We start from the raw sequence: 229,608 nt of genomic DNA, 5'->3' as shown, positions 1-229,608 counted from the left end.
CTTCTCGCACTTCGTCCATTACGCGCAATTGCCGAACCTGGCGTTCTTCGCGAACAGCGGTTTCCCGTTCACGCGCTTTGCCGACCTGTCGCAGACGGCGGTCGTGATGCCGGACCGGCCGTCGCCGCAGGAACTGGAAGCCTACCTGACGATGCTCGGCCACATGGGGCAGTGGACCGGCTTCCCGGCGCTGCGCGTGCAGGTCGCGCGGCCCGGCGACGTCGCCGCGCTCGCGGGCCGCAAGGACCTGCTCGTGATCGACGGCTCGCCCGCGTCGCCGCTGCTGTCGCACTGGCGCGCGGCGTTGCCGCTGTCGATCGACCAGCAGGCCGGCACGGGCGCGACGCGTGTCGCGTTTTCGGTAAAGGAGCGCTGGCGCAACGGCGTCGGCATGGCCGACGGCGGCGCGCATATCGAACAGACGGGCTCGCTCGCGGCGCTGGCCGGGTTCGAGCTGCCGGGCAGCCATGGCCGCAGCGTCGTGGCGCTGACGGCCACCGACCAGACGCGTCTTGCCGACCTGCTCGACGTGTTCGAGAAGCCGGGCCTCGTGTCGCAGCTGCAGGGCGACCTCGCGCTGGTGCGGCCGGGGCAGGTCGACAGCCTGCGCGTCGGCGAGCCTTACGTGGTCGGCTTCGTGCCGTGGTACGCGCGCGTCTGGACGCACGCGGCGCAGCACCCGGTGGTGCTCGGCGTGGTCGGCGTCGTCGCGGGACTGCTGCTCGCGCTCGGCGTGTTCAGCGTGCTGCAGAGAATCGCCGCGCGCCGACGGGGGATGTAACGGATGGCGTGGGCATTCGCAAGGCGACGGGCAACGCAGCCGGCGCGGCGGGTCGGCACGACGCTCGTGCTGGCCGTCGCGGCTGCGTGCGCGGCGACCGGCGCCGCCGGGCGCGCGCAGGCCGCGCAAAGCGGCGCGGCCGACGTGCGGTGCGGCGCGGCGTGGCCGCGCTGGGACGCGTTCAAGCGCGATTTCGTGTCGGCCGACGGCCGGGTGATCGACGTCGGCTCGGCGGATTCGCGCACGGTATCGGAGGGGCAGGCGTATGGACTGTTCTTCGCGCTCGTCGCGAACGACCGGCACACGTTCGACACGATCCTCGCATGGACCGAGAACAACCTTGCACAGGGCGACCTGAGCGCCCGTCTGCCGGCGTGGCTGTGGGGCCGCGCGCCGGACGGCGCGTGGCGCGTGCTCGACGCGAACGCGGCGTCGGATGCCGACCTGTGGATCGCGTACACGCTCGTCGAAGCCGGACGGCTGTGGCACGAGCGCAGCTACACCGCGCGCGGCGCGCTGCTCGCGAAGCGCGTGCTCGACGACGAGACGGCCAGCGTGCCGGGCCTCGGCCTCACGCTGTTGCCCGGGCCGACCGGCTTCAGGCTGGCCGACGGTCGATGGCGCGTGAACCCGAGCTATTCGCCGCCGCAGGTGATCCGCGGGCTCGCCGCGCGCCTGCCGGACGATCGCCGCTGGTCCGCGCTCGCGGCCAGCACCGGCCGCGTGCTGCTCGACACCGCGCCGAAGGGCTTTGCGCCGGACTGGGCGTTGTATCGCGCCGGTGCCGGCTTCGCGCCCGATCCGCAGACCCATGCGGAAAGCGCCTACAACGCGATTCGCGTGTATTTGTGGGCCGGCATGCTCGATCGCGCCGATCCGCTCGCGGCACCGCTGCTCGCGCGCTTCGCGCCGTTCGCCGATCACGTCGCCGCGCATGGCGCGCCGCCGGAGAAGGTCGACACGACAACCGGCGTCGCGGGGCCGAACGACGGCAATGGCGGCTTCTCGGCGGCGGCCGTGCCGTTCCTCGACGCGCGCGGCCAGCATGCGCTCGCCGATGCACAGGTGGCCCGTGTCGACGCGCTTGCGCGCCAGTCGGCGCCCGGCTACTACACGAGCGTGCTGACGCTGTTCGGCCTCGGATGGCGCGATGGCCGCTACCGGTTCGGCGCGGACGGGTCGCTCGATGCGCGCTGGGAGGGCCCGTCATGCGCAGGCCGATGAAGTCCACCGCGCGGCGTGTCGCGGGGCTTGCGTGGCTCGCGTCGTCGGTCTCTGCGGGGGTGCCGGCCGCCGTTGCCGTCGCGGCGACGAAACCCGTCGCGCCGAAAGCCGCGTCGGCGCCGGCTTCGACCGCTGCGTCCGATGCGCGGCTTCAGCTCGCGACCGCCCGCATGTGGGGCGCCAAGCATCGCGACGACCTCGCGCGGGACGCACTGCGCAAGGGGCTCCTGATCGCGCCGGACAATCCCGAACTGCTCGCGGAACAGGTGCGCGTGCTGCTGCGGCTCGGCGACGCGCAAGGTGCGCAGGCCACGCTGGCGCGCCTGCAGGCGCGCGCGCCCGCGGCGCCCGACACGCGCCGCGCGGCCGACGAATACCGCGTCGCGACGAGCGGCCGCGGCGAGATGGCGCAGATCCGCCTGCTCGCGCGCAGCGGCCGCGCCGACGAGGCGGCCCGGCGGATCGTCGCGCTGTTTCCGAACGGTGCGCCGTCTGGTGCGCTGGGCGCCGAGTACTACCAGATCGTCGCGAACGCGCCGGGCGGCCGCGAACCGGCGATCGCCGCGCTGCGCCGCGCGGTCGCGGCCGACCCACAGGATTCGAGCGCGGCGCTGGCGCTCGCGCGGCTCCTGAACCAGCGCGACGACACGCGTGCGGAGGCCAACCGCATCGCGTGGTCGCTCGCGAAGCGGGGCGACGCCGATCATACGGAAGCGATGGCCGTGTGGCGGCGCGTGCTGCAGTCCGCCGGCACCGATCCCGCCTATCTCGACGCATTGCATGCATATCTCGCGCTCGTGCCGGACGACACCGAATTCCGCGATCGCGTCGCCGCACTCGACCGGCAGCGCGACGCGCAGCGGCTGCTTGAGCGCGATCCGGGCTACATCGCGCAACAGCGTGGCTTGCAGGCGCTCGCGCGCGGCGACCTGGCCGGCGCCGATCCGCTGCTCGCGCGCGCCGCGCAGGCGCGTGCGGGCGACGCCGATGCGGTCGGCGGGCTCGGCCTGCTGCGTCTGCGCGAAGGCCGGCACGACGAAGCGCGCGCGCTGTTTACGCGCGCCGCGGCGCTGTCGACCGACCAGCGCGGCAAGTGGCAGAGCCTCGCACGCACCGCGCAGTTCTGGGGGCTGATCGCGCAGGGGCGCGCGGCGGCGTCGGCCGGACGGCCGCAGGATGCCGAGCGCGCGGCGCGCGCCGCGCTCGCGATGCAGCCCGACAGCCCGGACGCGAAGCTGCAGCTTGCCGATGCGCTGCTCGCGCAGCGCGACTGGGCGCGCGCGGAGCCGTTGCTGCGCGAGTTGCTCGCCGCACGTTCGCCGAATCTGTCGGCGGTGCGCGGCACGGCGACGCTGTACGAGAACACCGGCCGCGCCGATCGCATCGGCCCGCTGCTCGACGCGCTGCAGAGCCGCGTGACGGGCCGCGACGACCGCCGCGCGCTCGACGGCTTGCGCGCCGACCTGCTCGCGAGCGAGGCCCGCGCGCTTGCGGACAAGGGCGAACGCGGGCCAGCCGCGCAACGCTACGAAGCGGCGGTGCGCGCGGCGCCCGATGCGCCGTGGACGCGTTTCGCGCTCGCCCGGTTGTACCGCGACATGGGACTGCCGCAGCTCGGCCGCACGGTGATGGACGACGGGCTCGCGCAAAGCGGCACGCCCGAGATGCGCTATGCGACCGCGCTGTATCGCAACTCGCTCGACGACATCGCGGGCGCCCAGGCCGCGCTTGCGGGCGTCGATGACGCGCAACGCTCGGACGGCATGCGTGCGCTCGCGCGCAAGCTCGACGCGGAAAGTTCGCTGGCCGGCGCGCGCGGCGCGCTCGGCCGTGGCGATCGTGCGGCCTTCGCCGCGTCGCTCGCACATGCGCAGGCGAGCGCGCCGGACGATCCCGACATGCTGGCCGCGATCGGCGCGCAGTGGATCGACGCGGGCGAACCCGAGCGCGGCCTCGCGCCGCTGCGCGACTGGATCGCCGCGCATCCGCACGAGGCCGATCCCGACGTGCGGCTGCGCTACGGCGACCTGCTCGGCAGCGCGGGGCGCGACGACGCGCTCGCCGCGTGGCTCGACGCGCTGCGCCGCGAGCCGGCGCTGACGCCGGCACAGACCGCGCGGATCGAGGACCAGTCGCTGCGGCTCGTGCTGCGGCGGACGGACGACGCGATCGCGCAACGCGACTATGCGCGCGCCCGCACGCTGCTCGAGCAGGCGAGTCCGGCGGGACGCGCGGACAAGCGCTACGCACTTGAACTGGCCGACCTCGAACGCGCGCAGGGCCATTACGACGCGGCACGCGATGCGCTCGCGCCGGTCGTCGCGCGCACGCCGGACGATGCCGATACGCAGCTCGCGCTCGCGCGCATCGACGAGGACGGCGGCCACCGCGCGGCCGCGCTCGCACGCGTGCAGGCGGTGCTCGCGCGCACGCCGGACGACGACGTCGACACGCGGCTGTCGGTCGTGCGCCGCCTGAACGCGCTGCGCCGCCCGGACGAAGCCGCACAGGTGATCGACCCGCTGCAGGCCGCATACCCGGCGCGTGCCGACGTGACGGTCGCGGCGGGGCGCGTGGCCGAGGCGCAGGGTCGCTATGACGATGCCGCATCGCTGTACCGGCTGTCGCTGTCGCAGGAGCGCACGAGCGGCGTGAGCCCGGGCCGCGACGGCCGCACGCCCGCGCAGGCCGCGTTCGCGGATCTCGCACAGCGGCGCGATCCCGAGATCGAGACCGGCTGGCTGCCCGCGTACAAGTCGGGCGACGAGGGGATTTCCGCGTACCGCGCGCAGCAGGTGCCGATCTACATGCAGCTGCCGGTGCGCTACGACGGGCATGCGTTCCTGCAGCTCGACACCGTGCATCTGGACGCCGGTACGCTCGATACGAGCGACCCGAACGCGTATTCGCTGAAGACCTTCGGGACTTACGCGGCGCTCAAGGCGCTGAACGGGCTGCCGCCGCCGTTCCATCTGACCCGGCCGGCCGATGTGTTGATCGCGAACCCGCCGGGTGCGTTGCATCAGTCGATGACGGGCGTCGCGCTCGGCGCCGGCTATCGCACGGATGCATGGCGCGTCGATCTCGGCACGTCGCCGCTCGGCTTCCCGGTGCATTACCTGGTCGGCGGCGTGCGCTATCGCTTCGACGCGGGGCCGGCGAGCTTCAGCGTGAACGCGTCGCGCCGGCCGGAAACGAGCAGCGTGCTGTCGTACGCGGGGATGCGCGACCCGTGGACCGGGGCGGTATGGGGCGGCGTGCGTCGCGATGGCGTGAACCTGCGCGGGTCGGTCGACGTCGGCCGCGTGAACCTGTTCGCCGAACTCGGCGCGGGCGTGCTGTCCGGCCGCAACGTCGAGCGCAACGCGGAAGTGACGCTGCGCTCGGGCTTCACGGTGCCCGTATACGAGCGCGCGACGATGAAGGTGAGCACGGGGCTCGTCGGCAATGCGTGGCACTACGCGCAGAACCTGCGTTACTACACCTACGGACAGGGTGGCTATTACAGCCCGCAGCGTTACCTGTCGCTCGGCGTGCCGATCGAATGGGCAGGGCGGCGCGACGCGCTGTCGTGGGACCTGACCGTCACGGGCGGGATCTCGAACAGCTACGAAAAGGATTCGCTGTTCTACCCGACCTTCGCGAACCAGCGCGCCGCGCAGGAGGCGGCGGGGTTCGTCTACGCGGGCAGTTCGACACGCGGCGTGTCGTTCTCGTACGGCGTGAACGGCATCGTCGAATATCGCGTGAATCCGCACCTGAGCGTCGGCGCGCAACTGCACGTCGACCGGTCGCACGACTATGCGCCAAGTTCGGCGCTCGTGTACCTGCGCTATGCATTCGACGCACGCGCGGAGCGCAACTGGCTTGTCACGCCGACGCCGGTGCGGCTTTATTCGGATTACTAGGGGAAGCGCGTGAATACGGAAATCGATGCAACCCGTCCCGCGCTCGGCGCCGCCGGCCTGCTGGGCCGCCTGCGCGCGCTGCTGCGCACCGGGCGGCCCGGCGGCCGCACCGGCCCGCTGAGCCGGCTCGCGATCGACGGGCTGCCCGATGCGTGGACGCAGCTGGAAGCGGGCGGCCTGTACACGATCTATGCCGCTGCCGGCACGCCGGCGTGCGACGCGCTGGTGTGGGAAAGCGCGCGGCAGTCGCGCACGCGCGACGTGACGGTCGTGCTGTCGCGCGACGCGGCGCGCGTTGCCGCGCAGATGGCGTCGCGCGGTTTCGCGGGCCGCGCGCAGCCGGCCGGCTGGCCGCGTAACCTGAACGTGCTGGCGATGCCGCCCGCGCATGAGCCGGCCGGCGGCGATGCCGCGCGCGAACCGGGTGCGCCGCGCCGTGCGGCGCCCGCTCCGTTCGCACGGCTCACCGGCGGCTTGCGCGCGATGAAGCGCTACGGCTTTCGTGCGCGCTCGCTGTATTTCATCGAAGGCGCGCAGCGCTGGTTCAGCTGGGACGATCCGGCGGCGCTTGCTGAAGAGGCACACGCGCTCGCCGACTGGTGCCGCACGCACCGGATCGCGCTGGTGCTGCTGGTCGATCCCGAGATCGTGCGCACCGGCGCGGACCCGGATACCGACGATCCGCCGCTCGTGCGCGATGCGAATCGCGCGCCGCGCAGCGGCTTTCACGCGGTGTGCTCGGGCGTCTCGCAACTGCAGCGCACGCATGGCGAACTGCTGTGGGTCGTCGATTTCTGGCGTGCCGGCGACACGCTCGCGGCCGGTGAAGTGCGGCCGCTGCGTTTCGCGCCGAGCGGTCGGCTCGCGGCGATCGTCGACGGCGGCGCCACCGAGCCGTCGCGCCGCATGAAGCTCGCGATCGACGAGGATCGCGTCGTCGTCAGCCGCGCGGCGCTCGACGAAGCGAGTCGCGTACCCGCCGGCTGGGAAATCGTCGACGACAACGCGGCGGTCGTCGCCGCCTGTGCGCATGCGCAGGCCGCGACCGCGGTTCTGGCGTTCCGCACGCACGCGCAGCTCGAGGCGCTGTGCGCGGCCGTTCACACGCTGCGCCGGCAATCCGGCGGCGCATTGAAGATCGCCGTCGTCGAACGCGGCGAGGTGTTGCGCCAGCAGTTCGAGATGCTCGTGCTGAGCGTCGGCGCGAACCGCGTCGTCGCGCGCGACCTGCCGGTGTCGCGGATGCACGCGGCCGTGAACGCGCTGCGCGGGCAGCTCTATGCGCGGCCCGTCGCGGCCGACTATCGTGCGGCGCTCGCGGCCGCGCTCGGCGATTCGGTGCTGGGCTACCTGCCGGTCGGCGCCTTCTGCCTGCGGATTCGCGCGGTGCTCGATCGCGGCGCCGTGCTCGCGTTGCCGCATACGCTCGCGAAGATCGCGCTGCTGCCCGGCGTGTCGCACGTCGATGCGCTGCGGCACTGTCGGCCGCGCCGCGCGGGCGATGTCGTGACCGCCGATGCCGGACACCTGTACGTGTTCCTGTTCGCGTGCGAGCCGGCCGATGCCGATGACGCGCTTGCACGGATCTTCGACGTGCCGGTCGATACGCTGTCCGATCGCGTCGTGTGTCTGGGGCAGGGCAGCATCGACACCGAGCTCGATGCGCTGAAGACGGAGAACCGGCGCGCGCCGATCGCCGACTACAGCGACCTGTTCGCGACGGTGAAGCCGGCCGGTGCGGCGCGCGCGCCGATCGAACGCGCCGGGGATGTCGCGACGCCCGCTGAACCGGACGCCGAAGTCGCAGCGACCGGGACGGTCGACGAGCATGCCGATGCGCCGCCGCACGTCGACGACACGACGCCGGCCGCCGATGCGCGGGCACCGTCCGCCGAATTTCCCGTCGCGCGCACGCGCGGCGCCACCCGCAGTGCGATGCCGCTGCGCAAGCCGGAGGGCGCATGATCGCCGAACTCGTCATCGGATTCGTTGTCGGCATCGCGATCGCGGTGCCGGTGTGGATCATCGCGCAGCACCTGGGCCTCGGCCGCGGCTTTCATGCGCCGCGCGGGCTGCACCGGCGCGACGCGGTGCCGTGCGAACTCGTGCCGGTCGCGCTGCGCGGGCGCCTGTTGCCCGAAGCCGGCCGTACCGACGAGGCCGCGCCATGAAGACGATCGCCGTTACGTCGACGACCGGCGGCGCGGGCCGCACGACGCTCGCGGGCGCGCTCGCGGTGCTGCTCGCGCGCCGCGGCCGGCCCGTCGTCGCGGTCGAGTTCGACGCGCAGAACCTGATGGGCGCGACGCTCGGTCTCGATACGCTGGCCGAGCACGGGCTCGCGCACAGCCTGCTCGGTGACGCGGGCGACGCCGCGCCGTGGCACGCGCATACGTGGCGCAATGCCGATGGCGTGCTGTTCGTGCCGTACGGGCAGGTCGACGCGGCGGGCGCCGCCGCCTGCGATGCGCGGCTCGCGGCCGATCCGGCCTGGCTGTCGCGCGCGCTCGACGAGATCGCGCTGCCGGCCGACGGTGTCGTGCTGATCGACACCGCGCGCTATCCGTCGCCGCAGGCCGAGCAGGCGATTCGCCGTGCCGACCTGACGCTCGTCGTCGTGCCGCCCGAACCGGCCGCGTGCGCGACGGTCGCCGCGCGCCTCGATGCGTTGCGGGCCGGCGGCGGCGACCTGCAGATCGTCGTGAACCGGCTGAACCCGGCGCGCGACATGCAGCGCGATGCGCTCGCGATGCTGCGCGCGGTCGCGGGGCCCGCGTCGATGCTCGAACAGCGGATTCACGTCGATGCGGCCGTGCCCGAGACGCTTGCGCGCGGCACCTGGATCTTCGACGACGCACCGTACTCGCAGGCGTCGCACGACCTGAACGGCGTCGCGAACTGGGTCGACACGTGGCTCGTGGCAGCCGCGGCCGGCCGCACGGGAGCGCGGCGATGAAGGCCGCGTTCGTGTCGCGCTGGCGCGCCGCGACCCGGCGTGCGACCGACTGGTGCGCGCGCGGGATCGGGCTGCCGGCCCAGCGCACACTGCTCGACTGGCTCGTGCGGCTGTTCTTCCATGCGCCGCCGCCCGGCCGGGCCGATCCCGCGGGCCGCCGGGCGCGCGTTGTCTTCCTGCGGCTCGCGCAGGAGTGGGGCGTGCTGCAGCCGCTGAGCCCGCGCGAATGGCTGTGGCGCGCGATCGTGCGCGCGCCGCGCGCGGCCGACGAGCGACCCGCGCGCGATCCGCTCGCATGGTTCGACTCGTACGTCGTGCCGGTCTACGTCGCGGCGCGCGCGCTCGGCGCCCGCCTCGACGCGCTCCTCGGGCGCCTGCCGTGGGCGCGCTGGGGCGGCTGGCTCGACGCGCGCGCACACGGCGTCGGCCAGCACCGCTGGCTTGCGCCGCTGCTGCTGATTGCCGGTGCGCTGATGTGGGCCGCGGCCGGGATGTCGCCGCTGATGCCCGGCGCGCAGTTCGCGTTTTTCGCGATCGTCGCGGTGCTGGCGCTGGCGCTGCGCCGCCTGCCGGGCCATCTGCCGACCCTCGCGCTCGCGTCGCTCGCGCTGCTCGCCACGGTCCGCTATGTGTGGTGGCGCACGACCCAGACGCTCGATTTCCGCAGCCCCGTCGAGGCGTTCGCCGGCTACCTGTTGTACGGTGCCGAAGCCTACACGTGGATGATCCTGCTGCTCGGCTTCATACAGACCGCATGGCCGCTCGATCGGCCGATCGTGCCGTTGCCCGACGATCCCGACAGCTGGCCGAGCGTCGACATCTATATCCCGACCTACAACGAGCCGCTGTCGGTCGTGAAGCCGACCGTGTTCGCGTCGCAGAGCATCGACTGGCCGACGGCCAAGCTGCGCGTGTACCTGCTCGACGACGGCCGCCGCCCCGAGTTCGAGGCGTTCGCGCGGGAAGTGGGAATCGGTTACCTGACGCGCGACGACAATCGCCACGCGAAGGCCGGCAACATCAACCGCGCGCTGCCGAAGACGCACGGCGAATACATCGCGATCTTCGACTGCGATCACGTGCCGACGCGCTCGTTCCTGCAGACCACGATGGGCGTGTTCCTGCGCGATCCGAAGTGCGCGCTGGTGCAGACGCCGCACCATTTCTTCTCGCCCGATCCGTTCGAGCGCAACCTCGGCACGTTCCGCGAGATCCCGAACGAGGGCAACCTGTTCTACGGGCTCGTGCAGTCGGGCAACGACCTGTGGAACGCGACGTTCTTCTGCGGATCGTGCGCGGTGCTCAAGCGCAGCGCGCTGGAGGAGGTGGGCGGCGTCGCCGTCGAGACCGTGACCGAGGACGCGCACACCGCGCTCAAGCTGCATCGCCGCGGCTACACGTCGGCATACTTACCGACCGTGCAGGCGGCCGGCCTCGCGACCGAGAGTCTCGCGGGCCACGTGAAGCAGCGTACGCGCTGGGCGCGCGGGATGGCGCAGATCTTCCGCATCGACAATCCGTTCCTCGGGCGCGGGCTCGGCCTCATCCAGCGGATCTGCTACGGCAATGCGATGCTGCATTTCTTCTACGGGATCCCGCGGCTCGTGTTCCTGACGATCCCGCTCGCATACCTGTTCTTCCACCTGTACTTCATCAATGCGTCGTCGATCGCGCTCGCGAGCTACGTGATCCCGTACCTGGTGCTCGCGAACGTCGCCAACTCGCGGATGCAGGGGCGCTATCGCCACTCGTTCTGGGCCGAAGTGTACGAATCCGTGCTCGCGTGGTACATCGCGCTGCCGACCACCGTCGCGTTCTTCAGCCCGAAGCACGGCAAGTTCAACGTGACCGACAAGGGCGGCAAGATCGACGAAGGCTACGTCGACTGGTCGACATCGAAGCCGTACCTCGTGCTGTTCGCGCTGAACGTGCTCGCGATCGTGGCCGGCGTGTGGCGGCTCGTGGCCGACCAGGGTGACGAGGCGTCGACGATCCTGATCACGCTCGGCTGGACCGTCTACAACCTCGCGATGCTCGGCGCCGCGCTGGCCGTCGCGCGCGAGACCAAGCAGGTGCGCGTCACGCACCGGATCGCGATGCGTGTGCCGGCGACGCTGCTGCTCGCCGACGGGTCGACGGCGGCTTGTTTCACCAGCGACTACTCGACCGGCGGCCTCGGCCTCGAAGCGGTGCCGGGGCTGCCGCTCGCGGTCGGCGACACGCTGACGGTGTGCGTGACGCGCGGCGACCGGCCGTTCCCGTTCCCGGTGCGCGTGAGCCGCGTGACGCCGACGCATGTCGGCGTGAGCTTCGAGGCGCTGACGCTCGAGCAGGAACGCCAACTCGTGCAGTGCACGTTCGGCCGCGCGGACGCGTGGCTCGACTGGCACGCGGGCGCGCACACGGACACGCCGCTGCGCGGGCTGAAGGAAGTGCTGCGTGTGGGCCTGGACGGTTACGTACGAATGTGGAAGGGCGCGGCGCGCGGCGTGCAGTCGATGCTGGCGCCGAAGCTCGATCGGGCGCGCGACTGACGCGGCGCCCATCACGGAGTGGTTTAGATGACGTTCTGGAATCTGTATTTCATCCTGAAGTTCGCGCTGTTCGCGACCGGCCACCTGCAGCCGCTGTGGCTCGCGAACCTCGCGTTCGCGCTGGCGCTCGCGGCGAGCGCGCCGATTCGGCGGCGCGCGTGGCGCATCGTGCGACAGCTCGTCGCGATCGCGATCGCGGTGCCGCTTCTCGCGCGCGAAATGCATGCGCCGCCGCTCGCGCGCCTCGCCGAAGCCGCGCGCGAGGTCGCTACGTTCCGCCTCGACTACTGGATGGAGCTGCTGCCGCGCCTGTTGCCGCCGGTGCTGGTGCTGACGGTCGCGGGCGTGCTGATCGTCTATTTCGTCGTCAACCGCTGGGTGCGTGTCGCGACCTTCGTGCTGGCCGCGCTGATCGTGATGCCGCTGTGGCAGGCCGGCAACGGGCTGATGGCGCGCGTCGTCGCGCCGCTTCCGCAGCAGGCCGATGCGACGGGCGCGCGCGCCGGCCAGCCCGAGGATCACAACGCGGCGCTCGCGACGTTCCGCGCACAGGAATCTCAGCGCCAGGTCGCGTTTGGTCATCTCGCGAGCGATCCGTCCGCGCAGTTCGACGTGATCGTGCTGCATGTCTGCTCGCTGTCGTGGGATGACCTCGACGCCGCGAAGGTGCGCAACCACCCGATGCTGAGTCACTTCGACTACCTGTTCAACAACTTCAGCACGGCCGCGAGCTACAGCGGCCCGGCCGCGATCCGCGTGCTGCGCGCAAGCTGCGGGCAGGAAGCGCATGCGGACCTCTACAAGGCCGCCCCCCAGCAGTGCTATCTGTTCTCGCAGCTCGCGTCCGCCGGCTACACGGTGCAGTCGCTGCTGAACCACGACGGCCACTTCGACAACTTCCTGCAGGTCATTCACGACAATATCGGCGTGCCCGACGCGCCGATGATCTCGAACGCCGCCGCCCCGGTCGCGATGCATGCGTTCGACGGTTCGCCGATCAAGGACGATTACGGCACGCTCGCGAACTGGTACGCGCAGCGCGCGTCGGTGCCGGGCCCGGTCGCGCTGTACTACAACACGATCAGCCTGCACGACGGCAACCGCGTGGCGGGTAGCGCGCTGACCAGCATCGATTCGTATCCGCAGCGCGCGACCAAGCTGATGAACGACTTCGACCGGCTCGCCGACCTGATCGCGCAATCGGGCCGGCGCGCGGTGATCGTGTTCGTGCCCGAGCACGGTGCCGCGCTGCGGGGCGACAAGAACCAGATCGCGGGCCTGCGCGAGATTCCGACGCCGCGCATCGTTCACGGGCCGGTCGGCGTGCGGCTCGTCGGTTTCGCCGGCAATCACGGCACGACGACCGTGATCGACCAGCCGACGAGCTTTCTCGCGCTCGCGCAGCTGCTGTCGAACCTCGTGTCGAACAGCCCGTTCAAGCCGGGCGCGACGCTCGCGCAATATGCTGCCGACCTGCCGCGCACGCGGATGGTCGGCGAGAACGAAGGCACGGTGACGATGCAGACGAGCGCCGGCTATGCGGTCAAGACTCCGGACGGCGTATGGATCGACGAACAGTAAAGATCGGCGAAGGCGACGACGATCGCCTGTCGCAACCGAACGACGTGCTCGGCCTCGCGCGGCATTTGCCCGCGCTGGACCCGGCACGCTACGTCGACGAGCAGGCGCGGCGCGCGTTCGTCGAATCGCTCGACCGCTGGCCGGTGCTGGCGAAGCTGATGGGATTGAAGCGGTAAACGCGACGCGGCCGGCGCGAATGCCGGCCGCGTCGCATCGATGAGCCGACTGCTGCCGGCCTACTGCGCGCGGCGCGCCGGCTGGCGCGTCCACTCGTTTTCCTCACCGGGCACCTTGCCGAAGGTCTGCTCGGCCCACGCGTTGCGGGCCGCCTCGATTTTCGCGCGCTCGCTCGACACGAAATTCCATTCGATGAACCGCTCGCCCGGCAGGTGCGCACCGCCGAGCAGCATGACGCGCGCGCCGTTCCCGCTGGCGAGCGCGACGTTCGCGCCGGGTTCGAGCACGGCCATCGTCGCGGCTGCGAGCGGCGTGCCGTCGATCGTGAGGTCGCCGTCGACGAGATACACGCCGCGCTCGTCGTGTTCCGCATCGAGCGCGAGTTGCCCGCCCGCGGCGAATTCCGCATACGCATACAGCGTCGGCGAGAACACGGCGACGGGCGACGTGAGCCCGAACGCAGTGCCCGCGATCACGCGCACGCTCGCGCCGTCGCGCGTGAACGACGGCAGCGTGTCGGCCGCGTGATGCACGAACGCGGGCGCCGTGTCCTCGTGCTCGACCGGCAGCGCGACCCAGGTCTGGATCCCGTGCACGGGCTGTTCGTGCGGGCGGTCCTCGTCGGGCGAGCGCTCCGAGTGGACGATGCCGCGCCCGGCAGTCATCCAGTTCACGTCGCCGGGCACGATCTTTTGCCGGAAGCCGAGGCTGTCGTGATGCATCAGCGTGCCGTCGAACAGGTAGGTGACGGTCGCGAGGCCGATGTGCGGATGCGGCAACACGTCGATCCCGCTGCCGGCCGGCAGCACGGCCGGCCCCATTTCGTCGAAGAAGATGAACGGACCGACGAGGCGCGCGGCGCGCGCGGGCAGCACGCGCCGCACGACGAGGTTGCCGATGTCGCTCTCGCGCGGCGTGAGCAGGGTCTTGATCGATGCGGACATGGTGGGTCTCCCGGTTTCGGTGAGTCAGGCGATGGCCGTATCGATCGTGATCGGGTGCGAGAGGATCTTGTGCACCGGGCACGCGTTCGCGATCTGCAGCAGGCGCTCGCGCTGCTCGTCGGTCAGGTCGCCGTCGAGCGTGATGCGGCGCATGATCGTGCTGCCCGCGCCGCCCGCTTCGTGGGCGAGCTTCACGTGGACTTCGGCGAGCGGCCAGCCCTTGCGTTGCGCGTACATCTTCAGGGTGATCGCGGTGCAGGCGCCGAGGCTCGACAGCAGCAGCGCGACGGGTGTCGGTGCGGTGTCGCCGCCGCCGAGCGACACGGGTTCGTCGGCGCGCCACTGATGCACGCCGTCGGTGAAATGGACCAGGTAATCGACGGAGCCGATGCTCGCTTCGACGGACAGTTCGCTCATTGCAATTCCATGTGGGGAAAGGGGAGACGGGCCGGCCAGGCATGGCCGGGCGTCACGGTTCGAGCAGGCGCTGCAGTCGCAGTTCCTCGAAATCCAGCTCGGATTCTATGCGGTGCAGCACCGCGTCGTCGACCCGGCCGTCGCGATGCAGGTCGAGCAGCGCGTCGCGCGACACGCCGACCAGCTCGAGCTCGACGCGCAGCATCCGCGCGCGTACGTCCGCTGGTTGCGCGCCGTCGCGGTGCGCGTGCTCGTTGAACGCGACGCGGCTGCGGTATTCGGTCAGCAGCCGGTCGAGCGATGCACGTTCGAGGCCCGGGCCGCGCTGTTCGCGAGCATCGAGTTCGGCGAGCGCCGCGCCGAACGTGTACGCGCGCGCCGCATGCTCGGACATCGTGTGCCGCGCGGCCGGGCGCAGTTTCAGCACGCGGATCAGCGGCGCGAGCGTGCCGCCTTGCACCACCAGCGTCGCGATGATCAGCAGGAACGTGCTGAACAGGATCAGGTCGCGCCCAGGGAAGTCGTTCGGCAGCGCAATCGCGGCCGCGAGGCTCACGACCCCGCGCATGCCGGACCAGCCGAGCACGACGGCTTCGCGCCACGACCACGGCGCGTGGCCCGCGCGCGGCGCGCGCAGGCGGCCCGGCAGCCACATTGCGACGAACACCCACACGACGCGCGCGGCGATCGCGGCGGCCGTCGCCGGCAGCGCGACGCGCAGGCCGGCCATCAGCACCGCGCCTTCGTGGTTCACGCGCGCGAGGATCGCGTGCAGCGCGAGGCCGATCAGGATGAACACGAGCGCGTCGAGCACGAAGACGATCGCTTCCCAGGTCGCCTTCGCCTTGATCCGCATGTCGGCGTCGAACACGCGATGTTGGCGCACGCCGAGCACGAGGCCGCAGGTCACGACCGACAGCACCCCCGAGCCATGTACGGCTTCCGCGATCCCGTAGCTGCCCCACGCTATCGCGAACGTCACGACGATGCCGAGCATCGGTTCGCGCAGGCGCTGCAACACCCAGCACATCGCATGACCGCATGCAAGACCGACCGCGATGCCGATCAGCGTGAGCGAGAAGAACAGGCCGGTGGCGCTCGCGGTCGTGATGGTGACGGCGAGCGCGGCGGACACGGCCATCTGATACAGCAGCAGACCCGACGCATCGTTGACGAGGCTTTCGCCTTCGAGCACCGCGACGAGCCGGGCGGGCAGCGGATGGCGCTGCAGGATCGCCTTCGCGGCGACCGCGTCGGGCGGCGACACGATCGCGCCGAGCGTGAAACACGCGGCCCACGGCAGCGCCGGATTGGCCGCATGCACGGCGAGCGCGACCGCAACCGTCGTGAACGCCACCGCACCGAGCGCGAGCGACGCGATCGATCCGAGCTCGTGCCGGAATTCCTTCCATGCCGTATAGAAGCCGCTCGACATCAGCAGCGGCGGCAACACGGCCGCAAGCAGCAGCGCCGGGTCCATGTCGGGCACGCGCTTGCCGGCGACGGCCACCACGCAGCCGCCGAGCAGCAGCACGACGGCCGGTGGAATCGAGATCCGCTCCGCGAGCCACGTGAGCGCGCCCGCGCCGCAGATCAACAGCAGCAGGTAATGAAACAGTTCGACGTTGGTCATGAGCCTTGCATCACGACGGTTTGCGGTCGTTCGCGGCGCCGCCCGGCAGCGTGCCGAACATGTGCTGGCTGCATTGCGCATCGCGCCACGCGGTATTCAGCCGGTAGCCGGACAGCATCCGGCGCGCGAGCGGCAGGATCTGCTCGCCGGCCAGCATGCCGAGCAGGCCGAGGAGCGCGATGATCGGCGGCGCCGGAGAATTCACGCCGAGCGCGCCGTAGATGACGCCGGCGAGGATGCCTGCGAACAGCGACAGAAAATACGGTTTCATGATGAAAATCGCTCGTGATAGGCTGATCGGGGGGCGAAGGGCGCGCCTTCAACGTGCTGGAAGCGTATCGGGTTTACGCGTGGAACAAAAGGGCGGATAGCCCTTGATGAGCCCCTTCTTTCGGAATTCGATCGATTCCATTTCTTGGGTGTTCGAGCCGCGGCTTTTCCGATTAAATGCCTGCAGCCGGAAGACGCAGATCCGGGGTAACGCACAGCCGGCTCCTCTCGGTTCCCGATCGAGGCAAGCCTCCCACGATTCCTGTTCAAAGGATGATTCGCGCCATGCGCAACCCGAAGCTTGAAGTCCTCACCCCCCAGAACAGCCAGTTGATCTTCATCGACCAGCAGCCGCAGATGGCATTCGGCGTGCAGTCGATCGATCGCCAGACGTTGAAGAACAACGTCGTCGGGCTCGCCAAGGCCGCGAAGGCATTCAACATCCCGACCACGATCACGACCGTCGAAAGCGACAGCTTCTCGGGTTACACCTATCCCGAACTGCTCGACGTGTTCCCGAACCAGAAGACGCTCGAACGCACGTCGATGAACTCGTGGGACGACCAGAAGGTGCGCGATGCGCTGGCCGCGAATGGTCGCAAGAAGGTGGTCGTCTCGGGCCTGTGGACCGAAGTCTGCAATACGACGTTCGCACTCTGCGCGATGCTCGAAGGCGACTACGAGATCTATATGGTGGCCGACGCGTCGGGCGGCACGTCGAAGGACGCGCACGACTTCGCGATGCAGCGGATGATCCAGGCCGGCGTCGTGCCCGTCACCTGGCAGCAGGTCGCGCTCGAGTGGCAGCGCGACTGGGCACGCCGCGAGACGTATGACGCCGTGATGGCGATCGCGAAGGAACATTCGGGTGCGTACGGCATGGGCGTCGACTACGCGTACACGATGGTCCACAAGGCCGCGCAGCGCACCGCGACGCCGCACGAGTCGATCCCCGCCGTGCCGGCGAAGTAACGGGCGCGGGCCGCCCGTTCAGACGGGCGGCAGAGCCCACGGCGCGTGCGACAGATGTTCGACGAGGAAGTCGAGCAATGCCGTCACGCGCGCGGCACGCAGCATGCCGGGTGGCGTGACGAGATTGACGTTGATGTCGGCGATTTTCCAGTCGTGCATGACTTCCTCGAGCTCGCCGCTTTGCAGCGCATCCCACACCAGGAATGTCGGCTGCAGCGCGAGACCGTGGCCTGCAAGCAGCGCGGGGCCAATGACGTCGGCGTTGTTGGTGCGGATGCGGCCGCGCACGGGTATGCCGATTTCGTCGTTCGACGTGGCGTGGCGAAAGCGCCAGTAGTCGGGCGTCGGGATGTTCGTGTAGGTCAGGCACACGTGCCGGTCGAGTTCGCTCGGATGGGTCGGCCGGCCATGCCGGTCGAGATACGCAGGCGATGCGACGAGCGGCCGGCGCACCGCGCAGAGACGACGCGCCCGCAGCGAGGAATCGTTCAGCTCGGCGATCCGGATCGCGACGTCGAAACCGCCCGACACGATGTCGACGAAGTGGTCGGTCAGCACGAGGTCGATGTCGACGCGCGGGTAGCGTTCGAGAAACGCGGGCAGTACCGGCGCCAGGTGGCGCAGCCCGAACGACATCGGCGCGTTCACGCGCACGAGGCCGTGCGGTTCGAGCGCGTGCGCGGATGCCTCGCCCTCGATCAGCTCGGCGTCGGCGAGCAGCCGGATCGCGCGATCGCGCAGCAATTCGCCGGTCGGCGTGAGCGACAGCTTGCGCGACGTGCGGTACAGCAGCATCGCGCCGAGGCGCTTTTCGAGGCGTGCGATCGCTTTCGACACGGTCGGTTGCGAGATGCCGAGCAGGTCGGCGGCCTTGGCGAACGAACCGGTCTCGGCGACGCGCGCGAAGATGGCCCAGGCTTCGAGATCGGGAAGATGTTGCATGGCTGGAGAGCGTGGCGGCGAAGTGAAGCGGACGGGGCGGCAACGGTTCGGGCCGCCGGCGGACGGCGCCCGGGCGGCAATGCGGCACATTCTAATTCAGTCGGGAAGGGCGTATGGAATCGTATCTGGCTTCATTGGGCGCGGGCGTGCTGGTCGGCGTCGTGTACAGCGTGATCAAGGTGCGCTCGCCCGCACCGCCGTTGATCGCGCTGGTCGGGCTGGCCGGCATGCTGATCGGCGTGGCGGCCGTCGCACCGGTCCGTCACTGGCTCGGTTTCTGATTGCATCGAGGACATATTGATGAGCGCAACCGAGTCCCAACGGGATCTGATCCTTCACGACGGAAGGTTCACGACGCTCGACCGCGCGAACCCGTCTGCGGCCGCAGTGGCGATCACCGCGGGCCGCTTCGTCGCGATGGTCGTGGCGAACGATTTCTGGAACCGCTAGGGAGCCGAACATTTCATGGCGCTCAACAGCTTTTTCGAGCATCTTGGGTTGATCGCGGCACTCGTGCTCGCGACCGTGCATCGCCGATGCTCGGCAACCGGCCGGCGACGGCCTCGGGTGACCGGGATCGCCCGAGCCGCTGCACCATTTGATGAAACAACAAGGACACCCGTCATGAAAATCCTTCGTTCCGCGTTGCTGGCGCTTGCGGTTGCCAGCGGCCTCGTCGCCGCGCCTGCCGCGTTCGCGAAACCGCCCGTGCCGCCCGCCGTCGCGCCCACGGTTGCCGTCGGTCCGCAGTACGATACGACGCACGTGTGCGTGGCACCGGAAGACTTCGACCGCTTCACCGACAGCTTGGTCGCGACGTTCGGCGGCAAGAAGTCGAAGCAGGGCGTGTTCCAGGTCACGCCGACGCCAAGCCAGACGATGTCGCAACTCGTGTTGACGCCCGTTGGCACGATCTCGGTGTTCGGCTTCAAGACGCCGATCCCGTATCCGTTCTGCGCGGAGCGCACCGGCTATCTCGTCACGGACATGGATGTCGCCGTGAAGTCGGCGCGCGAGCATGGCGCCGACGTGATCGTCGACACGTTCCCGGATCCCATCGGCCGCGATGCGGTCATTGCGTGGGCGGGCGGCGTGAAGATGCAGCTCTACTGGCATACGCAGGCGCCGAACTACGACGCGTTGCAGACGATCCCCGAGAACCGCGTCTACGTGTCGCCGCAAAGCGTACGCAAGTTCGTGCACGACTTCGTCAGGTTCTCGAAGGGCAAGGTGGTGTCGGACAACCTGAAGGCGCCGGGCATCGAGATCGGCCGGCCGAACGACACGTACCGCCGCATCCGCATCGAGTCGGGCTTCGGCAAGATGACCGTGCTCGTGACCGACGGCCATCTGCCTTACCCGTTCGGACGCGAGATGACCGGCTACGACGTGCCCGATCTCGCCGCGACGCTGAAGAAGGCCGAAGCCGCGGGTGCGACCGTGCTCGTGCCGCCGTTCACGGCGGATGGGCGCGACGCTGCACTCGTGCAGTTCCCGGGCGGCTATGTCGCCGAGATCCATGCGAGCGCCGCGCGATGAAGCACGAAGACACGCTCCTTGCCGCGGTGGCCGGCTTCGTCGACACGCTGAGCTTCGTCGCGCTATTCGGGCTGTTCACCGCACACGTGACCGGCAACTTCGTGCTGATCGGCGCGGGCATCGCGGGCTTCGGCCAGGGTGTCGTGCTGAAGCTCAGCGTGTTTCCCGCGTTCGTGTGCGGCGTGATTGCGAGCAGCCTGATCGCGCGGTCGATGTCCGGGCGGCCCGCCTGGCAGGGTGCGCGCGCGCTGCACGCGGTGCAGGCCGTGCTGCTGCTCGGCTTCTGCGCGGCCGGCGTGTGGGCGACGCCCGTCACGCAGCCCGACGCGTTGCCGGCGCTCGTGGCCGGCATTGTCGGTACGTTCGCGATGGGGGTGCAGAACGCGCATCCGCGCGTGATTCCGCGTGCGGGCGGCGTGCCGAATACGGTGATGACGGGCAACGTGACGCAGGCGATCCTCGATGTCGTCGACCTGCTGTCGGCCGGCACCGCAGACACCGCGCGCGCGGCGGCGCGGGCGCGCTTCGGCAAGATGCTGCCGGCGATCGTCGCGTTCGCGCTCGGCGCGGCGGGCGGTGCGCTCGGGTTCCGCCATGTCGGATTCCTGGCGCTGCTCGTACCCGTCGGCGTGCTTGCGATGCTCGCACTGTGTGCGGCGCAAGCGGTCGGACCGGCCACGCAGGAGCGCGCATGATCGCGCGGGAGCGGGGGAGTCAAGGGAGGCGCCACGGCCGCCGCTTCGAGCAGGCCGCGCGCTTGTCCATCGTCGCGGGCCTGCTGTTCGCGGGCGCCGACGCGGCGTTCGCGGAAACGGCGGCGACATCCACGTCGACTTCCACGTCGACATCGACACCCGGTGACGCAACCGCTTCGACATGCACGGCGAAGCGGCCGACGGTGCTGTTCAACCGCTGGCAGGAAGACTGGTCGGTGCTGGCGAATCCGTGCGTGCCGCGCGCGCCGCTCGACGGGCTCAAATACATTCCGCTCGGCAATGATCCAGCCTCCTATCTGTCGCTCGGCGTGAACCTGCGCGAGCGGCTGGAGACCAACGACGCGCCGCTGTTCGGGATCGGCTCCGCGCAATCGGATACGTACCTGATCCAGCGCGTCGAAGTGCATGCCGATGCGCATCTGGGCCAGCACTGGCAGTTCTTCGTGCAGTTGCAGGACGACCGCGCATTCGGCAAGAACACGATCTCGCCGGTCGACAGGAACCCGCTCGATCTCGAACAGGCGTTCGCGACCTACACGGGCGCGCTCGGCGGTGGCACGTTCAAGTTCCGCTTCGGCCGGCAGGAAATGGCTTTCGACTTGCAGCGCTTCATTGCCACGCGCGACGGCCCGAACGTGAGGCAGGCGTTCGATGCAGTGTGGGCCGACTACGAATATCAGAAGTGGCGCTTCATCGGGTATGCGACGCAGCCCGTGCAGAACCGCACGATGTCCGCGTTCGATGACGTGTCGAACCGCGACCTCACGTTCAGCGGCGTGCGCTTCGAGCGGCAGTCGGTCGGGCCGGGGGATCTGTCCGGCTACTGGTCGCGCTACAACCGCAGCAACGCACGTTTCCTCGATGCGAGCGGCCCCGAGCATCGCGACGTATGGGACTTGCGCTACACCGGCACGCAGGGCCGCTTCGACTGGGATCTCGAGACGATGCTACAGACGGGGACGGTCGGTAACAACACGATCGGTGCGTGGGCCGTCGGCTCGATCGCGGGCTACAAGCTCGATGCGCCGTGGTCGCCGCGCATCGCGCTGCAAGTCGATGCGGCATCGGGTGACCGGCATCCGCACGATGGCCGCGTCGGCACCTTCAACCCGCTCTTTCCGAACGGTTATTACTTCACGCTTGCCGGCTACACGGGCTACTCGAACCTGATCCACGTGAAGCCGTCGGTGACGCTGAAGCCGTCGCCGAACCTGTCGCTGCTCGGTGCGCTCGGCTTCCAGTGGCGCGAGACCACCGGCGACGCCGTCTATCAGCAGCCGAACGTCGCGGTACCCGGCACGGCAGGCAAGGGCGGCCTGTGGACGGGGATGTACGTGCAGCTGCGTGCGGACTGGACGATCGCCGCGAACCTGATCGGCGCGGTCGAGGCCGTGCACTTCCAGGTCGGCGACGCGATCCGGCAGGCGGGCGGGCACAACGCGGACTACGCCGGCATCGAGCTGAAGTACGGCTGGTGACGCGGCCGCGCGGCACCGCGCGCGCATGAAAAAAGGGCGGCCGCGCGGGGGCCGCCCTTCGTGCGTCCGGGCCGGCACCGCGGCCGGCCCGTTTGCCGCGATGGCGTTACAGGTTCGGCGACAGCGCGAGCGCGTTCGTCAGGTCGCCCATCGGCTGCGCGCCGTTCGCCTTCAGCGCGTCGTCGCGCTGCTGCAGGCCCGCGAGGCGCGGCAGCGAGAAGCGACGCGTGATGAAGCGCAGGATCGAACCCGTGTCGTACTGCGTATGGTCCACGAAACCCTTCTTCGCGAACGGCGACACGATCAGCGCCGGAATGCGGGTGCCGGGGCCCCAGCGATCGCCGCTCGGCGGCGCTGCGTGATCCCAGAAGCCGCCGTTTTCGTCGTACGTGACGACCACGACCATGTTCTTCCACTGCGGGCTGGCCTGCAGGTGCGCGATCACGTCCGCGATGTGCTGATCGCCGGAGGTGACGTCCGTGTACCCCGGGTGCTCGTTCAGGTTGCCCTGCGGCTTGTAGAACGTAACTTGCGGCAGCGTGCCCGCGTCGATCGCCTTGATGAAGTCCGCGCCGTTCGCGCCGCCGTCGAGCAGGTGCTGCGCGCGGCTCGCGGTACCCGGTGCCTGGTTCGCGTAGTAGTTGAACGGCTGATGGTGCGGCTGGAAGTTCGGCGTCGAGAGGTCGGCGCCGTAGATCACGTTCGACGTGCCGTTCTGGCTCGCCTGCAGCGCCTGGCCCCATGCGCCGCTATACCATGCCCACGACACGTTCGCGTTGGTCATCAGGTCGCCGATGTTGGTCGCCGTCTGCGGCGGCATCGTCGAAGGATTGGCCGGGTCGGCGAGCAGCGGGTCGCCGCCCGTGGCGGCCTTGTTACCGCTCGGCTGGTACGCCGGCTGCATCGTGTTGACACCGTAGAAGTCCGGCGTCAGTGCGCCGTCGTTGACGAACTTCGGCGGGCCGCTCAGCGCCGAGGCCGGCGAGTTCGCGGCGACTGCGAGCGACTTGCCGTCGGCGTTCAGGACTGCGATCTTGCCGGCCGCCGGACTCTTGTCGGCGTTCGCGTAGAACGGCGCGCACGCGCAGATCAGGTACTGGTGGTTCAGGAACGAGCCGCCGAACGCGCCCATGAAGAAGTTGTCGGCCAGCACGTATTGCTGCGCGATCTTCCACAGCGGCAGCTTCGACGGATCCGGCGTGTAGTGGCCCATCGTCAGGCCGCCCGCATCGGTCCATGCGGCATACATGTCGTTCTTGCCGCCGTCGATCTGCATCTGGTCCTGGTAGAAGCGGTGCACGATGTCGCGCGTCGCGATGCTCATCGACTGGTTGAAGCCGTTGGGATCGTCGATCGCGAACGGTGCGTTCGGCAGGTTCGCCGTCATCGCTTCGGTGACCGCGGGCGTGATGCCGGTTGCGGTCAGGCCACCCCAGACCTTCGGCAGCGTCGCCATCGTCGAGCCGTCGCGATCCTTCTGCACCGAGTTCGCAGCCGTTGCGTTCTGCAGACCGTTCGCGCCCGGGAAGTTGCCGTAGAGGTTGTCGAAGCTGCGGTTTTCCGCGTAGATCACGACGACGTTCTTGACGGCCGACAGGCCTTGCTGCGTGACATCGTCGCCGCCGCAGGCGGTCAGGCTGAGCGCGGCCGCGAGGGCGATCGGCGTGTAGCGAATCCAGGCGTGCTTCTTCATGCGATGTTCTCTCTCTTTCGTCGTTTGTCGCGTGTGGGAACCGGGTTGGCGTCGGGCCGGCGCAGGAACCACGGGGCACCAACCGGCTGCGCGCATTATCTGAAACCCGTTTGACAGCCGGGTGTAGGGGCGCTTTCAATTGACTGTCGGTCGAACGTCATGCACCGGTCACGGAACTGACATAAGCTCCGGCCGATTGCCCACCGCTACAAGAAGAACGACGATGCACAGCCTTCTGAAATCCTTCGCGTTCGCGCGATCGTTGATCCCCGCCGCGGCGACGCTCGCGCTGATGGGCGGGCTCGCGCCGCTCGCCGGCTGCGATGCGCGGCCCGGTGCGAACGCGCAGGCGGTCTCCGTCGTGTCGGCGGCACAAGCCGCCCCGGCCGCCCCGGCCACCCCGGCGGTCGCGCCGGCCAGCCAGCCGCAGACACGCGCGCAGGTATTCGAGGGCGTGAAGCAGATGACGGCGCTCGGCAAGCAGTTGTTCTTCGATCCGTCGCTGTCCGGCTCCGGCAAGCTCGCATGCGCGTCGTGTCATAGCGCCGAGCATGCGTTCGGTCCGCCGAACGCGCTGTCGGTGCAGCTCGGCGGCGACGACATGCATCGCATGGGCTTTCGCGCGGTGCCGTCGCTGAAGTACGTGCGCGGGATTCCGCCATTCACCGAGCACTTCCACGATTCGCCCGACGAAGGCGACGAAAGCATCGATGCAGGCCCGACCGGTGGATTGACCTGGGACGGTCGCGTCGACACGCGCGATGCGCAGGCGCGTATTCCCCTCACGTCGCCATTCGAGATGAGCAGCTCGCCGGCGCGGGTCGCGAAGGCGGTGCGTGCCGTGCCCTATGCCGACGCGTTCCGCAAGGCATTCGGCGATCGGGTCCTCGGCGACGACCAGGCGACGTTCGGCGCGGTGCTGCGTGCGCTCGACGCATTCCAGCAGCAGCCGGCATTGTTCGATCCGTACACGAGCAAGTACGACGCGTATCTGGCCGGCCACGCGCAACTCACGCCCGCCGAGTTGCACGGGCTGCAGCTGTTCAACGACGAGAAGAAGGGCAACTGCGCGAGCTGTCACGTGAGCCAGCGCACGCTCGAAGGGGGGCCGCCGCAGTTCAGCGATTTCGGCCTGATCGCGATCGCTGTGCCGCGCAACCGCGCGCTGCCGGTCAATCGCGATCCGCGCTTCCACGATCTCGGCGCGTGCGGCCCCGAGCGCACCGACCTGAAGGGCCGCGACGAATTCTGCGGGCTGTTCCGCACACCGTCGCTGCGCAACGTCGCGTTGCGCAAGACGTTCTTCCACAACGGCGTGTATCACTCGCTCGAGGACGTGATGCGCTTCTATGTCGAGCGCGACATCCATCCCGAGAAGTTCTATCCGGTCGTGCACGGCAAGGTGCAGGTGTATGACGACCTGCCGAAGCGCTACTGGCCGAACATCAACCGCGAGCCGCCGTTCGACCGCAAGCGCGGCGACGCCCCCGCGCTGAACGCGGCCGAGATCAAGGACGTGATCGCGTTCCTGAACACGCTGACCGACGGATATCAACCGGCGGCCACGTCGGCCGCGCGCTAGAACACGGGCCTTGCGGCACGCATGCTATGCTCGCTGGCTGACGGGCGTGGCGCGTGCCGGGTCGCCGGCCGCGCGCCACGCCGTTCGATCGAACATCCAAGGAGAACAACACATGTCGATGCGTGCATCCCTTTCCGTCGTCACGCGCGTGCTGGCCGGCGCCGCGTGCGCAGCCGCGATGCTGCCCGCCCACGCGCAAAGCAACCTGGGCTTCCTGAACGACACGCCGCTGACCTACTTCAGCAAGACCGACCGCGCGTCGCTGGCCAAGGCCGTCGTGCAGGTGCGCGACGAAGGCAAGGACGGCGAGACCACGACGTGGCAGAGCAGCGGCCGCGGCACGCAGATCGACGCGAAGCTCACGCCGTCGACGTCCGAGAACGACGGCAAGACCTGCCGCGAAATCGCCACCGACATTACCGCGAAGGGCCAGACGATGACGCTCAAGCCCGTCTACTGCAAGACCGCCGCGGGCAAGTGGCAGCTGCAGAAGCGCTGAGCGCGCGAGCAATGAAGCGCAGCGGTGCGCGGCGCACGGTATCGTGCGGCGTCGTGATTCTCGACGGGGCCGGCCGCGTGTTCCTCGCGCACGCGACGGATACCGCGCACTGGGACATCCCGAAGGGGCAGGGCGAGCCCGGCGAGTCACCGGCCGACGCGGCGCTGCGGGAGTTGCGCGAGGAAACCGGCATCGAACTCGCGGCGGCGCGGCTGCTCGATCTCGGCCGCTTCGCATATCGTCACGACAAGGACCTGCACCTGTTCGCGGTGCGGGTCACGGACGACGAGATCGATCCCGCGCACTGCACGTGCACGTCGATGTTCCCGAGCCGTCGCGACGGCTCGCCGATTCCCGAGATGGACGCGTATCGCTGGACCGCACCCGGCGACGTCGACGCATATGCGAGCCGCAGCCTCGCGCGGTTGTTTCGCACGACGCTGTCGCTCGCGGATCTGCACCGGCGACTGGCGGGCGCGTGAGCGCTGCCGCGTCGATTCCGACGATCCCGCGAGCGCAATAAAAAACCGGCCCGAAGGCCGGTTTTTTTTATCGTCACGCGACGCCGGCCCGGAGGCCGGTTTTTTTATCGCTACGCGACGCCGGCACGGAGCCGCGCGCCGTGCATGGAGCAGGCCGTCAGGCCGGCTTGCCCCAGCTGTCGCGCAGCCCGACGATCCGGTTGAACACGGGCTTGCCCGGTTTCGAATCGACGCGGTCGGCGACGAAATAGCCGTGACGCTCGAACTGGAGGCGCGTTTCCGGCGCAACGTCGCCGGCGCCTGGTTCGACGTAGGCCTGCGTGACCTTCTTCGAATCCGGATTCAGCGCCTCGAGGAAGTTCGCACCGCCCGCGTCCGGATGCGGCTCCTTGAACAGCCGGTCGTAGATCCGGACTTCGGCCGCCTGCGCATGCTTCACGCTGACCCAGTGGATGTTGCCCTTGACCTTGTAGGTGTTCGCGCCTTCGGTGCCCGACTTGCTGTCCGGGAAATAGTTGCAGTGCACGGCCGTCACGTTGCCGTCGGCGTCCTTGTCGAAGCCCGTGCACTCGATCACGTAGCCGTAGCGCAGGCGCACCTTGTTGCCCGGGAACAGGCGGAAATAACCCTTCGGCGGGTTCTCGACGAAGTCCTCGCGTTCGATCCACAGCTCGCGCGAGATCGGGAACGTGCGCACGCCGCGCTCCGGGTGATGCGGATGCACGGGCGCCGTGCACGCTTCTTCCTGGCCTTCCGGATAGTTGTCGATCACGAGCTTCAGCGGATCGAGCACCGCGACCGTACGCGCCGCCTTGTCGTCGAGGTCGTCGCGCAGCGCGCCTTCGAAGATGCTCATGTCGATCCACGAATCGATCTTCGTCACGCCGATCCGCTCGCAGAACAAGTGGATGCTCTCCGGCGTGAAGCCGCGGCGTCGCACGCCGACGATCGTCGGCATGCGCGGGTCGTCCCAGCCGTCGACGTGGCCTTCGGTGACGAGCTGCAGCAGCTTGCGCTTGCTCGTGATCGCGTACGTGAGGTTCAGCCGCGAGAATTCGATTTGCTGCGGCAGCGGGCGCGTGAACACGCCGGCTTCCGCGAGTTCGTTCAGCACCCAGTCGTACAGCGGGCGATGATCCTCGAACTCGAGCGTGCACAGCGAATGCGTGATGCCTTCGAGCGCATCCGAGATGCAGTGCGTGTAGTCGTACATCGGATACACGCACCACGCGTCGCCGGTGCGGTAGTGGTGCGCGTAGCGGATCCGGTAGATCACCGGATCGCGCATGTTCATGTTCGGCGAAGCCATGTCGATCTTCGCGCGCAGCACGTGCTCGCCTTCCTTGAACTCGCCGGCCTTCATGCGGCGGAACAGGTCGAGGTTTTCCTCGGGCGAACGGTCGCGGAACGGCGACGGCTTGCCGCCTTCGGTCAGCGAGCCGCGGTTCGCGCGCATTTCCTCGGCGCTCTGGCTGTCGACGTATGCCTTGCCGCGCTGGATCAGCAACTCGGCGAATTCGTACAGCTTGTCGTAGTAGTCGCTCGCGAAATACTGGTGATCGACCGCATCCTTGCGCCAGTCGAAGCCGAGCCAGCGGACCGCGTCGACGATCGAGTCGACGTACTCGACGCTTTCCTTTTCCGGGTTCGTGTCGTCGAAGCGCAGGTGGCACACGCCGCCGTAGTCGCGCGCGACGCTGAAGTTCAGGCAGATGCTCTTGGCATGGCCGATGTGCAGATAGCCGTTCGGCTCGGGCGGAAAGCGCGTCTCGACGCGGCCGCCCCATTTGCCGGTGCGGTTGTCGTCGTCGATGATGTTGCGGATGAAGTTGGAAGCCGCGGGGGCGTCGTTGCGTTCGGTGCTCATGCGGTTGGCGTCAGGTTGTGTCGGCGCGTCGCGCCGGGGTAATCCCGCAATTCTACCTGACCGGGGTCCGTCCCGCGCGGGTTGCGCCACCGGCCGGGCGGTTCGCGGCGCGGAACCGCAATATCTCGATTGTGTGTCGGCTGTAACACGACGTAAATCGGATTGCCCGGCGCATTCGGCTTTTCCTATGATGGCTTTTACCGATTCAATGCCGCCATTCGTATTTTTTGCTGGCGGGAGGACACCAACAATCATGATGAAGAAGACCACTTTTCTCGTTCGTACCGCGGTAATCGTCGCGGCCTTGTCGCAGCTCGGCGCATGTGCGATGACGCATACGCAACGTAATGCCGGTATCGGCGCGGCCGCGGGCGGCGCGCTGGGCTACCTGATCACGGGCGGCCCGGTCGGCACGGTTGCCGGCGCCGCGGCAGGCGGCCTGGTCGGCGCCGGCGTGCGCTGATCGAAGCCGGCGCGCGTGAGCGCCGGCTGGGCGTGACGGTGTTGCCGCAGCGTCACGGCCCGTTTCTGCTTCGCACATCCATTCCGCGATTCGACAGGCAGCATCAGGGAGGAGCGGGTGTGCGACACTTCGTCGACGTTACATAACGACTTCATTCGTCGACGAACCATCCATGAGCGATTCTCTCGTTTTCGTGCTGCCGGGCTACGGCAACTCCGGTCCGCTCCACTGGCAAAGCCGTTGGGAGCGCGCCGACGCGCGTTTCGTGCGCGTCGCGATGCCCGACTGGAACAGTGCGTTCCGCAACGGCTGGTGTCTCGCGCTCGACCGCGCGGTCGAGGCCGCACCGGGCCCCGTGACGATCGCGGCGCACAGCCTCGGCACGTTGACCACCGCGTGGTGGGCGACCCGCTACGCGCGGCCGGCCGCGCTCGCGAAGGTGCGCGGTGCGTTGCTCGTCGCGTTGCCCGATCCGGCCGGGCCGGCGTTTCCGGCCGATGCGCACGGTTTCGGGCCGGTGCCGCATGAGCGGCTGTCGTTTCCGACCTGCGTGGTTGCAAGCAGCGACGATCCGTACGGCTCGATCGCGTTCGCGCGCGGCTGCGCGGATGCGTGGGGCAGCGCCTTCCATGACCTCGGCCCGCGCGGCCACATCAACGCGGACAGCGGACTCGGCGACTGGCCCGACGCGCGAGGCTGGCTCGATGCGCTCGCGCGCTAGTGGCTAGCCGCTAAGCGCCGGTCCATCGATCCGTCAGCGTCCGCTGGCGCCCGGGCACGCCGCCGCGTATCTCCGGAGGCGCAGCGGCGCACTCGTCCCGGGTCGGTTCAGATCGCCTGTTTCGCCTTCAGCGCCGCAATGCGCGCCGCGTCGTAGCCGAGCATGTCGCGCAGTACGTCTTCCGTCTGCGCGCCGAGCAGCGGCGGGGCGGTGCGCGCATCGGGCGGCGTCGCGCTCATCCGGATCGGGTTGCGCACGAGTTTCACGTCCGCGCCGCACGGGTGCGGCAGCGATACCTGCATCCCGCGCGCGACCACCTGCTCGTTGTCGAACACCTCGTCGAGCTCGTTGATCGGCCCGCACGGCACGCCGGCCGCTTCGAGCGCGCCGATCCAGTCGGCCTTGCCGCGCGTCTTCACCATCTCGGCGAGGATCGGCACCAGCGTATCGCGATGGCGCACGCGCGACGGGTTGGTCGCGAACCGTTCGTCGTCGGCCAGCTCGGGCCGGCCGCCGGCCTCGACGAACTTGCGGAACTGCCCGTCGTTGCCGACCGCGACGATGATCCAGCCGTCGCTCGTCTGGAACGTCTGGTACGGCACGATGTTCGGGTGCGCGTTGCCCCAGCGCACCGGCGGCTTGCCGCTCGCGAGGAAGTTGGTGTTCATGTTCGCGAGCAGCGCGACCTGCACGTCGAGCAGCGCCATGTCGATGTACTGGCCTTCGCCCGTCCGGTCGCGGTGCGCAAGCGCGGCGAGTACCGCGATCGTCGAGTAGAGGCCCGTCGCGAGATCGGCGATCGCGACGCCGGCCTTCTGCGGGCCGCCGCCCGGCTCGCTGTCGCGCTCGCCGGTGATGCTCATGAATCCGCCGATTCCCTGGACGATGAAGTCGTAGCCCGCGCGGTGCGCGTACGGGCCCGTCTGGCCAAAGCCCGTGACCGAGCAGTAGACGAGATCGGGTTTCACCGCGCGCAGCGATTCGTAATCGAGCCCGTACTTCTTCAACTGCCCGACCTTGTAGTTCTCGAGCACGACGTCGCTCTGCGCGGCGAGCTCGCGCACGATCTGCTGGCCTTCCGGCGTCGCGATGTCGACCGTCACCGAGCGCTTGTTGCGGTTCGCCGCGAGATAGTACGCGGCCTCCGCCGTATCGTCGCCGTTCGCGTCCTTCAGGTACGGCGGCCCCCAGTGGCGCGTGTCGTCGCCGGCGCCGGGGCGCTCGACCTTGATTACGTCCGCGCCGAAGTCGGCGAGCGTCTGCGCGCACCACGGGCCCGCGAGCACGCGGGTCAGGTCAAGCACGCGGATATGGCTCAAGGCACCCATCGTCGAATCGTCTCCTTTCATGGCTCGCCTGGCCGGGGCAAGGCGGATTGGCATGCCGAGCATCTTAAGGCGAATCGGCCGCACGGGTGGCCCAGGCCGGTCGTCCGCCGCGCCGGGCCGCTGCCGTCTGGGGCACCGGTCTGTATCGTATAATCGATCGTTTACGATATTTGCCCGCCGTGCGTCCGCGAGGACGGCCGGCGTTTGAAGCCGTCTCAGCCAGACATTCCCCGCACGCCATGAAAGCTGCCGAAATCCGCGAGAAATTCCTCAAATTCTTCGAATCGAAGGGCCACACGATCGTCCGCTCGTCGAGCCTCGTGCCCGGTAACGACCCCACGCTGATGTTCACGAACTCGGGCATGGTCCAGTTCAAGGACGTGTTCCTCGGCACGGACCCGCGTCCGTACTCGCGCGCCACCACGGCGCAGCGCAGCGTGCGCGCGGGCGGCAAGCACAACGACCTCGAGAACGTCGGCTACACGGCGCGCCACCACACGTTCTTCGAGATGCTCGGCAATTTCTCGTTCGGCGACTACTTCAAGCATGACGCGATCAAGTTCGCGTGGGAACTGCTGACCACGGTCTACCAGCTGCCGAAGGAAAAGCTGTGGGTCACCGTCTACCAGGAAGACGACGAAGCCTACGACATCTGGGCGAAGGAAGTCGGCGTGCCGACCGAGCGGATCATCCGCATCGGCGACAACAAGGGCGCGCGCTACGCGTCGGACAACTTCTGGACGATGGGTGACACGGGCCCGTGCGGCCCGTGCACGGAAATCTTCTACGACCACGGCCCGGACGTCTGGGGTGGTCCGCCGGGATCGCCGGAAGAAGACGGCGACCGCTACATCGAGATCTGGAACCTCGTGTTCATGCAGTTCAACCGCGACGCGCAGGGCAACATGACGCGCCTGCCGAAGCAGTCGGTCGACACCGGCATGGGCCTCGAGCGTCTCGCCGCGGTGCTGCAGCACGTGCATAGCAACTACGAGATCGACCTGTTCCAGAACCTGATCAAGGCCGCCGCGCGCGTGACCGAGATCAGCGACCTGAACAACAACTCGCTGAAGGTGATCGCCGATCACATCCGCGCGTGCTCGTTCCTGATCGTCGACGGCGTGATCCCCGGCAACGAAGGCCGCGGCTACGTGCTGCGCCGCATCGTGCGCCGCGCGATCCGCCACGGCTACAAGCTCGGCCGCAAGGGCTCGTTCTTCCACAAGCTGGTGGCCGACCTCGTCGCCGAAATGGGCGCCGCGTATCCGGAACTGAAGGAAGCCGAGCAGCGCGTGACGGACGTGCTGCGTCAGGAAGAAGAGCGCTTCTTCGAGACGATCGAACACGGGATGTCGATCCTCGAGGCCGCGCTGGCGGACGTCGAGGCGAAGGGCGGCAAGGTGCTCGACGGCGAACTCGCGTTCAAGCTGCACGACACCTACGGCTTCCCGCTCGACCTCACGGCCGACGTGTGCCGCGAGCGCGGGATGACGGTCGACGAGCCGGCGTTCGACGACGCGATGGCGCGCCAGCGCGAGCAGGCGCGCGCGGCCGGCAAGTTCAAGGCCACGCAGGGCCTCGAATACTCGGGCGCGAAGACCACCTTCCACGGCTATGAGGAAATCGCGTTCGACGACGCGAAGGTCATCGCGCTGTACGTCGACGGTTCTGCCGTCAACGAAGTGAAGCACGGCCAGGATGCGGTCGTCGTGCTCGACCACACGCCGTTCTACGCGGAATCGGGCGGCCAGGTCGGCGACCAGGGCGTGCTCGCGAATGCGTCGACGCGCTTCGCGGTGGCCGACACGCTGAAGGTGCAGGCCGACGTGATCGGCCACCACGGCACGCTCGAACAGGGCACGCTGAAGATCGGCGACGTGCTGCGCGCGGAAATCGACGCGCACCGCCGCGCGCGCACCCAGCGCAACCACTCGGCCACCCACCTGATGCACAAGGCGCTGCGTGAAGTGCTCGGCGCGCACGTGCAGCAGAAGGGTTCGCTCGTCGATGCGGAGAAAACCCGCTTCGACTTCGCGCACAACGCGCCGATGACCGACGATGAAATCCGTCGCGTCGAGCAGATCGTCAACAACGAAATCCTCGCGAACGCGCCGGGCATCGTGCGCGTGATGCCGTATGACGAAGCGGTGAAGGGCGGCGCGATGGCGCTGTTCGGCGAGAAGTACGGCGACGAAGTGCGCGTGCTCGACCTAGGCTTCTCGCGCGAACTGTGCGGCGGCACGCACGTGCACCGCACCGGCGATATCGGCTTCTTCAAGATCGTCGTCGAAGGCGGCGTCGCGGCCGGCATCCGCCGCGTCGAGGCGATCACCGGCGACAACGCGGTGCGCTATGTGCAGGAGCTCGACGCCCGCGTGAACCAAGCGGCGGCAGCGCTGAAGGCACAGCCGTCGGAGCTCACGCAGCGCATCGCGCAGGTGCAGGACCAGGTGAAGTCGCTCGAGAAGGAACTGGGCGCGCTGAAGTCGAAGCTCGCATCGAGCCAGGGTGATGAACTCGCGCAGCAGGCCGTCGAAATTGGCGGTGTGTACGTGCTCGCGGCGACGCTCGACGGTGCCGACGCGAAGACGCTGCGCGAAACGGTCGACAAGCTGAAGGACAAGCTGAAGAGCGCGGCGATCGTGCTCGCGGCCGTCGAAGGCGGCAAGGTCAGCCTGATCGCGGGCGTCACGCCGGACGCGAGCAAGAAGGTCAAGGCCGGCGAGCTCGTGAACTTCGTCGCGCAGCAGGTGGGCGGCAAGGGCGGTGGCCGTCCGGACATGGCGCAGGCAGGCGGCACGGAACCGGCGAACCTGCCGGGCGCGCTGGCAGGCGTCAAGGGCTGGGTCGAAGAGCGTCTTTGATCGGAATGGCTGATGCGATGCGGTCTTGCTGACCCCGTCGCAGCGCACGAGAAAACGACCCGATCGGCGGTGGCCGGTCGGGTCGTTTTGTTTTTGCCGGTGCGCAGGATGAGCGCATGCCGGCGCGTCGGCGCGGCGGAATCAGGCCGGTAATGCCGTTGCCGGCAACGAGGGCGAATCTCCCGACTGCCGCGCGGCATCGCCGAGCGCATCGCGCAACGCGGCGAGTGCCGCCGACGCGTAACCGTGCCGCCACGCGAGCAGCGTGTCGATTGCTTCGAGTTCCGCGATCCTGTGGGCGGCGACGTTGCCGGTCTCGGGCTGAAGCTCGAGCACCGAGCGCGGCGCGACCGCGACGCCCGCACCGGCCGCGACGCACGCGACGATCGCGTGATACGAAGCCAGTTCGAGCACGCGCGCGGGTTTCATCCCGTGCGCCGCATACCATCGCTCGACATACTTCCGGTACGTGCAGCCGCGCTCGAACGCGATCAGCGTCGGCAGGATCACGTCGCGCGGCGTGCGCACCGGCGGATGGCCGCGCGGCGTCAGCAGCACCAGGTCCTCGCGGAAGATGGGCACCGTCTCGAACGTGTCGGGCAGCGTGTCCGGCTCGGGCGGCCGCGCGAACAGCGCCGCGTCGACCTCGAAGTCGCGCACCTTGTCGATCAGCCAGCCGGTCGTGCCGGTCACGAGCTCCAGCGATACGTCGGGCCACGCATGGTGATAGCGCGCGAGCACGGCCGGCAGCCGGCTCGCGGCCGTGCTTTCCATCGTGCCGAGCCGCAGCCGCCCGCGCGGCGTGTCCTCGCGCACGGCGTCGCGCGCCTCGTCGGCAAGCTCGAGCAGCCGCTCCGCGTAGGGCAGCAGCGTATGCCCGGCCGGCGTCAGCACGAGCCGGCGGCCGTCGCGCACGAACAGCGCCGCGCCGAGTTCCTCCTCGAGCTGCTTGATGCGCGTCGTCACGTTCGACTGCACGCGATTGAGCTTCGCCGCCGCGCGCGTGATGCCGTTCTCGCGCACGACGGCCCTGAAAATCGCCAGCGCCGCCAGGTCCATGATTCTCTCCGTGAGATTGCTGGATTCTCAATTATTCGTTTTTAGAGAACGTTCGGTCAAGCTACGATACAAGCAATCCGATTCTCGTTCCGGCCGTTGCGCAACCCGCGCGGCCCATGCCGCCATGTCCCGTTCCGATGCTCCGAGCGCCGCCGGCGTACCCCTTTCCGACGACGCCGACCGTCGCGCCCGCGCGGTTGCGCTTGCCTGCATGATCGGGCTTGCCGTCGCGCTCGGCATCGGCCGCTTCGCGTTCACGCCGCTGCTGCCGCTGATGCTCGCCGACGGCTCGATCGGCCTGAAAGCCGGCAGCTGGCTCGCGTCGGCGAACTACGCGGGCTATTTCGTCGGCGCGGTCAGTTGCGCGGCGATGCGCGTCGCGCCCGCGCGAATGGTGCGCTTCGGGCTTGCCGCCACCGTGCTGCTGACCGCCGCGATGGGCGTCGGCCATGTGCTGCCGGTGTGGCTCGTGGTGCGCTTCGTCGCGGGCGTCGTCAGCGCATGGACGTTCGTATTCGTGTCGCAATGGGGGCTGCGGCGGCTCGCCGAACTGCACGCGCCCGAATGGAGCGGGGTGATCTACGCGGGGCCCGGTGTCGGCATCGTGCTGACGGGCCTGATCGGCAGCGCACTCGCCGGCCATCGCGCGGCGCCCGGCTGGCTCGGCTTCGCGGCGTTGTCGGCGGTGTTGTCGATCGCGATCTGGCGCACGTTCGGCAGCGCGCCGGTGCCGGCGGCGGCAGGCGCCACGTCGGCCGCGCCCGTCCTGCATGCGGCGACGGACGCGGCACCGCACGACGCGCGGCGCCATCGGGCCGACGCCGCATGGCTCGTCGTCCTGTACGGGATGCCGGGTTTCGGCTACATCATCACCGCGACGTTCCTGCCAGTGATCGCGCGCGCCGCGCTGCCGGCCGGCTCGCCGTGGCCGGACCTGTTCTGGCCGATGTTCGGCGCGGCGCTGATCGTCGGCGCGATCGCGGCCGCGCGGCTGCCCGGCCGCTGGGACAACCGGCTGCTGCTCGCCGCCGGTTGCGCGACGCAGGCGCTCGGGATCGCGGCGGGGATCGTGTGGCCGAATGCGGTGGGCTTCTCGATCGGGAGCGCGCTGCTCGGCCTGCCGTTTACCGCCATCACGCTGTTCGCGATGCGCGAGGCGCGGCGGCTGCACGGCGAACGCGCGGCCGGGCTGATGGGCTATGCGACCGCGTCGTACGGGGTCGGGCAGATTCTCGGCCCGCTCGTCGCGGCGCCGCTGACCGCGCGTTTCGGGTCGTTCTCGCCGGCGCTGTGGGTCGCGGCGGGTGCCTTGCTCGTCGGTGCCGCCGGCTTCGCGGCGACGGCCGCACGCGGGCGTGCGCAACCGAGCATGCAACCCTGACATCATCGGGGCCGGATCGTCAGCGACGCGGGCAAACTCGCTAGAATGAAGCCTTTCCTGCGCCGAGCGGGCGTGCGAGGCGGCTTGCCGGCCGCCGTCGGCGCCTGCCAGATCCCCATCGATGACCATCGCCGACTACCGTTTTTGCCCGCGCTGCGCGCGTCCGCTGACCGAGCGCGCCGATCCCGAACACGAGGGCGGGCGCGTCCGCCAGGCTTGCCCGGATGACGAGTGTGGCTACGTGCACTGGAACAACCCGCTGCCGGTGGTGGCCGCGATCGTCGAGCTCGACGGCAAGATCCTGCTCGCGCGCAATGCGGCCTGGCCGGAGGGGATGTTCGCGCTGATCACCGGTTTCCTCGAGAACGGCGAGACGCCCGAGGACGGCATCGCGCGCGAGGTGTTCGAGGAAACCGCGCTGAAGGCCGAGCAGGTCACGCTGGTCGGCGTCTATGAATTCATGCGCAAGAACGAGCTGATCATCGCGTACCACGTGCGCGCGTCGGGCACCGTCGCGCTGTCGCCGGAGCTGCTCGAATACCGGCTCGTCGAGCCGCCGTTGCTGCGCCCGTGGCGCGCCGGCACCGGCTACGCGCTGGCCGACTGGATGCGCGCGCGCGGCCTCGATTTCGAATTCGTCGATCGAGCGGGGCAGTGACGGGCCGCGCCGCTCCCGGAATGTCATCCGCCGCGCCGCGCGCGATCGCGACGCGGCATCCCGCCGTTGGCCGGCGCGCCGTCGCGAACGGCCACCGCGCGCCGTCCGCTGCGCCTTCTTCATCCTGACCGCCATCGCCATGTCCGACAAGCCGCAGCCGCGTTCCCGCGACGCCTATCGCCACTTCCTGCCGATCACGACCCGCTGGATGGACAACGACGTCTACGGGCACGTGAACAACGTCGTCTACTACAGCTACTTCGACACCGTCGTGAACGAATACCTGATCCGCGCGGGTGTGCTCGACGTCGAGCACGGGCAGACGATCGGGCTCGTGGTCGAGACGCAGTGCAACTACTTCGCGCCGCTCGTGTTTCCGCAGTCGGTCGATGCGGGGCTGCGCGTCGCGAAGCTCGGCACGTCGAGTGTGCGCTACGAGATCGGACTGTTCGCGGCTGGGGAAGCCGCGCCGGCCGCGCAAGGGCATTTCGTGCACGTGTACGTCGATCGCGGCACACGCCGCCCGGTGCCGCTGCCCGACGCGCTGCGCGCGGCGCTCGAACCGCTCGCCGGCTGACGGGCGCGCGGCGTGCACGCGTTCGCGCTCCAGGCGTTCAATGGCCTCAGCTACGGGTTGCTGCTGTTCATGCTGTCGGCTGGCCTCACGCTGATCTTCAGCGTGCAGGGCGTGCTCAACTTCGCGCACGCGAGTTTCTACATGCTCGGCGCATACATTGGATACAGCATCGCGGCCCGCGCGGGTTTCTGGGCCGCGCTCGCGCTCGCGCCGCTCGCGGTCGGGTTGCTCGGCGCCGGCTGCGAGCGCTGGCTGCTGCGCCGCGTACAGCCGCATGGACACACGAGCGAACTGCTGCTGACCGTCGGGCTCGCGTACCTGATCGGCGAGGGCGCGAAACTCCTGTGGGGCCTCGCGCCGCTGCCCGCGCCGGTGCCGCCGCTGTTCGACGGTGCGCCCGTGGCCGTGTTCGGCCTCGCGCTGCCGCGCTACCGGCTCTTCATGATGGCGATTGCCACGGCGATGCTGGTCGCGCTCGGCGCGCTGCTGCGCGCGTCGCGCATCGGGCTCGTCGTGCGCGCCGCGCTCACGCACCGCGCGGCCGTCGAGGCGCTCGGCTACGACGTGCCGGGCGTGATGACGGGCCTGTTCGGCGCCGGCACCGCGCTCGCGGCGCTGGCCGGCGTGATCGGCGCGCCGCTTGCGGTGATCGAACCGGCGCTGGCCGAGACCGTCGGGTCGGTGGTGTTCGCAGTCGTCGTGATCGGCGGGCTCGGCTCGCTCGGCGGCGCGTTCGTCGCGTCGCTTGCGGTCGGCTTCACGCAGACCTTCGCGGCGGCCAGCGACACGTCGCTGCGCGACCTCGCGCAATGGTCGGGTGTCGCGCTGCCCGACAGCGTCGCTGCCGTGTCGATCGCGCAGCTCGCACCGCTGGTCCCGTACCTGCTGCTCGTCGCGGTGCTGGTCGCCCGCCCGCGCGGACTGTTCGGCGAGCGTGTCGATGGCTAGCCGCGCACGGGCCGGCGCACTGCGCTGGGTGCTGTTCGCCGCGTGCGTCGCGCTGCCCGCGTGGCTGTGGCCGCACGGCGCGGTGCTTGGCTATCTCGCACAGACGGCCGCGCTCGTCGTGCTCGCGCTGTCGTACAACCTGCAGCTCGGTACGACCGGGCTGCTGTCGTTCGGTCATGCAGCCTTCGCGGGCCTTGGCGCATTCGCCGCCGCGCATTGGTTCAATCATGTCGGCGGCCCGCTGCCGCTGTTGCCGCTCGTCGGCGGCGTGGCCGGCGCGGGCTTCGGTTTCATCGCCGGACTGCTCGCGACACGCCGCGCGGGCACCGTGTTCGCGATGATCACGCTCGGCCTCGGCGAGTGCGTCGCGGCCGCGGCGTGGAGCGTGCCGGCGTGGTTCGGCGGCCTCGGCGGCGTACCGATCGACCGCGCGAGCGGCACGCCTTTGGGCGGCTGGCATTTCGGCGCGCAAACGCAGGCCTACGCCGTGATTGCCGCATGGTGCATCGTCTCCGCGGTGGCGATGCACGCGCTGACGCGCACGCCGCTCGCGCGGCTCGCGAACGCGGTGCGCGACAACCCCGCGCGCGTTGCCGCGCTCGGCACCGAGCCGCGTCGCGTGCGGCTTGCGATGGTGACCTGCGCGTCGTTCTTCGCGGGCATTGCCGGCACGTTGACGCTCATCGACGTCGAGATCGCGACACCCGACAGCGTGTCGATGGCGCGTTCGGCGACCGTGCTGATTGCAGCAGTGATCGGCGGCACGGGCACATTCTTCGGGCCGGCGGCCGGCGCGGTGGTGCTGACCGCGCTGAGCGTCGTCGTCGCGGGCGTATCGCGCGCATGGGCGCTGTATCTCGGCCTCCTGTTCGTCGCGGTCGTCGTCGCGGCGCCGCGCGGGATCGCGGGCATCGCGCAGACGCTGGCGCATGCGTTGCGCGGCGACGCACCTCCCGCCGAGCGCTGGCGCGTGCTGTGTGGCGTCGGCGCATGTGCGTTCTGGGCCGTCGCGATCGTCTGCGCGGCCGAGCTCGGCTATGCATGGCGCTTCGCGCAGGACGACGGCACGGGCATCGCGTTCGGCGCGTGGGGCATCGACGCCGATGCGCCGGCGGGCTGGGTCGTCGCATGCTCGGCGGCCGGCATCGGCACGTTGCTGTGGGCCTGGCGCGCACGGTTCCAGAATCACGGGCAAGGCAAGCGGGGGGACGGGCGATGAGCGGCAGCGCGATCGAGTTGCACGGGATCGTACAGCGCTTCGGTGTGCAGACCGTGCTCGACGGCGTCGAGCTGAACGTCCCGGCCGGCGAGCGTCACGCGCTGATCGGGCCGAACGGCGCAGGCAAGTCGACGCTGTTCGGCGTGATCGCCGGCGCGACGCGGCCGACGCGCGGGCGCGTCATGCTGCACGGCGTCGAGCTGCGCGGGCGCGGGCCGATCGTGGCGAGCCGGCTCGGCATCGGCCGCAGTTTTCAGCAGACGAGCGTGTTCGCACGATTGAGCGTGTTCGACAACCTGCGCTGCGCGGCGCTGCATGCGCCGGCCGAGCGGCGGCGCTGGTGGAACCGGCTGCGCGAATCCGCGTCGGTCGATCGCGTGGCCGCGCGCGTGCTGGGCGACATCGGTCTCGATGGGCGGCGCGACACGCCGGCCGGCGAACTCGGCTATGCGGAACAGCGCGCGCTCGATCTCGGCATCGCGCTCGCGAGCGGCGCGCGCACGCTGCTGCTCGACGAACCGACGGCCGGCATGAACCGCGACCAGGCGGCGCGGATGATCGCGCTGATCCGTGCGACGACGCAGGGCCGCACGGTGTTGATGATCGAGCACGACATGGATGCGGTGTTCGGCTTCGCCGAGCGCATCACGGTGCTCGTGCGCGGCGCGGTGGTCGCAACCGGCGCGCCCGACGCGATCCGCGCGGACCGGGCCGTGCGCGCCGCCTATCTTGGCGAGGGCGCATGAGCGTGCTGCTCGACATTCGCGGCCTGCGCGCGTGGTACGGGATGCAGCCCGTGCTCGACGGTGTCGATCTCGCGCTCGCGCCTGGCGAGACGCTCGCGCTGCTCGGCCGCAACGGCTCGGGCCGCTCGACGCTCGCGAAGGCCGTGATGGGACTCGTGCGCACGGCGGGTTCGGTGCGCGTCGCCGGCGACGAATGCGCGGGCGCACGCACGTTCGAGATCGCGCGGCGCGGTGTCGCTTACGTTGCCGAAAGCCGCGACGTGTTTCCGCTACTGAGCGTGCGCGACAACCTGCGGCTCGGGCTGCGCGGCGTGCACGGCACGGCCGAACGCGCGGCGCTCGACCGGTTGCTCGCGCGCTTTCCGCTGCTGGCCGCGCGGGCGGACGTGAAGGCCGGACGGCTGTCGGGCGGCGAACAGCAGGTGCTCGCGCTGGTGCGCGCGCTCGCGGGCCGCCCGCGCGTGCTGATCGTCGACGAACCGGCCGAAGGGCTCGCGCCGCTCGCGGTCGACGAGGTGGGCGCCTGTCTCGCCGCGCTGCAGGCCGACGGCGTCGCGATCCTGCTGATCGAGCAGCGGCTGCAACTCGCGCCGCGGCTCGCGCGGCGCGTCGCGGTGATGGGGCGGGGACGGATCGTCTACGACGGCGCGCTCGGCGCGCTCGGCGGCGACGTCGTCAGTGCGTGGCTGAGTGCCGGTTGAGCGCAAGCGCGCCGATTGTTCGGCAAACCCCGCCAGTCAATTCGTGTCGAGCCGCTTTATCGCCGTCGCGCGAACCGCGAATATTGCCAGCAAGGCCGGCGCGCCGCGCACGCTGCAACCGGCCCTCATCCATCGAATGTCTTCCGACTGAGGAATGAAATCATGAGCAAGCTGACAGGCAAGGTAGCGATCGTCACGGGCGGGTCCAAGGGAATCGGCGCCGCGATCGCGAAGGCGCTGGCCGCCGAAGGCGCGTCGGTCGTCGTGAACTACGCGAGCAGCAAGGCCGGTGCCGACGCCGTCGTGAGCGCGATCGTCGAAACGGGCGGCCGTGCGGTCGCGGTGGGCGGCGACGTGTCGAAGGCAACGGACGCGCAGCGCATCGTCGATGCCGCTATCGAAAACTATGGCCGTCTCGACGTGCTGGTCAACAACTCCGGCGTCTACGAGTTCGCGCCGATCGAGGCGATCACCGAAGAGCACTACCGCCGGCAGTTCGACACGAACGTGTTCGGCGTGCTGCTGACGACGCAGGCCGCCGTCAAGCATCTCGGCGAAGGCGCGAGCATCATTAACATCAGCTCGGTCGTGACGAGCATCACGCCGCCCGCGAGCGCCGTGTACAGCGGCACCAAGGGCGCCGTCGACGCCATCACCGGCGTGCTCGCGCTCGAGCTCGGCCCGCGCAAGATCCGCGTGAACGCGATCAACCCGGGCATGATCGTGACCGAAGGCACGCACAGCGCGGGCATCATCGGCTCGGATCTCGACAAGCAGGTGCGCAGCCAGACGCCGCTCGGCCGCCTCGGCGAGCCGGACGACATCGCGTCGGTCGCCGTGTTCCTCGCATCGGACGACTCCCGCTGGCTGACCGGCGAGCGCCTCGTCGCGAGCGGCGGGCTGCACTGATCGCGCGAGTCGGCGCGCGCGGCTACGCGATCATCGCGAGCGCGTTCGCGCCGACATGCCAGCGCAGGCTCTCGATGACGAGTGCGTGATCGCGTGCGTCGTCGAGCCCTGCGATGGTCATCGCGCCGACGATGCCGCCGCCGGCAAGCCGCAACGGCACGCCGCCGCCATCGAGCGCATAGTCGGCGTCCGACAATCCCTGCGACTGCAACGACCAGCCGGCGCGGCGAAAGCGCGCGCCGACCTCGAAGGAACTGACGCCGAAACGGAACACCGTGTTCTGTCGTCGGCGGATCGCGTCGCTGTCGTTGGCGCGGCTGCCGTCCAGCGCGCAATAGAACAGCGGCGCGGCTTCACCGACGATGCCGACCGCGATCGGCAGCCCGCGGCGCGCCGCGAGATTGACGGCGATGTCGCCGAGCCGGCGCGCGACGTCGGCATCGAAGTGCGACAGCATCGGCGTCGACGCGATGTCGCAGATGGGCGCGGGTGCGAAACGGGGGAAGGTGGTCGCCATGGCAACTCCGTGTCGTCGCAAATGCGGCTCACGCACGCGTTTTCATCCCGCGTCTCGCGCGCCGGCCGTCGATCGTTCAGCGCATCGCTGCGTCAGCGCCCGGGTGCCGCGTCGAGCATCCATTCGTGCGCGGGGTCGTTCTTGAATGCCCACGCGCGGCTCGGCCCGGCCATCACGTTCAGGTAGTACAGGTTGTAGCCATGCGGCGCGACCACCGGGTGATAGCCGCGCGGCACCAGCACCACGTCGTGGTTCTCGACCGCGCACGCCTCGTCGAGGCTGCGGTCGTCCGTGTACACGCGCTGAAACGCGAAACCCTGCGGCGGATCGATCCGGTGGTAATAGGTTTCCTCGAGCGACGTCTCGTCCGGCGCCGCGTCGCGATCGTGCTTGTGCGGCGGATAGCTGCTCGAGTGGCTCGCGGGCGTGATCACTTCGACGACGAGCAGCCGGTCGGCGGCCGGATTGTCGCCCATCAGGATGTCGCACACGTAGCGCGTGTTGGTGCCGTGCCCGCGCACCGCGCGCCGCATCCGTTCGCCGTCGAGGCGCTGCACGCGCTTGTCGCCGCTCGCGTAAGGCGCGGTGCACAGCGCGACTTCCGCATCGCGCGTCGCGATCAGCGTGACGGTCTTGCCGCCCGGCACGTACAGCGCGTCTGGCGACACTTCCTCGAACACGCTGTCGCGCTTGCCGAGCGCATCGTACGTCTCGCCGTCGACTTGCGCGCGCAGCGTACCGGTGAGCACGACGACGCACAGTTCGCGCGCGCCGGTATCGAGCGTTTCGGTGTCGCCGGCCTTCAGGCGCAGCGCGCGAAAGCCGACATGTTTCCAGCCGGCCGACTCGGGCGTCACGTTGCAGATTTCGCGGTCGGCGGATGCTTTGACCAGCAGGGGAGAAATCGTCATGGAACGGGGCTCCGCAATGGGGTGACAGCGGGGTGACAGGGCTTACGCGCTCAACCGGTCGACGATCGCGCGCAGCGATTCGTAGCCCTTCTTCGCATACTGATAGCTCGGCGCGACGGCCGGGTCCTGCTCGGCCTCGACCACGAGCCAGCCTTCGTAGCCGGCGTCCTTCAGCGTGCGAAGCGTCGCTTCGTAATCGAGCGCGCCGTCGCCCGGCACCGTGAAGGTGCCGTTGATCACGCCGTTCAGGAAGCTCCAGCCGCCGTTGCGCGCCTGCGTGACGACCTGCGGCCGCACGTCCTTGCAGTGCACGTGCACGACGCGCGACACGTGTTTCTTCAGCAGTGCGACGGGATCGGCCGCGCCGCCGAAATACGCGTGACCGGTGTCGAACAGCAGGAATACCTTCGCCGGATCGGTCAGCGCCATCAGCCGGTCGACGTCGGCGGGCGATTCGACGTAAGCGCCCATGTGGTGATGGTAGGCGAGCTTGATCCCGTAGGTCTCGAGCAGGTGCGCGCCGAATGCGTCGAGGCGTGCCGCATAGCGTCGCCAGGCTTCATCGTCGACGAAACGCGGACGCTTCGCGACCGGCGTGTCGATGCGGCCCTGGATCGTGCCCGCGCATTCGCCGTACACCGCGACCTTCACGTCGTTGAACTGCAGCTTCGTCATGTGCGCGCGGCAGCGCTCGATTTCGGCGGCGAGCGCATCGGCGTCGCTCATGCCCGGTTCGACTTCCGCGAGGAGGCCCGAATACCAGCCCGACACGCATACGAGCCCGAATTCGGCGAGCTTCGCCTTCAGCTCGGGGCCCGTCTTCGGAAACTTGTTGCCAAGCTCGAAGCCCGCATAGCCGATTTCGGCGCCTTCCTTCAGCGCCGTCTCGAGCGGCGTCTCGCCGCCGAGCGACGGCAGGTCGTCGTTCATCCACGACAGGGGATTGATACCGATGCGAACGTTCCAGCTCATGACTTGCTTCCTTGGTTCGAATGTTGTTGTCGCGGAGCGGCGGATTGAAACGGAAAGCGGGTCAGCGCCGCTGCCGGGTCTTCGCGTCGAGATACGCGCGATGCGCATCGTCGACGCCGGCGCGCGCGGACACTTGCGGCACCGCGACTTCCCACCACGCGCCGCCGTCCGCGGTCGTGCGCTCGTGCGTCGTGTCGATCACGATGACCTGGCTCGTCTTCGCCGCGCGCGCACGCTTCATTTCGCCGCGCAACTCGCCGACGTCGCGCACGTGCACGGCTTCGGCGCCCATCGCGCGCGCATGCATCGCGAAGTCGATCGTCGATCGTTCGCCGCCCTCGGGCACGCAGTCGTCGAGCATGTTGTTGAAGCTCGCGCCGCCGCAGTTCAGTTGCAGCCGCTCGATGCAGCCGTAGCCGCGGTTGTCGAGGATCACGACGATGATCTTGCGGCCGAGCATCACGGACGTCGCGAGCTCCGCGTTGAGCATCATGTACGAGCCGTCGCCGACGATCACGATCACTTCGCGCTTGGGCCGCGCGAGCTTCGCGCCGAGGCCGCCAGCGACCTCGTAGCCCATGCACGAGTACGCGTAGTCCATGTGATAGTTGCCCGGCACGCCGCTGCGCCACAGCTTGTGCAGCTCGGCTGGCAGCGTGCCGGCCGCGCACACGACGAGATCGTCGCGCGCGCTGTCGTGCCCCGCGTCGGCCGCGGAGTCGCGCACCGCGCCGATCACTTCCGCGTCGTACGGCAGCATGTCCTTCGGCACGCGCGTGGTCAGCTCGGTCACGCGCGCGTTCCACGCGGCGGCCTGGTCGCGGTTCGCGGCGGTCCACGCCGCATCCGCCTGCCAGCCCGCGAGCGCGGCCGACAGCTGGCCGAGGCCGGTGCGCGCGTCGGCGATCAATTGCCGGCCGCGTTTCTTGCCCGCGTCGAACGGCTGCACGTTCAGGCTCAGCAGGGTCGCGTTGCCGAACAGCGCGTGCGAGCCGGTCGTGAAGTCCTGCAGGCGCGTGCCGACCGCGAACACCACGTCGGCCTGTGCGGCCGCGCGGTTCGCGGCAGGCGAGCCCGTCACGCCGATCGAGCCGAGGTTCAGCGGGTGGTCCCACGCGAGGCTGCCCTTGCCGGCCTGCGATTCGGCGACCGGCACGCCATGCGTGTCGGCGAACGTGCGCAGCGCGTCCCATGCCTGGCTGTACAGCACGCCGCCGCCGGCGACGATCAGCGGCTTCTTCGCGGCCTTCAGCACGTCCAGCGCATCCGCGAGTTCGAGCGAGTCCGCGGGCGGCCGGCGCATCCGGATCACCGGTGGCGCGAAGAAGTCCTCCGGCCAGTCGTACGCGAAGGTCTGCACGTCCTGCGGCAGCGCGAGACACACGGGCCCGCACTGTGCGGGATCGGTCATCACCTGGATCGCGCGCGGCAGCGCCACGAGCAGCTGTTCCGGCGACGTGATCCGGTCGAAGTAGCGCGTCACCGGCCGGAAGCAGTCGTTCGCACTGACGTCGCCCTGTTCGAAGTCCTCGACCTGCTGCAGCACCGGGTCGGGCAAGCGCGACACGAACACGTCGCCGGGCAGCAGCAACAGCGGCAGCCGGCCGACGTGCGCGAGCGCGGCAGAGGTCAGCATGTTGGTCGCGCCGGGGCCGATGCTCGACGTCGCCGCCATCATCCGCTGGCGGAAATTCGCTTTCGCGAACGCGACGGCCGCATTCGCCATGCCTTGCTCGTTGTGCGCGCGGAACGTCGGCAGCCGGTCCTTTTCGGCGTGCAGCGCTTCGCCGAGCCCGGCCACGTTGCCGTGCCCGAAGATCGCGAAGACGCCGCCGCAGTACGGCAGGATCTCGGTGCGGCCGTCCGGCTGGACGACTTCGGCGCGCAGGGCGGCCAGGTAGCGCACGAGCGCCTGGCTGACGGTCAGTCTCACGGTGGTGGTCATCGTCTGTCGATCAAGAGGAGTCGGGTGGTCGTCACGGACATCTGCATCAGGCTGCTGCCGCGGTGCGCGCGGCGGCACGGCGGCCGAGCCAGGCGTCGACCAGCTGCGCGAAATTGCCGGCCACTTCGTCGATCAGCGCCTGGTCGTCGATCCGGCCGGCGAGCCAGTGCAGCGACGCGTCGGCCCACAGCGTACGGCCGACCATGAAGCCCTTGACGATCGGATTGGTCGCCGAGCGGAAGCTGTCGACGAGATACTGCAGCGGCTGGTTCAGCCCGAGGATCACCGCGCCGCGGCAGTACGGGTCGCGCTCGGCAACCAGCGTCTCGAGCCGCGCCCAGCCGTCGGCGCTCATCGGCGCGAGCTTCCACCACTCGGGCATCACGCCGAGGTTGTAGAAGCGCGCGACCGTGCGCAGCACCGCGTCGTCCTCGGTGCCGGCCGGCGTGACCGCGCGCGGCGGAATGATTTCCAGCAGCAACTCGTTGCCGCTCGCACGCGTGGCTTCCCACAGCTCCAGCACGCGCTGCTCCTGCGCGACGCGCAGGTCGACGTCGTCATCGGGGTGGTAGTGGACGAGGCACTTCACGACCTGCTCGGTCGGCCAGTGCGTGAGCGACGAGCCGACGGAGCGAGTGTCGTCGAAACACAGCGGCCGCGAGCCGGGCAGTTCGACCGGGCGGCCGACCCACCAGCCGCGGCCGGTGGCCGACGCGAGCGCGTCGCTGCCGTACGCGCCGCCGTCGATCAGCACGCCGACATGGCCTTCGATATGGCGATCGCGCTCGACCTGTTCGGCCGCGCGCACGAGCAGGCGCTTCAGCGTCTTGATGCGCGCCTCGTCCGCGCCGGCCTGCACCGCGAGTTCGTAGAACTGGCTGCGATGGTCGAACGCCATCACGCACAGGTCGTCCCATTCGCGGCGCGGCACCGTCACGCGATGCAGGTGCGCGAGCGTGCGATCGGCGTCCACCCGCGGATTGCGGCTGCCGCCGAACCAGTGTGCGAGCTCGGCCGGCGTCGGCATCGCGGCCGAACACGCGTGGCGCGACACGACGATCGCGCCGCACGCATTCGCGATGCGCGTCGATTCGGCCCAGTCGCGCCCGCGCAGCAGCCCGGACAGCAGGCCCGACAGGAACGCGTCGCCCGCGCCGAGGACGTTCAGCACTTCGACGCGTTCGCCATGGAAGGTCGGCGCATCCTCGATGCGTGCGGGGATGTCGCCCTCGATCACGCAGCAGCCGAGCGCACCGCGCTTGACCACCAGCGCCGCGCCGCTCGCGCGGCGCACGGCCTGCAGCGACGCGATCAGGTCGTGCGGCACGCCGCCCGCGATCAGGAATTCTTCCTCGGTGCCGACCAGCAGATCGAATTCGCCGAGCACCTGCTGCAACTGCCGTGTGACCTGCGCGTCCGGCACGTAACGGTTTTCGCCCGCGCCGCGCGCGGTCAGCCCCCACAGCACCGGCCGGTAATCGATGTCGAGGATCCGCACGACGCCGTGGCGGCGCGCGTAGCCGAGCGCGGTCAGCGATGCCTCGCGGGTGCCCGGCGTCGACAGATGGGTGCCCGTGATCGCGAGCGCGCGGCAACCGGCGATGAAGTCCTCGCGGATCTCGTCGGCGCGCACGGCCATGTCCGCGCAATTCTCGCGTACGAACAGCAGCGGGAACGTGTCGCGATCCTTCAGACCGAGCAGCACCAGCGCGGTCAGCCGTTCCGGATCCGTCTGCAGCTGGCTCGTGTCGCAGCCTTCGCGCTCGAGCGTCTCGCGCACGAAGCGGCCCATCTGCTCGTCGCCGACGCGCGAGATCATCGCGGTCTTCAGCCCGAGCCGGGCGACGCCGAACGCGACGTTGCCCGACGAGCCGCCGAGATACATCTGGAAGCTGCGCGCGTCTTCCAGGCGGCTGCCGTACTGTTGCGCGTAAAGGTCCACGGCGACGCGGCCGAGGCAGGCGAGATCGACGGGGCGGTCAGTCGGAAAGTTCAACGGGCTCATATCACGTATCACGCTCGCGGCCGGCGTTCGACCATGCCGGCGGATTGGGGACCGATCCAGCGACGGATCTTCGTCGCATGTCACGACGCGACGCGAATGCGCCTGCCGCAACGACTCGGGCTACGGAACGGAGTCTAGACTTTTTGGAAATCCAGTTCCCTAGGTGAAATCACGTAGAAATAAATTTCCAAATGTTCGAGGAAGTGATCTACAGTTTCATCCGGATGCTTCAGTCCGTTATCGGACTCGGCCCGGCGGCGCGCAACGCGCCGTTTTCCGCCCCCCGGAGATGAGGAGACAGAGTGATCATGAAGACCAAGCTGATGGCCGCCGCGGCCGCCGCGATCCTGGCCATGCCGCTCGCGCATGCCGAGAAGATCGGCGTGACGATGGCATCGTTCGACGACACGTTCCTGACGATCCTGCGCAACAGCATCGCCGATTCGGCGAAGAAGGACGGCGCGACCGTACAGATCGAGGACGGCGGCAACGACGTCGGCAAGCAGTTGAGCCAGGTCCAGAACATGATCGCGCAGAAGGTCGACGCGATCATCGTGAATGCGGTCGACACCGACGCGACGCCGAAGATCACGAAGATGGTGACCGCCGCGAAGATTCCGCTCGTCTACGTGAACCGCAAGCCGGTCGATTTCGAGAAGTTGCCGGCCGGCGTCGCGGTGGTCGCGTCCGACGAGAAACAGTCGGGCACGCTGCAGGCGCGCCAGGTGTGCAAGCTGCTCGGCGGCAAAGGCGACATCCTCGTGCTGATGGGCGAGCTGTCCAACGAGTCGGCCCGCGCCCGCACCAAGGACATCGAGGACGTGATCGCGACCAAGGACTGTTCCGGCATGAAGATCGTCGACAAGCGCGAAGGCAAGTGGAGCCGCACGCAGGGCCAGGACATCACGATGAACTGGCTGAGCTCCGGGACGAAGTTCGACGCGATCGTGTCGAACAACGACGAAATGGCGATCGGCGCGATCAACGCGCTGAAGGCCGCGCGCAAGCTGACGCCGAAAACGGTCGTCGCGGGCATCGACGCGACGCCGGACGGGCTCGCGGCGATGAAGAGCGGCGACCTGAAGGTGTCCGTGTACCAGAACGCGGCCGGGCAGGGTGCGCAGGCCGTCGCGACCGCGCTGAAGCTCGCGAAGAAGCAGCCGGTCGACCGCTACGTGAACGTGCCGTTCGAGCTCGTCACGCCCGAGAACATGAACCAGTACGCGAAGCACTGACCGGTTTTTCCGCTGAACTGCGCGGGCCCGGCGCGTCCGGGTTCGCGTGTGAATTTCGAGGAACGTCCATGTTTACAGCCAGGATGGCGCGCTCGATGGCAAGCGAAAGCGCGCCGGCCGCCTCGTTCGCCGCATCGGGTTCGTCCGCTGCGCCCGTCGACGATTGCCTGCTGGAGGTGCGCGGCGTCGGCAAGTCGTTTCCCGGCGTCGTCGCGCTCGACGGCGTGCAGTTCCGCGTGCGCCGCGGCACCGTGCATGCGCTGATGGGCGAGAACGGCGCCGGCAAGTCGACGCTGATGAAGATCATCGCCGGCGTCTACACGCCCGACCAGGGCGAGATCCTGATCAACGGCGAGCCGGTCGTGCTGAGCGGCCCGCTCGACGCGCTCGATCGCGGGATCGCGATGATCCACCAGGAACTCAACCTGATGCCGTACATGACGGTCGCGGAGAACATCTGGATCCGCCGCGAACCGAAGAACCGCTTCGGCCTGATCGATCACGCCGAGCTGCGCCGCCGCACCGCCGCGCTGTTCGAGCGGCTGTCGATCGACATCGACCCTGAAGCCGACGTGCGCACGCTGACGGTCGCGAGCCGCCAGATGGTCGAGATCGCGAAGGCCGTGTCGTTCGACTCGGACGTGCTGATCATGGACGAGCCGACTTCCGCGCTGACCGACAAGGAGGTCACACACCTGTTCCGGATCATTCGCCAGCTGCGCGAGCAGGGCAAGGGCATCGTCTACATCACGCACAAGATGAACGAGCTGTTCGAGATCGCCGACGAATTCTCGGTGTTCCGCGACGGCAAGTACATCGGCACGCATGCGTCGACCGACGTCACGCGCGACGACATCATCCGGATGATGGTCGGCCGCGAGATCACGCAGATGTTCCCGAAGGAGGAGGTGCCGATCGGCGACGTCGTGCTGGCCGTGAAGAACCTCGGCGTCGACGGCGTGTTCCGCGACGTCAGCTTCGAGCTGCGCGCGGGCGAGATCCTCGGTGTGGCGGGCCTCGTCGGCTCGGGGCGCTCGAACGTCGCGGAGGCGCTGTTCGGCGTCGTGCCGGCGACCACGGGCGAGATCCGGATCGACGGCAAGCCGGTGCGAGTTTCCACGCCCGCGCAGGCGATGAAGCACGGGATGGCGTTCCTCACCGAGGACCGCAAGGACACCGGCTGCTTCCTGAATCTCGACCTGCTCGCGAACATGGAAGCGGCGGTGCTCAGCCATCGCTACGTGAAGTTCAATTTCGTGCGGCAGGCGCAGTTGAAGCGCGACTGCGAGGAAATGAGCCGGATGTTGCGCGTGAAGACGCCGGGGCTGCACGAGGAAATCCAGAACCTGTCGGGCGGCAACCAGCAGAAGGTGCTGATCGGCCGGTGGTTGCTGACGCAACCGCGCATCCTGATCCTCGACGAGCCGACGCGCGGGATCGACGTCGGCGCGAAGGCCGAGATCCACCGGCTCGTCAGCGCGCTCGCCGGCAAGGGCGTCGCGGTTCTGATGATCTCGTCGGAAATGCCGGAAGTGCTCGGCATGAGCGACCGCGTGATGGTGATGCACGAAGGCCGGATGACCGGCATCGTCGAGCGCAAGGACGCCGACCAGGTCCGCATCATGGACCTGGCCTCGCGCTGAGCCGCAACAAGCATGGAGACAACTGAAATGGGCAACCTGAATCCGGTCGCGGACGCGCAGTCCATGACGATCAAGACGCGGCACGCGAAGTGGCCGCCCGAGCTGAGCATCTTCCTGGTGCTGGTGGGCATCAGCCTGTTCTTCGAGGTGATCGGCTGGCTCGTCGTCGGCCAGAGCTTCCTGTTCAACGCGGAGCGGCTCGAGATCATCGTGTTGCAGATGGCCGTGATCGGCATCATCGCGGTCGGCGTGAACCTCGTGATCATCACCAGCGGGATCGACCTGTCGTCGGGGTCGGTCGTCGCCGCGGCGGCCGTCGTGTCGGCCAGTCTCGCACAGGTCTCCGATTTTCCGCGCGCGGTGTTCCCGCACCTGACCGACCTGCCGATCATCTGGCCGGTGCTGGCCGGCGTGTGCGTCGGCCTGCTGGTCGGCCTCCTGAACGGCTCGCTGATCGCGCTGACGGGAATCCCGCCGTTCATCGCGACGCTCGGCACGATGGTTGCCGCGCGCGGCTTCGCGAAGTGGTTCACCAACGGGATGCCGGTGTCGATGCTGACCGACCAGTTCGCGGCGATCGGCGCGGGGGCGAACCCGGTCATCATCTTCGTCGTGGTGGCCGCGATCTTCCACGTCGTGCTGCGCTACACGCGCTTCGGCAAGTACACGTACGCGATCGGCGCGAACCGTCACGCGGCCCTCGTGTCGGGCATCAACGTCACGCGTCACCTGGTGTTCGTCTATGCGATCGCGGGCCTCTTGAGCGGGATCGCCGGCACCGTGACGGCCGCGCGTGCGATCTCCGGCCAGTCGGGCATGGGCGTGATGTACGAGCTCGACGCGATCGCGGCCGTCGTGATCGGCGGCACGTCGCTGTCGGGCGGTCTCGGGCGCGTGACGGGCACCGTGATCGGCGTGCTGATCCTCGGCGTGATGACGTCGGGCTTCACGTTCATCCGGATCGACGCGTATTACCAGGAGATGGTCAAGGGCGCGATCATCGTCGCGGCCGTGATCGCCGACCAGTACCGCAACAAGAAGAAGCGCCGCTGAGCGCACGCCTGCGCTCGCGTCAGCCACCCCCATTCGCGAAGGAAGCCCGATGAAGATTGCGCTGGATCCCTACATGATTCGCCACCTGCCGCTCGACCGGCTGCCGCACGCGGTGGCCGAGCTCGGCTACGACCAGATCGAGTTGTCGCCGCGCAGCGACTTTCTCGACTGGTGGGTGATGCCGCGTGCGACCCGCGAGCGCATGGCCGCGTTCCGCCAGGCGATGCGCGCAAGCGGCGTCGGCCTCGCGTCGCTGCAGCCGATGTACCGCTGGGCGAGCCCGTTCGACGACGAGCGGCAATGGGCCGTGCGGTGCTGGAAGAAGGCGATCGAGGTGGCGGTCGAGATGGAGTGCGCGCTGATGGTGTCGGAGTTCGGGCGCGGCGCGTCGCCCGAGCGCTCGGTCGGCGAGCGGCCGGGGGCGAACCCGAAGGAGCTGTGCGAGGCCGCATGGTTCCGGTCGATGGACGAACTGCTGCCGATTCTGGAGCGCGAACGCATCGTGCTGTCTGTCGAGCCGCATCCGGAGGACTGGATCGAGCAGCTGCAGCCGGCGATCGACATCGTCACGAACCTCGGCTCGCCGTCGCTGAAGCTGTCGTACATCGCGCCGCACACGTTCTACTACGGCGACGACATGGCCGCGATGATCGCGCAGGCCGCGCCGATCCTCGCGCACGCGCGCGTGGCCGATACGTTCGACCACCGCAAGAGCAGCCAGCTGCGCTACATCGTGAACCCGCCCGGTTCGAACCAGATCCGTGTGCACCAGCATCTCGACATCGGGCAGGGCGAGATCGACTGGGACGTGTTTTTCCGCGCGCTCGGCACCGCCGGCTTCGACGGCGTGATGTCGTCGTGCGTGTTCGCGTGGGAGGACCGCGCGGAAGCATCGTCGCGCTACATGCGCGACACCATCCAGCGCTACGTCGATCGCCATTTCGACCGCACCGCGCGCTGACCGATTGTTGACCGGCGCGGCACGGGCCGCGCCGCTGATGAACGACTGGAGACTCGTAGATGACCTTGCAAATCGGCGTGATCGGCTGCGGCGCGATCGGCCAGGACCATATCCGCAGACTGACCCGCACGCTGTCCGGCGCGCGCGTCGTGGCCGTCAACGACATCGATCCGCAGCAGGCGCGCGACGCGGTGACGAAGTACGGGCTCGATGCGGAGATCTACGGCGACGGCCACGAGGTCGTCGCGGCCGCCGACGTGCAGGCCGTGCTCGTCACGTCGTGGGGGCCGACGCACGAAGCGTTCGTGCTCGACGCGATCGCGCACGGCAAGCCGGTGTTCTGCGAGAAGCCGCTGGCCGTCACGGCCGACGGCTGCATGCGGATCGTCGAAGCCGAAGTCGCGCACGGCAAGCGGCTCGTGCAGGTCGGCTTCATGCGGCCGTACGACGAAGGCTACCGCGCGCTGAAGCGCGTGATCGACAGCGGCGAAATCGGCGCACCGTTGATGCTGCATTGCGCGCACCGCAACCAGTCGGTCGGCGAGCGCTACACGACCGACATGGCGATCACCGACACGCTGATCCACGAACTCGACGTGTTGCGCTGGCTGCTCGGCGAGGATTACACGAGCGCGCAGGTCGTCTATCCGAAGAAGACGCGCCATGCGTTAGCGCATCTCGCCGATCCGCAGATCGTGCTGCTCGAAACCGCGAGCGGCGTGCGCATCGACGTCGAGGTCTTCGTGAACTGCCAGTACGGCTACGACATCCAGTGCGAGGTGGTCGGCGAGCAGGGCATCGCAAAGCTGCCCGATCCGCCGGCCGTCGGGCTCAAGCATGCGGCACGGCAGTCGGTCGAGATCATGACCGACTGGAAGGAGCGCTTCATCGCGTCGTACGACGTCGAGCTGCAGGCGTTCATCGACGGCGTGCGGCAGGGCGCACTGACCGGGCCGTCCGCGTGGGACGGCTACGCAGCGGCGGTCGCGGCCGATGCGTGCGTGCGCGCACAGAAGAGCGGCGCGGTCGAACCGATCGCGATGGCCGACCGTCCCGCGTTCTATCGCGGCTGATTCGCGGCCACCCGCCGCTTGTCTAACGGACCGACCGACATGACGATGAAGATTGGCTGCGCACCGTGCTGCTGGGGTGTCGACGACGTGAAGAACCCGCACCTGCCGCCGTGGCGGCAGGTGCTCGCCGAGGCCGCGCAGGCCGGTTACTCGGGCATCGAGCTGGGGCCCTACGGCTACATCCCGCTCGAACTGGACGTGGTGAGCGCCGAGCTCGAGCAGCAACGCCTGAGCATCACCGCCGGCACGATCTTCGACGATCTCGTGTCGCCGGAGAACCTGCCGAACCTGCTGCGCCAGACCCGCGACATCTGCGCGCTGATCACGCGGCTGCCCAGGCTGCCGACGCAGGACGGCCAGCGCCATGCGGCGCCATACCTGGTCGTGATGGACTGGGGCCACGAGGAACGCGACTACGCGGCCGGCCACGGCGATCGTGCGCCGCGGCTGTCGGACGAGCGCTGGTCGACGATGGTCGACCATATCCGGCAGATCGCGACGATCGCGCGCGAGGAGTTCGGCGTGCGCGCGGTGATTCATCCGCACGCAGGCGGCTACATCGAGTTCGCGGACGAGATCGACCGGATCGTCGCGGACATTCCGGCCGACACGGCCGGCCTCTGTCTCGACACGGGCCACCTGTACTACTCGGGCATGGAGCCGGAAGCCTGGCTGCGCCGTCACGCGGCGCGCGTCGACTACGTGCATTTCAAGGATATCGACGCGGCGGTATACGACGCGGTGATGGGCGAGCAGATCGCGTTCTTCGCCGCGTGCGCGCGCGGCGTGATGTGCCCGATCGGCACCGGCGTGCTCGACTACCGCGCGATCCGCCAGGCGCTCGACGAGATCGGCTACGCCGGTTACATCACGATCGAGCAGGAGCGCGACCCGCGCAACGCCGGCACGAGCCTGCGCGATGTCGCCGCGAGCCGCGCGTTTCTCGCGTCGGCCGGTTTTGCATGATCTTATGAACACGTACCAGGAACACCACCATCATGATTGACGGACAGATTCTGCTCGGGCATTCGATTCGCTGGGGCATGGTCGGCGGCGGCCTCGGCAGCCAGATCGGCTACAGCCACCGATCGGCCGCGTTGCGCGACGGCAGTTTCCAGCTGGTCGCCGGCGCGTTCGACATCGATGCCGAGCGCGGCCGGCAATTCGGCGTGAAGCTCGGTGTCGACGCGCAACGCTGCTATTCCGACTACCGGACGATGTTCGAAGCCGAGGCGAAGCGCGCCGACGGCATCCGCGCGGTGTCGATCGCGACGCCGAACAACACGCACTTCGAGATCTGCCGTGCGGCGCTGAGCGCTGGGCTGCACGTTGTCTGCGAGAAGCCGCTGTGCTTCACGACCGAGGAGGCCGAGGCGCTGCAGCGGCTGTCGGTCGAGAAGAATCGCATCGTCGGCGTCGCGTACGGTTATTCCGGACACCAGATGATCGAGCAGGCGCGCGAGATGATCGCGCGCGGCGATCTCGGCGAGATCCGCATCGTGCAGATGCAGTTCGCGCACGGCTTCCACAGCGAGGGCGTCGAGGCCGCGAGCGCGGCTGCACGGTGGCGCGTCGACCCGAAGTTCGCGGGCCCGAGCTACGTGCTCGGCGACATCGGCACGCATCCGCTGTACATCTCGGAAGTGATGGCGCCGGAACTGAAGATCAAGCGGCTGATGTGTTCGAGGCAGAGCTTCGTGAAGAGCCGCGCGCCGCTCGAGGACAACGCGTTCACGATCATGGAATACGACACCGGCGCGATCGGCTACGTCTGGTCGAGCGCGGTGAACGCGGGGTCGATGCACGGACAGAAGGTGCGCGTGATCGGGTCGAAGGCGAGCGTCGAATGGTGGGACGAGCATCCGAACCAGTTGCGCTACGAAATCCAGGGGCAGCCCGCGCAGGTGCTCGATCGCGGGATGGGGTATCTGCATCCGCAGGCATTGCGCGAGGATCGCATCGGCGCCGGGCATCCGGAAGGGCTGTTCGAAGCGTGGTCGAACCTGTACGCGCGCTTCGCGCTCGCGATGGACGCCGCCGATCGCGGCGACGGGCAGGCGTTGGAGGCCATCCATTTTCCGGACGTCCGCGCGGGTGTCGAGGGCGTGCGATGGGTCGAGAACTGCGTGCGCTCCGCCGATGCGGGCGGCGTGTGGGTCGACTATCGTTGAGCGATGGAGGGGCGATGCCGGCGTCGGCGTCGGTGAACGCCCTAGTCTTTACGCCGGGGCAAGCACGTTGGAAAATCGTTTCCAGCCAAGCCGTGGAGCGTGTGCAGGTGATGATCGAGCGCGTGGGAGCGAGCGTGCGGCGCGGTCCGTGCCGCAAACGTGATTAAATTCGCCCTTCATGCATGTGTACAGGTGAGTCCCGGGCGGCGTGCGTCGGTATCGCGCGCGCATCGGGGCCGTCAATTTCGCGCTATCCGATGAGTTCATCCGAGAAACCTCCCGCCACCGTCGAGCAGTTCCTGCAGCATCTGACGCAGGAGTACGACGGCCTCAGCAATCGCCTGAAGGTGATCGCACGTCACGTGGAAACGAATCGGGATCAGCTTGGCCTGGAAGGCATCCAGTCGCTCGCGGAGGCATGCGGGGTCCAGCCGTCGGCCGTCGTGCGGTTCGCGAAGCATTTCGGCTTTTCCGGCTTCTCCGAGATGCAGCGATTGTTCCGCGAGGGCCTGGCCCAGCAGATCGCGCCGGGCCGCGCGTACAACCTGCGATTGCGCGACGTCATCGAATCGGGCTCGTCGAGCCTGCAGCCCGAGCAGATCGCCGACGAATTCATCAAGGGCAGCATTGCCGGGATGCAGCAGCTGCGGCAGACGCTCGACCCGAAGGCGCTCGCGCAGGCCGTCGACCTGCTCGCCGACACGCAGGCAATCTGGATCGCCGGCTCGCGCCGCGCGTTTCCGATCGCCGTCTATCTCGACTACGCGCTGCAGCATACCGACAAGCGCATCGGCCTGTTCAGCGCGCTCGGCAGCATGCATCTCGGGCAGATCCGGTCGGTGCGCGAGGGTGACGTGATGATCGTGATCTCGTTCATGCCGTACGCGGAAGAGACGGTGCAGGTCGCGCAGCAGGCCGTGCAGCGCGGCGCGCGCCTGATCGCGATCACCGACAGCCGGATGAGCCCGCTGGCGCGGGATGCCGAAGTGACGCTGATGGTGCAGGACAGCGCGACGTTCGGGTTCCGTGCGCTGACCGCGACGATGGGCCTCGCGCAGAGCCTGTTCGTGGCGCTCGCATACCGGCTCGAGCTGTCGTACCTGCCGACCGCCGACGGAGCGCACGGCACGAAGGCCGGCTGACACCGGCCTTCCCCATGCCTGCCGCTCGCGGGCACATCCGGCGGGCGGCATACCCATCGCGCTTACTTCGCGGTCGGCATCGCGAACTCGGCACCCTTGCCGATGCTCGATGACCAGCGCTGCATCACCGACTTCTGGCGCGTGTAGAAGCGCACACCTTCCTCGCCGTATGCATGCATGTCGCCGAACAGGCTCTTCTTCCAGCCGCCGAAGCCGTGCCATGCCATCGGCACCGGAATCGGCACGTTGATGCCGACCATGCCGACCTGGATGCGCCGCGCGAATTCGCGCGCGATGCCGCCGTCGCTCGTGAAGCACGACACGCCATTGCCGAACTCGTGCGCGTTGATCAGGTCGACCGCTTCGCCGAAGTCCTTCACGCGCACGCAGCCGAGCACGGGCCCGAAGATTTCTTCCTTGTAGATGCGCATGTCGGGCGTCACATGATCGAACAGCGTGCCGCCGGTGAAGAAGCCTGCCTCGTGGCCCGGCACGCGCAGCCCGCGCCCGTCGACCACCAGTTGCGCGCCTTCGCTCACGCCTTGCTCGATATAGCCTTCGATGCGCTTCAGCGCTTCGCCGGTGACGATCGGGCCCATCTCGACTTCCGGCGACATCCCGTCGCCGATCACCAGCTTGCGCGCGCGCTCGGCGACCGCCGGCACGATCTTGTCGGCCACGTCGCCGACCAGCACCGCGATGCTGATCGCCATGCAGCGTTCGCCCGCCGAGCCGTACGCGGCGCCGATCAGCGCGTCGACCGCCTGCTCGATGTTCGCGTCGGGCATCACGACGAGGTGGTTCTTCGCGCCGCCGAGCGCCTGCACGCGCTTGCCCGACTGCACCGCACGCTGCTGCACGTAGGCCGCGATCGGCGTCGAGCCGACGAAGCTGACGGCTTGCACATCCGGATGGTCGAGCAGCGCGTCGACCGCGCCCTTGTCGCCCTGCACGACGTTGAACACGCCGGCGGGCAGGCCGGCCTGCGTCAGCAGGTCGGCCATGAACAGCGCCGCTGACGGGTCGCGTTCGCTCGGCTTCAGCACGAACGTGTTGCCCGTCGCGAGCGCGACCGGGAACATCCAGCACGGCACCATGCAGGGGAAGTTGAACGGCGTGATCCCGGCGACAACGCCGAGCGGCTGGCGCATCGTCCAGTTGTCGATGCCGGTGCTGACCTGATCGGTGAAGTCGCCCTTCAGAAGCTGCGGCACGCCGCATGCGAATTCGATGATGTCGATGCCGCGCGCGACTTCGCCCTGCGCGTCGGAGAACACCTTGCCGTGCTCGGCCGTGATGATCGCGGCGAGCGCGTCGCGGTGTTCATTCATCAACTGCAGGAAGCGGTGCAGCACGCGTGCGCGGCGGATCGGCGGTGTCTCGGCCCAGGCCGGGAACGCGGCGTGAGCGGACGCGACGGCTTTCTGCACCTCGTCGTCGCCGGCGAGCGCGACGCGGCGCACCGCGCGGCCGAGCGCCGGATTGAGGACGTCCTGGAAGCGGCCGCTGCGGCCGGCAACGGACGCGCCGTCGACATAGTGGCCGACGTCGGCGTCGGACGTGTAGGCGGGAACCGGGTTCATCGTGTCTCCAGAGGATGGGGGTGGACGGAACCTAGTCTAGGCAAAGCGGCGGGGCGGGAGAAGGCCGCGCAGCTTGATTCACTGTTCAGAATTCTGAATAATCGGCGAATGAATCAGCAAAATGTCCAGGCGCTCTGGCCGCATATCCATTCGCTGACCGTGCTGGCGGCGGCAGGCAGTTTCACGGCCGCCGCGCAGCGGCTCGGTATCAGCAAGGCCGCGATGAGCCAGCGCATCGCCGATCTCGAGAAGGCGGCCGGCGTGCCGCTGGTGCGGCGCACGACGCGCAGCGTTCGGCTCACTGACGCGGGGCAGACGCTGGTCGACAGCACGCGCGACGCGTTCGAATCGATCGGCCAGCACTTCGCGCGCGTGAAGGACCTGGCCGGCGAACCGCGCGGGCTGCTGCGTGTGACGGTGCCCGTCGCGCTGGGGCGCCAGCAGGTCGTGCCGCACTTGCCCGATTTCCTGCGGCAGCATCCGGGCGTGCATATCGAACTCGACCTGTCCGACCGGCTGCATTCGCTGACGCAGGAGGGTTTCGACCTCGCGATCCGCCATACGACGATCGCGCCGCAAACCCACGTCGCGTGGAAGCTGTGCGACACGCGTTCGTTGCTCGTCGCGAGCCGAGACTACCTCGACGCGCGCGGCACGCCGCGCCACCCGAGCGAACTCGTCGACCACAGCTGCCTGTGCTACCTGCGCGACAACGAACCGGCGGCCTGGAGCTTCGAGCCGGACGGCCGCCGGCGCCAGCGCGTGAGCGTGCCCGTGCGCGGCAGCTTTGCGGCGAACAACAGCGAGGCGATGCGCGAGGCCGCGCTCGGCGGGCTCGGCATCGCGCTGCTGCCGGATTTCAGCGCGCGGCGCGATCTCGACGCCGGCCGGCTCGTCGCGCTGCTCGACGGCTGGCGGCCGTCGGGCGCGTTTGGCGACCACATCTTCGCGATCCGGCCGTACAGCCCGGTCGTGCCGAGTGCCGTGCGCGCGCTCGTGCGGCACCTGCGCGAGCGGCTCGCGGGCGGTTTCACGGGCGCCTGACGGGCGAGGGCTCGCGAGGGCGGGCGCGCCGCGCCGCATGACCGGGCCCCGGCCGCGCGGGCAGGGGGGCGCTGCGGTAAAATTGGCGTTTCCTCCCGCGCCCGTGTGGCGCGTCATTCGAAGGTCGACAACCGATGCAGATTCACAAGGAAGTGGATGCGCGCGGGCTCAATTGCCCGTTGCCGATCCTGCGCGCCAAGAAAGCGCTCGCTGATATGGAGAGTGGGCAGATCCTCAAGGTGCTCGCGACCGATCCGGGCTCGCAGCGCGATTTCGCCGCGTTCGCGAAGCAGACGGGCAACGAGATCGTCGAAGTCACGACCCAGGACAAGACGTTCGTATTCCTGATGCGCCGCCGCTGACGGTCTGCATCACGCGCCGCTTGCGGCACCCGCACGGGCAGCGCTCGTTGCGGCCCGGCCGCGCCTCTGACACCTCTGACAATTCTTAAACCTCGTCACACGGCCGGCTGCGTATACTGACCCGGCCGGTCGTCCGTCTCGGATGGATGCGCCGGCCACGGTACGTCATATGAGGCTGGCACGGGGGCCATGCCTGACGCTACCGTCGTACAAACGGGGAGAGGACATGTCCTTCAGACCAGGGACCATTCGAAGTCCGTCCGCAGCGGAATGCATCACGCCCGCACGCGCGGCGGGGTTGAGCCGGATCGAGCTCGACCCGGAACGGGATCGCCACGCGCGTGCCGCGCTGGAAGCGTATGCCGATTCGGCGGCGGCCGAGATGCCGTGGCTGGCCGAATCGCTCGATGAAAGGCTGCGCGGCGCCGCGCAGGACGACGGCGCAGGCTTCACATATTGCGGCGCAACGGTCGAGCGCGTGTTCGATATCGCGCAGACGTGGGCGGCGAGCCAGCCCGACTACGCGGCGCCGGCGTGGGAGCGCGTGCGCGGCCAGCTGGAGCGGCTGCTGCGGCAGCCGGAAGATCTCCCGGTCGCGCGGCTGCGGCGCCTGTCGACCGACGATCTGGTCGAGCCGGTGGCCGGCAAGGCGGGCCCCGACTAGGCGCGCGATCGCGCGACGGGAAGGATTATTCGAATAAAGGACCGTAGTTCGCGCAATTTCTTGGCGAATTTCATACTACTATGGTGAAATCGCCGGTTCGTCCGTGCCCCGTTTTCGAGATATTTTGCCGGGGTGCCGTGTCGCGCAGGGTGCGCGCTCGGCAAACGACGGCTCGCCGGCCGGCGTCGGCGGCTGCGCGCGTGCTGCGCGGGGTGAGCGCGGGGAGCTGAACTGGACGAATCGATTTCGATTTGCGGGGTGCTATGAGAATTGCTGTACTGGATGACGATCCGGCCCAGACGGATTTCGTCAGTCAAACGCTGACGGCCGCCGGCCACACATGCTATGCGTTCAAGGAAGGCAAGGCCCTGAAGAAGCGTCTGCAGCGCGAGACGTTCGATCTGCTCGTGCTCGACTGGAATGTGCCGGACATGTCCGGCGAGGAAGTGCTCAAGTGGGTGCGTGCGAACCAGACCGAGCACAGCCTGCCGATCATCTTCATGACGAGCCGCGACGACGAGGCGGGGATCACGCAGATCCTCAACGCCGGCGCCGACGATTATGTGGTCAAGCCCGTGTCGGGCCCGATCCTGCGCGCGCGCATCGGCTCGCTGCTGCGGCGCGCGTATCCGATCAACGCGGAGGCGACCGTTCGCGAGTTCGACCAGTTCCGCTTCGACGTGAACCTGAAGCAGGCGTACGTCGGCGACAAGGCCGTGAGCCTCACGCAGAAGGAATTCGAGCTCGCGCTGCTGCTGTTCCAGCACCTCGACCGACCGCTGTCGCGCGCGCACATTCTCGATCTCGTGTGGAAGCAGGCGACCGACATTCCGTCGCGCACGATGGACACGCACATCTCGATGCTGCGCACGAAGCTCGGCCTGCGGCCGGAAAACGGTTATCGCCTCGCGCCGATCTACGGCTACGGCTACCGGCTCGAGCGGGTCGGCCAGGGAGAACCGGAGTGACCCAGCGAATCACGCAGCGCACGGCGCGCTTGCGCACGGCGGCACTGTACGCGGCGTGCGCGGTCGCGTTCGCGTTCGCGGCACAGCAGGCCGTTGCGCAGCCGCCCGCTGCCGTGGGCAAGACGGTCGTCTACCGCACGCATGCCGGCGACACGCTGTACGACGTCGCCGCGCGCTACCTGCAGGGCCCGGACGACTGGCAACTCGTGCAGCAGATCAACGGCGTGCCCGCGCCGAAGCGCCTGCAGCCGGGCGTTGCGCTGAAGCTGCCCGTCGCGCGCTTGCGCAAGGAAAAGCTGACCGCGCGCGTCGTCGCAGTGCAGGGCACGGCCGAGCGCGCGTCCGGCGCCGCTTACGCGCCGCTCGTGAGCGATGCGACGCTCACCGAGGGCGACCGCGTGCGCACGGGCGCGAACGGCTTCCTGACGCTTGAACTGGCCGACGGCACGCACATGAGCCTGCCGCCCGACAGTCAGCTCGACCTGAAGACCTTGCGCCGCACCGTGCTGACCGGCACGCTCGATCGCGAATTCGAACTCACGCGAGGCTCGGTCGACAGCGAGGTCACGCATCTGAAGAAGCGCGACGACCGCTTCCAGATCCGCTCGCCGTCGGTCGTGGCCGGTGTGCGCGGCACGCGGTTCCGCGTGAACTACGACGCCGCCGGCAACGCGGCGACGCGCGTCGAGGTGCTCGACGGCACCGTCGGCGTCGCGGGCAAGCAGCAGTCGGCCGATCCGACGCTCGTGCATGCGAACTTCGGCAGCGTCTCGACGTCGTCCGGCGCGGTCGGCGCACCCGTGCCACTGCTGCCGGCGCCCGCGCTCATGCATCCCGACAAGGTGCAGGACGAGTCTGATCTCACCTTCGACATCGTGCCGCTCGAGCGTGCGCATGCCTATCACCTGCAGCTCGCGCGCGACGCGGGCATGCTCGAGCTGTTCAGCGAAACGCGCACGGTCTCGTCGCGCGCGGTGTTCCGCGAGGTGCCGAACGGTACGTACTTCGTCCGGATTGCCGCGATTGACGACAACGGCCTCGAAGGCATGCCTCACATTTACGCGTTCGAGCGGCGCCTGATGGGGCTCGACGCGACCGCGTCGGCCGGCCCGAACGGCTATGAGTTCCGCTGGTCGCCGAATGGCGCGAGCAAGGATGCGCGTTATCGGTTCGTTCTGTCGCGCTCGAAGGACCTGAGCGCGCCGGTCGTCGACCAGATGGGCCTGCAGGCGCGCAGGATCACGGTCGCGCACCTGCCGCCCGGCGACTACTACTGGGCGGTGACGGTCGAGGAGTTCGACGGCGGAAAGTTCTATCAGAAGACGAGTCCGGTCAGCGCATTCACGTTGTCGCGCTGACCCGCGGCGCATGAAAACCGACTCCGTTTCCCCGCGGCGGCGCCTCGGCCGCCGCTTCCTGATCGAGTGGATCGCGATCGGCTGCCTCGGGATCGCGGTAATCCTCGCGTGCGCGTTCGGCCGGTTCTCGTCCAGCGTCGACGGGCTCATCTACGACCGGCTGCTGATGCTGCGCAGCCTGCCGTTGTCGCCCGATGTCGTCATCGTCGACATCGACAACCAGAGCGTGTCCGCACTCGGCCGCTGGCCGTGGCCGCGCAGCGTGCACGCGCGGCTGCTCGACACGCTGGCGCGTGCGCAGCCGGCTGCCGTCGTCTACGACGTGCTGTTTACCGAGCCGTCGCCGGAAGATCGCGCGTTCGCGGACGCAATGACCCGTGTGCCGACCTTCCTGCCTGTCTTGCTGAGTCCCGAGCAGGCGGACGGCACGCGCACCATCGATCCGCCGGTGGCCGAGCTGTCGGCACGCACGATGGGGCTTGGCCACATCAATCTCGAAGTCGACCCCGACGGTATCGTGCGCAGCGTCGCGCTGTTCGAAAGCGACGGACGCGTGCGCTGGCCGCAACTGATGGTGCCCGTCTATCGTGCGATCCAGGCCGGCCGGCTGCATCCGGTCGGCGGTGTGCCCGGCGCGAATGCGCACGACCTGTCGCGCGACGCGACCGGGGAGGGCCGCTACCTGATCCCGTTCAGCCGCAACACGCCCGCCTATCCGACGCTGTCGTTCGACGACGTGCTCGAAGGACGCGTGAAACCCGACGCGCTGCGCGGCAAGATCGTTGTCGTCGGCGTGACCGCATCGGGCCTCTACGACCGCTTCGCGACCCCGGTGTCGGGTGACTTCGGCCCGCTCGCCGGCGTGTACATTCATGCGAACGTGCTCGACATGCTGGCCACCGGCAGCGCGATCCTGCCCGCGTCTCGTATCTGGCTCTTCGCCGCATCGCTGCTGCCGCTCGCCGTGCTGCTGGGCGGATTCCTGATGCTGTCGCCGTGGCGCGCGCTGCTGCTGACGCTGAGCCTGGCCGCGCTGTCCGTCGTCGCGAGCCTGGCGCTGCTGTTCGAGGCGCGCGTGTGGCTGTCGCCCGCGCCGGCGATCTTCGGGCTGATCGCCGTCTACCCGATCTGGAACTGGCGGCGCCTGGAAATGACGATGTCGTACCTGCGCCGCGAACTGCAGCGGCTGGCCGACGAGCCGCATCTGCTGCCCGAGGCGCCGCGCACGCGCAGCGTCGGCGGCGACGTGCTCGAACGGCAGATGGCGCTGATGGCGCAGGCCGCGCAGCGCGTCCAGGACATGAAGCGCTTCGTGTGGGACAGCCTCGACAGCATGCCGGAGCCGATCTTCGTCACCGACCTGGCCGGGACCGTGCTGATCGCGAACCACGCGGCGAAGCGCTACGGGGAGCGCCTCGCGCTGCCGCTGCCGGAAGGGCGGCCGCTGCGCGCCGCGCTCGGCGAGCTGACCTTCATGAAGACCGTCGACGGCAACGCCGAACACGACGTCACGATCCGCGAACACTGGCCGGCCGCGCTCGACCCGACGCTCGGGGCCGAAGACGAAGCGATGGCGCGCGGCATCGAGGTGCGCGATCGCGACGGGCTCGACCATCTGTTACGCTACGCCCCGTGTACGAATGCGCAGGGTCACGTGACGGGCTGGATCGCCGGCCTCGTCGACGTGACCGAACTGCACGCGGCCGAGCGGCAGCGCGAGGAGGCGCTGCACCTGCTGTCGCACGACATGCGCTCGCCGCAGTCGTCGATCCTCGCGCTCGTCGAGATCGAGCGCGATCGCGTCGAAACCGACGCGATGCGCGGGCTGCTCGCGCGGATCGAGCGGTATGCGCACCGCGCGCTGTCACTTGCCGACGAGTTCGTGCAGCTGGCGCGCGCGGAGTCGCAGGCATATCAGCTCGAACCGACCAGCCTCGTCGACGTGCTGATCGACGCGAGCGACGAAGTCTGGCCGCAGGCGCAGGCGAAGCGCATCCGCATCGAGACCGACGTCGGCACCGACATGTGCTGGGCGCGTGCCGACCGCTCGCTGATCACGCGCGCGTTCGTCAACTTGCTGAACAATGCGGTCAAATACAGTCCGTCCGACACGGTGATCACGTGTACGCTGACGGTCGAGCATGCGTCGAAGCGGATGTTCTGTACGATTCGCGATCAGGGGTACGGCATTGCGCCGGAAGATCAGCGGCATCTGTTCGAGCGTTTCAAGCGATTCCATGCGGGCGAGCGGCCTGAAATCTCGGGCTCGGGGCTCGGCATGGCATTCGTGAAGACGGTCGTCACGCGCCACGGCGGCAGCGTGACGGTCGACAGCGAAGTGGGTGTCGGCACCGCGGTGACGGTGTCGCTGCCCGCGATCGACGAGCCGTCCGCCTGACAGGGCCGGGCACGACGGCAGGCATTTGGGGGAAGTCATGAGAAAGGAATGGGCAGCGACCGCGGTGGCGGTGGCGCTGTTGACGGGTTGCGCCGGCGTCACGACCGGCGTGAGCGCGCTCGGGCAGCCGACCGCGTTCGAATCCGGGGCGCACGACTACGATTTCGTTCGCACGGCCGCTCAGGCGGACGACGCCGAATACCGGCAGATCGAGACGCTCGTGCGCGACGAACTCGCGCACCGCGGCTTCGACGCGCAGCCCGGCCGGGCCGCGCGCTACCGGCTGTCGATCGCGTACGCGACGCAGCCGGCGTCGGTCGCGGCGACGGCCGACCAGTGCGGTGCGGCAAGCAGCGCGTGCGTGACCGTCGACGGGCCGGCACCGTTGGCGCTGCCGTTCGCCGGCAAGGTGTACCGCCACGTGCTGACGCTGCGTTTCGCCGACGCGAAGTCGGGCGCCGACGTCTATCGCGTGTCGGCGTCGATGCGCGATCGCGATGCGGGCACGCAGCGGGCCGCGCCGACGCTCGTGAAGAGCGCGCTCGCGAAGCTGCCGTTCGAGCAGGGCGACGGCTGGCTCGTGAAGACGAAAAAAGACGACGCGGGCGCAATGCCAAGCGTCGTCTCTGTGAAGTCGGCCGCCATGCGCTGACGCGCCGGCCGTGAGGTGAGGGCGGGCCCGCCGCGCAGGCGAGGCCGGCCCGTGCCGCGTTCAGGCAGCCGGGTGCCCGTTGCCGCGCGCGCGCAGGTACGCGTCGAACTCTGCGCCGACTTCCGGGTGGCGCAGCGCGAATTCGACCGTCGCCTTCAGGTAGCCGAGCTTGCTGCCGCAGTCGTAGCGCGTGCCCTGGTACTTGTACGCCAGCACCTGTTCATCGGCGAGCAGCGCCTGGATCGCGTCGGTGAGCTGCAACTCGCCGCCCGCACCCGGCTTCAGCGCGCGCAGGTGTTGGAAGATCCGCGGCTTCAGGATGTAGCGGCCGACCACGCCGAGGTTCGACGGCGCGACTTCCGGCGCCGGCTTCTCGACGATCGCCGACATCTTGACGATCGACTCTTCCCATTCCTTGCCGTCGACGATGCCGTACGACTTCGTCTCCGACGGCGGGATCTCTTCCACGCCGATCACCGAGCTGTGATAGTGGTCGAACACATCGACCATCTGCTTCATCACGGGCGGGTTGCCGTCGAGCAGGTCGTCGGCGAGGATCACCGCGAACGGATTGTCGGCGACGAGCTTCTCCGCGCACAGCACCGCATGGCCGAGGCCGAGTGCTTCCGGCTGGCGCACGTAGAAGCAGTCGACGTGGCTCGGCTTGATGCTGCGCACGAGTTCGAGCAGTTTTTCCTTGCCGCGCGCCTCGAGTTCGGCCTCGACTTCGTACGACTTGTCGAAGTGATCCTCGATCGCGCGCTTGCTGCGCCCGGTCACGAAGATCATCTCGGTGATGCCCGCGGCGATCGCTTCCTCGACGGCGTACTGGATCAGCGGCTTGTCGACGACGGGCAGCATTTCCTTCGGGCTCGCCTTCGTTGCCGGGAGGAACCGCGTGCCGAGACCGGCAACGGGGAATACCGCCTTGGTGACTTTCAACATGATCGAACCTTTATTCCTGTAATCGACTTGTCAGACAGTCTATGTTCACGTTCCGATTATAGTGAACGCAAACGACCTTACTGTTTGTTACGCAGGCAACCGATCGAGCTGAGCGCGCAGTTTTTCCAGCGTGCTCTGGAATTCCGCGACGCGCTTCTGCTCCTGTTCGACCACGGCCGGCGGCGCTTTCGCGACGAACGCCTCGTTGCCGAGCTTCGCGTTGCACTTCGCGATTTCGCCCGTCAGACGCGCGATTTCCTTCGACAGGCGCTCGCGTTCGGCCGCGACGTCGATTTCCACCTTCAGCACCAGCTTGTTCGGGCCCACGATCGCGATCGGCGCGCCGTGCGCCGTCTGGTCGAGCGTCGCTTCGTCGGCCAGGATCTGCACTTCCGACAGGCGGGCGAGGGCCTGGACGTACGGCGCGAACGAGCGCAGGCGCTCGGCATCGCCGGCCGCGAGCAGCGGCACCTTGGTCGCCGGCGACAGGTTCATCTCGCCGCGCAGGTTGCGGCACGCGTCGACGATCGCCTTCAGGTCGGCCGCCCATTGCTCCGATGCCTCGTCGATCTTCTGCAGGTTCGCAATCGGATACGCCTGCGTCATCAGCGACGCTTCGCCCTCGGCCTTGCCTTGCGGATAACGGCCGGCGAGCGGCGCGACCTTCTGCCAGAGCGCTTCGGTGATGAACGGAATGATCGGGTGCGCGAGGCGCAGCACCGTTTCCAGCACGCGCAGCAGTGTGCGGCGCGTCGCGCGCTGCTGTTCCGGCGTGCCGTTCTGGATCTGCACCTTCGCGAGTTCGAGGTACCAGTCGCAGTACTCGTCCCACACGAACTTGTAGATGCTGGTGGCGATGTTGTCGAAGCGGTAGTCGGCGAAGCCCTTCGCGATGTCGGCCTCGGTGCGCTGCAGGAGCGACACGATCCAGCGGTCGGCCGCCGAGAAGTCGAGGTAGCCGCCGGGGCCGCAGTCGCCCGCGCCGCACACTTCCGGCTTGTCGGCGCCGCAGTCGTGGCCTTCGCAGTTCATCAGCACGAAGCGCGTGGCGTTCCACAGCTTGTTGCAGAAGTTGCGATAGCCTTCGCAGCGCGCGAGGTCGAAATTCACGTTGCGGCCGAGCGTCGCCATCGACGCCATCGTGAAGCGCAGCGCGTCGGTGCCGAACGCGGCGATGCCGTCCGGGAATTCCTTGCGCGTCTTCTTCTCGATGGTGGCGGCCTGTTTCGGGTTCATCAGGCCCGTCGTGCGCTTCGCGACCAGCGTTTCGAGGTCGATGCCGTCGACGATGTCGATCGGGTCGAGCGTGTTGCCCTTGCTCTTCGACATCTTCTGGCCTTCCGCGTCGCGCACGAGGCCGTGCACGTAGACGGTGTGGAACGGCACCTTGCCGGTGAAGTGCGTCGTCATCATCACCATCCGGGCGACCCAGAAGAAGATGATGTCGAAGCCCGTGACGAGTACCGACGACGGCAGGAAGTGCTTCAGTTCAGGCGTTTCGTTCGGCCAGCCGAGCGACGAGAACGGCACGAGCGCCGACGAGAACCACGTGTCGAGCACGTCTTCATCGCGCTTCAGCGCGCCCGTGTAGCCCTGCGCGGCGGCCTTCGCGCGCGCGTCTTCCTCGTTGCGTGCGACGAACACCTCGCCGTCCTCGCCGTACCATGCGGGAATCTGGTGGCCCCACCACAGCTGGCGCGAGATGCACCAGTCCTGGATGTTCTCGAGCCACTGGTAGTAGGTGGTCGTCCAGTTTTCCGGCACGAACTTGATCTGGCCGTTGCGCACGACGTCGAGCGACGTTTCGGTGATCGACTTGCCCGGGTTGAACGTGCCTTCCGGCGCCGGCTTCGTCATCGCGACGAACCACTGGTCGGTCAGCATCGGCTCGATCACGACGCCCGTGCGGTCGCCGCGCGGCACCATCAGCTTGTGCGGCTTCACGGAGTCGAGGAAGCCTTCCGCATCGAGGTCGGCGACGATCGCCTTGCGCGCGTCGAAGCGGTCGAGGCCGCGATACTGCTCGGGACCGTTGTCGTTGATCTTGGCGTCGAGCGTCAGGATCTCGATCGGCGTGAGGTTGTGGCGCAGGCCGACCTGGTAGTCGTTGAAGTCGTGCGCGGGCGTGACCTTCACGACACCCGTGCCGAACTCGCGGTCGACGTAGTCGTCGGCGATCACCGGGATCTCGCGGCCCGTCAGCGGCAGCGTGACGAGCTTGCCGATCAGGTGCGCGTAGCGTTCGTCCTCCGGATGGACCATCAGCGCGACGTCGCCGAGCATCGTCTCGGGACGCGTCGTCGCGACGGTCAGCGAGCCCGAACCGTCGACGAGCGGGTAGCGGATGTGCCACAGGTGGCCGTTTTCCTCCTCGCTCGCGACCTCGAGATCCGACACCGCGGTGAGCAGCACCGGATCCCAGTTGACGAGGCGCTTGCCGCGGTAGATCAGGCCCTGTTCGTAGAGCGTGACGAACACGTCGCGCACGGCGGCCGACATCTTGTCGTCCATCGTGAAGTATTCGCGCGTCCAGTCGGGCGACGCGCCGAGGCGGCGCACCTGGCCGGTGATCGTCGAACCGGATTTTTCCTTCCATTCCCACACGCGCTCGACGAACTTCTCACGGCCGAGGTCGTGGCGCGACACGCCCTGTGCGTCGAGCTGGCGCTCGACGACGATCTGGGTCGCGATCCCCGCGTGGTCGGTGCCGGGCAGCCACAGTGTGTTCTCGCCGAGCATCCGGTGGTAGCGGGTGAGGCCGTCCATGATCGTCTGGTTGAACGCGTGGCCCATGTGCAGCGTGCCCGTCACGTTCGGCGGCGGCAACTGGATCGAGAAATCGGGGCGGGCCGGATCGAAGGCCGGGGCCGCATAGCCGCGCTTTTCCCACTCCGGCCCCCATTGGGACTCGATGGTGCGGGGCTCGAAACTCTTCGCAAGCGTGTTGTCGCTCATGGTGGAAATCTGCCGAAAAATGCGTGAATTGGATGCCGAATCTGACAATTATAAATGGATGCACATCGGCCAGCCATCGCTTGCCCGCGCGGGCAGGTCGCAGGGGCACCGCAACACGGGCGACGGCATGCGGCGGAACGGATCGAAAACGGCATCGCGCGGCCGACTTATAATGGCGGGTCCGCACTTTTCTCGCACGTCCGCTGCCGCTCCATGCCCGATCTGCTCGCCAATCTGAACCCTGAACAATACGCCGCCGTCACGCTGCCGAACGAACCGGCGCTGATCCTCGCGGGGGCGGGCAGCGGCAAGACCCGCGTGCTGATCACGCGCATCGCGTGGCTGATTCAGCAGGGCTACGCGTCGCCGGCCACCGTGCTTGCCGTCACCTTCACGAACAAGGCCGCGCGCGAAATGATGGCGCGGCTGTCGGCGATGATGCCGATCGACACGCGCGGCATGTGGATCGGCACGTTCCACGGGCTGTGCAACCGGATGCTGCGCACGCACTGGCGCGACGCCGGCCTGCCGCAGACCTTCCAGATCCTCGACACGGCCGACCAGTTGTCCGCGATCAAGCGGCTGATGAAGGCGGCGAATGTCGACGACGAAAAATATCCGCCGAAGAACGTCCAGTACTTCATCAACAACGCGAAGGAGCAGGGGCTGCGTCCCGACAAGGTCGACGCGTCCGACAACTTCAACCGCAAGTTCGTCGAGCTCTACCAGGCGTACGACCAGCAGTGCCAGCGCGAGGGTGTCGTCGACTTCCCCGAGCTGCTGCTGCGCTGCTACGAGCTGCTCGCGTACAACGCGCCGCTGCGCGCGCACTACCAGGCGCGCTTCAAGCATATTCTCGTCGACGAGTTCCAGGACACCAACAAGCTGCAGTACGCGTGGCTCAAGATGCTCGCGGGCGGCGAGAACGCGATCTTCGCGGTCGGCGACGACGACCAGTCGATCTACGCGTTCCGCGGTGCGAACGTCGGCAACATGCGCGACTTCGAAGACGAATTCCGCGTGCGCAACCTGATCAAGCTCGAGCAGAACTACCGGTCGCACGGCAACATCCTCGACGCGGCGAACCAGCTGATCTCGAACAACTCGCATCGCCTCGGCAAGAACCTGCGCACCGACGCCGGCCATGGCGAGCCCGTGCGCGTGTACGAGGCGAGCACCGATGCGCAGGAAGCCGGCTGGATCGTCGAGGAGATCCGCTCGCTGATCAACACCGGGATGTCGCGCAGCGAGGTGGCCGTCCTGTATCGCAGCAATGCGCAGTCGCGTGCGATCGAGCACACGCTGATGACGTCGGGCATCCCGTATCGCGTGTACGGCGGCCTGCGCTTCTTCGAGCGCCAGGAAGTGAAGCACGCGCTCGCGTACCTGCGCCTGATCGACAACCCGAACGACGACACCGCGTTCGTGCGCGTCGTGAATTTCCCGACGCGCGGGATCGGCGCGCGCTCGATCGAGCAGCTCGCGGACGCCGCGCGCCTGTACGACTGCTCGATGGCCGCGGCGATCCCGTACGTCACCGGCAAGGCCGGCACGAGCCTCGGCGCGTTCGCGAACCTCGTCGCGAAGATGCGCGCCGAGACGCAGCAGATGAGCCTGCCGGAAACGGTCGAATACGTCGTGCGCGCGAGTGGCCTCGCCGATTTCTACCAGGGCGAGCGCGAAGGCCAGGACCGCCTCGAGAACTTGCAGGAACTCGTGAACGCGGCCACCGCGTTCGTCAGCGAGGAAGGTTACGGGCTCGATGCGCCGGCCCGCTCGATTCCGCTGCGCGCGGGCGCGATCGCGGCGCCGGAGCTTGGCGTGGCCGTCGACGATCCGACAGTCGACGTGCTCGATCCGGCGCCGCTCGGCGACCCCGCGCAGAACCCCGACACGATGACGCCGCTCGCGGGCTTCCTGTCGCACGCGTCGCTGGAAGCCGGCGACAACCAGGCGCAGGCCGGCCAGGACGCGGTGCAGCTGATGACGGTGCACGCGGCGAAGGGTCTCGAATTCTCGGCCGTGTTCATCACCGGCCTCGAGGAAGGGCTGTTCCCGCACGAGAACAGCGTGCTCGAATCGGATGGTCTCGAGGAAGAGCGGCGGCTGATGTACGTCGCGATCACGCGCGCGAAGGAGCGGCTCTACCTGTCGTTCGCGCAGAGCCGGATGCTGCACGGCCAGACGCGATACAACGTGCGCTCGCGCTTTTTCGACGAATTGCCGGAGCACGTGCTGAAGTGGCTCACGCCGAAGGTCGAGGCGGGTTCGCGCTGGGGCGGCCGCTCGGACAACGCCGGCTGGGGGCGCGACTGGTTCGCGCGGCCGGGCGGCGGCAGTCGCGAGCAGGTCGTCGACGCGGCGGTCTCCGCGCCGCTGCCGGCGTTCGCGAACAAGCAGCGCGCGGCGGACACCGGCTTCCGCATCGGCCAGCAGGTATTCCATACCAAGTTCGGCGAGGGGACGGTCACCGCGCTCGAAGGCAACGGCGCCGATGCGAAGGCGCAGGTGAAGTTCAAACGGCACGGCGAGAAGTGGCTCGCGCTGGCGGTCGCGAAACTGCAGGCGGTGGAATGATGAGCATCGCCATGACTGAAATGGTTTCGACGCGCCCGCTCGGCATTCTGGCAGCGCTGCCCGAGGAACTCGGCGACCTGATCGCCGCGATGCGTGCCGAAGGCGCGATGAAGACGATCACGCTCGGTCGCCGCGATTATCACGTCGGCACCGTGCATGGCGCGGCCTGCGTCGTCACGCTCGCGCGGGTCGGCAAGGTTGCGGCCGCCGCGACGGTCAGCGCACTGATTCATGTGTTCGGCGTGTCCGGCATCGTATTCACCGGCGTCGCCGGCGGCGTGTCGCGCACGGTACGCATCGGCGACGTCGTCGTCGCCGATCTGCTGCTGCAGCACGATCTCGATGCGTCGCCGCTGTTTCCGCGCTACGAGGTGCCGCTGCTCGGCATCACGCGGTTCGCGACCGATGCGGCGCTGACGGCTCGTCTGAAGGCCGCGTGCACGCTGTTCGTCGCCGAGGAGGGCGCGCGGTTCGCCGAGCGTTTCGGGCTGGCGGGTGCGACGTTGCACGGCGGGCTGATCATCAGCGGCGACCGCTTCGTGTCGAGCGAGCGGGAAGTCGTCGCGCTGCGCGACGCGCTGCCGGACGCGCTCGCGGTCGAGATGGAAGGTGCGGCGATCGCGCAGGTGTGCGCCGAGCACGACGTGCCGTTCGCCATCGTGCGCACGATCTCCGATACGGCCGACGATCACGCGACGCAGTCGTTCTCGCATTTCCTGTCGGCGATCGCGAGCAGCTATTCGTCCGGCATCCTCAAGCGTTTCCTTTCGCTGCATGCGACGACGGCGGCCTGAAGCCGCCGTCGCACTTTCCCTTCGAATCGGTCGGCCGGCCGCGGCACACATGCCGCGGCCGGTTCGTCACGTCTTCTTGCGCCGGCTGCTTTCGAGGTTCGGCAGGAACACCGTCAGCACGCCGATCAGCGGCAGGAACGAGCACACCTTGTAGACGAACGTGATGCTCGTCGCATCCGCGAGCTGGCCGAGCACGGCGGCACCCACGCCGCCCAGGCCGAACGCGAAGCCGAAGAACAGGCCCGCGACCATCCCGACCTTGCCGGGCATCAGCTCCGTCGCATAGACGAGGATCGCGGCGAACGCCGACGCCAGCACGACGCCGATGATCACGCTCAGCACGCTTGTCCAGAACAGGTTCGCGTACGGCAGCAGCAGCGTGAACGGCGCGACACCGAGGATCGACACCCAGATCACGTACTTGCGGCCGATCCGGTCGCCAACCGGCCCGCCGATCAGCGTGCCGGCCGCGACCGCCGCGAGGAACACGAACAGGTGGATCTGCGCGGCCTGCACCGACAGGTGGAACTTGTCGATCAGGTAGAACGTGAAATAGCTGTTGATGCTTGCGAGGTAGAAGTACTTCGAGAAGACCAGCAGCACCAGCACGCCGATCGCGGCGAGCACGCGGCCCTGCGACAGCGTCGGATGGCCGGCCGCCGCGGCCTTCTTCTTCATCGACGGATGCTTCTTGTACCAGTGGCCGATCTGCGTGAGGACGACCATCGCGACGAGCGCGGCCGCCGAGAACCACGCAATGCTGTGCTGGCCGTGCGGAATGATCACCAGCGCGGCGAGCAGCGGCCCGAGTGCCGAACCTGCGTTGCCGCCGACCTGGAACAGCGACTGCGCGAGCCCGTGCTGACCGCCCGATGCCATCCGCGCGACGCGCGACGATTCCGGATGGAACACCGATGAGCCGCAGCCGACCAGCGCCGCCGCCGCCAGCAGCGTCGGGAAGTTCTGCGCGGCCGACATCAGCAGCAGCCCCGCGAGGGTGAAGCCCATCCCGACCGGCAGCGAATACGGTTTCGGCCGCTTGTCCGTGTACAGGCCGACAAGCGGCTGCAGCAGCGACGCGGTGATCTGGTAGGTCAGCGTGATCAGGCCGATCTGCGCGAACGACAGCGCGAACTGGCTCTTGAGCATCGGATAGATCGCGAGGATCAACGACTGGATCATGTCGTTGAGCATGTGCGAGAAGCTGATCGCGCCGAGCACGGGGTAAACGGTACGCGGAGCGGGTGGGGCAGACGGCTGGGCTGCGGCTGTTGCGCCGGCGCCCGTATCGAGGCTGGTTTCCATGTGAGCTGAGCGAGTTGAGGTGGCGGGACGCGCTCTGATGGGGATCGGCGCGTTCGAATCGTTGTTGCGTCAAAGAAGTCTAATGTGGCGCATCGAGAATGTCAGGACAAGTTTTGTCGCGATTCGGACATTGCTGTGACGATTCGGCCATGACGCGTTTTTTGGCCAGGTATAACGCTGCGACGCTGCGGCGGGTCCGCCTTTCATCGGGCCGCGCGGGACCGGATCGGTGTTTGTCCGGACTCAAGGCGCGCCGATGGCGGCCGTAGAACGACGCAGCGACATCACAAGTGCGCCACGTGCGGCACCGGCCACGAGCCGGGCGAGCGCAGGGCGCGCGGCATGGCGGGCCATCGCGGCAATGCCGGCCGCCGGAACCGACCTTTCCGGCGGCATGATCAATACGGGGAAATATCGATGAAAGCAGCTTCATTGCATCCGCGGCCGGTTGCGGCCGCCGCATCCGACGCAGCCGTCAGGCCCGCCGCATGGCGCGCGCGCTCAGCCGGGCGCGAACGCCGGTCGTGGACGGTCAAGGCGACGTTGCGCGCGGCCTTCGCGATCCTGCTGGCCGGCACGCTCGCGATCGGCGTGTTTTCGTTGTGGCAGATCAGCCGGCTGAACGCGTCGATTGCGTCGGTCTATGAGCAGGGGCACGTCGCGAGCCGGGCGGCGGAGGAGGTGCGCGCCGAGGTGCTGCGCGCGAGCCGCGCGCAGAAGATGCTGCTGACCGCGACCACCGCGAAGGAGCGCGACGACCTGGGCGCCGAGGTTGGCGCGGGGCTCGCGTCGATCGGCCAGGCGCTCTCGACGCTGCAGCGATACGCGGATCCGTCCGATGCGGACGATTCCGCGCGACTGCGCGCGTTCTCGATGGCGGTCGGCACGTGGAGCGGCCATCTGCGCGATTTCGTCGCGCTCGTGCAGGCGCAGCCGCTCGACCTGTCGCAGATGAACTGGCAAGTCGGCACGCAGGACGTGTCGCTGCTGGTCGAGACCGGCAAGCTCGAGAAGCTCGTCGCGATGCTGGTGAAGACGCGCGGCGCGAAGTCGAAGGCGACGCTCGATGCGTCCGCAACGATCTTCTCGTCGTCGTTCGCGATGATCGCGGCGATGACGGCCGCGCTGATCGTGCTGGCGATCGCGATTGCCGAAGGGGTTGTGCGCCGCCTCGCGTCGCAGCTCGGCGGCGAGCCCGCGGAGGCGAAGGCGATCGCCGCCGACATCGCGCGCGGCGACCTCACACGGCATATACCGCTCGGCCGGCACGACCGCGACAGCATGGTGCGTGCGCTGTCCGATATGCAGACCGGGCTCGCGGCGACCGTCGGCGAGATCGCCGTCAGCGCCGAGGCGATCGCGGCCGCGTCCGGCGAGATATCGACCGGTAACCTCGACCTGTCGCGGCGCACCGAGCAGCAGGCCGTCGCGCTGGAGCGCACCGCGGCCAGCATGGAGGAACTCACGTCGACGGTGCGGCAGAATGCCGAGAACGCGCGGCAAGCGAGCACGCTCGCGGCCAATGCGTCGGCCGTCGCGGAGGCGGGCGGCGAAGTCGTCGGGCGTGTGGTCGCGACGATGAGCGAGATCGACGATAGCGCGAGGAACATTCGCGACATCATCGGCACGATCGAGGGGATCGCGTTCCAGACCAACATTCTCGCGTTGAACGCCGCGGTCGAGGCGGCGCGCGCGGGTGAGCAGGGACGCGGTTTTTCGGTGGTCGCGGGCGAGGTGCGGCTGCTCGCGCAGCGCGCGGCGACCGCGGCGAAGGAGATCCGTGCGCTGATCGGCGCGTCGGTCGAGCGCGTCGCGAACGGCGCGGCGCTCGCGCACGATGCGGGCCGCACGATGAACGACGTGGTGCGGGCGGTCAAGCGCGTGACCGACATCATCGGCGAGATCTCCGCGGCGTCGGACGAGCAGAGCGCGGGAATCGACGAGATCGGCCGCGCCGTCACGCAGATGGATGCGGGCACGCAGCAGAACGCGGCGCTCGTCGAACAGGCAGCCGCAGCAGCGAACGCGCTCGACGAGCAGGCGCAGGCCCTCAAGTCGCTGGTCGGACGCTTTCGCATCGCGGCCTGAGCGTCGCTTCGTCCCACGCCGTCGCGAGCCGTCCGTGGGCGACGCGCAGGCTGGCGGGCTGCTGTCGATCGGTGACAGTCCGTGCAGTCGGCCCGCACGCAATCCCTTACAATGCGCCTCCACATAGCTGGGGGCCAGATCTGCGCGGCGCGGTCGCACCGACTCCGGGGCGACCGCACGCCGAGCGGGTCGTAACAACGACGATGACGATTTACCTGACGGGATACGTGTGGATGCTCGCGTCCGCCGCGATCGGAATGCGCACGCGCACGGCCGCGTGGCGATGGCTCGCGGCGGGCATCGCGCCGGCCGCCGCGTTCGCCGTGCTGCGGGGCCGGACGGGCACCGACACGGCGATCTACCACGACATCATTACCGGCATCTGGAGCGGCAACCTGAAGGTCGTGCCGCGCACGCTCGAACCGGGCTTCGTCTGGCTCGTGCGCGCGCTTGGGTGGCTCGGGCACGATCCGCACATCGCGATGGCGATCCTGTCGCTGCTGGTCGTCGTCGCGTGCGTGGCCGCGTTCGGCCGGAGCGCCGAGGACGCATGTGTGTTCGCCACGCTGATCTTTCCGCTGTTCTTCTACGACATGGCGATGAGCGGCGTGCGCTACGGCGTCGCGTTCTGTGTCGCGAAGCTTGCTTCGGACGCGTGGGCGCGCAGGCGGCACGGCGCGTCGCTCGCGTTCGCTGCCGCGGCGACCAGCATGCACATGTCGGCGGCGCTGCTTGTCGTGCTGCTGCGGATCCGACGGTTGCGCCTGCTGCGCTATGCGGGGCTGGCGGTCGCGATCGGCGGCGTGCTGTTCGCGATGCATCACGACGCGCTGCTCGCGAAGGTCGGCCTGTATGCGGCGTTCACGCCGCCCGCGCAGACATCGGGCGGCGCACCGCTCGGCCTTGCGATGCTGACGCTCGCTGCCGGCTGGGTGCTGCTGGCGCGCATGCCGCGCACGCTCGTGTTCCTGTTCGTCTGCGAGATCGCGAGCTTCGCGCTCGCGCGGGTCAGCTATGCGGGGCTGCGTTTCCAGTGGCTCGTGCTGTTCGCGATGGGCTGTCAGTTCGTGCCGATACAGCACGTGCCGGGGATCCGGCGCCGGCACGTCATCGTTGCGCTGGCCCTGATCGGCGCCGTCGGCTTCGCGATGCGAATGCGCAACATGCTCGGCGAATACGGGCTCGGCCCGTCGCCGTTCCTGCCTTACCGGTTCTTCTGGGAATGACGCGGCCGGGTGCGGTGGCGCCCGGCCGGAGTGCCGTCACGACTTCTTCTGCTTGTCCGGATCGATGATGACCGTGCAGGTCGTGCCCGCGGACAGCACCACGTCGGCAGGCACTTCGTCGATGCGGATGCGCACCGGCACGCGCTGCGCGAGGCGCACCCAGTTGAAGGTCGGGTTCACGTCCGCGACGAGGTCGCGGCTTTGCGGGTTGTCGCGATCGTAGATGCCGCGCGAGATGCTCTCGACATGGCCCTTCATCACGCCGCCGCTCATCAGCCGCATCTCGGCCGGTGCGCCGACCTTCACGCGCGGCAGCTTGGTCTCCTCGAAGTAGCCGTAGACCCAGAACGAATGGCTGTCGACGATCGCGAGCTTCGCCTGGCCGGCCACCGCGTAGTTGCCCTTGAACGTCTGCAGGTTCGTGATGTAGCCGTCGACCGGCGCGACCACGCGCGTGCGTTCGAGATTGAGCTTCGCGGCGTCGAGCGCGGCGATTGCCTGCTGGTACTGCGCGTCGGCGCTCGATGCGCTGTGCGCCGCGTTCTCGCGGTTTTCCTTCGACACGACGAGCGCGTCGAGGTCGGCACGACGGGCCGCGTCGTCGCGGCGCATCTGCAGTTCCGCGCGGCGGGCGGCGACGGCCGCCTGCGCCTGCTCGACCGCGATCTGATAGTGCGACGGGTCGATCTGCATGATCAAATCGCCCTTTTTCACGAGCTGGTTGTCATGCACCGGCAACTCGACGATCGCGCCCGACACGTCCGGCGCGACGTTGACGATCTCGGCACGGACGCGCCCGTCGCGCGTCCACGGATCGTCCATGTAGTGCACCCACAGCGAGCGCCCGATCAGGATCGCGACGAGAAGGATGACGGCGGTCGCGACGAAGCCGAAGAGTTTTCTGAGAATCATGATGGTTCGGAATCAACGGTAAACGGCAAGACTCAGTCCGCCGCAAATGCAGACGAGAAGGCACGCACGGAACAGCGACGGGTGCCACACGAGACGGTAGAGGCCCGTATAGGCAAGCAGGCGGTCGACGGCCCAGGTCGCCAGCGCGCCCAGGACGAACATCAGGACCACCGTGGGCATGTAGGCATCGAGAATGGCGATTTCACGCGGCATCATGACGAGGCTCCTTGTTGGGGACGCACGGGGCGATTGCGGTTGAGCGGCTCGAGGGGCGATTCCGGATCGAGCAGCGCCGTGCGTACGAAATGCAGATGACTCAGGATGCGCTGCAGCCGATGACGCTCCTCGCGCGACGGCGTGAACGCATCGAGCGTCTGCCGGGTCGCGTCGATCGCGGCGTTGACCGCGTCGAGCGTCGCGTCGAAGCGCGCTGCGTTCGGCTTGCGGAACAGCGCGGACAGCGCGGTGCGCATCGTCTCGATCGCGCGTCGCCACGGCGTCGTCGGCGCATAGCGCGGGTCGGACGGCAGCATCGCCAGTTCGGTGCGCAGGTCGAGCGCCGCATTGCCCGTCTCCAGCACCGCGAACATCCAGCGCAGCGCGTCGCGCTGCACGTCGGGCTGGTCGGCCGATAGCGTGTGCGCCTGGAACATCAGGTCGCGCGCGCCGCTCTCGAAGCGCGTGCGCAGTCCGGCCAGACGTGCGTGGCATGCGGCGACCACCTGGTGGCGCAGGTCGGCGAACAGCCGCTTCTTGAGCCACGGCGCGGTCGGCGGAAACAGCACCGCGAACGCGATCGCCGAGACCAGCATCGACAGCACCAGCGCGAGCGCATCGTTCATGAAGCTCATCGGGTCGTAGTGCGTGATGTTGTCGGGCCCGGCGAGGAAGCTGAAGAAGATCAGGTAGCCCATCCCGTAGCCCGCGAGCTTCGGCTTCAACGTCATGAAGATGCCGATCGCGAGCAGCGGCGCGAGGGCCGCGCACAGCAGCGGGAAGCCGTCGATGTGCGGGTAGATGCCGAATGTCAGCAGGAAGCCCGTGCATACCGCCAGCGCGGTACCCATGCCCATCTGGGCGGACATCGCGGTCGGGCGCGGCGTCGACGACGCGAGCGCGCAGGTGGCCGCGGCCGTCAGCGTCATCGTCACGCCGCTCGGCCACGCGGTTTCGATCCAGAACCAGCCGAGCACCAGGATCACGGTCGCGGTCCGAATCGCCGCGATCACCATCGCCGTCACGTTGGTGCGCGGTTCGTAGCGCTCGATCCAGCGTTCGCGCTCGTGCGTCGGGGTCGACAGCGACGCATAGGTCGCCGCGTATTCGTGCAGGTCCGTGATGAAGCGGTACAGCAGCTCGGTGGCCGTGTCGAAGTCGAGCAGTGGAAAATCCGGTTGCGTCTCGAGCGCGGCGCGCGTCACGCGGATGCGGCGCGGCAGCGCGTCGCGCCACGCGAGCAACTGTTCAGCCGCGAGCGCGGCGTCGGCCGACGAGCGTACCGGTTCGCCATTGCGCGTCAGAAGGGGCGCGATTTCGCGGAAGTACGGCTCGATCGCATCGATCGCGGCCTGCGCGCCGGCCGCGCGCAGCCGGTTCATCAACTGGTGCAGTGCGTGGAAGCGGCTCGATACGCTCATGAACTCGCTGTTCAGCCGCGCGAGGCGGCCGCTGCGCATCCGCGTGTCCGGATCCTCGAACACGGCCATGCTGCGCGCCGCTTCGAAGCCGACCACATCCGCGACGAAGCGCGCATGGATGGTTTCGATGTGCGCGCGGTCGAGCTGGCCCGACAGCGCCGCCGCGACGTAGTCGACGAAGCTGCTGAAGCGCTTGCGCACGGTCGTGCGCATCTGCTCGCCGGTGTACTGCGGAAACACGAGCGCGCTGACGACGCCTGCGGACACGATCCCGACCATGATCTCGGCGACCCGCGTCATCGCGCTCATGAACGCGCCGTCCGGATGTTGCGATGCCGGCAGCCCGATCAGCGCGGTCGTGTAACCGGCGAGCAGGAAGCCGTAGCTGCGGAAGTTGCGGTTGCGCGCGGCGCCGGCCGTGCACAAGGCGACCCACAGCGCGACGGCCAGCAGGAACAGCTGCGGCTGCTGCGGGAACAACCCGACGAACGTGAGCGTCGCGATCAGCCCGAAGATCGTGCCGGCGACCCGGTAGAAGCTCTTCGCGAGCACCGCGCCGCTTTGCGGCTGCATCACGATGAACACCGTGGTCATCGCCGTCTTCGGCGCCGGCAGGTCGAGCCGCATCGACACGCCGGTCGCGATGAACGCGGCGAGCAGTGCCTTGAACAAATAGAGCCACGCGGCGCCGTCGCTGCGGGCCCAGTTGCCGAACGCGGCGGACCAGGCCGCGAGCGGGCCGGCGGCGTGCGTGGAAGCGGGGGAGGAGGCGGACATGACGGTTGCTCCGCGTTACCGTGCGGCCGACGCGGCACTCGCGGCGGATTCATCATGCGGCGGATGGCCGCCCTGAACGTCTGTCTCCGTCTCGACGCCGCCGCCGAGCGCGGCCATCAACTGCGCGTGCGCGGCGAGGCGCTCGGCGTCAATGCGGGCCGCCGTCTCCTGCGCGCGCAGCAGCTGCTGTTGCGCGACCAGCACGTTCACGTAATCGGTTAGCCCGCGGCGGAAGCCTTCGCGCGACAGCTGGTAGCTGCGGTCGTTGGCGGCGACCGAGCGCGCGGCGTCCTTCTTCTGCGTATCGAGCGAGCGGATCCGCACGACCTGGTCGGCGATGTCCTTGAGTGCGCCGACGACCGTCTGGTTGTAGCGCTCGACCGCCTGGTCGTAGCCGGCATCGGCCGCACCGAGTTGCGCGCGCAGGCGGCCGCCTTCGAAGATCGGCAGCGACAGCGCGGGGCCGGCGGTCCAGCCGCCGTTCATCGCCCGCAGGAAGTCGGCGAACGGCGCGGTTACGCCGAAGCCGCCGACCGTCGCGAGCAGATCGATGTTCGGGTAGAACGCGGCTTTGGCGACATCGATGCCCCGTGCCTGCGCGTCGACCATCCAGCGGGCCGCGACGACATCCGGGCGGCGGCCGAGCAGGTCGGCCGGCATGGCGGACGGCAAGCCGGCCGGCGCGTCGAGCGTCAGGCTCGGCCGCTTGATCGCATCGCCGGCGCCCGGGCCCTTGCCCGCGAGCGCGGCGAGCTGGTGGCGCGCGAGCTGGATCGCTTCTTCATAGCTGTCGATCTGGCGCTCGTAGTCGGGCAGCGTCGATTCGGCCTGGCTGACTTCGAGCTGCGTGCCGAGGCCCGCCTGCAGGCGCTTGCGCGCGAGATCGGCCAGTGAGCGCTGGCGTTCGAACGTTTCGTGCGCGAGGTCGAGCAGCGCGTAGTTCATCGACATGCCGACATACGCGCGTACGACGTTGACCTCGAGCTCGAGCTTCGCCGCCCGTGCGTCGGCTGCGGTCGCATGCGCGGTGTCGAGCGCGCGCTCGGTCGCGTTCTTGTCCTTGCCCCACAGGTCGAGGTGGTACGACAGGCCGAGCGTGCCGGTGTTGTTCCACGTGTCGGTGTTGGCGAGCGGCCCCGGGCCGTAGTAGACGTTATCGGGCCAGTGCTGGCGCATCAGCGACAGGTTGCCGTTGATCTGCGGCAATTCCGCGGAACGGGCCACGCGTGCCATCGCCTGCGCTTCGCGAACGCGGGCCTCGGCGGCCGCGAGGGTCGGGTTGCCGGCCTGCGCGGCGGCGATCCACGCGTCGAGCTGCGGGTCGCGGTAAGCGCGCCACCAGTCGGACGCGGGCCAGCCCGCGTCGCGGTTCGCCGCGCGGATGGCGGCACCGGCATCGAGCGTATTCGCTTCGATGCGGGCGGACTGCGGCTTGTTGTCGCCCATGCTCGCGCACCCGGCCATTATTAATGAGACTGCAAGAACCGCCAGTGCCAGCGTCCCTTTTGTTGCCGGAGACCGCACGATTTTCTCCCTTTCGGATATAGATGAGTCGGATGCGATTATATTTTTCAGTGATTCCTGAATAAATGGACAAGGATGCAAGTCATTTTTACGAATCCTGAGATAATATTTGTTCGACCCTGTGCAACAATCCATCCGGATTCAAACGGGTAATGGGATGGATACGCTACAAAACATGCGGGTATTCGTCCGCGTGGTCGACGCGGGAAGCTTTACCGCGGCCGCCCAGCAGATGAATTCGACTACTGCCTACGCGTCGCGCGCCGTGTCGGATCTCGAGGCGCACCTGCGCACGCGCCTCCTGAACCGGACGACACGCCGGATCGCGCTGACCGAGGCAGGCGAGCGCTACCTGCAGCGCTGCGAGCAGATCCTCGCGTACGTCGACCAGGCCGAGGCCGAAGCGGGCGACGCGCACGCGCGCCCGTCGGGCAAGCTGAAGGTCCATTGCTTCACGAGCCTCGGGCAGCACTACCTGGTGCCGGCCATCGCGCGCTATCGGCAGCGCTATCCGGACGTGCACGTCGAACTGACGCTCGCGCAGCGGATGCCCGACCTGCTCGACGAGGGGTACGACGTCGCGATCGTCGTCGGCCGCGACCTGCCCGATTCGGGGCTCGTGTCGCAGCGGCTCGGCGAGAGCTACAGCGTCGTGTGCGCGTCGCCCGGCTATGTCGACGCGCACGGCGTGCCGCGGACTCCCGCGGATCTCGAGCATCACGTCTGTCTCGGGATGGTCGCGCCGGGATTTCACTTCGACGAGTGGTCGCTGTCGGGGCCGCGCGGCGACGAGGTGATTCCGATCACGGCGCCGCCGTTCCGCGTGAACGTCGCAGAGGCGCTCGCGGTGGCCGTGCGGGAAGGGATGGGGATCGGCGGGTTGCCGCTCTATTCGGCGATCGGCGGGCTGCGCAGCGGACACATCGTGCGCGTGATGCCCGAATACCGGTCGCACGTGATGAACATTTACGCGCTGTATCCGTCGCGCCAGTACCTCGACGCGAAAATCCGCACCTGGGTCGATTTTTTGCGCGACGAGTTGCCGGCCACGCTCGAAGCCGACGAAGCCGCGCTCGCGCAGTTCACGGCTGCGACATGAGCGCGCGGTCGACCCCGATCTGACGAGATTTGTCCTTCGCGCAACATTTTTTTACCCTCGGACGGCGGACAGTTTGATACTGTTCAAATCAGAGAGATTTGGATCTGCCTATACCCGGAGTCGCAATGGATACGCAACTGATGATCGGCCTTGGAGTTCTGCTTGGTGCGGCTGCTGCCGCCGCGGCGACGCGCGATCTGCTGCGCGCGATGAAGGCACGGATGAAGCCGGTGCCGGTGCGGGTGCGCCCGTCGTCGAACGGATCGCGCCGCGCCGATCGCTGATCGGGCGGCCTTTCGGATCCGGAAGGGCCGCATCACGCGGCCCGATGGCCGGGCGCTCAGCCGAGTTCGACCACTCTGTCCCACGCAAACGCGGGATTTTCCAGTTCGCCGGTGCGCCGGTGGATATAGCCGCGCGGGTTGCACACCACGCGCGTGCCGCTGTCGGTCACGTAATCGAATGATGTATGCGTGTGGCCATGGATCCACAGGTCTACGGGCGGCCGCACGAGTTCATCCATGTCCGTGACGAATCCCGCAGATGCGAGGTCTTCCGCGTAACGCTCGGCCAGCGAGCGCAGGTGCGGCGCATGATGGGTGACGACGATCGTGCGGCCGTCGAACGGTGTCGCGAGCCGTGCTTCCAGCCACGCACGGCCTTGCCGGTGCAGCGCGATCGCGTCGGCCGGCGTGAAATCCCGCTCCGGCGCCACCGTCGCATGCAGTGCCGCATCGTGCGGCCACGTCACCTGGATCAAGCCCTTGAAATCGAGCATCACACGCACGCCGGCATCGATCGCGCGTGCGATGCTCGTCTCGTCGGCGCCGAACAGCGAGAAATCGGACCACAGCGTGGTACCCAGCACGCGGAAGCGCTGCGCCGGATCGACGTACACGCCGTTGTTCAGGTAATGCACGTTGTCGATCGCCTGCGCGGCGTCGCGCATCGCGGTTTCGAGCGCACCGAATTCCCCGTCGTAGTACTCGTGGTTGCCCGGCACGTAGATCACCGGCACGTCCGTGTCGAACGTTTCGGCGGCCCAGCGCAGGCCTTCCGCGTGATTGTGGATGTCGCCGGCCAGCACGACCAGATCCGCATCGGCATGCGCGATCGTGTCGGGCTGGTTGCTTTCGAGATGCAGGTCGGAAAGGACGCGAACTCTCATGGACATCGCTCCGGGTTGGGGGCTTCAGCGCAGGACCTTGCCGGGATTCATCAGCCCGCGTGGGTCGAGCGCGTTCTTCAGCGTGCGCATGAGTGCCGTTTCGATCGGCGACTGGTAGCGCTGCGCGTCGTCGATCTTCAACTGGCCGATCCCGTGCTCCGCGCTGATCGTGCCGTGGTGGCGGTGCACGTTGTCGTAGACGATGCGATTGATCGGCTTCTGGAATTCCGCGAGGAACGCCTTCGGGTCGCCGCCTTCGGGCGTCTGCACGTTGTAGTGCAGGTTGCCGTCGCCGAGGTGGCCGAACGTGACCATCCGTGCGCCGGGCGCGGCCTGCTGGATTGCCGCGTCGGTTTCGTCGATGAAGCGCGCGATCGACGAGATCGGCACCGCGATGTCGTGCTTGATGTTCAGTCCCTCGTCGGCCTGCGCGAGCGGGATGTGTTCGCGCAGATCCCAGAACGCGCGCGACTGCGCGAGATTTTCCGCGACCACCGCGTCGACCACGAGCCCGGCCTCGAACGCCTCTTCCATCAGCTTCTCGAACAGCGCGCGGGCGTGCGTTTCGCTTTCGTTGTCCGACAGTTCGAGCAGCACCGTCTGCGCATGCGTGCGGTCGAACGGATAGCGCAGTTGCGGATAGTGCTTGCCGACGAGCTGCATGCAGAAGTCGGACATCAGCTCGAAGCCGGTCAACAGCGGGCCGGCCGCGCGCTGCGCGAGCGCGAGGAAGTCGAGCGCCGCGTGCGGCGACTCGAGCGCGGCCAGCGCGGTGACCTGCGCGGCCGGCAGCGGATGCAGCTTCATCACGGCGGCCGTGATGATCCCGAGCGTGCCCTCCGCACCGATGAACAAATCGCGCAGGTCGTAGCCCGTGTTGTCCTTGCGCAAGCCGCGCAGGCCGTCCCAGGTCTCACCCTGCGGCGTCACGATCTCGAGCCCGAGGCACAGCTCGCGCGCGTTGCCATAGCGCAGCACCGCGGTGCCGCCCGCGTTGGTCGACAGGTTGCCGCCGATCGTGCAGCTGCCTTCGGCGGCGAGGCTCAGCGCGAACAGCCGGCCGCCTTCGCGGGCGCGCGCCTGCACGTCGGCGAGGATCACGCCGGCTTCGACCGTGATCGTGTTGTTGTGCGGATCGAGCGCGCGCACGCGGTTCAGCCGCGCGAGGCTCAGCACGGCCTGGCCGCCGCTCGCGTCAGGCGTCGCGCCGCCGGCGAGGCCCGTGTTGCCGCCCTGCGGCACGAGCGCGACGCCATGCGTGTTCGCGAGCCGGACGAGCGCGGCGACTTCGGCTGTATCGGCCGGTTTCAGCACCGCGCACGCGCGGCCTTGGTAGCGGCGGCGCCAGTCGATCAGGAACGGCTCGGTGTCGTGCGGATCGGTCAGAACGTAGGTGGCGCCGATCGCGTCGCGGCAGGCGGAAACGAAGGCTTCGGAAGAATTCATCACGTTCGGTCGCGTAAGGGTCAGGACGCGGCGCGCTGCCGCTTCGCCGCGCGCTTGAACGGCGCGACGTAGGCAAGCGCTGCCACGAAGAAGCCGACGGCGAGCGCGGTCTCGCACCAGCCGAGCGTCGCGGACAACCCGCGGTCGGACATGCCGCGCACGATGCCTTCGGCGAAATAGACGAGGATCAGCATGCTCGCCCACTGCATCGTATAGATGTTACGCCGCCAGACGCCGGGCAGCGCGAGCGCGAGCGGCACGGCCTTGAGCATCAGCGCCGAGCCGCCCGGGCGCAGCGGCGCGAGCCACAGTTCCCACGCGAGCGACAGCGCGATCAGTGCGCCGAGGCACGCGGCCGCGGCCAGCGCGTAGCGCGGCCGGGCGGCGACGGCGGGGCGGGCGGGCGCATTCATGCGGCTTCGGCCGCCTGGGCGGCGGACAGGGCCGACGCCGCGCGGGCGAGCCGCGCGCCGAGCGCGGCCGCGAGCGCTTTTTCGTCGGCCGACAGCCCTTCGGGCGCGCTGCGATCGTGCTGCGACACGTGCGACGCGCCGTACGGCGTGCCGCCGGTGCGCGTCGTGCTGAGCGCGGCTTCCGTGTACGGGATCCCGACGATCATCATCCCGTGATGCAGCAGCGGCAGCATCATCGACAGCAGCGTCGATTCCTGGCCGCCGTGCAGGCTGCCGGTCGACGTGAACACGCAGGCCGGCTTGCCGGTCAGCGCACCCGACAGCCATTGCGGGGTCGTGCCGTCGAGGAAATACTTGAGCGAGGCGGCCATGTTGCCGAAGCGGGTCGGCGAGCCGAGCGCGAGGCCCGCGCATTCCTCGAGGTCGCGGAGTTCCGCATAGGGCGGGCCGTCGTCGGGGATGTCGGGGGCGGTGGCTTCGCAGACAGTCGAGACGGGCGGCACGGTGCGGATGCGGGCCTGCATGCCGGGCACGCTGTCGATGCCGTTCGCGATAGCTAGCGCGAGATCGCGCGTGGCGCCGTGGCGGCTGTAATAGAGGACGAGAATGTCTTTCATGGGCGACGGGGCCGCGTGCGGCCGCGCGCATGCCCGGTGCAGTCGGCCCCTGCTGGATCGAGCGGCTATTATAGGGGCTGAAGTCGTCGCGCAGCGCGGCGGCGGCGCGCCGTCGCGCACGCGCCATCGAGAAGGAGAAGCCGTTTGCCGAAGTTGAGCGTCGATCTCGACACCCTCAAGCGCCTCGCGCAGTTCGCGGCCCGGCGTAGCGCCGAGGATCGCATCCCGCAAGTGGCGGGCAGCCTCACGTTCACGACGATGCTGGCACTCGTGCCGCTCGTGACGGTCGCGTTCGCGCTGTTCACCGCGTTCCCGATGTTCGCATCGTTTCAGATCTCGCTGCAGGGGTTCCTCGCGGATCACCTGATGCCCGCGCAGTTCAACGTCCAGATCTTCAAGTACCTGAACCAGTTCGCGTCGAAGGCCAAGGGGCTGACGACGGCCGGCCTGATCGTGCTCGTCGTCACGTCGGTGATGACGATGATGACGATCGAGTCGGCGTTCAACCTGATCTGGCGGGTGCGCAAGCCGCGGCCGTTCGCGCAGCGCGTGCTCGCGTACTGGGCGCTGATCACGCTTGGCCCCTTGCTGTTCGGCGTGAGCCTGTCGATCTCGTCGTACCTATTCACGCAGTCGCTGGCGTTCACCGGCGCCGGGCCGTCGACGTCGATCGTCGAATGGCTGCTCGCGTTCGTGTCGCTGCCGCTGACCGTGCTCGCGTTCACGCTGCTGTACGTGTACCTGCCGAACTGCACGGTCGCGTGGCGCGACGCGGTGATCGGCGGGCTGTTCGCGGCTATCGCGTTCGAGCTCGCGAAGCGCGGCTTCGGCTATTACGTGCGGCGCATTCCGACCTATACGGCCGTCTACGGCGCGTTCGCGGCGCTGCCGGTGTTCCTGCTGTGGGTGTACCTGAGCTGGTTCATCGCGCTGCTCGGCGCGATGGTGGCGTCCGCGCTGCCGGCGATTCGCGTCGGCCAGTTCCATCGCATCCACTATCCGGGCAGCGATCTGCTCGACGCGCTCGAATTGCTCGCGCGACTGGCCGAGGCGCGCGCGGTCGGCAAGGCGGGCTATACCGCGATGCGGCTCGCGACCATGTTGCGCTGCGACATGGAAACCGCGCAGCGGCTGCTGCTGACGATGGAGGAGCGGGAATGGATCGCGCGGCTGGACAGCGGCGAACTCGCGCCGCGCTACATCCTGCTGGCGAATCCGGAGCAACTGACGCTGGCGCAGCTGTTCGACGTGCTGGTGATCGACCGCACGGAACTGACCTACCAGCTGCAGCGACGCCGCAGCCACGTCGAAGGTGCGGCATTGCTGGAGGTGCTGTCGAACGACCGGTTCGACGTATCGCTTGCGTCGCTGATCGCCGAGCACCGGCTCGCCGGCGAGCACCCGGCGGAGACCGTGCCGGGGTCCGTGCCCGGCGCGGCGCCCGACCCGCACGCGCGGCCGCCGAAAACGGCGTGACGCGCGGCCGGGCGGGCGTTACAGCGGGATCTTCCCGGTGCAGATGTCCTTGAACATCACCCAGTCGCCCATCAGGCTGTAGATCGGGTGCCGGAACGTGGCGGGGCGGTTCTTCTCGAAGAAGAAGTGTCCGACCCACGCGAATCCGTAGCCGCACACGACCGCCGCCGGCAGCCACGGCCAGTGGCCCGTCGCGATCGCCATCGCGACGCAGCCGATCACGCCGAGCGAGCCGATGAAGTGCAGCCGCCGCGACGTGAGGTTCTGGTGCTCGTTCAGATAGTACGGGTAGAAATCAGCGAAGCTGGCGAATTGCTCCGTATGCGTATGCGCCATGGCCGTCTCCTCGGGCCGCTGTCGATGGAGTCATTGTGCGGCGGGCGGCCCGCGTCCGCAAGCGGGGGCGGTCGCGCCGCGCGGGCCCGCGCTTTCCTTTTGACAGGCTTTCCGATAGGATCGAAAGCGGATTTGCATTCAAGCATGAGGGGACTACGATGCGCGTCAGCGATATTCTGAAAGTGAAGGGCAACACGCTGTTTACGGTGACGCCCGATAAGCCGCTGCGCGAAGCGGTCGATACGATGGCCGAACACGATATCGGTTCGCTCGTCGTGATGGAGTACGGCGATCTCGTCGGGATGCTGACGTTCCGCGAGATCATCCTGCGCCTCCACGTGAACGGCGGCGCGATCGGCGACGTGCAGGTGCGCAAGGTGATGGACGAGCCGCTCACGTGCACGCCGGAAACCGATGTCAACGAAGTGCGCCGGATGATGCTCGAGCGCCACGCGCGCTACATGCCGGTGCTCGACAAGAAGGTGCTGATGGGCGTCATCTCGTTCTACGACGTCGCGAAGACGGTCGTCGAGGCGCAAAGCTTCGAGAACCGGATGCTGAAGGCGTACATCCGCGACTGGCCGGAATCGGAAGCAGAAGCGCAGAAGCCGTGAAGCACGTCGCGCCCTGTGCCATGACGCGCGGGCGCTGCCACTCGGCGCACGGCGGCGCAGGTTCAGCCTGCGCCGCCGTTTTTTCGACAACCATACAAGGCCCGCGCAGCTTCGCCTAGACGATGCGCGCGTATTCCGCATGAGCGATCACACGCAAGTCTCTTCCGCGTCGCGCGGCGAACGGCGCGCCCACGCGTCGCAATTCGACCTGTTGCGCCAGCGCCGTTTCGCGCCGTTCTTCACGACCCAGTTCCTCGGGGCGCTGAACGACAACGTGTTCAAGATCGGATTCACATCGCTCGTCACCTATCACACCGCGCGGTTCTCGGGCGTCGACGCGAAGACGGCCGCATTCCTGATTTCCGCGATCTTCATTCTGCCGTTCGTGCTGTTTTCGGCCACCTCCGGCCAGATCGCCGACAAATACGACAAGGCGACGCTCACGCGCTTCGTGAAGACTTTCGAGATCGTGCTGATGTTGGTCGGCGCGGCCGGCTTCGTCACGCACAGCGCGACGCTGCTGTACCTGTGCACGTTCATGATGGGGATGCACTCGACGCTGTTCGGCCCCGTCAAGTATTCGTACCTGCCGCAGCATCTCGGCGACCACGAACTGGTCGGCGGCAATGGTCTCGTCGAGATGGGCACGTTCATCGCGATCCTGATCGGGACGATCATCGGCGGTGCGGCCGCGGGCATCGAAGGCAGCGGTGAGCGCGTGCTCGCCGTCAGCGTCGTCGTCATCGCGCTCGCGGGGCGGCTCGTCGCGCAGCGCGTGCCGCCGACGCCGGCGCCGCAGCCCGATCTCGTGATCAACTGGAACCCGTTCAGCGAGACGTGGCGCAACCTCGGGCTCGCGCGACAGAATCGCACCGTGTTTCTGAGCCTGCTCGGCATCTCGTGGCTGTGGTTCGTCGGCGCGACGTTCCTGACGTCATTCTTCAATTTCGCGAAAGACGTGCTGTCCGCGAGCCCCGATGTCGTCACGGTCTTGCTCGCGACGTTCTCCGTCGGGATCGGCCTCGGCTCGCTGCTGTGCGAGCGGCTGTCGCAGCGGCGCGTCGAGATCGGCCTCGTGCCGCTCGGCTCGATCGGCATCAGCGTGTTCGCGATCGAGCTGTATTTCGCCAGCCACTCGCTGCCGTCGCCCGGGCATTTGCTGTCGGTCGGGGAATTCCTGGCCGGTGCGCGCCACTGGCGCATCCTGGCCGACCTGTTCCTGCTCGCGATGTTCGGCGGCTTCTACAGCGTGCCGCTGTATGCGTTGATCCAGAGTCGCAGCGCGCCGACCCATCGTGCGCGGATCATCGCCGCGAACAACATCCTGAACGCACTGTTCATGATCCTGTCGGCCCTGATGGCGATGGGGCTGACCAAGGCCGGCGTCGACATCCCGGGCCTGTTCCTCGTCACCGCGCTGCTGAACGTCGTGGTCGCGACGTACATCTACCTGCTCGTTCCGGAGTTCCTGCTGCGCTTCGTCGCGTGGGTGCTGGTGCACACGTTCTACCGGATTCGCCTCGTGCATGCGGAGCGGATCCCGGAAGAGGGCGCGGCCGTGCTCGTATGCAACCACGTGAGCTACGTCGACGCGCTCGTGCTGGCGGCGGCGAGCCCGCGGCCGATCCGGTTCGTGATGGATCACCGGATATTCAAGACACGCTTCGCGAGCTGGGTGTTCCGGCATGCGAAGGCGATTCCGATCGCGCCGCGCCACGAGGATCCCGACATGCTCGCACGCGCGTACGACGCGTGCGAGGCCGCGCTGAAGGATGGCGAACTCGTGTGCATCTTCCCGGAAGGCAAGCTGACCAAGACGGGGGACATCAACATGTTCCACCACGGCATCACCGAAATCCTGGGCCGTACGCCGGCGCCCGTGATTCCGATGGCGTTGCGCGGGCTGTGGGGCAGCTATTTCTCCCGTCATGCCGATGCGCGCATGCCGCGACCCATCAAGCGCGGCGTGATGAGCCGGCTGACGCTCGCGGTCGGCGAGCCGATCCCGGCCCCGGTCGCGACGCCCGAGGCGCTGCAGGCCGCGGTGACCGAGTTGCGCGGCGCGCGAAAGTGAGCAGGTGCAGGCCCGGCGCGATGCCGCCGGGCCGTGCCGACGGCGGCGACCCGGCCCGTTTCACCGGAACGGCGCGGGTCGACGGCCCTTGCGCCGGGCCGTCTGCGTGGCAGGTCCGTGTGGTCTGAACGGTTCACGCGGCCCGCGGGCACGGGACGGCTGGCATAATAGCGGTTTACTTCTTTTTCTCGACCGGCAAACGATCGGCCTGCCAGCGGTCCCGGCAGCGCATCGGTTTGTCCAATTCTCTTTGGGCGGTTCCATCATGTCCGGCAATACCCTCGGCACGCTTTTCACTGTCACGACCTTCGGCGAATCGCACGGCCCCGCGATCGGCTGCGTGATCGACGGCTGCCCGCCGGGAATGGGGCTGACCGAAGCCGACATCCAGGTCGAACTCGATCGCCGCAAGCCCGGCACGTCGCGGCACGTGACGCAGCGCCAGGAGGCGGACGAGGTCGAGATCCTGTCCGGCGTGTTCGAAGGCGTGACGACCGGCACGCCGATCGCGCTGCTGATCCGCAACACGGACCAGCGCAGCAAGGACTACGGCAACATCGTCGAGACGTTCCGCCCCGGCCATGCCGACTACACCTACTGGCAGAAATATGGCATCCGCGACTACCGCGGCGGCGGCCGCTCGTCCGCGCGCCTGACCGCGCCGATCGTCGGCGCGGGCGCGGTTGCGAAGAAATGGTTGCGCGAGCGTTTCGGCGTCGAGGTGCGCGGCTACATGAGCGGTCTCGGCGAGATCGACGTGCCGTTCGTCGACTGGTCGCACGTTCGCGAGAATCCGTTCTTCTCGCCGAACGCGGCGGTCGTTCCGGAGCTGGAAGCCTACATGGACGCGTTGCGCAAGGACGGCGACTCGATCGGCGCGCGCATCGACGTCGTTGCGTCGGGCGTGCCGGTCGGCTGGGGCGAGCCGGTATTCGACCGGCTCGACGCGGACATCGCGAAGGCGATGATGAGCATCAACGCGGTGAAGGGCGTCGAGATCGGCGCGGGCTTCGACAGCGTCGCGCAGCGCGGCTCGGTGCACGGTGACGAACTGACGCCGGCCGGCTTCGTCGGCAACCATGCGGGCGGCGTGCTCGGCGGGATCTCGACGGGGCAGGACATCACCGTGTCGATCGCGATCAAGCCGACATCGAGCATCCGCACGCCGCGCCGTTCGATCACGAAGACCGGCGAAGAGGCGACGGTCGAAACCTTCGGCCGCCACGATCCGTGCGTCGGCATTCGCGCGACCCCGATCGCCGAGTCGATGCTCGCGCTGGTGCTGATCGACCATGCGCTGCGCCATCGTGCGCAGTGCGGCGACGTCGAGACGCCGACGCCGAAGATCGCGGGCAGCGCGACCTGATGCAGCGGGGCCGGCACGCGCCGGCTCGACCGATTCGATGCGAAACGGGGCGCCTGGGGCGCCCCGTTTTCATTGGGCCGCCGAATTTGGCGGCGCGGCCGATTCGCGCACCCGCAGCTCCGGCAGGATCGCGCAACCGGGCCCGGCTTCTCCGTGCTCGAGTGCGTCGAGCAACGCGCGGGCGGCCTTGCGGCCGATCGCATCGGTGTCGACCCACATCGTCGTCAGCGCAGGCCGGATTTCGCGAGCCAGCGCGACATCGTCGAAGCCGGTGATCGACAATTGCGACGGCACCTCGAGGCCGATTGCCTGCGCTTCCAGTAGGGCGCCGAGCGCGAGCGCGTCGTTGCCGCAGATCACGGCCGTCGGGCGCGTCGCCCCGCTGTCGGCGATCGCGCGCAGGCTCGCACGGCCGAACGCGATCGTGGCCGGGCCTTCATGCTGGTGGATCGGCCGGACCGCGAGCCCACGCGCGGCGAGCGTGTCGTGGATGCCGCGCAGGCGGGCCTGCACACGATCGTTGTCCGCCGAAGGCTGCATGATGATCGCGAAATCGCGATGCCCGAGGTCGAGCAGGTGCGTGGTCAGTCGCGCGAATGCCGCGCGGTTGTCGAAACCGATGCAGCAGTGCGGGCTGTCGTCGCGGTAGGCATAGGTGACGACATACGGCACCCGATGCAGGTCGAGCAGTTCGAATACTTCCGGCGGATAGGCTTCGCCGACCAGCGACACGGCTTCGACGCCGCGCGACAGCATCGCGCGCACCTGCGCGAGCGCCTGTGCCGGGTCGTAATTCGAGCAGCCCAGGAACAGGGTGATGCCGTGCTCGGCCATGACCGCCTGCATGCCCGCTACCTGCGACGCAAACACCTGGTCGTCAAGCGTCGGGATGATCGCACCCGTGATGTGGGTTCGCGTGGATGCGAGTGCTCGGCCGGCCGCGTTGGGAATCCAGTTCAGTGCGCGTGCCGCGTCGCGCACGCGCTGCTGCACGTCGGCCGAGACCTTGCCGGGGTCGTTGTAGACACGCGAAACGGTCGCGGTCGACACGCCGGCGAGTTTCGCGACATCTCCGAGCACCGATCGGCCGCTGCCGCGGCGTGCGCGAGCCGCGCCGCCGCTGGATGGGGGCGTACTCATTGGTCATCCCCGGGCGCGGCTGCCCCGCAGGCGCCGCGCGTGGTCAAAAACGCCATCGTTTACCCTCGATTCATCGTGGTCCCGCTTGCATTCCCGGTCGTGCCTGTGCGAATGTAAGCGCTATCTTGATGCTACTCCGTATTATGTCAGACACAGATTGCAGCCGCATTGTGAAATTTTCGTCGACGACGGCCGTTCCGGCTATTTTGTTTGTCGTAAATGTAAGCGGTTACATTGAATGAAGATCCACGCAAAGCCCCCTCGAATCGCGGTCGTCGGCAGTATCAACGTCGACCTCGTCACGCATGCGCCACGGCTGCCCGTGCCGGGCGAAACGCTGCTCGGCACGACCTTCCAGACCGTTCACGGCGGCAAGGGTGCGAACCAGGCGGTGGCGGCGGCCCGTCTGGGGGCGTCGGTCGCGATGATCGGCTGCGTTGGCGACGACGCGTTCGGGGCGCGCGTGCACGACGCGCTGGCGGCCGAACGTATCGACGTGACGCACCTGCACCGGATCGACGGCGAGGCAACCGGCGTGGCGACGATCACGGTCGATGCGCACGGGGCGAACAGCATCGTGGTCGTGCCCGGTGCAAACGCACGCCTCGATGGCGAATTGATCGACGAGGCGCGCGACGCGATCGCCGGCGCGGCGCTGATGGTGTGCCAGCTCGAGGTGCCGATCGAGAGCGTCGCGCGCGCGATCGGCAGTGCGATCGCACATCGCACGCCGGTGCTGCTCAATCCGGCGCCTGCACGGCCGCTGTTCGACGCGTTGCTGGCCCAGATCGACTACCTCGTCGTCAACGAAACGGAAGCGGAGTCGCTGACCGGCATCGCTGTCGGCGACGACGTCTCGGCGGTGCGCGCCGCAGAGGCGCTGCGCGCGAAAGGCGTCGGCAACGTGCTGGTCACGCTGGGTGCGCGCGGCGTCTGCTGGCGCGGCAGCGCTGGGAACGGCCGCCATCGGGCAATGGCGGTGGTCGCCGTCGATACCACGGCGGCCGGCGACACCTTCGTCGGCGGATTCGCGGCCGCCCGGACGAGTGGTGCGTCGATGGACGACGCGATCGCGTTCGGCCAGCGCGCGGCTGCAATCAGCGTCACGCGCCACGGCGCGCAGACGTCGATTCCGACACGAGAGGAAGTGGAGAGCATGGCGGTATAGATTCCGCGACGACGGAAAGCGCGGGCAGGCACCCGCCTATGACATGGAGACAATCGAAATGAACGAAGACCAGGCTGTTCCGACTGCGCCGCCACGTATCCGGCGCGGACAACGTATCGCGCTTGCGCTGCTGATGGCGAGCGGAATCGTCAACTATCTCGATCGCGGCACGCTGGCCGTCGCGAGTTCGGCAATCCGGAGCGATCTCGGGCTGTCGCTCTCGCAGATGGGGTTGCTGCTGTCGGCATTCTCGTGGAGCTATGCGCTGTGCCAGTTTCCGGTCGGCGGGCTCGTCGATCGCATCGGGCCGCGACGGCTGCTCGGCATCGGGCTGATCGTCTGGTCGTTCGCGCAGGCAGCGGGCGGCCTCGTCTCCACCTTCGGCTGGTTCATCGTCGCGCGCATCGTGCTCGGCATCGGCGAGGCGCCGCAGTTCCCGTCGGCGGCGCGGGTGGTGAGCAACTGGTTTCCGTTGCGTGCACGCGGTACGCCGACCGGGATCTTCAACGCGGCGTCGCCGCTCGGTACCGCGCTCGCGCCGTTGCTGCTGTCGGTGCTCGTCGCTTCGTTCGACTGGCGCTGGGCATTCGTCGTCACGGGGGCACTCGGTCTCGTTGTCGCCGTCGTCTGGTTTGCGTCGTATCGCGATCCGGCGCGTGCGCAATTGACCGCGGCGGAACGAGCGTATCTCGATGCCGATGCGCAGACGGCCGTCGCGGCACCCAAGCTGACCTTCGCCGACTGGCGCAGTCTGTTTTCGCACGGCACGACCTGGGGCATGCTGATCGGATTCTTCGGTTCGGTGTATCTGAACTGGGTCTACCTGACCTGGCTGCCGGGATATCTGACGATGGAGCGTCACATGAGCCTCATTCGCACCGGGTTTGCGGCATCCGTGCCGTTCCTGTGCGGGTTCGTCGGTTCGCTCGTTGCCGGCTGGCTGTCGGATCTGGTGACGCGCCGTAGCCGCTCGCCAGTCGTGAGCCGCCGCAATGCGGTGGTCGTCGCGATGCTCGGGATGGTCGCGTTCACGATTCCGGCCGCGCTCGTGCAGAGCAACACGGTGGCGCTCGCATGCATTTCGGTCGTGATCTTTCTCGCCAATGCGGCATCGGCATGTTCGTGGGCGCTCGCGACGGCGGCCGCACCGCCGAGCCGTGTCGCATCGCTCGGCGCGATCCAGAATTTCGGTGGTTTCATCGGCGGTGCGCTCGCGCCGATCCTGACGGGTGTGATCGCGCAGAAGTGGTCGTTCGTGCCGGCGCTGCTGACGGCGGCGGCAATCGCATTCGCTGGCGCGATGGCTTACCTGCTGCTGGTGCGCAAGCCGATTCCCGAGCAGTCCGCGAGTGCGGCGCCTGGCGCGCTTCCGGCTTGAGGCTGCCGGCTACCCCCTGTATTCATTGAAGGAAGGAGAAACAGATGCAATCACATCAGCAGGCGAGCACGACCATCGAAGGGATCGTGCCGGTGATGCTGACGCCGTTCAACGATGCCGGCGCGATCGACTACGCGGGCCTCGAGCGACTCATCGAATGGTATCTGGCACACGGCTCGGATGCGCTGTTCGCGGTCGCGCAATCGAGCGAGATGCAATTCCTGAGTCTTGCAGAACGGGCGGAGCTTGCGCGTTTCGTGGTCGAGCGGGTGGCCGGGCGCGTGCCTGTCGTCGCGTCCGGGCACGTCAGCGAAGATCTGGACGCGCAGGTCGCCGAGCTGTGTGCCGCGGCGGAATCGGGTGCGCAGGGCGTCGTGCTCGTGACCAACCGCCTCGATCCACAGCGCAAGGGCAGCGCCGCGTTTCTCGATCATCTTCACAAGCTGCTCGCCCGATTGCCGGCGGATCTGCCGCTTGGCTTGTATGAATGTCCGGCGCCTTATCGGCGATTGCTGTCCGATGACGAACTGCGCGCGTGCATCGACACCGGCCGCTTCGTGATGTTGAAGGACGTGAGCTGCGACCTGGAGACGGTGAAGCGACGCGTTGCGCTGGCCGCGGGCTCGCCGATGAAGATCCTGAATGCGAACGCCGCGATCGCATGGGATGCGATGAAGGCGGGCTCCGCTGGTTTCAACGGCGTGTTCACCAACTTCCATCCCGATCTGTATCGGTGGCTGCGCACGCAGAGCGACTCGGATCCGGCGCTTGCCGAAGAATTGTCGGCGTTCCTGGTGCTCTCGGCGGTGTCGGAAGCGCTTGGCTACCCGGCGCTCGCGAAGATCTATCATCAACGGATCGGCACGTTCGGATCGATTCGCTGCCGCTCGATCGACTACGACGTGCGGGAGCGGTTCTGGGCGCTCGATGCGGTGCTCGACAAGATCGTGTCCGGTACGGAGCATTTCCGTCGACGGATAGCGGCGCGCTAGCGCAGCCGGTGCAGGGCGCGGTGGATGAATCGCGCGACCGATGGCGGGCAGGGCAGCGTCGAATACCGATCGGACGAAAAAAAACGCCGCGCAAGGCGGCGTTTTCCGGCAGGTTACATGTTCGGGTAATTCGGCCCGCCGCCGCCTTCCGGCGTGACCCACACGATGTTCTGCGTCGGGTCCTTGATGTCGCAGGTCTTGCAGTGCACGCAGTTCTGCGCGTTGATCACCAGCCGGTCGCTGCCGTCGTCGTTCTTCACGAACTCGTACACCGCCGCCGGGCAGAAGCGCCCCTCCGGCCCCGCGTAGGTCCGCAGGTTCACGTTCACCGGCACGTTCGCATCCTTCAGCGTCAGGTGCGCCGGCTGGTTTTCCTCGTGGTTCGTATTCGAGATGAACACCGACGACAGCCGGTCGAACGTCAGCTTGCCATCCGGCTTCGGATACTCGATCGGCGTGCATTGCGAGGCCGGCTTCAGCATCTCGTGATCCGCATGCTTGTGGTGCAGCGTCCACGGCACGTTGCCGCCCATCACCTTCTGCTCGAGCCCGACCATCAGCGTGCCCAGGTACAGGCCCTTCGCCATCCACTGCTTGAAGTTGCGCGCGCGGTACAGCTCCGTATGTAGCCACGACTGCTTGAAGGCGTCCGGATACGCGTTGAGCTCGTCGCTCTGACGGCCGGCCTGCAGCGCGTCGAACGCGGCGTCCGCCGCCAGCATGCCCGTCTTGATCGCCGCGTGGCTGCCCTTGATCCGCGATGCGTTCAGGAAGCCCGCGTCGTCGCCGATCAGCGCGCCGCCCGGGAACACCGTCTTCGGCAGCGACAGCAGGCCGCCGGCCGTGATCGCCCGCGCGCCGTACGACACGCGCTTGCCGCCTTCCAGGAACGCGCGGATCGATGGATGCGTCTTGTAGCGCTGGAATTCCTCGAACGGCGACAGGTACGGGTTCGTATAGCCCAGGCCCACCACGAAGCCGACCACGACCTGGTTGTTGTCCATGTGATACAGGAACGAGCCGCCGTACGTGTCCGACTTCAGCGGCCAGCCGGCCGTGTGGATCACGAGGCCCGGCTTGTGCTTCGCGGGATCGATTTCCCACAGTTCCTTGATGCCGATCCCGTACGCCTGCGGATCGGCGTTCGCGTCGAGCTTGAACTTCGAGATCAACTGGCGGCCGAGGTGGCCGCGGCAGCCTTCGGCGAACAGCGTGTACTTCGCGTGCAGCTCCATGCCGAGCTGGAAGTTCTCGGTCGGCTCGCCGTCCTTGCCCACGCCCATGTTGCCGGTCGCGACACCTTTCACGGAGCCGTCATCGTTGTACAGGATCTCCGCAGCCGGGAAGCCCGGGAAGATCTCGACGCCCAGCGCTTCCGCCTGCTGGCCGAGCCAGCGCGTGACGTTGCCCAGCGAAACCACGTAGTTGCCGTGGTTCTTGAAGTTCTCGGGCAGCGCCCAGTTCGGCGTCGTGATCGCGCTCTTCTCGGACAGGAACAGGAAGCGGTCCTCCGTCACCTCGACGGTGAGCGGTGCGCCCTGTTCCTTCCAGTCTGGGAACAGCTCGGTGATCGCGCGCGGGTCCATCACCGCGCCCGACAGGATGTGCGCGCCGATCTCGGAACCCTTCTCGAGCACGCACACGCCGATCTCGGTGCCTTTCTCGGCGGCCAGCTGCTTGAGCCGGATCGCCGCCGACAGCCCGGCGGGGCCGCCGCCGACGATCACGACGTCGTATTCCATCGATTCGCGCGGGCCGTATTGCTCGATGAGGCTTGCGGGGGTCATTGGCGTTCCTCTAACCGTTAGAATGCTTTTATTCGGGAGCGTATTGTCTGCGAAACGAAACGCTTGCCGCAACAGCATGCGCGTAGATTAGCACGATCGTTCTATTTTTTGTGCTAGGGTTATGCTGCGTGGGACAGGGCGCCCGCGGCGGCGAAACGACATCGAAAGGGGATGTGCAATGGGTCGATCGATCAATCTGGAAGGCAAGGTCGCACTGGTCACGGGCGCATCGAGCGGCCTCGGGCAACGCTTTGCACAGGTGCTGTCGCAGGCCGGCGCGAAGGTCGTGCTCGCGAGCCGCCGCGTCGAGCGCCTGAAGGAGCTGCGCGCGGAAATCGAGGCGGCGGGCGGTGCCGCGCACGTCGTGTCGCTCGACGTCACCGACGTGCAGAGCATCAAGGCGGCCATCGCGCACGCGGAAACGGAAGCCGGCACGATCGACATCCTCGTGAACAATTCGGGCGTCTCGACGATGCAGAAGCTCGTCGACGTGACGCCAGCCGATTTCGAGTTCGTGTTCGACACCAACACGCGCGGCGCGTTTTTCGTCGCGCAGGAAGTCGCGAAGCGGATGATCATGCGCGCGAACGGCAACGGCAAGCCGCCGTACCGGATCATCAACATCGCGTCGGTGGCCGGGCTGCGCGTGTTTCCGCAGATCGGGCTGTATGCGATGAGCAAGGCGGCGGTCGTGCAGATGACGCGTGCGATGGCGCTCGAATGGGGTCGCCACGGAATCAACGTCAACGCGATCTGTCCGGGTTACATCGATACCGAAATCAATCATTACCTGTGGGAAACCGAGCAGGGCCAGAAGCTGCAGTCGATGCTGCCGCGCCGGCGCGTCGGCAAGCCGCAGGATCTCGACGGGCTGTTGTTGCTGCTCGCGGCCGACGAGTCGCAGTTCATCAACGGCTCGATTATCTCCGCCGATGATGGCTTCGGCCTCGCCTGAGTGGATGACATTCAGCAACAAAGAAGACTGCAATGAGCGAATATTCCCCCGTATTTGAAATGTCGATGCCGATCCGCTGGGGCGACATGGATGCATTCGGCCATGTGAACAACACGGTCTATTTCCGCTACATGGAGCAGGCCCGGATCTCGTGGTTCGAGGAACTCGGCATCGCGGGCGGCAACGGCGAGGGGCAGGGGCCCGTGATCGTCACGGCCTCGATGGAGTTCCTGAAGCAACTGCACTATCCGGGTGACGTGATCGCGAGGATGTCGGCCGCGAAGCCCGGCCGCAGCAGCTTCGACACTGGTTTCGAGCTGACGCGCGCGGACGATCCGGAGCATGTCTATGCGCGCGGCAACGCGCGATGCGTGTGGGTCGACTACGCGCTCGGCAAGTCGGTGCCGCTGCCGCAACTGTTGCGCGATACGATCGAGCGCGCGCTCGCGGCGAAGGTCGGCTGAGCGCGGCGGCACCGAAGCCGGCGCTCGGGCGCCGGTGTGTCGCCATTTCCCGTTGATTTCCCGAATCGGCCGCTTCACGCGGCCGATGGCCATTCCCGGGTGCGTTTTACTGGCCGAGCAGGCGCTGCAGCAGTTCCGGCGTATTGTTCGTGCCGTACTTGCGCATCAACCGCGCCCGATAGATGTCGACCGTGCGCGAACTGATGTCGAGCACGCGCCCGATCTGCTTGCTGGTCTTGCCGGTCGCGAGCTGCGCGGCGATCTCGCGCTCGCGCGGCGTCAGCTCGACAGCGACGCGGCGCGTCGCGCTCAGGTCCTCGAACGTCCAGACGCCGGCCGCGAGCGGTGCGGTGCGGTCGAGTGCGCGCCCCGTCACGTGGCACCAGAACAGCTCGCCGTCGGCTCGTTTCATGATTCTGTCATCGGCGTAGGTGCCGTTCGCGATCATCACGCGCGAGATGCGCTCGCCGATGCGCTGGAATTCGTCCGGCGACGGATAGAGCACCTCGTACGACTTCCCGATCAGATCGGCCCGCGCACAGCGGAAGATCGACGCGAGCGCGTCGTTGCAGTCCTCGATCACGCGGTCGCGCGACATCACGAGGCCGAGCGGCGCGAGGTGAAAGGCAGTCTGGTAATCGAGAGCGGGCATGGCGCAGGCAAGCGGAGGCAAACGCTTATGTATTTTTGCGTATTGTGCCGCATCCGCGCCGCATCGTACCCTTTCAGGCATCTCGCGGCGCCTTGTCGCGATATAAAAACAGCGCGCTTCGACGCAGGTATCGCCGTGCATGCATAGAATGATGCGGCGGGCTTGCGGCCCAGTGGGCGCGTGAACCGGTTTTGCTGGTTTCCATAGAGGAAGGGACATACAGATGAACAAAGTCTATCCAAGCGCGGCGGCCGCGCTGGAAGGGATCGTCCGCGACGGACAGACCTTCGCGGTGGGCGGCTTCGGCCTGTGCGGGATTCCGGAGGCGTTGATCGCGGCGCTGCGCGATTCCGCCGTCAAGGGCATCACCTGCATCAGCAACAACGCGGGTGTCGACGGCTTCGGTCTCGGCCTGCTGCTGGAAACGCGCCAGATCAAGAAGATGATCTCGTCGTACGTCGGCGAGAACAAGGAGTTCGAGCGGCAGTACCTGGCCGGCGAACTCGAGCTCGAATTCACGCCGCAGGGCACGCTCGCCGAGAAGCTGCGCGCGGGCGGCGCCGGCATCCCGGCGTTTTTCACGAACACCGGCTACGGCACCGTGATCGCGGAAGGCAAGGAAACACGCCAGTTCGGCGATCGCCACTACGTGCTCGAGCCGTCGCTGACGGCCGACGTCGCGCTTGTGAAGGCGTGGAAGGCCGACAAGTCCGGCAACCTGATCTATCGCCGCACCGCGCGCAACTTCAACCCGATGTGCGCGATGGCGGGCAAGATCACCGTGGCGGAAGTCGAGGAGATCGTCGAGAACGGCACGCTGGATCCGGACCAGGTCCATACGCCGGGGATCTTCGTGCAGCGCATCGTGCTGAACGCGACGCCCGAAAAACGTATCGAACAACGCGTCGTACGCGCGAAAGGAGACTGACATGGCCTGGAATCGTGACCAGATGGCCGCGCGCGCGGCGAAGGAACTGCAGGACGGCTTCTATGTGAACCTCGGCATCGGGCTGCCGACGCTCGTCGCGAACCACGTGCCGGCGGGCGTCGAGGTGTGGCTGCAGTCGGAAAACGGCCTGCTCGGCATCGGCCCGTCGCCGACCGAGGACGAAGTCGACGCCGACCTGATCAACGCCGGCAAGCAGACCGTCACGACGCTGCCGGGTTCGTCCATCTTCTCGTCGGCCGATTCGTTCGCGATGATCCGCGGCGGCCACATCAACCTCGCGATCCTCGGAGCGATGCAGGTCAGCAAGACGGGCGACCTCGCGAACTGGATGATCCCGGGCAAGATGATCAAGGGGATGGGCGGCGCGATGGACCTCGTCGCGGGTGTGAAGCGCGTCGTCGTGCTGATGGAGCACGTCGCGAAGGGCGATCAGCACAAGATCCTCGACGAATGCAACCTGCCGCTGACGGGTGTTGGCGTGGTCGACCTGATCATCACCGATCTCGGCGTGATCGAAGTGACGCCGAATGGCCTGAAGGTGCTCGAACTCGCCGACGGCGTGAGCGCGGAAGAGATCCAGGCGAAGACGGGCGCGCCGCTCGATGTGAGCGCGGTTGTGTAAGCGCCGGCTTTCCGGCACGACGCTCGACGCCCCGCGTTCCCCTATGGAACGCGGGGCGTTTTTTCATGGCCGCATACGTTACGCGATCGCACCGCCGCCGTCGATCAGCACCGTCGAGCCAGTCGCATAAGGCGTTGTCGCCAGATATACGATCGCATTCGCGACGTCCTCCGGCTGGCCCACGCGGCGTGCCGGAAGGCGCTGCGCGGCGCCCGCGTACATCGCGTCGCGCGCATCGGGTGCGAGCTTGTCCCACAGCGGCGTCGCGATCAGGCCGGGTGACACGGCATTCACTCTCACGGGTGCCAGCTCGAGTGCAAGGCCGCGGGCGAGCGCCTCGAGCGCCGCGTTGATCGCGCCCTGCAGTACCGACGATGCGTTCGGCCGTACGCTGAGGTAACCCGACACGAACGTCAATGAACCGCCGGGCGCGATATCGATCGAGCGTGCGACGCGGTATGCGCCCCAGAATTTGCTGTCCATCGCGGCTTGCGCGTCGGCAAGTGGCAGCGCGCGGACCGGGCCCGTCGCCGTCTTCGCGGCCGAAATCACGACGTGGTCGAACTGCCCGATGCGCGCGCAGAACGCATCGACGGCCGCCGTATCGGTGATGTCGAGCGCTTCGGTGCGCACGGGCGCGCCCGGCGTGGCATCTGCATTACCCCTGGCCGGGTCGCGCGATGCAATCGTGACGACAGCGCCAAGTTGTGCGAATGCTTTCGCGGCGGCGGCACCGATGCCGGAACTGCCGCCGACGACGAGTACCTTCTTTCCGTGGAGTGAATCGTTCATGGTGGTCCTTCCGAGGTGAAGAGGTGGGCGCAATCCGGTCAGATCGTTTCGGCTTCGCGCACCGTCGACGGGCTGTGCAGGGCAAAGCGGGCAATGTCATCCTTGCGCACGAAGGCTACGCCCGGATGCGATCGAGCGTAGTGCAGGAATGCGTCCCATGCGCGGACCATCTGCGGCGTGCCGCTAATCCGGTCGTGCGCGCTGATCGACATCAATCGCCGCCGCTGTCCGGCTTCCGCGTACAACTGGTCGAAATCGAGTTTGATCTGCTCGAGGAACATCGTCGGGGAATAGTTGCGGCCTTCGATCAGCAGGATGTCGTTGTTGCGCAACGTGTACGGAACGACCGCGAAATCGCGGCCGTCGACGGTTTCGATGAAGGGCTCGTCGCGGCTGACGTCGTCGATGTGATACAGGTAGCCGAGTTCCTGCAGCAGCGGCAGCGTGTTCGGTCCGCGCCGCAGCCAGTTGCAGTTGTAGCCGATCGGGCGCTGTCCCGTCACAGCTTCAACCATGTCGCGAGCTTCAGTGAGGAAGCGGCGCTCGTCGTCGCGGCTCATTGCGAATTGCGATCGCCAGTTCGGGCCGTGCGCGGCCGCTTCGTGGCCGCGCGTCACGATCTCGCGTGCCAGTTCGGGATGCCGGCGTGCGGCCTCTCCGATCAAGTGCGACGTGACTTTCACGCCATGCCGGTCCCACAGGTCGAGAAGGCGCGGAATTCCTTCACGGTAGCCATATGCGAACCACGTGGCCGAGGCCAGATCGATCGGCACCGACGACGGAAATTCGACGGACGGGAACGGGCTGTCCGCGCCCTTGGGCGGTTGTCCGCCGGCCTCGAACTGCATCGAGATCGAGATGACGAGGCGCGTGTCGCCCTGCCAGAAACTGCCGGTACCTGTCGATGCGGGGCCCGGTGTCGGGGCGGCCGTTGCCGACCCGGAGGCGCCCGCGGCCATCGCGATGCCGGCTGCCAGCCCGGCACCCGCTTGTGCAAGAAACGTGCGGCGAGCCGGATGCGTCGTCGAACCGTGATTGCTGTCAGTCATCGTTTCCTCCGTCAGCCGACGAGCCCGAGCTGACGCATCAGCGTCAGGTTGTCCTCGATGTGCCAGTTTTCTGCTATCCGGCCATGGTCGATCCGGTAGATGTCGGTCGCGATGAAGTCGATCGACTGTCCGCTTCCGGCCGTGCCATTGAACGTGCCGGTGAAATGTCCGCGAAAGTGCAGGTGCACGACGACACGGTCGCCCGCCACGATCATCTGTTCGATGTCACAACGCAGGTCGGGGATGGCTGCGCGCATCGTGCTGGACGCCGCGAGCGGTCCCGCTACACCTTGCGCACGGCCGGCCGGCAATGTCCGGTCGACGAAATCGGCCGCGAGCGCGGTGCGGGCGAGGGTCGCATCACCGGTATTCCAGAACGTGCCGTAGCGACGCGCGGCGAGGATTTGCGCACGTGCCTGCGTAGCCGGCACGTCGGTCGCGACGGTCAGGCTGTGCGGATCGAGAAGGTCGGCGGCGCGGGACGCTGCAGGCAACAGTGCAACGACACAGGCCGCTGCAGCGATGACGCGGGTAATCGGGCGTGCGATCGGAGGAAAGTGAATCGACATGGTTTCGGGTGTCCTGTGGATGGCGTCGTGGGGCGACGCGCTACAGGTATGGTAGGTTTCCATTTCGAGCTTAAATACGGGGAAAAGGCGAATGGATTATTCGACAAAAGGAAATGTCGAGGCTGGACAGGTGCCGCGATGCTGATCGACGATCTCCCGGCGCTCGATACCTTCGCGAGAATCGTGTCGGCCGGCAGCCTGTCCGCGGCGGCGCGCGAGCTTGACTTGTCGCTGTCCGTCGTCAGCAAGCGGCTCGCGCATCTCGAGTCGCAGCTCGGCGTGCGTCTGCTGCACCGGACGACGCGGCAGCAGACGCTGACCGACGACGGTGCGCAGTTCCATGCGCAGGTGCTGCGCATCCTGGCCGAGGTCGATCGCGCCGAAACGCTGATGAGCGATCGTCGCGGCACGGTCAGCGGCGTGCTGCGCCTGACGGCGCCCGGCGAACTCGGCCGACTGCGGATTGCGCCGCTCGTCGCGGCGTTTCAACGGCAACATCCGGAGTTGACCGTGCAACTGATGCTGACCGACACGATCGTCGATCTGCTCGCGCAGGACATCGACGTTGCCGTGCGGATCGGCAGCCTTGCCGATTCGACGATGATCGCGCGCGAACTGGCGCCGAATCATCGCGTGCTATGCGCGTCGTCGAGCTATCTCGCCGTGCACGGGATGCCGGCTCATCCGGCCGAACTTCGTGCACATCGATGCATCGTGATGGGCGACCAGCCTCGTACGGAGTGGCGGTTCGACGGTGCAAACGGTGCAGTGGCGGTCGAAGTGACGGCCGCACTGCTGACGAACGACGGCGGTGCGGCTCGCACGTTGGCATTGGAGGGCGCCGGAATTGCGCTGAAGTCGATCTGGGACGTCGGTGCCGATCTGGAGGCCGGCCGGCTCGTCCGTGTGCTGCCGACGTTCGCGGCGCCTGCCGCACCGCTCCATGCCGTATACCCCGGCGGCCGTCACGTGCCGCTGCGCGTGCGGACCTTCGTCGATTTCCTGCGCGACCAGTTGCGCGAGACGTGGCGCCGCAATGCGTGAGCGGTTGCGAACGATGCGTCGGATGACTGCGGCCGCGTGACGGCCCGTCGTTGCGAAGCGGTTTACAATCGTTCGCATCGGGCGGCGCGAGTGTTGCCCGCCGCACCGCCTCCGTTCGACAGGATGCCAACGATGCCATCAACTTCCGCGAATCCCCCGGTTCCCCGTCAGCGACGTGTGCAGTGTGCGAGCGCCGCCGGCCTTCACCACGTCGCCTATACCGAATGGGGCGACCCCGCCAATCCGCGTGTGGTGGTCTGCGTGCACGGGCTGACACGCTCGGGGCGCGACTTCGACCGGCTTGCCGCCGCGTTGTCCGATACGTATCGCGTCGTCTGCCCCGACGTGGTCGGGCGCGGGCGTTCCGACTGGCTTGCCGATCCGCGGCTTTACGCGATCCCGCAATATGTGGCCGACATGGTCACGCTGATCGCGCGGCTCGACGTCGAGTCGGTCGACTGGTTCGGCACGTCGATGGGCGGGCTGATCGGCATGGCGCTCGCGGGGCTGCCCGGTTCGCCGCTGCGCCGGATGATCGTCAACGACGTCGGGCCGCGCATCGAGCCTGATTCGCTGACGCGTATCGGCGAATACCTCGGCGTGCAGCCGTGTTTCGCGACCGAACAGGAGGGCATCGACTATCTGACGTCGCTGTCGCTGCCGTTCGGTGCGTTGACCGACGACGAATGGCGCGAGATCAATGGGCCGTTGCTGCGCGAGCTGCCCGACGGGGGCTGGACGATGCGCTACGATCCGCGCATCGCCGAACCGTTCAAGGCGACGACGCCCGAGCTGGCCGCGCTCGGCGAGGCCGCGCTGTGGCGCGCGATCGAGACCACCGATGCGTCGCTGCTCGTCGTGCGCGGTGAGCGTTCCGACCTGCTGTCGCGCGACACGGTGGCGGAGATGGTGCGTCGCGGCCGGCACGTGACGCAGGCCGAGATCCGGGGCGCGGGCCATGCACCGGCGTTCATCGGCGTCGACCAGATTGCGCTCGCTCGCCGGTTTTTCGTCGAAGGGGGCGCATAAACGCGTCATAATATGCGGTTCGGCGGCACGCGGGCCGCGTCGTCGCCGATTCTCACCCACTCACACGACCGGAACATTCCATGGCAGTCATTCGTCACCACGTCGGAGCGCGTCTCTCCGAAACCGCGATCCACAACGGTACCGTGTATCTGGCCGGCCAGATCGCCGAAGACACCACCCAGGACATCAAGGGCCAGACGCGCGAAGTGCTCGGCCACATCGACCGCCTGCTCGCCGAAGCGAACAGCGACAAGGCTCATCTGCTGTCGGTGCAGATCTACATTTCGGATCTCGCGAACTTCGAAGGCATGAACGCGGAGTGGGACGCGTGGGTCGCGCAGGGCAATACGCCGCCGCGCGCGACCGTCGAGGCGAAGCTCGCGGATCCGGCGCTGCTCGTCGAGATCGTCGTCGTCGCCGCGCAACGGAGCTGAGCGAAGCGAAGCATTCCGATGTCCGCGATACGCCAGGCCGTGCGATGACCGAGTCCGTTTCCGCTTCTTCCGTCACAGCGCCGTCGTTCGACGACGTGCTCGCGTTCGTGCGCGAGCGTGCCGGTGACGCGCGCCTGTCTTCGGGCGAACTGCTCGCCGATCACTCGGCGGGCACGGCGTCGATCATGCGCACGCTGAACGTCGACCCGCACGCAATGCAGGCGGCCGCGCTGTTCGTGCTCACACCGCACCTGAATGATCCCGAGCGGGAGCTGACGGAACGGTTCGGCGAAGAGGTCGCCCGGCTCGTATCCGACGTGCGCAAGCTGCTGCGGCTCGGCACCGTCAGCCTGCGCGCCGCGCAGAGCGTGATGCCCGATGCCGGGCGCGACGCCGCGCAAGAGCGGCGCACGCAGATCGAGGCGTTGCGCAAGATGCTGCTCGCGTTTGCGCAGGACATCCGCGTGGTGCTGATCCGGCTGGCGTCGCGGTTGCAGTCGCTGCGTTACTACGCGGCGGCGAAGATCGATCCGCCTCCCGACGTCGCGCGCGAGACGCTCGAGATCTATGCGCCGCTCGCGAACCGTCTCGGTATCTGGCAACTGAAGTGGGAGCTCGAGGACCTCGCGTTCCGCTTCGAGGATCCGGTTACCTACAAGCGCATCGCCAAGCTGCTCGACGAAAAGCGCATCGAACGCGAGGCGTACGTCGCGCAGGCGATCGAGCGGCTGCAGCACGAACTGGCGGAAGCGCACATCCCGGCCGATGTGAGCGGGCGGCCGAAGCACATCTACAGCATCTGGCGCAAGATGCGCGGCAAGGAGCTCGACTTCTCCGAGCTGTACGACGTGCGCGCGTTCCGCGTGATCGTGCCGGACATCAAGGATTGCTACGCGGTGCTCGGCATCGTGCATCACCTGTGGCAGCCGGTGCCGAAGGAATTCGACGATTACATCTCGCGTCCGAAGCCGAACGGCTACAAGTCGCTGCATACGGTCGTGATCGGCGACGACGGCCGCGCGTTCGAAGTGCAGATCCGCACGCAGGAAATGCACCGTTTCGCCGAGTACGGCGTCGCCGCGCACTGGCGCTACAAGGAAGCGGGAGCCCGCGGCTACGGCGGCCAGTTTTCGGCGAGCGACAAGTACGACGAGAAGATCGCGTGGCTGCGCCAGCTGCTCGCGTGGAAGGACGACGTCGAGGATGGTACCGAAGTGTCGGGCGACCAGGCGTGGGCGCAGTTGCGCGAGACGTCGCTCGACGACGACCACATCTACGTGCTGACGCCGCAGGCGCGCGTGATCGCGCTGCCGCAGGGCGCGACGCCGGTCGACTTCGCATACCACCTGCACAGCGAACTCGGCCACCGTTGCCGCGGCGCGCGCGTCGACGGCGTAATGGTCCCGCTGAACACGTCGCTCGCGAACGGGCAGACGGTCGAGATCGTCGCGGTGAAGGAGGGCGGGCCGTCACGCGACTGGCTGAACCTGCAGCTCGGCTACCTGAAGAGTCCGCGTGCGCGGCAGAAGGTGCGCGCGTGGTTCAACTCGATCGAGCAGGAAGAGAACATCGCGCATGGTCGCGCGCTCGTCGAAAAGACGCTGCAGCGCGAGGGCAAGACGTCGGTCAATCTCGACAACCTCGCCGCGAAGCTCGGCTTCAAGTCGCCCGAGGAACTGTTCTCGGTCGTCGGCAAGGAAGAATTCAGCCTGCGCAACGTCGAGCATGCGCTGTCCGATGCGCCGCCGCCCGAGCATGCACCCGAGGCGCCCGCCGATTTCGAGAAGCGCAGCAGCGGGGCGAGTGTCGCGCACGGCGCGTCGACCGGCGTGCTGGTGGTTGGCGTCGATGCGCTGCTGACCCAGCTTGCGCGCTGCTGCCGTCCGGCGCCGCCCGACCCGATCAGCGGTTTCGTGACGCGCGGCAAGGGGATGTCGATTCACCGCAGCGACTGCCCGACGTTCCGGCGGATGGCCGAACGGGCGCCGGAGCGCGTGCTGCAGACAACCTGGTCGGCCGACGTGCTGGGCGGCCGTGGCGTGTCCGTCTATCCGGTCGACCTGATGATCGAGGCGAGCGACCGGCAAGGCTTGCTGCGCGATATCTCCGAAGTATTCGCGCGCGAGAAGATGAACGTGGTGGGCGTGAAGACGCAGAGCCGCCGGAATGCGGCATTCATGCAGTTCACGGTCGAGGTGTCGAATTCCGCGCAGGTGCAGCGTGCGTGCACGCTGCTCGGCGAAGTGCCGGGCGTGGTGCGGGCGGGGCGCAAGACGTGACGCCCTCGTAAATGGGGTTGAAGCGCGATCATTTTGCTGCGACCGCATAAAAGCGCTTGCCAAGTGAACGATAGCCCCATATAATCTCAGCTTCTTTAGGCTCGTAGCTCAGCTGGTTAGAGCACCACCTTGACATGGTGGGGGTCGTTGGTTCGAGTCCAATCGAGCCTACCAACGAATTGAGAATGCCCGGTTTTCGGGTGTTCGATGCAGTAAATAACTCAACGCGAACAAGGCGAATACGGTTATGACACCGCGAACGTTGACCGAAACCTTTTCGGAGCGACGCTAGTCGAGGAACGTTTTCGCCCTTTCAGTTTGAGTGAAGTATCGAATGCGGCCCCTCGAAAGCGGGGCCGCATTTTTTTTGTCGCGAAATTTTCGCGCGTGACTTTGATATCGCGTGCTTGGTTTGCCGCCCACTGTCGGCATCACGGAGATTGCTATGGTTTCGATACGCTTGCCTGACGGCTCAGTTCGACAATACGAGCATCCGGTGACAGTTGCCGAGGTTGCGGCCTCGATCGGTCCCGGCCTTGCGAAGGCTGCGCTTGGTGGCAAGCTCGACGGCGAGCTGGTCGATACGTCCACGGTCATCGATCGCGATGCATCGCTCGCAATCGTCACGGACAAGGATGCCGACGGTCTCGACATCATCCGTCACTCGACCGCGCATTTGCTTGCCTACGCGGTGAAGGACCTGTATCCGGATGCGCAGGTGACGATCGGCCCGGTGATCGACAACGGCTTCTACTACGACTTCTCGTATAACCGCCCGTTTACGCCCGAAGATCTGGAAAAGATCGAAAAGCGCATGCAGGAGCTCGCGAAGAAGGATGAGCCGGTGACGCGCCGCGTCGTGTCGCGCGACGAGGCAGCCGGTTATTTCCGCAGCCTCGGCGAGAAGTACAAGGCCGAGATCATCGAATCGATTCCGCAAAGCGACGAAATCAAGCTGTACTCGCACGGCGGCTTCACGGACCTCTGCCGCGGTCCGCACGTGCCGTCGACCGGCAAGCTGAAGGTCTTCAAGCTGATGAAGGTCGCGGGCGCGTACTGGCGCGGCGACTCGAAGAACGAGCAGCTGCAGCGCATCTACGGCACGGCCTGGACGAAGAAGGAAGACCAGGATCAATACCTGCACATGCTCGAGGAAGCGGAAAAGCGCGACCACCGCAAGCTCGGCAAGCAGCTCGACCTGTTCCACATGCAGGAAGAGTCGCCGGGCATGGTGTTCTGGCATCCGAAGGGCTGGGCGCTGTGGCAGCAGGTCGAGCAGTACATGCGCCGCCGCGTGAACGAAGCCGGCTACCTCGAGATCAAGACGCCGATGATCATGGACCGCTCGCTGTGGGAAGCGTCGGGTCACTGGCAGAACTACCGCGAGAACATGTTCACGACGGAGTCGGAGAAGCGCGACTACGCGATCAAGCCGATGAACTGCCCGGGTCACGTCCAGGTGTTCAAGCACGGCCTGCGCTCGTACCGCGATCTGCCGCTGCGTTACGCGGAATTCGGTTCGTGCCATCGCAACGAGGCATCGGGTGCGCTGCATGGCCTGATGCGCGTGCGCGGCTTCGTGCAGGACGATGCGCACATCTTCTGTACGGAAGACCAGTTCATCTCGGAATCGATCGCGTTTAACACGCTGGCAATGAGCGTGTACAAGGACTTCGGTTTCGATCACATCGACATCAAGCTGTCGCTGCGCCCGGACCAGCGTGCGGGCACGGACGAGACGTGGGATCGCGCCGAGCAGGGCCTGCGCGACGCGCTGACGGCCTGCGGCCTGACGTGGGAAGAACTGCCGGGTGAAGGCGCGTTCTACGGCCCGAAGATCGAGTACCACATCAAGGATGCGCTCGGCCGCTCGTGGCAGTGCGGCACGCTGCAGCTCGACATGGTGCTGCCGGAGCGCCTCGGCGCCGAGTATGTCGCGGATGACAGCAGCCGCCGCCGCCCGGTGATGCTGCACCGTGCGATCGTCGGTTCGATGGAGCGTTTCCTCGGCATTTTGATCGAGCACCACGCTGGTGCAATGCCGGCCTGGCTCGCGCCGTTCCAGGCAGTTGTGCTCAATATTGCCGAAAGTCAGGCAGAATATGCGCAGTCTCTGGCCCAATCGTTGCAAAAACAAGGGGTTAGAGTGACGGCCGATTTGCGCAATGAGAAGATTAGCTATAAAATACGCGAGCACACGCTGGAAAAGGTGCCTTATCTCCTCGTCGTGGGGGATAAGGAGCGTGATGCGCAAACGGTAGCCGTGCGTGCCCGTGGCGGCGTCGATCTTGGCGTAATGCCGGTCGAAGCCTTCGTTGAGCGTCTGCAGGAAGACCTGCGCTCGTTCAAGTAACCGCCCTGGCAGCGCGGCTCGTTTTTTTAATTTTTAGAGGAAACGTAACATCGCTACTGATAAGTCGTCGCATCGCATCAACGGTGAAATCACTGCGCCGGAAGTGCGTCTGGTCGGGATCGAGAACGAACCGCTCGGTATCGTAAAACTCGCTGATGCTTTCCGTAAATCGGAAGAACTGGATGTTGACCTGGTGGAAATCGCGCCGCAAGCGGTTCCCCCGGTTTGCCGTCTGATGGATTACGGCAAGTTCAAGTACCAGGAATCGAAGAAGCAGCACGAAGCGAAGCTGAAGCAGAAGGTCATCCAGGTCAAGGAAGTCAAGTTCCGCCCGGGTACCGATGACGGGGATTACAACGTCAAGCTCCGCAATCTCGTGCGCTTCCTCGAAGAAGGCGACAAGACGAAGATCACGTTGCGTTTCCGCGGCCGCGAAATGGCTCACCAGGAAATCGGTATGCGGATGCTTGAGCGTCTGCGCACGGATCTCGAGGAAGTCGGCCAGGTCGAGCAGATGCCGAAGATGGAAGGGCGCCAGATGATCATGGTGCTTTCGCCGAAGAAAAAGAAGTAACGGGCCCGCGCGCATGCCGCGCAGGTTCGAAAGTGGTTCGGTGCGTCGCCCGGTCAGGGCGGCGCGCCAACAATGACGGCAACTGCGCAAGCGGTTTGCCGTACACAAGTGGACTGGGTTTCGAAGGGCGGGTCAAGGGCGCAAGCCAACCGCACACCCATCGCCATCAAATAAACTGGAGTTGTTCGTCATGCCTAAGATGAAGACCAAGAAGAGTGCTGCAAAGCGCTTCGTGGTGCGTCCGGGCGGTACCGTCAAGCGCGGTCAAGCCTTCAAGCGTCACATCCTGACCAAGAAAACCACGAAGAACAAGCGTCACCTGCGCGGCGCAACGGCAGTTCATGATTCCGATCTGAACTCCGTCCGCGCAATGCTGCCGTTCGCGTAACCCCTCAACTGATACTCCAAGGAGAGAAACATGCCTCGAGTCAAACGTGGGGTAACCGCACGGGCCCGCCACAAGAAGATCATCAACCTGGCCAAGGGTTATCGCGGCCGTCGCAATAACGTCTACCGCATCGCCAAGCAGGCGGTGATGCGCGCTGGTCAGTACGCGTACCGCGATCGCCGCAACAAGAAGCGTGTGTTCCGCGCACTGTGGATCACGCGTATCAACGCGGCAGTTCGCCAGCACGACATGACCTACAGCGTGTTCATCAACGGCCTGAAGAAGGCGTCGATCGAACTCGACCGTAAGGTCCTGGCCGACATGGCGGTGTTCGACAAGGCTGCTTTTGCTGCGATCGTCAAGCAGGTGAAAGCCGCCGTTGCAGCCTAATTGCGAAATTAGCACTGCGTGGTTAGTTGCAGCGATGTTCCGGTAGTCTCGGCCGCTGCAGCGAAAACGGGGCTCTTCCGAGCCCCTTTTTTGTTTGGATGGGCGATTTCGCTCGCCAAGACCGAATGACGTTGGAAATGATGGGATCTATGGATCTGGACCAGATTGTCGCCGACGCGCAGCAGTCCTTCGAACAGGCTGCCGACATCACCACGCTCGAAAACGAGAAAGCACGATTTCTCGGCAAGTCGGGTGCGCTGACCGAGTTGCTCAAGGGCCTCGGCAAGCTCGATCCCGAATCACGCAAGACCGAAGGCGCACGCATCAACGTCGCGAAGCAGCAGGTGGAAGCCGCGCTGACCGCACGTCGCCAGGCGCTCGCCGATGCGTTGCTGAACCAGCGCCTCGCCGCCGAGGCGATCGACGTCACGCTGCCGGGCCGCGGCGCCGGTGCAGGCAGTCTGCACCCCGTGATGCGCACGTGGGAGCGCGTCGAACAGATTTTCCGCTCGATCGGCTTCGACGTGGCCGACGGTCCCGAAATCGAGACCGACTGGTACAACTTCACGTCGTTGAACAGCCCGGAGAACCATCCGGCGCGTTCGATGCAGGACACCTTCTACGTCGAAGGCAAGGACGCCGACGGCCGCCAGCTGCTGCTGCGCACGCACACGAGCCCGATGCAGGTGCGTTACGCGCGCATGAACCGCCCGCCGATCAAGGTGATCGCACCGGGCCGCACGTATCGCGTCGACAGCGATGCGACCCACTCGCCTATGTTCAATCAGGTCGAGGGGCTGTGGATCGACGAAAACATCAGCTTCGCCGACCTCAAGGGCGTCTATACCGACTTCCTGAAGAAATTCTTCGAGCGCGACGACATCCTCGTGCGCTTCCGTCCGTCGTATTTCCCGTTCACGGAACCGTCGGCCGAGATCGACATGATGTTCGAGCACGGCAAGAACGCCGGCAAATGGCTCGAGATCTCGGGCTCGGGGCAGGTGCATCCGACCGTGATCCGCAACATGGGCCTCGATCCCGAGCGCTACATCGGCTTTGCGTTCGGCAGCGGCCTCGAGCGCCTGACGATGCTGCGCTACGGCGTGCAGGATCTCCGGCTGTTCTTCGAGAACGACCTGCGTTTCCTGCGCCAGTTCGCATAACGCACGCGCCGCGCCGACATGTGCCCGCGCATGCCCCGCCGGACGTTTCCGACGGGGGCCGGGCACCGATCTAACCTGTTTCGAACGTAGACATCCATGCAATTCCCTGAATCCTGGTTGAGAACCTTTGTCGACCCGCAGCTGACGACCGACGAACTGTCGCACGCGCTGACGATGGCGGGGCTCGAAGTCGAATCGCTGAGCAAGGCTGCGCCGCCGACGTCGAAGATCGTCGTCGGCCGCGTGCTCGAAGTCGTCAAGCATCCGGATGCGGACAAGCTCAATGTCTGCCAGGTCGACGCCGGCACCGGCGCGACGCTGAATATCGTGTGCGGCGCACCGAACGTGGCGCCCGGCATCAAGGTGCCGGTCGCGCTGGTCGGCGCGGAACTGCCGCCGGCGGAAGAGGGCGGCAAGCCGTTCGCGATCAAGCTGTCGAAGCTGCGCGGCGTGGAGAGCCAGGGGATGCTGTGCTCGGCGCGTGAACTGAAGTTGTCCGAGGACCACAGCGGCCTGCTGATCCTGCCGGAAGACACGCCGGTCGGTCAGGACATCCGCGACACGCTCAATCTCGACGACACGATCTTCGAAATCAAGCTGACGCCGAACAAGGCCGACTGCCTGTCGGTGTTCGGCATCGCGCGCGAGACGGCCGCGATCACCGGCGCGCCGCTGACGCCGGTCGACATCCGACCGGTGCGCGTCGAGCTCGATGAAACGCTGCCGGTGCGCATCACCGCCCCCGATCTGTGCGGCCGTTTCTCGGGGCGCGTGATCCGCGGCGTGAACGCGCATGCGAAGACGCCGCAATGGATGGTCGAGCGCCTCGAGCGTTCGGGCCAGCGCAGCGTGTCGGCGCTTGTCGACATCTCGAACTATGTGATGTTCGAGCTCGGCCGTCCGTCGCACGTGTTCGACCTGGACAAGATCCACGGCGGCATCGAGGTTCGCTGGGGCAAGCGCGGCGAGTCGCTGAAGCTGCTGAACGGCAACACGGTCGAACTCGACGAAACGGTCGGTGTGATTGCGGACGACCGTCAGGTCGAAAGCCTCGCGGGCATCATGGGCGGCGACAGCACTGCCGTCACGCTCGACACGACCAACATCTACCTGGAGGCCGCGTTCTGGTGGCCGGACAGCATCCGTGGTCGCGCGCGCAAGTACAACTTCTCGACCGATGCGGCCCATCGCTTCGAGCGCGGCGTCGACTACGCGACGACCGTCGAGCACGTCGAGCGCATCACGCAGCTGATTCTCGAGATCTGCGGCGGCAAGGCCGGCCCGGTCGACGACCAGGCAGTGAACCTGCCGCAGCGCGCGCCGGTGAAGATGCGTGTGTCGCGCGCGAACCGCATCATCGGCGTGAAGATCGACGCCGACGAGATCGCGAACATCTTCACGCGCCTGCGCCTGCCGTTCGAGCGTGACGACGACGCATTCCTGGTCACGCCGCCGTCGCACCGCTTCGACATCGAGATCGAGGAAGACCTGATCGAGGAAGTGGCGCGCATCTACGGCTTCGAGAAGATCCCGGCCCGTCCGCCGGTCGCGACGAGCGAGATGCGCGCGACCAACGAGACGCGACGTTCGATCCACGATATCCGTCACGCGCTCGCGGCGCGCGACTATGCCGAAACGGTCAACTTCAGCTTCGTCGATGCGGAGTGGGAGCACGACTTCGCCGGCAACGACACCCCGATCCGCCTGCTGAACCCGATCGCGAGCCAGCTGTCGGTGATGCGTACGACGCTGTTCGGCAGCCTGATCTCGGTGTTGCGCCACAACCTGAACCGTCGCGCGGATCGCGTTCGCGTGTTCGAGACGGGCCGCGTGTTTCTCGCCGATCCGTCGGTGAAGGCCGGCGAACTGACCGTCGAAGGCTACACGCAGCCGAAGCGTGTCGGCGCGCTCGCGTACGGCCCGGCGGTCGACGAACAGTGGGGTGTCGCGACCCGCGCGGTCGATTTCTTCGACGTGAAGGGCGATCTCGAGGCGCTGCTCGCGCCGGCCACCGCGCGCTTCGTGAAGGCCGAGCATCCGGCCCTCCATCCGGGCCGCAGCGCGCGCATCGAGGTCGATGGCCGCGCGGTCGGCTGGATCGGCGAGCTCCATCCGCGCCTGATGCAGAAGTACGAGCTGCCGCACGCGCCGGTGATGTTCGAAATCGACGCGGATGCGCTGATCGCACGTGCGCTGCCGGCACCGACCGACGTGTCGAAATTCCCGCCGGTGCGGCGCGATATCGCGGTCGTGGTCGATCAGGCGGTCGAGGTTCAGGCGCTTTTCGACGAAATGAAGAAGGCGTTGGCCGAAGACGCCTGCCGATTCGTTCAGAAGGTTGTACTCTTCGACGAATTTCGTGCAAAATCAAATACTTCCGGTGGTCTCGCCGCGCACGAGAAGAGCCTTGCCTTCCGCGTGACGCTGCAGGACGCGGCTGGCACGCTACAGGACGAGGTCGTCGATCAGGCGATCCAGACGCTGGTCGAGCGGATGGCTCGTGCTGGTGCCCGCCTGCGCGGCTAGGGAGACGGGCCGCCCCCTCGCGGGCGGCTCTTCCCCATCGTAAGTTTTGGTTTAACGCGCTGTATGGCAGATATGAACGACATGACCTCGAGTGAATTCGAAGCCCTCCTGACGGCGCAACGCAGTGCCATGAGCCGCGACGCTTCGGCGCCGGCGTCCACCGAGACGCCGACGCTGACGAAAGCGGAACTGGCAGAGCTGCTGTTCGACAGCGTCGGGCTGAACAAGCGTGAAGCGAAGGACATGGTCGAGGCGTTTTTCGAAGTGATCCGCGACGCGCTCGAAAACGGCGAAAGCGTCAAGCTGTCGGGGTTCGGCAACTTCCAGCTGCGCGACAAGCCGCAGCGTCCGGGCCGCAATCCGAAGACGGGCGAGGCGATTCCGATCGCGGCCCGCCGGGTGGTAACCTTCCACGCGAGCCAGAAGCTGAAGGCGCTGGTCGAAAACGGCGCGGAGTAACACCCGCGCGCTGACGTCTCCGCGCGGCCGCCGCGCACCCTTTACCGACGGTTAACCGACGATGACCACTACGGTTGAGAAAGTCGTCTTGCCTCCGATTCCCGCGAAGCGCTACTTCACGATCGGTGAAGTCAGCGAATTGTGCGGGGTCAAGCCGCATGTGCTGCGTTACTGGGAACAGGAATTCACTCAGCTTAGGCCGGTGAAGCGGCGCGGCAATCGTCGGTATTACCAGCATCATGAAGTGCTGCTGATCCGGCGGATTCGCGAGTTGCTGTACGAACAGGGGTTCACGATCAACGGGGCACGCAACCGGCTCGATTCACCGAGCGGCGAGCGCGCTGCCGGCGCACCGGTCGAGCCCGACGTGCTGGCCGCCGATGCGCGTGCATCGGGCAAGCCGGGGGCGGCGGTCGACGTGATCGCGCTGCGGCAGGCGCTCCTCGACGTGATCGACGGACTGAAGCACGACTGAGCACAACGCTCGGATCAATATGAAGCCCGGTGTGCGAAGCGCCACCGGGCTTTTTTCATGCACGCGGGCCCGCCCGGATCAGCGCGACGCGAGCGGATTTGGCTTGCCCATGTCGACGACCAGCGTGCCGTCCGGCAGCATCCGCACCGAGCCTTGCGCGACCTGGCTGCGGTAGCCATACAGGTCGAAGCGCATCGGGCCTGCCTCGGCCGAGTTCCGGATCAGCGCGCGCACGTTCAGTTCCAGCACGTTGAACATCTTCATGTCTCCGCCTTCCATCCACATGTAGCTCGGTGCGTCGATCTGCGGCCGCTTCGGCGCGGGCGTGTCGGCGACCCGCCGGAACGTCAGGCGCAATCCGTCGCGTTCGACGGTGGCCTGGCCGAGCTTGCCGTTCAGCACGGGAGGCGGAAAGACGGTGTACTGGTCAAGCACGAGCGTGTCGCCGCGCAGTTCCGCGCCGCGGCGCTGCAGCGGCGTCAGCGACGCGAGCTCGATGCCGAGCGAGCGCAGCAGCTTCGCCTGCGGGATGCCGAGCACCGACACCTGCGACGGCCGGAACGCGAGGTGCCGGTCGTCGAGCACCGAAAGCGAGCCCTTCATGTCGGTCGGAAGCCACACGCCGGGCACGTGATTCCAGAGCTTGATGCCGCCCTGGACGCGCAGGTCCTGGCCATCCGCGCTCAACTGCAGGTCGTTCAGCGAGCGCGGCGAGTAGTCGAGCAGGTAGTTGTTGAAGAGCGCCGACATCGCCTTCCACGATTCGACGACCGTCCCGCCGAGAATGCGGATGTCGTACTGGTTCGGATCGTCGAGGTCGACCGGTTCGCCCGGCCGTTTCGCGATGAGCTGGACGTCGAGATCCTCGACGTGGAAGCCGATGTCGCCGGACAGGTTGAAGTCGACATTGTGCAGATGGATCGTCGGATTGCGGTTCGACACGTGCCGTTCGTTGAACGGGATGGCCGACGAGCGCCGCATCGCAACTTTCTGCATGCCGGGCTGCGTCGTGCCGGCCGCAAGTGCAAACGCTTCCCAGTGCTGGCGCGAGTCGTGCAGCGCAGTCTGCTGCGCGGCGAGGAAGCTGTCGTTCAGGCGGGCGGCCGTGCTGCCGAGCGCAGCGCCGCTCGCGGGGCCCGCGTACGACGGCATCCGGATCGCCATCGCGCCGCTTTCGTCGAAATTGAAATAGCCGGCCGATACCTGATCGCGATAGTGATACAGGTCGAACACGAAATTCTGGTCACGCTTCGTCGGATCGACAGGGCTGATCAGGATGTCCGCGTTCATCGGCATCGAGCGCATGAACTTCACGTCGCCGCCGCGGATGTACATCGCCTGTTGAGGCGCGTTCGCGGGCAACGCGAAGCCGGCGTGCGAACCATCGTCGAGCTTCAGGTCGAGGCCGGCCGGCGTCACGCGCAGTGCGGTGATCCTGATCTTCAGCCGCGGCGGCGGCATCAGCTTGTCGACCGACATCACGAGGTCGTCGCCGGCGAGCCGTGCAATCGGGGTTTCGATCTTCAGCAGATCTGCCATCTTCACGTTGGCCGCACGCATCACCGGCTGCGCGTTGATGCCCGACACGCGCACGCCGGTCGGGTGGAATACGAGCTGGCTGCCGTCGCGAATCGTGAGCGTGCCGGTCAGCGAGAACGGCACCCAGCCATCGCGCTGCATCTCGCCCTGCAGATGGATCACGCCATCGCCTGCCGATACGGCGAGGTTGCGCAGCGGCGCGTTGCGGTAACCGAAGATGTACGTGTTGAAGAGGGCGGTTAGCTTCGCGTTGTCGAGCGTGACCGTGCCTTCGTGCACGTCGATCTCGAAACTCGTCGGATCGTCGAACACGATCGGTGCGCCGGCCTGCGTCGGCACGAGTGTCGCGGACAGTTGATGGATGAAGAAGCCAAGGTTGTTGACGATACGGAAATCGACATCGCGCAGGAATGTCATCGCACCGCTCTGGCCCGAGTCGCGCAGCGTGAACGGGCGCGGCTGCGTGAGGCTGAGCGACGCGAGCGACGGCACCGTGCGGGCGATCTGCTGTTCGCGGGCGAGGCGTTCGGCCTTGGTGCGCTCGATCTTCGTCGACGAGACCGACGCGGTCCCGTCGCGCTGCGCGCCCGGTTCCGCGCAGCCGGCGCAGAGCAGCGCGAGCGCAAGCGCGCCGCAGCCGAGCGCACGAGAGGTACCAAGTGAAACCGACGCGGCCGCGCGTCGCGGGCCGCTCATCCAGTCGAAAAATGCCAAAGGCGTGCGATGGCCGCGCCGGACCGCATTCCGCATCGTCTGTCTCCATGTCTTGTCGTGCTCGGCGAGGGCGCGCGGCCGATGCGCGGCGCGGACGTCGATGCCGTGCAGTGTGGCATAGCGTGCTAGAGCGGCGTAACCAAACAGCGGGCGTCCGGGCAGGACCGGCCGGCGCGCGACGGGACAATGGATTCGCGGCGGCGAGGCGGAAAAATCAAACGGTCGTTTGGTTTTGCGGTCGAAGCGGGCGGCGCGCGTTGCGCCGGATCGGCAAACCCGGCGTCGGCGTTGGCTGACGCGGGGTTACATGCCGGATGAAGGCGGTGTCCGATCCGGGGCGCAGACGGCGGGCGGGGGGCGACGGACGCACCTGCGCTATCGCCGCCTGCGGACCGATCAGACCAGCATGCTCTGCCGGATTGCATTCTGCGTCGTCTGGTCCAGTTGCAGACCGTTATCGATGTACGACGCCATCGAGCCGTATGACGCGACGACCTGATCGAATGCCGCCTGCATATAGGCGGCTTGCGCGCCCTGCAGCGCGGCCATCATGTCGGCCGCATCCTGCCCGCCGCTCTTGCGCGCCTGTGCGACATAGGCGGCGATTTCCGACGCGCTGTAGATGTTGGTCAGCAGATAGTCGGCGAGGATCGTCTGCCGTGGGACACCGAGAATCGTGTGCAGAATGGCCGTCGCCCAGCCGGTGCGATCCTTGCCGGCCGTGCAGTGGAAGACCAGGTTGCCGCCGGACGCGGCAAAGCCGGCGAATAGCGTGTGGAAACTCGTCCGCGCCGTTTCCGACGTCACGAACGCCCGATACATGCTTTGCATGAAGGCCGTGGCAGTCGCGCCATCGGTCGGAAGCGGACCAATACTGGCGGCGCCGAGCACGTTGAGGTTCTGCCAGGTGGCGCCGGCCAATGGCACATCCGGCTGCGCGTGAATCTCCGCGGTCGTGCGCAGGTCGTACACGTGCGTGATGCCGAGCGTATCGACCGTTGCGAGGTCGGCCGCGGACAGCGCGAGCGCGGACGACCGGTAGATCACGCCTTTCTTCATCGCTGAACCACTCGCGGAGGCATAGCCCGTTCCGTCCGGTCCCCCGGTGTCGCGAAAGTTCGCTGCCGAAGTGAGCCTGGGCGTCGTGACGGGGGCGACCGCGATCGAGTCGCCGCCGCACGCGGACAGAAGATACGCGTCTCCCAGCATGATGCCGATCGTGCCGGCACCCAGCCGGAGAAAGTGTCGACGGGAAATGTCGTTTTTCTGAGTCATTCACTGGCCTTTGTCTGAGACGGTGACGGGACGTCGCGACCGCCGTTGCGATCGAAACCGCCGCCGGCGTGCCGCGCAGCGCGGCAAAGCGGAGATGTGCCATATCGATCGGCATGCAGTCGGACGATGTGCCGTGCGCATTGATCTCGCGCCGGGCAAGCGCACGGTAGCGATCCGCGACGAATCGGCCATCGTCCTTTTCGATTAAGGCGCGACACAGGTTGCCCCTGCGAATCGCGCAACTTGCCGCACGTGCGACGGCGGCGGCGCGGTAAGATCGGCATCAGTGGCTGGATGGATCACAAAGCATGGTGGCCGACACGGGGGAGGCGTCATGGATCTGAAGGAGCTCGACGTACTGGGAGCGGATGTAGGCGATCACTGGTACTACGCGTCGAAGGCGAGCGCGATCCGTCGGTTTCTGGGCACGTCGGACGCGAACCGCATACTCGACGTCGGTGCCGGCTCGGGCTTCTTTTCGAAGCATTTGCTCGAGCGCACGCAGGCGACGGAAGCATGGTGTGTCGATACGAGCTATGCCGACGATACCGACGGGGAGGCGGCCGGCAAGCCCGTCCATTTTCGCCGTGCCGTCGATCGATTCGATGCCGATCTCGTGTTGCTGATGGATGTCCTTGAGCACGTCGACGACGATGTCGGGTTGCTTGCCCGCTACGTGGCGGGGGCGCCGAAGGGCAGCCGGTTCCTGATCACGGTTCCCGCGTTTCAGTTCCTCTGGAGCGCGCATGACGATTTTCTCGAGCACAAGCGCAGGTATACGCTCGCCGGTCTCGAAGACGTCGCGCGTCGTGCGGGGCTGGAGGTCGAGCGCGGCGCGTATTATTTCGGCCTCACGTTCCCGCTCGCGGCGGCATTGCGACTGAGCGAGCGGGCGCGCCGACAACCGCGCGAACCGGCGTCGCAGTTGCGCCGGCACCATCCGGTCGTCAACGGTTTGCTCAAGCTGATCTGCCGAGCCGAGCTACCGATGTTCCGGTTCAACCGGGTGGCGGGCCTCACGGTCATCTGTGTCGCGCGCCGACGGTAAGCATGCGGCGGATCGCGTGGCCGGAGCGTTACGAGCGGGATGCACGTTGCCGCCCGTATCGATGCCGTCTTGTCCCGTTTGATCATGTCGCAAAAAATTTCACGGGAACATGCACAAAATGCATGCGACCCGTTCTAAACCGGCCAACTGTCTGTTATAATTTTTTTCTTTCGGGGCGTAGCGCAGCCTGGTAGCGTACCTGCATGGGGTGCAGGTGGTCGGAGGTTCAAATCCTCTCGCCCCGACCAGACAAAGAACCCGCGTCAGTTCAGGCTGACGCGGGTTTTTTCTTGCCGGTCGCTTTTTTGCACATCCCGGCGCGGCCCCGGTAAAATGCAAGGTTGATCCACGGAAAGCGCCGTGATTTAGCGGAAGAGGATTCCCCGAACATGACTGATCTTCGTCTTACCATGCGGTTTGCTGCAGTGCTCGCCACCGGCGCGCTCGTTGCCGGTTGCGGTACGTCGTCGCCCACGAAAGTGGACTACAAGAGCGATTCGAAATCGAAGGAAGCGTCGCTCGCAGTGCCGCCCAACATGCTCGACGAGACGGCCGATCAGCGTTCGCTGCCGCCACAGGGCGGCGCGACTTCCCTGTCCGCGCTTCAGCAGGTGCAGCACGCGGCGCCCGCGACGGACACCGTCGCGCCTGCCGTGACCGGCATGCATATTCAGCGCGATGGCACCGAGAGCTGGCTCGTGATCGACAGCAAGAAGCCCGCCGACATCTGGCCGCAAGTTCGCCGTTTCTGGCAGGAGCAGGGCTTCCTGCTCGTCGTCGACCAGCGCGACAAGGGCGTGATGGAAACCGACTGGAACGAAACCCATCCGCAGATCAACGACGGCCTGATCCGCAGCGTGATCTCGAAGGCGATGGGCAATTCGTACGTGACCGCCGAGCGCAACAAGTACCGCACGCGCCTCGATTCGGCGCCGAACGGCGGCACCTACGTGTTCATCAGCCAGAAGGGCATGCGCGAGGCGATCACTGGCGCGAACAACGATTCGAGCAAGTGGGAAGCGAAACCGAACGATCCGGCGCTCGAGACCGAATACCTGAAGCGGCTGATGGCGGTGCTCGCACAGAACGATCAGCGCGCGAAGAATGGCGAGCCGCCGATCGCGAACATCAACGACAACACGGTGTCGAAGGACAAGAAGGCGGATACCGACGCATCGAAGGCCGCCGCCGCTGCGATCGCTGCGCAGAACGTCGCGCGTACGTCGTCGCAAGCGAACGACGTCGATTCGGCCGCGGTGCCGTCCGAAGTCACGCTCGGCGAGCCGTACGACCGGTCGTGGCTGCATGTCGGCCTCGCACTCGATCGCGCGAACTTCACGGTTGACGATCGCGATCGCACGAAGGGTCTGTTTTTCGTGCGTTATGTCGATCCGAAGGATCTCAGCTCGGCCGAGCAGGGCTTCTGGAGCCAGCTGTTCCACGGCAAGAAGGAAAAGCAGGCGAAGCAGTATCGCGTCAACGTGAAGGCGCTGACGCCCGACCAGACGCGCGTGGCAGTCGTCGATGACTCGGGCGCGATCGATACGTCGGGTCCGGCCCGGCAGATCATGGGGCTGCTCGTGAATCAGCTGCGCTGATCGCGGTACGCTCCCGCTCATCGAAAAGGCCCGCCTTCCGGCGGGCTTTTTTTATGGTCGCGCGCGCCTGCCGATTCTGGCGTGTGTGGGACGTTCGTGTCCCTCTATCGTGACGTTACGTAACATTCGCGCGTTACGGCGGCAGAACGGGTGTTACATCGTCGTGACCGAGAAAAATATCCTTATGGATCAATGGCATGCTTTCGAAAGTGCACCTGGCACGCAAACTGCTTTATAAGTGGGAATCGTTAGAACAGGGAGGATGGCGTCAGAGACCGGGCGGGTGTCGCGAGCGCCCGAACAACGATTTCGACGTCTTCAGATGCCAGCGCTGCGAGCGCTGGCGTAACCGATGACGACCCGCGCCGCGCGCGGGTCTCGATGGCCCCGTCGCCTATCCTCGTAGGGCGACGGTTTCGCCCGCGCTTCTTCTGAAGCGCGGGCAATTTTTTTGGTGCGGCCGAAATGCGAGGCATGGCGATCCGGCGGGTACTGGATTCGCTGATTCGCAGTCTTTTCTGAATTGGGGGCGTTGGCGCGTGTTCGTCGAGCGCCGCGACGGCCAGGTCGCTTTGGCTGTGCATGCGCGTTCGGCGCACAGTCCGGCTTGTCGCGAAGCGGCCTTTGACTGGATTGACCGGCCCGGGATCCGTGTGCTGTCGAAGCTCGCGTGAGCAGGGTGGTGCGGCCGGACGTGTTGCCGGCCGCCGCGACGCGTCAGTGCGACGTGTCGGGTACGTCGAGAATCAGGATGATCGTCCAGTCGGCGTCGCCGTCGTGGTGATACTGGCGTTCGGCGACGATGAACGGTTGCTGCTTGCCTTGCGGGCCGAGGAACAGCACGTCGCCCTCCATCGGCAGGCACTCGATCGGCGGCAGCGCGAGGAAGGCGTCTTCCGAGCCGCGCGGCATCAGTTGCTTGATCTTGCGAGTGGCTGCTTCGGTCCACTCGATGTCGAGTTGAATGTTGCTCATGCTGTCCTCCGCACCGGGGTGCGCACGGGTGGAAAATTTCGGTGCGCGACTTTAGCACAGCGCGCAGGCGCCGCAACCAAAAAAGCCGAACCCGGTTGCCCGGATTCGGCCTTTCGCTTGTGCGGTGCCGCCGAACTTACTGGCTGGCAGCGTCTGCCGGAGCGGCCTTGGCGGCCTTCTTGCCAGCCTTCTTCGCTGCCTTGTGGTGAGCGGCCTTCTTGCCGTGGTGCTCTTCCTGCGCCGCCGGCTGTGCAGCCTCGGCTGCTTGCTGCTGTTGCAGTGCCTGTGCGCGCTGCTCGATCTCGGCGATCTTGGCGGGGTCGGTGATGGTCTGGATTTGCGTGCTCTCTTGCGCATACGCTGCGCCAGTCAGCGCCGACATCGCGACCAGAATAGCCAGGGACGTCTTCTTCATTGCTTTACCTCCGCTAAGTGGTGATGAACCCGAATGTTGCCGTTTTGTCTGGCGACTGCAATCGAGTGCGTGTCGAGTGTAACAAAAGTGACGGATCAATGTGCACCGGATCGCCGTGCAGCGCAAGGCCCCGTTGAAGTCGCGCAACACTTCGTGCATTCCGTCATGCGCATGCCATCCAGGGGGAGGCACCTTCGTTTTTGCACGCGTCGCCATCAAAACCAGCCGAGCCATCGGTAGACGTGGAACTGCGCGATGCCGATCAACTCGTGCAATACCAGATCCGCGTCTTCCAGGTTCTGCCAGCGGGGCAGCCAGCCCGTTTGCGCGCGCCGGTGGGTGGAATAAACGGGCTGCGGATCGATGCCGAAGCGGCGGAAATCGAGCAATGCGCGGCGCATCTGGTAGGACGACGCGACGAGAATGCGCGAGTCGTCATGTTGTGAGCGTAGTATAGAAGCGGTGAATTTCGCATTTTCATAGGTGGTGCGGCTGTTCGGCTCGAGTAAGAGGTCGTTGCGAGCGACGCCTTCCGCGATCAGCCGGCGTCCGTAGACGGCCGCCTCGGTTTCGCCGTGATGTTGCGGGTCGCCGCCCGACATCACCACGGTGCAACGGGTGGCTTGCTCGAGGCACGTGCGGTAGAGCGCCGCGGTCGTGCGGATGCGAGCTTCCCCGTCGGGCGGCGGCCGCAAACCGGTGTCGCTGCGCCGTGTGCCGATGCCGATGATGATCAGTGTTGTGCGGCCGTGCATGTCGGGGTGCTCGACCGGCGTCACGCCCGCCTCGGTCCATGCGATGAGCGGCGCGGTGAGCCAGCCTGTCGCGAGCAGCCAGAGCAGCGCGACGCTCGCGATCGCGATGAGTCTTCGCCGCTTGCGGAAGAGCATGAAACCGATGAAGAGAAGTACAAATGAATCGAACAGAATCAATTTGATTGGGGTATGGTGTCTTTTTATGGACGGCTGACGATCCGGCCCTGACGCGACGCCGAACGTCGGCCCCCAGAATCGGTGGCGGTATCGGCGGGTGGAGCTCCCGCCCGGCGCGCCGCTTCGCATTGTCGCTGCACTTTAAGAAAGAATCGAGATGGCCACGTATTCCAACGAAGCGGTGCTCGACGCATTGAGACGAGTGCAGTACCGCCAGGTACCGTGGGCGCGCCGCCCGGGCGTGTTCGAGTATCTCCGGTCACTGGGGCTGATGGACACGGTCAGGCAGAAGACGGTTGCCCCCGCGCCGGGTTTCCATGCACCGGTCGACATCGCGGTGCTGACCGATAGTGGTCGGGCCGAATGCGCGCGACTCGAGCGCGACGAAAAATTACTTTCCTGGACCGATCGCCGTATGGACGACTACGCGTTAAGCGAAGCGAGCGCCGTGGCGATTCTCGAAAGCCGCCTGTAGCGGCGCACTCCTGACCTCGCGCCGTCGCCGGCGACACTCAAAAAAAAGCCCGTATCGCGAGGATACGGGCGTACCGGATACTTTTGCTGTTGCCACGCTGTGCTCATGGCAACGGATGTGACTTGTCGTATGTCGAGCAGTTCCCGAATTCCGGAATTTTCTTTGACGAAATCCTGTGGACTACGGATGACGCGGCATGTCCGTCGGTTGCGAGCCGATGCGCGCACGTGCGTTGCTAGCGATGTCGCCGCGCAAATCGCCGCGCGGCACGGTCGGTCGATTGAGCGGCGTGGCGGGCGGTTGCTGGCGGCGAAGGGTGTTTCGGTGATCCTGCTGGCGGTGAGGTGGCTTCGCGCGATCGTCGGCGTGAGCGGGGGCGGTCGACGCCAGCGAAATGACAATGCCGCATGCGACGAGCAGTGACATTGGTTTCATGGCGGGGCTCCCTTCAAGCCATCGGCGCGGCTTGTTGATATGTCGCTAAGGTAAGCGAGGGAGTGCAGGCTAGCTGTAAATAATAGTAAATAGATGTATCGCGGCACGGCAGCGGTAATCGACGACGCGGGCGCCGCGCAAAGCGCATGGCGCCAAAAGAAGCCGGGCGGCCGAAGCCGCCCGATCGAGCATGCGTTACGCCATCTTCACGGGGGCGCGCCAGGATTCCGGATTGGTCCAGAAGGCGCCGCGCAATCGGTCGCGGCTCGGCGGTGCAGGCGGCTTCGCCGCGCTTGCCCCGATGCGCCCGCGCAGCGAGATCTGGCGGCCGCTCGTGCCGAGGCGCTTGACGATTTCGGCGAGCGTACCGTCTGCCTGCCATTCGTCGAAGCGACGGCGGCAGGTCGGCGGCGACGGATAGCGACCCGGCAGCTTCGACCAGCCTTCACCCGTCGACAGTACCCACAGCACGGCGTTTACCACCGAGCGGGCCTCCACGCGGGGGCGGCCGCGCCGTTCACTGCGTGCGGGTTCCGAGCAAAACAGACCTTCGACCAGCGCCCACTCGTTATCTCTCAAATCGTCGAACAGCATCATGTCCTCACCTCAGCGAAGCTAACTCCGGTGCGCTGCCCTGCGCCGCGCACTCTTCAAGCACTCGAGCGTCGAGTGCCGGGTGGGGGCGTCCGGTTGACCGGCAGCGGCGTTTCTGCCTTCCGTCCGACTAAACCTGCGCCCTGTGCGTCAGGTAAAGCACGATGTGTGCCATGTCGGAGGCGATTCCCTCGAGAGCCGCTTGGCAGCGGGCTAACGGCTAAGTCAGCTAGGGGCGTATAAGACGCCAAAATAACCCGCCAGCAAATCAGGACAATCACCAATCTTGTGCAACTCGCCCGTGCCACGTGCGTTTCCGTGGATATTGCACCGCAGCGAAACATGTGTGGCCGGTGCCGGATTCGCACATCGGAGCCGATTTCGCGCATTAAAATCGTGCATCGGTATCGACGATTGATGAGGTGAGGAGATGAACGTTACGCTGCGCCAGCTTCGCGTATTCATCGAGGTTGCGCGGCTGCGGAGCTTCAGTCGCGCGGGTGACGAGATCGGACTCACGCAGTCTGCGGTCAGTCGTTGCGTGCGCGAGCTCGAGGCCGAGCTCGGGCTGAAGCTGATCGACCGGACGACCCGCGACGTGCAGTTGACCGACGTCGGGGTGAACCTGATCGCGAGCGTGTCCCGCCTGATCGACGATCTGGACGACACGCTGCGCGAGATTCGCGAGATCGGCGAGCAGCGGCGGGGGCGCGTGATCGTCGCCGCGAGTCCGACGATTGCGTGCCGGCTGATGCCGCGCGTCGTCGCGGCCTGCGAGCGCCAGTTTCCGTTCGTCACGCTCGGCCTGCGCGACGACGTGCAGAGCGACGTGCTGCGAAAGGTGAAGTCGAGCGAGGTCGATTTCGGCGTCGTCATCGGGCCGCTCGCCGTTGCGGACCTCGTCTGCGAACCGCTGATGACCGACTCGTTCTGCCTGGTCGCGCGCGCCGATCATCCGCTCGCGGCGCGGGCCGAGGTGCCCTGGACGGCGCTCGACGGCGAGCGCCTCGTCCTGCTTGATCATGCGTCCGGAAGCCGGCCGTTGATCGACGCCGCGCTGGCTGCCCATCGGGTGAACGCGACGGTCATGCAGGAACTCGGGCATTCGGCGACGGTATTCGCGCTCGTCGAGGCTGGTGTCGGCGTGAGCGTGCAGCCGTGGCTGTCGCTGCCGCTGCCGGCGGGATCGTCGCTGGTTGCGCGGCCGCTGACGCCGCGTACCGAGCGCACCGTCGAGCTGGTGCGCCGCCGCGACCGGTCGCTGTCGCCGGCCGCGCAGGCGATCTGGGAACTCGCGCGCCAGATGCCGGCGCGGGCGGAAGACCTCGACTGAGGGTGCTGAACCGGCGCGCACACCGGTACACTGCGTGGATCGTGTTCCTCGGTGGCGGTTCTCGATGACGCATTCCGCAGATGTCGACCCGGCGACGGGCGAGCCGACGGCACGCAGCGCGGTCCAGGCGCTGCGTCCGTCGCTGATCAGGGAAGTCGCGAACGCCGGCTTCGGCGTACCCGACGTGCTGCCGTTCTGGTTCGGCGAATCCGATCGCGTGACGCCGGCATTCATTCGCGACGCGGCTGCCGCGGCACTGCGCGACGGCGCAACCTTCTACACGCACAATCTCGGCACGGTACCGTTGCGCAACGCGATTGCGGCCTATGTGAGCGCGCGTCACGGCGCGACCGAGGCCGATGCGATCACCGTGACGAGTTCGGGCGTGAGCGCGCTGATGCTGGCCGCGCAGCTGCTGGTCGGCCCGGGAGATCGCGTCGTCGCGGTCACGCCGCTCTGGCCGAACCTCGTTGAAATCCCGAAGATACTCGGTGCACAAGTCGAGTGCATACCGCTCCGCCATGGTGATGCGGGCTGGGGGCTCGACATCGACCGGTTGCTCGCGGCGCTGACGCCCGGCACACGAATGCTGTTCGTGAACTCGCCGAACAATCCGACCGGCTGGGCGATGTCCCGCGACGACCAGCGGGCCGTGCTTGCGCATTGCCGGCGTCACGGCATCTGGGTCGTCTCCGACGAAGTGTACGAACGGCTCGCGTTCGGCGCAGAAGGCGCGCCGTCGTTTCTCGACATCGCGTCGCGCGACGAGCGGGTCATCGTCGTGAATTCGTTCTCCAAGGCCTGGGCGATGACGGGCTGGCGGCTCGGATGGCTGGTCGCGCCGGCGTCGATCATGGGCGATCTGTCGAAGCTGGTCGAATACAACACGTCGTGCGCGCCGGGTTTCATCCAGGCCGCAGGGGAAGTCGCGCTGCGCGACGGCGAGCCGTTCGTGCAGTCGTTCGTTGCGGCGCTGCGTGCCGCACGTGACCACCTGGTTGCCGCGCTGCGCGCGTTGCCGGGCGTCGAAGTGCCGCCTCCGCCGGGCGCGATGTACCTGTTCCTGCGTTTGCCGGGCGCGGACGACAGTCTCGCGTTTTGCAAGTCGCTGGTGCGCGAGGTCGGGCTTGGGCTGGCGCCGGGGCGCGCGTTCGGCCCGGAGGGGGAAGGGTTCGTGCGCTGGTGCTACGCGTGCGATCCGGTGCGGCTCGACGCGGGCGTCGAGCGCCTGCGGGCGTTCGTCGCGCGCGGCGCGGGCCGGCGTTGAAGCGGGACGGAGCTGCGGCGGCGGCCGTTCGGCTCATCTTTACGCACCGGGCAATTTTGCGTAAGATGGCGCTCAGTCACGCGGTTCCGTCGTTGAGCCGTGCTGTTCCGTCCGGTTTGGGCCTGGCTTGAAGTTGGTTCGCCGCCCCCGGTTCGTGCTCCCATCAATATGACCGATCAGAATCGGGCGAGCGCGTCTTCTGTTCCTTTCGTCTGTTTGTTGATCCGGTTCGTTTGACCACAGGGTCTGGCCTAGCTGCATGAATACCCAAGAGGCGAAGATCGTCCTCGAGACTGCCTTGATCTGCGCGCAAGAACCGCTGAAACTCGGCGATTTGCGCAAGCTCTTTGCCGACGTCGTGTCGGCTGACACGGTCCGCACGTTGCTCGAAGATCTGAAACAGGATTGGTCCGGCCGCGGTGTCGAATTGGTGGCGCTGGCAACCGGATGGCGCTTTCAGAGCAAGCCGGTGATGCGCCAGTATCTGGACCGGCTGCATCCCGAGAAGCCGCCGAAATATTCGCGCGCGGTGCTCGAAACGCTCGCGATCATCGCGTATCGGCAACCCGTTACGCGCGGCGACATCGAAGAGATTCGCGGCGTCACGGTCAATACGCAGGTGGTCAAGCAGCTCGAGGATCGCGGCTGGATCGAGGTGATCGGGCATCGCGACGTGCCGGGACGTCCGGCGCTATACGCGACGACCAAGCAGTTCCTCGACGATCTCGGACTGAAGGCGCTCGACGACCTGCCGGCGCTCGAGGAGCCGGCCGCGAACATCGAGGCCGCGTTGCTCGCGCAGCAGGCGATGGACTTCGACGGCGATGCGCCGGTAGCGGACGGGGTGCCGGAAGCCGGCGAAGCGGCGGCCGACGTGTCGCACATGCGGCCGGATGAATTGCCGGACGACGCCGCGGCAGAAGGTACGTCGACGCAGGAAATGCCGAACCGCGATACGCTGGGAACTGATCGCGTTCAGATGGAACAGGGCGGCGCCGACGCAGCGCCGGCCGGCGGGCAGCCCGAGCCGCTGCGCGCGGAAGGGAGCGAGGAAGATCGCAAGGCGACCGCCGACGCGGTTGCCGGAGACGGAGCGGAAGCGGCCGGCGACATGCCGGGCGAGGCTGGCCAGGCCGATGCCTCACGTGCCCGTCCCGCTGAGGGCGAGCTGCTGGACGATACGTCCGACAGCCTCGCCGACGCCGTACGCAGTGCGAGTGCGCCCATCGGCGCCGACGCACTGCCGGACGACGAAGCAGAACCCGAACAGCGCCGCGCCTGATTGCGGCCGACTTCTTGCCGCGCCCGAGCCGGGCGCGAGACCTGACATTTTGAGGTTGTTTTGACTGATATCCACGATATTGAATCGTCCGCGCCTGCCGTGCAGGCCGCGCGTGCCGACGATGCGCCGGAGCAGGATGCTCCGGCCACGGGTGGTGACGAGCGTCCCCGCCGCGGGCTGCGGCGCGGCCCGCGCAGCCTGATCGCGCGCCGCCGCGCGGCGGCCAAGTCGAAGGGCGACGGCGAGTCGCAGGGCGGCGAGGGCGCGGACGCGCAACCGGCCGCGGACGCGGAAGCTCAGCCCGCACGCGCGCCGCGCAAGGAAGGCGCGGCCAAGGGCGGCCGCAAGCCGGCCGGTAAGCGTGAGGGTGCGGCCAAGGGTGCCCAGGGCGGGCAAGGCGGCCAGGGGCGGCGCGGCGGTTCGGCGAAGGCCGAGGGTGGCGCTGCGAAGGCCGAGGGCGGCGCAGCGAAGGCCGGAGGCGACGCAGCGTCGCAGGACGACCTGTTCGCCTATGTGACGTCGCCGGCGTTCGATGCCGACAATTCGGCGGGCGGCAGCGGCGTACGTGCGCCGATGCTGCGTCGCGGCCGCAACCAGCCGACGAACAAGCGCGTGCTGTCGCCGGACGACGATGCGCCGAAGCTCCACAAGGTGCTCGCAGAAGCCGGCATGGGCTCGCGCCGCGAAATGGAAGAACTGATCGTCGCCGGCCGCGTGTCGGTGAACGGGGAGCCCGCGCACATCGGCCAGCGCATCATGCCGACCGACCAGGTCCGTATCAACGGCAAGCCGGTCAAGCGCAAGCTGCCGAACAAGCCGCCGCGCGTGCTGCTGTACCACAAGCCGACGGGCGAGATCGTCAGCCACGCGGACCCGGAAGGTCGTCCGTCGGTGTTCGATCGCCTGCCTCCGATGAAGACGGCGAAATGGCTCGCGGTGGGTCGTCTCGACTTCAACACCGAAGGTCTGCTGATGCTGACGACGTCGGGCGATCTCGCAAACCGTTTCATGCATCCGCGCTACAGCGTCGAGCGCGAGTATGCGGTGCGCGTCGTCGGCGAGCTGTCCGAAGGGATGCGGCAGAAGCTGCTGCACGGCGTCGAACTCGATGACGGCCCGGCGAACTTCCTGCGCATCCGCGACGGCGGCGGCGAAGGCACGAACCATTGGTATCACGTCGCGCTGGCAGAAGGCCGCAACCGCGAAGTGCGCCGGATGTTCGAGGCGGCCGGCCTGATGGTGAGTCGCCTGATCCGTACCCGTCACGGTCCGATTCCGCTTCCGCGCGGCCTGAAGCGCGGTCGTTGGGAAGAGCTCGACGAAGCGCAGGTGCGCAAGCTGATGGCGACCGTCGGCCTCAAGGCGCCGTCCGAGGAAAAGGGCAAGCGTGGTGGTGGCGGGCAGGCCGAGCGCCGCCAGCCGGATCCGATGCAGACATCGATGGGCTTCATCAGCCGCGAGCCGGTGCTGACCACGCATGGTCAGCTCGATCAGCCGCGTCGCGGTGGCGGTCGACGTGGCGCACCGGGCTTGCCCGGCCTGAGCGGCTACGGCAGCCTGCCGGTTTCGCCGTCGGGCTATGGCAACCGTTCGGGTGGCGGTCGCGATGTCGATGGCAATCGCGCGTCGTATGGCGCCGGCCCCAAGCGTGAAGGCGCGGCCGGCAAGCGCAGCGGCGGCAAGGGCGGCAATCGCAATCCCAACGGCAATCGCGCCGAAGGCGCCGGCAACGGCGGTGGTGGCGCGCGCGGCGGCCAGCGTCCGCAGCGTAGTCGCTCGCGCAGTCGCTGAGCGTTTCCGGGCGGTCGGCGGCGTGAAGCCGCCGGTGTGCCGGCAATATCGGTGCGAGTCCGGTCGGGTCGGCACTTCGCCTTGCGTGGTTTGCTATTGACTGTATATATATCGCGCTGCCGGATTGTGCCGCCTGGTCGGACAGTCCGGTTTCGCATTTTTGGTCGGTAAAGGCGGTCTGGACGCTGCTTTTACCGGCTGGCTTGGCGTTTGCGCCAAAAATCGCTATAATCGCGGAGTCGCTGGGCGTACGGATTCAATGTGCGGCTCAGGTGCGACCACCAGTAAGAAGATGGGCGTTCCGCCCATTTTTTTTTGCTGAAACGGTTAGGCATCTCGGGTAGCGCTTCCTGCGCCGGCTAAGGCGCGCGCCCGCGGGTGAATCGCGAGCGGCGGGCGCGAACACCTGAGAGGACACTGTGCAACTGACGGAACTGATAGAAACCACGGTCACCGGGCTCGGCTACGAGCTGGTGGATCTCGAGCGCACCGGGCGCGGCATGCTTTGCATCTATATCGATCAGCCTGCCGGCATCTCGCTCGAAGATTGCGAAAAGGTCACACGTCAGCTCCAGCACGTCTTGACGGTCGAAAACATCGATTACGAACGGCTCGAAGTCTCGTCCCCGGGGCTCGACCGCCCGTTGAAGAAGCTGGCCGACTTCGAGCGCTTCGCTGGCAGCGAAGTTTCCGTGACCTTGAAAAAGCCGCTGGACGGGCGCAAGACGTACCGGGGCATTCTGCACGCGCCGAATGGCGAAACGATCGGTTTGGAATTTGAGAGGAAGAAGGGCGAGGCAGCCATGCTGGATTTCACGCTGGCCGATATCGACAAAGCCCGCCTGATTCCGCAAGTTGACTTTAGGAGCCGCAAATAATGAGTCGCGAAGTTTTGATGCTGGTGGATGCGCTGGCGCGCGAGAAAAACGTCGACAAGGATGTGGTGCTGGGCGCCCTCGAGGCTGCGCTCGCGTCCGCGTCCAAGAAGCTGTTCGACGAAGGCGCCGAAATCCGCGTCCATATCGATCGCGAAAGCGGCGAGCACGAAACCTTCCGTCGCTGGCTCGTCGTGCCCGACGAGGCAGGCTTGCAGGAGCCGGATCGCGAGATCCTGCTGTTCGAAGCGCGTGAGCAGAAGCCCGACGTCGAAGTCGGCGAATTCATCGAGGAGCCGGTGCCGTCGATCGAGTTCGGCCGTATCGGCGCGCAGGCCGCCAAGCAGGTGATCCTGCAGAAGGTGCGCGACGCCGAGCGCGAGCAGATCCTGAACGACTACCTCGAGCGCGGCGAAAAGATCATGACGGGCACGGTGAAGCGCCTCGACAAGGGCAACTTCATCGTCGAATCGGGCCGTGTCGAAGCGCTGCTGCGCCGCGACCAGCTGATCCAGAAGGAAAACCTGCGCGTGGGTGACCGCGTGCGTGCATACATCGCGAAGGTCGACCGCACCGCGCGCGGCCCGCAGATCGAACTCTCGCGCACGGCGCCCGAGTTCCTGATGAAGCTGTTCGAGATGGAAGTGCCGGAAATCGAGCAGGGCCTGCTCGAGATCAAGGCAGCCGCTCGCGATCCGGGCGTGCGCGCGAAGATCGGCGTGATCGCCTATGACAAGCGGATCGATCCGATCGGCACCTGCGTCGGCATCCGCGGTTCGCGCGTGCAGGCCGTGCGCAACGAGCTCGGTGGCGAAAACATCGACATCGTGCTATGGTCCGAGGATCCCGCCCAGTTCGTGATCGGCGCGCTCGCGCCGGCAGCCGTCCAGTCGATCGTCGTCGATGAAGAAAAGCACTCGATGGACGTCGTCGTCGACGAGAACGAGCTGGCTGTCGCGATCGGCCGCAGCGGTCAGAACGTTCGCCTTGCCGGCGAGCTGACCGGCTGGCAGATCAATATCATGACGCCGGACGAATCCGCCCTGAAGCAGGGTGAAGAGCGCGATCGACTGCGTTCGCTGTTCATGGCGCGTCTCGACGTCGACGAAGAAGTTGCCGACATCCTGATCGACGAAGGCTTCACGAGCCTCGAAGAGATCGCTTACGTGCCGCTCAACGAAATGCTCGAAATCGAGGCGTTCGACGAGGACACCGTGCACGAGTTGCGCAACCGCGCACGCGACGCACTATTGACGATGGCGATCGCGAACGAAGAAAAGGTCGAAAACGCAGCGCTGGATTTGAAGGGCCTCGACGGCGTAACGCCGGAGTTGCTCGCGAAGCTGGCCGAACACGGCATGCAGACGCGGGACGATCTCGCCGAGCTGGCTGTGGATGAACTGGTCGACATGACCGGGATGGAAGAGGATGCCGCTAAGGCGTTGATCATGAAAGCACGTGAACACTGGTTCCAGTGAGAAATGACCATGGCGCACTGATTTGATGGCGGCCGTATGGCCTGACCCGATGCTAACCGCAAGGAATCGGTCCTTGCACTAAGAGGAATGAATGGCGAGTAACAACGTAGCCCAATTTGCCGCGGAACTGAAAATGCCTGCTGGTGTGCTGCTCGAACAGCTGCAGGCAGCGGGCGTCCAGAAAGCGAGTGAAGACGATGCGCTGTCCGAGGCGGACAAGGCGCGTCTGCTCGATCATTTGCGCAAGTCGCACGGCGCAACCGACGGCGACAAGCGCAAGATCACGCTGACCCGCAAGCATACGTCGGAGATCAAGCAGTCTGACGCGACGGGCAAGGCTCGCACCATTCAGGTCGAGGTCCGCAAGAAGCGTACGTTCGTCAAGCGCGACGACGTGGCCGAGGGTGCGGAGCAGGGTCAGGCGCAAGTCGCCGAAGCGGATGACGATGCGGATCTGAAGCGTCGCGAGGAAGAAGCGCGCCGCGAGGCCGAGCTGCTCGAAAAGCAGGCGCAGGAACTGCGCGAGCGCCAGGAACGCCTCGAGCGCGAGGAAGCCGAGCGCCGTGCCCGCGAGGAAGCGGCCGAAGCCGAGCGCCGCCGTGCCGAGGAAGAAGCAGCGGCGAAGCGCGCTGCCGCCGAAGCCGCAGCGGCACAGCAGGCTGCGGCGCAGCAGGCCGCTGAAGCCAAGCAGGAAGCAACCGGTGCGCAGTCCGCGCAGGACGAAGCACGTGCGGCCGCCGAACGTGCGGCCCAGCGTGAAGCGGCGAAGAAGGCCGAGGACGCTGCCCGCGAGGCGGCCGACAAGGCGCGGGCCGAGCAGGAAGAGATTCGCAAGCGTCGCGAGGCGGCCGAGGCCGAAGCGCGCGCGATCCGCGAAATGATGAACACGCCGCGCAAGGCCGTGGTCAAGGCAGTCGAGCCGCCGAAGCCGGTGGAACCGCCGAAGCCGGCCGAAGCGAAGGGCACGCTGCACAAGCCGGCCAAGCCGGCAGGCGCAGGCGCGCAGGCACGTCCGGCCGTGAAGAAGCCGGCCGGCGCAGCGCCGGCGACGACGCAGGCACCGGCAGGCGCGGGCGACCGCAACAAGAAGCCGGGCGGCGGCAAGGGCGGCTGGCAGGACGACGCGGCCAAGCGCCGCGGCATCAAGACGCGCGGCGATTCGAGCGGTGGCGTCGACCGCGGTTGGCGCGGCGGCCCGAAGGGTCGCGGCCGTCACCAGGACAGCGCATCGACGTTCCAGGCACCGACCGAGCCGATCGTGCGTGAAGTGCACGTGCCGGAAACCATCTCGGTTGCCGATCTTGCACACAAGATGTCGATCAAGGCCTCCGAAGTCATCAAGGTGATGATGAAGATGGGCCAGATGGTCACGATCAACCAGGTGCTGGACCAGGAAACGGCGATGATCGTCGTCGAGGAACTGGGTCACCGCGCGGTCGCCGCGAAGCTGGACGATCCGGAAGCACTGCTGGTCGAAGGCGAGACCGGTACCGATGCGGAGCAACTGCCGCGTCCGCCGGTCGTCACCGTGATGGGTCACGTCGACCACGGCAAGACCTCGCTGCTCGACCACATCCGCCGCGCGAAGGTTGCAGCGGGCGAAGCGGGCGGCATTACGCAGCACATCGGCGCATATCACGTCGAAACGCCGCGCGGTGTCATCACGTTCCTCGATACGCCGGGTCACGAGGCGTTCACGGCAATGCGTGCACGCGGCGCGAAGGCGACCGACATCGTCGTGCTGGTAGTGGCTGCCGACGACGGCGTGATGCCGCAGACGAAGGAAGCCATCGCTCACGCGAAGGCGGGTGGCGTGCCGATCGTCGTGGCGATCAACAAGATCGACAAGCCGGAAGCGAACCCGGACCGCGTCAAGCAGGAACTGGTCGCGGAAGGCGTCGTGCCGGAAGAATACGGTGGCGATTCGCCGTTCGTGCCGGTGTCGGCGAAGACGGGTGCCGGTATCGACGACCTGCTCGAGAACGTGCTGCTGCAGGCCGAAGTGCTGGAACTGAAGGCACCGATCGAGGCGCCGGCCAAGGGCATCGTGATCGAAGCGAAGCTGGACAAGGGCAAGGGCCCGGTCGCGACGATCCTGGTGCAGTCCGGTACGCTGAACCGTGGCGACATCGTGCTGGCAGGCACGGCTTATGGCCGCGTGCGTGCGATGCTCGACGAGAACGGCAAGCCGACGAAGGAAGCCGGCCCGTCGATCCCGGTCGAAATCCAGGGTCTGTCGGAAGTGCCGGGTGCAGGCGAGGAAGTGATCGTGCTGCCGGACGAGCGCAAGGCGCGCGAAATCGCGCTGTTCCGCCAGGGCAAGTTCCGCGACGTCAAGCTGGCGAAGCAGCAGGCCGCGAAGCTGGAAAGCATGCTCGAGCAGATGGGCGAAGGCGAAGTGCAGAACCTGCCGCTCATCATTAAGGCGGACGTGCAGGGCTCGCAGGAAGCACTCGTGCAGTCGCTGCTCAAGCTGTCGACCGACGAAGTGCGCGTGCAGATCGTGCACAGCGCGGTGGGCGGCATCAGCGAAAACGACGTCAACCTCGCGACGGCATCGAAGGCGGTCATCATCGGCTTCAACACGCGTGCGGATGCACAGGCGCGCAAGCTGGCCGAAGCGAACGGTATCGACATTCGCTACTACAACATCATCTACGACGCAGTGGATGAGGTGAAGGCGGCGATGTCGGGCATGCTGGCGCCGGAGAAGCGCGAAGTCGTGACGGGCATGGTCGAGGTGCGCCAGGTGTTCAAGGTGCCGAAGGTCGGTACGGTTGCCGGCTGTATGGTCACCGACGGTATCGTCAAGCGTTCGTCGTCGGTTCGCGTGCTGCGCAACAACGTCGTGATCTTCACGGGCGAACTCGAATCGCTGAAGCGCTTCAAGGACGACGTGAAGGAAGTCAAGCAAGGCTTCGAGTGCGGTATGTCGGTGAAGAACTTCAACGACGTCATCGAAGGCGACCAGTTCGAAGTCTTCGAAGTGACTGAAGTCGCACGTACGCTGTAATCATCGCGTATCGGCTCGTGGGCGGGGCAGGCTTGAGCCTGTCCCGCCCATTTTCATGGTGGCGTGCCAACAGCGCGCCGCTTTATCCTGATAAACGGATCACGGATCGATCATGTCCAGGAAACGTACTTCCCCCAATCGCAACGTTCAGATTGCAGACCAGATTCAACGCGATCTGTCCGAACTCATCATGCGCGAGGTCAAGGACCCGCGCATCGGCATCGTGACCATCCAGAGTGTGGAGCTCACGCCGGACTACGCGCACGCGAAGGTCTATTTCACGGCGCTCACCGGCGATCCGGAGAAGACGCAGGAAGCGCTGAACCACGCATCGGGTCACCTGCACAACCTGCTGTTCAAGCGCCTGCACATCCATACGGTGCCGACGCTGCATTTCCATTACGACCAGACGATCGAAAAGGCGGTGGAAATGTCGCGCCTGATCAAGGAAGCCAACTCGACGCGCGCGAAGGACGACGACGAAGCCGACGCGCCTGCGAAGGACGAGTGAGCGCGCGTGCCCCGATGACGACTGCAGCTCCTCAGCGTCCACGCGTGCCGCGGCGCGCGCTGGACGGCGTCCTCCTGCTCGACAAGCCGGTCGGCCTGTCGAGTAACGACGCCCTGATTCGCGCGAAGCGCCTGCTTCTCGCGAAGAAAGCCGGCCATACCGGCACGCTCGATCCGCTGGCCTCGGGTCTGTTGCCGCTGTGCTTCGGCGAGGCGACGAAGTTCTCGCAGGACTTGCTGGAAGCGGACAAGACCTACGAAGCGACGATGCGCCTCGGCGTGCGCACGACCACCGGCGATGCTGAAGGCGACGTGCTCGACACGCGCGCCGTCGAATGCGACCGGACTGCGGTGGAGGCGGCGCTCGCTCGCTTTACCGGCGAGATCGTGCAGGTGCCGCCGATGTATTCGGCGCTCAAGCGCGACGGCAAGCCGCTGTACGAATATGCGCGCGCGGGCCAGACCGTCGAACGGGAAGGCCGCAACGTGACGATCCATGCGCTCGACCTGCTGGCCTGCGAACTACCGGACGTGACGTTTCGCGTGACTTGCAGCAAGGGTACGTATGTGCGCACGCTGGCGGAGGATATCGGCGAAGCGCTCGGTTGCGGCGCGCATCTGACGATGCTGCGTCGCACGGGCGTCGGCGCTCTGACGCTCGAGCATGCGGTGACGCTGGACGCGCTGTCCGACGCCGCCGAAACAGCGCGCGATGCGTGGCTTCAGCCGGTCGACGCGCTGCTGTCGACGTTTCCGCTGGTGCGTCTCGACGAAGCCTGCGCGAAGCGGTTCCTGCATGGCCAGCGTCTGCCGCTGTCGGCGCTCGATCCGATCGACGCGGCAGAAGGCGAGCGGGTGCGCGTGTACGACGAGGTGCGGCTGCTCGGCGTCGCCCGCAAGGCAAACGGCGTGCTTGCGCCTGAACGTCTCGTCGTGACGGCTCAATGATGCACGGCGCGCTGGCGCCCATCGAAACGAAAAAAAGCCCGGTCTCGACCGGGCTTTTTGCTGCGTGAGCGTGTGGGGGCGCGGGCCGGCTCAGTGTGCAGCCGACGCGGCCGCACCCGCATCGCCGCCGCCCGCGCGTTCGGGCTTCGTGATCCAGATCAGTCCGATCAGCAGCACGAAGATCGCCGCCGAGATGTAGAAGAGATCGTTCACGCCGAGCTGCGCGGCCTGCTGCGTGGCCATGTTGTTGATGAGGCCATGCGCCTGGTCCGGCGTCAGCCCGAGGTTGCCCATCTGCGTGACGGCCTGGTTGAACGTCGGGTTGTACACGTTGGTCTGCTCGACCAGTTGCGCGTGATGGAAGTTGTTGCGGTGATCCCACGCGGTCTGGAAGATCGACGTGCCGATACCGCCGCACATGATCCGCACGAAGTTCGACAGGCCCGATGCCGCAGGAATGCGGTGGCCGGGCAGGCCGGACAGCGTGATCGACACGAGCGGAATGAAGAATCCCGCCATCGCGATGCCTTGCACGAGCGTCGGCAACGTCAGCGACCACTCGTCGACGCCGGTCGTGTAACGCGAGCGCATCCAGAAACACAGCGCGAACGTGAGAAACGCGGCGGTCGCGATGTAGCGTGGATCCGTGCGCGGCAGGAACTTGCCGGTCAGTGGCGACAGCAGGATCGCGAACAGTCCGACCGGCGCCATGACCAGGCCTGCGTCGGTTGCCGTGTAGCCGATCTGGGTTTGCAGCCAGAGCGGCAGCAGCACGAGGTTGCCGAAGTAGAGGCCGTAACCGACCGCGAGCGCGATCGTGCCGCCCGTGAAGTTGCGCATCCGGAACAGCGACAGGTCCACGACCGGGTGTTCGGCAGTCAGCTCCCAGATCACGAAGAACGCGAACGAGATGAGTGCGATCAGCGCGAGCGCGATGATCGTCGTCGACGCGAACCAGTCGAGATCCTTGCCCTTGTCGAGCATGATCTGCAGCGAGCCGACCCACAGCACGAGCAGCGCGAGACCGATCCCGTCGATCGGCGCGCGGCGCACCGTCGATTCGCGTGTCCGATAGATCGACCACGTGGCGAGCGCGGCGGCGATGCCGACCGGGATGTTCACGTAGAAGATCCATGGCCACGAATAGTTGTCCGAGATCCAGCCGCCGAGAATCGGCCCGGCGACCGGCGCGATCAGCGTCGTCATCGACCATAGCGCGAGCGCCATCGGCGCTTTCGCGCGTGGGTAGCTCGACAGCAGCAGCGATTGCGACAGCGGAATCATCGGCCCGGCGACCGCGCCCTGCAGCACGCGCGACGCGAGCAAGAACGGCAGGCTGGGTGCGAGGCCGCACATCCACGACGAGATGACGAACAGGATGATCGACGCGAGGAACAGGCGAACCTGTCCGAACCGGTCGGTCAGCCAGCCCGTGAGCGGCACGGAGATCGCGTTCGCGACCGCGAACGACGTGATGACCCACGTGCCCTGGTCGGACGACACGCCGAGGTCGCCCGAGATGGTCGGGATCGCGACGTTCGCGATGGACGTGTCGAGCACGTTCATGAACACCGCGAGCGATACCGCGATCGTCCCGAGCACGAGTTGCCCGCCTTGCAGCGGCGGGTGGGAGACAGGAGCCTGTGCCATGTCGGTAGTTTTCCGGAGTCGGAACCGTTACATCATCTTGGCGGCGTTGGTCGATTTCGCCGCGGCCGGGGCCGGCGCGTTGCCGCCGGCGTTCTCGGCGATGATGCGCGCGATCTCGGCATCGGCTTCGTCGCCATACTTCGCGAACACGTTCGTCTCGTAGACGGTGTTCTGCGCGTTCGCAAGCTGGTCGCCGCGCTCGTCCTTGATGTCGACGTCGACCTGCATCGACAGGCCGATGCGCAGCGGGTGCTTCTCGAGGTCCTTCGGATCGATTTCGATGCGCACCGGCAGGCGCTGCACGACCTTGATCCAGTTGCCCGTCGCGTTCTGCGCCGGCAGCAGCGAGAACGCCGAGCCCGTGCCGGCCGAGAAGCCGACGACCTTGCCGTGGTAGACCGCCGACGAGCCGTAGATATCGGCCGTCAGCTCGACCGGCTGGCCGACGCGCATGTGCTTGAGCTGGACTTCCTTGAAGTTGGCGTCGACCCACACCGCGTTCAGCGGTACGACCGACATCAGCGGGTTGCCGGGCGACACGCGCTGGCCGACCTGCACCGAGCGCTTCGCGACATAGCCTGTGACCGGCGCGGGCAGCACGTTACGCGCGTTCGCGAGGTACGCGTCGCGAACCTTCGCCGCCGCGGCCAACACGTTCGGGTGCGATGCGATCGTCGTGTTCGCGGTCAGTGCGCGGTTCGACGCGAGCTGCTGTTGCGCCGCGTCGACCGACGCCTGCGCGGCGCGCACCGCGTCGCGTGCATGGGAGATTTCTTCCTGCGATACGGCGCCCGTCTGCGCGACGGCCATCCGGCGGCGCAGGTCGTCCTGCGCCTTCGACAGGTCGGACTGGCGCAGCGCGACTTGCGCGCGGTACTGGTCGTCGTTGACGAACAGGCCGCGCACCTGGCGCACCGTCTGCGCGAGGTTGGCCTCGGCCTGCTGCAGCGCGACCTGCGAATCGGCCGGATCGAGGACGACGAGCGGATCGCCGGCCTTGACCGTCTGCGTATCGTCCGCCTTCACGGCGATCACGGTGCCGGTGACCTGCGGCGTGATCTGCACGACGTTGCCGTTCACGTATGCGTCGTCGGTCTCTTCATGGAAGCGCGCGACGAGGAAGTAGTACAGGCCATACGCGATGGCCGCGATCACGATGACCGCGATCAGCAGCGTCATCATCCGCTTGCGCTTCCCGTTGTTCTGCGGCTGGGCGCTGGCGGCATTTTGTTGAGGGTCGCTCATGGCGATTTTCTCCGTCCGTTATTTCGAGTGTCTGCGTAGTGGTGGCGCCGGATCAGTTGGCGGCCTGTTTCGTGTGCTGGTCGGCGTCGGGCGCGGCGAGCCGCGTGCCGGTCGCGTCGAACCCGCCGCCGAGCGCCTTGATCAGCGCGAGCTGCATGTCGCGCCGGCGCATCTTCAGGTTGGTCACGGTCTGTTCCGATGCGAGACGGTTGCTGTCCGCGGTCAGCACCTGCAGCTGCGGCGACAGGCCGGCCTTGTAGCGGATCACGGCGAGGTCGTACGCGCGCGTCGACGCGTCGAGCGCACGCTGCGCGTCGTCCATCTGGCGATCGACCGCGCGGATCGACGCGACCTGGGTGGCGACGTCGTTCAGCGCGTTGATCAGCGTCTGGTTGTAGTTGGCGACCGACAGGTCGAAGTCCGCATAGCGGCCCTTGAGCTGTGCGCGCAATGCGCCGGCATCGAAGATCGGCAGATGGACGGCCGGGCCGAACTGCGCCTGGCGGCTCGCGAAGTTCAGGAATTTGCCCCAGCCGAACGCATCGAAGCCGAAGCCTGCCGCGAGGTTCACGTCCGGGAAGAACTCGGCCTTTGCCTCCTTCACGTCGTGCATCGCCGCCTCGACCTGCCAGCGCGCGGCGACGAGGTCAGGGCGGCGCGACACGAGGTCGGCCGGCAGGTTGCCGGGCAGTGCGATTTCGCCTGTCGGGTTCATCACCGGCGCGGCGATCTGCAGCCCGCGGTCCGGCCCCTTGCCGAGCAGCGCGGCGAGTTGGTAGCGCACGGTCGTGATCTGGCCGTCGAGGTCGGACAGCGACGCCTGGGTCGTCGCGATGTTGCCGCGCGCGGTCTGGCGCTCCACGTTGGTGTCGAGGCCGGCCGACACGCGGCCGTCGGTGATCTTGCCGACCGTCTGGCGGTTGGTGATCTCGCGTTGCGCGATGTCGCGCAGCGCGTACAGTTGCGCAAGCGAGTTGTAGGTGCGGGCGACCGACGATGCGAGCGTGATGCGCGCCTGCTGCATGTCGGCTTCGGCGGCTTTTTCCTGCGACACGGCCGTATGCAGGCGCTCGCGGTTCTTGCCCCACAGGTCGAGATCCCACGACGCGCTCGCAAGCGCGTTGTTCTCGCTGTACCACTGGCCGCCGTACGGGGGCGGAAACAGCGCGTTCGACGAATACAGCTCGCGCGTCCATGAGTAGCTGGCTTCGGCCTTCGGCATCAGGTTCGAGCGCGACGATTCGATGTACGACGACGCCTTCGCGATGCGCGCCTGTGCCTGCGCGATCGACGGGCTGCCCTGGAGCGCCTCGTCGATCAGCTTCGGCAGCTGCGGATCGCCGAACTGGTTTGCCCAGTCGAGCGCCGGCCACTGGCCGCCCTGGGCGGGCAGGCTCTGGGCGGTTTCGAATTGCGACGCGGGAGCGATCTGCTTGTCGCTCTTGATGCCGATGTAGTTTGCGCAGCCCGCCAGCGCCAGCGCGGCGACGGCAGCGGCGACGGCGGCGCGGCACGACCCGGCGCGCAGGGACAACGGGGAGGATTTCATCGCGCTGTTTTCTGACTCGGAATGAATGATGGACACTGCAAGGATTTCCTTACATTAATCTGTCAAAAGTAATTGTTATGGCAACTATTACGTGATGGTGCCGCCGGCCGTCTCGCAATAGTTGCTGAGAATGCGGCGCAGCATGCTCTTCAGGAAACCGACTTCTTCCGGCGTAAAGCCGTCGAGCAGCTCGTCGAGCACGCTGCGAAACACCGGCGGCAGCCGCTCCGCCAGCGCGCGGCCTTCGTCGGTCAGCTCGAGGCGCACGACCCGCCGATCCTCGATGCTGCGCACGCGGGACAGGAGGCCGCGCTTCTCGACCCGATCGAGCAGGCGCGTGACCGCGCTCGCGTCGATCCCGTATTCCCGAGCGAGCTCGGCGGCCGTCGAGCATTTGCCGACCGCGATCATGAACAGCATGCTCGCCTGCGTGCCCGTGATGCCGAGCTCTTCCTGCGTGCGCTGCGTGACGAGGTTGGTCATCACCGATTTCACGCGCGACATCAGATAACCGACGCTGTCGTTCATCTGATACGAAGACAGCGGCGAAACAGGCGATTGGGAAGGAGAATCCGACATAAAACCCTGAAGCTGCAATAGTTGACTAGGCAGCAGTATAGGCACAATTGCTTGCCGCGGCAAATGTTAATCGAACGGGCGAGGGCGCGCTCCGTGGCCCGAAATTCCCTTATCTGCGTCAGGGTCTTCGGCTTGCCGCCGGGCCCGTTGGTCGCGAGCGGGGCAGCGGCGGGGCGGGGTCGTTTGTTGCGCTGCAACGAACAGTCCGGCTCTCGCCACTCTCACGTGCTATAATTTGTGGTTTCCAAGCTGCAACGCGCGCGCACGTGTCCCGGTGACTGACGAGCGTGCGCGTTTGCGCGTTCAACGATTTCCAGGTTTCTATGACCCGCGCCCTTCGCAACATCGCCATCATCGCTCACGTCGACCACGGCAAGACCACGCTCGTCGACCAACTGCTCCGCCAGTCCGGCACCTTCCGCGAGAACCAGCAGATTGCCGAGCGAGTGATGGACTCGAACGACATCGAAAAAGAGCGCGGGATCACGATTCTCGCGAAGAACTGCGCGGTCGAATACGAAGGCACGCACATCAACATCGTCGATACGCCGGGGCACGCGGACTTCGGTGGCGAGGTGGAGCGCGTGCTGTCGATGGTCGACTCGGTGCTGCTGCTCGTCGACGCCGTCGAGGGCCCGATGCCGCAAACGCGCTTCGTCACGAAGAAGGCGCTCGCGCTCGGCCTGAAGCCGATCGTCGTCATCAACAAGATCGACCGTCCGGGCGCGCGGATCGACTGGGTCATCAACCAGACCTTCGACCTGTTCGACAAGCTTGGCGCGACCGAAGAGCAGCTCGACTTCCCGATCGTCTACGCATCGGGCCTCAACGGCTACGCGTCGCTCGATCCGGCGACCCGCGAAGGCGACATGCGTCCGCTGTTCGAGGCGATTCTCGCGCACGTGCCGGTTCGCCCGGCCGATCCGGAAGCGCCGCTGCAGCTCCAGATCACGTCGCTCGACTATTCGACGTACGTCGGCCGGATCGGCGTCGGCCGCATCACGCGCGGCCGCATCAAGCCGGGTCAACCGGTCGTGATGCGCTTCGGGCCGGAAGGCGACGTGCTGAACCGCAAGATCAACCAGGTGTTGTCGTTCAAGGGCCTCGAGCGCGTGCAGGTCGAGTCGGCGGAAGCCGGCGACATCGTGCTGATCAACGGTATCGAAGACGTCGGCATCGGCGCGACGATCTGCGCGGTCGATACGCCGGAAGCGCTGCCGATGATCACCGTTGACGAGCCGACGCTGACGATGAACTTCCTCGTCAACTCGTCGCCGCTGGCCGGCCGCGAAGGCAAGTTCGTGACGAGCCGCCAGATCCGCGATCGTCTGATGAAGGAACTGAATCACAACGTCGCGCTGCGCGTGAAGGACACGGGCGACGAAACGGTGTTCGAAGTGTCGGGTCGCGGCGAACTGCACCTGACGATTCTCGTCGAGAACATGCGCCGTGAAGGCTATGAGCTGGCCGTGTCGCGTCCGCGCGTCGTGATGCAGGAAATCGACGGCGTGCGGCACGAGCCGTACGAGCTGCTGACCGTCGACGTCGAGGACGAGCATCAGGGCGGCGTGATGGAAGAGCTGGGTCGCCGCAAGGGCGAAATGCTCGACATGGCATCGGACGGCCGCGGCCGCACGCGCCTGGAGTACAAGATCTCGGCGCGTGGCCTGATCGGCTTCCAGAGCGAATTCCTGACGCTTACGCGCGGCACGGGTCTGATGAGTCACATCTTCGACTCGTACGCACCGGTCAAGGACGGTTCGGTCTTCGAGCGCCGCAATGGCGTGCTGATCTCGCAGGACGACGGCGCTGCCGTGGCGTACGCACTGTGGAAGCTGCAGGATCGCGGCCGCATGTTCGTGAAGCCGGGCGACGCGCTGTATGAGGGCATGATCATCGGCATCCACAGCCGCGACAACGACCTCGTCGTCAACCCGATCAAGGGCAAGCAGCTGACCAACGTGCGTGCGTCGGGTACCGACGAAGCCGTGCGTCTCGTGCCGCCGGTCCAGATGTCGCTCGAATACGCGGTCGAATTCATCGACGACGACGAGCTCGTGGAAGTGACGCCGCAGTCGATCCGTCTGCGCAAGCGCTTCCTGAAGGAGCACGAGCGTCGCCGCGCGAGCCGCGAAGGCGCGGTCGACTAAGCATCGGCTGTTCCCGTTCATGACGAAAAAGGCTGCCCCTGGGCGGCCTTTTTTGCATCTGCGCAGTGTGCAATCGGGCGGGTTGCAAAACACTGTTCCCGCGCGTCGTGGCAATCCGGCGAAACGCCGCCACGCGGTGCTTTCAGGCACATTTCGTCGTGAACTCCGGTATCGGTTCTGTGATATGCTGCGCGCACGCAAGTTTTAGGTCCTTCCAAGCAAGACTTGATTCGCAATCCGCTAAACGGTCAGGCCGTGTCGCGGAAGGTTGAGTAACCCGCTATTTCTCGAGAAGCTCGAAGAAAGGTGAGCGTAAAATGTCAGATGTAATGAAGCAGTTTCAGCTGAACTCCTATCTGTTCGGCGGCAATGCTTCGTACGTTGAAGAACTGTACGATGCATACCTCAACAATCCGGCATCGGTGCCGGAGAATTGGCGAGAGTATTTCGACGCGCTGCAGAACGTGCCTGCAACCGACGGCTCGAATGCCAATGACGTTGCTCATTTCCCGATCGTCGAATCGTTTGCCGAGCGTGCGAAGGCCAATGCCTTCATCCCGCGCGAAAGCACGAGCAATCTGGCGACCGCGCGCAAGCAGGTCCACGTCCAGTCCCTCATCAGCGCATATCGCTTCCTCGGCTCGCAATGGGCCAATCTGGATCCGCTGAAGCGTCGCGAACGTCCCGCCATCCCCGAACTCGAACCCGCGTTCTACGACTTCTCCGAAGGCGACCTCGACCAGACGTACAGCGCAAGCAACCTGTATTTCGGTTTCGACCAGGCTTCGCTGCGCGACATCGTCAAGGGCCTGCGTGACACGTACTGCGGCACGATCGGCGCCGAATACATGTACATCAGCGATCCGGAGCAGAAGCGCTGGTGGCAGGAGCGTCTGGAATCGACCCGCGCGACGCCGTCCTTCTCGATCGACAAGAAGAAGCACATCCTGAATCGCCTGACGGCAGCGGAAGGCCTCGAGCGCTATCTGCACACCAAGTACGTCGGCCAGAAGCGCTTCTCGCTCGAAGGCGGCGAAAGCTTCATCGCGGCGATGGACGAAGTCGTCCAGCACGCAGGCAAGACCGGCGTGCAGGAAATCATCATCGGCATGGCGCACCGCGGCCGTCTGAACGTGCTGGTCAACACGCTGGGCAAGATGCCGGCCGACCTGTTCGCCGAATTCGAAGGCAAGCACGTCGACGACCTGCCGGCAGGTGACGTGAAGTACCACAAGGGCTTCTCGTCGGATGTGTCGACCGAAGGCGGCCCGGTCCACCTGTCGCTCGCGTTCAACCCGTCGCACCTCGAAATCGTGAACCCGGTGGTCGAAGGTTCGGCGAAGGCACGGATGGATCGTCGCGGCGACGAAGACGGCCTGCAGGTGCTGCCGGTTCAGATCCACGGTGACGCGGCCTTCGCTGGCCAGGGTGTCGTGATGGAAACGCTGAACCTCGCGCAGACGCGCGGTTACGGCACGCACGGCACGCTGCACATCGTCATCAACAACCAGATCGGCTTCACGACGTCCGACCCGCGCGACGCGCGGTCGACGCTGTACTGTACCGACGTGGTCAAGATGATCGAAGCGCCGGTGCTGCACGTGAACGGCGACGATCCGGAAGCCGTCGTGCTCGCGATCCAGATCGCGATCGACTACCGGATGCAGTTCCACAAGGATGTCGTGATCGACATCGTCTGCTTCCGCAAGCTGGGTCACAACGAGCAGGACACGCCGGCGGTCACGCAGCCGCTGATGTACAAGAAGATCGCGCAGCACCCGGGCACCCGTGCGCTGTACGCCGAGAAGCTCGTGCAGCAGGGCGTGATCACCGCGGAAGACGCCGACAACTACGTGAAGGCGTACCGCAAGGCGATGGACGACGGCCACCACACCGTCGATCCGGTTCTGTCGAACTACAAGAGCAAGTACGCGGTCGACTGGGTTCCGTTCCTGAACCGCAAGTGGACGGATGCAGCCGATACGGCCGTGCCGCTCGCCGAACTGAAGCGCCTCGGCGAACGCATCACGACGGTCCCCGAAAACTTCAAGGTCCACCCGCTCGTCGAGCGCGTGATCAACGACCGCCGCAACATGGCGCGCGGCGACCAGCCGCTCGACTGGGGCATGGGCGAACACCTCGCATTCGCTTCGCTCGTCGCATCGGGCTACTCGGTGCGTCTGACGGGCCAGGACTCGGGCCGCGGCACGTTCACGCACCGTCACGCGGTGCTGCACGACCAGAACCGCGAGCGCTGGAACGACGGCACGTACGTGCCGCTGCAGAACATCGCTGAAGGCCAGGCGAAGTTCACGGTGATCGACTCGGTGCTGTCGGAAGAAGCGGTGCTGGGCTTCGAATACGGTTACTCGACCGCCGAGCCGAACACGCTCGTGCTGTGGGAAGCCCAGTTCGGCGACTTCGTCAACGGCGCGCAGGTCGTGATCGACCAGTTCATCTCGTCGGGCGAAGTGAAGTGGGGCCGCGTGTCGGGTCTCACGATGCTGCTGCCGCACGGCTACGAAGGCCAGGGTCCGGAACACTCGTCGACGCGTATCGAGCGTTTCCTGCAGCTGTGTGCCGATCACAACATGCAGGTCGTTCAACCGACGACGCCGGCGCAGATTTTCCACCTGCTGCGTCGCCAGATGATCCGTCTGTTCCGCAAGCCGCTGATCGTCGCAACGCCGAAGTCGCTGCTGCGTCACAAGGAAGCGGTGTCGGACCTGTCGGAACTCGCGAAGGGTTCGTTCCAGCCGGTGATCGGCGAAACCGACGGCGGCATCGACGCGAAGAAGGTCAAGCGCGTGCTGGCATGCTCGGGCCGCGTGTATTACGACCTCGTCGCACACCGCCGCGAAGCGAAGGCGAACGACGTCGCGATCATCCGGATCGAGCAGCTGTATCCGTTCGCGCACAAGCAGTTCGAAGCCGAAATGAAGAAGTACGAGAACGCGACTGAAGTGGTCTGGGTGCAGGACGAGCCGCAGAACCAGGGCCCCTGGTTCTACGTCGAGCACCACCTGAAGGAAGGCATGAAGGAAGGGCAGAAGCTGGCATACAGCGGCCGTCCGGCTTCGGCCTCGCCGGCGGTTGGCTACTACGCGAAGCACTACGAGCAGCAGAAGGCCCTCATCGAAGGTGCGTTCGGCCGCCTGAAGAGCGCATCGATCGCGAAATAACCGACGTCAAGCGAAACGGGAAGGCGCGCTGCGCTTTCCCGTGTCTTTTGGCCTGCCGGGCGCGTCGCGCGCCGCAACGGCCGAAGGAATCGCACGAACCTCGTCATTACCCAGATTAAGCATCCAGGAAAATCACATGGCTATCGTAGAAGTCAAAGTCCCCCAGCTTTCGGAGTCGGTTTCGGAAGCCACCATGCTGCAGTGGAAGAAGAAGCCGGGCGAAGCAGTCGCGCAGGACGAAATCCTGATCGAACTCGAGACCGACAAGGTCGTGCTTGAAGTGCCGGCGCCGGCCGCGGGCGTGCTCGCGCAAGTGCTGCAGAACGACGGTGACACGGTCGTCGCCGACCAGATCATCGCGACGATCGACACCGAAGCGAAGGCAGGTGCTGCCGAAGCAGCGGCAGGCGCCGCCGAAGTCAAGCCGGCAGCAGCACCCGCTGCAGCCGCACCGGCAGCGCAGCCGGCTGCAGCAGTTGCATCGAGCTCGGCCGCTGCATCGCCGGCCGCAGCGAAGCTGCTGGCCGAGAAGGGCCTGTCGGCAGGCGACGTCGCGGGTTCGGGCCGCGACGGCCGCGTCACGAAGGGCGATGCGCTGGCCGCAGGCAGCGCACCGAAGGCTGCTCCGGCCGCCGCACCGGCGAAGACCGCCGCAGCAAAGCCGTCGCTGCCGGAAGTGAAGGTGCCGGCGTCGGCCGCGACGTGGCTGAACGACCGTCCGGAACAGCGCGTGCCGATGTCGCGCCTGCGTGCGCGTATCGCCGAGCGTCTGCTCGAGTCGCAGCAGACCAACGCAATCCTGACGACGTTCAACGAAGTCAACATGGCTCCGGTCATGGAGCTGCGCAACAAGTACAAGGACAAGTTCGAGAAGGAACATGGCGTGAAGCTCGGCTTCATGTCGTTCTTCGTGAAGGCGGCCGTGCATGCGCTGAAGAAGTTCCCGCTCGTGAACGCGTCGATCGACGGTAACGATATCGTCTACCACGGCTACTTCGACATCGGTATCGCCGTCGGCTCGCCGCGTGGCCTCGTGGTGCCGATCCTGCGCAATGCCGATCAACTGAGCCTCGCGGACATCGAGAAGAAGATTGCCGAATTCGGCCAGAAGGCGAAGGACGGCAAGCTGTCGATCGAGGAAATGACGGGCGGTACGTTCTCGATCTCGAACGGCGGTGTGTTCGGCTCGATGCTGTCGACGCCGATCATCAACCCGCCGCAGTCGGCCATCCTCGGCGTGCACGCGACGAAGGAGCGCCCGGTCGTCGAAAACGGCCAGATCGTGATCCGTCCGATCAACTACCTGGCACTGTCGTACGACCACCGCATCATCGACGGCCGCGAAGCCGTCCTGTCGCTCGTCGCGATGAAGGATGCGCTGGAAGATCCGGCACGCCTGCTGCTCGACCTGTAAGCCGAGTCTCACTGCATTGACCCGCTCCGCACGCTCGCGTACACGCGCGACCGTGCGGGCGTACAAGTAGAAAGGATTGTCATGTCCAAGGAATTTGACGTCGTCGTGATCGGCGCCGGCCCCGGCGGCTACATCGCCGCGATTCGCGCCGCGCAGCTCGGCAAGACCGTTGCCTGTATCGAGAAGTGGAAGAACCCGGCCGGCGCGCTGAAGCTCGGCGGTACCTGCCTGAACGTCGGCTGCATCCCGTCGAAGGCGCTGCTCGCTTCGTCGGAAGAGTTCGAGAACACGTCGCATCACCTGGCCGACCACGGCATCACGGTCGACGGCGTGAAGATCGACGTCGCGAAGATGCTCGGCCGCAAGGATGCGATCGTCGAGAAGATGACGAGCGGGATCGAGTTCCTGTTCAAGAAGAACAAGATCACCTGGCTGAAGGGCCATGGCAAGTTCACCGGCAAGACCGACGCCGGCGTGCAGATCGAAGTGAGCGGCGAGGGTGAAGCCGAAGTCGTCACCGCGAAGAACGTGATCATCGCGACGGGCTCGAAGGCGCGTCACCTGCCGAACATTCCGGTCGACAACAAGATCGTGTCGGACAACGAAGGTGCGCTGACGTTCGACTCGGTGCCGAAGAAGCTCGCCGTGATCGGCGCAGGTGTGATCGGCCTCGAACTCGGCTCGGTGTGGCGTCGCCTGGGCGCCGAAGTGACGGTGCTCGAAGCGCTGCCGGCCTTCCTCGGCGCGGCCGACGAAGCGCTCGCGAAGGAAGCGGCCAAGCTGTTCAAGAAGCAAGGCCTCGACATCCATCTCGGCGTGAAGATCGGTGACGTGAAGACGACGGCGAACGGCGTGTCGATCGCCTACACCGACAAGGACGGCAACGCGCAGACGCTCGACGCCGACCGCCTGATCGTGTCGGTCGGCCGCGTGCCGAACACCGACAACCTCGGCCTCGAGGCGATCGGCCTGAAGGCGAACGAGCGCGGTTTCATCGACGTGGACGACCACTGCCGTACCGCGGTGCCGAACGTCTATGCGATCGGCGACGTGGTGCGTGGCCCGATGCTCGCGCACAAGGCGGAAGACGAAGGCGTGCTGGTCGCGGAAGTGATCGACGGCCAGAAGCCGCACATCGACTACAACTGCATTCCGTGGGTGATCTACACGTACCCGGAAATCGCATGGGTCGGCAAGACGGAACAGCAACTGAAGGCGGAAGGCCGCGAGATCAAGTCGGGCAAGTTCCCGTTCTCGATCAACGGTCGCGCGCTCGGCATGAACGCGCCGGACGGTTTCGTGAAGATGATCGCGGATGCGAAGACCGACGAACTGCTCGGCGTGCACGTGATCGCCGCGAACGCGTCGGACCTGATCGCGGAAGCCGTGGTGGCGATGGAGTTCAAGGCGGCGTCGGAAGACATCGCCCGCATCTGCCATCCGCACCCGTCGATGTCGGAAGTGATGCGCGAAGCGGCGCTCGCCGTCGACAAGCGCTCGCTGAACAGCTGAGCACGGTGTAGCGCCTGCCGGCCACCGGCCGGCGCAGCCGTCTCATGACGAAGGCGGGCGGGGTTTCCCGCTCGCCTTCGTTCTTTCCGGTTTGCCCGATGAACGTCACCGAATACTACACGCGCGAATTGACCACGCGCGGCTATCAGTCCGATCCCGCCCAGCGCGCGGCCGTCGATCGCCTGCAGTGCTGTTTCGACGAGTGGGTCGAATACAAGTCGCGCCGCTCGAACGCGTTCAAGAAGCTCATCATTCATCCGGACCTGCCGCGCGGCGTCTACATGTGGGGCGGCGTCGGCCGCGGCAAGAGCTTCCTGATGGACAGCTTCTACGCGGTGGTGCCCGTGCAGCGCAAGACGCGCCTGCACTTCCACGAATTCATGCGTGAGGTACACCGCGAACTCGAGGAACTGAAAGGACAGGCCGATCCGCTCGACGAGCTCGCGCGACGCATCGCCAAGCGCTACCGACTGATCTGCTTCGACGAATTCCATGTGTCGGACATCGCGGACGCGATGATCCTGTACCGGCTGCTCGATCGCCTGTTCAACAACGGCGTGCAGTTCGTGATGACGTCCAACTACGATCCCGACGATCTGTATCCCGACGGCCTGCATCGCGACCGCATGCTGCCGGCGATCGCGCTGATCAAGCAAAAGCTCGACGTGCTGAACGTCGATGCGGGCGTCGACTATCGCCAGCGCACGCTCGCGCAGGTGCAGATGTACCACACGCCGCTCGGCGCGGACGCCGATCGCGAACTGCGTCATGCATTCGGGAAGCTCGCCGCGGTGCCGGACGAAAGCCCGATCCTGCATATCGAGAAGCGCGAGCTGAAGGCGCTGCGCAAGGCCGACGGGGTCGTCTGGTTCGATTTCGCGACGCTGTGCGGCGGCCCGCGTTCGCAGAACGATTATCTCGAGCTTGCCAGCCGCTTCCATGCGATCGTGCTGTCGGAAGTGCCGCAGATGTCGCCGCGAATGGCGTCCGAGGCGCGGCGCTTCACCTGGCTCATCGACGTGCTGTATGACCACAAGGTCAAGCTGCTGATGTCCGCCGCGGTGCCGGCGGAGCAGTTGTACGTCGAAGGACCGATGGCGAACGAATTCGCGCGCACGGTATCGCGGATCGTCGAGATGCAGTCGAAGGAGTACCTCGAAACGCCGCGCCGTATCGTCGATACTTCGCTGACCTGATCGCGGTTTTCGACAAGCGACGGAGTTCAAACGTCAATTCCGGTCAAATTCCCGCAATCTCGGGGTATTTTCGGACTTGTCTTATGTTCAGGGTTGAGGGCAGTCGATATCGTGTGTCATGGTTCCTAAGGCTGGAGATGTCCATGACACCGTATCGCGATCTGACCGACCATGAGTGGCGCTGCGTCGTGCCGCTTCTGCCCGAAATGCAGCCGCGCACCGAGTTGCGCGGCCGTCCGTTGGCCAACACGCGCGCCGTCCTGAACGGCGTACTCTGGGTGATTTACAGCGGCGCGACCTGGTCCGCGATGCCGCGTCGCTACCCTTCGTACCAGACATGCCATCGCCGCTTCAAGGTCTGGCACGAGACCGGCACGTTGATGCAGGTGATGCGCGAGCTGTACGGCGACGCCGGCGTGAATCTGTGCAAGGAACTGTCCACGCGCATGCGCAAGCACGCGCAGTCGAAGGCGGCGGAGGTGCGCAGTGCTGCGGCGCCTGCGTATCGTGCACCCGGTAGCTATGCACCGGACGCGCTGAAGCATGCAGCGTGATGTCGATCGATTTCATTCACGCTCATATCAAAACAAAATCGGCCTGCGACGTCGTCGTCAGGCCGATTTTTCATTGCGTTGCGCGTATCGACGCGCTTCGCGTTATTGCGCGCGAACCCAGGTCTGCGATCGGCCGAGCAGCGACACGCCGATGTAGCCGCGCACGACGAGCTTCTGGCCGCCGTCCTCCAGCGACATCTTGCACTTGTAGACCTTGCCGTTTTCCGGGTCGAGGATATTGCCGCCGTCCCAGTGGTCGCCGTCCTTCTTCATCGCCTTGATGATCGTCATGCCCTTGATGAGCTGATCCTTGCGCTCGTCCGTGCATGCGGTGCAGCGGCGATCGGGCGTGTCGTTGGCGCCGAGGCCCTTGACGACCTTGCCCGACAGCGAGCCTTCGCCGTCATCGGCGATCTGCACGAGCGCCTTCGGCTGATGCGTGTTGTCGTCGATCGTCTGCCACATGCCGATGGGGTTGTCGGCTTGGGCGAACGCAGGTGCGGCGCAAGCGAGCAGCGCGCTTGCGATTGCCAGAGTGCGCAACGGGCGGGTCAGTTGAATCATCGTCTTCCTCCTTGTGTCATTTCGTATTCGATGCGCCCGCACGACCGTCTGCATGGGGCGGTGGCATGTTGCGAGCTTCGCCAGAATACGTGAAACCGCGCGCTGCGTTTGATAGAGGGGGTTCTAATCCAAACAGCCTGTGAGACGCAGGCTGTTTGGTGACCGATCAGTTGAGCTGATACGAGAACGCGGCATTCACGCGCGGGCTGCGCGACGCGCTTTCAACCGGCGCATCGCCCACCGGCTTCGCGATATTCAGGTCGAGACTGTAGTAACGGCTGTCCGTAAACCGCACGCCGATACCGACCGACGACAGGCGGCTCGGCGACGGCGTGCCGGTATGCAGATACACGCGCGCCATGTCGTACGCGATGTATGGCGTGACGGATTTCATATACGTCCAGCCCGGCGTGAAGCCGCGGTTGACCTCCAGCGACATCCCCCAGCCCGAGTCGCCCGACGTTTCGCCGGGCTGGTAGCCGAGCGCATAGCGCGTCGAACCGAACGAGATCTGTTCCGAGGTCGGCAGCGAGTCGGGGCTGTACTGGCCGGTCAGCGAGACCGACGTGCCGATCTTGAACGGCCATTCGTTGGTCTGCGTGAAGGTTGCGCCGGTGCGGACGAACGTCAGCGAGATCGGGCTGTCCACCGATGTCGTGTTCGAGCCGATCGTGATGTCCTGCGATTTCGACGCGCCGAGAATGTTGAAACCCTTCGCGACGTTGACGCTCAGCTTCTGTACCTGCTTGGCCGACACGCTCGTGTAGTCGAGCTGCATTTGCAGCACGCGGACCTGCGAGCGCGTGTCGATGCTGTTGCCGGAAATCTTGTTCTGGTAACGGTCCTCGTTGTGCGACGCATAGCCCGACACGGTGCCGAGCAGGCTGCGCTGGTTGTTCAGCAGCAACGGATAGGATGCCGAAAGACCGAGCTTCTCGTTCTTGACGGTGCGCTCGACGGTCGACGGCAGCCCCGGATTGTCGGTCGGCTTGCCGCGATACGTGCTGGCGTCGAGGCGCGTGACCAGGCCGCTGCTGCCAACCGGCACCGCGCCGCTGAACGCGACGTAGGTTTGCTTGTCGCGTCCGGGCGGCACCAGCGCGGAAATGCTCAATTGCTCGCCAAACGACGTGAGGCCGTTCTCCGTCGCGGTGATGAGGCCCTGTACGCCCGGGTGATTGAAATCGATGCCGGTGCTGATGTTGAATGCCTTGCGGTCGACGGCCAGTTCGAGCGTCGTTGCGCCGTCGGTCGTCTGCGGCGGCGGAACATTGGCCTTCACCGTCACGCCGGGCAGCAGGCCGAACGTGTTCACGTAGCGTTCGAACGTCGCGCGGCGCAGCGGGCGATCAGCCGTGATGTGCGCGGCGATCGCGCGGATCTTCGATTCCATCGCGCCGGGCTTGCCGGTGACCTTGACGTCCGACACATAGCCTTCGACCACCGTGACGCGCACGACACCGTTCTCGAACGTCTGCGCGGGAATGAACGCGAACGACAGCGCATAGCCGCGATCCTGGTACAGCTTGGTCACGCCGTTCGCGGTTTCGATCAGCTCGCCGATCGTGATGTCCTTGCCGACGAGGGGCGTGAAGCGACGCGAGATTTCGTCGAACGGCACCGACTTGACGCCTTCGACCTGGAACGTCGTCGGCGTCAGGTGCCGCGACAGCAGCTCCTGCAGTTGCGGTGCCTGCGGCGCGACCTGCACGGTGACGCTCGGGCCTTTCTGCGGTGCGTTGATCTGGGGGAGCGAATCGAGCGGGTTACCTGCCGCGCGCGTTTGTGCATGTGCCGTGCCTGCTGCCGCGATGGCGAGCAGCATCATCCATCTGTCGAGTCTGGATTTCATTGTTCTTCCTCGTAGGCCTTGCTTTTCGTCTTCTTTCTAATGCAGGCGCGCGACACAAGGGTGTCGCGCGCCGCGTGCCGCATTGCCGGTTGTGTTTGTACGGTCGCGCCTTTTGTTCCGGCTGCAAAGGCGCGAACGTCCTCCTTATTTGCCAACGCTACCCAGCGTGCCCAGCAACCCCGTTACCGGCGCGAGGAGCCCCGTCGAGCTGCCCGACGATGCCGACCCCGTCACGCCGCCGACGAGCGACGTGACCGGTGCGAGCGGATTCGACGAAGCCCCGGATCCCGCTGCACCACCGACTGCTCCGGTGACAGTATTCAGCAAACCGGTGACAGGCGCGAGAGGGTTTGCACCGCCTGCGCCACCCGTTGCGCCGCCGAGCGTGCCCGTCACCGTCGACACGAGACCGGTGACTGGCGCGAGCGGGCCGCCGCTGGCGCCGCCCGCTGCACCGCCGAGTGCACCGGTGACAGTGGAGACGAGGCCAGTAACCGGCGCGAGCGGGTTGCTGCCCGAGCCACCCGTTGCGCCACCGAGTGCGCCGGTGAGCGAACCGAGCGGCGTCGAACCGAGACCGGACAGCAGGCCGCCGAGCGGGTTCGTCGAGCTGGAGCCCGACGACGAGCCGTTTTGTACGGTAGCCGTCGAGCCGCCGACGAGGCTCGTGATCAGGCCGGGGATCGGCGCCGCGCCGTTCGGCCCGTTCGGATTCACGAGCCCGCCTGCGTTGGTTACGGTGTTGCCGACCGCGGTGACGAGCTGGCCGACGTCGCCGACGAGCGGCTGATTCGACGTGCTGCCGACCTGCTTGCCCGCCGAGCTGATTGCGCCGCCGATCTGGCCCAGCAGGCCCGACACCGGTTGTCCGAGACCCGTGGTCGTGCCGACCTGCTGCGTGACCTGACCCGCGGTGATCACCAGCGGCGTGATTGCCGAACTGAGCGGCTGCGTCACTTGCTGCACGGCGCCCGACGACAGCGTCGAGCCGATCGTCGTGCCCGCAGCCGACAGCCCGTTGGCGACCGTGTCGAGCACGGTGCCGACCGGCGTCGTGACAGGGGCGAGCGGCGCGAGCTGACCCGTGCCGAGTGCCTTGACCGTCGAGCTCAGCCCGGACACGGTGTTGCTCGTCGCACCGACGACGTTCCCGAGGCCGGCGACCGTCGTGCCGACGGGATCCTTGATCGAGCCAGTCTGTCCGAGCCCGTTGCTCAACGCATCGGCAGCCGCGTTGATGATCGTGCCGGTGCTCGAGACGGTGCTGCCGACGCCCTTCGTCACGCCGTCGCCGAGGCCCGGCACGCTGATGTTGCCGATCGTGCTGCCGAGATCGGTTGCGGTCTGGCCGATCGTGCTGACGGCGCCCTTGGTGCCGGTGGACGAGCCGCTGGTGCCGCTCGTGCCGCTGGTACCGCTCGTGCCGCTGGAACTGCCGCCGTTGTTGCTGGACGGCGGCGTGCTGACGCTGTTGCCGCCGCAGGCAGCCAGCAGGCACGCTGCAGCGAAGGCGGTGAGGGGCGCGCGCCACTGGCGCAGGACGGCCGTCGTGATGGAACGTTGCTGGGACATGATGGACTCCTCGCTGTCTTGTCGATGAATGGATGTTCGATTACTTGCCGTGCGTGCCGCCGAGCAGGCCGCCGATCAGCGACGTGACAGGCGCGAGCAGATTCGAGCCCGAGCCCGAATTCGTGACGCCGCCCGTGGTGCCGCTCAGTGCCGGTACGCCGACCGTGCTGGTGACGGAGGACACCGCGCCCGTCACGGGGGCGAGCGGGTTGCCGCCGCCTGCGCCGCCCGTTGCGCTGCCGAGCGCGCCGGTGACCGTGGAGACCAGACCCGTGACCGGGGCGAGCGGACCGCTGCTGCCGCCGGCTACGCCGCCGAGTGCGCCCGTGACCGTGGAGAGAAGGCCGGTGACCGGAGCGAGCGGGCCGCCGCTGGTGCCGCCCGTCGCGCCGCCGAGTGCGCCCGTGACCGTGGAGAGAAGGCCGGTGACCGGGGCGAGCGGTCCGCCGCTGGTGCCACCCGTTGCGCCGCCGAGTGCGCCGGTGACGGTCGAGACGAGGCCGGTAACCGGGGCGAGCGGTCCGCCGCTGGTGCCACCCGTTGCGCCGCCGAGTGCGCCGGTGACGGTCGAGACGAGGCCAGTAACCGGGGCGAGCGGACCGCCGCTGGTGCCGCCCGTTGCGCCGCCGAGCGTACCGGTGACCGTCGTGAGGAGGCCCGTGAGCGGCGCGAGCGGGTTGGTTGCGCCGCCGGTGCCGCCCGTGAGCAGGCCGCCGACGGTCTTCACGGTATTGCCGGCCGACGAGACGGTGTTGCCGAGGCCGGTCGTGACGGGGTTGCCGCCCGTCGATGCGATCAGCGCGCCGCCCTGGTTCAGACCGTTGCCGATCGTGCCGAGCAGCATGTTGAGCGGGGCGCCGAGGCCGGTGGCCGTCCCGATCGTCTGCGTCGTCTGACCGACCATCGTCGTGATCGGCGTGATCGCCGAGCTGACCGTCTGCGTGACCTGCTGGATCGGACCGGTCGACAACACGTTGGACAGTGTGGTGCCGCCGTTCGATACGGCGTTGCCGACCTGCGTCACGAGGCCGCCGACGGCGCCGGTGACGGGAGCGAGCGGCGACAGCGGGCCGCTGCCGAGGCTCGTGACCAGGTTGCCGGTCTGCGTGACCGCGCCACCGAGCTGGCTCACCACGCCGCCGGTGCTGGCGACCGTGACGCCGACCGGGTCCTTCGTCGCGCCGAGCTGGCCGAGGCCGTTGCCGAGGCCATTGCCGAGCGCAGTCACCGCACCGCCGACGTTCTGCACGATGCCGCCTGCAGCCTGCGTCGTGGCCGGGTTGACGCCGGGCAGCGACTGGCTGCCGATCACGGAGCCGAGGCCGGATACGGTGCCGCCGAGATTCGTGACGAGATTGCCGCTGCTTGCGAGGACGGTTCCCACCGCGTTTGACGACACACCGGAGGTGCCGCTCGTACCGCTGCTTGTTCCACTCGTGGTGCCGCTGGTGCTGCCGCTCGTCGAGCCGCTCGTGCTACCGCTGGTCGAGCCGCTGGTGCTCCCCGACGTGCTGCCGCTCGTTGAACCGGACGTGCCGCCCGAGGTACCGCCCGAGGTGCCGCCGCCCGATGTGGAGATCGAATCGCCACCGCCGGAGCTGGAGCCACCGCTGAGCCCCTTGCTGATGGAACCGGAACCGCCGCACGCGGAGAGGGAAAGCATGGCTGCCACGGTGGCCGCGATCATAGTCGTCCGGAGCGTGCCATGAGGGATAACCTGAATGTCCATTTCGTCCTCGCATTGAAGCTGATGTTGTGTTGAGTGATGCGAGGATTACTCTGCAACTGTCGTGCCATTTCGACGGTCGTCGAGTCGACGATTGGTTTCAAACGAGCCAATTCCTTGTTGGAGAAAGGATTTAGGCAAAATGAAAGATTGTTGAATCTGTTTAAGAACAGTCGAATGGGAACGGTTTCGTCCGTTTCGTAACGTAACGTCACAACATTGGCGTTACGCGTGCGGCGTAACGTGAGGGGCGTGGAGGGCTGGCGGGCGGTCTGATTGTTTTACTGGTGGACTAGGTGTGCACATCTAACCTATCGTAAATCCTATGTGTAGATCGTACCGAAACGCCGTACAAATACGTCGTGCTCCCGGAAAGTTTTTTCGACCCGGTCTTAAAAGAGGTTGGAAGTTAAATAGGAACGGATATAGAATCCGGAGCAGATGTAAGCAAATGTACAGTTCGGTACACGACGTTCGAGGAGGGTCGCTATCGCGAATGTTAACTTGCATCAAATGTTGATACATACCCTTCGGGGTGACATATAAAGAAGGCGCACCTGGTTGTCGTTACACCTGATGTGACGAACGGCGCGGGGCAAGGGCCGGATATGCGGGGATGTAGAACGTATAAAAGGCCAAAAAACGTACATACAGGCACGAGGAATTAAAAAATGAAAGCACTCATCAAGCGCTTCCTGAAGGAAGAAGACGGGGTTACCGCGATCGAGTATGGACTGATCGCGGGGCTGATTGCAGCCTTGATCATTGCCAGCGTGACGACCATCGGCACGAAGATCTCGGCTCTGTTCGCCACGATTGCCAGTTCGCTGCCCTGACCCTTGTGGTTTGCTGGGGGCAAGCGAGCCGCAGTAGCGGCTCGCTTGCCGTTACATCAGCATGCGCCGTCGATTGCAATATGGCACATCTCATCAGCACCAGCTTTTTTTTTGCCTGGGCCGTTCTCGTTGCTGCCGGTGATATTCGATTTCGGCTCGTTCGGAATTCGCTTGTCATCTGCGGGGGCGTTGCCGCACTCTTCAGTTCACTGATAAACGCAAATCCGTTTGGTATTTCAACCGAGCAGGCATTGATCGGTATGCTGGTCGGTTTGGCCAGTTTCTTCCCGCTTTTTGCGATGCGTGTCATGGGGGCGGCAGACGTCAAGGTATTCGCGGTTCTCGGCGCGTGGTGCGGTTTGCCGATATTGCTTAGGCTGTGGGTTATTGCCAGCCTTGCCGCCGGGTTGCACGTCCTGGGACTGATACTGCTCACTCACACGCCACTCGGCGCGTTATGGGAGCGTGGATCGCCGGCGATGGCGCTTGGCGGGCGGCGCTCAACACCGTACGCGGCATGTCTCGTCGTTCCTGCGGCGGCTTGGCTGGGCTATCTGGTCATTACCTGGAGCGCGCGATGAAACGACAGTATCAATCGGGCGCGCGCTCGCGGGAGCGAGGAGCAACTGCCGTCGAATTCGCGCTGGTATTTCCGCTGTTTTTTCTGATTCTGTACGCGATCGTGACGTTCGGGCTGATCTTCGCGGTTCAGCAGGGCTTGACGCTCGCCGCGACCGAGGGGGCGCGTTCGGCACTGAACTATGTGTACGAGGCCAACGGTTCGGGAACGCAGGCGCTGACGGACCGAGCGAGCGCAGCAAAGGCGACGGCTGCAGGCCTCACTTCATGGCTGACCAATGTCCAGATCCCGACGCCGGTATCAGGAACATGCAGTTACGACCCGACGATGTATTGCGTGACGGTCACCGTGACCTATCCGTATCAGGCGCATCCGCTGGTTCCGTCTCTGCCGTTGATGGGTCTCGTCACACCGACGCAGCTTACCGGCACGGCCACCGTCCAGATCAATCCGGCAACCATCCTATGAGCCGGACGATACATACGGCGGGTTACATGCATATAGCGGTGTCCCCGCTCGAACATAACAACATCAATCTACGGCACCGACATTCACCATGGCCAACAACTTGACGAAGATCATCGCCGGGCTGCTGATCGCAATCGCCGTTCTGCTCGGGATCTATGCGTGGACGCTTGGTCGCGCGCAGGTCCATCCGCCGGTTGTGGCAACGCCGACTGTCGCGGCGCAGCCGGTGCCGGTCGTCGTGGCGGCACGCCTGCTGCCGGCCGGTCAGCCAATTCCTGCCGATGCATTGAAGCTCGCGCAGGTTCCCATGATGCCGACGGGCGGGTTCAGCGATCCGACCGCTCTCGTAGGTCGCGTGCCGGCGAATGACATTCTTGCCGCGGCACCAGTGCTCGAAGGCGGGTTGACTTCCGGACTGGCCGACCAGGTGGCGCTCGGTGAGCGCGCTGTCGCGGTGAAGATCGACGAGTCGAATGCGGTGGGCAATCGGTTGCGGCCCGGCAACTTCGTCGACGTGTTCGTGAATCTGAGGCGTGACGGTTCCGGCGGCGGGCAGGCGGGCTCGGAGATTCCCGGTACGCAGGCGCGCCTGCTGCTGTCGAAGATCCGTGTGCTGTCGTTTGGCGATGCAACCTCCGATCGGGACGGCGGCGGCGGACCGAGCGGTGCGGTGCGGACCGCGGTACTCGCCGTGCCGACGGCGCAGGTCGATGCGCTTACGCTTGCCGAGGCAAGCGGTCGTCTGACGCTCGCGCTGCGCAATCCGCGGGACACCGAAATCGCGACACAGACAGTTGCGGTGCGTGCGGCAGTCGGGGGTGCCACGCCATCCGCGCAGGCCGCGAGCGGCGTATGGCTGGACGACCTGTCGGGCGGACGTGCACGCGGTACACCCCGCACGCTGGTTGCACCGCGCGCGCCTGTCATGGCCCGTGGGAGCGTCGGCAGCATCGAAGTCATTCGTGGCGGGCGTGCCGAGACGGTCGCCTATTGACATCAACGTACGATCATCGACAGCAGCTACGGAAGAGAGAAGGCCGCGCGACGGCCCGCGACACAATGACAAATAAACTGATTGCATACGCGATTGCTATTTGGGCCATGACCTTTGCCGTCCTGACGGAGGCGGCTGGCACGAACGCATCGATTGACCTTGCGGTCGGCTCGCAACGGCAGATCGCTGCCGGCCACACGCTGCAACGGATTGCAGTGGGCGATCCTGCCGTCGTAGACGTGCTGGTGATGAAGGGCAGTCACGCCGGGTCGGTGCTGCTGGTTGCGAAGGCACCGGGTTCTACGAACGTTATGTTATGGGAACGCGGCCGCGACGAGCCGACGGTGTGGAACGTCAATGTCGTCGATGCGGCCGCTCAGGCGGTACTGGATGGTTCTGGACCGAAGGTCAAGGCATATGGCGGAGCCGCGGTCCTGTCTGGCTCCTCGGCATCGCTTGATGCGCATGAACGTGCCGTGGCAGTCGGCAAGCGGATGGGGGGCAAGGACGGCACTGTGATAGATGCGTCGACGGTCGGTAACCGGAGTGTCGTGCAGGTCGACGTGCGCGTCGTCGAATTCAGCCGCTCGGTGCTGAAGGAGGCGGGGCTCAACTTCTTCAAGCAGAGCAACGGATTCGCGTTCGGCGCATTTTCGCCGGGCGGCCTTCAGTCTGTGACGGGGGGGGCGACGTCGGGTTTCCAAGCGGCGGCCGGCATTCCGATCGCGTCGGCGTTCAACTTGGTCGTGAATTCCGCCGGCCGCGGGATCTTCGGCAATATTTCTATTCTTGAAGCGAACAACCTGGCCCGCGTTCTTGCGCAGCCGACGCTGGTGGCGCTGTCGGGGCAGAGCGCGAGTTTTCTCGCTGGCGGCGAAATTCCGGTACCGGTGCCGCAGGCACTGGGCTCGACAGCGATCGACTGGAAGCAGTACGGCGTCGGTTTGACACTGACGCCGACCGTGCTGAGCCAGCGCCGGATTGCACTGAAGGTTGCGCCCGAATCGAGCCAACTCGATTTTCAGCACGGCGTAACGATCAACAGCGTGTCGGTGCCGGCCATCACGACCCGGCGCGCGGATACGACGGTCGAGTTGGGTGATGGCGAGAGCTTCGTGATCGGTGGCCTGATCGACCGCGAAACGATGTCGAATATCAGCAAAGTTCCGGTCCTGGGCGATTTGCCGATTATCGGCGCGTTCTTTAAATCCTTGAGCTACCAGCAGAACGATAAGGAACTGGTGATCATCGTGACGCCGCATCTGGTTGCACCAATCGCGAAGGGCGCACCGCTGCCGGCGACGCCTGGCGAGTTGTCGGAGCAGCGGGACGGGCCTGTCTGGCGCTCGTATCTCGGTGGTATCGCGTCGCCGGATGCCGCACCGGGATTTTCGAAATGACCGCACGGCGCGGCGTCGTGCGATATGGATTCGGGGGTATTCAATGTGAATGCGAGAACCCTTTCATTGGCTGAGCCCGCCGTGACTGACTATTTTGTATGTGCATCGCATCAGGGCGAGCATCTCCGCTGGCTGGGGGATACGCTCGTGTCGGCCGGTACGGTGGAGTCGGTGTCGCTGGAGCCAGGCGCACTGGCCCAGCGCATCCTGGGGCTCAACCCCGCGATCGTCTTCATCGATTTTTCGCAAGCGCAGGCCGAAGCGAGCGTTGCGGCGGCGGCGGTGCGCCTTGCACATCCGAGTTTGCCGGTCGTCGCGCTCGGTACGCTGGCGGAGCCGGAAAGCGCGCTCGCTGCGCTGCGGGCCGGTGTGCGCGATTTCATCGACGTTTCCGGCAGTGCGGAAGACGCATTGCGTATCACGCGCGGGCTGCTCGAGCACGCTGGCGCGGAACCGGCAAATCGCCACGGCAAGCTGGTTGCGCTGCTCGGCGCGCGCGCCGGGATGGGTGTAAGTACGCTCGCATCGAATCTGGCCGTATGGCTGCACAAGCGCGGGGCTGCCGGCATCGTCGCGGGCGACGCGTCTGCGTTCGGTGTTGCCACGCCGCATGCCCGGCAAACGGCGCTCGTCGACTTGGGCCTGCCGGCAGGCGATAGCGCACTGTTTCTTAACACGCGTTGCGAATTCCACTTTGTTGATGCCGTGCGCAACCTGCGCCGCATCGACCGGACATTCGTCAACACGGCCCTCGCACGACACGCCAGCGGTGTCGCGCTGACGACGCTGCCGTCGAACCTCGCAGATTTGCGCGACGTGTCGTATGCAGCCTGCGTCGGCTTGCTGAATCGACTGCGCGCATTCTTCGATCAGCAGATCGTCGATCTGGGCGGCTTTACGAACCTGGAGTTTATCGCGCAGATCGCGGGGGGTGCCGACGAGGCATGGCTCGTCTGCGATCAGGGCGTGGCGTCGATTGTCTCAGCGGTCGATCTGCTCGAGGGGCTGCGCGATGCAGGGATCAATCTCGGCAAGATGCGTCTCGTCGTCAATCAGTACGATGCGGCACTGAGCCTGACGCCGGCTCAGATCGCAGACCGGCTCGGGATCGCATTATTGACGACGCTGCCCGCGCGGCGTGTGTCGATAGGGCAGGCGGCCAACCAGGGACGACTCATTGTCGACGTGGCCGAGCGCGATCCGTATGTGCGTGCGCTCGAGCCGCTCGCGGAGCGACTGGCTGGCACGGGTGCGGCGGGAAAGAGCGCCGCGTCGGGTCTGTCCGTGCTCAAGCGTTTCATTCAACCTTTGTCCAAGCGTTCGTAAGCGATGGCACACGACATTCAATTTGCCGACGGCGCCGCGCCGTTCTCCCAGTCGCAGCAGTTCCATGACATCAAGAACGCCGCGCACGAACACTTGCTGACTCGCATCGAGGAACTGGGGGCCGAATTCGGCCGTTGGTCGCGCCAGGCGATCAACCAGTTCGTCGATCTGGAAATCGACAGCTTCGTGCGTTTGCGACGCATCCCGCTCAACGAGAACGAAGTCAGGACGATTGCCGAGGCGCTGACCAAGGAGCTTGCCGGGTTCGGGCCGATCGAAGATCTGCTTGCCGATCCGCATGTCGAGGACATCCTGATCAATGGCTACAACGATATCTACGTATCGCGCCACGGGATCCTGGTCAAGTTGCCGATTCGGTTCACCGATAACGCGCATCTGCTGCGTATTGTGCGACGCATCCTGGCGCCGATCGGCCGACGCCTGGACGAATCGAATCCGATGGTCGATGCGCGGCTGCCGGATGGCGGGCGTGTCAACGTGGTGATCGAACCGCTGTCGATCGACGGACCGGTTGTGTCGATCCGGAAATTCCGCAAGGATCCGCTCAAGCCGGCCGATCTGCTCGGCAACGGCACGTTCAATGCGGAGATCGGCGCGCTGCTCGAGGCGGCGGTGGAGGCGCGCTGCAATATCCTCGTGTCGGGCGGCACAAGCTCCGGCAAGACCTCTCTGCTCAATGCGCTCGCGTTCCATATTCCTGAGCCGGAGCGCGTCGTGACGATCGAGGATACGGCCGAACTGTCGCTGAATCATCCGCATGTCGTGCGCCTCGAAAGCCGGCCTGGCGGCTTCGACGGGACTGGCGTCGTGTCGATTCGCGATTTGTTGCGTAATACGTTGCGGATGCGCCCGGACCGGATCATCGTCGGCGAAGTGCGCGGCGGCGAGGTGCTCGAGATGCTGCAGGCGATGAACACGGGTCACGACGGCTCGATGGGGACCGTGCATGCGAGTTCACCGCGCGAGTGTCTCTATCGTCTCGAGATGCTAGCCGGCTTCGCCGGGTTCCAGGGAACCGAGTCGAGCCTGCGTCGGCAGATCGCGAACGCGGTCGACTTTATTGTGCAGATAGGCCGTCTGTCGAGCGGCCGGCGCCGGATTCTGTCGATTACCGAGGTAACCGGTCTGTCGGACAACATCATCGCGACGCAGGAACTGTATCGCTATGAGGCGCGCGTGACGCCCGAAGGCGAAGAAGTGGACAACTGGGAATCGCTCGGCATTCATCCGCACTCGCCGAAACTCGCACGCTTCCGTCAGGCGCTGCAGAGCGGCTTCCGCGGTAGTGGTGGCGGTGGCTTCGGAGGAGGCGGCGGGTTCGGGCGCGGAGGCGGGGGGTTCAATGTATAGCGTGCTGGCAATGGCGCTTCTGCTCGTGGCCGCCGCGCTGATGCTGTGGCGGCACGGTGAGATGAAGCGCGATCGCGCTGACGTGCAGCGCTTCATCGACAGCCGGATCGAGCCTGGCGCGCGATCGGGCGGTGCGCATCAGCGGGAAACCCTGTCGGCGTCAGCCGCCGCGGCACGCGTGGTTCCCGGCGTACCAGCTTCGCAGTGGGGGCGCTGGCGCTCAATCGTCACCGAGTATCTCGGTAACGTGGCAAGCCGTGCGGGAATCGAGGACGCAAATGGCAAGGCGCTGCTGGCGCTACTCGCACTGGCCGGGGCCGCGTTCGCTGCAGGCGAGCGGGGCGGCTGGCTCGGTGGTATCGCCGCGCTCGTCTGCGGCGCCGCGCTGCTCGTGTTCTGGCTGGTGTCGCGCATACATCGGCGGCGCCTGATGATCGTTCGTCAACTGCCGTCGTTTCTGGACGGGATCGTACGGCTGGTGACGCTGGGCAATAGCGTGCCGGCTGCGTTCCAGGCCGCGCTGCAGACGACCGAGGCGCCGTTGCGCGGATGCCTGGACCATGTGTCCAGGATGCTGCGTACGGGTGTCGAGATTGACCGCGCGATGATGCACATCGCGAGCGTGTACCACACCAAGGAGTTCGAACTTGTCGGGTCGGTGCTGCGGCTGTCGGTACGGTACGGCGGTCGCGCGGACATCATGCTCGACCGGATGTCGACGTTCATGCGCGACCTCGAACAGGCCGAGCGGGAACTGGAGGCGATGTCTTCGGAAACGCGTTTGTCGGCATGGGTGCTTGTGATGCTGCCGATTGCGATCGGCAGTTTTGTCATCGCGACCAATCCGCTCTATCTCCAGTCGATGTGGAACGACTATACCGGTCGTCAGTTGCTGTTTCTCGCTTTCACGCTGCAGGTGGCGGGCGGGATCTGGCTTTACCACATGGCCAAACTGAGGTGACGGCATGACAGCCAATCAGGTTGGTTCGCTCGCATTGGTGCTCGGCGCAGTGGGTATCCTGTTGCTGGCGCTGCTCGCGATCCGCAGTGCGAATGCACAATCGCGCAGCGGTCGGACACTGACCGATGCGCTCGAGCGGCGGCTTGCCACGCTGGCGGCCGCAAGGGGGCAGGCAGCTCAGGATGCGGATGAATCGTTGCGGAAAGACCAGGACGCCCGGCAGACAACCGATCAACCGTCGCGATTCGTACAAATACAGGCACGTCTGTCGGTGCTCGGGATGCGCTGGCTTGATACCGGTATCGGCCGGCTTGTCGTTGCCGAAGAGGATCGGCTGTTGCTCGAGCAATGCGGTTTCGTCGATGCGCGCACGCGCGGCTTGTTGCTGAGTGCGCGGATCGCGTGCTCGATCATTGTTCCACTCGCATACATTGGCATGGTCGGGCCGCATGTGAGCGGCACGCAGTGGTGGCTCGGCATGGGTATTTCGTTCATCGTCGGATTCATGGTGCCGAAGCTCTACTTGAGGCGCCGTGCCGCGAAGCGCCGACAATCGGTCATCGACGAGTTGCCGCTGCTGGTCGACATGCTGCGCCTGCTTCAAGGGGTCGGCTTGTCGCTCGATCAGAGCATCCAGGTCGTCACGAACGACTTCAAGGGCATGATGCCTGTGCTCTCGTCGGAAATGGAGATCGCCCAACGACAGTTCGCGGCGGGGCGAACACGCGAGCAATCGTTGCAACGGTTGTCGTCGGGCTTTGAAAACGAGGACCTGCGCGCCATCGTGCGATTGCTGATCCAGGTCGACAAGCACGGCGGCGCGGTGCAGGAGCCGCTCAAGCAATTTGGCGAGCGCTTGCGTGAGGCTCGTCGCGCAATGCTGCGCGAGCGCATCGGTCGGTTGACGGTGAAGATGACGGGCGTGATGATCGTAACGCTTCTGCCCGCACTGCTGATTGTGACCGCCGGCCCGGGGATGATCTCGGTGTTGCGCGCGCTGAGCCAGGCACAGCACTGACGAAGGGAAGGGGAAGGGCGGAAGATGAAGCGCATCGATGAAGTCGCGAAATTGGCCGGCATGGTGGCGATGGCAAGCCTGCTCTGCGCGTGTTCGGCGTTCAAGGAAAGCGGCTACGGCGTCGGTCCGCAGGCCGAGCGTGCGGCATTGATGGACGCCGCCACCCAGAAGCAGGCAGCGCCCGATACACCCGGTATGTATCTGGGCCTGATTGAGCGGATGCAGTCGCAAGGACTGTATTACGCGTCGCTCGCGCATATCGATGCGTACGAGAAGCAGTACGGTGCGTCACCACAAACCATCCTTCTGCGAGCCGACGCGTTGCGCATGACCGATCAGCCGGCCGCGAGCACGGCTGTCTACACGCAACTGCTCAACACGCCGCTGGCGGCGCGCGGGTATCGGGGGCTTGGGCTGATCGCCGGTGCGGCGGGCGATTTCCCGCGCGCTGCGCAGGCATTGTCGCAGGCGACGGTGCTGGCGCCGACTGATGCTGCGACGCTGTCGGATCTCGCCTACGCAAAATTGCGCGGCGGTGATATCGACGGGGCACGTATCCCGCTGATGAAGGCGGCCGAACTCGATCAGAACAATCCGAAGATCATCAGCAATCTGGTGCTGTACTTGCTCGCGTCCGGCCGTACGCACGATGCACAACGGCTCATGGCACAGCAGAAGCTGTCGGCCGACATTCGTAACGACATTCGCGGCGACGCGATGAAAATCACTGCGGCAGCGCGTGCGTGGCGCCACGCGACACCGTCACCGACCTCGGTCGCGACGCCGGTCGGCTCGGGCAGCGTGGTCAACGTGTCGAGCGCCGATGTTTCACGGCGGCCGTCGCCAGTCGAAAACATTCAGGGATTCGATCCCACCGCGCCGCTGTTGCAGCGATTCGCACAATGAGAAAGTATTCGGGGGAAGTGACATGACGAACGACAAACGTTTCAAGTGCCGCCTTGCGTGGCTGCATCGCAGCATCGCACTGGTTGTGCTGATGGGGGGCGCGACGGCAGCACTATGCGAGGAATCGATGCCGTCAGCGGCGGAAGTCGGCCATTCGACCGATGCGCTGCTCGCGCTGCAACGGGACAATCGCGCGGCCGGGCCGGCATTGCCAATGCTGGGCGATACCGCATCGCTCAGCTATCAGCGCTATCTCGATTCGTTCAAGCATAAGATTCCGGAGTCGATGGGGTCGCCGGTCAATACGAATGGCAGCGGCGGGTCCGGCGGACAGCATTCCATGCAATCATATTGAGCGAGGCGGCAATGATCGCGGCTCGCCATTCATCAAACTGTGTGACCGGACGGAGGCATGCCTTGCCGCGGCGCCAGCGCGGCGCGGTCGTCGTCATGGCGTCCGTATGGATACTGCTGGCGATGGTGATTCTCGGTTCGGTCGATATCGGCAACGTGTTCCTGGCCCGTCGCGACATGCAGCGCGTCGCCGATCTCGCGGCACTCGCCGCAGTTCAGCGACTGGACGACACGTGTGCGAACGTGACGAGCGTGGCCACGAACAACGCGTCGACGAACGGTTTTTCCGTCGGCGGGACCACGACGCTGTCGGCCGATTGTGGTTATTGGGCACCTACAGCCACGGGGACGTCGAGCAGTTTCTACTCGTCAAAGACGTCGATTCCCAAGCTCACACAGCTGAATGCGGTTCGGGTCACGATTTCCAAGTCGATGCCGTATTTCTTCTTCGGACCGACGCGCACTGTGACCGCCACGTCGACCGCGAAGGCGACCAACATCGACACGTTCTCGATCGGCGCGACGCTGGCCGCCGTTGGTGGAGTCGGTTGCTCGGGGGTGCCGACCGGCAATCCCGGTCTGGTGAATGCTTTGCTGGGCGCGCTTCTGCAAGGCCAGGGCGGTACGCCGTTAACGCTCGATCTCGCGTCTTATCAGGGGCTTGCGTGCGCGAACGTCAAGCTGGGCGACATCGCCGTCGCACTGCAGTCGCTATCGGTCGGCAACGGGACGATGGGCGGGCTGGTCAATGCGCAGGCATCTGTCGGCACACTGCTCAAGGCGATGGTGGCGGCCGTCGGGAAGACCACCACACTCGGTACCACCCTGCAGTCGAGCGCAACCGGCGCGCTGAACAGTATTCTCAACTTGAGCCTGCTCAGCAATACCAACATCAACGTCGCGAGCCTGACTGGGCAGAGTGCTACGTCGCTGCTCACGCTCGGACTCGCGAATGCACAGGCGGCTGCCGACGCGACGGTGAACGTGCTCGATCTCGTAATGGCGATGGCGCAGATCTCAAAGAGCGGCAAGCCGGGCGTCGTGATCGGCGCCAATGTGCCGCTGACACTGTCGAACGGGAATTCCGTATCGATCGTGCAGTTGCAGGCGCAGGTCATCAGCCCGCCGACCATCGCGGTGGGAGAGGGAGGGAAAGACGTGACCGGCGCATGGCGCACGGTCGCGACGAACGCGCAGATCGGCCTCTATCTCCTCGTCAACCTTGGTGTGAACCCGCTGCCGGTCGTGTTGTCCGCGAACGTGTACTTGCCGATTTACGTGCAGCTCGGTGCCGGCAGCGCGACGTTGCTGTCGACCAATTGCCTGACCTTGCCGAATTCGGCCACGATCAGCGCACAACCGAGCATCGCGAATCTCTGTATCGGCCAGCCGCCGCTCAGCGGCAATCTGCTCAATCTGCCGGCGACCTACAGTTGCTCGACACCCGCCAAGGTGCTCGACGTGCTGGTGCTGGCTGGCGCCGTCGAGGTTTCTGCGACCGTTTCCAACGTGTCGGTGAATCTGGCCGGCAACACGGCGACCAACACGTTCTACGGACGGGGCGGAAGCGATCCATCCTACTACTGGACCACCAACACGAACGCGCTGGGTTCCGCCGTGAGCAACGCGCTGGCCGGTCTGAATGCGGCCACGATCACGCCGAAAGTGGACGTACTGTTCGGCCTGATTAGCGTCACGGTCACACCGGATTTCATTCCGAATCTGCTAGGGATCCTGACTGGCGTTTTGAGTCCGCTGTTGAGCGCGCTGGACGGTATCATCGGTCCGCTGCTGGATCTGCTGGGCGTCCAGCTCGGTGCCGCCACGGTGCATCAGATGTCGCTGACCTGCGGCGCTGCACAAACTGTCAGTAATTAGAGAAGCAAGACCACCCGATGAGAACCACTTCCGCAATCGCAGAACTCGACCTGTACGTCTGGGAAGGCAAGGCGGACATCGTCGACCGCGTTGCCCGTTGCATGGCGAGCTTCGACGTCGAAGTGATCCGCGCCGACAATGCGGAAATCTCGCCGGAGCGCGCCGCATTGCGGCCGTCGCTCGCGATCATCAGCGTGACGATGATCGAAACCGGCGCGGCATTCCTGCGCGACTGGCAGGCCAACATCGGCATGCCGGTCGTCTGGGTCGGCGCGGCGCGCGACCACGACGCGTCGCAGTATCCGCCCGACTATTCGCACATCCTGCCGCTCGACTTCACCTGTGCGGAACTGCGCGGGATGATCGGCAAGCTCGTCACGCAGCTGCGCGCGCATGCGGCCGATACGCTGCAACCTTCCGAACTCGTCGCCCACTCGGAGTCGATGCAGGCGCTGCTGCGCGAGGTCGATACGTTCGCCGACTGCGACACCAACGTGCTGCTGCACGGCGAAACCGGCGTCGGTAAGGAACGTATCGCGCAATTGCTTCACGAAAAGCATTCGCGCTACCGGAACGGCGAATTCGTTCCGGTCAACTGCGGCGCGATTCCGGATGGCCTGTTCGAATCGCTGTTCTTCGGGCACGCGAAAGGCTCGTTCACCGGCGCGGTTGTTGCGCATAAAGGCTATTTCGAGCAGGCGGCGGGCGGCACGTTGTTCCTCGACGAAGTCGGCGACCTGCCGTTGTACCAGCAGGTCAAGCTGCTGCGTGTGCTCGAGGACGGCACCGTGCTGCGGGTCGGCGCGACGACGCCGATCAAGGTCGATTTCCGTCTCGTCGCGGCCAGCAACAAGAAGCTGCCGCAACTCGTGAAGGATGGCCTGTTCCGCGCGGATCTCTACTATCGGCTCGCGGTGATCGAGCTGAGCATTCCGTCGCTGGAAGAACGGGGCGCGGTCGACAAGATCGCGCTGTTCAAGTCGTTCGTCGCGGAGGTGGTGGGCGACGAGCGGCTCGCGCAGTTGTCTGACCTGCCTTACTGGCTCGCGGACGCGGTAGCGGACAGCTATTTCCCCGGCAACGTGCGCGAACTGCGCAACCTTGCGGAGCGCGTCGGGGTGACGGTGCGGCAAACGGGCGGCTGGGATGCCGCTCGACTGCAGCGGCTGATCGCCCATGCGCGCAATTCGGCGCAGCCGGTGCCGGTGGAGAGTGCGGCAGAGGTCTTCGTCGACCGCAGCAAGTGGGACATGAACGAGCGCAGCCGCGTGATCGCTGCCCTCGACGCAAACAGTTGGCGGCGCCAGGATACGGCTCAGCAGCTCGGCATCAGCCGGAAGGTCCTGTGGGAAAAGATGCGCAAATATCAGATATTCGACGAAGAGCCCGAGACCCGCGAAAGCGAGTAATTAATGAGATAAAATCGCGCTGAATTACAACGACACGGGCGGGGAATTGAAATTCATGAGCCATATGACGGGGTTGGGGCGGGCGTGTGTGTTGCTCGCCATGATGGGAGGCATGCAGGGCGCGTTCGCGCAGGGGTTGGCCGGCAACGCATCGCCGGCGGTACAGCAGGCGTCGGCACCGGTGGCGGCGATTCCGGTGATCGACCAGCAGGTTCAGACGTCGGTGCAGCCGCAGGCGGGCGAGACGACCGGGCAGAGCACGGTCGACGAACTTCAGCGCCAGATCCAGGCGCATTCGCTGACGGAAATGCGCACCAGCTATAACGGCAGCTACGGCGCGAGCCTGCTGTTCAGCGTGAAGGACGGTTCCTATTTCGTCGCGCTGTTTCAGCAGAAGGCGTTCTGGCGTGTGATCAAGACCTACGACGAGACGCGGGCGGAAACGATCTATCGCGATTTCTCGCGTCAGGCGGAACGGCTGGCCGTCAACGAGCTGCGTGCGGCGAAGCTGGAATCGCAGAAGGCGCAGATGGACCGGCAGATCGAAGTCACGCAGGAGCGGGCGCGGCGTCTGCAGGCGGACATCTCGATCGCACGCGAGCAGCAGGCAACGGTCGCGGATCGCCAGAAGAGCGTCCGCGCCGAGACGGCGGCGTTGCAGGCGCAACAGGCGCAGCTTCAGTCGCAATTGCGCGCATTGCAGCAGCAGGTGCGTTCGCTGCAGCGCGAGGCCGACGCAGGCTTGCCGACGACGGCACACTGAGCGATCACGGCACGGCCGGTGCGGCGACATGCCGCGCCGACCCACCAGAAAAAAGGGCAAGCCATTTGGCTTGCCCTTTCGTTTTACTGGCCGTCCGGCACGATTCGCCGGCGGCGCGTAACGATCACCGGCCCATTGCCGCCGCGTGTGTCGGACGGCGACGTGTTGCCCGATGCGTCGCCGGCGTCGCGGGGTGTGCTGTAGCTTTCGCGCGGGGCGCCATAGCCTTCGCGGGGCTCGCGCGGCGCGCCATAACCGTCGCGCGGTTCGCGCGGGGCGTAGCCTTCGCGCGGTTCACGGGAACCATAACCTTCACGCGGTTCGCGCGAGCCGTAGCCGTAGCCGCCGCCTTCGCCGCGCGATTCGCGGGCGCCGCCGTGCGAGCCGTACGGGCTGTGGCCGCCGCCTTCGCGGCCGCCCGGCCGACCACCGGTACGCGGGCCGCGGGGGCCGCCGCCGCCCGGGCGCGAGCCGCCCGTGTCGAGCTGGATCGTGGAAATCGCACGCTTGTAGATGCCTTGCAGACCCACGGGGGTGCGCAGCATCACCAGGTACTGGTCGAACGACTCGATACACCCCGTCAGACGAATGCCGTTGACGAGATAGATTTCAACACGCTTACGTTCCTTGCGCGCCGAATTGATGAAGTCGTTTTGCGGATGGGATTCTGCGGGATTGGCCATTGAGGTGCGGCAGGAGCCTGCGTCAGAGAATATGTTGTGCGTGTGTGGCGTGGTCGCCCACCAAGTGTTTGGCGGGATTTTACCCTGTTCGTTCCACCAGTGCGCAGTCGCGATTGTGTCGAACCGTAACCCACTATAGACGTTCCCGTGCATTTGCGCGATTCGGTCGAATGGCTAGTGCCGTTTCGTTACGTCGCGTTACGACTCTCGCAACGGCGTAGCACCTGATGGCGCGGGGCGCGATTACATTCGACGCGCGTGCCGGGCTGGCCGGTGGATCCGGGAAGGGGAACATGAACAAGCAGGGATTGGCGGTGTGGATCGGGAGTGTGGCGTTGCTCGCTTCCGGCAGTGCAATGGCGGGACACGTCGACCTGTCGGTGGGCATCGGCGTGCCGGTCGCACCGGTCTATGCCGAACCGGCGCCGGTCTATGTGGCGCCGCAGCCGGCGGTGGTCGCCTATCCGGGTTACGGATACGGCTACTACGGCGACGAGGACGACGACGGTTACCGGAGATGGCGCAGGCACGATCACAGGCATTGGCACAAGCATCACGACGATGACGACGATTGAGCGCGACCCGCGCGGCGCCGGCGACGATCAGAACGCGTAATCCGGATTCTTCGGGTCGAACGCGGATTCGTCGAGCGTCGCCGGCGCGATTTTCTCGATGATGATCCGTTCGAAGATCTTGCCGTCGTTGTCATAGGATTCGACAGTCCTGAAGTACGGCGCGTGCAGGTCGAGCCCGAGGGTTTCCTTCTTCGCATAGAACTGCGGGCGGCCGGTCGGCGTCTCATAGGTGAGCGCGACGACGCGCACCCCGCCGATCGTCTTCGCTTCCACCTGCGTCGGCCGCTGCACGCCGGCTTCCTGGTATTTCTTCCCTTCGGTCAGGTACAGGTTCGTGATGAACTCGGTGCCGAGATCCTTCACCTGGTGATTCGACTGCGCGCGTGCGAGTGCGCCGTCGAGCGCCGTCCACAGCGGAATCTTGCCGAGCAGGCCGCCGAGATGGCCGTACATCTCGTCCTTGCGCCGGGTCGTGTCGTAGATCGTCTCCTGTCCCGCATGCGCGCCGTCCGGCAGCCATTTCGCATACACCCGCAACGGTTCGCGGGTCGTCTTCACGAGCATGCGGTCGGGCGTGTCCGACCATTTCCCGCTGATGCGCTCCTGGCGCACCATCGTGAACTGGTACGACGGATAGCCGTTGGGACCATTGCGGATATAGAGCGGCACGGTGAGCGGATCGAGTGCCTTGAACAGCGCCGTGAGCGTCGCGTCGTCAAGTTGTGCGAGCGTGCCGCGCTGGGCGGCCGTGCGCAGCCAGCGCGCCTGCTGCACGACCGGCTCGCGCGTGACCTTCGCCAGGTCCGCCGGCAGTGCGTCCTCCTGGACCGCGCTCGCGGCAGCGGCGGTTTCCTGCGCATGCAGGCCGGCTTGCGCGAGCGACAGCATGCACACAATGGCCGCGGCGGCGTGCCGCGTGCGGCGCTTCGTTCCTTCGTTCATCGACAGCGTCTCCCGGGGCGATGGATCGTTCAGCCTCGCTTCGCGGCATTGAGCTTGGCGAGTTCCTCGTCGCGCAGCGCGCGGCGCAGGATCTTGCCGACATTCGTCTGCGGCAGCGCGTCGCGGAACTCGACGAACTTCGGCATCTTGTAGCCGGTCAGGTTCTTGCGGCAGTGCGCGAGCACGTCGTCGACCGTCAGCGTCGGGTCGCGGCGCACGACGAAGACCTTGATCCGTTCGCCCTGGACTTCGTCCGGGATGCCGATCGCGGCGGCTTCGCTGATGCCCGGATGCATGACCAGCACTTCCTCGATCTCGTTCGGATACACGTTGAAGCCCGAGACGAGGATCATGTCCTTCTTGCGGTCGATGAGGCGGATGAAGCCGCGTTCGTCCATCACGCCAATGTCGCCGGTGCCGAGCCAGCCGTCGGCGTCGATCACCTTCGCGGTCTCGTCGGGCCGCTGCCAGTAGCCGCGCATCACCTGTGGGCCGTGCACGCACAGCTCGCCGGGCTCGCCGATGCCGGCCCAGGTGCCGTCCTCGCGCCGGAAGCGCACGAGCGTCGACGGCGCGGGCAGGCCGATCGAGCCGCTGAATGCGGCCATGTCGTTCAGGTTCACTGGATTCATCGTGACGATCGGCGAGCATTCGGTGAGCCCGTAGCCTTCGACGACCGGCCGCCCCGTGACCTCGTGAAAGCGCTCCGCGACCGCGCGCTGCATCGCCATGCCGCCCGCCATCGCGAGCTTGAGCTTCGAGAAGTCGCGCTTGCGGAATTCCTCGTTGTCGAGGAACGCGTTGTACAGCGTGTTGATCCCGGTGATTCCGGTGAACGTTTCATTGCGGATGATCTTCATCACCATCTTCATGTCGCGCGGGTTCGCGATCAGGATGTTGCGACCGCCGAGCCCCATGAAGATGAACGCGTTCACCGTCAGCGAATAGATGTGATAGAGCGGCAGTGGCGTCAGCACGGTCTCGACGTCGCCCGAGACCTGGTCGGCGATCCACGCCTTGGCCTGCAGCAGGTTCGCGATCAGGTTGCCGTGCGTGAGCATCGCGCCTTTCGCGACGCCTGTCGTGCCGCCCGTGTATTGCAGGAACGCGAGATCGTCGCGCGTCGTCTTCACCGGTTGCGGTTTGCCGCGTGCGCCGAGCGCGAGGGCGGCGCGCAGCCGGATCGCCTGCGGCAGGGTGTAGGGCGGCACGAGCTTTTTCACGTGCTTCAGCACGAAATTGATCAGGCGCCCCTTTGCATTGAAGCCGTCTGCGAGCAGGTCGCCGAGCGCGGTGACGACGATGTTCTTCACCTGCGTTTCGGGCAACGCGTCCTGCAGCGTGCGTGCGAAGTTCTCGAACACGACGATCGTCTGCGCGCCGCTGTCCTTCAACTGGTGCGCGAGTTCGCGCGCGGTATAGAGCGGGTTGACGTTGACGACGATCGCGCCGGTTTTCAGCGTCCCGAACAGCGCGACCGGGTACTGGAACGTATTCGGCAGCATGATCGCGACGCGGTCGCCCGGCTTCACGCCGGTGCTTTGCAGATACGACGCGAACGCCTCGACTTTCTGCGCGAGCGTGCGGTAGGTCATCGATGCGCCTGCGCTCACGTAGGCGACGCGCTCGGCGAAGCGTGTCGTGCATTCGTCGAAGAATTGCACGAGCGATGCGTATTGCGTGACGTCGATCTCGTGCGGCACGCCGGGCGGATACGACGCGTACCAGATGCCATCGGTGTTCGGCGGGAGCTGGGCCGCTGCGGTTGCTGCGGATGAGGACATGATGTGTCTCCGTTGTCGGTGAGAGTTGGCGCTTCAGCGCCTACGCTCACCCCATGCTTTGCGGTCGGTGAGAATCGACGCTTCAGCGCGATGTTCTCGCCATGCCTTTTTGTCGACGAGCGCAAGCCAGCGTTGGCTCCCGCCGCATGACATTCGTTCGGCCCGGGCCAGCGCATCAACGCCGGTCCGGGCCGCCAAAATCGTGAATCGCCGCCTGAGCGGCTCGGCGCGATCAGCTCGCCGAATGCACCGTCGCCGGATCGGCAGCCGGCGCGCTCGAGGACAGCCCGAACGCCTCGCTCGCACCCGCATCGTCGAGCACGGCCGCGAAGATCGACAGCTGCGCGCTGTCGGGCATCGGCGCCTTCAGTGCGGCGACGATCAGCGAGGACAGCCGCGCGATCATCTGCACGTCGTTCATCGTGCGGCCTTGCGAGAATTCGTCGATCAGGCTTTCGGTTTCGGCACCGGCCAGCGCGCCGGACAGCGCACCGATCGCGAAGTGCAGCCGCCAGCCGAGCTCCGTGCGCGGCAGATGCGGTAGCGCGCGCTGGAACGCGTCGAAGAAGCGGCCGGCGACGCTCGCGTAGTGCGCGGTCAGGAAGTTGCGCACGAACGGCGACGGGTCGGTGTACGCGCGGCCGATCAGCCGCAGGAATGCGGGGCCGCCGCGGTCGGGGTCGCGCGACGCCTTCAGCGCGGGAATGAACATCGCGCCGAGCACGTGTTCGCAGGTGATATGCGCACCGAGCTGCGCATCGAAGCGGTCGAGGATGCCGAGGCGCTCCTGGTTGAGCTGGTCGAGCCGACGCGACAGCATCGCGTGGATCAGCGCTTCCTTGCTGCCGAAGTGGTAGTTGACCGCGGCGAGGTTCACGGCCGCGCGCGACGTGATCTGCCGCATCGACATCGCTTCGAAGCCGTGCTCGATGAACAGGTCCTCGGCCGCATCGAGAATGCGCGCCTTCGTCCCGCCGGTCTGCCGATTGCCGGATGACCGCGTCCCGGACGGCCGTCCCGCCGACGGTCGCCCCTCCTGACTGACTGCCATGTCCCGCCTCCCAATGCCGGTCGCCCGGCCGCGAACAGGTGATTTGATTATCTGATTCAAACAGCCGTTTTTATTAAGATAAAAAAACGCGGGCGGCACGGGCAAGCGAGGAATCTGGACAAATTCCTCTAGTTCGATGTGCAGATGCGGAAAGTATGTCGCGTGGCCCCGGCGGGACGGGGCACGCGTGATGGTGCGATGCGGCAATATGCAGGCTCACCCGACGGTGGTACGCGTATTGACCGATTGCGTCATGTCGATACCGCGCCGTTCACGGCTGAACAGGATCAGCACGGCGATCACGACGGCCACGATGCCGGCCACGAGCGCCAGGGCGAAACCGTAGTTGTTGCCCTGGGAAACCGCGAGCGACGCCTGCATCGTCGCGTTGCCGGACGCGAGCAGGTTGCCGAGCTGGTAGACGAAACCGGGGAAGGTCGCGCGAATCTCGTCGGGCGAGATCTCGTTCAGGTGAACCGGTATCACGCCCCACGCGCCCTGTACCGAGATCTGCATCAGGAACGCGCCGGCGGCGAGCGCGACCGGGCCGCTCGAGAACGCCCACAGCGGCAGAATCGGCAGCGCGATCAGCGCGGCGATGAAGATCGCGCGACGGCGGCCGATCTTCTCCGAGATCGCGCCGAACGACAGGCCGCCGACGATCGCGCCGATGTTCAGCACGATCGTGATCCACGACACGGTATGCGGATCGAAGTGATGCTGTTCGCGCAGGAAGGTGGGGTAGAGGTCCTGCGTGCCGTGCGAGAAGAAGTTGAACGCGGTCATCAGCACGATCGCGTAGATCGTGAGTTTCCAGTTCTGCTGGATCGTGGTTACGAGACTCGGCCGCGCACGTTTTTCCATCTGCTTCCAGGCCGGCGATTCGGGCACGTGCGTGCGCACATACAGCACGAGCAGCGCGGGCAGCACGCCGACCATGAACATGCCGCGCCAGCCGATGTACTGGTAGAAGAGGCCGAACACGACAGACGCGAGCAGGTAGCCGCTCGGATAGCCAGCCTGCAGCAAGCCCGACACGAAGCCGCGCGCGTGGGTCGGCACGGTTTCCATCGTCAGCGCGGAGCCGACGCCCCATTCACCGCCCATCGCGATGCCGAACAGCGCGCGCAGCACCAGCAGCGCGGCGAGGCTCGGCGCGAAGCCCGACGCGAGTTCGAGCAGCGAATAGCACGCGATGTTGACCATCAGTGTCGGACGGCGGCCGAAGCGGTCGGCGAGCCGGCCGAAGATCAGCGCGCCGATCGGGCGCATCGCGAGCGTGAGTGTCAGCGCAAACGCGACGGCGGGGATCGTCGACGCGAATTCGGTGGCGATGTCCTTCAGCACGAAGACCATCAGGAAAAAATCGAATGCGTCGAGTGTCCAGCCCAGGTAGGCGGCGATCGTGACGTTGCGTTGTTCGCGGGTCCAGCTCATGTCCGAGGTCTCCTCGTAGGCTTGCGCGCTTACGATCCGCAGGCGGATGCCGGCCCGGCTTGCGCGCGGTGCGGGGGCATCTATCGAGTGTAGGCCGCGGCACCTTACGATGTGGGGTGCGATAACCGCGAATCGGGAATAATCCCTATGAAATGGGTTGTTGAGAAAACGGAAATGAACGTGCACGAGACAGGCGACAGGCGTCTGTATCATGCCGGAAGGCTTTTTGTATCAGTTATGTAAGGTGCGCGATGCGCATCGCCACCGAATCAGGAGTCCCGATGACCCAACCCTCCGTTGCCGCATTGCCCGTCCTGGAGACCGGGCGGCTGTGGCTGCGCGCGCGCGTGCTGGCAGATCTCGACGCGAGCATCGAGATGGATCGCGATCCGGAGGTCACGCGCTACATCTCGGGCCCGTGGCACGACCCGGACGAACATCGCCGCTTCGTCACGCACCGGATCACACGCGCGTATCCGCCCGGCCTCGGCTACTGGTCGATCTTCGAGAAGGCCGCGCCCGACGCGTTTATCGGATGGATCCTGTTGATTCCCGACTATGCGGGCGGCGCGCGCGACGTCGAGATCGGCTGGCGACTCGTGCGCGCGGCGTGGGGGCGCGGCATCGCATGCGAGGCCGCCACGGCCGTCGTGCGTCATGCGTTCGACACCGTGCGGCTGCCGCGCGTGATCGCCGACATTGCCGAGGCGAACACGGGTTCGCTGAACGTCGCACGCAAGCTCGGGATGCGGCGCGTGAGCGTCGTTCATGACGGAATTCCCTACGTTCGTCATCGTCTCGAGCGCGACGACCTGCGTGCATAGTGGTGCGCTCCGTTGTCAGAGATGGTCAAGCGCATGCGTATCGAGGCCGCGACGTATTAACGGCTCGCAAGATCCGGAGTATCGTTGCCGGAAATTCGTAACATGGGGTACGATCATGGCACTCGGCAACGACGTTCATCTCATTCCCGTCCGGCTCGACGCACTGCGTCCGACGCAAATGACGGTCGGCTATCGCGAAGTGAAAGCGAAGCGCAAGCACTGGAAGACGCTCGACAAGCGCGCACGCAAGGCCGCGATCGAGTCGCACTGGTTTCCGACCGTCCTCGGCCCGGACGGGCTGCACTACATCACCGACCATCACCACCTCGGCCTCGCGCTGATCGAGGAAGGGGAGACGCGTGTGAACGCGATGCTGCTGAAGGATCTGTCCTGGCTCGACAACACGATCTTCTGGCGGATGATGGAACACAACCAGTGGGTCCATCCGTTCGGCGCGGATGGTTCGCGTCGCGAATACGCACATCTGCCGAAGGCGCTGACGGGGCTCGAGGACGATCCGTACCGGAGCCTTGCGGGCGAGCTGCGCACGGCCGGCGGCTACGCGAAGGATGCGACGCCGTTCAGCGAATTCCTGTGGGCCGACTACCTGCGCCAGCACGTGACGCTCGACCAGATCCGCAAGAGCTTCTCGAAGGCGCTCGACCTCTCGCTGCGCCGTGCGCATGAGCAAGACGCCCGCTATCTGCCCGGCTGGTCGGGTGTCATCGCCGTCAAACCCTGATACGCGCCCGGCGCCTGCCACTTCATGACGACCGTCCCCCCCCATCCGGATGCCGGCCCGCAGCATCCCGGGCATTTCGCTGCACTCGATGCGGCAACGCCGTCGGCCACGCAGCGCATCGGTCTCGATGCGCTGGCCGGCCTGTCGATCGCCGGGCTGCTGATTCCCGAGGCGGTCGCGTACGCGGGGCTCGCCAACCTGCCCCCGCAAGCCGGCCTCATCGCACTGCTGTCGGGCCTCGTCGTCTATGCGCTGACCGGCAGCAGTCGCTTTGCGATCGTGTCGTCGACGTCGTCGTCGGCGGCCGTGCTCGCCGCGACCGTGCTGGCCGAGTCCGGGATGGCGCTTGCCGCGCAGCTCGCGCTGGCGGCCGCGCTCGTCACGATGACGGGTGTGCTGTTCATCCTGGCGGGCGCCGCGCGACTGGGCGGCATGTCGGATTTCGTCGCGCGTCCGGTCTTGCGCGGTTTCGCGTTCGGCCTGGCGCTGACGATCGTCATCAAGCAACTGCCGAAGATTCTCGCGATCTCCGTGCAGCACGGTGACGCGCCGCATGCCGCGCTCGAGCTCGTCACCGGCGCATCGCACGCGAACCTCGCGAGCGTCGCGCTCGGCACGACCGCGCTCGCGTTGCTGTTCGTGCTCGGCCGGCGCTCGCGCGTGCCCGCGACACTGGTCGTGATCGTGCTGTCGATCGCGGCCGGGTATATGGTCGACTGGCAGCACTACGGGATCGCGATCGTCGGGCACATCGATTTCCGCCACATCGAATTCGGGCTGCCGCATCTCGACCGCAATGCATGGATGCAGACGGTCGAACTTGCTTTCGCGCTGATGCTGATCCTGTATGCGGAGTCGTACGGATCGATTCGCAACTTCGCGCTGAAGCACGGTGACAGCGTGTCGGCGAACCGCGACCTCGTCGCGCTCGGCTGCGCGAACCTCGTGTCGGGGCTGCTGCACGGGATGCCGGTCGGCGCCGGCTATTCGGCGACGTCCGCGAACGAGGCGGCCGGTGCGCGGTCGCGTTTCGCGGGCTTGTGGGCGGCCGGCGTGGTCGCGCTGATCGTGTGGCTGCTGCTGCCGCAGCTTGCGCGCACGCCGGAGCCCGTGCTCGCGGCAATCGTGATCTTCGCGGTCAGCCACTCGCTGCATCCGTCGGTGTTCCGGCCGTACTGGGTCTGGCATCGCGACCGGCTCGTCGTGATCGCCGCGCTGCTCGCGGTGCTCGTGCTCGGCGTGCTGCACGGACTGCTCGCAGCCATCGGCGTGAACCTGCTGCTGACGTTGCGCAAGTTGTCGGAGCCGAACGTGAGCGTGCTCGGCCGCCTGCGCGACGGGCACGACTTTGTCGACGTCGCGAATCACGCCGATGCGAAGCCGGTACCCGGTGTGCTGATCGTGCGGCCCGAGGCGCAGCTATTCTTCGCGAACGCGGACCGGATGCTCAATCGCGTGCGTGTGCTGATGAAGGCCGCGCCCGATGCGCGTACCGTGCTGCTGAGTCTCGAGGAAACGCCTGACGTGGACGGCACGACGATCGAGTCGTTGCGCACGTTCGCGGCCGAATGCGCGGCCCGCGGGCTGCAGTTCGCGATCGTGCGGCTCAAGGAGCACGCGCTGCATGCGCTGCGCCGTGCGGCCGACGAGACGCTGCGCGACGACGCGATGTCCGAACTGAGTGTCGACGAGAGCCTGCAATTGCTGCAGGCGCGCGGAAATGGCGGCAATGGTGGGAAGGGCGCGCAGGGCTTTGCGTGACGATGCGAGGCGAACGCGCCGTCCAGCGCGTTCCGGCGCCGCCTAGTGCGATAGCGCGGCGTCGGCCGATTCGGCGGTCGCCGGATTCGCGATGACCTTTGCCACCTCGGCAGCGGTGGGCGCATACGCGCCCGCATGCGCACAGGCGACTGCCGCGCAGGCTGCCGCGTAGCGCAGATGATCGGCGGCCGATGCGCCGGGGTGCACGAGCTGGCTGGCGAGCCAGCCACCGATGCTGGCGTCGCCGCAGCCGACGGTATCGACGATCTCGGTCGCGAACGCCGGCTGGAACAGTGCAGTATCGCGATGCAGAAGCTGCATGCCGGCCGCGCCGCGCGTGACGAGCAGGCTCGCATCGGGGGCCCACGCGCGCAATTGCGCGAGCGCGGCGGCTTCATCGAGTTCGGGGAACAGGCCGCGCAGATCTTCGTCGGAGACCTTGATCCAGTCGGCGAGACTTGCCAGCCGGCGCAGTATGTCGCGATACGACGGCGCGGCCATCGGTGCGCGATAGTTCGGATCGAACGAGATTCGTCTGCCGGCGGCGCGTGCAGCCTGCACGACTTCGATCAGGCGCGACGCAAGCGGCTCGCGCACGACGCCGAGCGAGCCGACGTGCACGATCTCGGCCGCGTCGAGCGCGCCGTCGGGCAAGTCGGCCGGATCGAACGCGAGATCGGCGCTGTTTTCGCCGATGAAGAAATAGTCGGGCGGCTGTTTCGACACGACCATCGCGAGCAGCGGCGCGCGATCGACCTGCCGGATGAAGCGCGGGTCGAGCCCGGCGTCGGCGCTTTTGCGCATCAGTTCGTCGCCGAAGATATCGCGGCTGACCGTGCCGGCGAACGCGGTCGGCACGCCGAGCCGCGCGCCGACGCGCGCCACGTTCCAGCACGAGCCGCCGGCGACGCTGCGCCAGTGCTGCGCATCGTCGCGGATGAAATCGGTCAGTGCTTCGCCGAATACGATCAGGCGGGGGAACGTCGTCGTCATGTCGAAATCTCGTGCCGTGGCGTGTCGCGCGGCGGTGCAGCGGTTGAGGCGAGGGAACGGGCAGGGCCGGGCGCCGCGCGCGGCGAGGCGGCCCGGCACCGTCGGGGATCGCGGTTGGTGTCGCGCGATCAGCGCGGGCTGCTCCAGCCCTTGTAGCCCTTCACGTTGTCGCGCGTGACGAGCGTCGGCTCGATCAGGATCATCGGGTTGGCCGGCTTCTGGCCGTTCATGATCCCGTAGCCGACGTTGACGGCCTGCTGCGCCATCGCCCATGGGTCCTGGCTCGACGACGCCTGCACGAGCGTGTTGGACTTCAGCGCCACCTCGATGTCCGGCGCGCCGTCGACCGACGTGATCACGATGTTCGGGCGATTCAGCTGCTTCGCCGCGAGATCGCTGCCGATCGCCTGCGGGTCGTTGATCGTGAACACGCCGTCGAGCTTCGGAAAGCGCGTCAGGTAGCCCTGCATCGCGTTCATCCCGCCTTCGCGCGAGCCTTTGCCGTCCTGGTCGCTCGACAGCAGCTTGATGCCCGGGTTTTTCGCGAGCACGGCCTTGCAGCCGTTCACGCGATCGATCACGGCCGATACCTGCGGGCCGTTCTCGATGATTACGTTCCCCTTGCCGCCGAGTTTCTTCGCGAGGTAGTCGCACGCCAGCTCACCGGCCTTCACGTTGTTGGTCTGCACGGTCGCGTTCGCGCCGGCAGCCGCGACGTCGACCGCGACGACCGTGATGCCGGCCGCCTGCGCCTTCTTCACCGCCGGCTCGATCGCCTTCGGATCAGTCGCGTTGAGCAGGATGATGTCGACGTGCGCGGAGATGAAGTTGTCGATCTGCGTGAATTGCTTGTTCAGGTCGTAGTCGGCAGAAACCGCGGTGACCTTCGCGTTCGGGTTGAGCTGTTTGGCGCGTGCTTCGGCACCCTTCACGATCGTCACGAAATACGGGTTGCCGAGCGACCCGACCGTGACGCCGATCGATTTCAGCGGCTTGTCGGCTGCGTGGGCGGTGGCGGCGCCGAAGGCGAGCGCGCAGGCGACGGCGGTCAGGGCGGCTTTGTGCTTGAACATGTCGTTGTGTCTCCGGAAGGTCCGTTGGCGGACGGGCGCAGGAGGACCTGCCTGCGCCCTGATGGTTGAATGATGAGAAATGCGCGGTGAGGAATGCGCGGTGAGGAATGCGTGTCAGGTGCGGGCCGAATCGCGCTGGCGATAGCGGTCGAGCGCGACGGCGCCGATGATCACGAGCCCCTTGATGATGTATTGCCAGATGTCGGACACGCCGAGCAGCACGAGACCGTTGGTCAGCACCGCGATGATCAGCGCACCGATCAGCGTGCCGACGATCGAGCCGACGCCGCCGACGAAGCTCGTGCCGCCGAGGATCACCGCGGCAATCGCATCGAGTTCGTACGACTGGCCGAGTTGCAGGCCGTTGGCGGCATAAAGCCGCGCGGCCGACATCACCGCGCCGAGGCCCGCGAGCAGACCCGACGCGGCATACACGAACAGCTGGATCGCCCGCACGTTGATGCCCGACAGGCGTGCGGCTTCCGGGTTGCCGCCGACCGAATAGATCCGCATCCCGAGCACCGTGCGGCGCAGGATGAACCAGGACAGCGCGATCACCGCGCACGCGATCACGACGAGCCACGGCACGCCGAGGATCGTGCCGTTGCCGATGAACGCGAACGGCAGTTGCGGGTTGAAGACGGTCGTATCGTTGCCGATCAGGCGGGCGACGCCGCGCACGGCCGTCATCGCGCCGAGCGTGACGATGAACGGCGGCAGACGCAGGAACGAGATCAGGCCGCCGTTGATCGCGCCGAACACGAGGCCGACGGCGAGCGCGATCGGCACGCCGAGCCAGCCCCAGCCGGGAATGGTCGACGCGAGCAGCGCGGCGACGGCCGATGCGGCGAGCACCGAGCCGACCGACAGGTCGATGCCGCCCGTCAGGATCACGAAGGTCATGCCGGCGGCGAGCACGATGTTGATCGAGGCCTGTTGCGTGACGATCGACAGGTTCTGCAGCGTGAAGAAGCCGTCGGTCAGGAATCCGAAGCCGATGCACAGAACCAGCAGCACCGGCAGCATGCCGGCGGTGCGCATCAGCGATTGCACGCGCGCGCGATGATCGGCGCCGCGCATCAGGGGCGTACGGTTGGCCACCGGATGGGCCGTCGCGGAAGCGAGGTTCCGCTGCTTGGTCGGGTTGATCATGTCGGTACCTGGACGTAAGAGGGAGATGAAGGGGCCGTGGTCAGTGCGCGTCGGCGAGTTCGGCCTGCGAGCCGGTGGCGAGCGCGATGATCGCCTCCTGCGTGATGGGTGTGTGCATGTGGCCGCCGAGTTGGCCGGCGATCTCGCCTTCGCGCATCACGAGCACGCGATCGGCGACGCCGATGATTTCCGGCAGCTCGCTCGAGATCACGATCACGCCGACGCCCGCACGGGCCAGTTCGTTGATGATCCGGTAGATCTCGGATTTCGCGCCGATGTCGACGCCGCGGGTCGGTTCGTCGAGAATCAGCACGCGCGGCTTCGTCTCGAGCAGGCGCGACAGCAGCACTTTCTGCTGGTTGCCGCCCGACAGCGCGCCGACGTTTACGTTCGCGTTCGGCACGCGGATCGACAGCGAGGCGATCGCGTCGCGCGCGCGTTGGGCGCCGCGTGCGAGATCGAGCGCACCGAGCCGCGCGTCGCGGTTGCAGACGGAGATGTTGATGTTGTCGCGCACGCTCATGTCCAGGAACAGGCCCTGGCGCTTGCGGTCCTCCGTCAGGTAGACGAGGCCCGCGTCGATCGCGTCGCGTGGCGAATGTGCGCCGAACGTACGATCGCCCAGCTTCACGTCGCCGCGCGTGCGGGGTTCCGCGCCGAAGATCAGCCGCGCGAGCTCGGTGCGGCCCGCGCCGACGAGCCCGGCGATGCCGAGCACCTCGCCCGCATGCAGGTCGAGGCTGCAGCCGCGCACGCGGTCGCCGTCGGCAATGTCGCGTACCGACAGCAGCAGATGGCCGGGGTCGTACGGCGCATGTTCCTTCTTGTAGAAGCCGGAGATGTCGCGCCCCACCATCATCGCGACGAGCCGTTCGGCCGACAGCGATTCGCGCTCGAGCGTGCCGACGTACGATCCGTCGCGCAGCACCGACACGCGGTCGGACAGCTCGTAGATCTCGGCCATCCGGTGGCTGATGTAGATGATTGCGAGACCTTCCTCGCGCAGTTGGCGGATCAGGCCGAACAGGTGCTCGGTCTCGCGCGATGAGAGCGGTGTCGTCGGTTCGTCCATCACGAGGATGCGGGCGCGGGTGTGCACGGCGCGCGCGATCTCGACGAGTTGCTGCTCGGCGATCGACAGCGTGCCGACGAGCGTGTCGGGCCCGAACGGGGCGCCGAGACGCGTGAGCACGTCCTGGCAGCCGCGCGCCATCGCCGCGCGGTCGATGGTGCCCCAGCGCCGGTTGCCGCGCCGCAGTTCGCGGCCGACGTAGATGTTTTCCGCCACGGTCAGGTTCGGCGCGAGGCAAAGCTCCTGGTAGATCACCGCGACGCCCGCATCGCGCGCGGCGAGCGGGCCGTCGACGTCGATGCGCTCGCCGTCGATCAGGATTTCGCCGCCGGCGTCGGCGCGGTACGCACCCGACAGGATCTTCATCAGCGTCGATTTGCCCGCGCCGTTCTCGCCCATCAGGGCGTGGATCTCGCCCGGATAGACGGTCAGGCTGACGTTGTCGAGCGCGCGCACGGCCGGGAACGTCTTGCTGATCCGGCGCATCTCGAGCAGCGGCCGGGGCGACTCAGAATGCGACATGGTTGACCTCCTGCGATTCGGTGCGGGCGCCCTTGAGGATGCCGGCCCGCGGGGAGAAGTTGAAGAACATCGGCAGCGTCGCGGCGCCGATCGCACCGGCGTCGGCGCCGAACGTGCCGCGCACGAGCGTCGGCGTGCCGCGCGCTTCCGGCGCGGTGGCGACGAGCGCCGCGCGCAGGCGGGTCATCAGCGCATCGAGCAGGCCCGCGTCGGTATCGGCATCGAGCACGACCACCGGCGCATCGACGACGCACAGCACCGCGCGCAATGCCGGGGCGAGTGCGTCGACGCAGTCGTCGATCCATTCGTCGACCGCCGGCAGGCCGCGCGCGATGCAGGCCTCGAGGTCGGCGCGGTTCTCGACCGTCTCGCCGTGATGGCGCAGGTGGCGTACGAGCGCATGCAGCGATGCGCGGGCGAGGAGGATGTCCCACGGGCCGCGAGGCGGCGGCGCGGAGGCCAGCCGGCTCGGCGGCACAGGAATCACGGCGATGTCGCCGGCATTGCCGGTCACGCCGCGCAGGCAGTCTCCGTCGATCGCGATGCCGCCGCCGATCGCGGGACCGATGAACAGGTACACGAAGTCGTCGCACTGCCGGCCGTACCCGTAGAACAGTTCGGCGATCGCGGCCGCGTTGCCGTCGTTTTCGCCGAACACGGGCAGCGACAGCGTGCGCCCGAGGTCGCTCGCGAAGTCGACGTCTTCCCATGCGCGGAACGTGTCGGGCGCGAGGCCGAGCTCGCGCATCCATGCGCCGAGGTTATACGGCTGCGCGACGCCGACGCCCGTCAGGCGCGCGCGCTCATGCGCGGGGAGCAGATCCTGCATCGCATCGATGTCGTGCCGCACGATTTCGAGCACGTCGGCCGGCGGGGGGAGCAGCGTGTCATGGGAGCGGCGGCCGAGCACGTCGCCCGCGAAATTGACGAGCGCCGTCTCGATGCGCATCCGGTCGAGATGGACGCCGATGCCGAACGCCCCGCGCGGATCGAGGCGGATCAGCGAGGCCGGCTGGCCGCGCTGGCCTTCGGTGCGGCCGGCGAATGCGATCAGCTTTGCATCGGCGAGCGACGCGATGATGCTGCCGACCGCCGTGCCCGTCATGTTCGCGAGACGGGCGAGGTCGGCCTTCGACGCGCTACCCGCACGGCGCAGCGTCTTCAACAGCAGGCGCTCGTTGTAACGGCGCACGTTGGCCGAGTTGCTTCCCTGGCCGATGTGCGGGCTTCTCATGGCGTCTCCTTCCATGGGCGCGTCGGTTGCGACGCATTAAATAAATCACGTTGATTTATTTAACCGCGTGAGCGGCGGCGTGTCAGCCTAGGGAAATCCCGGTTTCGTTCTGGGGCGACGATGGACGTGGCGGGGAGGAGGCAAGGGCGGAGCGAATCACCGGAGTGAGGCGATCCGCGTGCGGGAGGGCCGGCGTGGAACCCGCCCGGCACTCGGTTCGGATCGGCGGGCTGGTGCGAGTCGCGCTGCGGCTGCGGTGTATCCGCAAGGGCGCCCGCAGTGATTCCGGAGTCGGAAATGAAAAAAGGCCGGCATAAAGCCGACCTTTTCAAAAACAGATGGTGCCCAGGAGAGGACTCGAACCTCCACGATGTTGCCACCGCTAGGACCTGAACCTAGTGCGTCTACCAATTCCGCCACCTGGGCACGTTTCGCTTTGCTGCATCGCGAAAGACCGCAATTATAGCGTGCCCGAAGGGCGTGTCAACAGATTTTTGTACGATCGTTTGGATGGGTGTAAAAAAGGGCGCGCCTGGGTTGTCGCGTCTGAATGCCGTGGTCGGTCGATGCGGGTGTGAGGGAATCATTGCCGTGTCAAGTCCTGGAATAGGTTGACAGTATCCAGGCGCTAGAACGCCCGATGCACCGCATCGGGCGTTTTGTATTTCAGCGCGGCATGTGGCCGTTCATAGTTGTAGATGTGTACCGACTGTTCGACCATCTTGGCGGCCTGTTCAAGGTCCGCAGGACGTTGCAACAGGAACTCCCCCTTGAGAATGCCGTTGACCCGCTCAGCCAGCGCATTCTGATAGCAGTCGTAGCCGTCCGTCATTGAACAGCGCAGGCCGTGATGCCGATGGATGTCCTGATAGTAGGTCGAACAGTACTGGACCCCGCGATCGGAGTGATGGATCAACGGCTGCCGGCTCCGGCGCTTGCGCAACGCCTTCTTGAGCGCCTGACTGACCTGCTCGGTTTGCAGGCTGTCGTGAACGTGATGACCGACGATCTTGCGCGAGAACGCATCCGTGACGAGACTCAAATACACAAACGGGCCAGCCGTCGGCAGATACGTGATGTCGGCCACCCACACTTGTTCGGGGCCGGTCGGCACGATTTGATCCGGCCCGGGTTTCAGTAGATTCGGATGACGCCGGAAGCGGTGATGGCTATGGGTGGTCTTGTGATACGCCCGGTGCGGTACGACCAGTAGGCGCGCGGCACGCAGCACGTCGAACAGCCGATCTCGCCCCAGCTTGATGCCGCGCTCGACCAACGCTGGCCCGAGCAGATGATGGAGCTTGCGTGTGCCCAGCCTCGGCTGGCGAAGCCGCACGTCTCGCACCAGCGCAGTGACGGTCTCGCTCTGCGAGCAACGGTGTTCCTCGCTGCGGCATCGCTTGTAATACGCTTGGCGGCTGATACCCATGTATCGGCAGGCCCGCTCGACGCTCAGCTTTTCGATCCGCTTTTGCGCGACGACCTGCCTGAAGGCTTTTTTACGGTGATCCCGTAATCCTTGCGCATCACGTCGACCACGGCTTCGAATAGCGCGGCTTTCTCCTGCGCCTGTCGCAACTGCGTCTCCAACTCCTTGATGCGCTGCTCCGGTGTGAGCGGCTTTGAGTCTTGCTTTGACATGGTGGAACCCGATCGCGCACGGCCGGATGGATCGGCCCAATCCTGCAAGCCGTGCTTACGTAACCATACCAGCACGGTCGAGCGCCCCTGGATGCCGTAGCGTCGCTGTGCCTCTTTGTACGTCAGTTCGCCTTTTTCGACCTGCGCCACCACCGACAGTTTAAAAGCCAGGCTGTAGTCCCGCTGCGTCCGCTTGATCCCTTGCTCCATTTGGCACCTCTTCGTTTCGGCGAAAAAGTGTCAACCTATTTCAGGACGGGTCATGAAAAAGAAAAAGGCCGGCTAAAAGCCGGCCTTTCTTAAATAAGTGGTGCCCAGGAGAGGACTCGAACCTCCACGGTGTTGCCACCGCTAGGACCTGAACCTAGTGCGTCTACCAATTCCGCCACCTGGGCACGTTTCGCTTGCTGCGATGCGAAGACCGCTATTTTAGCGTGTCTCGAGAGTCTGTCAATACAATTCGAGCGACGGCGATAAAAATTCCTTCGCCCGTCGCATGGTCGGAGCATCACGCGCCGATCGGAACCGCACGCTTTGCAGCGAAATTCCAGCGCAGCGATTCAGCCGTGTCGCCGCGGGCAGGCAACGAAGCTACTGCGCGGAACGTATCGGCGATGTTCTGATGCCCACCGAAGTTCTGAGAGGCTGCGGAATCGGCACATCGGGATTCGCGTCGACCGATGCGACGTACGGATCCCGCGTGATCCATGCATCGACGCTTCCGCGTTCGAACGTCGCGCGGCCGTCCGCCGGCGTCAGGTAGTGGATTGCCGCGTCGTTGGGGGCAAGCTTTGTGTGTGCGAGGGCGGCAAGCACCCGGTAGCGGCTGCCGACAGCCTTCGTGACGGCGATGCGCTTGCTCTTGAGATCAGCCAAGCGTGGGCAGCGCGCTGTCGCGTTTGGCGATGATGGCCTGCGCTTTCGGTGACGGCGCTTGCTGCGCGACGTACACGAAGACGAAGCGCGCATGCGCGGCTTGCGCGAAGACGGGAGCCGTGTCGGGCGCGTCGGCGCTGAAATCGACCGCGCCGACGTTGAGCGGTTCGGTCAGTGGCAAGCCGCTTGCGAATTCATGGCGCGACACGCGCAGGCCGAGCGGCGCGAGCGACTGCTCGAGCGTGCCGCGCGTCTTGAGCGTCGACGATTTTTGATGTCCGATGCGCAGCGTGGATGGGGTGTTCTCGGCGTGCGCCAGGATGCGGGCCCGGCATCGCGCGTGCGAACGCGCGGCGGGTCATCGACGTCATGGGCCGTGTTCCTCGCTGGATTCGTTGAAAGCAAGGCGGCTGACGCACCGGCGGGGAGGGCAATCGATAACCGATCAATGCTGCTATCGATCGGAACGGCGGGCATATGGCGCGGCCAGCGCGCGTAATGCAAGGCATGAAATGAAAAAAGGCCGGCATGAAGCCGACCTTTTCAAAAACAGATGGTGCCCAGGAGAGGACTCGAACCTCCACGGTGTTGCCACCGCTAGGACCTGAACCTAGTGCGTCTACCAATTCCGCCACCTGGGCACGTTTTGCAGTAGCTGCTTGCTGCAAAGAAGTGAAATTATAGCGCCCCAATTAATTGTGTCAACATTTTTTTGCAATGCACTGCAAACCCGCCGCTGCGGCGCCTGCACTCGGCATTCGCGTCTTTTGGCAACACAGGCGGGTGATAGAATGATCCGCCGCCGTCACTATAGAACTGTCTGACGGACACTTCTATGTTGATGCCGTGCACCATCAGTCAACGCAACGAGAACAATCATCGACAAACCCTTGAGCAAATATCCGTACCCCATTCCGAGCCGTGAAGAAATTCTCGGCGTGCTGCGTACGAGCGACGCGCCGCTGGCAGCCAACGACATCGCCGAAGCGTTGTCGATCAAACGCCAGGAACGCGAAGGGTTCTTCCGGCGTGTCGCCGCGATGGAACGCGACGGCCAGATCCGCCTCGACAAGCGCGGCCACTATCAGCTCACCCATCCGTCGAATTTCGTCGCCGGCCGCGTGCAGGGGCATCGCGACGGCTACGGGTTCGTGATCCGCGACGACGGCCAGGACGACCTGTTCTTGCCGAACGGCGAAATGCAAAAGGTCATGCACAACGACCGCGTGCTCGCGCGGATCGTCGGCTACGATCGCCGCGGCCGTCCGGAAGGCCATGTCGTCGAAGTGACCGAGCGCGCGAACAAGCGCGTGATCGGCCGCCTGCTCAACGAGAACGGCGCGCTGATCGTCGCACCCGAAGACAAGCGCATCGGCCACGACATCCTGATCACGCAGAACGTGAAGAAGGCGAAGGTCGGTCAGGTCGTCGTCGTCGAACTGACCGACTTCCCGAGCCGCCATTCGCAACCGCTCGGCCGCGTCGTCGAGGTGCTCGGCGACATCGACGATCCGGGCATGGAAATCGAGATCGCGGTGCGCAAGTACGGCGTGCCGCATGAATTCAGCCAGCCGGCGCTTGATGAAGCCGCCGCGCTGCCCGACAAGGTGCGGCCGGCCGACCTGCGCTTCCGCGTCGATCTGCGCGACGTGCCGCTCGTGACGATCGACGGTGAGGATGCCCGCGACTTCGACGATGCCGTCTACTGCGAGCCGACCAAGGTGGGTCGCGGCGACGGCTTCCGCCTGATCGTCGCGATCGCCGACGTGTCGCACTATGTGCAGCCGGGCAACGGTCTCGATGCCGACGCACTGGAACGCAGCACGTCGGTCTATTTCCCGCGCCGCGTGATCCCGATGCTGCCGGAGAAGCTGTCGAACGGGCTGTGCTCGCTGAATCCGCAGGTCGACCGTTGCGTGCTCGCGTGCGACATGGTGATTACCGCGCGTGGCGAGATCAAGGCGTACCAGTTCTATCCGGCCGTGATCCATTCGGCCGCGCGCCTGACGTACACCGAAGTGGCCGCCGTGCTGTCGAACACGAAGGGGCCGGAGGCCGCGCGCCGCGCGGACCTGCTGCCGCACCTGCAGGATCTGTACGGCGTCTACAAGGCGCTGTTCGCCGCACGCCAGAAGCGCGGCGCGATCGATTTCGACACGACCGAGACGTACATCGTCTGCAATTCGCAGGGCAAGATCGAACAGATCGTGCCGCGTCAGCGCAACGATGCGCACAAGCTGATCGAGGAATGCATGCTGGCCGCGAACGTCTGCGCGGCCGATTTCCTTAAGCGCAACAAGCATGCGGGCCTGTACCGCGTGCACGCGGGGCCGACGCCGGAAAAGCTCGAGAACCTGCGCGCGTTCCTGCGCGGCATGGGCCTGTCGCTCGGCGGCGGCGAGAAGCCGCATGCGAGCGACTATGCGGCGCTGATGGCGCAGATTCGCGACCGGCCCGACGCGCAGATGCTGCAGCCGATGCTGCTGCGCTCGATGCAGCAGGCCGTCTACAGCCCGGACAACATCGGCCACTTCGGTCTCGCGTATGAGGCGTACGCGCACTTCACGAGCCCGATCCGCCGCTATCCCGACCTGCTCACGCACCGCGCGATCTACGCGATCCTGTCGGGCAAGAAGTACACGCCGAAGGCACCGGACGGCTTCGAGCTGAACACCGCGCTGTCGCCACGCGCCCGCGCGATGCAGCAGGCCGACGACGAAGCGCGCGGCCGTTCGCGCGTGAACACCGCGATCTGGGAAGAGCTCGGCCTGCATTGCTCGGCGAACGAGCGGCGTGCCGACGAAGCGTCGCGCGACGTCGAGGCCTGGCTCAAGTGCTACTTCATGCGCGACAAGCTCGGCGAGGAATACGGCGGGATGGTGAACGGCGTCACGTCGTTCGGCATCTTCGTGCAGCTCGACACGCTGTTCATCGAAGGGCTCGTGCACGTCACGGAACTCGGCTCGGACTACTTCCAGTACGACGAGATCAAGAACGAGCTGCGCGGCGAGCGCACGGGCATCCGTTATCGCCTGTCGGATCGCGTGCGCGTGCAGGTGAGCCGCGTCGATCTCGATGCGCGCAAGATCGACTTCCGCCTCGTGCGCGACACGCCGGTGAAGGCGCCGCGTCCCGCATCGGCGCCGGTTGCTGTCGGCAACGGCAACGATCGCGGCGGCCCGCGCGTGCGCTCGTTGCCGCCGGTGGAGGAAGCCGCGCCGCGTCGCAAGCGGACGGCCAGCGCACCGGCCGCCGCGGTAAACGACACGCGTGCGGCGAAGAAGAAGGGCGGCGTGGCGGCGAAGACGGCCGCGAAGAAGGTACACGCCCGCAAAAAGTATTGAGCGTTTGGGGCAGCGCACGCGCGTGCCCCTGCAGTATCGAGAGACGCCGCGTTCTACCGGTCACCGGCCGGCAACGCGGCGCTTTCCTTTTCCATGGATCGCGGCTGCGCCCATCGCGCGGCCGCACGTTTGATCGAAGGTTGTTCCAGTCATGTCACGTCTGAAGGTTCTTTACGGTTTTCATGCGGTGACCGCACGTTTGCGGCACGATGCGTCGACGGTTGCGGAGGTGCTGTACGACCAGACGCGCCGCGACCGCCGCATGCAGGACTTCCTGCACGCCGCGAAAGAAGCGGGCGTGCGGCTGATCGCAGCCGATGAAACCCGCCTGTGGGGTCTCGCGCATACCGAGCGCCACCAGGGCGTCGTCGCGCGCGTCGAGGACGTTCCGCTCGCTCAGAACCTGTCCGAACTGCTCGACGGCATCCAGGGTCCGGCGCTGCTGCTGGTGCTCGACGGCGTCACCGATCCGCACAACCTCGGCGCATGCCTGCGTGTCGCCGATGCGGCCGGTGCGCATGCGGTGATCGCCCCGCGTGACCGCGCGGTCGGCCTGAACGCGACCGCGGCGAAGGTCGCGAGCGGCGCGGCCGACACGGTGCCGTACATCACGGTCACGAACCTCGCCCGCGCGCTGCGCGAGCTGAAGGAGGCCGGCGTGTGGATCATCGGCACGTCGGACGAGGCGCCGGGGACGCTGTACGACACGAAGCTCGATGGTCCTGTCGCCATCGTCATGGGTGCGGAGGGCGAAGGCATGCGTCGGCTCACGCGCGACACCTGCGACGAAGTGATGAGTATCCCGATGGCCGGCAGCGTCGAAAGCCTGAACGTGTCGGTCGCGAGCGGCGTGTGCCTTTACGAAGCGGTGCGGCAGCGGTGCGTGAAGGGCTGATACACGGGCTGATATACGGGCTGACCCACGCGGCCTCGCGCGATGCGCGGACCGTACGCCCCGAACGACGCGTGCCGCGACTGCGCGCGGCACGCGGCTCCCGGAACTCGCGGACCATGACCCTGTTTCGCCTCGGCGCATTGTGCGCCATCCTCGGCCTGCTGGCCGCCTGTACATCGCCGTCGCTGGTCGAGCGCGGTACCTACTACGCCGATACGAGCCTGCATGCGCGCGGCGCCGATTCGCGGATCCGCTTTCTCGTGATGCATTACACCGAAAGCGACGAAGCGAGATCGCTGAGCACGCTGACGGGCGATTCAGTCAGCGCGCACTACGTCGTGCCGCCGCAACCACGCGTCGAATACGGGATGCCAGTCGTCTACCAGCTCGTTCCCGAATCGAAACGCGCATGGCATGCGGGTATCAGCGAATGGCAGGGCACGACCGAGCTCAACGCGGCGTCGATCGGCATCGAGAACGTGAACCGCGGCCCGCTCGATCCGCAAGACCGCACGTGGCAGCCGTATCCGCCCGAACAGGTCGATGCGCTGATCCGCCTGTCGAAGGACATCGTCGCGCGCTACGGAATTTTGCCGACGCGCGTGGTCGGGCACAGCGACATCGCGCCACAACGCAAGATCGATCCGGGGCCGCTGTTCCCGTGGCATGCGCTCGCGCAAGCCGGCGTCGGCGCGTGGCCGGACGATGCGACCGTAGCCGCGCGACTAGGCGGCCGCGATCCGCACGCGCTCGTCGACGTGCGGGAATTGCAGCTGAAGCTTGCACGCTACGGCTATGACGTGCCAACCGACGGCGTGCTCGACGCGCGCACGCAACGCGTATTCGCGGCGTTTCAGATGCATTTCCGGCCATCCGACTATGCGGGCAACCCGGACGCCGGGACCGATGCGATCGCGCAAGCGCTGCTCGACAAGTATTTCCCCGCCACGCCACCTGCGGAGGACGGTGCCGCAACGGGCGCGCGCTGACGATCGATCAGGGCGCGCGGTGCTGCAACACGTACCGAAAAAGCCCGGGTCGTCATCCGAGTCCGGTAAACTGCCGGTTTTCCGCAATCCCGCTGTATTCCCACCCCATGACTCAAGACGAACTCAAACGCCTGGTCGGCCAGGCAGCCGCCGATTATGTGATCCAGAACGTGCCGGAAGGCGCCGTGATCGGCGTCGGCACCGGCTCGACCGCCAACTGCTTCATCGACGCGCTCGCGGCCGTCAAATCGCGCTACCGCGGCGCCGTGTCGAGTTCCATCGCGACGACCGAACGCCTCAAATCGCACGGCATCAAGGTGTTCGACCTGAACGAGGTCGAATCGCTGCAGGTGTACGTCGACGGTGCCGACGAGATCGACGCAAGCGGCGCAATGATCAAGGGCGGCGGCGGTGCGCTGACGCGCGAGAAGATCGTCGCGTCGGTGGCCGATACGTTCGTCTGCATCGCGGATGGCAGCAAGCGCGTGCCGGTGCTCGGCGCATTCCCGCTGCCGATCGAGGTCGTGCCGATGGCGCGCACGGCGATCGGCCGGCGCTTGGCCGCGCTGGGCGGCGTGCCGGTGTTGCGCGTGACGAAGGACGGCGAGCCGTACATCACCGACAACGGCAACGAAATCATCGACGTGAAGGGGCTGCAGATCACCGATCCGCGCGGTTTCGAAGCGCAGGTGAACGCATGGCCGGGCGTCGTGACGGTCGGCCTGTTCGCCGAGCGCGGCGCGAATCTGTGCCTGCTCGGCACGGCAAACGGCGTTGAAACGATCGTTTATCCCGATTAATCGAAACTGAATGAGAAGCAGTCCGTAATGGCGTCAGGATGCCGTAATGGATTGCATGTTTAAATTCGACGGAAAGCCCGGCCCGGCAAGCGCAGCGCGCTTTCCGGGCTTTTTTTGAAGCCTTATAAATCACCACATCAGAAAGAGGGATAACCCTGTCAGGTGTTTACCAGATAGCGAAATATCCCCGAACTCATCAACTTATAGATCATAAGAACAGTAGTAACCAGGGCCGGCGGAACTGCGGAGCAGGTGTTCGCAAATCGACGCACGGGGAGGTGTCATGGAGCAGGGCAAAGACCGGTCACTGGTCGCCAAAGTGATGGATGGGCTTGTCTCGGGTATCGTCGAGGACAAGTACGGCGGCATCTTGCCGCCGCAGGACGTGTTGTCGAAAGAGTTCGACGTGAGTCGTACGGTGATGCGCGAAGCATTGTCGATGTTGCTTGCGCGCGACATGCTCGACGTGCGTCCGAAAGTCGGTACGCGCGTTCGACCGATGCGCGACTGGCGCATGATCGATGAAGACGTGGTGAGCTGGCGGTTCCGTGCAAAGCCGGATCCGCAGTTCATGCGCGACGTCATCGAATTCCGGATGCTGATCGAACCGCGCGCGACCGCGCAGGCGGCCGTTCGTGCGACGGCGGTCGACATCGCGGGCATTCGTGAGGCATTCGAAGCGTTCAAGGTGTTGCAGCCGGGCGACCCTGGATACGACACGGCGGACGAACTGCTGCACACGCGGATCGTTCAGGCGAGCGGCAACCAGTTTTTCCAGCAGATGGCGGCCATCGTGCGCGGCGCGGTTCGCCTGGTGAATCCGCGCGTTGCGCAGAAGGAGGGGGCGCACGACGTCGCGGTGAAGGCGCATGCGCGCGTCGTCGATGCGATCGAACGCCGCGACCCGCGCGAAGCCGAAGCGGCTTCGCTCGCGTTGATCGATTTCAGCGCCGACGAGATTTCGCGCGATTTCTCCGTCGACGTACCCGTGCGCGCCTGAATCGACACGCGTCGCTTATCCGTGAGCCGGCGAGCCGTTTATCATGACGGCCGACCGGCAGCGTGCCGGCCACCGTCATACGACCGACACGGAAGATCCGGATGAACGACCTCGACAACCGCCCGGTGCGCTTTGGCATCGTCGGCGCAGGCAGCATCGCACGCCGATTCGCGCAAAGCCTCGCTCACGTGCCGGGTGCCACGCTCGCCGGCGTATGGGCACGCCGCGCAGACGCGGCAACCGCCTTTTGCGACAGCTGCGGCGGCGCGCCTGCCGCCAGCCTCGACGCGCTCCTCGCGAGCGACATCGACGCGATCTACATCGCGACACTCCACGACAGTCACGCGCACTACGCGCAAGCGGCGCTGGCCGCCGGCAAGGCCGTTCTGTGCGAAAAACCCGCGACGCTGAACGCGACGCAACTCGACGCCGTGCTGGATGCGGCACGCGTTGCCGGACGGCTCTTCATGGAAGCGATGAAGCCGCCGTTCTTTCCGCTGTATCGTCAGTTGCGTGCGCACCTGCACGACGACCCGATCGGCGAAATCCGACTCGTGCGCGCAGGCTGCGCGTCGTCGTCGGTGCCAGGCGACCATTCCGTCTATCGACTTGACCGCGCCGGCGGCGCGCTGCTCGACATCGGGATCTACGAAGCGTTTCTCGCGGTCGACTGGCTTGGCGAAGCAGTCGACGTGCAGACGCTCGGCCGCATCGGCGCCACGGGCGTCGACGTGTTCGCGAGCCTGAACAGCCGTCACGCGAACGGCGGCATCGCACAGCTCTTTTGCGGGCTCGACGTGATGGGACGCGGTGACGCGCTGATCGCCGCGGCAGGCGGGCACGTGACGATTCACGAGAAGTGGTGGAACCCCGCGCGGGCGACGATTCGCTATGCGGACGGGCGCACGGTCGAACTCGATGCGCCGATCGATGGCGGTGGCCTGAACTACGAGACCGCGCATTTCTGCGACCTGCTGCGCGCTGGCGAACTGGAGAGCCCGATCATGACGCACGACCATTCGCGGCGAATGATTGCGATGACCGACGCGGCACGCGCGGCGCTCGGCGTGCGCTATGCGGGCGAGTAGGCGGGAAGGAAGGGAAGGCGGGAGCCGGGCGCGCAATCGCGGCCCGGCGGGAGGTGTTTCGTGATCAGTGCCGCGCGGGCAGCGACAGGCGCTTTTCGTACCAGCGCTGGACCCATTCGAGAATCTGGCACAGCACCCAGTAGACAGCGGCGGCGGCCAGGTACAGCGGCAACGGCTGGTAGGTCGCCGCGATCACTTCCTGTGCGCTGCGCAGCAGTTCGGTCACGGTGATCACCGATACGAGCGACGTGTCCTTGATCAGGCTGATCAGGCTGTTCGACAGGCTCGGCACCGCGATGCGCAGTGCTTGCGGGCCGATCACGTAGCGCAGCGTCTGCCCCCACGACAGCCCGAGGCTGTAGGACGCGAGCCACTGGCCGCGGTGAATGCCGTTGATCGCGCCGCGCATGCTTTCGGACATGTAGGCGGCGACGTTCGCGGACAGTGCGATCACGCCGGCCGGCGTCGGGTCGAGCGAGATGCCGAGGCTTGGCAGCCCGTAATAGATGACGAAGATCTGCACGAGCAGCGGCGTGCCGCGCATCAGGCTCACGTACGCGCGCGCGAGCCTCGCGAGCGCGTTGACCCAGATGCGTTCGAAGCCGTCGAGCGGCTCGCTTTGCCGGATGCCCATCATCGCGAGCACGACGGCGCCGAGCAGGCCGAACACCATCGACAGCACGGCGAACTTGACGGTCAGCACGGCACCCTGGGCGAGCACCGGCAGCGATTGGACGAGCAGGGACGTTGTCGACATGGAATACGAAGCGAATGCGTGCGCGAAAGCGCAATCATAAACCGGACCGATAAAACAAAGGGCGGCATCGTTTCGGATGCCGCCCTTTCCGGCCCGCCGTCAGGCGGGAAACAGAGGCGTGCTTACTTGATCGGCTTCGTCACGTCGATGCCGAACCACTTGTCCGAGATCTTCGTGAACGTGCCGTCGGCTTCGAGTTGCGCCATCGCGTCGCCGATCGCCTTCTGGAACTTCGGGTTGCCCTTCTTGAACGGGATGCCCGACGGGTTCGCCGAGCCGACGTTCGCGCCCGGGCGCAGCGGCAGTTGCGAGTTCTTCGTCAGGTACGCGAGCATCAGGCGGTCGTTGAGCGCCGCATCGAGACGGCCGGCGGCGAGGTCGCGCAGGTACTCCGGCGCGCCCGGGTACGTCTTAACGTCGACGCCGGGCACCGACTTCGCCATGTCCATGTAGTTCGTGCCGAGCGCGACGCCGAGCTTCTTGCCCTTCAGGTCGTCGAGCGACTTGAACTGGCGCGTGTCGTCCTTGCGCTGGATCAGCTGAGCGGACGAGTACGTGTACGCGGGCGAGAAGTCGAGCGTTTCCTTGCGCTTGTCGGTGATGCCGACCTGATTGGCGATCACGTCGAACTTGCCGGCCTGCAGGCCCGCGATGATGCCGCTCCATTCGGTCGTGACGAACTCGGTCTTCACGCCGAGCTTCGCGGCGACGGCCTTCGCGATGTCGACGTCGAAGCCGACGAGTTCGCCTTGCGGATTCTTCGAGTTGAACGGCGGGAACGTACCTTCGAGGCCGACGCGCAGCGTGCCGCGTTGCTTCACCTCGTCGAGGAGGTCGGCCGCATGCGCGGTGGCGGCAGCGAACGACGTACCGATCAGGCCGGCGACCAGCAGCTTCTTCAGCAGCGAAATTTTCATCGTGTGGGCTTCCTTGCCCCAGCGGGGCGCTTGATTCTGAATGTGAGGCCAATCATAGCAAAAACGCAATCGACCTCTAAATATCGTTTGATAATGGCTATATTACGCGGCGCGTTCGTGCGCGATCGCCTTCACGCATTCGGCGACGAGCGCAGGGCCGCGATAGATGAAGCCCGTGTACAGCTGGACGAGCGACGCGCCGGCCGCGAGCTTCGCGCGTGCGTCCTCGCCCGAGAAGATGCCGCCGACGCCGATGATCGGCACTGCGCTGCCGACTTCGGCATGCAGCTTGCGGATCACTTCGTTCGATGCGTCGAACACCGGGCGGCCAGACAGGCCGCCGGCCTCGTCCGCGTGCGGCAGGCCCTGCACGGCTGCGCGCGACAGCGTCGTGTTGGTGGCGATGACCGCTTCGATCTTGTGGCGCAGCAGCGTGTCGGCGATTTCCTTGACCTGCTCGTCGTCGAGATCGGGCGCGATCTTCAGCGCGAGCGGCACGAGCTTGCCGTGCAGGTCGGCGAGGCGCTGCTGCTTGTCCTTCAGCGCGGCGAGCAGCGCGTCGAGCTCGCCCGCGCCCTGCAGCTGGCGCAGGTTCTTCGTGTTCGGCGACGAAATGTTGATCGTCACGTAGCTCGCGAACGGATACACGCGCTCGAGGCAGTACAGGTAATCCTCTGCGGCGCGTTCGATCGGCGTATCGGCATTCTTGCCGATGTTCAGGCCGAGGATGCCGCGGTAGCGGGCGGCCTGGACGTTCTTCACGAACTGGTCGACGCCGTGGTTGTTGAAGCCCATCCGGTTGATCAGCGCTTCCGCCTGCGGCAGGCGGAACATCCGCGGGCGCGGGTTGCCCGGCTGCGGGCGCGGCGTGACCGTGCCGACCTCGATGAAGCCGAAGCCGAGCGCCGCGAGGCCGTCGATGGCCGCGCCGTCCTTGTCGAGGCCGGCGGCGAGGCCGACCGGGTTGCGGAACGTGAGCCCCATCACCGTGCGCGGCGCATCGGGCACGCGGGCCGACAGCGCGCAGGCGAGGCCGGTGCGGCCGGCCGCGCCGAGCGCGCGCAGCGTGAGGTGGTGAGCGTCTTCCGCATCCATCTTGAACAGGGATGCGCGGGCCAGCGGATAGAGGGAACTGAACACGGGAATTGGGCGGACGGCCGGAATGAATGACAACCCGCTATTTTACCGGGAGTTGTGCGGCAAGGGCGGGCTTCGCTTCATGGCGGCCCGCGGCGACGGTCGCCGTGCCGCGCGTCAGCCGCTTCATGACCGGGACGGACGCGCGCCGCTCTCGTGCAACCGCGCCGGTATCGCTCACGTCAGCCCGACCCGGAATGCCCACCCGGCAGCGGCGCGCGGGCGAGTGCCGCGTCGACCGGCGGCAGGTCGACCCGATCCGGATCGAGCACTTTCCAGCGGCCGTCGAGCAACCCTTCGAGCGGATGGAAGTTTGCCTTGTAGGCCATCTTCGGGCTCTCGCGGATCCAGTATCCGAGATACACGTACGGCAGGCCGAGGCTTTTTGCCTGTTCGATCTGCCACAGGATGTTGTACGTGCCGTAGCTCGTGTGCTGGTCGTCCGGCTCGAAGAATGTATAGACCGACGACAGTCCGTCGCCGAGGATGTCGATCATGCTGACCATGCGCAGCTTGCCGGGCTCGCCGCCCGGCGCGTCGAGGTCGCGGAATTCGACGAGGCGCGAATTGATCCGGCTCTGCAGCAGGAATTGCTCGTACTGGTCGCGGCTGTCGCGATCCATGCCGCCGCCAGCGTGGCGCGCCGACTGGTAGCGCATGTAGAGCGCGTAGTGCTCCTCGTCGTAGTGCAGCGGCGAGACCGTCGCGACGAGCGCGCGGTGCCGCTTCCACATCCGGCGTTGCGTGCGCGACGGCTTGAACGCGCCGACCGGCACGCGCACCGGCACGCAGGCGCGGCAGCCGTCGCAGTATGGGCGATAGGTGAACACGCCGGAGCGCCGGAAACCGGCCTTCACGAGCTCGGTATAAATATCGGAATTGATCAGGTGGCTCGGCGTCGCGACTTGCGAGCGAGCGACGCGGCCGTCCAGATAGCTGCACGGATAGGGCGCCGTTGCATAGAATTGCAGCGCCGAAAGCGGTGAAAGCGGCAGCTCAGTCGGGTGAGTCATGGGCAGCTCTCGATGCAGGGAGGGAGTGCCGCGCTAGCGCTCGATCCCGGAGGGGGCGGCCGGTTCTGCGGGGCCCGTCAGTGCGGCGAGCGCGCGCTTGTCGAACTGCCACGGAATCGGCGGTTCGGCTACCGCGCGGCGCACGTGAGCGACAAAGGCCTTGCGTGCGATCTCGCGGCCGCCGAGCGACGCTAGATGCGACGTATTCTGCTGGCAGTCTATCATCTCCAGCCCCTGCTCGCGAAGATGGGCGACGAGCGCCGCCAGTGCGATCTTCGACGCATCGGTGGCATCCGCGTACATCGATTCGCCGAAAAACATCCGTCCGAACGCGACGCCGTAGAGGCCGCCGACGCGGCGCCCGTCATGCCACGTCTCGATGCTGTGCGCGTTGCCGGAACGATAGAGCGACGTATACGCGTCGATGATTTCGGCCGTGATCCAGGTGCCGCGCTGCCCGCGACGCGGCGCCTGCGCGCACGCGCGCATCACGCCCGGAAAGTCGTGGTCGACGCGCACTTCCCACGCGGGGTCGCGCAGCACGCGCCTGAGCGTCTTGCGCAGCGACGGGGACACCTTGAATTCGGCTGGCACGAGGACCATCCGCGGGTCGGGGCTCCACCACAGCACGGGTTGACCGTCCGAATACCATGGGAAGATGCCGCGCAGGTAGGCCTCGATCAGGCGCGACGGTAGCAGGTCGGCGCTCGCGGCGAGCAGCCCCGGCGCGCCGGTCGCCGGACCGAGCGCGCGTTCGATGGGCGGAAACGGATCGTCCGGGCCGAGCCAGGGGACCATGGGGCGCGGGCTCAGCCGTTGCGCAGCGAGCGGAAGATATCGCCGGTATGCACGCCGTAGTCGCCGGCGGCGCGATCGGCGAAGAAGAAGCGCAGCGTCTGGCTGACGGTCGGGAACGCGATTTCGTCCCACGGAATGTCGGCTTCGTCGAACAGCTTGACTTCGAGGCTTTCCTCGCCGGCCTCATAAGCCGGATCGGTGAGCCGCGCCAGATAGAACAGGTGGACCTGGTGCACATGCGGCACGTTGAGGAGCGTGAACAGGTTCTGCACCTCGACGCGTGCGCCGGCTTCCTCGAGCGTTTCGCGCGCGGCGGCTTCGGCCGTCGTCTCGCCCATCTCCATGAAGCCCGCCGGCAGCGTCCAGAAACCGTAGCGCGGTTCGATCGCGCGGCGGCACAGCAGCACCTGTTCGCCCCAGACCGGCACCGTGCCGACCACGTTACGCGGATTCTGGTAATGGATCGTGCCGCAGTGATCGCAGACGAAGCGCTCACGGTTGTCGCCCTGAGGAATGCGCGCGATGACTTCGTGACCGCAGACGGAGCAGAATTTCATGTCGAGTGGGAGGGACGAGGTGATGCGAGTGTATCACCGGGGCGGGGCATTCTTGAACGCGAGCGCATGCGCGCGGCGTGCGGTGCGAAGCACAACGTGTGATGCGCGGAATCGGGCGCCGAAAAACAAAAAGCCCGGCATTGAGCCGGGCTTTTTGCATGAATCGGGACGTTGGTTGCGGGGGTAGGATTTGAACCTACGACCTTCGGGTTATGAGCCCGACGAGCTGCCAGACTGCTCCACCCCGCGTCCGTCGAAGAAATGAATTATATGGACTATCCGGAACGCTTGCAAGCACTTTCTGACAATCGCGTCGCAATCGCCGGCGGGGCGCTTGCAGGGCCGGTACGGCAGGCGCGTGAGCTAGAATCGAGCGGTTTGCTTGTGTCGTTCATTCCTGCAGCGGGGTCGCGCGCGAATTGCGTCGGTGCCGTTGCAACACTTGACTACTGCATCGACGGATTCATGGACATCGCTCACGATCTGCAATCGATCGGCGCGCAGGAACAGGCGCTTGTGTTTCCCCATTTCGACCCGGCTCGCGCCTGGGCGCTCGGCAACCGGATGCATGCGCTCGCGACGTCGCGCGGTCATGCAATCGCGATCGACATCGTCACGTTCGGCCAGCCGCTGTTTTATGCGGCGCTCGCCGGTGCGACCCCCGACAACGCCGACTGGGTGCGCCGCAAGCGCAACGTCGTCGCGCATTTCCGCCGCAGCTCGTATGCGATCGGCCTGCGCATGCAGCAGGCCGGCGTCACGCTCGCCGAGAAGCACGGACTGCCGATCTCGGAATATTCGCCGCACGGCGGCGCGTTTCCGCTGACTGTCGCGGGGGCCGGCGTGATCGGCTCGATCACCGCATCGGGGCTGCCGCAGCGCTCGGATCACGAGTTCGTCGTCGAAGCGCTGTGCGCCGAGCTTGGGCAGGACTACGCCGTGCTGGCACTTGCAAGGAGCTGAGCGATGCAGCTTCCGGGTTACGCATGGCTCGCGATCGCGATCGTCGCGGAAGTGGTCGGCACGTCCGCGCTGCGCGCGGCGGACGGTTTCACGCGCTTCTGGCCGTCGGCGCTCGTCGTGGCCGGGTACGGCATCGCGTTCTACTGTCTGTCCCTCACATTGCGCACGATGCCCGTCGGCATCATCTATGCCGTGTGGTCGGGTGCCGGCATTGTGCTGATCACGCTCGTCGCGATGCTGCTCTATCGCCAGGTGCCGGACCTGCCGGCCGTGATCGGCCTCGGGCTGATCATCTCGGGCGTCGTGGTGCTGAACCTGTTCTCGAAGATGCAGGCGCACTGAGCGTGCGCCCGCGATAAGCCGGATGACTCACATGACCGATTCCACTTCCGCTTCCGCGGAATCCGCCCAGCCCGATGTCCGCGCATATGTCGCGAACCGCATCGGCTATCTCGAACTGAACCGGCCGAAGGCGCTGAATGCGCTGTCGGTCGGGATGATCCGGCTGATGCAGCAGGCGCTCGACGCGTGGCGCAACGACGCCGACGTGGTCGCCGTCGTCGTGCACAGCCCGCATCCTCGCGCGTTCTGCGCGGGCGGCGACGTGCGTTTCTTCCACGACGCCTGGCAGCGTGGCGACCGCGATGCGGTCGATACGTTCTTCATCGAGGAATACACGCTCAACCATACGATCTTCACCTATCCGAAACCGTACATCGCGTTGATGCACGGCGTCGTGATGGGTGGCGGCATGGGCATTTCGCAGGCGGCACGGCATACGGGCGGCCTGCGTGTGGTCACCGACTCGACGAAGATGGCGATGCCCGAAACGCGCATCGGCCTGTTCCCCGATGTCGGGATGAGCTGGTTCCTCGCGCGCACGCCGGGCGCGATCGGCGCCTATCTCGCGGTGACCGGCGCAACGCTCGACGCGGCCGGCGCACTGTATGCGCAGCTTGCCGACGCATACCTGCCCGATGCCGCGCTGCCGGCGCTGTTCGATACGCTGCGCAGCGCGCGCATCGACAGCGGCGCGCAGGCGGTCGCGTGCGTGGCCGACGCGGCCGCGTCGCACAAGGTCGTGCCGACGCCCGACACGTCGGCGCTGGCCGACGCGCACGCCGGGATCGACCGGCATTTCGCGCAAGCCGATATCGGTGCGATCCTCGCATCGCTCGACGCCGAGCAGGATTGCGCTGCGGTCGACGGATGGGTCGGGAAGGCGACCGATGCGATGCGCAGCCAGCTGTCGCCGCTGTCGATGGCCGTATCGCTCGAAGTCGTCGAACGGGCGCGCGGGGCGACGATGGCCGATTGCCTGCGGCGCGACCTCGACCTCACGCGTTCGACGTTCGCGCACGGCGACGTGATCGAAGGCGTGCGCGCGCTGATCGTCGACAAGGACCATCAGCCGGCCTGGCGTTTCAAGTCGATCGCCGATATCGACCGCACCGACGTCCTCGCGATGTTCGACAGCCCGTGGACGCCCGACACGCATCCGCTGCGCAACCTGAAGGACTGACGCGCCGCGGTATCGACGCGAAAAGCAAAAAGGCCGCCTGCATTGTGTGCAGGCGGCCTTTTCATTTGGGGATGCCGACCCGGCCTGGCGGCAGTGGGCCGGGGGGCTTGCAGCAAACGTGCGTTATTCGTCGCCGGCGTCGTCCGACATGAACGCGCGCATGAACACGAGCGCGCCGAAGCCCCAGACCGCGTTCGCTGCGAAACCGGCGGCGAGCACCGGCATCATGTTGCCCGACGGCCAGATCCCGCGCAGCGGATCGATCGCGAATACGCGGGCGGCCGTCAGCACGATGCCGCCGAACACCAGCGCGCCGATCCACGGCGCCTCACGATCCGGCGTCACGCGCAGCAGCCACGCCATCGGAATCGCGCAGCACGCGCTGATCAATGCGTTCGCAACAAATTCAGGAATGCCGAACGGCGCGAAAGGTTGCGTGGAGAACCCGGTGGCGGCGATCAGGTCGGCCGTATGCAGGAGCGCGAGCGTCGCTTCGCGAAAGAAGAGGGCGGCCAGGAAGCCGGACAGGAACGGCAGGATGACTTTCTGCATCGGTGAGTGCATTGCACGCGCGGCCGGCCGGGGCCGTCCGGGCGAAGTTATTCGGATAGGTGCGTCATTATAGGGCCCGGCCGACGCGATATTCGCTCGAGCGTCGTGCTAATCACGAAAGCGGAAAACCTAAGCTCAAAAAAATCGTTCCAAAGCCCTGCAGCGATCCATAGACTGATTTCCCAGAAACAGCCGTGCAATAGCGTACTCGCCCGCGGCACGGCCTGACCGGCGAGCCATCCCGATTCGAACGCACACCATGCATGCGTCGCTCATCCGCGACGCGAGCAGGGGCTCGTTTTATCCAGATTCCGGCAAGAACAGTCAAGCAGGAGCAGCAGATGAATGTTTTTTGGTTTATTCCCACACACGGCGACAGCCGTTACCTCGGCACCGCTGAAGGCGCGCGCGCCGCGGATTACGATTATTTCAAGCAGATCGCCGTCGCGGCCGACACGCTCGGCTATGAAGGCGTGCTGCTGCCGACTGGCCGTTCCTGCGAGGATGCGTGGGTCGTCGCGTCGAGCCTGATTCCGGCGACGCAGCGCCTGAAGTTCCTGGTCGCCGTGCGTCCAGGCATCGCATCGCCCGGCCTGGCGGCGCGGATGGCCGCGACGTTCGACCGTCTGTCGGGCGGCCGCCTGCTGATCAACGTCGTAACGGGTGGCGATGCCGCCGAGCTCGAAGGCGACGGACTGTTCGCCGACCACGACACGCGCTACGAAATCACCGACGACTTCCTGAACATCTGGCGCGGGCTGCTGTCCGCATCGCACGACAACGGCGGGTTCGACTACATCGGCAAGCACCTTCAATCGAAGGGCGGCAAGGCGCTGTATCCGCCCGTGCAGCGCCCGCATCCGCCGTTGTGGTTCGGTGGATCGTCGCCGGCCGCGCACGCGATCGCCGCCGATCACATCGACACCTATCTGACCTGGGGCGAGCCGCCCGAGGCCGTCGCGAAGAAGATCGCCGATATTCGCGCCCGCGCCGAGGCGCGCGGCCGCAAGATCAGGTTCGGGATCCGCCTGCACGTGATCGTGCGCGAGACCGAGGACGAAGCCTGGCGCGATGCCGAGCGCCTGATCAGCCGTCTCGACGACGAGACGATCGCTCGCGCGCAGAAGGCATTCGCGAACATGGATTCGGAAGGCCAGCGCCGGATGGCCGCGCTGCACGGCGGCAAGCGCGGCGGCCGCGAGGCGCTCGAGGTGTATCCCAACCTGTGGGCCGGTGTCGGTCTCGTGCGCGGCGGCGCGGGTACCGCGCTCGTCGGCAACTCCGAGCAGGTCGCGCAACGCATGCGCGAATATGCGGATCTCGGCATCGAGACGTTCATCCTGTCCGGCTATCCGCACCTCGAGGAGTCGTACCGTTTCGCCGAGCTCGTGTTCCCGCTGATCAAGGGCAAGGATGCGGCGCGGCCGTCCGGTCCGCTGTCGGGTCCGTTCGGCGAGATCGTCGGCAACAACTACCTGCCGAAGGCGAGCCAGAGCTGAACGAAGGAGGCCTGAGATGACAACGAAGACGTCGACGACGCGCGCGGCCGTGGCCGCCCGCGCCTGGCGCGGCATCGCGCCGTGGCTCGTGCCGCTCGTGCTGCTGGTCGCATGGGAGGTCGGCGCGCGCGTCGGCTGGCTGTCGACCCGCGTGCTGCCCGAGCCCGTGGCGGTCGTGCGGGCCGCGTGGTCGCTCGTGACATCGGGCGAGCTGTGGGCGAACGTGAAGGTCAGTACCTGGCGCGCGCTGTTCGGTTTCGCGATCGGCGGTGGCGTCGGCCTGGCGCTCGGGCTCGCGACCGGCCTGTCGAAAGCAGCGGAGGTCGCGCTCGATTCGACCATCCAGATGATCCGCAACATCCCCGCGCTCGCGATGATTCCGCTCGTGATCCTGTGGTTCGGCATCGACGAGAAGGCGAAGCTGTTTCTCGTCGCGCTCGGCGTGTTCTTTCCCGTCTACATCAACACATATCACGGGATCCGCTCGGTCGACGCGAACCTGATCGAGATGGCGAAGAGTTATGGGGTGCGCGGCTTCGCGCTGTATCGCGACGTGATCCTGCCCGGTGCATTGCCGTCGATTCTCGTCGGCGTGCGCTTCGCGCTCGGGCTGATGTGGGTGATGCTGATCGTCGCGGAAACGATCTCCGCGCAGTCGGGCATCGGCTACATGACGATGAACGCGCGGGAATTCCTGCAAACCGATGTGGTGGTGGTCGGCATCCTGCTGTATGCGGTGCTTGGCAAGTTGGCCGACGTGCTGGCGAAATCGATCGAGCGCGTGACGCTGCGCTGGCACCCCGCTTATCAATCTGGAGCAAAGGCATGAATGCGACGACTTCGGCGGTCTCCTACGGCCCGCTCGCCGGTGCAGACCTTGAGGCCGAGCTGGCGCACGCACGCGTGACGGACGACGACGCACGCAATGCGGCGATCGTCGACCGGAACGGCGGCGCATCCGTCGTTCCGCTTGCGCGGCGGCGGACGGGCGGCACGGCGCAGGACGACGCGGTGACGCTGTCGGGCGTCAGCAAGCGTTTCGGCGCGCGCACCGTGCTCGACAACGTCGAACTCGGCATCGCGCGAGGCAGCTTCGTCGCGATCGTCGGCCGCAGCGGCTGCGGGAAATCCACGCTGCTGCGTCTCGTCGCGGGGCTCGAGGAACCGAGCAGCGGCGCGCTCGTGACGCGCGGCGACGGCGGCGGCGCGCTCGACACGCGGATCATGTACCAGGATGCACGGCTGCTGCCGTGGAAGACCGTGCTGCAGAACGTGATGCTGGGCCTCGGCCGCGGCGCACGCGATCAGGCGCGTGCGGTACTCGACGAAGTTGGTCTGATCGAGCGTGCGAACGACTGGCCCGCGCAGCTGTCCGGCGGCCAGCGGCAGCGCGTCGCGCTCGCCCGTGCACTCGTGCACCGGCCGCAATTGCTGTTGCTCGACGAGCCGCTCGGTGCGCTCGACGCGCTGACCCGCATCGAGATGCATGCGCTCATCGAACGGTTGTGGCGCGAGCATCGGTTCACCGCGCTGCTCGTCACGCACGACGTTCAGGAAGCCGTGGCGCTCGGCGACCGGATCCTGCTGATCGAGCAGGGACGTGTCGCGCTCGACCAGCCGGTGCCGCTCGACCGGCCGCGTGCGCGCGCGTCGGCCGCGTTCGCGGCGCTCGAGGACCGCGTGCTGCAGCGTGTGCTCGCGGGCGGGCCCGGCGGTGCCGGGCAGCACGTCGCGGCTGAAGCCGATCACGTACGGCCGGCCGGGCAGATTCGCTGGGCCGTTTAAATCCGGGCGGCACCGGCCGCCCGTTCTCAGACTTTTTTTGTTCGGAGCGATCAACCCGATGAGCATCACTGCAATCAACGTGCGCAACCAGTTCAAAGGCAAGGTGAAGGAGATCATTCGCGGGCCCGTGGTGTCCGAGGTCGACGTCGAGACGCCGTTCGGCATCGTCACGTCGGTGATCACGACGCGCTCGGTCGACGAACTTGAACTGAAGGTGGGTGCGGAAGTCGTCGCGCTCGTGAAATCAACCGAAGTGTCGATCGCGCGACTCTGAGCGTGTTTCCGATGCCGGGCGCCGCGGACGGGCCATCTGGCCATCCGTCGCGCCTGGTATTTTGGTTGTGCGTTTGCCTCGGTATTCGCCGTCCGGACGAAGTGCTAGGATGGAACGACACCGACGCCGGAGGGCAACGCATGACCCCCATCCTTTCACCCGAAGCCATCGAGGCGCTGAAGTGGATCGACCAGTTCGGCGACACCCGTCCGGTCCCCGCCGCGTTCGACGATGTCGTCTATGCGTTGCTGAACGAAGGGCTCATCTATCAGGCGGCGGCCGACCGTGTCGACCTGACCGCCGACGGCAAGTCCGTTTTGTCTAACGAATACGATTGAGCGCACGGCGCCGGCCGCCGAGGCGGCCCGGCGTTGCTTCGCCACGGAGCGAGCGATGGAACCGAGAGGCAGCGATCTCGGCGATTTCAGCGAGCCGTACCGCGGCTACGAGATCGAAGTGAAGACCGAGCAGGTGTGGGACGGCGAGCATGCGCACTACCGCGTGCTGCAAGGCGCGGCCGTGCGGATCGACTGGCGGCTCGTGAAAGTCGACGGGATGCTGCTGACCGAACGGCGCGTGATCGAGCGCGTACTCGAAGAGGCGCGGCGGGCCGTCGACGCCGAACTGGGCGAGGGCGGGCCGGTCTAGTCAGGCTGCCGGGCCGGCCTGGTCGCGTTGCGGTAAAATATCGGGTTGTTTCCCGCGCCGCTTGCTGCCCCGAATTCCATGTCCGCATCGTCCTCGCTTCCCCCCCGCCGCGTTTCCGTCGCGCCCATGCTCGACTGGACCGACCGTCATTGCCGGTCGTTCCATCGCACGTTGACACGCGACACGTGGCTGTATACGGAAATGATCACGACGGGCGCGCTGCTGTTCGGCGACGCCCAGCGGCATCTCGCGTTCACGCCGAACGAATCGCCGGTCGCGCTGCAGCTGGGCGGCAGCGAACGGGACGATCTCGCGCGCGCCGCGAAACTCGGCGAGCAGTGGGGCTATGACGAGATCAATCTGAATTGCGGTTGTCCGTCCGAGCGCGTGCAGCGCGGTGCGTTCGGCGCGTGTCTGATGAACGAGCCGCAACTCGTTGCCGATTGCGTGAAGGCGATGCGCGATGCGGTGTCGGTGCCGGTCACGGTCAAGCATCGGATCGGGGTCGACGCGGTCGAGGACTATGCGTTCGTGCGGGACTTCGTCGGCACGGTGGCTGAGGCAGGCTGCGAGACGTTCGTGGTGCACGCGCGCAATGCGATCCTGAAGGGGCTGTCGCCGAAGGAGAACCGCGAGATCCCGCCGCTCAAGTACGACTACGCTTATCAGCTGAAGCGCGATTTCCCGTCTCTGGAGATCGTGATCAATGGCGGGATCAAGACGCTCGACGAAGTCGCGCAGCATCTCGAACATGTGGACGGCGTGATGCTCGGCCGCGAGGCGTATCACAACCCGTATGTGCTCGCGGGCGTCGATGCGCGCTTCTATGGGTCGACTGCGGCGATGCCGACGCGCGAGGAGGCCGAGGCGAAACTGATCGAATACTGTGCGGCGGAACTGAAGCGCGGCACGTATCTCGGTGCGATCGTCCGGCACGCACTCGGGCTGTATCGCGGCGTCGCGGGCGCGCGCGGCTGGCGTCGCGTGCTGTCGGACAACAAGAAGCTCGCACGTGGCGATCTGGCCGTGTTCGACGAGGCACGCACGCATCTGAACGACGCTCTCGAAAATTTTGAAAAAAATGCTTTGCAAGACGGAAAAGTATTCGTATAATCTTGTTCTTCGCTGCTGAACACGAAACGAAACAGCGAAGAATCAAAGCAGTATCAGTGGTGGCTGTAGCTCAGTTGGTAGAGTCCAGGATTGTGATTCCTGTTGTCGTGGGTTCGAGTCCCATCAGCCACCCCAACAAATTCAAGCACTTGCAGCAGAATCAAGCTGACGTGTTACAGGTTTTGGAAGATGAGATTCCAAAATTTGGAAGATGGATCGAGAAAGGCCCGCTGCCAAGCGGGCCTTTTTGCGTTCGTAGCAATCAAACGAGAGGGGTGATGAGGCGTGCCTTGGCAGAATTACACACGCGCAGACGTGTTCGGCGGGATCTCTCGTCCTTACTCCGATCTGCTCGCAGTCATAGAAGATACGCTCGATAACACGCTATATGGTTATGCACATTTGTCGAAGGCGTACTTGCCTTTGCACAAGCGTGACATATTGATGATCTATGGGGAGCGGGGATGCTTCGTCATTTATTCGCGGCGGACATCTCGGCATTTGCCGTGTCATGTTTTTGCGAAGATGGCGGAAGTGATCGATGGCGAGCTAACTGACGACGTTGTTGTTGACATACCAACACTTGTCGACCTCAATGACGATCGGTGGCAGTTACGTCAGGTATTGCATACTGGCAATTTCGTCGATCCCGTCGCAATTCTGTTACCTCCTATTCAAGAAAGCGAATTAGCCCATATCCCGGCTGACGTGACGTTCGAAACTGTGCAGATTCTGTTGAATAAGGAGCAAGAGGTGCACGACCAGGTTCAGGAGCAGGCACGCCCGAAGAAGATTTTCTTGAGCCACAAGTCGATCGACAAGGCGATCGTTAGGGACGTTTGCCTGACATTGAAGGAAATCGGTTTTGATCCGTGGCTGGACGAAGATCGCATGACCGCCGGCGCGAATCTGGAACGTGAAATCAAGCACGGGATGGTCGAGTCCTGTGCTGCTGTATTCTTCATCACGCCCTCGTTTAGCGACAAGGACTGGATCGCTAGCGAGGTTGACCACGCGATGTCAGAGAAGCGCAAAAAGAATTCCCGCTTTGCCATTGTTCCTTTGCTTCTTACGTCGCCCGATGGAAAGCGGGGCAATGTGCTCGAGATTTTCGAGCAATATTTGCACAAGGACGTCGAGTATCATCAAATCGTACGCGAGATTCTGCGGGCGATTCCGATCCGCATGACTCAAAGTGTGGAGTGGAAGGACGGTGTGTGATTAGGCCGATTATCGTGTCGCACGCACTTTACGCTGGCGTCGGCGGTCGTACGTTTTGCGTACCATCCGCTCGTCGGCATGGCCGGTCGCATCGATGATGCGATCATCGCCTTCCTCCTGGCGATCGGTCACGGCCGCCGGGCGCATGTCGCGCAGCGCGAACCGTTCGAACGGCACGCCGCGCACCTTCGCTTCCTTCTCGCAATAGCCCATCAGCCGCGACCAGTTCGTGTTCCATCCGCTGCGCGTGTACACCTGGCCGGCCGTGTTGCCGAACACGTGAACGCTCGACGTGCGCTGTAGCGCGAGTGCCTCGTCGATCACCGCCTTCAGTTCGGGCGACCACAGCACGAGCTTCGCGCGCTGCTGCTCGCCGGCCTTGCGCTTACCGATCGGCACCTCGACGCCTTCGGGCCGGATGCTCTGACGGTGCAGTTCGCGCATCTCCGTCGGCCGACTGACCGTCAGATAGGCTGCCTTCACGCATAGCGCGAGGATCAGGTAGGCGGAACTTGGGTGCTGGTCGCCGACGCTCCGGCGCGACCGCGCGACTTCCACGGCGAGATCGATCTCGTCCTGCCGCACGTAGCGCTGGCGCGGACGCGTCGGGTTGTATTCGATGCCGCGGCACGGGTTCGTTTCGAGGTCTCCCCGGCGCCGGCCGTATTCGAGAACAGCGGATAGGAGGGCGATTTCCTTGTTCGCCTTCGCCGGTGCGCCGAGCTGCGCGCGTTTGTCGAGGTAGCCGTACACGTGTTTCGGCTTGATGGCCGGCGGCGCCATCTTCCCGAAGACCTTGACCAGCCGCTTCGACTCGACGCGGTTCTCGTCCAGGGTGGACTGGGCCTTGCGGCGCTCGTCGGTGTGCGGCAATCCGTCCTGCCATTCGAAGTACCGCGCGACGAGCGCCTCGACCGTGCCGGGTTCGATCGCGTTCCCGTTGAGCGCCTCCGCGCGCTCGATCGCCTGCTTGCGGATCTCGGCGAGCGCTTCCTTGTTGTGCGCCGGCGCTGACAGGCGGAACGCCCAGCGGCCGTTCGGCAGCTTGTAGCCGAAGCTGACCTTGTGTTTCCCGTAGTGGGCGTAGAGCCGGAAGGGTAACCCGTCCGGCCGCTTGCGTCGTCCGATCATGATTAGAGTGCGGCGAAGTTCGGTTCTTCTGACGCGGCGGCGCGGTGCCGGCGCGCGGGTGTTGCGGGGGCGGTGCCGTTCATGCGGGCGTCGTAATACTCGCGCGAGACGAGCGGCACGCCAGCGATGTTGACGGAGAACGGCCAGTGATTGCGCTCGAGCCATCGTTTCATGCAGGCGTGGCTGCGCGGCTTGCAGCCGACCAACTCGGCCAGCTCCGGCGTAGTGAGGTAGATGCTCATGATTCGATCCTTCGAAATTCCACGACCCATGTCCACGGGTTCGTGTCCCAGCCATGCCCGCGCGCGGCGTTCAGGCTGTCCCATAGGTCATGAAAGGCGCGGATGCTCGGCGGCCGATAGGCGCCGGCGCAGTACCCGCGCATGTGGTGGTCCTCGATCGTCACGCCTTCGGCGCGCGCGTCCGACTCGCTAATGTTCTGCAGGCGCTCGGCGCGTACGCCGGTGATCTCGAGCGTGATGCGCGAAGCCCAGCGCGGCATGTGGATGGACGGTGACCAGCCCCGTGATTCCTTGGCGTCGAGCGCCTGGAACGTGTTGAGGTCGATGTCGACCTCGGCGCGGCCGTTGTCGGCCTGGTACGCGATGCCGGCGTAGCGCCGTGTCGGGCGGCCACCTTCGAACGTCTCAGTGCCGATCCGGCGCACCTCGTGTGTCTCACGCACCCATAGCCGATCGTCGACGTCACCATGCGGGCAGACGAAGCAATCACCCGTGCGCGTGTGCCAGATCGCAGCCAGCTCGGGGGCAGGCGTCCCGCCGACATTCTTCACGGAGCCGCCGCCTGCTGTGGTCGGTTCCCATGCGCCGAGCGGGTTGTTGTGCGGCAGCTTCACGACGCGTCGGGTTTGCGTCTTGCGGCCTTCCAAGATGGCTCGTACCATCGAGCCAGAAAACAGAATGGGGCGTTCGATCATGGCGAATCCTTACGGCTGGGTGTTCTTGCGCCAGCACGGCGATATGTTTTTCGGTCATGTGTTTGGCGACTCGACCTATCAGGTTCAGGTAACCCACGAGTGCCTAACCGACTCGCTGGGATCGGACGGATCGCGCGAGGGTGATGAAAATGCGATCGTCCAAAATATGGAAAGCATCCAGGCAATCGCGCAGAAGAAAATCGAAGCCGGGGCGCAATCCCCGATTCAAATTGGGAACGACGATTTCTGACGGGGTGATTCATGTTTACGACTATCCTCAACGCTGTGGGACTTGCATTGATCACGATTGGGGGCATCGGCTCAGCGCTGTGTTCGCCAGCCCCGCAATACAACCCCGACCGGTCCGTGTCTCTCGTTCCGAACGTAGACAAGGCGACGCGAATTACGATGTATCACCGACAGCGGCGCATCAAGCATCTCCTAGCGCTTGTCGGAGTCGGAGCACTGTTCCAATTCGTCGCACTGTTCGTGAACTAGGACCTGTGGCGTTTATCCGCTCGCGGTGCGTCGTCAGACGAGCGCAGGGAAATCGTCGTGCGTGGAGCCGTCGAGGTGGCGGCCGGCGGCGCGCTTGCCGCAGCGCCACATGTCCGGTGAATCGTCACAGTGCAGCGTCTCGGCCGCGCGCGGCGTGATCGAGCTGAACGACCACTCGCCGTCCCACCAGTGAGCTGTCGCCTCGGTGCGCTTCTGGGGGCCGGCATTCTCGCTTGGCGCCCACTCGCCCCATTGCTTGAACAGGAAAGGCACGCCGGCGGCCGCGCACTGGTCGCGCAGCGAGCGGGCCCAGTCCGGGTGCATCGGCCGCGCGCCGGGCCCGCTTTCGCCGCCCACGATCACCCAGTCGATTCCGCTTTGGATCATCCACCGCTGGCAGATCTTCGCGCCGCTGCCCTGACCGAGGTCGGGGCCGGACATCGGGCGTTCGAGATCGACCGGCCCGAGCAGCGGCTCCATCGATAGGAAGCGCACGCGCGCGGGCACCGCGAGCAGCTTCGGGATGTCGCGATCGGCTTCCTCCTGGGTGACGATCGTCGCGCCGAGCCAGACGTTTTCCGGCAACCGCTCGATGCCGATATGCCGCAGCATCGTCGGCACGTTGCCGATCCGCTTCGTCAGCAGCAACCAGTCGAGATTCGGCGTGCGCGCGATCAGTTCGAAAAGATCGCGGCGCCACGCTGGATCGACAGCGTTGTCGAACACGTCGGCGAGCGACGCGCAGAACACGCGCTGGCGCCGGCCGTGCGCGGCGAAGAATTCGGCGTGCCGCGCGTTCCAGCGGACCGGTTGCCGCCACGTAGCGGCAGACGTGCGCACGCGCTCGCCGTGCGGACCCCAGACAACCTTGTGCATGCGCTTGTCCATCAGGTTCTCGGCGTAGCAGTGGTCGCAACCAGGCGACACCTTCGTGCAGCCAATAAACGGATTGAACGTATGGTCGCACCACTCGATTTTGCTGTTCTCGCTCATAGGTCGATGTCCACGTATTTGGTGACGAAGCGCGCGTCTTCGGTGTGGTGGCGGCGATAGACGATGCGGATACCACCGCCGAGGTCGAGCGCGCGGCCGCGCCCGTTGTCGTCGTTCAGCTCGGCCTGGTGGTCGCAGCAGACCGAGCGCAGCGTGACGGCGAGTTCGACGGGGTCGTCGAGCAGCCGCTGCAGGAAGTCGTGGTTGATCTCGATGAGGGTTCGCGTGCTCATGCCGCAAGCTCCTCGTCGTTGACTTCCATGGACTGCTGGAAGACACGGCCGCGCTCGCCGACAGGGATCGTCACCAGACCCGCCGCGGTCAGGAACGGATTGCGCGTCATGGCGCTGCGGGCCGCGCGCGCTGCCTTCGATTTGATCGCACCTGGGCAGGGCACATCGGGCGCATTGCCGACTGCCCAAACAGGACGCCACTGAGCGCGACCAACTGGAGGAATCCAGTCGACGATATGCACCTCGGTGCGGTGAATCGTCAGCAGCTCACTGACGCGCTGCTGGGAGACTCCGCAGCGCTTCACCAGCTCACGAACCGACAGTTGCTCCTGCTGGAGGATGGAGCGCACGCGGTCCCATGCTGGCGCCGCGCACGCCTTACGGTCCCGAGGCGGTCGCGTTACCTTCAGCACCTTGCGTGCATAGGTCTGCACTGACTTTCGAGGGTGTCTCGGGAACGCGGCGTACAACGCCTTAGATGGGATGTGGGACGGATAGAGGCGGGCGAGCAGGCGTATCTCGCCAGTCGTCCACGGGTTCCGTGTCGACGTCGACATGCTTCGATTCCTCCGGATTTTTACAGATGGTCGAGCCGCTACGGTCAATGGCTTGCGCGGACTCAAGTTTGGGACGTGGCTGTCGATAACTCACGGATGAAGACGACAATCACCAAGGCAGAAGCCCACGCAGTACTCGAAGCAGCCACCACCCTCGTTGAGGCCCTTGCAGCGGCGAATGGTGTCGCGGTAGAGTCCCCGGAAGGGCAAGTGCTATACGACAGAGTGATTTTTGGTGCGCTCGGCGAGTGCATGCCGAACGCCACCATCCACCAGCTATTCGAGTTGATCGAAAAGCCGGAGGTCGATCATTGACGGGGAATTCCCCGTATCACGATGCGTCTCGTGCCACGATGCATGCCGTGCAAACACCACGCCATTCGCCAGCAGCGTCGTGCACATCACCGGTGTTGTCGCAGTATGGGCAGCGCTGCGTTAGCTCGGGATACAACTGTTCGCGCAAGTGGTCAGTCAGGCCGATCGCGCGGATCGCGAACACTTCGACGTCGGTCAGCTTCATTGGCCTGCTCCAGCTCGGATTTCGTCGACGGCCTCGGTGAATGTTCGTTTCTCGTGCTCGCGCGCCCACCATGCGAACATGACGTAACGCTTGACCCACATCTCGCTTGAAGTAGGGGTGGCGATTCGTCCCGTGAGATCCGGGTCTGAGAACGCGACGGATTGCGCTTGTTGAATCACGCGGCGTTCCGTGCGCTCGACGTAGACGGATGGCTCGCCGTTCATCATTAGTGCGCGCCAATGCATCGCATCCTGTTGGTCGTCGGCAGACACCTCGGCGCGCGGCTCCGGCTGCGTGACGACCCGCAGCTCGTGCTTCGTCTTGAGCGCTTCGACGCGCGACGCGAGCGCGGGATCGATCCGGGCGGCGATCCGGTACGCCAGATCCATGCGCCACGCGGGCATGTCACTTTCGCCGCGGCCGCGCAGAAGCTTGGCGTGGCCGATCAGCGCGAAGACATCGCTAACCGTCAGCCTCCACCGAGTGGCGACCTGCGCGGGCGGGGCGGTGAGGTAGCCCAACGGGAACCAAACTCCCGAATCCTTGCGGCATTGCTCGATGGCGTCATTCCAGAGCCAATCGCCCGATAGTTCTCCCGTGTCCGGATGTTTGCGAACCCACGCCACCGCCTCTTGCCCCGCTCCCGCCACCTCAGTGCGAGGGGCGCGGGACAGGGCGTAGAGTGAGTACGATCCGTCTGGCATGTCGGTTTGCTCGAATGTGAACTGCTTCACTCGGCCGCCTACGATTTCCGCCGTGCCTACGCGCTCATCCGCCCCATTGCCCGTGCCTTCGAGCGGGGCGGAGGGTGCGGGTGTTGTAGCGATGATGGCGCGGGCGAACCGCCGCCGCATCTCGACTTCCCATTGATGCGGCTCGTAGAGCGACGATCCACGCGCATCGAGATTTGCCCATGTCGCGTCAATCTGCGCATCGGTTATCGCGCGCCCGGCGAGCGAATTGATAGCCGTTTGTGCGTCAGCAATGATGTCGCCGCTATCCAGATCGGGCCTGATCTTTCGGATCAATTCGTGGAGCGCATTTTCGTAAGGCAGCGTTACGTCGGCCGGCGCTGCTTCGTGCTGCTCGACAGGGGATGCGGCGAGCACATCGCGAACCGCTGCAACAAAATTCGCTTCCGCCTTGATGTTGTGCCCGGGCTTGAAATGCTTGTAGCCGATTTCGAGAATTTGAGCGTCCGTCAGTGCATCGGCGCAGCTCACTTTCGAACTTGTCTCATTGCTGCCGGCGGCGCGCCGGCCGACAATGACTTCGGCGGTCGGATGAACCTCCGTCGGGTCAATCTCCGTACCCGGCCGCTGATCTGCTGCGTCGCTCGCCTGCACGGGAGCGAGGCTCTTTTCATTGGTCAGGCGATCGCGGAGCCACAATGCGACGTCGTCGCCCGGCTGGCACCCGTACTCCATGCAGATCCCGTGCAGCAGGTCCAGATTCACACGCACTGCGTTGTAGACCCAGCGCGCGACCGGGCGGAGCAGGTCGCCGTCCTGTTGCGGCTCGATCGCGTCGAGCAGGTCGCGCACGATCGTGACACTTGCCGAATTGTCGCGCGTGAGCTCATCGATGTTGTCGCCACCGTGCTCGGCGTCGTAGTGGTGGCGGATGAATTCGCGCAGTTGGGCGACCGTGTAGCCGCCATACGTGTTGGTCGTCATGGTATGAGCCTCGATGATCATGCGAAAAGATCGCCCTGCTTTTTGCCGCTCGACTCTGCTTGGTGGGTAGGGCAGAAGTGCTTATCCGCACCGACTTGATGCGCATGAACCGCGCACAGATAGCCGGCGGCGCGGCGCACGTCTTCCGGTGTTGCTTCGCGCCAGCCGGGCGGCGGCTCGGCACCGTGGAACGCGGTGTACTGCTCACGCGTGAAAAGGTCCATGAGCGTGCACGGCGTGCCGACGAGCATTTCGAAGTCGCGCGCGGCCGCCGGATCATTGTCGATACCGCCGATGCAGCGCCACGTCGCGGTCATGTTGCCGACGCGAGAAGTGGCTTTGGTGAAGCCCTTGGCGCCGCCGCCGAGGCCGCAGCAAAACCCGAAGCTGTTGTACACGCGCTGAACGTTCATAAGTGTCGGAGTATTCAAAAAAACGGGCGCCGTGCTGGCCGCCCATAAAAAAGCCACGCATCCGAGGCAACGGAATTTGCGCGGCTTGGGGGTGAGGTGGTCGTGCTACGATTCGCACCAAAACAAGCGGGGGCGGGCGATGAAGCGATCGGTCTACTATTACGCCTCAGGCGTTCTTGTCGGTGCCATTGCCGTGACTGCCTATCGATACGTCGATTGGGGCAGTCTCAAGGCAGCTGATTGGGCCGCATGGGTCCAAGCGGTAGGAGCGATCGCGGCTATTGCGGGGGCTTACTTCCTGGGCGAACGATCAGCATCGCATCAATTGAAGATTGCAACGCAAACTCGTGATCGTGAACTGGCTGAGCGGCGCTCGTCCCTTAAAGCAGTCCTCGACGAGGTGTACGTACGGTTCAAGCGAATTGAGCCTTCACTGAATGATAGCGGTGCGTTTAATTATTCCGCGTTCACCCTGGTAAGTGAGGACCAATTGAGCAGAACGCTCGACTTACTTGACCAGGTTCCAATTTTCGAGCTCGACTCGGGCGAGTTGACACAGGCGGTTCTTACCATTCAGGCTGCATGTATGAGTCTCACGCGATTGGTGACTCAGTTCAAGCTCCATCAGAAAGAGAAGCCAAATGACTATCCGGGTGACGATGTTGCCACGGCATTTATGAGAGGCAGCCTGAAAACACTTGATGAAACGTTCGGGGCCGTCGTGAGACTCACGAACGGGAAGTACCCCGAGCTGCGCCCGCCATCGCTTTTTTGATTGCTGACGTTACAGAATCCGTCGACTCCTGCAGACCTCGACGACGCGATCGCATGCCGCCACATCGAACCAGCCGATGTGGCATTCCTCGTGGTTCGCGATGCCAAGCTGTCGTGCCAACCAGATGTATGCGTCAGTGCGCGTCATCGCGCCGGACTGCCAGATCGGGTTGAAGGCAGCTTTCGCACGTTTCCGCGCGTCACGAGTCGGCCCGTCGGCCAGCGTGCCGAGTGGAATCGCAGTGAAGGGGTGCAGGCCGACGTATGCATAGCAGGAACGACAGAGGAACGCCCACGGCCAATCGCCGTACTCGCGCCCGTAGATCGCCGAGTTATTCACGATGTCGACGGGGCCGTCGTCGTAAGGGCATCTGGTCGGCGCTGGAAGCGGGTTTCTAACGCGGGCCGTCGCGCGACGCGACGGGTCCCAGGGCGTTTTCTTGTTTGCGGCAGTCCGGTTCATCCCGGTCAATCCCATCGGTCGATGATGTATTCGAGCGTTGCTCCCCTGGTCGTTACACGGATGCGGTGACCGTCACCGTAGCGGCTGCTTTTCTGCAACATCAGGCCACACGCCGATGCTTGATCGAAACCACCGATCGACGCGCGGCGCGAGTACGCCTCGATGACGGATCGCACGGCGTGCAGCTCGGACTTAAGGCATTCGGGAAAAAGGCAGTTACCGGAACCTTCGTGGTGATGATCCTTCGCGCCATCGATGACAAGCAGCACCCCGGCACCTTGATGCTCGTGTGGCGCATGCCACGACGACGGTTGTGGGCTGATTGCGGTCACGTTCGCCCATGTGCCCGGCGTGAGTCCCCACCGGGACGCCGATGAACCACCGTTGTACAGGTACCAGCTCACGGGATTGCGGAGGTCTTCGCGATCCCATTGCAGGATGGGAGGCGCATCCGCATGTTGCGCGGTCAAATAGGCGGCGAAGTTGGCCGAACCAGTCGGCACATACACCTTGATCCTTTCGGCTTCGGGCAAGACAGTGCGAGCGAATTTCTCCCACGTCATCGGCTGGCCGCCAGATGCGATCATGGGCGAGTTCATCGGCTTCGCGCTCTTCGGCTGGAGGTGGCCGAACACGCCGCCGTTCGACGGGACCTCAGCCGCATTGCTCGGCTTCCACAGCGCGTGCAACTCGTCGAGCCGTGCGAAGCGCCGTTCGAGCGAAGGGGCGATACCCATCTGTTCGACGATCTTCTCGGCCTGGCGGATCGTTCCTGTACTCGGCGCTGCCTGTGGGCGCAGGTACAGGAGCGGATGCATCTTCGCGGCGAACTTCGCCTTGACGTCATCGAGAGGCAGGCCGGCAGCGATATCCTCGAGCAGCGTGCCGATCATGGACGAACGCGGATGCGCGAACCCCGCGGGCGCAGTGGCGACCGCGCGCCACAACAGGTTTTCCTTCAGGCGAACGTTCTTCGTCGCTTCGCGCGCGACGATCACATCACGCAGCCACTCGGCCGCGCCCAGGCACTTTTCGGAACGGTAGAGCGAATCGGTCTTGAGCAACGTTACGGCGGTCTCGACGGTCGCGAGCGTGAACTCCTGCAATGCCGTCAGCATCGTGCGGTAGTCCTCGCGCGTCTCGGCGATCGCCTGAAACGCGGTTTGTACGCGGCTCGCATGGATCAGATGACGGCCGGGCGTCACACTGAAGTGCGTCCACTCGCCAGTGCGTGGTTGGCCCCAGATGCTCTCGGACGTGTAGAAGACGCCTGTGATGCGCGCACGCTCGACTGACGCGCGCATTTGAGCGACCGCTGGGGCGTAGTAGGGCTGCTCAACAGCGGACGCCGCTTCCTGCGTCCAGATCGCAGACGCCAACGAGCCGTCTTCACCGATGGTTACGAGGCCGCCAAAGCGCTCGACGAACCGGCGGCACGCGTTACAGGTATGGTGTTGACGAACATCGGGCGACGGCGAAAGGGTATTCAGGTAGAGGTCGAATAGCCCTTCGACGTCCGTTGTATAGAGGCGCGTGTGCGAGTCGCTGGTGTGTGATTCGAACGCGCTTCGAACGGCTGCGAGGAGAGTGTCGTACTGCTGGTCGTGCGGTACGTCCTCCGCATGGGTCGTCGTCAGATCCATATTGTTTTCCTTGGAAAAATTGGGCGCTGTACGAGCCGCCCGAATGCACCGCGCAATCCGGAGCACGGAGGGCGCGCGGCGGGGCGGCTATCGGGGCATCCACTCCGTTCCGCGCACGATCCGGCCAACCGGTTCGAGCACGAGCACCTCAGATTCCTTCTCGCTGCGCACGAGCGCGCTGCCGCGTTTCTGGGCTTTCTCCAGCGATGCATGACGCCTCGGCTTGCAATACCTGCCAATGGTCACGAACAGCGGCGTACGCGCGCCGACCGGACCGAGCGTCAGCTCGTCGATGCGCGCTTCGAGCGCCGCAGCGTTCGCGCGCCAGGTGTTGGCTTTCAGCTGCGCGGCGTCGCGCTCGACGGTGAGGCGCTCAACGTCGGCGCGCAGGCCTGCGATGATCTGCGCGACGTCGATGACGCCGGCATTCGGGGCCAGCGACTTCTCGACCAGGCCGACCGATACTAGCACCGGCGCTGCATCGGCCGGTGGCGTGTCGCTGGCCGCCGGCGCCGGCTGGGCTGCGCGCGCGAGCCAGTACACGTATTCGTTGCCGCCGCCGGCCCGCTTCTCGCGCTCGACGAGTGCCTCGCCGAGCATCCGGTTCAGCTCCTTCGTCACGTCGAGCTGCGGAAGCCCGGTTCCGGTCGCCACGGCCTTCGCCGTGGCTTCCGACGTCGCGGCGAGATACTTCTCGATGTCCTCTCTCACGCTGCCTCCCGTATTGCATGCTGCGCGGCCGGCGCGACCTGACCATCCTCGACCCAGAAGGCTTCGATGGCTTCGGGCAGGCCGCCGGGCGGCGTTTTCAGGCTCATGAACACGAGCGCGGTGTCGATCTGCTCGGTGTACGCGAGGTCATCGAGCCAGTAGAGCAGGCGGTCACGCTCGGGCCCGACCAGGACGTCGGCGCGATCGAGCACGAGCAGCTTCAGGCCCGAGAAGTGGCTGATCGCCGCGGCGATGTGAGCGTCGACGCGCCAGCGCTCCGATTCGGAAAGCAGGGCGTACGCGCGCCCGTCGGCGAAGATCTCCATCTCCGGCGTGATCGTCACGTCCGCCCATTCGGACAGATTGGCGAGCGCGACGAGGCGCTCGTTCATCGGCGTGAGCGCTTCGCTGAGCAGATCGGCGGGGATGCCGTTCGGCGCGAGCGCATCGGCGATCGCCTCGTACGCGGCGACGTCTTCGTGAAGCGCCGCTGCCTGCTTTGCCAGATCGGCAGCCCCGGCGGCGCGCCGCTCGATTTCGCGAAGCGTAGCAATGTCGGTGTCGAGCTGCTTTCGGCGGCGCTGAAAGTCGGCTAGCTCCGAGCGCGCGGCGTCGCCGCTCTCGCGTGCGGCGGCCGCGCCGCTGTCCTCCGCATCGTCTTCGAGTGCGCGCAACTGTGTCGCGGCCGAGTCTGCCGCTTCGAGGTCGCGTTTGCGGTTCGCTGCAGCGTTTTGCAACGTCTTCAAACCCTGCTCATACTCTGGCAGCTTCGCGGCCGCATCAGCATCGCGCGCGCCGGCCGCTGCCGCCGCCAACAGAACGCCATTGAGGTAGCGCAGGAGTGCGCCGCATTCAGGGCACGTGCATTCCGTGCCGGCCGGCGCCGCGCCGGCGCGCACACGAAGCGCTTCGA

At 66.3% G+C, this 229,608-nt stretch carries 206 protein-coding genes, 7 tRNA genes and 3 pseudogenes (2 of these 216 running past the window's edge); 132 read left to right on the top strand and 84 right to left on the bottom strand.

Features of this window, described 5'->3' with window-relative positions:
- The 9 genes in view from bcsB to WS66_RS22905 are tightly spaced (at most 27 nt apart) and all read left to right on the top strand, a layout consistent with a single transcriptional unit that may run on beyond the window.
- Positions 1-781: the 3' end of a cellulose biosynthesis cyclic di-GMP-binding regulatory protein BcsB gene (gene bcsB / locus WS66_RS22945; protein ID WP_059606449.1), read on the top strand. Its footprint begins 1,547 nt before the window's first position; the window shows 781 of its 2,328 coding nt (coding positions 1,548-2,328); its start codon lies beyond the left edge, outside the window; its stop codon occupies positions 779-781.
- A gap of 3 nt (positions 782-784) precedes the next feature.
- Complete coding sequence (bcsZ, locus tag WS66_RS22940) at positions 785-2,005, top strand: cellulose synthase complex periplasmic endoglucanase BcsZ (protein WP_059606451.1); 1,221 nt, start codon at positions 785-787, stop codon at positions 2,003-2,005.
- Positions 1,990-5,913 (top strand): cellulose synthase subunit BcsC-related outer membrane protein, encoded by a 3,924-nt coding sequence (locus WS66_RS22935; protein ID WP_059606453.1) that lies wholly within the window; start codon positions 1,990-1,992, stop codon positions 5,911-5,913. The genes bcsZ and WS66_RS22935 overlap by 16 nt, the downstream gene beginning before the upstream one ends.
- Positions 5,914-5,922: 9 nt before the next feature.
- Positions 5,923-7,878 carry a cellulose biosynthesis protein BcsE gene (gene bcsE / locus WS66_RS22930; protein ID WP_059606454.1) on the top strand — a complete coding sequence of 652 codons (1,956 nt, stop codon included), beginning with the start codon at positions 5,923-5,925 and terminating at the stop codon, positions 7,876-7,878.
- Entirely contained in the window at positions 7,875-8,084 is a 210-nt protein-coding gene (locus tag WS66_RS22925; RefSeq protein ID WP_059606456.1) for a hypothetical protein, read from the top strand. Before bcsE ends, WS66_RS22925 begins: the two co-directional genes overlap by 4 nt.
- The gene (gene bcsQ / locus WS66_RS22920; RefSeq protein WP_059606458.1) at positions 8,081-8,869 is read left to right on the top strand and encodes a cellulose biosynthesis protein BcsQ; all 789 of its coding nucleotides are present in this window, start codon (positions 8,081-8,083) and stop codon (positions 8,867-8,869) included. Before WS66_RS22925 ends, bcsQ begins: the two co-directional genes overlap by 4 nt.
- Complete coding sequence (gene bcsA, locus WS66_RS22915; protein ID WP_059606598.1) at positions 8,866-11,403, top strand: UDP-forming cellulose synthase catalytic subunit; 2,538 nt, start codon at positions 8,866-8,868, stop codon at positions 11,401-11,403. Before bcsQ ends, bcsA begins: the two co-directional genes overlap by 4 nt.
- A 27-nt stretch (positions 11,404-11,430) precedes the next feature.
- Complete coding sequence (gene bcsG / locus WS66_RS22910) at positions 11,431-12,984, top strand: cellulose biosynthesis protein BcsG (protein WP_059606459.1); 1,554 nt, start codon at positions 11,431-11,433, stop codon at positions 12,982-12,984.
- Positions 12,966-13,160, top strand: coding sequence for a hypothetical protein (locus WS66_RS22905; RefSeq protein ID WP_059606461.1), 195 nt, complete (start codon positions 12,966-12,968; stop codon positions 13,158-13,160). The genes bcsG and WS66_RS22905 overlap by 19 nt, the downstream gene beginning before the upstream one ends.
- A gap of 60 nt (positions 13,161-13,220) precedes the next feature.
- Here WS66_RS22905 and WS66_RS22900 read toward each other — a convergent pair whose 3' ends face one another.
- Genes WS66_RS22900 through WS66_RS22885 form a run of 4 tightly spaced genes read right to left on the bottom strand, consistent with a single transcriptional unit; the run spans position 13,221 to position 16,426 of the window.
- Positions 13,221-14,105 carry a pirin family protein gene (locus WS66_RS22900; RefSeq protein WP_059606463.1) on the bottom strand — a complete coding sequence of 295 codons (885 nt, stop codon included), beginning with the start codon at positions 14,103-14,105 and terminating at the stop codon, positions 13,221-13,223.
- A 24-nt stretch (positions 14,106-14,129) separates the two neighbouring features.
- Complete coding sequence (locus tag WS66_RS22895) at positions 14,130-14,522, bottom strand: OsmC family protein (RefSeq protein WP_059606465.1); 393 nt, start codon at positions 14,520-14,522, stop codon at positions 14,130-14,132.
- 52 nt (positions 14,523-14,574) lie between these two features.
- Positions 14,575-16,155 carry a Na+/H+ antiporter gene (locus tag WS66_RS22890; protein WP_059606466.1) on the bottom strand — a complete coding sequence of 527 codons (1,581 nt, stop codon included), beginning with the start codon at positions 16,153-16,155 and terminating at the stop codon, positions 14,575-14,577.
- A gap of 10 nt (positions 16,156-16,165) precedes the next feature.
- Positions 16,166-16,426, bottom strand: coding sequence for a DUF1427 family protein (locus WS66_RS22885; protein ID WP_059523312.1), 261 nt, complete (start codon positions 16,424-16,426; stop codon positions 16,166-16,168).
- A gap of 284 nt (positions 16,427-16,710) precedes the next feature.
- Between WS66_RS22885 and WS66_RS22880 the strand changes: the two genes are divergently transcribed.
- Positions 16,711-17,397 (top strand): hydrolase, encoded by a 687-nt coding sequence (locus WS66_RS22880; protein WP_059606600.1) that lies wholly within the window; start codon positions 16,711-16,713, stop codon positions 17,395-17,397.
- Positions 17,398-17,415: 18 nt separating this feature from the next.
- On the opposite strand, the gene WS66_RS22875 is transcribed toward WS66_RS22880, so the two are convergent.
- A complete protein-coding gene (locus tag WS66_RS22875) occupies positions 17,416-18,339 on the bottom strand; it encodes a LysR family transcriptional regulator (protein WP_059606468.1) in 924 nt (307 codons plus the stop codon).
- A gap of 113 nt (positions 18,340-18,452) precedes the next feature.
- Here WS66_RS22875 and WS66_RS22870 point away from each other — a divergent pair, with 113 nt between their 5' ends.
- The 5 genes from WS66_RS22870 to WS66_RS22855 all read left to right on the top strand — a co-directional run bounded on the left by WS66_RS22870 (position 18,453) and on the right by WS66_RS22855 (position 22,072).
- Positions 18,453-18,620: a DUF1427 family protein gene (locus tag WS66_RS22870; protein WP_059467730.1), complete on the top strand. Its 168-nt coding sequence runs from the start codon at positions 18,453-18,455 to the stop codon at positions 18,618-18,620.
- Between the two features lie 19 nt (positions 18,621-18,639).
- On the top strand, positions 18,640-18,789 hold the full coding sequence (locus tag WS66_RS34470) for a hypothetical protein (protein WP_159086572.1): 150 nt from the start codon (positions 18,640-18,642) through the stop codon (positions 18,787-18,789).
- Positions 18,790-18,963: 174 nt separating this feature from the next.
- Positions 18,964-19,878: a hypothetical protein gene (locus WS66_RS22865; RefSeq protein WP_059606470.1), complete on the top strand. Its 915-nt coding sequence runs from the start codon at positions 18,964-18,966 to the stop codon at positions 19,876-19,878.
- On the top strand, positions 19,875-20,573 hold the full coding sequence (locus WS66_RS22860) for a YoaK family protein (protein WP_059606472.1): 699 nt from the start codon (positions 19,875-19,877) through the stop codon (positions 20,571-20,573). The genes WS66_RS22865 and WS66_RS22860 overlap by 4 nt, the downstream gene beginning before the upstream one ends.
- Positions 20,570-22,072 (top strand): alginate export family protein, encoded by a 1,503-nt coding sequence (locus tag WS66_RS22855; protein ID WP_059606475.1) that lies wholly within the window; start codon positions 20,570-20,572, stop codon positions 22,070-22,072. The genes WS66_RS22860 and WS66_RS22855 overlap by 4 nt, the downstream gene beginning before the upstream one ends.
- Positions 22,073-22,178: 106 nt before the next feature.
- Here the strand turns inward: WS66_RS22855 and WS66_RS22850 are convergent, their stop codons facing one another.
- Complete coding sequence (locus WS66_RS22850; RefSeq protein ID WP_059606480.1) at positions 22,179-23,765, bottom strand: acid phosphatase; 1,587 nt, start codon at positions 23,763-23,765, stop codon at positions 22,179-22,181.
- 223 nt (positions 23,766-23,988) lie between these two features.
- On the opposite strand from WS66_RS22850, the gene WS66_RS22845 reads away from it, so the two are divergent.
- The 3 genes from WS66_RS22845 to WS66_RS22835 all read left to right on the top strand — a co-directional run bounded on the left by WS66_RS22845 (position 23,989) and on the right by WS66_RS22835 (position 26,328).
- Positions 23,989-25,347 carry a cytochrome-c peroxidase gene (locus WS66_RS22845; RefSeq protein WP_059606482.1) on the top strand — a complete coding sequence of 453 codons (1,359 nt, stop codon included), beginning with the start codon at positions 23,989-23,991 and terminating at the stop codon, positions 25,345-25,347.
- Between the two features lie 112 nt (positions 25,348-25,459).
- Positions 25,460-25,846, top strand: a complete 387-nt coding sequence (locus WS66_RS22840) for a hypothetical protein (protein WP_059606483.1) — start codon at positions 25,460-25,462, stop codon at positions 25,844-25,846.
- Positions 25,847-25,857: 11 nt separating this feature from the next.
- Complete coding sequence (locus WS66_RS22835; protein ID WP_059606485.1) at positions 25,858-26,328, top strand: NUDIX hydrolase; 471 nt, start codon at positions 25,858-25,860, stop codon at positions 26,326-26,328.
- Positions 26,329-26,485: 157 nt separating this feature from the next.
- Here WS66_RS22835 and WS66_RS22830 read toward each other — a convergent pair whose 3' ends face one another.
- Positions 26,486-28,195, bottom strand: coding sequence for a glutamine--tRNA ligase/YqeY domain fusion protein (locus tag WS66_RS22830; RefSeq protein WP_059606487.1), 1,710 nt, complete (start codon positions 28,193-28,195; stop codon positions 26,486-26,488).
- A 253-nt stretch (positions 28,196-28,448) separates the two neighbouring features.
- Here WS66_RS22830 and WS66_RS22825 point away from each other — a divergent pair, with 253 nt between their 5' ends.
- Both WS66_RS22825 and WS66_RS22820 read left to right on the top strand, forming a co-directional pair.
- Positions 28,449-28,658 carry an ornithine acetyltransferase gene (locus tag WS66_RS22825; RefSeq protein WP_006497729.1) on the top strand — a complete coding sequence of 70 codons (210 nt, stop codon included), beginning with the start codon at positions 28,449-28,451 and terminating at the stop codon, positions 28,656-28,658.
- A 172-nt stretch (positions 28,659-28,830) separates the two neighbouring features.
- Positions 28,831-29,379: an RBBP9/YdeN family alpha/beta hydrolase gene (locus tag WS66_RS22820; protein ID WP_059606490.1), complete on the top strand. Its 549-nt coding sequence runs from the start codon at positions 28,831-28,833 to the stop codon at positions 29,377-29,379.
- Between the two features lie 107 nt (positions 29,380-29,486).
- Here the strand turns inward: WS66_RS22820 and WS66_RS22815 are convergent, their stop codons facing one another.
- The gene (locus WS66_RS22815) at positions 29,487-30,707 is read right to left on the bottom strand and encodes a CaiB/BaiF CoA transferase family protein (protein WP_059606492.1); all 1,221 of its coding nucleotides are present in this window, start codon (positions 30,705-30,707) and stop codon (positions 29,487-29,489) included.
- A gap of 239 nt (positions 30,708-30,946) precedes the next feature.
- Here WS66_RS22815 and alaS point away from each other — a divergent pair, with 239 nt between their 5' ends.
- On the top strand, positions 30,947-33,571 hold the full coding sequence (gene alaS, locus WS66_RS22805) for an alanine--tRNA ligase (protein WP_059606494.1): 2,625 nt from the start codon (positions 30,947-30,949) through the stop codon (positions 33,569-33,571).
- Positions 33,572-33,712: 141 nt separating this feature from the next.
- Here the strand turns inward: alaS and WS66_RS22800 are convergent, their stop codons facing one another.
- Positions 33,713-34,630, bottom strand: a complete 918-nt coding sequence (locus tag WS66_RS22800) for a LysR family transcriptional regulator (protein ID WP_059606496.1) — start codon at positions 34,628-34,630, stop codon at positions 33,713-33,715.
- Positions 34,631-34,754: 124 nt separating this feature from the next.
- Here WS66_RS22800 and WS66_RS22795 point away from each other — a divergent pair, with 124 nt between their 5' ends.
- The 8 genes from WS66_RS22795 to WS66_RS22760 all read left to right on the top strand — a co-directional run bounded on the left by WS66_RS22795 (position 34,755) and on the right by WS66_RS22760 (position 41,769).
- On the top strand, positions 34,755-36,011 hold the full coding sequence (locus WS66_RS22795) for a YbfB/YjiJ family MFS transporter (protein WP_059606498.1): 1,257 nt from the start codon (positions 34,755-34,757) through the stop codon (positions 36,009-36,011).
- 121 nt (positions 36,012-36,132) lie between these two features.
- Entirely contained in the window at positions 36,133-36,669 is a 537-nt protein-coding gene (locus WS66_RS22790) for an NUDIX domain-containing protein (RefSeq protein WP_059606500.1), read from the top strand.
- A gap of 139 nt (positions 36,670-36,808) precedes the next feature.
- On the top strand, positions 36,809-37,246 hold the full coding sequence (locus tag WS66_RS22785) for an acyl-CoA thioesterase (RefSeq protein ID WP_059606502.1): 438 nt from the start codon (positions 36,809-36,811) through the stop codon (positions 37,244-37,246).
- 12 nt (positions 37,247-37,258) lie between these two features.
- On the top strand, positions 37,259-38,194 hold the full coding sequence (locus tag WS66_RS22780; RefSeq protein WP_059606504.1) for a branched-chain amino acid ABC transporter permease: 936 nt from the start codon (positions 37,259-37,261) through the stop codon (positions 38,192-38,194).
- The gene (locus WS66_RS22775; RefSeq protein WP_059606506.1) at positions 38,187-39,413 is read left to right on the top strand and encodes a branched-chain amino acid ABC transporter permease; all 1,227 of its coding nucleotides are present in this window, start codon (positions 38,187-38,189) and stop codon (positions 39,411-39,413) included. The genes WS66_RS22780 and WS66_RS22775 overlap by 8 nt, the downstream gene beginning before the upstream one ends.
- Positions 39,410-40,159, top strand: coding sequence for an ABC transporter ATP-binding protein (locus tag WS66_RS22770; protein WP_059606508.1), 750 nt, complete (start codon positions 39,410-39,412; stop codon positions 40,157-40,159). The genes WS66_RS22775 and WS66_RS22770 overlap by 4 nt, the downstream gene beginning before the upstream one ends.
- Positions 40,156-40,860, top strand: a complete 705-nt coding sequence (locus WS66_RS22765) for an ABC transporter ATP-binding protein (protein WP_059606510.1) — start codon at positions 40,156-40,158, stop codon at positions 40,858-40,860. Before WS66_RS22770 ends, WS66_RS22765 begins: the two co-directional genes overlap by 4 nt.
- Before the next feature lie 162 nt (positions 40,861-41,022).
- Positions 41,023-41,769 (top strand): glucose 1-dehydrogenase, encoded by a 747-nt coding sequence (locus WS66_RS22760; RefSeq protein WP_059606512.1) that lies wholly within the window; start codon positions 41,023-41,025, stop codon positions 41,767-41,769.
- A gap of 22 nt (positions 41,770-41,791) precedes the next feature.
- Here WS66_RS22760 and WS66_RS22755 read toward each other — a convergent pair whose 3' ends face one another.
- From WS66_RS22755 to WS66_RS22735, 5 genes are all read right to left on the bottom strand, one after another.
- Positions 41,792-42,286 carry a heme-degrading domain-containing protein gene (locus tag WS66_RS22755; protein ID WP_059606514.1) on the bottom strand — a complete coding sequence of 165 codons (495 nt, stop codon included), beginning with the start codon at positions 42,284-42,286 and terminating at the stop codon, positions 41,792-41,794.
- Between the two features lie 92 nt (positions 42,287-42,378).
- Positions 42,379-43,197 (bottom strand): 5-deoxy-glucuronate isomerase, encoded by an 819-nt coding sequence (gene iolB / locus WS66_RS22750; RefSeq protein WP_059606516.1) that lies wholly within the window; start codon positions 43,195-43,197, stop codon positions 42,379-42,381.
- A 42-nt stretch (positions 43,198-43,239) separates the two neighbouring features.
- Positions 43,240-44,169, bottom strand: coding sequence for a myo-inosose-2 dehydratase (gene iolE, locus WS66_RS22745; RefSeq protein ID WP_059606518.1), 930 nt, complete (start codon positions 44,167-44,169; stop codon positions 43,240-43,242).
- 61 nt (positions 44,170-44,230) lie between these two features.
- Positions 44,231-46,114: a 3D-(3,5/4)-trihydroxycyclohexane-1,2-dione acylhydrolase (decyclizing) gene (iolD, locus tag WS66_RS22740; RefSeq protein WP_059606520.1), complete on the bottom strand. Its 1,884-nt coding sequence runs from the start codon at positions 46,112-46,114 to the stop codon at positions 44,231-44,233.
- A 46-nt stretch (positions 46,115-46,160) separates the two neighbouring features.
- Complete coding sequence (locus tag WS66_RS22735; protein ID WP_059606522.1) at positions 46,161-48,119, bottom strand: bifunctional 5-dehydro-2-deoxygluconokinase/5-dehydro-2-deoxyphosphogluconate aldolase; 1,959 nt, start codon at positions 48,117-48,119, stop codon at positions 46,161-46,163.
- 308 nt (positions 48,120-48,427) lie between these two features.
- Here WS66_RS22735 and WS66_RS22730 point away from each other — a divergent pair, with 308 nt between their 5' ends.
- The 8 genes from WS66_RS22730 (at position 48,428) to WS66_RS22690 (ending at position 57,397) form a co-directional block, all read left to right on the top strand.
- The gene (locus tag WS66_RS22730; RefSeq protein WP_059606524.1) at positions 48,428-49,354 is read left to right on the top strand and encodes a sugar ABC transporter substrate-binding protein; all 927 of its coding nucleotides are present in this window, start codon (positions 48,428-48,430) and stop codon (positions 49,352-49,354) included.
- 68 nt (positions 49,355-49,422) lie between these two features.
- Complete coding sequence (locus tag WS66_RS22725; RefSeq protein ID WP_059606526.1) at positions 49,423-50,997, top strand: sugar ABC transporter ATP-binding protein; 1,575 nt, start codon at positions 49,423-49,425, stop codon at positions 50,995-50,997.
- Between the two features lie 27 nt (positions 50,998-51,024).
- Positions 51,025-52,050, top strand: a complete 1,026-nt coding sequence (locus WS66_RS22720; RefSeq protein ID WP_059606528.1) for an ABC transporter permease — start codon at positions 51,025-51,027, stop codon at positions 52,048-52,050.
- A gap of 49 nt (positions 52,051-52,099) precedes the next feature.
- On the top strand, positions 52,100-53,011 hold the full coding sequence (locus WS66_RS22715; RefSeq protein ID WP_059606530.1) for a sugar phosphate isomerase/epimerase family protein: 912 nt from the start codon (positions 52,100-52,102) through the stop codon (positions 53,009-53,011).
- Positions 53,012-53,070: 59 nt separating this feature from the next.
- Positions 53,071-54,084 (top strand): Gfo/Idh/MocA family oxidoreductase, encoded by a 1,014-nt coding sequence (locus WS66_RS22710; protein WP_059606532.1) that lies wholly within the window; start codon positions 53,071-53,073, stop codon positions 54,082-54,084.
- 39 nt (positions 54,085-54,123) lie between these two features.
- Positions 54,124-55,050 carry a TIM barrel protein gene (locus WS66_RS22705; protein ID WP_059606534.1) on the top strand — a complete coding sequence of 309 codons (927 nt, stop codon included), beginning with the start codon at positions 54,124-54,126 and terminating at the stop codon, positions 55,048-55,050.
- Between the two features lie 32 nt (positions 55,051-55,082).
- Positions 55,083-56,255, top strand: coding sequence for a Gfo/Idh/MocA family protein (locus WS66_RS22700; protein ID WP_059606536.1), 1,173 nt, complete (start codon positions 55,083-55,085; stop codon positions 56,253-56,255).
- Positions 56,256-56,512: 257 nt separating this feature from the next.
- Positions 56,513-57,397, top strand: coding sequence for a MurR/RpiR family transcriptional regulator (locus tag WS66_RS22690; protein WP_059606538.1), 885 nt, complete (start codon positions 56,513-56,515; stop codon positions 57,395-57,397).
- A gap of 62 nt (positions 57,398-57,459) precedes the next feature.
- On the opposite strand, the gene WS66_RS22685 is transcribed toward WS66_RS22690, so the two are convergent.
- Complete coding sequence (locus WS66_RS22685) at positions 57,460-58,980, bottom strand: CoA-acylating methylmalonate-semialdehyde dehydrogenase (protein WP_059606540.1); 1,521 nt, start codon at positions 58,978-58,980, stop codon at positions 57,460-57,462.
- Positions 58,981-59,088: 108 nt separating this feature from the next.
- Between WS66_RS22685 and WS66_RS22680 the strand changes: the two genes are divergently transcribed.
- The 7 genes from WS66_RS22680 (at position 59,089) to WS66_RS22650 (ending at position 66,426) form a co-directional block, all read left to right on the top strand.
- Positions 59,089-60,024, top strand: a complete 936-nt coding sequence (locus WS66_RS22680) for a LysR family transcriptional regulator (protein ID WP_059606543.1) — start codon at positions 59,089-59,091, stop codon at positions 60,022-60,024.
- A gap of 134 nt (positions 60,025-60,158) precedes the next feature.
- Positions 60,159-60,386 carry a sulfurtransferase TusA family protein gene (locus WS66_RS22675; RefSeq protein WP_006753156.1) on the top strand — a complete coding sequence of 76 codons (228 nt, stop codon included), beginning with the start codon at positions 60,159-60,161 and terminating at the stop codon, positions 60,384-60,386.
- Positions 60,387-60,612: 226 nt separating this feature from the next.
- Complete coding sequence (locus tag WS66_RS22670; protein ID WP_059606545.1) at positions 60,613-61,050, top strand: hypothetical protein; 438 nt, start codon at positions 60,613-60,615, stop codon at positions 61,048-61,050.
- Positions 61,051-61,313: 263 nt separating this feature from the next.
- Positions 61,314-62,018 carry a response regulator transcription factor gene (locus WS66_RS22665; protein ID WP_059606548.1) on the top strand — a complete coding sequence of 235 codons (705 nt, stop codon included), beginning with the start codon at positions 61,314-61,316 and terminating at the stop codon, positions 62,016-62,018.
- Positions 62,015-63,376: a FecR family protein gene (locus tag WS66_RS22660; protein WP_059606550.1), complete on the top strand. Its 1,362-nt coding sequence runs from the start codon at positions 62,015-62,017 to the stop codon at positions 63,374-63,376. The genes WS66_RS22665 and WS66_RS22660 overlap by 4 nt, the downstream gene beginning before the upstream one ends.
- 10 nt (positions 63,377-63,386) lie before the next feature.
- Complete coding sequence (locus WS66_RS22655; protein ID WP_059606552.1) at positions 63,387-65,774, top strand: CHASE2 domain-containing protein; 2,388 nt, start codon at positions 63,387-63,389, stop codon at positions 65,772-65,774.
- 37 nt (positions 65,775-65,811) lie between these two features.
- Positions 65,812-66,426 (top strand): DUF4136 domain-containing protein, encoded by a 615-nt coding sequence (locus WS66_RS22650; protein WP_059606554.1) that lies wholly within the window; start codon positions 65,812-65,814, stop codon positions 66,424-66,426.
- A gap of 60 nt (positions 66,427-66,486) precedes the next feature.
- On the opposite strand, the gene galU is transcribed toward WS66_RS22650, so the two are convergent.
- Positions 66,487-67,371, bottom strand: coding sequence for a UTP--glucose-1-phosphate uridylyltransferase GalU (gene galU, locus WS66_RS22645; RefSeq protein WP_059606556.1), 885 nt, complete (start codon positions 67,369-67,371; stop codon positions 66,487-66,489).
- An 87-nt stretch (positions 67,372-67,458) separates the two neighbouring features.
- Positions 67,459-70,326, bottom strand: a complete 2,868-nt coding sequence (locus WS66_RS22640) for a valine--tRNA ligase (RefSeq protein ID WP_059606558.1) — start codon at positions 70,324-70,326, stop codon at positions 67,459-67,461.
- Between the two features lie 213 nt (positions 70,327-70,539).
- Between WS66_RS22640 and WS66_RS22635 the strand changes: the two genes are divergently transcribed.
- Together WS66_RS22635 and WS66_RS22630 are read left to right on the top strand one after the other, a co-directional pair.
- Positions 70,540-72,903: a UvrD-helicase domain-containing protein gene (locus WS66_RS22635; protein WP_059606559.1), complete on the top strand. Its 2,364-nt coding sequence runs from the start codon at positions 70,540-70,542 to the stop codon at positions 72,901-72,903.
- Positions 72,900-73,697: a 5'-methylthioadenosine/adenosylhomocysteine nucleosidase gene (locus WS66_RS22630; RefSeq protein ID WP_059606561.1), complete on the top strand. Its 798-nt coding sequence runs from the start codon at positions 72,900-72,902 to the stop codon at positions 73,695-73,697. Before WS66_RS22635 ends, WS66_RS22630 begins: the two co-directional genes overlap by 4 nt.
- Before the next feature lie 66 nt (positions 73,698-73,763).
- On the opposite strand, the gene WS66_RS22625 is transcribed toward WS66_RS22630, so the two are convergent.
- Positions 73,764-75,002, bottom strand: a complete 1,239-nt coding sequence (locus WS66_RS22625) for an MFS transporter (RefSeq protein ID WP_059606563.1) — start codon at positions 75,000-75,002, stop codon at positions 73,764-73,766.
- 417 nt (positions 75,003-75,419) lie between these two features.
- On the opposite strand from WS66_RS22625, the gene WS66_RS22620 reads away from it, so the two are divergent.
- A complete protein-coding gene (locus tag WS66_RS22620) occupies positions 75,420-77,090 on the top strand; it encodes a methyl-accepting chemotaxis protein (protein WP_059606565.1) in 1,671 nt (556 codons plus the stop codon).
- Positions 77,091-77,293: 203 nt separating this feature from the next.
- Positions 77,294-78,316, top strand: coding sequence for an EpsG family protein (locus tag WS66_RS22615; protein ID WP_059606566.1), 1,023 nt, complete (start codon positions 77,294-77,296; stop codon positions 78,314-78,316).
- A 36-nt stretch (positions 78,317-78,352) separates the two neighbouring features.
- On the opposite strand, the gene WS66_RS22610 is transcribed toward WS66_RS22615, so the two are convergent.
- From WS66_RS22610 to WS66_RS22595, 4 genes and pseudogenes are all read right to left on the bottom strand, one after another.
- Complete coding sequence (locus tag WS66_RS22610) at positions 78,353-79,228, bottom strand: efflux RND transporter periplasmic adaptor subunit (protein WP_047900486.1); 876 nt, start codon at positions 79,226-79,228, stop codon at positions 78,353-78,355.
- Between the two features lie 12 nt (positions 79,229-79,240).
- Positions 79,241-79,444: a DUF1656 domain-containing protein gene (locus WS66_RS22605; RefSeq protein ID WP_011351756.1), complete on the bottom strand. Its 204-nt coding sequence runs from the start codon at positions 79,442-79,444 to the stop codon at positions 79,241-79,243.
- Complete coding sequence (locus tag WS66_RS22600; RefSeq protein ID WP_059606602.1) at positions 79,441-81,642, bottom strand: FUSC family protein; 2,202 nt, start codon at positions 81,640-81,642, stop codon at positions 79,441-79,443. Before WS66_RS22600 ends, WS66_RS22605 begins: the two co-directional genes overlap by 4 nt.
- Before the next feature lie 21 nt (positions 81,643-81,663).
- A pseudogene (locus tag WS66_RS22595) lies at positions 81,664-83,166 on the bottom strand (efflux transporter outer membrane subunit); the annotation flags it as partial.
- A 157-nt stretch (positions 83,167-83,323) separates the two neighbouring features.
- Here WS66_RS22595 and WS66_RS22590 point away from each other — a divergent pair.
- Together WS66_RS22590 and WS66_RS34125 are read left to right on the top strand one after the other, a co-directional pair.
- Positions 83,324-84,265 (top strand): LysR family transcriptional regulator, encoded by a 942-nt coding sequence (locus WS66_RS22590; RefSeq protein WP_059606568.1) that lies wholly within the window; start codon positions 83,324-83,326, stop codon positions 84,263-84,265.
- A 125-nt stretch (positions 84,266-84,390) separates the two neighbouring features.
- Positions 84,391-84,549: a hypothetical protein gene (locus WS66_RS34125; RefSeq protein ID WP_170296438.1), complete on the top strand. Its 159-nt coding sequence runs from the start codon at positions 84,391-84,393 to the stop codon at positions 84,547-84,549.
- A gap of 56 nt (positions 84,550-84,605) precedes the next feature.
- Here the strand turns inward: WS66_RS34125 and WS66_RS22585 are convergent, their stop codons facing one another.
- Genes WS66_RS22585 through wrbA form a run of 4 tightly spaced genes read right to left on the bottom strand, consistent with a single transcriptional unit; the run spans position 84,606 to position 87,909 of the window.
- A complete protein-coding gene (locus WS66_RS22585; protein ID WP_059606571.1) occupies positions 84,606-85,433 on the bottom strand; it encodes a metallophosphoesterase in 828 nt (275 codons plus the stop codon).
- A gap of 24 nt (positions 85,434-85,457) precedes the next feature.
- Entirely contained in the window at positions 85,458-86,879 is a 1,422-nt protein-coding gene (locus WS66_RS22580) for an FAD-binding oxidoreductase (RefSeq protein ID WP_059606573.1), read from the bottom strand.
- Positions 86,880-86,899: 20 nt separating this feature from the next.
- Complete coding sequence (locus WS66_RS22575; protein ID WP_059606574.1) at positions 86,900-87,292, bottom strand: DUF2069 domain-containing protein; 393 nt, start codon at positions 87,290-87,292, stop codon at positions 86,900-86,902.
- Positions 87,289-87,909, bottom strand: a complete 621-nt coding sequence (gene wrbA / locus WS66_RS22570; protein WP_059606576.1) for an NAD(P)H:quinone oxidoreductase — start codon at positions 87,907-87,909, stop codon at positions 87,289-87,291. Before wrbA ends, WS66_RS22575 begins: the two co-directional genes overlap by 4 nt.
- Positions 87,910-88,053: 144 nt before the next feature.
- On the opposite strand from wrbA, the gene WS66_RS22565 reads away from it, so the two are divergent.
- Positions 88,054-89,385: a YihY family inner membrane protein gene (locus WS66_RS22565; protein ID WP_059606578.1), complete on the top strand. Its 1,332-nt coding sequence runs from the start codon at positions 88,054-88,056 to the stop codon at positions 89,383-89,385.
- Between the two features lie 18 nt (positions 89,386-89,403).
- Here the strand turns inward: WS66_RS22565 and WS66_RS22560 are convergent, their stop codons facing one another.
- Positions 89,404-89,721 (bottom strand): Mpo1-like protein, encoded by a 318-nt coding sequence (locus tag WS66_RS22560; RefSeq protein ID WP_044846067.1) that lies wholly within the window; start codon positions 89,719-89,721, stop codon positions 89,404-89,406.
- Positions 89,722-89,879: 158 nt separating this feature from the next.
- Between WS66_RS22560 and WS66_RS22555 the strand changes: the two genes are divergently transcribed.
- The 3 genes from WS66_RS22555 (at position 89,880) to aroC (ending at position 93,775) form a co-directional block, all read left to right on the top strand.
- On the top strand, positions 89,880-90,335 hold the full coding sequence (locus WS66_RS22555; protein WP_044846066.1) for a CBS domain-containing protein: 456 nt from the start codon (positions 89,880-89,882) through the stop codon (positions 90,333-90,335).
- A gap of 139 nt (positions 90,336-90,474) precedes the next feature.
- Positions 90,475-92,409, top strand: coding sequence for an MFS transporter (locus WS66_RS22550; RefSeq protein WP_059606580.1), 1,935 nt, complete (start codon positions 90,475-90,477; stop codon positions 92,407-92,409).
- A 265-nt stretch (positions 92,410-92,674) separates the two neighbouring features.
- Entirely contained in the window at positions 92,675-93,775 is a 1,101-nt protein-coding gene (gene aroC / locus WS66_RS22545; RefSeq protein ID WP_059606582.1) for a chorismate synthase, read from the top strand.
- 69 nt (positions 93,776-93,844) lie between these two features.
- Here the strand turns inward: aroC and WS66_RS22540 are convergent, their stop codons facing one another.
- Complete coding sequence (locus WS66_RS22540; protein WP_059606584.1) at positions 93,845-94,915, bottom strand: LacI family DNA-binding transcriptional regulator; 1,071 nt, start codon at positions 94,913-94,915, stop codon at positions 93,845-93,847.
- Positions 94,916-95,153: 238 nt separating this feature from the next.
- Between WS66_RS22540 and rbsK the strand changes: the two genes are divergently transcribed.
- From rbsK to WS66_RS22525, 3 genes are read left to right on the top strand one after another with little or no spacing between them, the layout of a single operon-like run.
- Positions 95,154-96,083: a ribokinase gene (gene rbsK, locus WS66_RS22535; RefSeq protein WP_059606586.1), complete on the top strand. Its 930-nt coding sequence runs from the start codon at positions 95,154-95,156 to the stop codon at positions 96,081-96,083.
- A gap of 58 nt (positions 96,084-96,141) precedes the next feature.
- The gene (locus WS66_RS22530) at positions 96,142-97,461 is read left to right on the top strand and encodes an MFS transporter (protein ID WP_059606588.1); all 1,320 of its coding nucleotides are present in this window, start codon (positions 96,142-96,144) and stop codon (positions 97,459-97,461) included.
- Positions 97,462-97,505: 44 nt separating this feature from the next.
- Positions 97,506-98,453 carry a dihydrodipicolinate synthase family protein gene (locus WS66_RS22525; protein ID WP_059606590.1) on the top strand — a complete coding sequence of 316 codons (948 nt, stop codon included), beginning with the start codon at positions 97,506-97,508 and terminating at the stop codon, positions 98,451-98,453.
- A 113-nt stretch (positions 98,454-98,566) separates the two neighbouring features.
- Here WS66_RS22525 and WS66_RS22520 read toward each other — a convergent pair whose 3' ends face one another.
- Positions 98,567-100,240 carry an electron transfer flavoprotein-ubiquinone oxidoreductase gene (locus WS66_RS22520; protein WP_108064716.1) on the bottom strand — a complete coding sequence of 558 codons (1,674 nt, stop codon included), beginning with the start codon at positions 100,238-100,240 and terminating at the stop codon, positions 98,567-98,569.
- A gap of 178 nt (positions 100,241-100,418) precedes the next feature.
- On the opposite strand from WS66_RS22520, the gene WS66_RS22515 reads away from it, so the two are divergent.
- Complete coding sequence (locus WS66_RS22515; protein ID WP_059608590.1) at positions 100,419-101,195, top strand: SDR family oxidoreductase; 777 nt, start codon at positions 100,419-100,421, stop codon at positions 101,193-101,195.
- 32 nt (positions 101,196-101,227) lie between these two features.
- Positions 101,228-101,659, top strand: a complete 432-nt coding sequence (locus WS66_RS22510) for an acyl-CoA thioesterase (protein WP_059608589.1) — start codon at positions 101,228-101,230, stop codon at positions 101,657-101,659.
- A gap of 106 nt (positions 101,660-101,765) precedes the next feature.
- Here WS66_RS22510 and WS66_RS22505 read toward each other — a convergent pair whose 3' ends face one another.
- Positions 101,766-102,311: a LuxR C-terminal-related transcriptional regulator gene (locus tag WS66_RS22505; protein WP_059447349.1), complete on the bottom strand. Its 546-nt coding sequence runs from the start codon at positions 102,309-102,311 to the stop codon at positions 101,766-101,768.
- Between the two features lie 223 nt (positions 102,312-102,534).
- Here WS66_RS22505 and WS66_RS22500 point away from each other — a divergent pair, with 223 nt between their 5' ends.
- Positions 102,535-103,239, top strand: coding sequence for a CoA transferase subunit A (locus WS66_RS22500; protein ID WP_012363722.1), 705 nt, complete (start codon positions 102,535-102,537; stop codon positions 103,237-103,239).
- 1 nt (position 103,240) lies between these two features.
- A complete protein-coding gene (locus tag WS66_RS22495) occupies positions 103,241-103,882 on the top strand; it encodes a CoA transferase subunit B (protein WP_059608588.1) in 642 nt (213 codons plus the stop codon).
- Positions 103,883-103,960: 78 nt separating this feature from the next.
- Here WS66_RS22495 and WS66_RS22490 read toward each other — a convergent pair whose 3' ends face one another.
- The 3 genes from WS66_RS22490 to WS66_RS22480 are packed head-to-tail and all read right to left on the bottom strand — an operon-like array spanning position 103,961 to position 106,292.
- The gene (locus WS66_RS22490; RefSeq protein ID WP_059608587.1) at positions 103,961-104,674 is read right to left on the bottom strand and encodes an SDR family oxidoreductase; all 714 of its coding nucleotides are present in this window, start codon (positions 104,672-104,674) and stop codon (positions 103,961-103,963) included.
- Between the two features lie 38 nt (positions 104,675-104,712).
- A complete protein-coding gene (locus WS66_RS22485) occupies positions 104,713-105,723 on the bottom strand; it encodes a polysaccharide deacetylase family protein (RefSeq protein WP_059608586.1) in 1,011 nt (336 codons plus the stop codon).
- Positions 105,724-105,734: 11 nt separating this feature from the next.
- Positions 105,735-106,292: an ester cyclase gene (locus WS66_RS22480; RefSeq protein WP_059608585.1), complete on the bottom strand. Its 558-nt coding sequence runs from the start codon at positions 106,290-106,292 to the stop codon at positions 105,735-105,737.
- A 138-nt stretch (positions 106,293-106,430) separates the two neighbouring features.
- On the opposite strand from WS66_RS22480, the gene WS66_RS22475 reads away from it, so the two are divergent.
- The 13 genes from WS66_RS22475 to WS66_RS22410 all read left to right on the top strand — a co-directional run bounded on the left by WS66_RS22475 (position 106,431) and on the right by WS66_RS22410 (position 119,406).
- Positions 106,431-107,336 carry a LysR family transcriptional regulator gene (locus WS66_RS22475; RefSeq protein ID WP_059608584.1) on the top strand — a complete coding sequence of 302 codons (906 nt, stop codon included), beginning with the start codon at positions 106,431-106,433 and terminating at the stop codon, positions 107,334-107,336.
- 132 nt (positions 107,337-107,468) lie between these two features.
- Complete coding sequence (locus WS66_RS22470; protein WP_059608583.1) at positions 107,469-108,365, top strand: alpha/beta fold hydrolase; 897 nt, start codon at positions 107,469-107,471, stop codon at positions 108,363-108,365.
- 80 nt (positions 108,366-108,445) lie between these two features.
- Positions 108,446-108,799, top strand: a complete 354-nt coding sequence (locus tag WS66_RS22465) for a RidA family protein (RefSeq protein WP_014897238.1) — start codon at positions 108,446-108,448, stop codon at positions 108,797-108,799.
- Between the two features lie 44 nt (positions 108,800-108,843).
- On the top strand, positions 108,844-111,078 hold the full coding sequence (locus tag WS66_RS22460) for a RelA/SpoT family protein (RefSeq protein WP_059608582.1): 2,235 nt from the start codon (positions 108,844-108,846) through the stop codon (positions 111,076-111,078).
- Between the two features lie 97 nt (positions 111,079-111,175).
- A tRNA-Val gene (locus WS66_RS22455) sits at positions 111,176-111,252 on the top strand.
- 271 nt (positions 111,253-111,523) lie between these two features.
- Positions 111,524-113,431 carry a threonine--tRNA ligase gene (gene thrS, locus WS66_RS22445; protein ID WP_059608581.1) on the top strand — a complete coding sequence of 636 codons (1,908 nt, stop codon included), beginning with the start codon at positions 111,524-111,526 and terminating at the stop codon, positions 113,429-113,431.
- A 49-nt stretch (positions 113,432-113,480) separates the two neighbouring features.
- Positions 113,481-114,005 (top strand): translation initiation factor IF-3, encoded by a 525-nt coding sequence (gene infC, locus WS66_RS22440; RefSeq protein WP_071734130.1) that lies wholly within the window; start codon positions 113,481-113,483, stop codon positions 114,003-114,005.
- Positions 114,006-114,195: 190 nt separating this feature from the next.
- Positions 114,196-114,393: a 50S ribosomal protein L35 gene (rpmI, locus tag WS66_RS22435; protein ID WP_004191477.1), complete on the top strand. Its 198-nt coding sequence runs from the start codon at positions 114,196-114,198 to the stop codon at positions 114,391-114,393.
- A gap of 30 nt (positions 114,394-114,423) precedes the next feature.
- Complete coding sequence (gene rplT / locus WS66_RS22430) at positions 114,424-114,783, top strand: 50S ribosomal protein L20 (RefSeq protein ID WP_004192938.1); 360 nt, start codon at positions 114,424-114,426, stop codon at positions 114,781-114,783.
- 149 nt (positions 114,784-114,932) lie between these two features.
- Positions 114,933-115,946, top strand: a complete 1,014-nt coding sequence (pheS, locus tag WS66_RS22425) for a phenylalanine--tRNA ligase subunit alpha (protein WP_059608580.1) — start codon at positions 114,933-114,935, stop codon at positions 115,944-115,946.
- 96 nt (positions 115,947-116,042) lie between these two features.
- A complete protein-coding gene (pheT, locus tag WS66_RS22420; RefSeq protein ID WP_059608579.1) occupies positions 116,043-118,472 on the top strand; it encodes a phenylalanine--tRNA ligase subunit beta in 2,430 nt (809 codons plus the stop codon).
- A gap of 72 nt (positions 118,473-118,544) precedes the next feature.
- Entirely contained in the window at positions 118,545-118,931 is a 387-nt protein-coding gene (locus WS66_RS22415) for an integration host factor subunit alpha (protein ID WP_059608578.1), read from the top strand.
- 61 nt (positions 118,932-118,992) lie between these two features.
- Positions 118,993-119,406, top strand: coding sequence for a MerR family transcriptional regulator (locus WS66_RS22410; RefSeq protein ID WP_059608577.1), 414 nt, complete (start codon positions 118,993-118,995; stop codon positions 119,404-119,406).
- Between the two features lie 78 nt (positions 119,407-119,484).
- On the opposite strand, the gene WS66_RS22405 is transcribed toward WS66_RS22410, so the two are convergent.
- Together WS66_RS22405 and WS66_RS22400 are read right to left on the bottom strand one after the other, a co-directional pair.
- Positions 119,485-121,695, bottom strand: coding sequence for a hypothetical protein (locus WS66_RS22405; RefSeq protein WP_059608576.1), 2,211 nt, complete (start codon positions 121,693-121,695; stop codon positions 119,485-119,487).
- A 360-nt stretch (positions 121,696-122,055) separates the two neighbouring features.
- On the bottom strand, positions 122,056-122,934 hold the full coding sequence (locus WS66_RS22400; RefSeq protein WP_059608575.1) for a tyrosine-protein phosphatase: 879 nt from the start codon (positions 122,932-122,934) through the stop codon (positions 122,056-122,058).
- Positions 122,935-123,268: 334 nt separating this feature from the next.
- Between WS66_RS22400 and WS66_RS22390 the strand changes: the two genes are divergently transcribed.
- From WS66_RS22390 to bamC, 3 genes are all read left to right on the top strand, one after another.
- The gene (locus WS66_RS22390) at positions 123,269-123,982 is read left to right on the top strand and encodes a class I SAM-dependent methyltransferase (protein ID WP_059608573.1); all 714 of its coding nucleotides are present in this window, start codon (positions 123,269-123,271) and stop codon (positions 123,980-123,982) included.
- Positions 123,983-124,153: 171 nt separating this feature from the next.
- Positions 124,154-124,230 (top strand) — tRNA-Pro (locus WS66_RS22385).
- 141 nt (positions 124,231-124,371) lie between these two features.
- Positions 124,372-125,580, top strand: coding sequence for an outer membrane protein assembly factor BamC (gene bamC / locus WS66_RS22380; RefSeq protein WP_059608572.1), 1,209 nt, complete (start codon positions 124,372-124,374; stop codon positions 125,578-125,580).
- 717 nt (positions 125,581-126,297) lie between these two features.
- Here bamC and WS66_RS22375 read toward each other — a convergent pair.
- The 3 genes from WS66_RS22375 to WS66_RS22365 all read right to left on the bottom strand — a co-directional run bounded on the left by WS66_RS22375 (position 126,298) and on the right by WS66_RS22365 (position 127,902).
- Positions 126,298-126,555, bottom strand: coding sequence for a hypothetical protein (locus WS66_RS22375; RefSeq protein ID WP_059608571.1), 258 nt, complete (start codon positions 126,553-126,555; stop codon positions 126,298-126,300).
- Between the two features lie 136 nt (positions 126,556-126,691).
- Positions 126,692-126,970 carry a hypothetical protein gene (locus tag WS66_RS22370; RefSeq protein ID WP_059608570.1) on the bottom strand — a complete coding sequence of 93 codons (279 nt, stop codon included), beginning with the start codon at positions 126,968-126,970 and terminating at the stop codon, positions 126,692-126,694.
- Between the two features lie 215 nt (positions 126,971-127,185).
- A complete protein-coding gene (locus WS66_RS22365) occupies positions 127,186-127,902 on the bottom strand; it encodes a YdcF family protein (protein WP_059608569.1) in 717 nt (238 codons plus the stop codon).
- Between the two features lie 157 nt (positions 127,903-128,059).
- Between WS66_RS22365 and WS66_RS22360 the strand changes: the two genes are divergently transcribed.
- Positions 128,060-128,377 (top strand): hypothetical protein, encoded by a 318-nt coding sequence (locus tag WS66_RS22360; RefSeq protein ID WP_059510817.1) that lies wholly within the window; start codon positions 128,060-128,062, stop codon positions 128,375-128,377.
- Between the two features lie 180 nt (positions 128,378-128,557).
- Here the strand turns inward: WS66_RS22360 and WS66_RS34465 are convergent, their stop codons facing one another.
- Together WS66_RS34465 and WS66_RS22350 are read right to left on the bottom strand one after the other, a co-directional pair.
- Complete coding sequence (locus WS66_RS34465) at positions 128,558-128,812, bottom strand: hypothetical protein (RefSeq protein WP_059608568.1); 255 nt, start codon at positions 128,810-128,812, stop codon at positions 128,558-128,560.
- 198 nt (positions 128,813-129,010) lie between these two features.
- Positions 129,011-129,406, bottom strand: a pseudogene (locus tag WS66_RS22350) (transposase); the annotation flags it as partial.
- Positions 129,407-129,836: 430 nt separating this feature from the next.
- Between WS66_RS22350 and WS66_RS22345 the strand changes: the two are divergent.
- The 9 genes from WS66_RS22345 to truB all read left to right on the top strand — a co-directional run bounded on the left by WS66_RS22345 (position 129,837) and on the right by truB (position 141,903).
- Positions 129,837-130,739, top strand: coding sequence for a LysR family transcriptional regulator (locus WS66_RS22345; RefSeq protein WP_059608567.1), 903 nt, complete (start codon positions 129,837-129,839; stop codon positions 130,737-130,739).
- 64 nt (positions 130,740-130,803) lie between these two features.
- On the top strand, positions 130,804-132,006 hold the full coding sequence (locus tag WS66_RS22340) for a pyridoxal phosphate-dependent aminotransferase (protein WP_059608566.1): 1,203 nt from the start codon (positions 130,804-130,806) through the stop codon (positions 132,004-132,006).
- 259 nt (positions 132,007-132,265) lie between these two features.
- A complete protein-coding gene (scpB, locus tag WS66_RS22335) occupies positions 132,266-133,288 on the top strand; it encodes an SMC-Scp complex subunit ScpB (protein ID WP_059608565.1) in 1,023 nt (340 codons plus the stop codon).
- Positions 133,289-133,348: 60 nt separating this feature from the next.
- Complete coding sequence (gene rluB, locus WS66_RS22330; RefSeq protein WP_059608564.1) at positions 133,349-135,079, top strand: 23S rRNA pseudouridine(2605) synthase RluB; 1,731 nt, start codon at positions 133,349-133,351, stop codon at positions 135,077-135,079.
- A 419-nt stretch (positions 135,080-135,498) separates the two neighbouring features.
- Positions 135,499-135,957, top strand: coding sequence for a ribosome maturation factor RimP (rimP, locus tag WS66_RS22325; protein WP_014897219.1), 459 nt, complete (start codon positions 135,499-135,501; stop codon positions 135,955-135,957).
- Entirely contained in the window at positions 135,957-137,432 is a 1,476-nt protein-coding gene (nusA, locus tag WS66_RS22320) for a transcription termination factor NusA (protein WP_059608563.1), read from the top strand. Before rimP ends, nusA begins: the two co-directional genes overlap by 1 nt.
- Positions 137,433-137,523: 91 nt before the next feature.
- A complete protein-coding gene (gene infB, locus WS66_RS22315; RefSeq protein ID WP_059608562.1) occupies positions 137,524-140,445 on the top strand; it encodes a translation initiation factor IF-2 in 2,922 nt (973 codons plus the stop codon).
- A 190-nt stretch (positions 140,446-140,635) separates the two neighbouring features.
- Entirely contained in the window at positions 140,636-140,956 is a 321-nt protein-coding gene (rbfA, locus tag WS66_RS22310; RefSeq protein WP_374109553.1) for a 30S ribosome-binding factor RbfA, read from the top strand.
- A gap of 14 nt (positions 140,957-140,970) precedes the next feature.
- Positions 140,971-141,903 (top strand): tRNA pseudouridine(55) synthase TruB, encoded by a 933-nt coding sequence (gene truB / locus WS66_RS22305; RefSeq protein WP_059608560.1) that lies wholly within the window; start codon positions 140,971-140,973, stop codon positions 141,901-141,903.
- 90 nt (positions 141,904-141,993) lie between these two features.
- On the opposite strand, the gene WS66_RS22300 is transcribed toward truB, so the two are convergent.
- From WS66_RS22300 to WS66_RS22285, 4 genes are all read right to left on the bottom strand, one after another.
- Positions 141,994-143,553, bottom strand: coding sequence for a DHA2 family efflux MFS transporter permease subunit (locus tag WS66_RS22300; protein WP_059608559.1), 1,560 nt, complete (start codon positions 143,551-143,553; stop codon positions 141,994-141,996).
- 27 nt (positions 143,554-143,580) lie between these two features.
- The gene (locus WS66_RS22295) at positions 143,581-144,798 is read right to left on the bottom strand and encodes an HlyD family secretion protein (RefSeq protein ID WP_059608558.1); all 1,218 of its coding nucleotides are present in this window, start codon (positions 144,796-144,798) and stop codon (positions 143,581-143,583) included.
- Between the two features lie 52 nt (positions 144,799-144,850).
- Positions 144,851-146,347 (bottom strand): efflux transporter outer membrane subunit, encoded by a 1,497-nt coding sequence (locus tag WS66_RS22290; protein ID WP_059608557.1) that lies wholly within the window; start codon positions 146,345-146,347, stop codon positions 144,851-144,853.
- Between the two features lie 87 nt (positions 146,348-146,434).
- A complete protein-coding gene (locus WS66_RS22285; protein WP_059608556.1) occupies positions 146,435-146,926 on the bottom strand; it encodes a MarR family winged helix-turn-helix transcriptional regulator in 492 nt (163 codons plus the stop codon).
- 323 nt (positions 146,927-147,249) lie between these two features.
- Here WS66_RS22285 and typA point away from each other — a divergent pair, with 323 nt between their 5' ends.
- The 6 genes from typA to WS66_RS22250 all read left to right on the top strand — a co-directional run bounded on the left by typA (position 147,250) and on the right by WS66_RS22250 (position 156,934).
- Positions 147,250-149,076 (top strand): translational GTPase TypA, encoded by a 1,827-nt coding sequence (gene typA / locus WS66_RS22275; protein WP_059467636.1) that lies wholly within the window; start codon positions 147,250-147,252, stop codon positions 149,074-149,076.
- 317 nt (positions 149,077-149,393) lie between these two features.
- Entirely contained in the window at positions 149,394-152,258 is a 2,865-nt protein-coding gene (locus WS66_RS22270) for a 2-oxoglutarate dehydrogenase E1 component (protein WP_059608555.1), read from the top strand.
- Between the two features lie 136 nt (positions 152,259-152,394).
- Complete coding sequence (gene odhB, locus WS66_RS22265; protein ID WP_059608554.1) at positions 152,395-153,672, top strand: 2-oxoglutarate dehydrogenase complex dihydrolipoyllysine-residue succinyltransferase; 1,278 nt, start codon at positions 152,395-152,397, stop codon at positions 153,670-153,672.
- Between the two features lie 81 nt (positions 153,673-153,753).
- Complete coding sequence (gene lpdA / locus WS66_RS22260) at positions 153,754-155,184, top strand: dihydrolipoyl dehydrogenase (RefSeq protein ID WP_057924323.1); 1,431 nt, start codon at positions 153,754-153,756, stop codon at positions 155,182-155,184.
- Between the two features lie 98 nt (positions 155,185-155,282).
- On the top strand, positions 155,283-156,380 hold the full coding sequence (zapE, locus tag WS66_RS22255) for a cell division protein ZapE (protein ID WP_059608553.1): 1,098 nt from the start codon (positions 155,283-155,285) through the stop codon (positions 156,378-156,380).
- A gap of 143 nt (positions 156,381-156,523) precedes the next feature.
- On the top strand, positions 156,524-156,934 hold the full coding sequence (locus tag WS66_RS22250; protein WP_059608552.1) for a transposase: 411 nt from the start codon (positions 156,524-156,526) through the stop codon (positions 156,932-156,934).
- A gap of 102 nt (positions 156,935-157,036) precedes the next feature.
- On the opposite strand, the gene WS66_RS22245 is transcribed toward WS66_RS22250, so the two are convergent.
- The 4 genes from WS66_RS22245 to WS66_RS22230 form a co-directional block, all read right to left on the bottom strand.
- Positions 157,037-157,498 carry a DUF2147 domain-containing protein gene (locus tag WS66_RS22245; protein ID WP_059608551.1) on the bottom strand — a complete coding sequence of 154 codons (462 nt, stop codon included), beginning with the start codon at positions 157,496-157,498 and terminating at the stop codon, positions 157,037-157,039.
- Between the two features lie 166 nt (positions 157,499-157,664).
- Entirely contained in the window at positions 157,665-159,350 is a 1,686-nt protein-coding gene (locus WS66_RS22240; protein ID WP_059608550.1) for a ShlB/FhaC/HecB family hemolysin secretion/activation protein, read from the bottom strand.
- A gap of 144 nt (positions 159,351-159,494) precedes the next feature.
- Positions 159,495-160,922, bottom strand: coding sequence for a collagen-like triple helix repeat-containing protein (locus WS66_RS22235; protein WP_059608549.1), 1,428 nt, complete (start codon positions 160,920-160,922; stop codon positions 159,495-159,497).
- Between the two features lie 40 nt (positions 160,923-160,962).
- Complete coding sequence (locus WS66_RS22230) at positions 160,963-162,651, bottom strand: collagen-like triple helix repeat-containing protein (RefSeq protein WP_059608548.1); 1,689 nt, start codon at positions 162,649-162,651, stop codon at positions 160,963-160,965.
- 668 nt (positions 162,652-163,319) lie between these two features.
- Here WS66_RS22230 and WS66_RS22220 point away from each other — a divergent pair.
- From WS66_RS22220 to WS66_RS22155, 14 genes are all read left to right on the top strand, one after another.
- The gene (locus tag WS66_RS22220; protein ID WP_059608547.1) at positions 163,320-163,484 is read left to right on the top strand and encodes a Flp family type IVb pilin; all 165 of its coding nucleotides are present in this window, start codon (positions 163,320-163,322) and stop codon (positions 163,482-163,484) included.
- Between the two features lie 80 nt (positions 163,485-163,564).
- Entirely contained in the window at positions 163,565-164,065 is a 501-nt protein-coding gene (locus WS66_RS22215; RefSeq protein WP_059608546.1) for an A24 family peptidase, read from the top strand.
- Positions 164,062-164,532, top strand: coding sequence for a TadE family protein (locus WS66_RS22210; RefSeq protein ID WP_059608545.1), 471 nt, complete (start codon positions 164,062-164,064; stop codon positions 164,530-164,532). The genes WS66_RS22215 and WS66_RS22210 overlap by 4 nt, the downstream gene beginning before the upstream one ends.
- An 88-nt stretch (positions 164,533-164,620) precedes the next feature.
- Complete coding sequence (gene cpaB / locus WS66_RS22205) at positions 164,621-165,526, top strand: Flp pilus assembly protein CpaB (RefSeq protein ID WP_059608544.1); 906 nt, start codon at positions 164,621-164,623, stop codon at positions 165,524-165,526.
- Positions 165,527-165,591: 65 nt separating this feature from the next.
- Positions 165,592-166,926 (top strand): type II and III secretion system protein family protein, encoded by a 1,335-nt coding sequence (locus tag WS66_RS22200; RefSeq protein WP_059608543.1) that lies wholly within the window; start codon positions 165,592-165,594, stop codon positions 166,924-166,926.
- 45 nt (positions 166,927-166,971) lie between these two features.
- Positions 166,972-168,252: a fimbrial protein gene (locus tag WS66_RS22195; RefSeq protein WP_059608593.1), complete on the top strand. Its 1,281-nt coding sequence runs from the start codon at positions 166,972-166,974 to the stop codon at positions 168,250-168,252.
- A gap of 3 nt (positions 168,253-168,255) precedes the next feature.
- Positions 168,256-169,623: a CpaF family protein gene (locus WS66_RS22190; protein ID WP_059608542.1), complete on the top strand. Its 1,368-nt coding sequence runs from the start codon at positions 168,256-168,258 to the stop codon at positions 169,621-169,623.
- Positions 169,616-170,584, top strand: coding sequence for a type II secretion system F family protein (locus tag WS66_RS22185; RefSeq protein ID WP_059608541.1), 969 nt, complete (start codon positions 169,616-169,618; stop codon positions 170,582-170,584). The genes WS66_RS22190 and WS66_RS22185 overlap by 8 nt, the downstream gene beginning before the upstream one ends.
- A 4-nt stretch (positions 170,585-170,588) precedes the next feature.
- Entirely contained in the window at positions 170,589-171,602 is a 1,014-nt protein-coding gene (locus WS66_RS22180; protein ID WP_059608540.1) for a type II secretion system F family protein, read from the top strand.
- A gap of 24 nt (positions 171,603-171,626) precedes the next feature.
- Positions 171,627-172,508 carry a hypothetical protein gene (locus tag WS66_RS22175; RefSeq protein ID WP_059608539.1) on the top strand — a complete coding sequence of 294 codons (882 nt, stop codon included), beginning with the start codon at positions 171,627-171,629 and terminating at the stop codon, positions 172,506-172,508.
- Positions 172,509-172,530: 22 nt separating this feature from the next.
- Positions 172,531-172,863 (top strand): DUF3613 domain-containing protein, encoded by a 333-nt coding sequence (locus WS66_RS22170; RefSeq protein ID WP_059608538.1) that lies wholly within the window; start codon positions 172,531-172,533, stop codon positions 172,861-172,863.
- A gap of 11 nt (positions 172,864-172,874) precedes the next feature.
- A complete protein-coding gene (locus WS66_RS22165) occupies positions 172,875-174,740 on the top strand; it encodes a TadG family pilus assembly protein (protein WP_082729103.1) in 1,866 nt (621 codons plus the stop codon).
- Positions 174,741-174,757: 17 nt separating this feature from the next.
- Positions 174,758-176,149, top strand: coding sequence for a sigma 54-interacting transcriptional regulator (locus tag WS66_RS22160; protein ID WP_059608537.1), 1,392 nt, complete (start codon positions 174,758-174,760; stop codon positions 176,147-176,149).
- Between the two features lie 55 nt (positions 176,150-176,204).
- Positions 176,205-176,912 (top strand): DUF2968 domain-containing protein, encoded by a 708-nt coding sequence (locus WS66_RS22155; RefSeq protein ID WP_059608536.1) that lies wholly within the window; start codon positions 176,205-176,207, stop codon positions 176,910-176,912.
- Positions 176,913-176,995: 83 nt separating this feature from the next.
- On the opposite strand, the gene hfq is transcribed toward WS66_RS22155, so the two are convergent.
- A complete protein-coding gene (gene hfq, locus WS66_RS22150) occupies positions 176,996-177,595 on the bottom strand; it encodes an RNA chaperone Hfq (protein ID WP_059608535.1) in 600 nt (199 codons plus the stop codon).
- 293 nt (positions 177,596-177,888) lie between these two features.
- Here hfq and WS66_RS22145 point away from each other — a divergent pair, with 293 nt between their 5' ends.
- Positions 177,889-178,170, top strand: a complete 282-nt coding sequence (locus WS66_RS22145; RefSeq protein WP_059608534.1) for a hypothetical protein — start codon at positions 177,889-177,891, stop codon at positions 178,168-178,170.
- A gap of 27 nt (positions 178,171-178,197) precedes the next feature.
- On the opposite strand, the gene WS66_RS22140 is transcribed toward WS66_RS22145, so the two are convergent.
- The 4 genes from WS66_RS22140 to WS66_RS22125 form a co-directional block, all read right to left on the bottom strand.
- The gene (locus WS66_RS22140) at positions 178,198-179,112 is read right to left on the bottom strand and encodes a DUF1571 domain-containing protein (RefSeq protein WP_059608533.1); all 915 of its coding nucleotides are present in this window, start codon (positions 179,110-179,112) and stop codon (positions 178,198-178,200) included.
- A 29-nt stretch (positions 179,113-179,141) separates the two neighbouring features.
- Complete coding sequence (locus WS66_RS22135) at positions 179,142-180,896, bottom strand: AMP-binding protein (protein ID WP_059608532.1); 1,755 nt, start codon at positions 180,894-180,896, stop codon at positions 179,142-179,144.
- A gap of 232 nt (positions 180,897-181,128) precedes the next feature.
- The gene (locus WS66_RS22130; protein WP_059608531.1) at positions 181,129-181,947 is read right to left on the bottom strand and encodes a TetR/AcrR family transcriptional regulator; all 819 of its coding nucleotides are present in this window, start codon (positions 181,945-181,947) and stop codon (positions 181,129-181,131) included.
- A gap of 216 nt (positions 181,948-182,163) precedes the next feature.
- Complete coding sequence (locus WS66_RS22125) at positions 182,164-183,384, bottom strand: MFS transporter (protein ID WP_059608530.1); 1,221 nt, start codon at positions 183,382-183,384, stop codon at positions 182,164-182,166.
- A 281-nt stretch (positions 183,385-183,665) separates the two neighbouring features.
- Here WS66_RS22125 and WS66_RS22120 point away from each other — a divergent pair, with 281 nt between their 5' ends.
- From WS66_RS22120 to WS66_RS22110, 3 genes are all read left to right on the top strand, one after another.
- Entirely contained in the window at positions 183,666-184,208 is a 543-nt protein-coding gene (locus WS66_RS22120) for a GNAT family N-acetyltransferase (protein WP_059608529.1), read from the top strand.
- A 115-nt stretch (positions 184,209-184,323) separates the two neighbouring features.
- Entirely contained in the window at positions 184,324-184,950 is a 627-nt protein-coding gene (locus WS66_RS22115; protein ID WP_059608528.1) for a ParB-like protein, read from the top strand.
- Positions 184,951-184,974: 24 nt separating this feature from the next.
- Positions 184,975-186,711 (top strand): SulP family inorganic anion transporter, encoded by a 1,737-nt coding sequence (locus WS66_RS22110; RefSeq protein ID WP_059608527.1) that lies wholly within the window; start codon positions 184,975-184,977, stop codon positions 186,709-186,711.
- A 42-nt stretch (positions 186,712-186,753) separates the two neighbouring features.
- Here WS66_RS22110 and WS66_RS22105 read toward each other — a convergent pair whose 3' ends face one another.
- From WS66_RS22105 to WS66_RS22060, 10 genes and pseudogenes are all read right to left on the bottom strand, one after another.
- Positions 186,754-187,704: a carbohydrate kinase family protein gene (locus tag WS66_RS22105; RefSeq protein ID WP_059608526.1), complete on the bottom strand. Its 951-nt coding sequence runs from the start codon at positions 187,702-187,704 to the stop codon at positions 186,754-186,756.
- Positions 187,705-187,832: 128 nt separating this feature from the next.
- Positions 187,833-188,777 (bottom strand): ABC transporter substrate-binding protein, encoded by a 945-nt coding sequence (locus WS66_RS22100; protein ID WP_059608525.1) that lies wholly within the window; start codon positions 188,775-188,777, stop codon positions 187,833-187,835.
- Between the two features lie 114 nt (positions 188,778-188,891).
- Entirely contained in the window at positions 188,892-189,929 is a 1,038-nt protein-coding gene (locus WS66_RS22095; RefSeq protein ID WP_059608524.1) for an ABC transporter permease subunit, read from the bottom strand.
- Positions 189,930-189,969: 40 nt separating this feature from the next.
- Positions 189,970-191,523 (bottom strand): sugar ABC transporter ATP-binding protein, encoded by a 1,554-nt coding sequence (locus tag WS66_RS22090; protein ID WP_059608523.1) that lies wholly within the window; start codon positions 191,521-191,523, stop codon positions 189,970-189,972.
- Positions 191,510-192,757: an ROK family protein gene (locus tag WS66_RS22085; protein WP_059608591.1), complete on the bottom strand. Its 1,248-nt coding sequence runs from the start codon at positions 192,755-192,757 to the stop codon at positions 191,510-191,512. Before WS66_RS22085 ends, WS66_RS22090 begins: the two co-directional genes overlap by 14 nt.
- A 339-nt stretch (positions 192,758-193,096) precedes the next feature.
- Positions 193,097-193,183, bottom strand: a tRNA-Leu gene (locus WS66_RS22080).
- A gap of 202 nt (positions 193,184-193,385) precedes the next feature.
- Positions 193,386-194,608 (bottom strand): IS3 family transposase gene (locus WS66_RS22075; protein ID WP_108064678.1). Its coding sequence is split into 2 segments (ribosomal slippage): positions 193,386-194,240 and positions 194,243-194,608, totalling 1,221 coding nucleotides; the frame shifts between segments, so codons are not numbered across the junction.
- Positions 194,609-194,706: 98 nt separating this feature from the next.
- Positions 194,707-194,793: transfer RNA gene (locus WS66_RS22070), tRNA-Leu, on the bottom strand.
- 256 nt (positions 194,794-195,049) lie between these two features.
- Positions 195,050-195,645 (bottom strand): annotated as a pseudogene (locus tag WS66_RS22065) (aliphatic sulfonate ABC transporter substrate-binding protein); the annotation flags it as partial.
- Between the two features lie 183 nt (positions 195,646-195,828).
- Positions 195,829-195,915 (bottom strand) — tRNA-Leu (locus WS66_RS22060).
- Between the two features lie 249 nt (positions 195,916-196,164).
- Here WS66_RS22060 and rnr point away from each other — a divergent pair.
- From rnr to WS66_RS22030, 6 genes are all read left to right on the top strand, one after another.
- The gene (gene rnr / locus WS66_RS22055; RefSeq protein ID WP_059603314.1) at positions 196,165-198,618 is read left to right on the top strand and encodes a ribonuclease R; all 2,454 of its coding nucleotides are present in this window, start codon (positions 196,165-196,167) and stop codon (positions 198,616-198,618) included.
- Positions 198,619-198,769: 151 nt separating this feature from the next.
- Positions 198,770-199,513, top strand: coding sequence for a 23S rRNA (guanosine(2251)-2'-O)-methyltransferase RlmB (gene rlmB / locus WS66_RS22050; protein WP_059603311.1), 744 nt, complete (start codon positions 198,770-198,772; stop codon positions 199,511-199,513).
- 116 nt (positions 199,514-199,629) lie between these two features.
- The gene (locus WS66_RS22045) at positions 199,630-200,502 is read left to right on the top strand and encodes an N-acetylmuramoyl-L-alanine amidase (RefSeq protein WP_059603308.1); all 873 of its coding nucleotides are present in this window, start codon (positions 199,630-199,632) and stop codon (positions 200,500-200,502) included.
- Positions 200,503-200,609: 107 nt separating this feature from the next.
- Positions 200,610-201,302 carry a ribose-5-phosphate isomerase RpiA gene (gene rpiA, locus WS66_RS22040; protein ID WP_059603305.1) on the top strand — a complete coding sequence of 231 codons (693 nt, stop codon included), beginning with the start codon at positions 200,610-200,612 and terminating at the stop codon, positions 201,300-201,302.
- Between the two features lie 283 nt (positions 201,303-201,585).
- Positions 201,586-202,302, top strand: coding sequence for a FadR/GntR family transcriptional regulator (locus WS66_RS22035; RefSeq protein ID WP_059603302.1), 717 nt, complete (start codon positions 201,586-201,588; stop codon positions 202,300-202,302).
- A 101-nt stretch (positions 202,303-202,403) separates the two neighbouring features.
- The gene (locus WS66_RS22030) at positions 202,404-203,390 is read left to right on the top strand and encodes a Gfo/Idh/MocA family protein (protein WP_059603299.1); all 987 of its coding nucleotides are present in this window, start codon (positions 202,404-202,406) and stop codon (positions 203,388-203,390) included.
- Between the two features lie 64 nt (positions 203,391-203,454).
- On the opposite strand, the gene WS66_RS22025 is transcribed toward WS66_RS22030, so the two are convergent.
- From WS66_RS22025 to WS66_RS21995, 7 genes are all read right to left on the bottom strand, one after another.
- Complete coding sequence (locus WS66_RS22025) at positions 203,455-204,147, bottom strand: amino acid ABC transporter permease (protein ID WP_059603297.1); 693 nt, start codon at positions 204,145-204,147, stop codon at positions 203,455-203,457.
- Between the two features lie 122 nt (positions 204,148-204,269).
- Positions 204,270-205,064 carry a cystine ABC transporter substrate-binding protein gene (locus WS66_RS22020; RefSeq protein WP_059603294.1) on the bottom strand — a complete coding sequence of 265 codons (795 nt, stop codon included), beginning with the start codon at positions 205,062-205,064 and terminating at the stop codon, positions 204,270-204,272.
- Positions 205,065-205,166: 102 nt separating this feature from the next.
- Positions 205,167-206,204, bottom strand: a complete 1,038-nt coding sequence (locus tag WS66_RS22015) for a quinone-dependent dihydroorotate dehydrogenase (protein WP_059603292.1) — start codon at positions 206,202-206,204, stop codon at positions 205,167-205,169.
- 179 nt (positions 206,205-206,383) lie between these two features.
- A complete protein-coding gene (locus tag WS66_RS22010) occupies positions 206,384-207,214 on the bottom strand; it encodes an arginyltransferase (protein ID WP_059603289.1) in 831 nt (276 codons plus the stop codon).
- A 33-nt stretch (positions 207,215-207,247) separates the two neighbouring features.
- Entirely contained in the window at positions 207,248-208,012 is a 765-nt protein-coding gene (gene aat, locus WS66_RS22005) for a leucyl/phenylalanyl-tRNA--protein transferase (RefSeq protein WP_059603286.1), read from the bottom strand.
- A gap of 11 nt (positions 208,013-208,023) precedes the next feature.
- A complete protein-coding gene (locus WS66_RS22000; protein ID WP_059603283.1) occupies positions 208,024-208,569 on the bottom strand; it encodes an NUDIX hydrolase in 546 nt (181 codons plus the stop codon).
- Positions 208,570-208,741: 172 nt separating this feature from the next.
- Positions 208,742-208,818: transfer RNA gene (locus WS66_RS21995), tRNA-Met, on the bottom strand.
- A gap of 216 nt (positions 208,819-209,034) precedes the next feature.
- Between WS66_RS21995 and WS66_RS21990 the strand changes: the two genes are divergently transcribed.
- From WS66_RS21990 to WS66_RS21980, 3 genes are read left to right on the top strand one after another with little or no spacing between them, the layout of a single operon-like run.
- Positions 209,035-209,532 (top strand): heme-degrading domain-containing protein, encoded by a 498-nt coding sequence (locus tag WS66_RS21990; protein ID WP_059603281.1) that lies wholly within the window; start codon positions 209,035-209,037, stop codon positions 209,530-209,532.
- A 3-nt stretch (positions 209,533-209,535) separates the two neighbouring features.
- Complete coding sequence (locus WS66_RS21985) at positions 209,536-209,874, top strand: DMT family transporter (protein ID WP_034186989.1); 339 nt, start codon at positions 209,536-209,538, stop codon at positions 209,872-209,874.
- A 31-nt stretch (positions 209,875-209,905) separates the two neighbouring features.
- Positions 209,906-211,054 (top strand): enoyl-CoA hydratase/isomerase family protein, encoded by a 1,149-nt coding sequence (locus WS66_RS21980; RefSeq protein WP_059603278.1) that lies wholly within the window; start codon positions 209,906-209,908, stop codon positions 211,052-211,054.
- Positions 211,055-211,177: 123 nt separating this feature from the next.
- Here WS66_RS21980 and WS66_RS21975 read toward each other — a convergent pair whose 3' ends face one another.
- Complete coding sequence (locus WS66_RS21975) at positions 211,178-211,606, bottom strand: hypothetical protein (protein WP_059603331.1); 429 nt, start codon at positions 211,604-211,606, stop codon at positions 211,178-211,180.
- Positions 211,607-211,947: 341 nt separating this feature from the next.
- Between WS66_RS21975 and ssuD the strand changes: the two genes are divergently transcribed.
- The 9 genes from ssuD to WS66_RS21930 all read left to right on the top strand — a co-directional run bounded on the left by ssuD (position 211,948) and on the right by WS66_RS21930 (position 218,146).
- A complete protein-coding gene (ssuD, locus tag WS66_RS21970) occupies positions 211,948-213,105 on the top strand; it encodes an FMNH2-dependent alkanesulfonate monooxygenase (RefSeq protein ID WP_059603276.1) in 1,158 nt (385 codons plus the stop codon).
- Positions 213,106-213,121: 16 nt separating this feature from the next.
- Positions 213,122-213,934, top strand: a complete 813-nt coding sequence (ssuC, locus tag WS66_RS21965; RefSeq protein WP_059603273.1) for an aliphatic sulfonate ABC transporter permease SsuC — start codon at positions 213,122-213,124, stop codon at positions 213,932-213,934.
- The gene (locus WS66_RS21960) at positions 213,931-214,890 is read left to right on the top strand and encodes an ATP-binding cassette domain-containing protein (RefSeq protein ID WP_059603271.1); all 960 of its coding nucleotides are present in this window, start codon (positions 213,931-213,933) and stop codon (positions 214,888-214,890) included. The genes ssuC and WS66_RS21960 overlap by 4 nt, the downstream gene beginning before the upstream one ends.
- Positions 214,891-214,948: 58 nt before the next feature.
- Entirely contained in the window at positions 214,949-215,164 is a 216-nt protein-coding gene (locus tag WS66_RS21955) for a TOBE domain-containing protein (RefSeq protein ID WP_006400187.1), read from the top strand.
- 140 nt (positions 215,165-215,304) lie between these two features.
- Entirely contained in the window at positions 215,305-215,502 is a 198-nt protein-coding gene (locus WS66_RS21950; RefSeq protein WP_059467585.1) for a hypothetical protein, read from the top strand.
- A 55-nt stretch (positions 215,503-215,557) separates the two neighbouring features.
- Positions 215,558-215,812: a hypothetical protein gene (locus tag WS66_RS21945; protein ID WP_059524526.1), complete on the top strand. Its 255-nt coding sequence runs from the start codon at positions 215,558-215,560 to the stop codon at positions 215,810-215,812.
- A 126-nt stretch (positions 215,813-215,938) separates the two neighbouring features.
- The gene (dusA, locus tag WS66_RS21940; RefSeq protein ID WP_059603269.1) at positions 215,939-216,925 is read left to right on the top strand and encodes a tRNA dihydrouridine(20/20a) synthase DusA; all 987 of its coding nucleotides are present in this window, start codon (positions 215,939-215,941) and stop codon (positions 216,923-216,925) included.
- Between the two features lie 59 nt (positions 216,926-216,984).
- A tRNA-His gene (locus WS66_RS21935) sits at positions 216,985-217,060 on the top strand.
- A 180-nt stretch (positions 217,061-217,240) separates the two neighbouring features.
- On the top strand, positions 217,241-218,146 hold the full coding sequence (locus WS66_RS21930; protein ID WP_159086571.1) for a toll/interleukin-1 receptor domain-containing protein: 906 nt from the start codon (positions 217,241-217,243) through the stop codon (positions 218,144-218,146).
- A gap of 9 nt (positions 218,147-218,155) precedes the next feature.
- On the opposite strand, the gene WS66_RS34460 is transcribed toward WS66_RS21930, so the two are convergent.
- From WS66_RS34460 to WS66_RS21915, 3 genes are read right to left on the bottom strand one after another with little or no spacing between them, the layout of a single operon-like run.
- Positions 218,156-219,277: a hypothetical protein gene (locus WS66_RS34460; protein WP_059603263.1), complete on the bottom strand. Its 1,122-nt coding sequence runs from the start codon at positions 219,275-219,277 to the stop codon at positions 218,156-218,158.
- 2 nt (positions 219,278-219,279) lie between these two features.
- Positions 219,280-219,519 carry a DUF4224 domain-containing protein gene (locus WS66_RS21920; RefSeq protein WP_059603260.1) on the bottom strand — a complete coding sequence of 80 codons (240 nt, stop codon included), beginning with the start codon at positions 219,517-219,519 and terminating at the stop codon, positions 219,280-219,282.
- Positions 219,516-220,214, bottom strand: a complete 699-nt coding sequence (locus WS66_RS21915; protein ID WP_059603257.1) for a hypothetical protein — start codon at positions 220,212-220,214, stop codon at positions 219,516-219,518. Before WS66_RS21915 ends, WS66_RS21920 begins: the two co-directional genes overlap by 4 nt.
- Here WS66_RS21915 and WS66_RS21910 point away from each other — a divergent pair.
- Positions 220,213-220,464: a hypothetical protein gene (locus WS66_RS21910; RefSeq protein WP_059603254.1), complete on the top strand. Its 252-nt coding sequence runs from the start codon at positions 220,213-220,215 to the stop codon at positions 220,462-220,464. The genes WS66_RS21915 and WS66_RS21910 overlap by 2 nt on opposite strands.
- Before the next feature lie 281 nt (positions 220,465-220,745).
- On the opposite strand, the gene WS66_RS21900 is transcribed toward WS66_RS21910, so the two are convergent.
- Genes WS66_RS21900 through WS66_RS33755 form a run of 3 tightly spaced genes read right to left on the bottom strand, consistent with a single transcriptional unit; the run spans position 220,746 to position 222,288 of the window.
- Complete coding sequence (locus WS66_RS21900; protein ID WP_059603248.1) at positions 220,746-221,705, bottom strand: phage Gp37/Gp68 family protein; 960 nt, start codon at positions 221,703-221,705, stop codon at positions 220,746-220,748.
- Entirely contained in the window at positions 221,702-221,938 is a 237-nt protein-coding gene (locus WS66_RS21895) for a hypothetical protein (protein ID WP_059603245.1), read from the bottom strand. The genes WS66_RS21900 and WS66_RS21895 overlap by 4 nt, the downstream gene beginning before the upstream one ends.
- Positions 221,935-222,288: a hypothetical protein gene (locus WS66_RS33755; protein ID WP_159086570.1), complete on the bottom strand. Its 354-nt coding sequence runs from the start codon at positions 222,286-222,288 to the stop codon at positions 221,935-221,937. Before WS66_RS33755 ends, WS66_RS21895 begins: the two co-directional genes overlap by 4 nt.
- Positions 222,289-222,591: 303 nt before the next feature.
- Between WS66_RS33755 and WS66_RS21885 the strand changes: the two genes are divergently transcribed.
- Positions 222,592-222,810, top strand: a complete 219-nt coding sequence (locus tag WS66_RS21885) for a hypothetical protein (protein ID WP_059603239.1) — start codon at positions 222,592-222,594, stop codon at positions 222,808-222,810.
- Between the two features lie 16 nt (positions 222,811-222,826).
- Here the strand turns inward: WS66_RS21885 and WS66_RS21880 are convergent, their stop codons facing one another.
- Genes WS66_RS21880 through WS66_RS21870 form a run of 3 tightly spaced genes read right to left on the bottom strand, consistent with a single transcriptional unit; the run spans position 222,827 to position 225,089 of the window.
- Positions 222,827-223,015 carry a hypothetical protein gene (locus WS66_RS21880; protein ID WP_059603236.1) on the bottom strand — a complete coding sequence of 63 codons (189 nt, stop codon included), beginning with the start codon at positions 223,013-223,015 and terminating at the stop codon, positions 222,827-222,829.
- Positions 223,012-224,691, bottom strand: coding sequence for a hypothetical protein (locus WS66_RS34455; RefSeq protein WP_236872945.1), 1,680 nt, complete (start codon positions 224,689-224,691; stop codon positions 223,012-223,014). The genes WS66_RS21880 and WS66_RS34455 overlap by 4 nt, the downstream gene beginning before the upstream one ends.
- Positions 224,692-224,708: 17 nt before the next feature.
- The gene (locus tag WS66_RS21870) at positions 224,709-225,089 is read right to left on the bottom strand and encodes a hypothetical protein (protein WP_335672054.1); all 381 of its coding nucleotides are present in this window, start codon (positions 225,087-225,089) and stop codon (positions 224,709-224,711) included.
- 154 nt (positions 225,090-225,243) lie between these two features.
- Between WS66_RS21870 and WS66_RS21865 the strand changes: the two genes are divergently transcribed.
- Complete coding sequence (locus WS66_RS21865) at positions 225,244-225,879, top strand: hypothetical protein (RefSeq protein WP_059603227.1); 636 nt, start codon at positions 225,244-225,246, stop codon at positions 225,877-225,879.
- 9 nt (positions 225,880-225,888) lie between these two features.
- Here WS66_RS21865 and WS66_RS21860 read toward each other — a convergent pair whose 3' ends face one another.
- From WS66_RS21860 to WS66_RS21845, 4 genes are all read right to left on the bottom strand, one after another.
- On the bottom strand, positions 225,889-226,341 hold the full coding sequence (locus WS66_RS21860) for a zinc-finger-containing protein (RefSeq protein WP_082728971.1): 453 nt from the start codon (positions 226,339-226,341) through the stop codon (positions 225,889-225,891).
- Between the two features lie 5 nt (positions 226,342-226,346).
- Complete coding sequence (locus WS66_RS21855; protein WP_236872944.1) at positions 226,347-227,984, bottom strand: hypothetical protein; 1,638 nt, start codon at positions 227,982-227,984, stop codon at positions 226,347-226,349.
- A gap of 87 nt (positions 227,985-228,071) precedes the next feature.
- The gene (locus WS66_RS21850; protein WP_059603219.1) at positions 228,072-228,695 is read right to left on the bottom strand and encodes a hypothetical protein; all 624 of its coding nucleotides are present in this window, start codon (positions 228,693-228,695) and stop codon (positions 228,072-228,074) included.
- On the bottom strand, positions 228,692-229,608 hold the 3' portion of the coding sequence (locus tag WS66_RS21845) for an AAA family ATPase (protein ID WP_059603216.1). Its footprint extends 850 nt past the window's final position; 917 of the gene's 1,767 nt are visible here — the last part of the coding sequence; the start codon falls outside the window, past its right edge; its stop codon occupies positions 228,692-228,694. Before WS66_RS21845 ends, WS66_RS21850 begins: the two co-directional genes overlap by 4 nt.

The organism is Burkholderia sp. LA-2-3-30-S1-D2 (assembly GCF_001523915.2).
In the GTDB taxonomy this organism is placed as follows: Bacteria; Pseudomonadota; Gammaproteobacteria; order Burkholderiales; family Burkholderiaceae; genus Burkholderia; species Burkholderia diffusa.
This window is presented reverse-complemented; position numbering and strand designations above follow the sequence as displayed.

Coding starts and splice junctions, on each gene's coding strand:
- WS66_RS22775 (WP_059606506.1), top strand. CDS start 38,187: ATGGCTAGCCGCGCACGGGCCGGCGCACTGCGCTGGGTGCTGTTCGCC.
- WS66_RS22505 (WP_059447349.1), bottom strand. CDS start 102,311: ATGCCCGCTCTCGATTACCAGACTGCCTTTCACCTCGCGCCGCTCGGC.
- WS66_RS22190 (WP_059608542.1), top strand. CDS start 168,256: ATGGCACACGACATTCAATTTGCCGACGGCGCCGCGCCGTTCTCCCAG.
- WS66_RS21915 (WP_059603257.1), bottom strand. CDS start 220,214: ATGATCGAACGCCCCATTCTGTTTTCTGGCTCGATGGTACGAGCCATC.
- ssuC (WP_059603273.1), top strand. CDS start 213,122: ATGACAACGAAGACGTCGACGACGCGCGCGGCCGTGGCCGCCCGCGCC.
- WS66_RS22815 (WP_059606492.1), bottom strand. CDS start 30,707: ATGGGTGCCTTGAGCCATATCCGCGTGCTTGACCTGACCCGCGTGCTC.
- WS66_RS22530 (WP_059606588.1), top strand. CDS start 96,142: ATGAACGAAGACCAGGCTGTTCCGACTGCGCCGCCACGTATCCGGCGC.
- WS66_RS22490 (WP_059608587.1), bottom strand. CDS start 104,674: ATGAACGATTCACTCCACGGAAAGAAGGTACTCGTCGTCGGCGGCAGT.
- WS66_RS22680 (WP_059606543.1), top strand. CDS start 59,089: ATGAATCAGCAAAATGTCCAGGCGCTCTGGCCGCATATCCATTCGCTG.
- WS66_RS22155 (WP_059608536.1), top strand. CDS start 176,205: ATGAGCCATATGACGGGGTTGGGGCGGGCGTGTGTGTTGCTCGCCATG.
- WS66_RS22250 (WP_059608552.1), top strand. CDS start 156,524: ATGACACCGTATCGCGATCTGACCGACCATGAGTGGCGCTGCGTCGTG.
- WS66_RS22045 (WP_059603308.1), top strand. CDS start 199,630: ATGACCCTGTTTCGCCTCGGCGCATTGTGCGCCATCCTCGGCCTGCTG.
- WS66_RS22655 (WP_059606552.1), top strand. CDS start 63,387: ATGAAAACCGACTCCGTTTCCCCGCGGCGGCGCCTCGGCCGCCGCTTC.
- WS66_RS22360 (WP_059510817.1), top strand. CDS start 128,060: ATGGCCACGTATTCCAACGAAGCGGTGCTCGACGCATTGAGACGAGTG.
- WS66_RS22730 (WP_059606524.1), top strand. CDS start 48,428: ATGAAGACCAAGCTGATGGCCGCCGCGGCCGCCGCGATCCTGGCCATG.
- WS66_RS22340 (WP_059608566.1), top strand. CDS start 130,804: ATGACGCATTCCGCAGATGTCGACCCGGCGACGGGCGAGCCGACGGCA.
- WS66_RS21950 (WP_059467585.1), top strand. CDS start 215,305: ATGACCCCCATCCTTTCACCCGAAGCCATCGAGGCGCTGAAGTGGATC.
- WS66_RS22375 (WP_059608571.1), bottom strand. CDS start 126,555: ATGAGCAACATTCAACTCGACATCGAGTGGACCGAAGCAGCCACTCGC.
- WS66_RS22295 (WP_059608558.1), bottom strand. CDS start 144,798: ATGAGCGACCCTCAACAAAATGCCGCCAGCGCCCAGCCGCAGAACAAC.
- pheT (WP_059608579.1), top strand. CDS start 116,043: ATGCAATTCCCTGAATCCTGGTTGAGAACCTTTGTCGACCCGCAGCTG.
- WS66_RS22115 (WP_059608528.1), top strand. CDS start 184,324: ATGGCACTCGGCAACGACGTTCATCTCATTCCCGTCCGGCTCGACGCA.
- odhB (WP_059608554.1), top strand. CDS start 152,395: ATGGCTATCGTAGAAGTCAAAGTCCCCCAGCTTTCGGAGTCGGTTTCG.
- WS66_RS22900 (WP_059606463.1), bottom strand. CDS start 14,105: ATGTCCGCATCGATCAAGACCCTGCTCACGCCGCGCGAGAGCGACATC.
- WS66_RS22905 (WP_059606461.1), top strand. CDS start 12,966: ATGGATCGACGAACAGTAAAGATCGGCGAAGGCGACGACGATCGCCTG.
- WS66_RS22160 (WP_059608537.1), top strand. CDS start 174,758: ATGAGAACCACTTCCGCAATCGCAGAACTCGACCTGTACGTCTGGGAA.
- WS66_RS22735 (WP_059606522.1), bottom strand. CDS start 48,119: ATGAGCCCGTTGAACTTTCCGACTGACCGCCCCGTCGATCTCGCCTGC.
- WS66_RS22765 (WP_059606510.1), top strand. CDS start 40,156: ATGAGCGTGCTGCTCGACATTCGCGGCCTGCGCGCGTGGTACGGGATG.
- WS66_RS22130 (WP_059608531.1), bottom strand. CDS start 181,947: ATGGCAGTCAGTCAGGAGGGGCGACCGTCGGCGGGACGGCCGTCCGGG.
- WS66_RS22880 (WP_059606600.1), top strand. CDS start 16,711: ATGCGCAACCCGAAGCTTGAAGTCCTCACCCCCCAGAACAGCCAGTTG.
- WS66_RS21920 (WP_059603260.1), bottom strand. CDS start 219,519: ATGAGCATCTACCTCACTACGCCGGAGCTGGCCGAGTTGGTCGGCTGC.
- WS66_RS34465 (WP_059608568.1), bottom strand. CDS start 128,812: ATGAAACCAATGTCACTGCTCGTCGCATGCGGCATTGTCATTTCGCTG.
- WS66_RS22120 (WP_059608529.1), top strand. CDS start 183,666: ATGACCCAACCCTCCGTTGCCGCATTGCCCGTCCTGGAGACCGGGCGG.
- wrbA (WP_059606576.1), bottom strand. CDS start 87,909: ATGAAAGACATTCTCGTCCTCTATTACAGCCGCCACGGCGCCACGCGC.
- WS66_RS22885 (WP_059523312.1), bottom strand. CDS start 16,426: ATGAAACCGTATTTTCTGTCGCTGTTCGCAGGCATCCTCGCCGGCGTC.
- ssuD (WP_059603276.1), top strand. CDS start 211,948: ATGAATGTTTTTTGGTTTATTCCCACACACGGCGACAGCCGTTACCTC.
- bcsZ (WP_059606451.1), top strand. CDS start 785: ATGGCGTGGGCATTCGCAAGGCGACGGGCAACGCAGCCGGCGCGGCGG.
- WS66_RS34455 (WP_236872945.1), bottom strand. CDS start 224,691: ATGACGACCAACACGTATGGCGGCTACACGGTCGCCCAACTGCGCGAA.
- WS66_RS22245 (WP_059608551.1), bottom strand. CDS start 157,498: ATGATTCAACTGACCCGCCCGTTGCGCACTCTGGCAATCGCAAGCGCG.
- aat (WP_059603286.1), bottom strand. CDS start 208,012: ATGGTCCCCTGGCTCGGCCCGGACGATCCGTTTCCGCCCATCGAACGC.
- lpdA (WP_057924323.1), top strand. CDS start 153,754: ATGTCCAAGGAATTTGACGTCGTCGTGATCGGCGCCGGCCCCGGCGGC.
- zapE (WP_059608553.1), top strand. CDS start 155,283: ATGAACGTCACCGAATACTACACGCGCGAATTGACCACGCGCGGCTAT.
- WS66_RS22700 (WP_059606536.1), top strand. CDS start 55,083: ATGATTGACGGACAGATTCTGCTCGGGCATTCGATTCGCTGGGGCATG.
- WS66_RS22510 (WP_059608589.1), top strand. CDS start 101,228: ATGAGCGAATATTCCCCCGTATTTGAAATGTCGATGCCGATCCGCTGG.
- rbsK (WP_059606586.1), top strand. CDS start 95,154: ATGAAGATCCACGCAAAGCCCCCTCGAATCGCGGTCGTCGGCAGTATC.
- rplT (WP_004192938.1), top strand. CDS start 114,424: ATGCCTCGAGTCAAACGTGGGGTAACCGCACGGGCCCGCCACAAGAAG.
- WS66_RS22285 (WP_059608556.1), bottom strand. CDS start 146,926: ATGTCGGATTCTCCTTCCCAATCGCCTGTTTCGCCGCTGTCTTCGTAT.
- iolB (WP_059606516.1), bottom strand. CDS start 43,197: ATGACGATTTCTCCCCTGCTGGTCAAAGCATCCGCCGACCGCGAAATC.
- WS66_RS22470 (WP_059608583.1), top strand. CDS start 107,469: ATGCCATCAACTTCCGCGAATCCCCCGGTTCCCCGTCAGCGACGTGTG.
- WS66_RS34125 (WP_170296438.1), top strand. CDS start 84,391: ATGGATACGCAACTGATGATCGGCCTTGGAGTTCTGCTTGGTGCGGCT.
- WS66_RS22785 (WP_059606502.1), top strand. CDS start 36,809: ATGTCCGACAAGCCGCAGCCGCGTTCCCGCGACGCCTATCGCCACTTC.
- WS66_RS22110 (WP_059608527.1), top strand. CDS start 184,975: ATGACGACCGTCCCCCCCCATCCGGATGCCGGCCCGCAGCATCCCGGG.
- WS66_RS22520 (WP_108064716.1), bottom strand. CDS start 100,240: ATGACCCCCGCAAGCCTCATCGAGCAATACGGCCCGCGCGAATCGATG.
- WS66_RS22830 (WP_059606487.1), bottom strand. CDS start 28,195: ATGAGCACCGAACGCAACGACGCCCCCGCGGCTTCCAACTTCATCCGC.
- WS66_RS21945 (WP_059524526.1), top strand. CDS start 215,558: ATGGAACCGAGAGGCAGCGATCTCGGCGATTTCAGCGAGCCGTACCGC.
- thrS (WP_059608581.1), top strand. CDS start 111,524: ATGGTTTCGATACGCTTGCCTGACGGCTCAGTTCGACAATACGAGCAT.
- WS66_RS22855 (WP_059606475.1), top strand. CDS start 20,570: ATGATCGCGCGGGAGCGGGGGAGTCAAGGGAGGCGCCACGGCCGCCGC.
- infB (WP_059608562.1), top strand. CDS start 137,524: ATGGCGAGTAACAACGTAGCCCAATTTGCCGCGGAACTGAAAATGCCT.
- rbfA (WP_374109553.1), top strand. CDS start 140,636: ATGCGCGAGGTCAAGGACCCGCGCATCGGCATCGTGACCATCCAGAGT.
- typA (WP_059467636.1), top strand. CDS start 147,250: ATGACCCGCGCCCTTCGCAACATCGCCATCATCGCTCACGTCGACCAC.
- WS66_RS21885 (WP_059603239.1), top strand. CDS start 222,592: ATGAAGACGACAATCACCAAGGCAGAAGCCCACGCAGTACTCGAAGCA.
- WS66_RS22875 (WP_059606468.1), bottom strand. CDS start 18,339: ATGCAACATCTTCCCGATCTCGAAGCCTGGGCCATCTTCGCGCGCGTC.
- WS66_RS22685 (WP_059606540.1), bottom strand. CDS start 58,980: ATGAACCCGGTTCCCGCCTACACGTCCGACGCCGACGTCGGCCACTAT.
- WS66_RS22200 (WP_059608543.1), top strand. CDS start 165,592: ATGACAAATAAACTGATTGCATACGCGATTGCTATTTGGGCCATGACC.
- WS66_RS21880 (WP_059603236.1), bottom strand. CDS start 223,015: ATGAAGCTGACCGACGTCGAAGTGTTCGCGATCCGCGCGATCGGCCTG.
- bamC (WP_059608572.1), top strand. CDS start 124,372: ATGACTGATCTTCGTCTTACCATGCGGTTTGCTGCAGTGCTCGCCACC.
- WS66_RS22370 (WP_059608570.1), bottom strand. CDS start 126,970: ATGAAGAAGACGTCCCTGGCTATTCTGGTCGCGATGTCGGCGCTGACT.
- WS66_RS22000 (WP_059603283.1), bottom strand. CDS start 208,569: ATGAAATTCTGCTCCGTCTGCGGTCACGAAGTCATCGCGCGCATTCCT.
- iolE (WP_059606518.1), bottom strand. CDS start 44,169: ATGAGCTGGAACGTTCGCATCGGTATCAATCCCCTGTCGTGGATGAAC.
- WS66_RS22100 (WP_059608525.1), bottom strand. CDS start 188,777: ATGTTCAAGCACAAAGCCGCCCTGACCGCCGTCGCCTGCGCGCTCGCC.
- WS66_RS22800 (WP_059606496.1), bottom strand. CDS start 34,630: ATGGACCTGGCGGCGCTGGCGATTTTCAGGGCCGTCGTGCGCGAGAAC.
- WS66_RS22715 (WP_059606530.1), top strand. CDS start 52,100: ATGAAGATTGCGCTGGATCCCTACATGATTCGCCACCTGCCGCTCGAC.
- WS66_RS22610 (WP_047900486.1), bottom strand. CDS start 79,228: ATGATTCTCAGAAAACTCTTCGGCTTCGTCGCGACCGCCGTCATCCTT.
- bcsG (WP_059606459.1), top strand. CDS start 11,431: ATGACGTTCTGGAATCTGTATTTCATCCTGAAGTTCGCGCTGTTCGCG.
- WS66_RS21900 (WP_059603248.1), bottom strand. CDS start 221,705: ATGAGCGAGAACAGCAAAATCGAGTGGTGCGACCATACGTTCAATCCG.
- WS66_RS22650 (WP_059606554.1), top strand. CDS start 65,812: ATGAGAAAGGAATGGGCAGCGACCGCGGTGGCGGTGGCGCTGTTGACG.
- WS66_RS22010 (WP_059603289.1), bottom strand. CDS start 207,214: ATGACTCACCCGACTGAGCTGCCGCTTTCACCGCTTTCGGCGCTGCAA.
- WS66_RS22500 (WP_012363722.1), top strand. CDS start 102,535: ATGAACAAAGTCTATCCAAGCGCGGCGGCCGCGCTGGAAGGGATCGTC.
- WS66_RS22925 (WP_059606456.1), top strand. CDS start 7,875: ATGATCGCCGAACTCGTCATCGGATTCGTTGTCGGCATCGCGATCGCG.
- WS66_RS21960 (WP_059603271.1), top strand. CDS start 213,931: ATGAATGCGACGACTTCGGCGGTCTCCTACGGCCCGCTCGCCGGTGCA.
- WS66_RS22495 (WP_059608588.1), top strand. CDS start 103,241: ATGGCCTGGAATCGTGACCAGATGGCCGCGCGCGCGGCGAAGGAACTG.
- WS66_RS22240 (WP_059608550.1), bottom strand. CDS start 159,350: ATGAAATCCAGACTCGACAGATGGATGATGCTGCTCGCCATCGCGGCA.
- WS66_RS22835 (WP_059606485.1), top strand. CDS start 25,858: ATGAAGCGCAGCGGTGCGCGGCGCACGGTATCGTGCGGCGTCGTGATT.
- WS66_RS22690 (WP_059606538.1), top strand. CDS start 56,513: ATGAGTTCATCCGAGAAACCTCCCGCCACCGTCGAGCAGTTCCTGCAG.
- WS66_RS22670 (WP_059606545.1), top strand. CDS start 60,613: ATGTCCTTCAGACCAGGGACCATTCGAAGTCCGTCCGCAGCGGAATGC.
- WS66_RS21910 (WP_059603254.1), top strand. CDS start 220,213: ATGGCGAATCCTTACGGCTGGGTGTTCTTGCGCCAGCACGGCGATATG.
- WS66_RS22755 (WP_059606514.1), bottom strand. CDS start 42,286: ATGGCGACCACCTTCCCCCGTTTCGCACCCGCGCCCATCTGCGACATC.
- WS66_RS22600 (WP_059606602.1), bottom strand. CDS start 81,642: ATGTCCGCCTCCTCCCCCGCTTCCACGCACGCCGCCGGCCCGCTCGCG.
- WS66_RS34470 (WP_159086572.1), top strand. CDS start 18,640: ATGAGCGCAACCGAGTCCCAACGGGATCTGATCCTTCACGACGGAAGG.
- WS66_RS22555 (WP_044846066.1), top strand. CDS start 89,880: ATGCGCGTCAGCGATATTCTGAAAGTGAAGGGCAACACGCTGTTTACG.
- WS66_RS22140 (WP_059608533.1), bottom strand. CDS start 179,112: ATGAACGAAGGAACGAAGCGCCGCACGCGGCACGCCGCCGCGGCCATT.
- WS66_RS22300 (WP_059608559.1), bottom strand. CDS start 143,553: ATGGCACAGGCTCCTGTCTCCCACCCGCCGCTGCAAGGCGGGCAACTC.
- WS66_RS22845 (WP_059606482.1), top strand. CDS start 23,989: ATGCACAGCCTTCTGAAATCCTTCGCGTTCGCGCGATCGTTGATCCCC.
- WS66_RS22025 (WP_059603297.1), bottom strand. CDS start 204,147: ATGTCGACAACGTCCCTGCTCGTCCAATCGCTGCCGGTGCTCGCCCAG.
- WS66_RS22720 (WP_059606528.1), top strand. CDS start 51,025: ATGGGCAACCTGAATCCGGTCGCGGACGCGCAGTCCATGACGATCAAG.
- WS66_RS22935 (WP_059606453.1), top strand. CDS start 1,990: ATGCGCAGGCCGATGAAGTCCACCGCGCGGCGTGTCGCGGGGCTTGCG.
- WS66_RS22615 (WP_059606566.1), top strand. CDS start 77,294: ATGACGATTTACCTGACGGGATACGTGTGGATGCTCGCGTCCGCCGCG.
- WS66_RS22525 (WP_059606590.1), top strand. CDS start 97,506: ATGCAATCACATCAGCAGGCGAGCACGACCATCGAAGGGATCGTGCCG.
- WS66_RS22795 (WP_059606498.1), top strand. CDS start 34,755: ATGTCCCGTTCCGATGCTCCGAGCGCCGCCGGCGTACCCCTTTCCGAC.
- WS66_RS21990 (WP_059603281.1), top strand. CDS start 209,035: ATGGACATCGCTCACGATCTGCAATCGATCGGCGCGCAGGAACAGGCG.
- bcsA (WP_059606598.1), top strand. CDS start 8,866: ATGAAGGCCGCGTTCGTGTCGCGCTGGCGCGCCGCGACCCGGCGTGCG.
- WS66_RS22390 (WP_059608573.1), top strand. CDS start 123,269: ATGGATCTGAAGGAGCTCGACGTACTGGGAGCGGATGTAGGCGATCAC.
- WS66_RS22790 (WP_059606500.1), top strand. CDS start 36,133: ATGACCATCGCCGACTACCGTTTTTGCCCGCGCTGCGCGCGTCCGCTG.
- WS66_RS22760 (WP_059606512.1), top strand. CDS start 41,023: ATGAGCAAGCTGACAGGCAAGGTAGCGATCGTCACGGGCGGGTCCAAG.
- WS66_RS22825 (WP_006497729.1), top strand. CDS start 28,449: ATGATGAAGAAGACCACTTTTCTCGTTCGTACCGCGGTAATCGTCGCG.
- WS66_RS22860 (WP_059606472.1), top strand. CDS start 19,875: ATGAAGCACGAAGACACGCTCCTTGCCGCGGTGGCCGGCTTCGTCGAC.
- WS66_RS22180 (WP_059608540.1), top strand. CDS start 170,589: ATGACAGCCAATCAGGTTGGTTCGCTCGCATTGGTGCTCGGCGCAGTG.
- WS66_RS22625 (WP_059606563.1), bottom strand. CDS start 75,002: ATGGAAACCAGCCTCGATACGGGCGCCGGCGCAACAGCCGCAGCCCAG.
- WS66_RS22480 (WP_059608585.1), bottom strand. CDS start 106,292: ATGTCGATTCACTTTCCTCCGATCGCACGCCCGATTACCCGCGTCATC.
- WS66_RS22485 (WP_059608586.1), bottom strand. CDS start 105,723: ATGACTGACAGCAATCACGGTTCGACGACGCATCCGGCTCGCCGCACG.
- WS66_RS22020 (WP_059603294.1), bottom strand. CDS start 205,064: ATGAAAATTTCGCTGCTGAAGAAGCTGCTGGTCGCCGGCCTGATCGGT.
- rpmI (WP_004191477.1), top strand. CDS start 114,196: ATGCCTAAGATGAAGACCAAGAAGAGTGCTGCAAAGCGCTTCGTGGTG.
- WS66_RS22540 (WP_059606584.1), bottom strand. CDS start 94,915: ATGAGTACGCCCCCATCCAGCGGCGGCGCGGCTCGCGCACGCCGCGGC.
- WS66_RS22475 (WP_059608584.1), top strand. CDS start 106,431: ATGCTGATCGACGATCTCCCGGCGCTCGATACCTTCGCGAGAATCGTG.
- WS66_RS22560 (WP_044846067.1), bottom strand. CDS start 89,721: ATGGCGCATACGCATACGGAGCAATTCGCCAGCTTCGCTGATTTCTAC.
- WS66_RS22585 (WP_059606571.1), bottom strand. CDS start 85,433: ATGAGAGTTCGCGTCCTTTCCGACCTGCATCTCGAAAGCAACCAGCCC.
- WS66_RS22665 (WP_059606548.1), top strand. CDS start 61,314: ATGAGAATTGCTGTACTGGATGACGATCCGGCCCAGACGGATTTCGTC.
- rpiA (WP_059603305.1), top strand. CDS start 200,610: ATGACTCAAGACGAACTCAAACGCCTGGTCGGCCAGGCAGCCGCCGAT.
- WS66_RS34460 (WP_059603263.1), bottom strand. CDS start 219,277: ATGATCGGACGACGCAAGCGGCCGGACGGGTTACCCTTCCGGCTCTAC.
- WS66_RS22400 (WP_059608575.1), bottom strand. CDS start 122,934: ATGACTCAGAAAAACGACATTTCCCGTCGACACTTTCTCCGGCTGGGT.
- WS66_RS22270 (WP_059608555.1), top strand. CDS start 149,394: ATGTCAGATGTAATGAAGCAGTTTCAGCTGAACTCCTATCTGTTCGGC.
- WS66_RS22725 (WP_059606526.1), top strand. CDS start 49,423: ATGTTTACAGCCAGGATGGCGCGCTCGATGGCAAGCGAAAGCGCGCCG.
- WS66_RS22850 (WP_059606480.1), bottom strand. CDS start 23,765: ATGAAGAAGCACGCCTGGATTCGCTACACGCCGATCGCCCTCGCGGCC.
- WS66_RS22580 (WP_059606573.1), bottom strand. CDS start 86,879: ATGAATTCTTCCGAAGCCTTCGTTTCCGCCTGCCGCGACGCGATCGGC.
- WS66_RS22345 (WP_059608567.1), top strand. CDS start 129,837: ATGAACGTTACGCTGCGCCAGCTTCGCGTATTCATCGAGGTTGCGCGG.
- WS66_RS21955 (WP_006400187.1), top strand. CDS start 214,949: ATGAGCATCACTGCAATCAACGTGCGCAACCAGTTCAAAGGCAAGGTG.
- WS66_RS22135 (WP_059608532.1), bottom strand. CDS start 180,896: ATGTCCTCATCCGCAGCAACCGCAGCGGCCCAGCTCCCGCCGAACACC.
- WS66_RS22710 (WP_059606532.1), top strand. CDS start 53,071: ATGACCTTGCAAATCGGCGTGATCGGCTGCGGCGCGATCGGCCAGGAC.
- WS66_RS22550 (WP_059606580.1), top strand. CDS start 90,475: ATGAGCGATCACACGCAAGTCTCTTCCGCGTCGCGCGGCGAACGGCGC.
- WS66_RS22090 (WP_059608523.1), bottom strand. CDS start 191,523: ATGTCGCATTCTGAGTCGCCCCGGCCGCTGCTCGAGATGCGCCGGATC.
- WS66_RS22630 (WP_059606561.1), top strand. CDS start 72,900: ATGATGAGCATCGCCATGACTGAAATGGTTTCGACGCGCCCGCTCGGC.
- WS66_RS21855 (WP_236872944.1), bottom strand. CDS start 227,984: ATGGATCTGACGACGACCCATGCGGAGGACGTACCGCACGACCAGCAG.
- WS66_RS22705 (WP_059606534.1), top strand. CDS start 54,124: ATGACGATGAAGATTGGCTGCGCACCGTGCTGCTGGGGTGTCGACGAC.
- WS66_RS22165 (WP_082729103.1), top strand. CDS start 172,875: ATGATCGCGGCTCGCCATTCATCAAACTGTGTGACCGGACGGAGGCAT.
- galU (WP_059606556.1), bottom strand. CDS start 67,371: ATGTTGAAAGTCACCAAGGCGGTATTCCCCGTTGCCGGTCTCGGCACG.
- WS66_RS22415 (WP_059608578.1), top strand. CDS start 118,545: ATGAACGACATGACCTCGAGTGAATTCGAAGCCCTCCTGACGGCGCAA.
- WS66_RS22105 (WP_059608526.1), bottom strand. CDS start 187,704: ATGACGACGACGTTCCCCCGCCTGATCGTATTCGGCGAAGCACTGACC.
- WS66_RS22890 (WP_059606466.1), bottom strand. CDS start 16,155: ATGACCAACGTCGAACTGTTTCATTACCTGCTGCTGTTGATCTGCGGC.
- WS66_RS22895 (WP_059606465.1), bottom strand. CDS start 14,522: ATGAGCGAACTGTCCGTCGAAGCGAGCATCGGCTCCGTCGATTACCTG.
- WS66_RS22465 (WP_014897238.1), top strand. CDS start 108,446: ATGGCAGTCATTCGTCACCACGTCGGAGCGCGTCTCTCCGAAACCGCG.
- scpB (WP_059608565.1), top strand. CDS start 132,266: ATGAATACCCAAGAGGCGAAGATCGTCCTCGAGACTGCCTTGATCTGC.
- WS66_RS22185 (WP_059608541.1), top strand. CDS start 169,616: ATGTATAGCGTGCTGGCAATGGCGCTTCTGCTCGTGGCCGCCGCGCTG.
- nusA (WP_059608563.1), top strand. CDS start 135,957: ATGAGTCGCGAAGTTTTGATGCTGGTGGATGCGCTGGCGCGCGAGAAA.
- WS66_RS22635 (WP_059606559.1), top strand. CDS start 70,540: ATGCCCGATCTGCTCGCCAATCTGAACCCTGAACAATACGCCGCCGTC.
- WS66_RS22175 (WP_059608539.1), top strand. CDS start 171,627: ATGAAGCGCATCGATGAAGTCGCGAAATTGGCCGGCATGGTGGCGATG.
- hfq (WP_059608535.1), bottom strand. CDS start 177,595: ATGGCCAATCCCGCAGAATCCCATCCGCAAAACGACTTCATCAATTCG.
- alaS (WP_059606494.1), top strand. CDS start 30,947: ATGAAAGCTGCCGAAATCCGCGAGAAATTCCTCAAATTCTTCGAATCG.
- WS66_RS22085 (WP_059608591.1), bottom strand. CDS start 192,757: ATGAGAAGCCCGCACATCGGCCAGGGAAGCAACTCGGCCAACGTGCGC.
- WS66_RS21985 (WP_034186989.1), top strand. CDS start 209,536: ATGCAGCTTCCGGGTTACGCATGGCTCGCGATCGCGATCGTCGCGGAA.
- WS66_RS21865 (WP_059603227.1), top strand. CDS start 225,244: ATGAAGCGATCGGTCTACTATTACGCCTCAGGCGTTCTTGTCGGTGCC.
- WS66_RS22575 (WP_059606574.1), bottom strand. CDS start 87,292: ATGAATGCGCCCGCCCGCCCCGCCGTCGCCGCCCGGCCGCGCTACGCG.
- WS66_RS22290 (WP_059608557.1), bottom strand. CDS start 146,347: ATGAAATCCTCCCCGTTGTCCCTGCGCGCCGGGTCGTGCCGCGCCGCC.
- WS66_RS22590 (WP_059606568.1), top strand. CDS start 83,324: ATGGATACGCTACAAAACATGCGGGTATTCGTCCGCGTGGTCGACGCG.
- WS66_RS22840 (WP_059606483.1), top strand. CDS start 25,460: ATGTCGATGCGTGCATCCCTTTCCGTCGTCACGCGCGTGCTGGCCGGC.
- iolD (WP_059606520.1), bottom strand. CDS start 46,114: ATGACCACCACCGTGAGACTGACCGTCAGCCAGGCGCTCGTGCGCTAC.
- WS66_RS22410 (WP_059608577.1), top strand. CDS start 118,993: ATGACCACTACGGTTGAGAAAGTCGTCTTGCCTCCGATTCCCGCGAAG.
- WS66_RS22640 (WP_059606558.1), bottom strand. CDS start 70,326: ATGAGCGACAACACGCTTGCGAAGAGTTTCGAGCCCCGCACCATCGAG.
- WS66_RS22145 (WP_059608534.1), top strand. CDS start 177,889: ATGAACAAGCAGGGATTGGCGGTGTGGATCGGGAGTGTGGCGTTGCTC.
- WS66_RS22675 (WP_006753156.1), top strand. CDS start 60,159: ATGCAGATTCACAAGGAAGTGGATGCGCGCGGGCTCAATTGCCCGTTG.
- WS66_RS21980 (WP_059603278.1), top strand. CDS start 209,906: ATGACCGATTCCACTTCCGCTTCCGCGGAATCCGCCCAGCCCGATGTC.
- dusA (WP_059603269.1), top strand. CDS start 215,939: ATGCTCGACTGGACCGACCGTCATTGCCGGTCGTTCCATCGCACGTTG.
- WS66_RS22820 (WP_059606490.1), top strand. CDS start 28,831: ATGAGCGATTCTCTCGTTTTCGTGCTGCCGGGCTACGGCAACTCCGGT.
- WS66_RS22405 (WP_059608576.1), bottom strand. CDS start 121,695: ATGCGGAATGCGGTCCGGCGCGGCCATCGCACGCCTTTGGCATTTTTC.
- aroC (WP_059606582.1), top strand. CDS start 92,675: ATGTCCGGCAATACCCTCGGCACGCTTTTCACTGTCACGACCTTCGGC.
- WS66_RS22605 (WP_011351756.1), bottom strand. CDS start 79,444: ATGATGCCGCGTGAAATCGCCATTCTCGATGCCTACATGCCCACGGTG.
- pheS (WP_059608580.1), top strand. CDS start 114,933: ATGGATCTGGACCAGATTGTCGCCGACGCGCAGCAGTCCTTCGAACAG.
- WS66_RS21860 (WP_082728971.1), bottom strand. CDS start 226,341: ATGAACCGGACTGCCGCAAACAAGAAAACGCCCTGGGACCCGTCGCGT.
- WS66_RS22095 (WP_059608524.1), bottom strand. CDS start 189,929: ATGATCAACCCGACCAAGCAGCGGAACCTCGCTTCCGCGACGGCCCAT.
- WS66_RS22220 (WP_059608547.1), top strand. CDS start 163,320: ATGAAAGCACTCATCAAGCGCTTCCTGAAGGAAGAAGACGGGGTTACC.
- cpaB (WP_059608544.1), top strand. CDS start 164,621: ATGGCCAACAACTTGACGAAGATCATCGCCGGGCTGCTGATCGCAATC.
- rlmB (WP_059603311.1), top strand. CDS start 198,770: ATGTCACGTCTGAAGGTTCTTTACGGTTTTCATGCGGTGACCGCACGT.
- WS66_RS22865 (WP_059606470.1), top strand. CDS start 18,964: ATGAAAATCCTTCGTTCCGCGTTGCTGGCGCTTGCGGTTGCCAGCGGC.
- WS66_RS22125 (WP_059608530.1), bottom strand. CDS start 183,384: ATGAGCTGGACCCGCGAACAACGCAACGTCACGATCGCCGCCTACCTG.
- WS66_RS22235 (WP_059608549.1), bottom strand. CDS start 160,922: ATGTCCCAGCAACGTTCCATCACGACGGCCGTCCTGCGCCAGTGGCGC.
- WS66_RS21975 (WP_059603331.1), bottom strand. CDS start 211,606: ATGCAGAAAGTCATCCTGCCGTTCCTGTCCGGCTTCCTGGCCGCCCTC.
- WS66_RS22035 (WP_059603302.1), top strand. CDS start 201,586: ATGGAGCAGGGCAAAGACCGGTCACTGGTCGCCAAAGTGATGGATGGG.
- WS66_RS22460 (WP_059608582.1), top strand. CDS start 108,844: ATGACCGAGTCCGTTTCCGCTTCTTCCGTCACAGCGCCGTCGTTCGAC.
- WS66_RS22620 (WP_059606565.1), top strand. CDS start 75,420: ATGAAAGCAGCTTCATTGCATCCGCGGCCGGTTGCGGCCGCCGCATCC.
- WS66_RS22770 (WP_059606508.1), top strand. CDS start 39,410: ATGAGCGGCAGCGCGATCGAGTTGCACGGGATCGTACAGCGCTTCGGT.
- WS66_RS22515 (WP_059608590.1), top strand. CDS start 100,419: ATGGGTCGATCGATCAATCTGGAAGGCAAGGTCGCACTGGTCACGGGC.
- bcsQ (WP_059606458.1), top strand. CDS start 8,081: ATGAAGACGATCGCCGTTACGTCGACGACCGGCGGCGCGGGCCGCACG.
- WS66_RS22870 (WP_059467730.1), top strand. CDS start 18,453: ATGGAATCGTATCTGGCTTCATTGGGCGCGGGCGTGCTGGTCGGCGTC.
- WS66_RS22215 (WP_059608546.1), top strand. CDS start 163,565: ATGGCACATCTCATCAGCACCAGCTTTTTTTTTGCCTGGGCCGTTCTC.
- WS66_RS22030 (WP_059603299.1), top strand. CDS start 202,404: ATGAACGACCTCGACAACCGCCCGGTGCGCTTTGGCATCGTCGGCGCA.
- WS66_RS22210 (WP_059608545.1), top strand. CDS start 164,062: ATGAAACGACAGTATCAATCGGGCGCGCGCTCGCGGGAGCGAGGAGCA.
- WS66_RS22230 (WP_059608548.1), bottom strand. CDS start 162,651: ATGGACATTCAGGTTATCCCTCATGGCACGCTCCGGACGACTATGATC.
- truB (WP_059608560.1), top strand. CDS start 140,971: ATGACGACTGCAGCTCCTCAGCGTCCACGCGTGCCGCGGCGCGCGCTG.
- WS66_RS22170 (WP_059608538.1), top strand. CDS start 172,531: ATGACGAACGACAAACGTTTCAAGTGCCGCCTTGCGTGGCTGCATCGC.
- WS66_RS21895 (WP_059603245.1), bottom strand. CDS start 221,938: ATGAGCACGCGAACCCTCATCGAGATCAACCACGACTTCCTGCAGCGG.